The sequence below is a fragment of the Ensifer sp. ENS03 genome (assembly GCF_014852035.1).
GTDB lineage: Bacteria > Pseudomonadota > Alphaproteobacteria > Rhizobiales > Rhizobiaceae > Ensifer > Ensifer adhaerens.
The window spans coordinates 55,710-279,160 of record NZ_JACVAV010000001.1 but is presented as its reverse complement, the minus strand read 5'-3'; the positions used below and the strand labels follow the sequence as shown (position 1 = coordinate 279,160).

Sequence of the window (223,451 nt, the reverse complement as noted above, 5' to 3'; positions counted from 1 at the left end):
CGGGCCCTGCGCAAGGACGAGGCGATCAACCACGTTCACTGGGCAACCACACGTCGCCGCGATATCCCGCTTCTGATGGCGCTGGCGATCGACCATCGCAGCCAGCTCGAAGACATGGCCGCCGGCGACCAGGCATTGCTGGACCGCATTCCCGCCTTCAAGGTGCTGGCGGTGAAGGCCGCCGCACAGGTCGCGGCCGGCCGCTCCGGCTTCGGCATGCTGATCGACGACAAGTACGGCCGCGACGCGCTTTACGCCGCCGGCGCCCATCGCGATTTCTGGATCGGCAAACCGATCGAGCTTCCGGGCTCGCGGCCGCTGCAATTCGAATTCAGCCAGGATCTCGGCAGTCGCCTGATCGACTGGCCGGTCGACCACTGCATCAAGGTGCTCTCCTTCTACCACCCGGACGATCCGGCGGAGTTGAAAGCCCAGCAGGTGGCAAAGCTCCGCTCCGCCTTCGAAGCGGCGCGCAAGGTTGGCCGTGAGATCCTGATCGAGATCATTGCCGGCAAGCACGGCAAGCTCGACGACCAGACCATTCCGCGGGCACTGACCGAACTCTACGACGCCGGGCTCAAGCCGGACTGGTGGAAGCTCGAGCCGCAGGCGAGCCGCGGCGCCTGGGCAGCGATCGATGCCGTCATCGAGGCACGCGATCCGCTCTGCCGCGGCGTGGTGCTCTTGGGCCTCGAAGCGCCCTATGAGCAGCTGAAGGACGGCTTTGCAGCCGCCCGCACTTCGAAGACGGTCCGGGGCTTTGCCGTCGGCCGAACGATTTTCGCCGATGCCGGCCGGGCCTGGCTCGGCGGCACGATGAGCGACGACCAGGCGATCGCCGACATGGCCGGAAAATTCAAGGCCCTGGTCGATCTCTGGCTGCAACTGGGTGAAACAAAGGCGGCATAGGATCGACAGATATCAGTCGATAATGCCGGACAGGGCGGAACGGGACGATTCCGCCACGAGGAGGAAACAGATTATGAGCCAGAAGACCGTGCGCCTGACCATGGCCCAGGCCGTGGCGCGGTTCCTGACCCGCCAGATGACCGTCATCGAAGGCAAGAAGGTGCCTATCTTCGGCGGCGTCTTCGCCATCTTCGGCCATGGCAACGTCGCCGGCGTCGGCGAAGCGCTGCACGCGATCAAGGACACGCTGCCGACCTACCGCGCCCAGAACGAACAGGGCATGGCGAATGCGGCGATCGCCTTTGCCAAGGCGAGCTTCCGCCGCCGCTTCATGGCCTGCACCACCTCGATCGGCCCCGGCGCGCTCAACATGGTGACCTCGGCAGCACTCGCCCATGTCAACCGCCTGCCGGTCCTCTTCCTGCCCGGCGATGTGTTCGCCAACCGCCGCCCCGATCCGGTGTTGCAGCAGGTGGAAAGCTTCGACGACGGCACGATCTCGGCGAACGACTGCTTCCGCCCGGTCTCGCGCTACTTCGACCGCATCAGCCGGCCCGAACAGATCATCCCGGCGCTGCGCCGCGCCATGCAGGTGCTGACGGATCCGGCCGATTGCGGCCCGGTGACGCTGTCGCTCTGCCAGGATGTCCAGGCGGAAGCCTATGACTATCCGGAAAACTTCTTCGACGAGAAGGTCTGGGTGCCGCGCCGCGTCGAGCCGGATCTCGACGAACTGGCGACGGCGATCGCGGCGCTGAAGGAAGCAAAGAAGCCGATCATCATCGCCGGCGGCGGCGTGCTCTATTCCGAAGCGAGCAAGGAGCTCGGCGATTTCGCCGAACGCCACGGCATTCCCGTGGTCGAGACGCAGGCCGGCAAGTCGGCGCTGCCGCATTCGCATTCGCTCAACATGGGCTCGGTCGGCGTGACCGGCACCACCGCCTCCAACGCGCTTGCCGAGGATGCTGACGTGGTTCTCGCCGTCGGCTCGCGCCTGCAGGACTTCACGACCGGTTCCTGGGCGCTCTTCAAGAACGAGGGCCTGAAGATCATCGGCCTCAACGTTCAGCCTTTCGACGCCGGCAAACACAACGGCCTGCCGCTGATCGCAGACGCCCGCGCCGGTCTCAACCGCATCTCCGGCGGTCTTGGCGGCCACAAGGCCGATCCGAGCTGGACCGCGAAGGCCAGGGCCGGCAAGGCGGAATGGCTGGCGGCGGCCGACAAGGCGACGGCCACGACCAATGCGGCCCTTCCCTCCGACGCCCAGGTGATCGGCGCCGTGCAGCGCGCCCGCGGCGGCAAGAACACGACGCTCGTCTGCGCCGCCGGCGGTCTACCCGGTGAGTTGCACAAGCTCTGGCAGGCGGAAGAGCCCGGCGGCTACCACATGGAATACGGCTTCTCGACCATGGGTTACGAAGTAGCCGGCGGTCTCGGCGTCAAGCTCGCCAAGCCCGAGAGCGACGTGATCGTCATGGTCGGTGACGGCAGCTACATGATGCTGAATTCGGAGATCGCCTCTTCGATCATGCTTGGCGCCAAGTTCACGATCGTGCTGCTCGACAATGCCGGCTACGGCTGCATCAACCGGCTGCAGATGGGTACCGGTGGCGCCAACTTCAACAATCTCTTGAAGGACACCCATCACGTCGAACTGCCGCAGATCGACTTCGCGGCGCATGCCGGCGCGATGGGCGCCGTCACCCGCAAGGTCGCCTCGATCTCCGAGCTCGAAGCAGCGCTCAAGGAGACCGCGAGCGAGACGCGCACGACCGTGATCGTCATCGACACCGATCCGCTGATCACGACCGAGGCCGGCGGCCACTGGTGGGATGTCGCAGTGCCCGAGGTCTCGGGCCGCGCCCAGGTCAACGCGGCGCGCGAGGGTTATGAGAAGGCGCTCGCCGCACAGCGCTTCGGCTAAGATTGCCCTTTCGGCGCCCGCGTTTTCGCGCGGGCGCTTTTCCCGTTTATGCTCACAAAATATCCGCCTTCCGCGGATGGCATCAGAAAGTGAAAGACATGATCCGCTACGGAACTAACCCGATCGCCTGGAGCAACGACGACGATCATTCGATCGGCGCGCATTTGACGCTCGAGGACTGCCTGTCCGATTGCCAGAAGATCGGCTTCGACGGCATCGAGAAGGGCCACAAGATGCCGTCCGATCCGGAAGCACTGAAGCAGAAGCTCGGCTCCTACGATCTCGTCTTCGTCTCCGGCTGGCACTCGACCAACCTGCTCACCCATGACGTCGAGGCCGAGAAGAAGGCGATCCAGCCGCATCTCGATCTCCTGAAGGACAATGGCTGCAAGGTGGCAATCGTCTGCGAAACCTCGAACGCCATCCATGGCGACGACGGAAAGTCGGTCGCCAACGACAAGCCGGTGCTTCCGGCCGACCAGTGGAAGAAGTTCGGCGCCGACCTCGAAGCGATCGCGCAATATTGTGCCGACCAGGGCATCGACCTCGTCTACCATCACCACATGGGCACAATCGTCCAGACCGGTGAGGAAATCGATCTCCTGATGCAGAACACCGGCCCGGCGACCAAGTTGCTGCTCGACACCGGCCACGCCTGGTTCGGCGGTTCCGATCCGGCCAAGGTCGCGAAGAAATACATGCACCGCGTGCGCCACATCCATTGCAAGAACGTGCGTCCCGCTGTCCGCAAGGTCGTCGAGGGCGAAGGCCTCTCCTTCCTCGAAGGCGTGCGCCGTGGCGTCTTCACGGTTCCCGGCGACAGTGAAGGCGGCGTCGACTTCCTGCCCGTACTGAAGATCGCCGCCGAGCACGATTATTCCGGCTGGCTGGTGATCGAGGCGGAACAGGATTCGGCCGTGCGCAACCCTTTCGAATACCAGTCACTCGGGCTGAAGTCGCTGAAGGCTTTGGCCAAGGAAGCCGGGCTCGACAAGTAAGCCGTCACTTTCGGTCGCCGGACTTCGCGGGGCGTGCCCCTCATCCGCACGGTGAGGGAGGCCCTCATCCGGCTGCCGCCACCTTCTCCCCGCCGGCGGGGTGAAGGGATATGCCGCGCCCTCCGGTCCCTCGCGACGTAGAGGTGGGGAGCGCGACGCAAACTCCGAAAATCCCCTCTCCCCGTAAGCGGGGAGAGGGCTAGGGTGAGGGGCAGGCCAACCATTCGGCGCGGCTCCAGAAAAAGTATCAGGGAGATCGACATGTCCAAGCTGCTCGTCAAACCGAAGGCCAAATCGGGCCTCATGCAAAACGTGACGCCGGAGAGCGCCGGCTGGACCTATGTCGGCTTCGCGCTGGAACGGCTGAAAGCGGGCGAGACGACCGAGGGCGAGACCGGCGACAAGGAAATCTGCCTGGTGCTTGTGTCCGGCAAGGCGAAGGTCGCCGTCGACGGCGAAAGCCTCGGCGAGCTCGGCGAGCGCATGACCCCCTTCGAGGGCCAGCCCTATGCCGTCTACGTGCCGAAGGGCAGCCGCTGGCAAGCAACGGCCACCTCCGACCTCGACCTTGCCATCTGCTCGGCCCCGGGCGGCGACGGCTTCAAGGCGAAGGTGATCGCACCGGGCACCCATCCGCAGATGACCCGCGGCAAGGGTACCAACACCCGCTACGTCACCAACATCATGCCGGAAGATGACGGCTCGGCGCAGTCGCTGCTCGTCGTCGAGGTGATCACTCCCGGTGGCCATACTTCCTCCTACCCCCCGCACAAGCACGACCAGGACGACCTGCCGGCCGAGAGCTATCTGGAAGAGACCTATTACCACCGGCTGAACCCGCCCCAGGGCTTTGCGATGCAACGCGTCTATACCGACGATCGCTCGCTCGACGAGACCATGGCAGTCGAGGACGGCGACGTGACGCTGGTGCCGAGGGGCTATCATCCGGTCGCTGCCGTGCACGGCTACGACGTCTATTATCTCAACGTCATGGCCGGACCGAAGCGCATCTGGAAGTTCCACAACGCCCGCGAACACGAGTGGCTGTTTACCGGCGTGTAAGCGGCGGCGAACCAAACGGTGGCGCTCCACCGCTCTCCGTCCATGCCGAACGGCGGGGCGAGACGCTGCGATCCTTGAGCCCGATCGCCCAATGAGGCTTCGGGCGGATGAGAGCGGCATAGCCTTTCGCCCGGACCGCCCTAGCTTTCCCGCTTTCAGGGAGGGCTCCATGCATATCGACGGGCAATGCCACTGCGGCTTCGTCACCTACGAGGCGGAGATCGACCCGGCCGATGTCGGGATCTGCCATTGCACCGATTGCCAGCAACTGACGGGATCGGCCTACCGCGTCACCGCCGGCACGGAACGGGAGAACTTTCGGCTGACCGGCGGCGAACCGAAGCTCTATGTGAAGATCGGCGCAAACGGGCGGCAGCGGCTGCAGTTCTTCTGCCCGAACTGCGGCTCGCCGATCTATACGACCGGCACCGACGAGGACGCGCTGGAGGTTGGCATCCGGGTGGGAACGATCAACCAGCGCCGGCAGCTCAGACCGCGGTCGCAGATCTGGTGTTCCTCGGCGTTGCCCTGGATCGGCGACGTCAGGAAGCTGCCGGGCCGCGATCGCGACGAGGCGCCTCACGCTTAGCCATCTCGGCCTGAACCATCATGCGGCGACGAGCAGACGATCCTTGAGCGGCGCCCATGCTTCGCCGATCACGACCGATGCCGGCGTCGCCGTCATCTGCGATGGGCGCGCCTCCGGATTGACAGCAAGATAAGTCTTCACCAGATGATAGCCGATCGTGTAGCCGGCCCAGCGCGGCAGAGACCGATCGGTGCCAAAGAACCAGCCTGCGTGATCATAGGTCTCGGTCCAAAGCTCTCGTTCGGCGCGCTCCAACAAGCTTTCCCAATCCGCGGCGTTGAGCGCATGATTCCACACATGGCCGTCGCCGCCGTTGATCTCGGCATCGAAAGCATCGGCCAACCCCTCGCTGACCAGCGCTTCGCCGAGCTTGGAACCATAGCCGCAGGTCGCGTGGCGAAAGGAATGATGCAGTTCGTGCGTCAGCAATTTGCGCACTTCTCCCGCACTAAGGCTCGCCTCGAAATTCTCGTTGCCGGGATCGACCGTGAAGAAGACCAGCGCCCTGCGGTAGCAGGCGCCCGCAACACCGAGTTCGGGGATCGTCTCGCCCGCACGATACTCGACGAGGACATCGATGGGGGCGGCGCTGTCCGAGGCAGAAACCGCCGCGCCGACACGCTCGGCGGTTTCCCGCACGGCCTCCCGTATTCGTTCGTGCCACGGCGCCAGAGACCCGTCCGCTTCGAGAAAGTGAACACGAAGATCCAGCATTTCGACCATCTCCTATTGTCTCAGCCGCCTGGCACCGCAACGTAAGGATGCGGCCGGTGATTGCAACGCCGGAAAGATGAAAGTTTCTACGACCCACCGATGTCAGCCGGAGCAGGAGGCGTCATGAGGCGTCATTGCGATGGCCGGATGCGGCGCCGCGGTGTACAAGACAAAGCTGGAGAACGGAGCAGGCGCGCGGGATGGCAAAGGGCAAGATCAGGATGCTGCGCAGTGCCGCCGCGGGCATAGACGCTGTCGAGGCCGAAACGCGCCAGTCCTTCGCCCGCCACACGCACGATCAGTTCGGCATCGGTCTCATCTATGAGGGCGCGCAGAAGTCGCTCAGCGGCCGCGGCATGGTCGAAGCCGGCGCCGGCGACATGATCACCGTCAACCCCGGCGAGGTGCATGACGGAACGCCGATCGGTGATGCCGGCCGCGCCTGGCGCATGCTCTACTTCGATCCCTCGGTCATCGCGACTGCCGCCGAGGATATCAGCCAGGGCCGCGCGCATTCCGGCGAGTTCACTGCACCCGCGTTCCACGACCGGGAGGTCGCAGATCACTTTCGGGCACTGTTTGCGGCCATCACCGATCCGACGGCCATGGGCGACGCCATCCGGCACGAGGAGCAGCTCCTGTCGCTGCTTGCAGGCGTTCTTGCCACCGGCAGGCGACACCAGCGTGAACGGCCGGCAACAGTCGCGGCGGCCAAGACGATGATCGACGACGATCCGACGGCCGCGATCACGCTTGCCGATCTCGCCGCCGAAGCCGGGCTCAGCCGCTTTCAACTGGTGCGCAATTTCGCAAGTGCGGTCGGCCTGACGCCGCATGCCTATATCGTCCAGCGCCGCATCGATCTCGCCCGCCGCCTGATCGGCGGGGGCATGCCGCTGGCGGAGGCCGCGTTCGCGGCCGGCTTCGCCGACCAGAGCCACATGACCCGCGTCTTCGTCAGCAAATATGGCCTCTCGCCGGGCATCTATGCCGAGGCCAAAAAGTAACGCCCGCAATTCCGTTCAAGACCCGAGCCCTCCCCCGGAGCATTGCTGCACCGGCTGCGCAGCGACAAGCGCGGCGCAGCAACGGAGAACGGACATGTCGGGAAAATTTCAAGGCTATCTCTATCTGTCGCTGGCGATGATCCTCGTCGGTAGTACGGTGATCGCCAGCAAGATCATCGCGACGGGCCTGCCACCGTTCACGGCCACCGCGCTGCGCTTCGCCGTCGCCTTCCCGCTCTTCCTGCTGTTGATGTGGCTCACCAGGACGTCATGGCCGAAACTTAAAGGCCGCGACTGGCTTCTCCTCATCGCCCAGGCCGGCGCTGGCAGCGTCGGCTATACGACGCTTTTGATCGCCGGCCTCAGCCTGACCTCGGCAACCGATGCCGGCGTGGTGATCGGTACGCTGCCGGTGGTTTCCGCCGCCATCGCCATCCTTCTTCTCGGCGAGCGCCCGGACCGCAAAGTGCTTGCGGCGATCGCACTTGCCGCAGCCGGCGTGCTGACCATCGTCTTCAAGCCCGGCGAAGGCGGCACCCATCCGCCGCTCGGCATCGCCCTCATCTTTGGCGCCGTCATATGCGAAGGCCTGTTCATCCTTCTCAACAAGCGCGTCAAGACGGAGATCTCGCCGCTGGCTCTTTCGACGCTGATGGCCGGCCTCGGCTTCGCGGTCGCCATCATCCCTGCGCTCTTCGAGACGCATGCGACGGCCGAGATCGACAGGGGCGCAATCGTTGCGGTTCTCTACTACGCCCTCATCCCGACCGTTGCCGGCTTCCTGCTCTGGTATGCGGGATCGGCCAAAGTAAGCGGCACCGAGGCCTCCGTCTTCACGGCGCTGGCGCCCGTTTCAGCCGTCGCCTTCGCCTTTCTCCTGCTCGACGAGCCGGTCGGCGCCCCTCAATTGCTTGGGATCGGCTGCGTGCTCGCCGCCGTCCTCGGCCTGACCCTACCCCAGATCCTCGCCGGCCGAAGGACGGCACGCGCCTTTCCGGTCGCGGAGGTTTGAACCAGAATGAACGCATCCAATTCGAGGACTTCCATGCACTTCCAGCACGCAGACGACATCTGGCGCGATTTCCCGGAGCTGAGCGCCGGCGCGCTTTTCATCGATGGCATAAATGGCGGCGTCTCGGTCGAGGACCATGTTCGCCAGTTCCAGGCGAGCGCAAATGATCGTCTCGGCGCGGGTTCGGAAAGCGACCTGCCCGAGATCCAGGCGTGGCGCCGGACCTTTGCCAAGATGGGATTGAAGCCGACACAATACCGCTCGGCAGCCGAAGCCTTGCTCCGCCGCTTCCGCAAGGAAGGCGACCTGCCCTCGATCCATCCGCTGATCGATCTTTGCAACGCCGCTTCGCTCGCCTTCGCCATTCCGATCGCCGTCTTCGACCTCTCCCACGTCAGCGGTTTTCTGCACGTCCGCCGGGCGGCCGGCAGCGAACGCTATCTGACGTTCTCAGGAGAAACGGAGAGCCCCGAACCAGGCGAAGTGATCTTCGCCGATGCCGAGGGGCGGGCGCATGCCCGGCGCTGGACCAACCGGCAGAGCGGTCTTTCGGCCATCCGGCCGCAGACGACGCATGCGCTGATCGTGGCGGAAGCGCTGCACAAGACGGCATGCGAGGACACCGAACGCCTGCTCACGGCACTTTCGCAGGCAATCGAACAGACCTGGGGCGCTCGCCCGAGCATGGCCATGCTCGATCGTTCGTCGCCGCGTTTCGATTTTTCGGTTTAGGGATTTCGTTCGGAAAACGGCGCTTGGGCGCCGCGAGACCGGCCGATGCCTAGGCACCGGCCGGACACAGGACAATCAGGCCGCCTTGGCGACGTGATATTCCTTGATCGCGACCATCTTGATCGCCGGATAGCGCTCGGCTTCGTAGCGCAGCGAGAAGCTGTCCTGCGCCAGGAACACCGGGTCGCCGTCGAGATCGCGGGCGATGTCGCCGCGGCGCGCGGTGACGAACTTGTCGAGTTCGGCCGGCTGATCGGACGAAATCCAGCGGCAAACGGAAAAGCGCGACATTTCGAAGGAGACCGGCAGGCCGTATTCGGCGCTGAGGCGCTCCTTCAACACGTCGAGCTGCAGCGCGCCGACGACGCCGACGATCGCCGGCGAGCCGTCTTCCGGCGAGAAGAGCTGCACGACGCCTTCTTCCGCCATCTGCTGCAGCGCCTCTTTCAGCTTCTTCGCCTTCATCGCATCCTCGAGCCGCACGCGGCGCAGGATTTCCGGCGAGAAGTTCGGCACGCCCTGGAACACCAGCGGCTCACCCTCCGTCAGCGTGTCGCCGATACGGAGCGTGCCGTGGTTCGGGATGCCGACGACGTCGCCGGCGTAAGCCGTGTCGGCGAGCTGGCGCTGCGAGGCGAAGAAGAACTGCGGGGCGCTGAGGCCAAGCTGCTTGCCGGTGCGCGACAGGCGTGCCTTCATGCCGCGCTCGAGCTTGCCGGAGCAGACGCGGGCAAAGGCGATGCGGTCGCGATGGTTCGGGTCCATGTTGGCCTGGATCTTGAAGACGAAGGCCGTCATCTTGTCGTCGGTCGCATGCACCGTGCGGATATCCGCGACCTGGTCGCGCGGCGGCGGGGCGATGTCGCCAAGCGCATTGATGAGATCGCGCACACCGAAGTTGCGCAGCGCCGAGCCGAAAAAGACCGGGGTCAGGTGGCCTTCGAGGAAGGCCTTCTTGTCGAAGGGCTTGCAGGCCTCGATCGCCAGCATCAGCTCTTCGGTAAAGGCGTCGCGCTCGTTTTCCGGCAGGCGATGGGAGGCCATTTCCGGGCCGTTGACCTTGGTCGGGATTTCCTGCGTGTCCGAACCGCGCACGGTGTTGTCGGCGAGGTTGTAGGACCCGCAGAAAGTCTTCGAGCGGCCGATCGGCCAGGTCACCGGCGCGCAGTCGAGCGCCAGCTTCTCCTCGACCTCATCCAGGATCTCGAAGGGATCGCGGCTCTCGCGGTCCATCTTGTTGACGAAGGTGATGATCGGGATGTCGCGCATGCGGCAGACTTCGAAGAGCTTTAGCGTGCGCGGTTCGATACCCTTGGCGGCGTCGATGACCATGACGGCCGCATCCACCGCCGTCAGCGTGCGATAGGTGTCATCGGCGAAGTCTTCGTGACCGGGCGTATCAAGAATGTTGAAGACGTTGCCGCCATACTCGAAGGTCATCACCGAGGTGACGACCGAGATGCCGCGCTCGCGCTCGATCTTCATCCAGTCCGAACGGGTCTGGATGCGGTCCTTCTTGGCCTTGACCTCACCGGCGAGCTGGATGGCACCGCCGAACAGCAGCAACTTTTCCGTGAGCGTGGTCTTACCGGCGTCCGGGTGGGCGATAATCGCAAATGTGCGGCGGCGGGAGACCGCCTCGGCGAGAGTTTCAGCCATGTCGTAAAATCCTGTGAGTTGCCGCGTCCTTTACAGGCTCGGCCCCGATTATGCAATTGACCGAGGCGCCCGTGGCCCGGCTTATGCGGGCATGAGCACGCACACTTCCCTATCCCGCCCGACCCTCAACCTCGTTCGTCTGCCGCACGGCGAAGGCCTGGAGCTTCCGGCCTACGAGACCGCAGGCGCCGCCGGCATGGATTTGCGCGCGGGCGTCCCCGCCGATCGCCCGCTGATGCTCACCCCCGGCAAGCGCGCCCTCGTTCCGACCGGCTTCATTTTCGAAGTGCCCGCCGGCTACGAGGCGCAGATCCGCCCGCGCTCCGGCCTCGCCTTCAAGCACGGCATCACCTGCCTCAACACGCCCGGTACGATCGACAGCGACTATCGCGGTGAAGTGAAGGTGCTGCTCGTCAATCTCGGCGACGAGGAGTTCATCATCGAGCGCGGCATGCGCATCGCCCAGATGGTGATCGCACCGGTCACGCAGGTCACGGTTCGCGAGGCCGACGGCGCAAGCGAGACGGCACGCGGCGCCGGCGGCTTCGGCTCGACCGGCGTCTGATCGAGCGACGGCTACCGCTTCGCACTTTTCCCGGAATTGGCTTTTAGGCCGTAATCCCGAACGGAAAACCGCATCCCACTGTTCCTGGAATTGCTCCCACTTACGCAATCTCGGACGGAAAACCGCTATGCACTTTTCCTGGGATTGCTCTCGCATGCGCAATTCCGGACGGAAAACCGCTTCGCACTCTTCCTGGGATTGCTTTAAATCAAAGGCGGCAGGCGGCGCTTGACCGGTGTCGACTTGACAATCGAGGTGTTGGTCTGCGCCTTCTCGGCGATCCGGTCGAGGATCGTGTCGAGCTGCGCCATGTCACGCACGTAGAGCTTGGCGATGAAGCAGTCGTCGCCTGTAACCTTGTCGCATTCGACGAATTCCGGCGTTTCCTGGATCAGCCTCTCGACGATGTGCAGCATGCCCGGCATCGGCCGCACGCGGATGACCGCCTGCAGCGGGTAGCCGACTTTGGCGGGGTTGAGGGCGATGGTGAAACCGTCGAGGACACCGCGCTCTTCCAGCTTGCGGAGCCTATCCGCAGCGCTCGGCGAGGAGAGCCCAGCCTCCTGCGCGAGCTCCTTCAGCGACACCCGGGCATTGGCGGCCAGTATGTCGAGGATTCGTCGGTCAATCTCGTCCAGCATCACGACACCATAAGTCACAACAACAAACAGAACTTCGATAATTAGGCAATCTAGCACAATTGCCTTCGTTAATCTATGGGAAAGGCCATGAGCACCGGCTATTCTGCGATCACCAATAGGAGCAGAAATCATGAATACCGAGCTCAAACGCGGCAGCATCGAGATGACGGCAGCGATGCTGATATCCGGCACCATCGGCTGGTTCGTGCTGATGTCGGGGCAGCCGGTGACGAGCGTGGTGTTCTGGCGCTGCGTCTTCGGGGCCATAACGCTCGTTGCCATTGCCTGGGCGCTCGGACTTCTCGACCGTCGCCACTTCAGCCGACGGATGCTGCTGCTTTCGGTCATCGGCGGCATCGCGATCGTGGTCAACTGGCTGCTGCTTTTCGCCGCCTATTCCCACGCATCGATCTCGATCGCGACGATGGTCTACAACACCCAGCCCTTCATGCTCTTGGGCCTCGGCGCCGTGTTCCTCGGCGAAAAGATCACCGTCACCAAGATCTTCTGGCTCCTGGTGTCGTTTGCCGGCATGCTCGCGATCATTTCGGCCAAGCCTGGCCAAGGCTTCGCGCCTGAAGATTATCTGATCGGCGTGGCCCTTTCGATCGGCGCTGCCTTCTTCTACGCGATCGCGGCGATTGCGACCAAGCTGCTCAAGGGCACGCCGCCGCATCTGATTGCGCTGATCCAGGTGATCACCGGCACCGTGATGCTGGCACCGATGGCGCTTGCCGCACCCGCCCCGTCAGGTGCAACGCAATGGTCGATCGTCCTGACCCTCGGCGTCATCCACACCGGGCTGATGTATGTGATGCTCTACGGCGCGATCCAGCGGCTGCCGACGCACATGACCGGGGCGCTTTCCTTCATCTATCCGATTGCCGCCATTGTGGTGGACCGCCTCGCCTTCGGGCACCAGTTGCAGCCGATCCAGATCGCCGGCTCCGTCGCGATCCTCGTTGCCGCCGCCGGCATGACTCTCGGCTGGAAACTTCGCCTTCCCTCTTCTATCAAGAAGCGGGAACGCGAAGGGAGAACTGCATGATCACCTGCTACCTGAAATATACTATCGACCCCTACAAGGCGGCCGAGTTCGAACATTACGCCAAGCTCTGGATCCCGCTCGTCAATCGGCTGGGCGGCACGCATCACGGCTACTTCCTGCCGCATGAAGGGGCGAACAACATCGCCCTGGCTCTCTTCAGCTTTCCGACCCTTGCCGACTATGAAAACTACCGCCGGGAAATGGCCGCGGATCCGGAATGCCAGGACGCCTTCGCCTATGCCGAGAAGACGCGTTGCATCCTCAGCTACGAGCGCAGCTTCATGCGGCCGGTTTTCGAGTAAGCCAGCTCCGGAGTCGAGGGCGGCATCGGCAAGCGCGCGTTAGCGCCGCGCTTCCGAGGCCATGCTCAGCGCGAAGCCGAAGAGCGCCGTCCCCATCGCCCAGCGCTGCACCACCATGAACAACGGTCGCCCGGCAAGAAAAGCGGCGATGCCGCTGGCGGCGAGCGCGATCATGGCGTTGACGGTGACGCTGGTCGCGATCTGGATCGAGCCGAAGACCAGCGACTGGCCGAGCACGTTGCCGAGCTCCGGCCGAATGAACTGCGGCAGCAACGAGAGATAGAGCACCGCTACCTTGGGATTGAGCAGGCTGGTCAGGAAGCCCATGACGAACAGCTTCTTCGGCCCATCCTTCGGCAGGTTCTTGACCTGAAAGGGCGAGCGTCCACCGGGCCTGACCGCCTGCCAGGCGAGATAGAGAAGGTAGGCTGCACCGGCGATGCGAAGCGCATCATAGGCGAGCGGCACGGCCAGAAGCAGCGCTGTGATACCGAGTGCCGCCGAGACCATATAGACGACGAAGCCGAGCGCCACGCCGCCGAGCGAAATCAAGCCTGCGCCCGGCCCCTGGCTGATCGAGCGCGAGATCAGGTAGATCATGTTCGGGCCTGGCGTCAGCACCATGCCAAGGGCCAGGAGGGCAAAGCCGATCATATCCTTCAACTCGGGCATGGAGAGGCGCCTTTCGCTCGTTTTCGCCAAGCTCTACGCATTTCGCACCAGCGGACAACGCCAGACTTGTCACCCGGTCAATTTCTTCAGCGGACGCCCGCCGGTCGCTGTTCGGTGATTTCCTTTTTCAGTCGCTTGAGGTAGAAATCGGCATCATCTTCGGAAGGACGTTCCATGACGCTCGCGGCCCTCATCGCCTATAGCGGCGCGCTCTTCATCGCCGCGGCCATTCCAGGCCCCGGCGTGACGGCGCTGGTTGCGCGCGCGCTCGGCTCCGGTTTCCGCGAGACCTTCTTCATGGGCCTCGGCATCGCGCTCGGCGACATGAGCTATCTAACCGCGGTCATCCTCGGGCTGGCGCTGATTGCCCAGACCTTCACCACAGCCTTCCTGGTGGTGAAGTTTGCCGGCGTCCTCTACCTCGGCTACATCGCGTGGAAGCTGTGGAGCGCAGGGCTGCTGCCGGAGGACATCAAGGCGAAGCCGTCGACGAGTGCGGCCATGTCCTTTCTGTCCGGCCTGCTGATCACGCTCGGCAATCCGAAGACGATGCTGTTTTACGTGGCGCTCGTGCCGACGCTGATCGACATTCGGGCGATCGGACCCGGCGACTACGGCCTGCTCCTGACCGCCACCTTTCTGGTGCTCTTGAGCGTTCTCGTACCCTATATGCTGCTCGCATCGCGAGCGCGTCTGCTGCTCAAGCAACCGAAGGCCCTGAAAGCGCTGAACCGGGTTGCGGCCAGCGTGCTTGCCGGCACGGCGGCCTATATCGCGGTTCGCGCCAGCTGAAAAAACTTTTCCCGAACAACGACTTCGCCAGTGGTTTTTCCTTCGGCGGATCGCCGCGCGGTGTTTGTCGTTCTGGAATTGCGCGATCATTGTTCCTATTCTCATAGCTCGACAATTTACGCCCAAGGGAGAAACCCATGTCCGACACACGCAAGCCCGGCCGCGGCCGCGTCTACTCCTCGATCACGGAAACGATCGGCGACACGCCCATCGTGCGGCTGGACAAGCTTGCCAAGGAAAAGGGCGTCAAGGCGAACCTGCTCGCCAAGCTCGAATTCTTCAACCCGATCGCCTCGGTCAAGGACCGTATCGGTGTGGCGATGATCGAGAGCCTGGAAGCGCAGGGCAAGATTACGCCCGGCCGCACGACGCTGGTGGAGCCGACCTCCGGCAATACCGGCATCGCGCTCGCCTTCGTCGCGGCCGCCAAGGGCTACAAGCTGATCCTGACGATGCCGGAGACCATGTCGGTCGAGCGGCGCAAGATGCTGGCGCTGCTCGGCGCCGAGCTGGTGCTGACCGAGGGCGCCAAGGGCATGAAGGGCGCGATCGCCAAGGCGCAGGAACTGGTCGAGACACTGCCGGACGCCATCATCCCACAGCAGTTCGAAAACCCGGCCAACCCGGAAATTCACCGCAAGACGACGGCCGAAGAAATCTGGAACGACACGGACGGCGCTGTCGACATTTTCGTCTCCGGCATCGGCACCGGCGGCACGATTACCGGCGCCGGCCAGGTGCTGAAGGCGCGCAAGCCTTCGATCAAGGTAATCGCCGTCGAGCCGGAGGAATCTCCGGTTCTGTCCGGTGGCAATCCCGGGCCGCACAAGATCCAGGGCATCGGCGCAGGCTTTGCGCCGGCGATCCTCGACACCACGGTCTATGACGAGATCGTCACGGTCAACAGCGCGGAAGCGATCGAGGCCGCCCGCCTTGTCGCCAAGCTCGAAGGCGTGCCGGTCGGCATCTCCGCCGGTGCAGCTCTAACCGCGGCAATCGAGGTCGGCCAGCGCGAGGAAAATGCCGGCAAGACCATCGTCGTCATCATCCCGTCCTTTGCCGAACGCTACCTCTCGACGGTGCTGTTCGATGGCCTGGGCGGCTGATCAGGCTGGGATAACTTCTGATCGGAAAGGGCGCCCACGAGGCGCCCTTTTTTTTCCAGGCACGCCGCTATGCGGCGACGGGCAAGCGTTCCCCGGCGATCCGATAGGAAATCGCCTCGGCGAGATGGATTCGGCCGACCGTCGACGCACCATCGAGGTCCGCAAGCGTGCGCGCCACCTTCAGCACACGATGGTAGCCGCGGGCGGAAAATTTCATCTTTTCGGCGGCGTCCCGGAGAAGCTGCAGGCCGGCCGCATCGGGTGCTGCGATCTTCTCGATCAGCGAGGTCGACGCGCGGGCATTGCTGGTCAGGTCCGCGTGGCCGAGGACGGCAAAGCGGTCGATCTGCATGGCACGGGCGCGAGCGACGCGACGGGCCACAACCGCGCTGCTTTCGGCTGCGGCCGGCTTCAGGAGATCGGCGGCGCTGACGGCCGGCACGTCGATGCGGATATCGATGCGGTCCATCAGCGGACCAGAAATGCGCGCCTGATAGTCGGACATGCAGCGCGGTCCACGGGCGCAGCTGCGGCCGGGTTCGCCGGCCATGCCGCAGCGACAGGGGTTCATGGCCGCGACAAGCTGGATCGCGGCGGGATAGCTGACGCGGTGGTTGGCGCGGGCGATGATGCATTCGGCGGTTTCAAGCGGCTGGCGCAGCGCGTCGAGCACCTGCGGCGAGAATTCCGGAAACTCGTCGAGGAACAGTACGCCGTTGTGCGCAAGCGACGCTTCGCCAGGCTTGGCGCGCAAGCCGCCGCCGACCATGGCGGCCATCGTCGCGGAATGATGCGGCGTGCGGAACGGCCGCCGGTCCGAGAGCTTGCCGCCCGGAAGCTGCCCGGCGATCGAATGGATCATCGACACTTCGAGGAGCTCGGCCGGATTGAGCGGCGGCAGGATCGACGGCAGGCGGGCAGCGAGCATCGACTTGCCCGAGCCGGGCGGGCCGACCATCAGCAGATTGTGGTTGCCGGCGGCCGCCACTTCGAGCGCCCGCTTGGCGCTTTCCTGACCCTTGATATCGGCGAGATCGGGCAGGTTAGATGCGCCTGAGCGGATCGCGGCCTCGGGTCGCGAAAGCACCTGCGTACCGCGGAAATGGTTGGCGATTGCGATCAGGCTGCGGGGCGCCAGAATGTCGATCTCGGCCCCGGCCCAGGCCGCCTCGGGTCCGCTTTCGGCCGGGCAGATCAGCCCCTTGCCGAGCGCATTGGCACCGATCGCGGCGGGAAGCGCGCCGGCAACGGCAGCAATGGTGCCATCGAGATTGAGCTCACCGATCACCACATAAGGCGCCAACGCATCGCCCGGAATGGCGCCGAGGGCTGCCATCAGGCCGAGTGCGATCGCCAGGTCGAAGTGGCTGCCTTCCTTGGGAAGGTCAGCGGGCGCAAGATTGACGGTCACGCGCTTGGCCGGCAGCGCCAGACCTGAAGCATGAAGGGCGGCCTGCACCCGCTCGCGGCTTTCGGCGACGGCCTTGTCCGGCAGGCCGACGATCTGCATGCCGACCTTGCCCGGCGCGACCATCACCTGCACATCCACAGGCAGGCCCTCGATTCCCTGAAATGCGACCGTGCTGACGCGCGCGACCATGCTTGCCCCCTCGCCCAGGCAGCCCAGTTATCGGGCGCCACAACCGCCCAGGGTTGCAGGCAGAAGCCTTGCACGGATCACGCACAAAAACAAGAACAATAACGGAACATTTGAGGAGGCGCGGGTGTGTACCCGGGACGCTTCGGCAAACGGCCGCGGGCGGAAGCCCGCGGCAAGCGCCATCGACCCGAGATGGATCCTAGGCCGAGATCTTGATCAGGCGCGCTTGCGCTCGATCGCATCCCAGAGCAGGCTCGCGACATCGGCGCCGCCGAACTTCTTCACTTCGCGGATGCCGGTCGGCGATGTCACGTTGATCTCGGTCATGTAGTCGCCGATAACGTCGATGCCGACGAAGAGGAAGCCGCGCTCCTTCAGCGCCGGCGCGATGCGGGTGCAGATTTCCTTCTCACGCGCCGTCAGTTCGGTCGGCTCAGGCCGGCCGCCAGCATGCATGTTGGAGCGGGCGTCGTGGTCTGCCGGAACGCGGTTGATGGCGCCGACCGGCTCGCCGTCGACGAGCAGGATGCGCTTGTCGCCCTTGCGCACCGCCGGCAGGTATTCCTGGGCGATGAAGGGCTCGCGGAACATCTGGCCGAACATTTCGAGCAGAGAGGACATGTTGCGGTCGTCGCGGGTCGAGTGGAACACGCCGGCGCCGCCGTTGCCGTAGAGCGGCTTCAGGATGATGTCGCCCATTTCCTGGCGGAAGCTGGAGATCTCAGCGGGGTCGCGGGTGATCAGCGTCTTCGGCATCAGGTCGGCGAATTCGGTGACGAAGATCTTCTCCGGCGAATTGCGCACCCAGGCGGGATCATTGACGACCAGCGTCTTCGGATGCAGGCGTTCCAAAAGGTGCGTCGAGGTAATGTAGGCCATGTCGAAGGGCGGGTCCTGGCGCAGCAGGATGACGTCCATGGTCGAAAGATCCACGCGCTCGGCTTCGCCAAGCGTGAAGTGGTCGCCCTTGACGTCGCGCAGCGTCATCGGCTGCACGCTCGCATAGACCTTGCCGTCGCGCAGCGACAGCTTTTCCGGCGTATAGTGGAAGAGGCGATAGCCGCGCGACTGTGCCTCGAGGCTCATGGCGAAGGTGGAGTCACCCGCAATGTTGATGCCCGACACATGGTCCATCTGGACCCCGACATTGACGATTTTCGCCATCTACCCATTCCCTCATGGATCACGCTTAGCGTGATCGATTTCAAACCGCCGGAGCGAATGAGGACGGGAAAACCGCTGCCCTCTGCCGCACTGGCAAAGCCCTCGACATGTAGAATGCGGGCGGGCCTTAGGCAAGGAGAGGCGAGCCTATTCGAAGCCTTCGATCACGCAGGTGATGAGATCGTGATCCGAAAGCGGCCGGCCGGTTTCGTCAAGCGAAGGAATGATCGTGGTCTCGCCGATCTTCAGCCCGCGCGACAGGAACCAGTCGAGCTTCATCGCCCGCTCTGGCCGGCGGGTGATCAGGCTCGGCCGCGTGGTCATCACGTCGAGCGGCCCACCATGGCGGGTAAAGCCTCTGATGGCGCTCATGGCAAACAGCCCTTCGGCCTCGAAATCGCCGCCGGCATGGTTGCCGGTATTGAGATCGCCACCGATCATCACCGGCAGGCCGGGGAAAGTCTCGTCGAGTGCATCGATCAATTCCTTGACCTGGCGCTCTCGGTAGACGGCAGTCGTCGCACTCTCGAGATGGGTGGAGACGGCGACGAAGGGTCCGGCTTCCGTCTCGATGACGGCGCCGATCGCACAGCGCTCGCCAAGGCGCGGCTGCTCGCCATCGGTGAACCAGAGGCGTTCGCCCCATAGGCGCAACATGAAGGGCCGGGAGAACGGCACCGCAGCCATCAGCGCATTGCCATGGAACCCCTTGGCGTTGAATTCGTCCTCGCAGAATTCGCGCTCCGTATCGGAGCCGAGCCCCATCTCGATGAACTCGATGCCATACGCATAGTGCATGCCGAGTGTTTCGGCGACTTCGGCGGTCGGGTGACGCTGGCCGGTGCGGGCCATGCCGTTGTCCATCTCTGAAAGGAGGACGACCGGCGCGTTTGTCGCGGCGAGATGGGCGGCGCTTTCGGCCGGAAACAGGCAGCGCTCCAGGTTCCAGGCAGCAACGGTGAACGGGAAGGCGAGCGGCGTATCGGAGGCCGGTGTGCCGCCGACCTCGACGCTGTTCATCTCCGGCCGTGCGGCCATGGCTGCGTCATGGGCGGCAATGGTGCGCACGATCTCGGCAAAGCTGGCGCGGGTTTCAAGCGAAGGAACGGCAAGCTGCTCGACGGTCTTGGAGATCACGATGCGGTCTCCAGGCGTGGCGCTGCAACCGGCGCTTCATTGGCAAACGACGTGCCGCGCTCCAGCCGCTTGCCGGTCTCGGTCGAGAAGAAGTGCAGACGGTCGACGGCGATCGTCACTGCAAGATCACCCGAAAGTGGCGTCTCCGGAGACAGCGCGATGGTGAGCGCCTGGCTCTCGATGGTGCCGTGCACGAGCCGCTGCGCGCCCAGTTCCTCGACATAGTCGACCTGGAACAGCATGGCGTCCTCGCCGACGCCGGCGAGCTTGAGATCTTCGGCGCGAAGCCCAACCGTGACCGGGCCTTCGACCGGCGCACGGTCGCCAAGCGCGATCCTGTAGAGACCGATCTGCAGGTTGCCGCCTTCGATCTCACCCTTGATCAGGTTCATCGCCGGCGAGCCGATGAAGCTGGCGACGAAGGTTGAGGCCGGGCGGTGATAGACGTCGAGCGGACGGCCGATCTGTTCGATGCGACCGCCATTCAGCACCACCAGACGGTCGGCAAGGGTCATGGCCTCGAGCTGGTCGTGGGTGACGTAGAGCGAGGTCGTGCCGAGGCGCTTCTGCAGGCGTTTGATCTCGCCGCGCATGGAGACGCGCAGCTTGGCGTCGAGATTGGAGAGCGGCTCGTCGAAGAGGAAGGCCGCCGGCTTGCGCACGATTGCGCGGCCCATGGCGACCCGCTGGCGCTGGCCGCCCGAGAGCGCACGGGGCTTGCGGGTAAGATAGGGCTCGATCTCCAGCATGCGAGCGGCTTCGGCGACGCGGGCGTCGATCTCGGCCTTCGGCGTCTTGCGGTTCTTCAGGCCGTAAGCGAGGTTTTCGTAGACGGTCATGTGCGGATAGAGCGCGTAGTTCTGGAAGACCATGGCGATGTCGCGCTCGGCCGGATCGACCTCGTTGATGACGCGTGAGCCGATCGTCACCGTGCCCTTCGAAATCGTCTCCAGCCCCGCGACCATGCGCAGAAGCGTGGACTTGCCGCAGCCGGACGGGCCGACCAGCACGATGAATTCGCCGTCCTCGATATCGATCGAGACGGATTTCACCGCCTCGACATTGCCGTGATAGATCTTCGAGACCTCGGCGATGGTAATGGCCGCCATGGCTGCCTCCGTAAGATTGATGTCGTTTCAGGAGCGGGCGGGACTTTTGTCCCGCCACGACCCCGTTTACTTGTCGCTTTCCGTCAGGCCCTTGATGAACCAGCGCTGGAAGATCACGACGATCATGACCGGCGGCAGCATGGCGAGAATCGCCAGCGCAAAGGCCTCGTTATAGTCGGGGATGTTCGAGCCGACCCAGACGAGCAGGATCTGCTTAATGCCGCGCACCAGGGTGAAGAAGCCTTCGTCGGTGGTCATCAGTGTGGGCCAGAGATACTGGTTCCAGCCGTAGACGAACATGATGATGAAGATCGCCGCCATCATCGTGCGCGAGAGCGGCACCAGCACGTCGATGAAGAACTTGAAGGGTCCGGCGCCGTCGATGCGCGCGGCCTCCAGCAACTCGTCCGGCACCGACTTGAAGAACTGCCGGAAGTAGAAGGTGCCCGTCGCCGAGGCGAGAAGCGGCACGATCAGGCCGGTATAGGTGTTGGTCAGCTTCAGCGTGTTCATCACTTCATAGGAAGGAAGGATGCGCACTTCGAGTGGCAGAAGCAGGGTGGTGAAGATCACCCAGAAGAAGAAGGTCGCGAGCGGAAAGCGGAAATAGACGAGCGCATAGGCCGCCAGCATCGACAGCACGATCTTGCCGACGGCGAAACCCAGGCCGAGGATCATCGAGTTCAGCATCATGTTGAAGCCGGTGATCTTGCCGGTGAAGCCGCCCTCGCGCGTCAGTACCGTCTGGTAGGTCTCGACGAAATGGCCGCCCCAGCTGAGGCTGAGACCGTTGCGGTGAATGTCGGCCGCCTCGTGCGTCGAGGTCATGAAGGCGACGACGACGGGCGCCACCATGATGAAGACGCCAAAGAGCAGGATGATGTGGTCGAAAATCTTGGTGCGATACATCGGCCCCACCTCAGTTGTAATGCACGCGCCGCTCGATGAAGCGGAACTGGAAGATGGTGAGCACGAAGACGATCAGCATCAGGATCACTGACTGGGCCGAGGAGCCGCCGAGATCGTTGCCGCGGAAACCGTCCATGTAGACCTTGTAGACAAGGGTGATCGGGTTGTTGGCAGCCTTGTCCTTCACCATCACGTCGATGACGCCGAAGGTGTCGAACAGCGCATAGGTGACGTTAATGATCAGAAGGAAGAAGGCGGTCGGCGCGAGCAGCGGCAGGATCACCGTCCAGAAACGGCGGAACCCGGAGCGGCAGTCGATCGCCGCAGCTTCCCGCACCGAGACCGGAATGCCCTGGAGCCCTGAGAGGAAGAAGATGAAATTGTAGGGGATCTGTTTCCAGACCGAGACGACCACCATGGAAAAGGCGGTGTCGAAGTAGTTCAGACCAACCTTGATGTCCCAGCCGAACCAGCGCGCAAGCTCGACGATCGGGCCGATATGCTGGTCGAAGAACATCATGCCGATGAGGCCTGCGACCGGCGGGGCAATGGCATAGACCCAGATCAGCAGCGTCTTATAGGCGGCGTTGCCGCGGATGACGCCATCGGCCTTGACGGCAAGCAGCAGCCCGATCGACAGCGCAAAGAAGGTGACCAACGCCGTGAAAACGGCGGTGAAACGGGCAATGCCGAGATATTCGCCTGATTTCAGCACGTCGGTATAATTGGTCATCCCGACGAAGGTCGAGCCGAAACCGAAGGGGTCTTCAAGATAGAACGACGACTGGATCGCCTGAACCGACGGCCAGTAGAAGAAGATGAAGATGATCGCGAGCTGCGGCGCGAGGAAGAGGTATGGCAGGAACGGCGAGGAGAACTGCACGCGCTTTGCAGCGCTTTCGCCTCCGCTATTCGACTGGCCACCGAAAATCCGGAAGGCGCCGAAGCGACGCCCCCCGGTCTTTGTTCCGGTCCCTCCCCGCGCTGCGGGGAGGAGATCTGTCGCGGTCGACATCGAGATCAGCCGGCCGTCTTGGCGAAACGGGCGAGCAGCTCGTTGCCTTCCTTCTCGATCGTGTCGAACGCGTCCTTGACGGTTGTTTCGCCCGAGAAGATGCGGCCGTATTCGCGTTCCATGATTTCGCGGATCTGCGGGTAGAAGCCGAGGCGGTAGCCCTTCGACCAGTCGCCGGCCGGCAGCATCAGCTGCTTGATGCCGACTTCGGCAACCGGCTTTTCCTTGTAGTAACCATCCTTCTGGGCAAGCTCGTAGGCTGCCTTGGTGATGGCCACATAGCCGGTGGCCTTGTGGTAGAAGTACTGGATCTCAGGCGAGGTCAGGAACTGGAAGAAGTCGGCAACGCACTTGTTTTCTTCATCCGTCTTGCCGGACATGGCAAAGAGTGCCGCGCCGCCGATGAAGGAGTTGGTGCCGGCGCCCTTGATCGAGCCCCAATAGGGCAGGAAGGTTGCCGAGAACGGCATCTGCGCCGTCTTCTGCAGGCCGCCGAACGAACCCGACGAACCGATCCAGAACGCAGCCTTGCCTTCTTCGAAGACCTTCTGGTTGTCGTTCCAACCGGCGCCGTAGAAGGCGAAGTAGCCTTCATCCTTCCAGGCCTTCAGCTTGTCGAACATCATGACGAGGTTCGGGTCGGTGACCTTCAGCTCAGTGTCGACGACGGCGTCGTAACCGTTGTTGTTGGTGGCGAACTGGATGTTGTTGCGGGAGAAGAAGTTCTCCGTGAACTGCCAGGTGAGCTGCGACTGGACGAGCGGGATGTAACCGGCTTCCTTCAGCTTCGGGGCGACGGCCTCGAACTCTTCCCAGGTCTTCGGCGCTTCGACGCCGGCCTTCTTCAGGGCCTCGTCGTTGATGTACATGATCGGCGCGGAGGAATTGAACGGCATGCCGACGAACTTGCCTTCGCTGTCGGCGTAGAAGTAGCGCACGCCATCGATGAAGGCGTTGCGGTCGAAGTTGTGACCAGCCTTGATGATCAGGTCTTCGGCCGGGATGACCGCGCCCTTGGCGTTGATGATCGTGGCGGCACCGGCGTCGAAGACCTGCAGGATGTTCGGCTGTTCACCCGAGCGGAAAGCGGCGATACCGGAAGCGAGCGCTTCCTCGTAGGTGCCCTTGGAAACCGGGGTCAGCGCGCAGGCGCTCTGGGCTTCATTGAACTTCTTGGAAACTTCATTGATGACTTCGCCGTTGCGGCCGGCCATGCCGTGCCACCAGGTAATGTTGGTCGCGGCAAGCGACGAGGTCGCGGAAAATGCAAGGGTAAGGGCTGCGAGCGTAAACTTCTTGAACATGACTAATCCTCTCCACCGGGTTGCGGATGGCAGTGGACTAGTGACCTTCAATGACAGGCCCGTAACGCTTTTATGTCGGAACGATTACAAATTCGAGAATATGTTCCAATGAGGGGCACCCGCGGAACAACGCAATCATTTCCCTTCATTATGCGCCGATTCAGAACGCATCCGGCAGGTGCCGCGGCCAGCCCCAAGGGGTCACGGTGACGATGTCGTAGCGCACGGAAAGCCTGCTGAAATCCGGCTGTTTCGCCAGCCAGAGATCGCTCGCGGCACGGATACGCCTCTGCGCTGTCGCCGTCACGGCGAAGACGCCGTCTTCGGCCGAGCGACGGGCCTTGACCTCGACGCAGGCGATGAGATCGCCGCGCCTTGCGATGATGTCGATCTCGCCAAGCTTGGTGCGATGGCGCATGGCGACGATGCAGTAGCCCTTGAGCAGAAGGCAAAGCGCGGCACGGTATTCGGCGAGATGCCCTCGCTTCAGCGCCTTCAGCTTCCGCTTGTCGCCACTATCAGTCGTCATGGCGCTCCTTCAGTTGAAGCAGCCGGTCATAGAGTTCCTTGCGCGGCAGGCCCGTCTGGCGGGCGGCTTCGGTTGCCGCTTTGCCGGTTGGCATGTCGGCGACCAGGCTTTGCAGCAGCGCGTCGACGTCGGCCGCTTCCGGTTCGGGCGCGGCATCGGGGGGGCCGATGACGAGCACGATCTCGCCCTTGACCGGCCCCGCCTGTTCATAATGAACCGCAAGCTCGCCAAGCGTGCCGCGGCGAAATTCCTCGAAGGTCTTGGTCAATTCGCGGCAAACGGACGCCCGCCTGCCCTCCCCCAAAACGTCGGCCGCCGCCGCAACCGTCGCAGCGATCCGGTGCGGCGATTCGAAGAACAGGATCGTTGCCGGCACGGCGGCGAGTTCCCTGAGGCGATCGCGTTTCGCCTTGTCCTTGGTCGGCAGGAAACCGGCAAAGAGGAAAGCATCGTTCGGCAGGCCGGACCCGACGAGGGCTGCAAGCGGCGCCGAGGCGCCGGGAATCGGCACGACGCGATGTCCGGCCTCGATCGCAAGCTGCCCCAGGCGGTAGCCGGGGTCGGAGACCAGTGGCGTGCCGGCATCGGAGACGAGTGCCACCGAACGCCCTTCGGCGAGCGCTGCCAGCAGCCGCGGACCGGCCTCGTCGGCATTGTGCTCGTGGTAGGCGTAGGGCCGATTGGTGATGCCGTAGCGATCAAGCAGAACACGGGTGACCCGCGTGTCCTCACAGGCAAGCACATCGGCGCCGGCCAATGTTTCCAGCGCGCGCAGCGTGATATCGCCGAGATTGCCGATCGGGGTTGCCACCAGATAGAGCGCGGCATCAAGGGGGCGGGCCGGAACGCTCACATTGTGCAGCCGGTAGCTGCGCTCCCTCTGTCCGCCGGCCGGTTCCGCTGTCTTTTGCTTTTCCACCTGTAACGCCCTGATCGTGCTTGCCGATGTGTCTGTCCGGTCTTTATGAGTGAGCCACCATGGCAGAGCAAGGGCAAGACGACGGGCCCACGTGCCGCATCTGGGGACAGAAGCCCTCAAACCCCTTGCTTTCCGGGCGCTCTTTCTGCCATTTTGCCGGTCCACATCTATCCGGTCGGTCGGCCGGGGCACTCGCAGTTGACGCTCAGGCGGACGTTTCGCCCGCCGGGCAATGGTTGAAAGCGGCATCCCATGCGCATTACTCTCGAGCGATCCAACCTCCTGAAATCGCTGAACCACGTGCACCGCGTGGTGGAGCGGCGAAACACGATCCCGATCCTCTCGAACGTGCTCCTGCGTTCCGACGGCGCCAGCCTCGAAATGAAGGCGACCGACCTCGACCTCGAAATCACCGAGGCGACCCCGGCGCAGGTGGAGCAGGCGGGCGCGACCACCGTGCCAGCGCACCTGCTCTACGACATCGTGCGCAAGCTGCCCGACGGTTCGGAAGTGCTGCTCGCCACCAACGCCGAGGGCACGGCGATGACCGTCGCCTCGGGCCGTTCCAAGTTCTCGCTGCAGTGCCTGCCGCAATCCGACTTCCCGGATCTGACCGCCGGCAGCTTCTCGCATTCGTTCCGCCTCAAGGCGACCGACCTCAAGATGTTGATCGATCGCACCCAGTTCGCGATCTCGACCGAGGAAACCCGCTACTATCTCAACGGCATCTTCGTACACACGGTCGAAAGCAAGGGTGAGCTGAAACTGCGCGCCGTCGCAACCGACGGCCATCGCCTGGCGCGCGCCGACGTCGAGGCGCCATCCGGCTCCGAAGGCATGCCGGGCATCATCATCCCGCGCAAGACCGTCAGCGAATTGCAGAAGCTGCTCGACAACCCGGAACTCGTCGTCACCGTCGAAGTCTCGGACGCCAAGATCCGCCTGACGATCGGCTCGATCGTCATGACCTCGAAGCTGATCGACGGCACTTTCCCCGACTACCAGCGCGTCATCCCAGCCAACAACGACAAGGAACTGCGCGTCGATTGCCAGTCCTTCGCCCAGGCGGTCGATCGCGTATCGACGATCTCGTCGGAGCGCGGCCGCGCCGTCAAGTTGGCGCTGAACGAAGGCCAGATGACGCTGACGGTCAACAATCCCGATTCCGGCAGTGCTACGGAAGAATTGCCCGTCGGCTACGACCACGATCCGCTCGAAATCGGCTTCAACGCCAAGTACCTGCTCGACATCACTTCGCAGCTGACAGGCACCGATGCGATCTTCATGCTGGCAGACCCGGGCTCGCCGACGCTCGTCCGTGATCTGGCCGCTGAAGATGCGCTCTATGTGCTCATGCCGATGCGCGTGTAGCCGGGCCTGACGCGGCGCGAAATGCCAACCCGTCACGCCCGCGCGTGGCGGGTTTTTTGTTGGCCGCGGCATTTGCGGACTGTTGATAAGCGAACGCTTTCAGGCGCAGACAGACTTGTTTTTGCCGCAGATGGGGACACATTATGATCACCGCCGCCGCGGCCGGCCCGAATCACCGGGCGAGGAATTTTGAGCGGACGGCCTGTGCGAGGAGAGGACAGCGGTTTTGAGGGGTTCAATGAATTTGCGCGTGAAGGTGAAGGAACGGCTCGGACGGAAGTTCGACGAAGAGATTCGCTTTTTCAAGGGATGGATGAGCAATGCCAAGGCCGTCGGCGCGATCCTGCCGACCTCCTCCGTCACAGCGCGCCGAATGGCGAGCGTCATCAATCCGGCCTCAGGCCTTCCGGTTCTTGAGCTCGGCCCCGGCACAGGCGTCATCACCAAGGCGATCCTGGAACGTGGCCTTGAGCCGTCCAATCTCGTGTCGATCGAGTATTCGACCGATTTCTACAATCAGCTCAAGACCAACTTCAACGGCGTCAACTTCATCAACGGCGACGCCTTCGATCTGGAACACACGCTCGGCGAACTCAACGGCCAGACCTTCGACAGCGTCGTCTCTGCCGTGCCGCTTCTGAACTTCCCGATGCATCGCCGCGTCGAACTGATCGACGATCTGCTGTCGCGCATTCCGGTCGGCCGGCCGGTCGTGCAGATTTCCTATGGGCCTTTGTCGCCCGTCGTTGCCATGCCGGACCGCTACAGCATCCAGCATCTCGACTTCGTCGTGCGCAACATTCCACCGGCGCAGCTCTGGGTCTATCGCCGGGCGCACTGACGGGATGTTCGGCGTCTACGTCACCCATCCGCAGGTCCAGATCGATCCGGACGTGCCCGTCCCGCAATGGGGACTTTCCACTGTTGGCCGCGAACGCGCGGTCATCACCGCCCGATTGCCCTGGGCGCGTTCGCTCGGACGGATCGTTTCGAGCGACGAAACCAAGGCGATCGAGACGGCACAACTTTTGGCCGATGCGGCCGGCGTGACGGTCGAGGTCCACCACGACATGGGCGAGAACGATCGCTCGGCCACCGGCTTCCTGCCGCCGCCGGAATTCGAGAAGGCGGCCGACTGGTTCTTCGCCAATCCCACCGAAAGCTTCAAGGGCTGGGAGCGCGCGATCGATGCCCAGAGCCGCATCTCGAACGCGGCCTTTCGGATCCTCGGCGATCACGATCCGAAAATCCCGATTGCCTTCGTCGGCCATGGCGGCGTCGGCACACTTCTGAAATGCCGCCTTACCGGCGCGCCAATCTCGCGCGCCGCCGACCAGAAGGGTGGTGGCGGCGGCAATGTCTTCGCTTTCCGCCTTGCGGATCGGACTGTTGCATGCGACTGGACCCCGATGGAACACTGGCAGGGGATTAGACGATGACCGAAACCGCGCGCGACAGACTGATCGTAGGCCTCGACCTTCCGACGATTGCGGATGCCGAGAAGATCGTGTCGACGCTCGGCAACGACGTCTCCTTCTACAAGATCGGCTACCAGCTGGTCTTTGCCGGCGGCCTGGAATTCGCGCGCGACCTGGCCAAAAGCGGCAAGAACGTCTTCCTCGACATGAAGCTGCTCGACATCGACAACACGGTGGCCAAGGGCGTCGAGAACATCGCCAAGATGGGCATGTCGATGCTGACCCTGCACGCCTATCCGAAGGCGATGAAGGCGGCTGTCGAGGCTGCGAAAGGCTCCGACCTCTGCCTGCTCGGCGTCACCGTGCTCACCTCGATGGACGAGCAGGACGTGATCGATGCCGGCTATGAATACGATCCGCACACGCTGGTGCTGCGCCGGGCCGAACAGGCGCGCGCCGCCGGCATGGGCGGCATCGTCTGTTCAGCGGAAGAATCGGCGGCGGTACGCAAGATCATCGGGCCGGACATGGCACTCGTCACCCCGGGCATTCGCCCGGCCGGCGCGGACAAGGGCGACCAGAAGCGGGTGATGACGCCCTCCGAGGCGCTCAAGGCCGGATCCAGCCATCTCGTCGTCGCGCGCCCAATCGTCGCAGCCGCCGAGCCGCTTGCGGCTGCCCGCGCCATCCTTGCCGAAATGAACGGTGCGCTCGCCCGCTGATGCCGGGCGACACCCGTCGGACCAGCGCGCCCGGTCGATCCGCTTGACCTCGGCCCAAATTTGCCGGAAGTAACACTCCCGTCAGCCTTTCGTGCTGCAAGACGAGGAGCTCAATATGGCCAAGGGATACTGGATCGCACGGGTCGATGTCCGCGACCCCGAGCGCTACAAGGACTATGTAGCGGCCGCAAAGCCCGCCTTCGAGAAATACGGCGCCAATTTTCTGGCACGCGGCGGGCTGCATCATCGGTTGGAGGGTGGCGTTCGCGCCCGCAACGTCGTCATCGAATTTCCATCGCTGCAGGCAGCGATCGACTGTTATAACTCTCCCGAGTACCAGATTGCCGCCGCGATCCGCCAGGAAGTCGCCGACGCCGAGATGGTGGTCGTCGAAGGCGTCTGATCCCACCGCCCCCAACCTTCAGCAGGCTCTGCACGCAGGCGTCGATTGGCCTTCACCTCTCGCGGCTGTTGGGCTATGTAGCAATCAATTCTTTCCGATCCGATCAGGAGTGCACATCCCATGACCTTGTCCAACCTTCCGCCGCTGGTGACGATTTTCGGCGGATCCGGGTTCGTCGGCCGTCATGTGGTGCGCGCGCTCGCCAAACGCGGCTATCGCATCCGCGTCGCCGTTCGCCGGCCGGACCTTGCCGGTCATCTCCAACCGCTCGGCAATGTCGGCCAGATCTCCTTCGTTCAGGCGAACCTGCGCTACCGTAAATCGGTCGACCGCGCCGTTGAAGGCTCCGATCACGTCATCAACTGCGTCGGCGTGTTGTTCGAGAGCGGCCGCAACACCTTCGATGCGGTCCAGGATTTCGGCGCCCGTGCCGTGGCTGAAGCGGCCCGCGGCGTCGGCGCAACACTGACCCACATCTCCGCCATTGGCGCCGACGCTTCCTCTGCATCGAACTACGCCCGCAGCAAGGGCCGCGCCGAGGCCGCTATCCTTGAGACCAAGCCTGACGCGATCATCCTGCGTCCGTCGGTCGTCTTCGGTCCAGAGGACGGCTTCTTCAACAAATTCGCCAACATGGCCCGCTTCTCGCCGGTCCTCCCGCTGATCGGCGGCGGCGAGACGAAATTCCAGCCCGTCTACGTGACCGACGTCGCCGAAGCCGTGGCCCGCGCCGTCGACGGCAAGATCGCCAAAGGCCAGACCTACGAACTCGGCGGCCCTGACGTCTTGAGCTTCCGCGACTGTCTCGAGATCATGCTCAACACGATCGACCGCAAGCGCACGCTGGTCTCGCTGCCCTTCGGCGTCGCGTCTCTGATCGGCAGCGTTTCGTCGCTGATCCCCTTCGTCACGCCGCCGCTTACCGCCGACCAGGTGGTGTTGCTGAAATCCGACAATGTCGTCTCCGCAAAGGCCGTATCGGAAGGCCGCACGCTTTCCGGCATCGGCATCGACCCGACGATGCTGGAATCGATCCTGCCGACCTATCTGGTGCGCTACCGCCCGCAGGGCCAGTACACCCGCAGCGGCCGCGCCGCCTGATCGGCAGCAGCCCACCGATTTTTTTGAACGGCCGCCGGAACCACCGGCGGCCGTTTTCTGTTGTATTGCGGTAACAGCGTTGCAGTTCTGCCGCAGTCGGAAAAGCGATTGGCATTTACCGCAAATTCAACATGTCCTGATATTGATCATGTCATATCCACCAACTAAACACCGCCTCGCGCCCCCGATCCCAAGGCATGACGGCGGGCGGCGGCATCAATCTCGAAAGGCATAGCGTCCATGGGCAAGTCGATCGCAATCTTTTTTGCGTGTGCGGCACTGATCATTCTGGCTGGATCGTTCATGGCGCCGAACACGGTCGCCAGCAGCGGCAAGGATTGCGCACCGGCCTATGGCGTCGATCCGTGCACCACGGCATCGATCGACCTTTCCGGCCACTAAGGGCCGGCGCCTCGACGAGGCATCAAAAGTTATTGGCGGGGGCCAGTAGCCGCGTGCGTTTCACCATGAGACGCACGCGGCTTTGTTTTTAGGGCCTGACAACAGGTCAAAGAAAAAGGCGCGTCCGGGACGCGCCTTTTGTCATTCTGAGATCGTCGGTTCTGCTCAGCCAAGCAGCCACAGACCGATCAGGCCGGCGATCCCGACGATGATGCGCCAGATGGCGAAAGGCGTGAAACCGCGCCGCGAGACGAAGTCGAGCAATGAGCGCACGACGAAGATGCCGGCGACGAAGGCCGCAATGAAACCGACTGCAATCAGGGTAAAATCGTCAAAGGAGAGCGCATCGCGGTTCTTGTAGAGGTCCAGCGTAAAGGCGCCGACCATGGTCGGCATCGCCAGGAAGAACGAGAACTCGGCGGCCGAACGCTTGTCGGTGCCCATCAGCAGGGCGCCGGCGATCGTCGCGCCGGAACGGGACGTTCCGGGGATCATAGCCAGGCACTGGAACAGGCCGATCTTCAGCGCCAGCGACGGCGGGTAGTCCATCACGTCGGTATAGCGCGGCTTCAGCGGCAGATGGTCTATCGCATAAAGGATGACGCCGCCGACGATCAGTACGACGCAGATCAGGACAGGCGTCTCGAACAGCACCGTCTTGATAAAATCATGGGCAATGGCACCGATGACCGCCGCCGGCAGGAAGGCGAGCAGCACTGACACGACGAAGCGGCGCGCCTTGATGCTTGTCGGCAACGCCAGCGCGATCGACAGAAGCTTCTGGAAATAGACGAGCAGGATCGCCAGAATGGCGCCGAGCTGGATGAGGACGGCGAAGGTGTTGCCCGGCGACTTGAAGCCGAGGAAGTGGCCGGCGAGAAGGACGTGCGCCGTTGACGAGACGGGGATGAACTCCGTCAGGCCCTCGATCAGACCGAGGACAAGCGCACTGATGATCGATTGATCCGCCATATATGAGAATTTCCTGACAAGTTTTGGAGTGGGAGGAAAAGGCTGATTCGCTTGTGTTTGCCACCACAAATTTCTATAGCTCTAACACATGAGCCGTGGCCAGACGCTTGCGCCGCCACGCTGACGCCCCCAAGCCAAAGCCCTGAGAAGCCAGATCATCGATGCCGACACTGTATCATCACCCCATGTCCGCCGCTTCACGCTTCGTTCGCCTGATCCTTTCGGAATACGGCTACCAGACGGAATTGACGGACGAGCAGCCCTGGGAGAACCGGCGCGACTTCCTGGCTTTGAACCCGGCCGGAACGCTACCGGTCTATGTTGACGACAGTATGAGGGCGCTCTGTGGGGCGACGATCATCTCGGAATATCTCGACGAGACGAATGGCATCATGAAGCGGGATCGCCGCCTTCTGGCCGAGGATCCGTTCCAGCGCGCGGAAATCCGCCGGCTGGTCGAATGGTTCCTGCAGAAGATGGAAGCCGATGTGACGCGGCCGCTGGTGCGCGAGCGGATCTTCAAGCTGCAGATGACGCCGGACCAGGGCGGCGGCGCACCCGACAGCAAGGTCCTGCGGACCTCGCGCGCCAACATCCGCCAGCATATGAAGTATCTCTCCTGGCTCGCGGGCACGCGCACCTGGCTTGCCGGCGACCGGATTTCCTATGCCGATCTTGCCGCCGCCGCGACGGTGTCCGTGCTCGATTATCTCGGCGAAATCGACTGGTCGGACGCCCCGAGCGCCAAGGAGTGGTACCAGCGGCTGAAGTCCCGCCCCTCCTTCCGGCCGCTGCTTGCCGAGCGCGTGCGCGGCGTCACCCCCGTTCCGCACTATGCGGATCTCGACTTCTGAGGCGAATACCGTGCCCGGCATCGATGCCAAGGCAGACAGTGAGGAACGGCGCCGGCTGAAGCTGACGGCGTTCCTGAAGGCAGAGGCGGCAGACAAGGGCTTCGATCTCTGTCGCATCACCCGGCCGGATGCCATTCCGCAAGCACCGGCCCGGCTTCGAGACTTTCTCGACGAGAGCTTTCACGGCACGATGGACTGGCTCGAAGAGACAGCCGAGCGCCGTTCCGATCCGCGCACGCTCTGGAGCGAGGTGCGCTCCGTCGTCATGTTCGCGATGAACTACGGCCCGGAACACGATCCGCGTGGCATTCTTGAGCGGACCGATCGCGGTGCGATCTCGGTCTATGCCCAGAACCGCGACTACCACGACATCATCAAGGGCAAGCTCAAGGAAGTCGCGACCCGCTTTGCCGCGCGCGCTGGCGAGGACGTCAAGGTCTTCGTCGATACCGCCCCGGTGATGGAAAAGCCGCTGGCGGAGCAGTCCGGCCTCGGCTGGCAGGGCAAGCACACCAATCTGGTCAGCCGCGAATTCGGCTCCTGGCTTTTTCTCGGCAGCCTGTTCACGACGGCGGACCTCGCCTTCGACGAAGCCGAGCGCGACCATTGCGGCTCCTGCCGCGCCTGCCTCGATGCCTGTCCGACAGACGCTTTCCCGGCGCCCTACCGGATCGACGCGCGACGTTGCATCTCTTACCTCACGATCGAGCACAAGGGGCCGATCGATCCCGAATTCCGGCCGCTGATCGGCAACCGCATCTATGGCTGCGACGACTGTCTTGCCGCCTGCCCCTGGAACAAGTTCGCGCAGGCAGCCTCGGAAATGAAGCTCCGAGCACGCGACGATCTGAAGGCGCCGTCGCTCGAAACCCTGCTTGACCTCGATGATCCGAGCTTTCGCAGCCTGTTCTCAGGCTCACCGGTCAAGCGCATCGGTCGCGACCGGTTCGTGCGGAACGTGCTGATCGCCGCCGGCAATTCCGGCAGCCAGGCGCTGGTGCCCGCAGTCAAGGCCCGCGTCAACGACACCTCAGCCGTGGTGCGGGCGATGGCGGTCTGGGCGCTGTCACGATTGGTCGCGCCTGCGGCGCTTGCGGAATTTGCCGAACAATGCGAGCCAGAGACGGACGAAGACGTCCTCAACGAATGGCAGATCGCGGGAGTGAGCCGATGCATGTCCTGATCCTTGGCGCCGGTTACTCCGGTACGGCAATCGCAAAAGCGATGGCCCCAACGGCCACAAACGTTATCGGCACCACCAGGAGCGAGGAGAAGGCGGCAAAACTCGAAAGGGCCGGCATCCGCCCGGTGCTCTTCGACGGCGAGACGATCTCCGACGACCTAGCCGCCGCCCTCGGCAACGCAACTCATCTGATCCAGTCGATCGCGCCCGGTCGCGATGGCGATCCCATGTTCCGCACCACGAGCCCGGACCTCACGCAGATCGCACCGAACCTCAAATGGATCGGCTATCTCTCAACGGTCGGCGTCTATGGCGACCATGGCGGCGAATGGGTCACCGAGGACATGCTGCGCAAGCCGGTCTCGGCCCGCTCTGTCGAGCGCGTGGAAGCGGAGGACGCCTGGATCGCCTTCGGCAAGAACCAGGATATTCCGGTCGCGGTGCTCAGGCTCTCCGGCATCTACGGCCCCGGACGCAACGCCTTCTGCAATCTCGAAAACGGCACGGCACGGCGGCTGGTCAAGCCCGGCCAGGTGTTCAATCGAATCCGCGTCGAGGATATCGGCGACGCAGCGCTGTTCCTCGCCAACAATGGCACCAGCGGCGTCTTCAACATCACCGACAACGAGCCGGCGCCGCCACAGGACGTGGTCGCGGAGGCCGCCCGGCTGATGGGCGTCGAGCCGCCGCCGGAAACGCCTTTCGAGCAAGCCGAGCTGTCACCGATGGCCCGCACTTTCTATGGAGAAAACAAGCGGGTTTCGAATGCCCGCATGCGTGCAACCGGTTTTGAATTTGCCTTTCCGGATTATCGCGTCTCGCTTGCACAGCTTTGGCAGTCGGGCGCGTGGCGCGGACAGTGAAATGCAATACGGCACCCGCCAGATAGCATAACCCGTAATGCTTATAGAACGTCGATAGTCAGTCCGTCAGTAATGGCCAGGGCTGGGCCATCGCAATTGTGACATTCTTTGGATATTCGTTCGATACTTGGCTAATTTCATACAACCTGCGCGCTAGTAACGAATTTTCGACCATCCGGATTCCGGAAAATTGGTCCAATTCGAAATTTTTAATGAAATTTTTCGTTTACGGGCGGGTTCGGCTCGCGTGCGGAGGCTGGCGAACGCTCAACCCCTGATTCCAAAGAACTCCTGTCTGCGTTTAAACTATTTCAAACAATCTTCGTTTTTGAAATTTCGTCATTTTTTAATAAATCCTAATAGAGCGTAAATGGTTGAAGCACGTTTTTGCCATTTTTCGCCCCAATTAGCGGTTCCCAGAAGTTTTTAACCAAGTGTTTTGACCGAGGGGATCGCCAGTTTGACGCCAGCGAAGATCAAGACGGCTGCCGCTGCAGCGCTATTCACGGCCACTATCGGTCTCGTCTCCGTTTCCGATAGCCATGCAGCCGGCGCCGGCTGCGGCGGCGCATCCTGGTATGCGCTGAGCTCCAAGACCGCCTCCGGCGAGCGCATGAATGCCGCTCACCTGACGGCCGCCCATCGCAGCCTGAAATTCGGCACCAAGGTGCAGGTCACCAACAAGCGCAACGGCAAGAGCGTTATCGTTCGCATCAACGATCGTGGCCCGTTTATCCGCGGTCGCGTCATGGATCTTTCCAAGGCTGCAGCATCGCAGATCGGCATGGTCCGCTCCGGCACTGCCAGCGTCTGCTATCGCGTCGTCAATTCCTGATCTTGAAATACTGCTACCCGGCCTGCGGGCGGGTGGATCTACTTCGCTAAAGACCGTTCTCGGCGGTTAATCTTCTCCGCCGTCTTGCTCTTCGATGCCATCGCCGTTACCACGGCGAAAAAGGAGTTGATCGAAGATGCGTTTGGGCGGCAGGCTCGCTGGAGCCATTGAGGTTCTTGAGGATATCGAAAAGCGGAAGCGCCCGGTCGCCGACGCGCTCAAGGATTGGGGCCTTGCCCACCGTTTCGCCGGATCCGGCGATCGCTCGGCGATCGGCAACATCGTCTACGACGCCCTTCGCATGAAGCTCTCCCACGCCTACCTGATGGATAGCGACAGCGCCTCGGCCCTCGGCCACGCGGTGATGTACCGCCAGTGGGGCTTTTCGCCCGAGGCGCTTGCCGCCGAGCTCGATGGCGACAAGTTCGCGCCGGAGGCACCGGCCGAACAGCTTCAAGCCTTCAGGTCGCGCCGGATCGAGGACGCCCCGGCCCATGTGCAGGGCGACATCCCCGAATGGGTCCAGGCCTCCTTTGAAGAGAACTTTTCCGACGACTGGCTGGAAGAAGCCAAGGCGCTCGCCGGCCGGCCGACGCTGGACCTGCGCGCAAACACGCTGAAGGCGTCGCGCGCCAAGGTCCTGAAGGCACTGGAGCGTAGCGGTGCCGAGGCCGCAACGATCGCCCGTAATGGTATCCGCATTCCCGCCGGCGAAGGCGCCTCGCGCCTGCCGAACGTCACGGCCGAGCTTTCCTTCCAGAAGGGCTGGTTCGAGGTTCAGGACGAGGGCTCGCAGATCGTCGCCGATCTCGCCTATCCGCAGGAAGGCGAACAGGTGCTCGACTATTGCGCCGGCGGCGGCGGCAAGACACTCGCCATGTCGGCGGCGATGAACAACAAGGGCCAGGTGCACGCCTACGACACCGACCGCAAGCGGCTTGCCCCGATCATCGAGCGGCTGAAGCGCGCCGGCACGCGCAATGTCCAGGTGCATGAATCCACCGACAGCCTCGCGCCGCTTGCCGGCCGTTTCGACCGCGTGCTGGTCGATGCGCCCTGCACCGGCACCGGTACCTGGCGCCGTCGCCCGGACACCAAGTGGCGGCTGAACCAGAAGAACCTCGAAGAGCGCATCTCCCAGCAGGAAGAAGCGCTGGCAAGCGCTGCCCAGTTCGTCCGTCCCGGCGGCCATCTGATCTACGTCACCTGCTCGGTACTGCCTGAGGAAAACGAGGCGCAGGTCTACGGCTTCTGCGAAGACAATCCGGAATTCGAGATCCTGTCGGCCGCCGATATCTGGGCGACGCTGTTCGGCACCGACAAGCCGCAGCCCTGGTCGGCAGACATGAAGACGGTGACGCTGACACCCGCTTCCACCGGCACGGACGGCTTCTTCTTCTGCCTGATGCAACGCAAGGGTTAACGCCGTTTGACGATCGGCAAAAGACGCGCATCAGATTGAAAGCGTTCTAAACTATACACTTTGACACAAGTTTGCTTTTGGTTCATGAGAAGCGGGCTCGGCGGGGCCTTTTCTGATGGCTCGACGGCTGAACGACGCCATGTTTTGCGGCTCGTTCGACGGCGCCGGGGGACGCAACAGGAGAGGGTCATGACCAAGAAATTTTTCCGGGGCGCCGCGCTGGCGCTGATGACGGCGACCTCGGCGATGGCCCTGCAGCCGGCCCATGCCGCAACCGATGCCGCCGCCGTGGTGAAGCACTACACCGCCGTCGCCCACGCCAAGTTCGAAGACGCGCTGACGACCGCAGAAGCGCTCGACAAGGCCGTTGACGCGCTGATCGCGACGCCGAGCGAAGAAACGCTGAAGGCCGCGCGCGACGCCTGGAAGAAGGCCCGCAACCCCTACCAGGAAACCGAAGTCTACCGTTTCGGCAACGCGATCGTTGACGAGTGGGAAGGCAAGGTCAACGCCTGGCCGCTCGACGAAGGCCTGATCGACTATGTCGATCCGAGCTATGGCACCGAGAGCGACGAGAACGCGCTGTTCACCGCCAATGTCATCGCCAACAAGACGATCAAGATCGACGGCAAGGACGTCGACGCTTCCAACATCACGCCGGAATTCCTGGCGGGCACGCTGCAGGAAGCCGGCGGCATCGAAGCGAACGTCGCGACCGGCTACCACGCGATCGAGTTCCTGCTCTGGGGCCAGGACCTGAACGGGACCAAGGCCGGCGCCGGCAACCGCCCCTATACCGACTACGACACCAAGGCCTGCACCGGCGGAAATTGCGACCGCCGCGCCGCCTACCTGAAGGCTGCGACCGAGCTGCTCGTTTCCGACCTCAAGGAGATGGTCGCCAACTGGACGCCGGATGGTGCCGCGACCAAGGCGGTCGAAGCCGACCCGAAGGCTGGCCTCGTCGCCATCCTCACCGGCATGGGCTCGCTCTCCTATGGCGAACTGGCGGGCGAGCGCATGAAGCTCGGCCTGCTGCTGCACGATCCGGAAGAAGAGCATGACTGCTTCTCCGACAACACGCACAACTCGCACCTGCACGATGCGATCGGCATCCAGTCGGCCTATACCGGCGAATATACCCGCGTCGACGGCACGAAGATGACCGGCCCGTCGCTGTCCGAACTCGTCGCCGCCAAGGATGCGGCGCTCGACAAGGAAATGGCCGGCAACCTTTCGACCACGGTCGAGAAGATGCAGGCGATGGCCAAGCGCGCGGAAACGACCGAGGCCTACGACCAGATGATCGGCGAAGGCAATGCCGAGGGCAACGCCACCGTTCAGGCGGCGATCGACGGCCTGATCGCCCAGGCAAAGACCGTACAGCGCGTCATTGCGTCGCTGGATCTCGGCACTGTCGAGCTTGAAGGTTCCGACAGCCTGGATAATCCTAACGCCGTCTTCCAATAAGCTGAAAAGGCGGGCCGCATCGACAAAGACGCGGCCCGATCCTCCTGAGATGAAATCTGGCGCTTTCCGCCTTTGCGCGCTTGTTCTCGTTCAAGCGCTTTTCACGGCCCTGCCCGCCTTCGCCGGCGACGGCCTTTTGACCGAACGCTCCGACCTCAACGACAAGGACCGCCAGCGCGTCCAGGCGGTGACGCGGCCTGCGACCGATTTCTCCAAGGCAGAAACCTTCGAAGCAATGTCCGGCGGTGCCGCGACCTCGATCGCGCCCGTCAATGCCGACAGTTTTTCGCAATTCTCGGCCAATCTCACCTTCCAGGAGGAAGAGGGCTTCAAGCTCGGCAACGCGCTCTTTCGCAAGCTTTGGGTTTCCTCCCCCTCCTCCACACAGGCCTCCGACGGGCTCGGCCCACTCTACAACGCCCGAGCCTGCCAGAGCTGTCACCTGAAGGACGGACGCGGCCGGCCGCCGGAAGGTGCCGTCGATACAACCTCGATGTTCTTCCGCCTGGCGCGGCCGCCCCGCGACGACGAGGAGCGCCGGATGATTGCGGCGCACGAGGTGGTGAACTTCGGCGACGCTGTTTATGGCGCCCAGCTTCAGGATAGCGCCGTGCCCGGCCTTGCCGCCGAAGGCCATCTGAAGATCAGCTACACCGAGGAGCCCTTCACTTTCCCCGACGGCGAAACGGCCTCTCTGCGCCGACCAGGCTATTCGGTGGCCGATCTCGCCTATGGCCCGCTCGATCCGGAAACCACGCTCTCGCCGCGTGTGGCGCAGCCGATGATCGGCCTCGGCCTGATCGAGGCGATCCACGAGGCGGATATCCTCGCCCTTGCCGACCCCGACGATAGGGATGGCGACGGCATCAGCGGACGGCCGGCGCTGACGCGCGACGCCAGGACCGGCAAGCTCATGCTCGGGCGCTTCGGCTGGAAGGCGCAGAACGCCACCGTGCGGCAACAGAGCGCCGATGCCTTCGCCACCGACATCGGCATCTCTTCACCCGACGCCGACCGCCCGCATGGCGACTGCACCGCGGCCCAGGCAAAATGCCTGACCATGCCGACCGGCGAGCAGGCACGCCTTGGCCCCACAGAAGCGCCCGACCCGGTGCTCAACCTCGTGACCTTCTATTCGGAGAACCTGGCCGTGCCGGCGCGGCGCAAGGCGAGCTTTGCGGAGACACTGCGTGGCAAGAAGGTCTTCTACGAACTCGGCTGCACCAGTTGCCACACACCGAAATTCGTCACCCGCCGGGACGCGGCCAACAAGGCGCAGTCGTTCCAGCTGATCTGGCCCTATTCCGATTTCCTGCTGCACGACATGGGCGAGGGTCTTGCCGACGGACAGCAGGTGGGTGTGGCCACCGGCCGCGAGTGGCGCACGCCGCCGCTTTGGGGCATCGGCTTGACGAAGACCGTCAGTGGGCACACTTTCCTGCTCCACGACGGACGCGCCCGCAATTTCACCGAAGCGATCCTCTGGCACGGCGGCGAAGGGCAGAAGGCCCGTGACGCCTTTGCCGCCCTTGCCGCAAGCGATCGCCGCGATCTCCTTGCCTTCCTGGAGTCACTCTGATGCCCCGCACGCATACGCTTACTCTCGCTTTTGCCCTGACCTTGACGGCCGCTTTCCCGGCGGTGGCCCAGGAAGGAAGCGCGCTCTCGCCGCGCGTCGTCAACGAGGCGGCCGTGCCGGCGGTCATGGCCAAAGCCGTCGACGACTTCATCATCCCCGGCTATCGCAACCTCACGGAAAAGACCGCTGCCGCCACGCAGGCCACGGCCACGCTCTGCGCGGCGCCGTCGCAGGCGACGGTCGATGGCGCTCGCGTTGCCTTTTCCGAGATGGTCGGCGCCTGGTCGGCGATCGAGGTGGTGAGGCTTGGTCCGGCACTTGAGCAGAACCGCTTCGAGCGGTTCCTGTTCTACCCCGACCGCAAGAGCACGGGCCTGAAGCAGGTGCAGGCGATCGTTTCGAAGCACGATGAAAGCGCAACGGACGAAGCCAAACTCAAGGGCAAGAGCGTCGCCGCACAAGGGCTCGGCGCGCTCGAATACGTGCTCTATGGCACGGGCGCCGAGTCGCTTCTGAACAAGGACGGTGATTTCCGCTGCCGCTACGGCCTGGCGATCACCAAGAACCTCGACACGATCGCCAACGAGTTCCTGGCCGCATGGCAGAAGCCCGATGGCATTCAGGCGGCCTGGAAACATCCGGGCCCTGACAATCCCGAGTTCCGCGACAACCGCGAAGCGGCAACCGAACTGCTCGGCATTCTCGTCCATGGCGTCGAGACGGTGAAGGACCAGCGGCTGAAGCCGTTCTACGAGGGCAGGGACGACAAGGGACATCCGAAGCTCGCGATCTACTGGCGCTCCGGCAACACCATGGCGTCGATCGCCGCCAACGTGCGGGGCCTGAAGACACTGTTCGACGTTGCCGACATGCAGAGCCTTTTGCCGGAAGACAGCCGCTCGGTCGCGGGTTCCGCCGACTTCGTCTTCAAGTCGGTGATCGGCATGGCCGGCAACATCGACGGACCGATCGATCAGGCGCTCGAGGACAAGGACAAACGGGCCAAGCTCGCCTTCCTGTCGCTCAATACCAATGACCTTCTCGATCGGCTGAACAAGGATTTCGGCGGCGCGATCGGGCTTGGCGCGGGCTTCTCCTTTGCCGACGGCGACTAGGGCGGGATGAGGAATCGTGGGCGCGGTTTTCCGCCCGCATCCCGCTCAAGCGCCCAGTGTTGACAATCAAGGCTTTTGGGCGCAAAGCGCTTCCCGTGTCCGCTCTCGCGGGCACGTTTCACCACAAGGACCAACTCCCAATGAACCCCGACAGTCGAAGTCGAGCCTTCACGCTCACGGCCGTCCGGTCCTGATTGATCAGGGCTTCAGGCGGTCGGATGACTCGCCCTATGGAGCCCAATATGCTGCGCATCTACAAAAGCCAGAACAGCCACCTCGTGCTTGTCGACATGATCGACGGCATCGCCCTGCCGACGCCGGCAATCTGGTACGACCTCTACAATCCATCGGCCGAGGAAACGCGGCTCGTCGAAGGCCAGCTCGGCATCGAGATCCCGACCCGCGACGAGATGCAGGAGATCGAGCTTTCCGACCGCCTCTACCAGGAGGCCGGCGCCGAATTCATGACGATGACGGCCGCCGCCAAGCTCGACAGCGATTATCCGGTCAAGGTGCCGGTGACCTTCATTCTCAAGGGCACGACGCTGGTTACCGTGCGCCACGCGGACCCGAAGCCGTTCCAGAATTTTTCCAACCGCATCCAGAAGGCCAACGGCCAGATCTGCGAAAGCGGCGAACTGGTGATGCTCGGGCTGCTTGAGGCGATCATCGACCGTACGGCGGATGCGCTGGAGCGCGCCGGCAGCGAGGTCGACGGAATTTCGCGGGATGTGTTCCGCAAGACCAATGCCAGCGCCACGAAGAAGACGCGCGACCTGCAGTCGCTGATCGAGCAGATCGGCCAGAAGGGCGATCTTTTGACGGTCATCCGCGAAAGCCTGGTCAGTATCGGCCGGCTCGTCGCCTATCATGTGGCGCTCGAAGGCATGGGGCCGCGCAAGGCAGGCAAGGAAAGCCGGCAGCGGATCAAGCTGATCCAGCGGGACGCGACGTCGCTTGGTGATCACGCGCTGTTCCTGTCGAACAAGATCAATTTCCTGCTCGACGCGACGCTTGGCCTCATCAACCTCGAGCAGAACCAAATCATCAAGATCTTCTCGGTTGCCGCCGTCGTCTTCCTGCCGCCGACGCTGGTCGCCTCGATCTACGGCATGAACTTCGGGGTGATGCCGGAACTGCAATGGGAATTCGGCTACCCTGCGGCACTGATGCTGATGGTGATCTCGGCGATCGTGCCCTATTTCTACTTCAAGCGCCGGGGCTGGCTCTGAGCGCGCAACCTGCTGCATCGCAGCCCTGAGCGGGCACTCCGCCCAGGGCTTGCAAATTTCCATGACGAGCGAGGATGGCATGACAGCCGCCACGGGCCTGATCGACCGGCGCAGTTTCCTGAGGATGGCGGGCGCGGCCTGGGTGGCGAGCCTCGCGCCTGAGCGAGCCTTCGCCCTGACCAGGGCCGACGCCGTCTTTGCCTCGGCCTTCATGGCGCCGGACGGCAGCTATGGCGTCGCGACGCTCACGGAAGCGGGCGAGATCATCGACCGCACGGCGCTGCCGGCCCGTGCACACGGCATGGCCTATTCGCCCGTCAGCCGCCGCATCGTCGCCTTTGCCCGCAGGCCGGGCACCTATGCGATGATCCTTGCAACCGACGGCACGGCCGAGCCGATCGTGATCACCGCTGCCGACGGCCGGCATTTCTACGGCCATGGCTGCTTCTCGGCAGACGGCAAGCTGCTCTACGCCACCGAGAACGACTTTGCCGCCAATCGCGGCATGGTCGGCATCTATGACGGCAGCGACCACTTCACCCGCATCGGCGAATTCCCGACCTACGGCATCGGCCCACACGACATGACGCTGAGCGCCGACGGGAAACTGCTGGCGATTGCAAATGGCGGCATCGAGACCCATCCGGATTTTGGCCGCACCAAGCTCAATCTCGACCATATGGAGCCGAGCCTGACGCTGGTCGATACGCGAACCGGCGCGCTCGTACAGAAGCACGGTCTGCCGGATGATCTGAGCCGCCTGTCGACCCGGCATGTCGATATCGGTCCGAAGGGCGAGATCTGGTTCGCCTGCCAGTATGAGGGTGCGCGCAGCGACCTGCCGCCGCTCGTCGGCTCGTTTTCCCAGGGCGAAGACCTGAAGTTCCTGTCTCTGCCCGAGCGCACGACGGAAGCGCTGGCGAACTATGTCGGCGCCATCGCCGTCAACCGGAACGAGGGGCTGATCGGACTGACTTCGCCGAAGGGCGGCGTGGCGGTGATGCTCGATGCACGAACCGGTACCGTGCTGAAGGAAGAGCGCGTCGCCGATGCGGCGGGGGTCGCCAGAGCCGACCACGGCTTTGCCGTTTCCTCCTATGACGGCCACTTCAAGGCTAACAAGAGCCGAGTGGCCTGGGACCAGCACATCGTGCGGTTGGCTTAGGCCTAAGACGATCTCAGGCCGAAAAACGGCCGTCGCCGGAGAGTTTTGCCAGATCGTTCCAACGATAGGCGGTCTGGTCGTGGTTTTCGCCGCCGAGGCTCACCTGGCCCTGGCCAACGGCAATGGCGCCGAGATGCTCGTAGAAGCCCCGATTCGGGTTGCTGGAAAGCACCCAGGCAAAGAGCGACTTGCCGCCAAGCTCCCGGCAGTGACCGGCGACGCTGCGCACGAGTGCCGAGCCGATGCCCGCGCCCTGGAACTCTTTCAGGATGTAAAGCGCATAGAGCTCGCGGTCGAACCGCGGCGGCATCGAGCGCGCCTTGCCGTAATTGGCAAAGCCGATCACCTTGTTCGTGCTCACGTCAACCGCAACCAGATGGAAGACGTCGGCGATGCGCATGCGTCTTGCGTGGCGCAACGCCTGTTCCTCGATGCTCATGGCGTCGAGAAAGGCATCGGAAATCAGCCCGCGGAAGGTCGATCGCCAGGTTTCGACGATAACGGAGGCGATCATCATGATGTCGTCCGGGCCGGCCGGCCGGATGTCGATACGTCGGAAGGTCTTCATGGCAGCTCATATAGGTGGTGCATGATGGCTTCAAAACGGCGGCCCCGCTGGAAAGACGGAAAGTCTGTTCTATCTGGCGAGATCATGAACAGAACCATCGTATACGTAGTCTTCATCGTCGCCGTTCTCGGCCTCGGCCTTCTCATCGGCACCAACAACATCCCCGGCGAATGGTACCGGTCGCTGGCAAAGCCAGCCTTCAATCCACCGGACTGGATCTTCGCGCCGGTCTGGTCGATCCTCTACGTGATGATCGGCGTTGTCGGCGCCCGCATGTTTCTCGATCATCGGCGCAGCGCCGCCATGCGCCTGTGGCTGGCGCAGATGATCCTCAACTTCCTCTGGTCGCCACTGTTCTTCGGCATGCAGGATATAGCGTCGGCGCTGATCGTGATCATCGCGCTCGTGATCGCGGTTGCCGGCTTCGTCGTCGCAAGTTGGCAACGGGATCGCATTTCAGCCCTGCTGTTCCTTCCCTATCTCGCCTGGGTTGCGTTTGCGACGGCGCTCAACAGCGCGATTTTGCTCATGAATTGAACTTGTCCGACCTTCACGACCGTGCCACTGTCCCGCGGTCATAATGATGCCGCCCGACACAAAGGCCCATGGACTGATGGACGACCGTGATCCCCCCGATTTCCGAAAGCGCATTCGCGAGAGCTTCGCGCGGCAGGCGGCGATGCGCACGATCGGAGCCGAACTGACACTTGTCGAGCAAGGCACGGTCGAAATCGAGCTGCCCTTCGACGACAAGCTGACGCAGCAGCACGGCTTCCTGCATGCCGGCGTGATCTCCGCGGCGCTGGATTCAGCCGGCACCTATGCGGCCTATTCGGTGATTGACCCGGATGCCTCGATCCTGACGATCGAGTTCAAGGTCAACCTGCTTTCGCCCGGGCGCGGCGAACGCTTCCTCTTCCGCGGCGAGGTGACAAAGCCCGGATCGACGATCATCGTTTCCGACGGTCGCGGCTATGCGATCCGCTCCGACGGACCGGCAAAGCTGATCGCCTCGATGACCGGAACGATGATGGTTGTGCGCGGACGCGAAGGGATCGAAGGATGAGTTTTGCCGTCAAGGACGTTGCCGGACACAAGGTGCTCTACGTCATGGCCGTGGATGCCGAGTGCGGTCCGCACCTGAAAGGCCGGATCAAGCCGCTGATGACCGGCGTCGGGCCGGTCGAGGCGGCCGTCGTGTTGACGCGCACGCTTGCCGAACTCGCCGCCGAGCGGACCCTGCCCGATCTCGTCGTTTCGCTCGGCTCGGCGGGTGCCGCCACGCTCGAACAGACCGAAGTTTACCAGGCGGTTTCCGTCGGCTACCGCGACATGGATGCCTCGCCGCTCGGCTTCGAGAAGGGCGCAACGCCGTTTCTCGACCTTCCGGCCGTGGTGCCGCTGCCGCTGCGCATCCCCGGCGTTCCGGAAGCGCGGCTTTCGACCGGCGCCAACATCGTCTCGGGCGCTGCCTACGAGACGATCGACGCCGACATGGTCGAGATGGAGACCTTCGCGGTGCTGCGCGCCTGCCAGTCCTTCGGCATTCCTTTGATTGCGCTTCGCGGCATTTCCGACGGCAAGGCCGAACTGAAGCACGTCAACGACTGGACGGAGTATCTTCACGTCATCGACGAGAAGCTTGCAAGCGTGATCGACCGGTTGGAGAATGCGGTTTCGAGCGGCGTGATCCCGCTCTAGACCCCGATGGCTTCGGGTCTGGTCGACCCAAAGCCATAAACGTGATCGATGCTCACAAGTCAGAGCGGGATGCGGGCGGAAAACCGCACGCACTTTTCCTCATCCCGCTCCAAAACCCCGGAATTGTCCGGGTGCAATTGAATCGTTGCGTCGATGGCGGGCTTTCATTAAAGGCTCGCCATGATCAAGCTTGTTTGAAGGCACCCAATGACCCAGACAGCCCATCCCGACACCGTCCTTATCGTCGACTTCGGCAGCCAGGTAACGCAGCTCATCGCCCGGCGCGTGCGCGAATCCGGTGTCTATTGCGAAATCGTGCCGTTCCAGTCGGCCGAAGAAGGTTTTCAGCGGCTGAAGCCGAAGGCCGTCATCCTTTCCGGCAGCCCGGCCTCGACGCTCGATATCGGCTCGCCGCGTGCGCCCTCGGTGATCTTCGATTCCGGCCTGCCGGTGTTCGGCATCTGCTATGGCCAGCAAACCATCTGCGCCCAGCTCGGCGGCAAGGTCGAGAGCGGCCATCACCGTGAATTCGGCCGCGCCTTCCTGGAAGTCGAAAAGGAATGCGCGCTGTTCGACGGTCTCTGGTCCCTCGGCTCGCGCCACCAGGTCTGGATGTCGCATGGCGACCGCGTCACCGCGATCCCCGAAGGCTTCGAGGTCGTCGCGACCTCCGCCAACGCCCCCTTCGCCTTCATCGCCGACGAGAAGCGCAAGTACTACGCCGTGCAGTTCCATCCGGAAGTCGTGCACACGCCCGATGGCGCCAAGCTGATTTCCAACTTCGTGCACAAGATCGCCGGCATCAAGGGCGACTGGTCGATGTCGGCCTATCGTGCCAAGGCGGTCGAGGCGATCCGCCGTCAAGTCGGTGACAAGAAGGTGATCTGCGCGCTCTCGGGCGGCGTCGACAGCTCGGTTGCGGCACTGCTGATCCATGAAGCCGTTGGCGACCAGCTCACCTGCATCCTCGTCGACCACGGCCTGATGCGCAAGGACGAGGCGAAGAACGTCGTTGCGATGTTCGAGGAGCACTACAACCTCCACCTCCTGCACGTCGACGCTTCCGACCGGTTCATCGGCGAGTTGGAAGGCCAGAGCGATCCGGAAACCAAGCGCAAGATCATCGGCCGCCTGTTCATCGAGGTGTTCGAGGAAGAGGCAAAGAAGCTCGGCGGTGCGGACTTCCTCGCCCAAGGGACGCTCTATCCCGACGTGATCGAAAGCGTCTCGTTTGCCGGCGGCCCGTCGGTGACCATCAAGTCGCACCACAATGTCGGCGGCCTGCCGGAGCGCATGAACATGCAGCTCGTCGAGCCGCTGCGCGAACTCTTCAAGGACGAAGTGCGCGTGCTCGGCCGCGAACTCGGCTTGCCCGACAGCTTCATCGGCCGCCACCCCTTCCCGGGTCCGGGCCTTGCCATCCGTTGCCCGGGCGGCATCACCCGCGAGAAGCTCGAGATCCTGCGCGAAGCGGATGCGATCTATCTCGACGAAATCCGCAAGGCCGGCCTCTATGACGCCATCTGGCAGGCTTTCGCTGTGCTTCTGCCGGTGCAGACCGTCGGCGTCATGGGCGATGGCCGCACCTACGAGTTCGTCTGTGCACTTCGCGCCGTCACCTCGGTCGACGGCATGACGGCGGACTTCTACCACTACGACATGGAATTCCTCGGCCGCGCGGCGACGCGTATCATCAACGAGGTCCGCGGCATCAACCGCGTCGTCTACGACGTCACCTCGAAGCCGCCGGGCACGATCGAGTGGGAATAAACGCGCGGACGCATCTGCTGCGTCGGTGATAAAAAATGTTAAAGGGCGTGCTTCGGCGCGCCCTTTTTGCTTCCCGGCACAGTCGCGGCCCGGGTGCAGCGCTACTTCACCGCGTCGCGCATGCCATCGCGGAGTTTCCGCACCCGCTCGTTCAAATCGATCATTTCCGGCACCGTGAAGCCGGAGTTTTCCAGAAGCGCATCGGTCAGGCAGCCGGTCTTCACGTGGAGGCCGCGCCCTTTCGCGGTGAGGTGGACCTCGACCTGCCGCTCGTCGGTGACGCTGCGATGCCGACCCAGGAAGCCGGCAGCTTCGAGCCGCTTCACAGCCGGCGTGATCGTGCTCGATTCCAGACCCAGCCGATCGGCAATCGCCGAGATCGTCAACCCATCCCTCTCCCAAAGCGTGCTCAGGACGAGATACTGCGTGTAGGTCACACCGAGCGCATCGAGCATCGGCTTGTAGACGCGGTTGATGGCGATCGACGCCGAGTAGATCGAAAAACAGAGCTGGCTGTCGAGCGGCAGCGTTGTCGGTTCGTCAGGCATTCCAACCTCCTTGTGGCGCTTTGCGGCTTCTTCCGCGAAAATAGATATCGCGATAATTAATATCTTTACAAGAAACCGGAGTCGCCGTATATGATTGTTATCGCGATAATGAATGTCGCGAAAACAACTCAACGAAGGAGACCCGAAATGCTCAAGTCCCTCATCACCGCCGCCGCTTTCGCCCTCTCCGCAAGCGCGCTGACGCCGGCCCAGGCCGCCCCCGCCACCAAGAATGTCGTGCTCGTTCACGGCGCCTTTGCCGACGGCTCCGGCTGGCAGGGCGTCTACAACATCCTGAAGAAGGACGGCTATAACGTCACCATCGTGCAGAACCCGACCCTGACGCTTGCCGGCGATGTCGCGGCCACCAAGCGTGCGATCGCCGCTCAGGACGGCCCGATCGTGCTCGTCGGCCACTCCTATGGCGGTGTGGTCGTTTCGGAAGCCGGCACCGATGAGAAGGTGAAGTCTGTCGTCTACATCGCCGCCTTCGCGCCGGATAAGGGCGAGTCCGTTTCCTCGCTCATCGCCAACCCGCCGGCCGGCTCGCCCGTTCCGCCGATCCTGCCGCCGGTCGATGGTTTCCTCTCGCTCGACAAGGAAAAGTTCGCCGCCGCCTTCGCGGCCGATGTCGATCCTGAGATTGCCGCCTTCATGGCCGACTCCCAGGTCCCGTGGGGGGTCGAAGCGGCAGCCGGCGCCGTCACCGCTCCGGCCTGGAAGGAGAAGCCGAGCTTCTATCTGGTCGCGACCGACGACCACATGATCCCGCCGGCCGCCCAGCGCCAGATGGCAAAACGCGCCGGCTCCACCGTGGTCGAAACATCCGGCAGCCACGCCATCTACGTCTCGAAGCCGGAAGCGGTCGCCAAGCTGATCGAGCAGGCAGCGCAGGCGAGCGAATAAGCGATATCAACCGGCAACGAAGGCAATCCGGAAGATCCTGGTGGACGCCATTGCCGGCCCTGTTGCCGCCAGATCTTTGGTCAGAATTTCTGACCGCCCCATGCTCGATCGGCACCTCGATCGAACGGATCGCCCTTTCTATCTTCTGTCTCACCGGCGCTCAGGCCCAACGCCCGAGCCGGACTCAAACAGAAACGCACCTTTCGAAAGGGCATATCCATGGAAAATGTTCACGGAAAAGTCGTGGCCGTGACCGGCGCAAGCAGCGGCATCGGCGAAGCCGCTGCGAAGCTGCTGGCGGCTGCCGGAGCCAAGGTCGTGATTGGCGCACGCCGGTCCGACCGGCTGGAACGCATCGCCGGCGAAATCGCCGGCGCCGGCGGCGAGGTCCGCTTTCGCGTGCTCGACGTTACCGACCGCGGCGACGTCGCCGCCTTCGCCCGCTTTGCCCAGGCCGAATTCGGCCGCCTCGATGTCATCGTCAACAATGCCGGCGTGATGCCGCTGTCGCCGCTGGCAGCGGTCAAGGTCGACGAGTGGGACCGCATGGTCGACGTGAACATCAAGGGTGTGCTCTACGGTATCGCCGCGGCCCTGCCGATCATGAGCGCGCAAGGGGCCGGGCAGATCATCAACATCTCCTCGATCGGCGGCCATTCGGTGTCGCCGACGGCCGCCGTCTATTGCGCCACCAAGTTCGCAGTCCGGGCGATCTCGGACGGCCTGCGGCAGGAGACCGACCGCATCCGCGTTACCGTCATCTCGCCCGGAACGACGACCTCCGAACTCGCCGATACGATCAGCGATTTGACCGCACGAGAAACCATGAAGGAATGGCGGGCCGTCTGCATCAGTCCTGACGCCATCGCGTCGTCGATCGCCTACGCCATCGGACAGCCCGACGATGTCGACGTCAGCGAGATCATCGTGCGCCCGACGGCGAGCCCGCATTGAGGCAATGTGCTCCGGGGATCAAAGCGACTGAAGGCACGCCTCGAGCGTGCCTTTTCGTTCTGCAGCAGCATTCAAATCAATAGCATTGACTAATCAATTAGCATCCGCTATTTATTTATCCATGATGATCGAAACCGCTCCCATCACCGCCGTCATGCGCGCCCTTGCCGATCCGACCAGGCGCGCCGTGTTCGAGCGCATCACCAATGCCGACGAGATCACCGTCGTTGAACTGACGCGCGGCAGCGGCGTGACGCAGGGCGCGATTTCGCAGCACCTCAAGTCGCTGAAACAGGCGGGTCTCGTCGCCGAGCGTCCGGAGGGCCGCAACGTCTATTACCGCGCCGAGCCCGAGGGCCTGGCGCCGCTCGTCGACTGGATGAGCCACTACGGCACCTTCTGGCATGACCGCTTCGCCAATCTGCGCACCCTTCTCAAGGAGATCGATCCATGACCGACGCAGCAGCCTTGAAACTCGAGACCCAGGATATCGTCGTCGACGAGGTCTTTCCGCATACGCCCGAGACGATCTGGAGGACGCTGACCAACGGCGAATTGATGGGCCGATGGATCATGCCGCCGACCGGCTTCCAACCGGTGGAAGGCACCCATTTCACCTTCCGGACGACGCCCGCCGGCGCATGGGACGGGACCATCCGCTGCCAGGTGCTGGAGGTGCGCCCGCATGAGCGTTTCGTCTACTCCTGGAAAGGTGGCGACGAAGGCAACAGCGGCTATGGCTCGCGTCTCGATACGGTCGTCACCTGGACGCTGACGAAGGTCGACAACGGCACCCGCCTCCGGCTCGTTCATTCGGGCTTCGTCACGCCGAAGAACGACAGCGCCTATGCCAACATGAGCAATGGCTGGCCGAAGGTCCTGTCGCGGCTCGGCACCGTTACCGACGAACAGCATTGAAGCCCAGGCCGGATCGCCATAGCGATCCGGCTCCCCCCCGAAACAGGCAAAGTGATTGGTCGGCGTCGCCCTCGCAGCCACGCGAAAGGCTTTGCCGTGCCCGAGACTGGAGCGAATGTATGAGCAAGTCCTATATCGGCGGACGCGCCTGCGGTGCGATCCGCTACGAGATCTCAGGAGAACCGGTCTTCTCCAACGACTGCCAGTGCCGTGATTGCCAGCACGAAAGCGGGACCGGGCACGGATCGCATATGACGTTCCGCCGCGAGGGCGTGAAGCTCGAAGGTCAGGCCTCGCATTGGGACATGGTCGCCGACAGCGGCCATGTGAAGACGCGCGGCTTCTGCCCCAGTTGCGGCTCTCCGGTCTACATGACCTTCTCAGCCATGCCGGAGTTCTTCAGCGTTCGCGCTGCAAGCCTCGACGATCCCAGCCGTTACAGACCGCAAGCGGTGACCTACGCCGTGCGCGGCCTTGCCTGGGACCGTCTCGATCCGAATTTGCAGAAATTTGGCCGGATGCCGACGGAGTAGCGAAGCAACAGCCTCGGCCAACGGTGAAGTCTTCCATTCCCCGCCGGATGTCCTTGGCATTGTCAGCCGGCATCCCCATCTCCGGTCGAGACCACATGTCGTGGCGCGCGACCCGGGCGGCGGAGGGTACCATGTCGTCGAACCAATTCGCATTCGATCTCGGCTGTCCCCAGCCAGCGCCGGCAATCGACATCCTCTACTTCGCGCTACTTCCGGACGAGCCGGCTGCCACGAAGGCACTGGCGATTGCCGAAAGGGATTTCGCCGACCAGATGGCGGATGGCTTCATCTATCGGCCCGATCGCCTGCACGTCTCTGTCGACAAGCGCTGGCAGGGCCGCGGCTTGCCCGACTTCGCGGTTGCGGATGCGCTGCGGCAGGGTGACCGCGTCGACGTGCCAGCGGTCGAGATCCGCCTCGACAGGTTGGTCAGCAACGGCAATGGCCGCGACCGGCCGCGCGCCCTGACGACGCGCGACGCCGCGCCGGGCTTCAGCGCGCTGGTCCGGCAGATCGAGGCGCTCAAACGCCCGCTCATGGCAATCCCCCATATGACGCTCTACCGGAACGATCGGGTCGCGCCGGATCTCCGCGTTTCCGAACCGGTCTCCTGGGTGGCGCGCGAACTCGTTCTGATCCATGCCCGCAAGGGGGCGGGCTCTACGAAGATCCTCGCCCGCTGGTCGCTATTGCCGTCGCGCTGAAGTCCAGGCGGAAGGTAGCCGTACACCTTGGTGATGTGCCAGCCCGGCTCCGACGGGGAGCCCCCCTTACGCGGGCGGAATGAAGGGCTGGCTGATCGTCTGGAACACCGGAAGCGCTTCAAGCATGTCCGCATGCGCCTGCAGACGCGGATAGCGCCCCATCGCGACCAGATCGGGATGCACCTCCTTGAGGAAGCGCAACACGGCCGCAACGGCGATATCCACATGGCCGATGCGCTCGCAGAACCAGTAGGCGCCCGTGCTTTGCGCGCGGCTCGTTTCGAGCACTTGAAGCGTCTCTTCGATCTGGCGGCGGCAGCGGTCGACCCAGAGTGCCGAGACCGCCCCGTGCAACCGCTTCTCGTAGAACAGGCTGACGGCCTTGTCGCCGAGGCCCGTGGCGAGCGTCGCGATTCTCAGCGCCCCGTGGCGCGCCGGTTCCGTTCGCGGGAACAGGACCCGTTCGTCGGAAACGAGACTGTCTAGATAATCGAGAATGATATGGCTGTCGGTAAGCACCGTCCCATCGTCCAGAACCAGCGTCGGCACGCGCGTCAGCGGATTGTAGACCCGAAGCTCGTCGGCATTGCCGAAGGACGACCAGGGACGGTGTTCGAACGGGATGTCGTAAAGGCTGAGCGCGATGCCCACGCGTCGCACGAAGGGGGAGTCATATTGGCCGATCAGGATCATCTTGGTGTCTCCCACCTGTGCTGGATGCTTCACAGAACAATAGGCCTGCCGATCATGTCAAAGCCAGAGCGACGTCGGCGCAACCCGAAACCGCACCCTAGTTCTTAGCGACTTGCGGAGCGCCTTGGGAATGCCGATAAGCGCGACCAACGAACGATACGGGGAGGAGCCCATGGACGTTTCCGAAATCATCATCGCCGGCGATACGCCCGGTATCGAATGGCGCCTGCCGGTTTTCCGTTTCAAGGGCAGAACGGCCGCTGCACCGAAGACCTACATCCAGGCGGCGCTGCACGCCAACGAACTGCCGGGCACCGCACTTGCCCATTTCCTGCTGCAGCGGCTGCAGCAGGCGGAGAAAGACGGCGCCATCCTCGGCGACATCACCGTCGTGCCCCAGGCAAATCCGATCGGCACCGCGCAGTCGCATTTCGGCGAGTTGCAGGGCCGCTTCGACCTCGGCTCACGCACGAACTTCAACCGTGATTTTCCGCTGATCACGCTTGGCGACCGTGACCGGCTGATCGACGATCTCGACCGCTACTCGGCGACGGATCGGCTGAAACGGCAGCTGCTGCATATGGCGCTCGGCGCCGACCTGATGCTCGATCTTCATTGCGACGACGAGGCGCTGCAATACGCCTATATCGACGACGCCTTCTGGCCGGAAGCGGGCGACCTCGCCTCGGCGCTCGACATGGAGGCGGTCTTCCTTTCGGACGGCGAAAGCTCCGCCTTCGAGGAGGCTGTCGCCTATGCCTGGAAATACGAAACCGGGCAGAAGAAGGCACGCCTGCCGGGACGCCTCTCGGTGACGGTCGAGCTTCGCGGCACGCGCGACGTCTATCCGGAGCTTGCCCGCAAGGATGCCGAAGGGGTCTTCCGCTTCCTCGTCGCCCGCGGCGTCATTACCGGTGACGAAGAAACGATTGCACCCTTCGCTGGCATCATCGCACCGCTCGACAACATCGAGATGATCCGGGCCCCTGAGGCCGGCGCCATCCTGTTCCACCGGGAGATCGGCGAGAGCGTGAAGGCAGGCGATCTGCTCGCAACGATCCTTACGCGCCCCGGCCAGGCGGACGGCGCCCTCGAGGTGCGCGCGCCGCAGGACGGGCTGATTGTCACCCGCGTCTCGACCCGCCTTGCACGCCGGCGCTCGGACTTGATGAAGATCGCCTGCGCTGCGCCGTCGAGCGCCGGGCGCAAACCCGGGTCGCTTGAAGCCTAGGGCCTGGGATTGAATGTTCAAGCGGCCGTCACGCCCCCGTGGCGGCCGTCATCTTTGGGCTGTCGAGCAGAATGGTCGAGCGCAACGTCTTGATCTCGGCGATCTGCTCGAATTCGCTCCAGAGCAGGCGTTTGTAATCTGCGACGTCGCGCACCGCGATCTTCAGAAGAAAATCGAAATCGCCGGCGACCGTGTGGCATTCCACCACCTCCGGCATGCGCGACACCAGCTCGATGAAGCGCTGGCCGACCTTGCTTGCGGTGCGCTCCAGCGTCACCTCGACGAAGGCCTGGAAGCCGATGCCGGCTGCCTTCGGATCGACGACCACCGTCTGGCGGATGACGCCGGCCGCATAGAGCCGGGCAAGGCGGCGCGACAGCGGCGCCGGCGAGAGCCCGACTCTCGCCGCAAGCGCGTTGTTGCTGAGCGATGCATCCTCCACCAGAAGGCGGATGATCCGCCGGTCGATCTGATCCAGTTCCACCGCCATCTTCTCAACCATCATCGCCCCCAACGCTTCGATTTCGGCTTCAGGAAATATGCCGCAGCACGCAAATCAGCAAATGAATTGCAGAATTTTGCGCAAATGGCACGCTGTCGATATTGTCTCCGTGGCAAATATCGCATCGATTTTGCGCTTGCGCTGACTTAAGAAGAAAGCCGCAGGGCAGCCGGAGGAACGGCGGCCGGCAGGCTTTCTCGACCGATAACGCATCGCTGCCACTCAAGGGGGAATTTCCGGCATGTTCGACGCTCTGATCCGCCAACCCGATGATCCGTTGCTGGCCCTGATCGGGCTTTACCGCAAGGACGAGCGCCCCGGAAAGGTCGATCTCGGCGTCGGCGTCTACCGCGACGAAACCGGCCACACCCCGATCTTTCGCGCCGTCAAGGCAGCGGAGAAGCGCCTGCTCGAAACGCAGGACAGCAAGTCCTATGTCGGCCCCGAGGGCGATCTCGTCTTTATCGATCATCTCTGGACGCTGGTCGGTGGCGATACCATCGATCGCAGCCATATCGCCGGCGTGCAGACGCCGGGCGGTTCCGGCGCTCTCCGGCTCGCGGCCGACCTCATCCACCAGATGGGCGGCAAGCGCATCTGGATCGGGCTGCCGAGCTGGCCAAACCATGCCAGCATCTTCAAGACCGCTGGCCTTGAGCCCGCCGGTTACCCGTTCTTCGACGTGCCGACGCAGAGCGTGCTCTTCGACAACATGATAACGGCGCTCCAGAGCGCTGCTGCCGGCGACGCCGTGCTGCTGCATGCGAGCTGCCACAACCCGACGGGCGGCGTCATCACGCAAGCGCAGTGGATGGAGCTTGCCGCCGTCATCGCCGAGCGCGGCCTGCTGCCGCTCGTCGACCTTGCCTACCAGGGCTTCGGCCGCGGTCTCGACGAGGATGTCGCCGGTCTCCGCCACCTGATCGGCGTCGTTCCGGAAGCGCTGGTTGCCGTTTCCTGCTCCAAGTCCTTCGGGCTCTATCGCGAGCGCGCCGGCGCGATCTTCGCGGTGACGGCCTCCTCGTCTTCGGCCGATACGGTCCGCTCCAACCTCGCCGGCCTTGCCCGCACCAGCTACTCGATGCCGCCGGATCACGGTGCTGCAATCGTGCGGATGATCCTTTCCGACGCCGAGCTCAAGCGTGACTGGCAAGCAGAACTCGAAACCATGCGGCTGCGCATCACCAACATCCGCCGCGCGCTCGCCGAAGGCTTGCGCGATCGCTGGCAGGCGCTCGGCGCCGTCGCCGGCCAGGAAGGCATGTTCTCGCTGCTTCCGCTTGCCGAGGCCGACGTCATGCGGCTTCGGAACGAGCACGGCATCTACATGCCCGGTTCCGGCCGCATCAACATTGCCGGCCTGAAGACGGCGGAAGTCGACGGCGTCATCGCCAACTTCAAGAACCTCTGAGGACCATGATGGCCGAGCACAGCATCGACGCGACAGAAACCCCGACTGAACGCCATCGCCTCTACGAGGATGCGCTGGCGATCCTGACGGGCACGCTAATCATGTCGCTCGGCATCATCATCTACAGCAAGGCGATGCTGCTCACGGGCAGCACGTCGGGCCTGGCACTGCTTCTGCAATATGCGACCGGCGCCGAGTTCTGGCTGGTCTTTTCGCTCGTCAACCTGCCCTTCTACGTCCTGGCGGTCAAACGGCTCGGCTGGATGTTTGCGCTGCGCACCTTCATCGCCGTCAGCCTCGTCTCGCTGTTTTCTCGGCTGACGGCCGGCTGGGTGGAGATCGCCCGGCTTGACCCGATCTATGCGGCGGTTGTCGGCGGCGGGCTGATGGGCATGGGCCTGTTGATCCTCTTTCGCCATCGCACCGGGCTTGGCGGCATCAACATCGTCGCGATCTATCTCCAGGAAAGGTTCGGCGTCCGTGCCGGCTATTTCCAGCTGGCGGTCGATCTCACCATTCTGGCTGCCGCCTTCTTCGTGTTGCCGCCATCGAACCTGGTGCTCTCGGTGATCGGGGCCGCTGTCGTCAACATGACGCTGGCGATCAATCACAAGCCGGGACGCTACGCCGGCGTGACCTGACGCAAGGTCTCGGTCTTCCCTCCCGCGCATCGGGCGGCTATCACTCCTGCCACGCTTTGAAATTGCGCGATTCCCAGAGGCGCGGCCGTTCGGGAATTGCTCGCTGCGGCTGGAGCATGGGAATGACGGTTACGATTTACGGCATCAAGAACTGCGACACGATGAAGAAGGCCCGCACCTGGCTCGACGGCCGGGGCATCGCCTATCGCTTCCACGACTATAAGGCCGAGGCCATCGACCGCCCGCATCTCGAGCGCTGGTGCAAGGAGGCCGGATGGGAAACGGTGCTGAACCGCGCCGGCACGACCTTCCGCAAGCTCGACGAGGCCGACAGGCAGGACCTCGACGAACACAAGGCGATTACGCTGATGCTCGCCCAGCCCTCGATGATCAAGCGTCCGGTGCTCGAAGCGGACGGCAATCTGCTGATCGGCTTCAAGCCGGACCTCTACGAGGCCGTGCTCGCCAAAGCCTGACCCCCATTTGGAGCGACGACGATGTCGAAGACCACGCGCGCCACACAGATGCTTTCGAAGGCCGGCGTCACCTTCAGCGTGCATGCCTATGACTATGATCCCAATGCGGAGCGCGTCGGCCTGCAGGCGGCCGAGGCGCTCGGTGAGGATCCGAGCCGGGTGCTGAAGACGCTGATGGCTGAAGTCGACGGCAAGCCGGTCTGCTGCGTCGTTCCCTCCGATCGTGAGGTCAGCATGAAGAAGCTCGCCGCCGCCTTCGGCGGCAAGTCGGCGGCGATGATGAAGCCGGCGGATGCCGAGCGGCTGACCGGTTACCATGTCGGCGGCATCAGCCCGTTCGGCCAGAAAAAACAAGTGGCGACGGCAATCGAGGAGGCCGCACTTGCCGAAGTGCAGGTCTACATCAATGGCGGACAGCGCGGTCTGCAGGTGCGGCTTGCACCCCGCGACGCCCAGGCCGCGCTAAAGGCGATCGCCGCACCGCTCATCGCCTGAGGCACTGCCATCAAAATATCACAGATGCCTTATACGAGCCGCTGACGCGGGGACGAAATGTGCAATTTTTGCATGCACGCCCGCCTTCGAACGGCGTCGGGTCTCTCACATGACATTTGCAAGATTTCCCAGCGCGAAGCGTCTTTTGAAGCGCCTCGCCGTCGGCACGGCTGCGCTCGTCGCGGCCCTGGTCATCTACCTCGTCGGTCTTCAGTGGACCGGCAATTTCCATACGCTCGTGGCCGGTGAGGTCTACCGTTCGGCACAGCCGACGCCGGAGGCGATCGCCGCCTATTCCAAGGCCTACGGCATCCGCACCATTCTCAACCTGCGCGGCGAAAAGCCGGACGAGCGCTGGTATCGCGATGAGGTTGCCGCCGCCGAGCGCAACGGTATCCGGCTCATCAACTTCCCCATGTCCGCTTCGGCCGAGATCGACCGCAAGGAAACCGACGCGCTGATGGCGATCCTCAGGGACGCGGCAAAGCCGCTTCTGATCCACTGCAAGGCCGGCGCCGACCGCACCGGCCTCGTCTCGACGATCTACCTGCAGCAGATCGCAGGGGTCGACGAGGAAACGGCCGAGTGGCAGCTTTCGCCGCTCTATGGACACGTGGCCATTCCCTATCTCTCCGGCACCTTCGCCATGGACGAGACCTGGGAAGCGCTGGAGAAGTCGTTCGGGCTGAGCAGCTAAGCGACGACGGCGTCCTAGATTGACGCTCGCCCCGTCGAGGCCCCTCATCCGGCCTGCCGGCCACCTTCTCCCCGCAAGCGGGGCGAAGGAGACGCATGGTCCCGTTCGTCTCAGCAACGACGACCTCCCTCTCCTGTGACGGCTCCGGTCGGCGGCGCTACGAACAGCACGCCAGCACGCCCCCTCTCCCCATCTGCAGGAAGAGCGCTAAGGTGAGGGGTAACTTGCCTGGAAGGCGCTACCCGATCGTTCGCCGGTACCCTGTTTGAGAACTGACGTGCTCTACCTGAGCTTCGCCAGCAGCGCCGCGAGCTGCCGCGCCTCCGCTTCTGTCAGCCGGGCGCCGACATGGGCCTCTATCGAAGGCCCATAAGTCTGCCACATGCGCGCGCGCAGCGCCCTTCCGGCCTCGGTGACGACAACCCATTGGCCGCGACCGTCGGCGTCGAAGGCTTCGCGACGGACCAACCCCTCTTTGACCAGGCGATCGATCAGGCGCGACAAGTTATACTGCGCGAGCAAGGTGCGCGCCTCGATCTCGAAGGGCCGCAGCCGGCCGTCTTCGGCCTGAACCAGTTCCCACAACACGTCGTACCAGCCAAGCGGTGGCAGGCTGGCCCCCTTGAAATCGGCCTCGATCCGAGCAAGCACGCATTCCCGTGCGCGCATCAGGCCGATCCAGGCCGCGGTCGTTTCGGGGCCAGGGCCCTTCTCGTCGATTTTCGTCTGTTTGCTCATAGATGCAATTACATCGATCTTGAAAGTCGAAGCAAGCTCACATACATGCATATGCATCTACTTTACCTCAACCGGGAGATTGCCATGCTTACCCTCGTCAGCCACCATCTCTGCCCCTATGTGCAGCGTGCCTCGATCGCGCTCGACGAAAAAGGCGTTCGCTTCGAGCGGACCTATATCGACCTCAAGGCCAAGCCCGACTGGTTCCTGAAAATCTCGCCGCTCGGCAAGGTGCCGCTGTTGCAGGTGCCGCAGCAGAGCGGCGAAAAGGTACTGTTTGAAAGCTCCGTCATCGCCGAATATGTCGAGGAAAGCCAAGCCGGCCCGAAGCTTCACCCCGAAGACGCGCTGGAGCGCGCCCGTCATCGCGGCTGGATGGAATTCGGCTCGTCGATCCTTTCGGATCTCTGGGGCTTCGAGACTGCGAAGGACCGGGAAACCTACGAACAGAAACGCCAGGCGGTGGCCGGCAAACTTGTGACCATGGAAGCGGCACTTGGCGAAGGTCCCTACTTTGCCGGTACACAATTTTCGCTCGTCGATGCGGTCTTCGCACCGATCTTCCGTTACTTCGATCTCTTCGACACGCTTGCAGATCACGGCATTTTCGACGGACTCGATCGTGTCGGCGCCTGGCGCAAGGCGCTCGCCGAGCGGCCGAGCGTCAAGGCGGCCGTGACGCCGGATTACGGTGAGCGGCTGATGACCTTCCTCAGGGAGCACGACGCCTATCTGCTGCGCGCCGGACAGGCATAGCGAAGAGCGCGTGATCACGCCGTCCTTCAGTTTGGCGTGCGCCTGCTCTATGACAGGGCGCAAGCCATGCTGGAGGAGCGCCTTGTGACCGACATGATCTCGACCCTTACGGTTCTTGAGCCCTATCCCGGCGTCTATGCCTACTATGATGGGCGTGTTGCCGGAGTGCGGCTCTATTCGCAGGCGGCGAACTGGCTCGATGACGGCGCCTACGAACTCGGCGTCGCCTCCTATGCCATCGTCGACGGCGCGCAAGCGCTGGTCTACGACACGCATATCTCGCTCGATCACGCCCGGGCGATCCGCAACCATCTCGAAAGCCTTGGCGTCACCGCGATCCGCGTCGTGCTCAGCCATTGGCATAAGGACCATGTGGCCGGAAATGCGGTCTTTGCCGATTGCGAGATCATCGCCCTCAAGCTGACGGCAGCGAAACTTGAAGAAAACCGCGAGAAGATCGAAACGGCGACGCCGCCGATCCAGCCCCTCGTGATGCCGAACCGCCTGTTCGACGAGACGCTTGCACTGACCGTCGGCGCACGCCGGGTCGAACTGCATCACTTCGCCATCCATAGCGCCGACGGCAACGTGATCTGGCTGCCCGAGGAGAAGTTGCTGCTGGCGGGCGATACGCTTGAGGATACGACGACCTTCATCAGCGAGGCTGATCAGACGGCGACGCACATCGCGGAACTCAAGCGCCTGCGGCAATGGCCGATTGCTCGGATTCTACCCGCCCATGGCGACCGCGAACGCATCGCCAGCGGCGGCTACGGACCGAAACTGATCGATGCCAATCGCGGCTATCTCGAGCGGCTGACCCGCGCGATCGCGACCGGTTCTGCCATCGGCACACTCAAGGAATTCGCCGCCGAGGATATCGCCTCCAGCGCGATCCTCTATTTCGCGCCTTATGAGGCTGTGCACAGGAGCAATGTCGAGCGGGTGCGTGCGGCCCTCGGCGCGCGCTGATTGCACGAAACCTCCCGGGCTCAGCCTTCATTTTCGCCGCAAAGCGCTCTAAGTCTTCTTCTTCCGATTTCAGAAAGACAGGTAGATCATGACCTTTCCCGCCAATACGCCCGATCCGATCGACCCGGTGAAACTCGACAAGCTCGCGGAAGTCGCGATCCAGGTCGGCCTGCAGCTTCAGCGCGGTCAGGACCTTGTCATGACTGCGCCGGTCGCGGCGATGCCGCTTGTTCGCCTGATCACCAAGCACGCCTACAAGGCCGGTGCAGGCCTCGTGACGACTCTCTATTCGGACGAGGACACGACGCTTTCGCGTTATGCCTATGCACCGGACGAGAGCTTCGACCGGGCAAGCGACTGGCTGTTCAAGGGCATGGCCGAAGCTTTCGCCGGTGGTGCAGCGCGGCTCGCAATCTCCGGCGACAACCCGATGATGCTTTCGGCGCAGGATCCGGCCAAGGTGGCGCGGGCCAACAAGGCAAATTCCATTGCCTATAAGCCGGCGCTCGAAAAGATCTCGAACTTCGACATCAACTGGAACATCGTTTCATACCCGAACCCGTCCTGGGCGAAGCTCGTCTTCCCGAACGACCCGGAAGAGGTTGCCGTCGAGAAGCTCGCCAACGCCATTTTCGCCGCCTCGCGCGTCGATGTCGCCGATCCGGTGGCCGCCTGGAAGGAGCACAACGCCAACCTCGCCCGGCGCTCGGCCTGGCTGAACGGCGAACGCTTTGCCGCGCTGCACTTTACCGGCCCGGGCACCGATCTGACCGTCGGGCTTGCCGATGGCCATCTCTGGTGCGGCGGCGCATCGGAGGCCAAGAATGGCGTCACCTGCAACCCGAACATCCCGACCGAGGAAGTGTTTACGACGCCGCATGCGCTGCGTGTCGAAGGCCATGTCTCCTCGACCAAGCCGCTGTCGCACCAGGGCACGCTGATCGACAACATCCAGGTACGTTTCGAGGGCGGCCGGATCGTCGAGGCCAAGGCATCGCGCGGCGAGGAAGTACTGAACAAGGTGCTCGACACCGACGAGGGGGCGCGCCGGCTCGGCGAAGTGGCTCTGGTGCCGCATTCCTCGCCAATCTCGGCCAGCGGCGTCCTGTTCTACAACACGCTGTTTGACGAAAACGCCTCGTGCCACATCGCGCTCGGCCAGTGCTATTCCGGCTGCTTCATCGACGACACCAAGCTTACGCCGGAACAGATCCGCGCCCAGGGCGGCAATTCGAGCCTGATCCACATCGACTGGATGATCGGTTCGGGCCAGGTCGACATCGACGGCGTGCGCGCCGACGGTAGCCGCGTCCCGGTCATGCGAAAGGGTGAATGGGCCTGATCACGGCCCCTCCCCGGTCTCGTCCGACCTGAAAGGCTTGTGGCCGCCGCAACACATGCGGCGGCCTTTTCTATTGGGGAAACGCCCCTTCAGCCGTTGGCAGCCCGCTTCAGACGCGGCATCTCCGCCGATTGGTAGAGGGACAGCACGTGGCCATCGGGATCGGCGAATTCTGCCGACCAGCCGCCGGGCGCATGGCTCACCGGCGTGACGATGGTGGTTCCCTTTTCAGCGAGGCCCGCGACCACATCGTCGATGCCGCCCTCGGCGAGATCGAACACGACGATAGGTGTGTTGCCCGGCTTGCTCTCCACGACGAAGAAGATCAACTCGACCTCGTCTTCTATCTTCGCCATCAGCCAGGAGCCGGCTTCGTCGTCCTCCATGCGCTTGACGTTGAGACCCAGAACATCACGGTAGAAGGCTTCCGTGCGGGTGAGATCCGAGACGAAGTAGCAGATGGCCCCGATACGTGGTTTCGACAACATTGGTTGCTTCCCTTGTGTTTGTTACTCCGGCTTGTTGCCGCCGGTTGCCGTTTCGTGAGACGCGCGCGGCGAAAAATTGATCGCGAAGAGATGGCCGTCCGGATCGTGGCTGGCAAAGGCGGCGCGGCCGCCGCGGGTGACCGGCAGGAGGGCCTGACGAATACGGCCGCTTTCGAGCGGATAGCGAAGTCCGGTCAGTTCCAGATTGATCTCGACATGGCCGGCATCGCGCCAGGCCCGGCGCAGCATCAGGATGCGCTGGCGCAGCGCTTCATCGGAAATGCCGAGGAGATGACGGATTTCGAGGCGATTGTGGCCGCCGATCGCCAGCAGCATCACGATCCTGAGGCTCGGGGAAAGCGTGACGGCGAACGCCAGCGGATCGCCAGAGCGCCGCTCTTCCACTTCGGGAACGTCCGCTTGCAGCTCGCGGCGCAAACGGCGAGCAGCGGTGCGCGCCTGCATCGCTGCGAGCTTGCGGAGAACACCGCAGAACCAGGCGCGATCGCCGCCGGTTGGAAAACGCCCTGCCTTGAGCGCGACGATCAGCGCCTCATGCAGCAAATCCTCCGCTTCGGCCGCACGGCGGCTTTGCCGCCTCGCGAAACGGAGGAGATCGGAATAGTGCGCTGGCGTCAGATGCTCGGTCATCAGGGCGTGCGCTTCTTTGAGGATTGACGTTGCCGGCAATGTGAAGCGCATGCGCTGCGGTTGCAAGCCCTGCTTTCAGGCGCGCGCCGGTCGCACCTTCGGGGCGAGTTGCGCGCGCTGGCTGAGCCAGACGCTGACGAAGACGACGAGGATGCCGAGCGCCTGCACCGGCGTCAGTTGCTCGCCGAGCACGCCCCAGCCGAGCAGGATGGCAACGACCGGGCTCAGGAAACCGAGCGGCGAGACGGCAGAAGGTTCGAGGCGCGACAGGCCGCGGAACCAGAGCAGATAGGTGAAGGCGGCGCCGATCAGGCCGAGATAGGCGACACCGAGGACGTTGGCGGTGGTCAGCGACGGCAGCGACGGCTCGAAGAACAGCGCCACCGGCACGAGCATGAGGCCACCGGCCGCCAATTGCCAGGCAGTGAAGGTGAGCGGCGGAACCGGCGGCGCCCAGTGGCGGCTCAGCACCGTGCCGAAGGCCATGGAGACGGCTCCGGCGAGACCAGCGAGCACCCCGAGCGGATCGAGCGCGGCGCCCGGCGTCAACACCAGCAGGGCGACGCCGGCAATGCCCGCAAGGCCGGCAACCACGCTGAGCAGGCGGATCGGCGAGCCCAGGAAGACGCGCGACAACAGGATGACGATCAGCGGCTGAACGGCACCGACGGTTGCGGCGACGCCGCCTGGCAGCCTGTAAGCGGAAACGAACAGCATGGCCCAGAAGAAGGAGAAGTTGAGCGCGCCGAGCACGAAGGTCCGCGGCCACCAGATACCGTCCGGCAGGCGCCGCACAATCAGGAGCAGGAGCAATCCCGCCGGCAGGGCCCGCAGCATGGCAACCGTTAACGGATAGCCAGACGGCAGGAACTCTGTGGTGACGAGATAGGTGCTGCCCCAGATGGCCGGTGCCAGCGCGGTCAAGGCAAAGTCGACGGTGCGGTTCGAAGTCATATCTTTACCTCAAGAATCTCTATATCAAGATAAAATGACGATAACGCGGTTTATCTCTAAGTCAAGATACTCTATGCTGAGATAAATGCATGGAGGTTTTGATGGATCGCGTCGACAGGATTTTGGCCCAATGGCACCGGGAGCGGCCGGACCTCGATGTTTCGGCCATGGGCCTGCTTGGCCGGCTCTCGCGGGTTTCGACACATATCGCCCGGGAAATCGAAAAGTCGTTTTCCGAGCGCGGATTGAATGCGTCGAGCTTCGACGTGCTCGCGACGCTTCGTCGGTCCGGACCGCCCTATCGGCTTTCGCCCGGAGAACTTCTGGATACGACCATGGTCAGCTCCGGCACCATGACCAACCGCATCGACCAGCTTGAAAAGGCCGGGCTCGTCGAACGGATCGCCAATCCCGAGGACAGGCGGGGGGTGATCATCGCCTTGACGGACGAGGGCTTGCGCCGTGTCGACGAGGCCGCGACCGCGCATGTGGCCAACCAGCATCGCGTCGTTTCCGCGCTGTCGCCCGAGGAACGCGTAGTGCTCAACGCACTGCTGCGCAAATATCTTGCGACCTTCGAGTAGCCGCGATCACAAACTGGAGGCAAGCCGACGGACACGCTGCAGATGCGCCTTGCGCTTGGCGTCGGTCGCCCGGTCCATGTCGTGCAGCGCGAGCATGCGGAAGTTCAGTCCCTTGGCGCAGAAGGCGGCGATGCCGCGCTTCAAAAGCCGCTTCACCGGATTGCCCATGTAGAGATGCACCACCCACCAGGGCGAGCCGGTCGTCGTCAGCGCCCAGAAGAGCTTGATATTGTGGAGCCGCGGGATGATGCGGCCGCCGGCCGGGTCGTTGTCGAAGGCGATGCCCGGCGCAAAGACGCGATCGAAGAAGCCCTTCAGGATCGCCGGAAAATTGAACCACCATTGCGGGAAGACGAGCACCAGCCCATCGGCCGCCTGCAGCCGGCCGATCCAATCTGCCGCGCCTGACCGATCATAGGTGTCGGTGAAGTAACTGCCGCGCTCGGCGACGCTGAGGCGCGGATCGAAATCCTCGCGATAGAGATCGAGCAAGTCGACCGAATGTCCCCTCGCCTCCAAGGCGGCGCGCGCTTCACGCGCCACGTTCGCGGCAAAACTGTCTTCGAGCGGGTGGGCAAGCACGAGCAGGATGCGCATGCGGTGTTCCTAACATATCGATCTGGAATCAAGATCCGTCGCCGGGAAAATGAGCTTAAAAATCAACCGAATACAATGCCGTTTTTCGCGACCGTCAGGCCGCGCCGAGGAGGCAGTCATGCGAGCCGACACGCTCGCTCCCTAGACCGCCAGCAGCCGCCTTCTTCAGAACGGGGATTTGCCCGATCCTGCCCGGGCTTCCAGCGCCAGTGTGTCGAAGACGGAGGGCGAGCGGCGCACTGACCAGGCGGAAATCAATTGCGCGGCGGCGTCATCGGCGGCCTGTCCCGGACCAAGCTCCAGATCGTAACACTGTCCGACGTGAATGCGGTGAAAATCATCTGCGGCGCTGCCGATCGGCCGGTCGGCGCGAAGCCGTTCGCGCCGGATGAGTTCGTCGCGTTCACAATGAAGCGCGACAAAAAACACATCGAACGGCTGAAGCATCACCGCGAGCTCAGACGCCCAGCCGGGCTCTTCGAGAATGTGCTCCAGCAGGAGATTGTTGCCGGCTGACGCATAGGCGACCAGCGAGCGGTGAAAACCGTCGAAGAAACGCGCCCGGTGTTCCTTCCAACGAAAATCGCCGCGGCGGAACCTTTCCATTGGCACCGTCCCCGAATCGCGAAGATGGTCGATCGAAACATGCCAGAACGGCGCGCCGATCTGCGCCTGGACCGCCCGCGCCAGCGTCGATTTCCCGCTGCTGGAAGCGCCGTGGATGAAGATAATCTTGGCTCGCTCGACCATGCCGGGCTCCGTCACTTTCTTGCGAACGCTGGCGTTATGTCGTCGGCATGACAGCGTGATGACGCGCTAGAACAGGTTGCCCTGCTTCGGCGGGTCTCCCGCCGGGTCTGCGGGCTTCGGCTGCTTCTTGCGGGGCGCCGTCGGCGGAGAACCTGGCTCGCCCTCCCCGTCGCCGGCAATCGCCGACACGCGACCGTCGGCAAATTCCAGGCTGAGCGTCATGCCGACCGAGACGGACGCAGCCTGGCGCACCGGCCCGCCTTCGGCATCGCGCACCAGCGCAAAACCGCGCTGCAGGACGTTGCGATAGGAAAGCGACTGCAGGATGCGATCCTGGGCGACGATGACGCTGCGCAGGCGTCGCACGTCTGCGCGCACGGCCGCATCGGACCGGGCAGCAAGCCCGGCGACGCGATCGGATGCCCGATGAATCTGGCCGATGAGGCGCGAGGGCAAGGCGCGTAGCGCAGCGTCGGCCGCAGAAACCCGCGCCTCGCCGCGATGTACTTGCCGCTCGACGATGCGGTCGGCCTTGTTCATGGCGTCGACCACGCGCTGGCGACGCTCGGAAAGCTTGCCCTTGAGAAGATCGGCACGCAGCTCGGCAGACACGCGTTCGAACTGACGGCGCTTGTTGGCCGTGTTCATCGTGAGCCCGCGCCCGAGCCCGAGTGCAGCCTCGTCGAAACGGCGGCGCGGCAGCGCCAGCAACTGGTCGAGCGACGGCAGCGCCCGCGCCAGAGACCGCACCGCCTGGCGGCGATTGTCCATCTGGCGTCCAACAGCCGACTTGAGGCGTGCCGACAGGCCGGAGAGACCGGCTTCGAGATCGGCCCTGACCGGCACCGCCATTTCCGCTGCACCCGTCGGCGTCGGCGCGCGCTGGTCGGCGGCATAGTCGATCAGCGTCCAGTCCGTCTCGTGGCCGACGGCCGAAATCAGCGGGATCCCGGAGGCGGCGGCGGCGCGCACGACGGCCTCATCGTTGAAGCCCCAGAGGTCTTCGAGGCTGCCGCCGCCACGCGCGACGATCAGGACATCCGGCCGCGCAATCGGCCCGCCGGGCTCGATCGCGTTGAAACCGCGGATCGCCGCTGCAACCTCGTCACCCGAGCCATCGCCCTGCACGCGAACCGGCCAGACGACGACATGGACGGGAAAGCGGTCGGCGATGCGGTGCAGGATGTCGCGGATGACGGCACCGGTCGGCGACGTCACGACACCGATCACCTTGGGCATATAGGGCAGCTGCCGCTTGCGATTGGCGTCGAAGAGCCCTTCGGCGGCGAGCTTGCGCTTGCGCTCTTCGAGCAGCGCCATCAGTGCGCCGGCGCCGGCCGGTTCCATCGTCTCGATGACGATCTGATACTTCGACGAGCCCGGGAAGGTCGTGACCTTGCCGGTCGCGATCACCTCCATGCCCTCTTCCGGACGGAAGCGCAGGCGCGAGAAGGTACCCTTCCAGATGACTGCATCGATGCGCGCCCGATCGTCCTTGAGCGCGAAATAGGCGTGGCCCGACGAATGAGGGCCGCGATAGCCGGAGATTTCGCCGCGCACGCGCACCTGGTCGAAGGCCTGTTCGACCGTTCGCTTGATCGAGCCCGAAAGCTCGGACACCGAGTATTCGGTGAGGTTGCTCGGAGAATCGCTGTCGAAGAAAGAGGCCATCGCCTCTTTTACCGCACCCTTCGCCGAAGGCCAGCACATCCCTCACGCTTTCCACGCGCCAGGGGCGTGGCGCTCAAGGCGCAAGCGTATAGAGCCGGATGGGCGAGCCTTTCGAAACCGGCAGGGGCGACAGGAATGCCGGCACGCGCCCGGCGGCGAGATCCGCATAGAGACCACGCGGAGCGCGGGCAGCTATGACCTGCGTTTGAGCGTCAACGGCGCAAAAGGCGAGCACCGGCTGCCCGAGCTGGTGCAACAGGACGGCGGCGGCTCCAGGCTCGGCCAGGCCGATCTTCAGTTCGCGGAGCATGCCGGCGGCATTGCGATGATAGGGCGCGCTGAGCACGCGGTGTTCGGTGCGGCGAAGCAGCGTCGCGCCGATATCCGACGGTCCGACGACCAGCGACGGCGCCAGCCGCCCAATATCGGCAAGGGCGGCGTCGGTCAGGCACGCCTCGCCGTTCGTGACCGCTGCTTCCGCGGCAGCAAACCCGCTGATCCCCTTTTCCGCAAGCGTTCCGGCAACGGCCCACATCGCCGGAACGGAAACGAGCAGTGCTCCGACATAGAGGAGGGAGGCGCGGGCGCCAGCCGTTCCGCCGCTCGACCGCGCACGCAGGTCGGTAAGCAGCAGGGCCATCGGCACGATGGCGAGCAGGTTGGAAAATGCCATGCCGCGGACCTGGACGAGGGCGATCGCCAGGCTCGAAAGCACCAAGGCAAGGAGCACCAGATGGAGATCGATCCGATCGCGACGCAAGATGCGCCAGAGGCAGATGGCCGAGGCAAACGCGCCGGTGAAATAGTAGGCGCCGATATTGGTTGGCTCCTGCACAGCGATCAGCGTGACGGAACGGGCTTCGGAGATATGGTCGAGCCAGAGCTCGATGAGCAGCGGATCGAGACCGGCCAGTGGATTGCCGAGGCATTGCGGCGCCACCGACAGGGCGACCGCGGCAACGACGAGACCGCAGAGAGCGAGCGCGCCGAAGCGCAGCGCTGGCGCGCGGTGGCTGACAGTGGCGGCGGCGAGCGCGAGGAGGACGCCTCCCGTCAGCGACAGCGAATAGAAGGCGATCGAGAGATTGTCGCAAGTCGCGGCGAAATAGAGGCGCGGCGGCACGGTCGAAAAGAAGATGACGCTGAGGCCGGCTGCCAGCGACAGGCCGAAGGCGACGGTCGAACGCGAGGCCGTCTGGCCGGCCCAGAGCCACTGGCAGGCAACGATTGCGCAGACGACCGCCACGAGTGGCGTGGTTTCGGCACCTACGGCGATCGCGAGTGCGGCCGCCGCTCCCGCAAGCGCATAGTTTAGGGCACGATACCGTCGATCGACGAGCATCGCCGCCATGACCGCGGCCAGCACCAGTTGCACATTGTGGTGATCGATGCCCCCCCCGAGGAAACGGTTCGAGGTGGCGATGAAGATCGCGGTCAGCCCCAAGCAGAAATGCATGGCGACCGTGCCGCCGGCACGGCGTCCGGCGAGCCCCATCGCCGCAAGCAGCCCGACCGCGAGCGCCATCGGCCAGATCGCAAGCGCCAGGACTTCCGCCTGCTCCACGCCGACAAAAGGCCGAAAAATCAACATGAGCCCGGCGATCGGCAGATCGATCAGGCGCGACCAGTGCATCAGCGTTCCGCCCTCGAGCCCCAGGCGGGGCTGGGTGAGGTCGAACCAGCTCTGTCCGGCGAGGAGGTCGCGCACCTCGACCAGGCGCATGGCATCGTCATTGTCGCGGCCGAGATAATCCGGCGCCCGCATGAACTGGGTGACGAGGAAAAGAACCGTGGGCACGCCATAGGCGAGCACCATCCCAAGGAGGCTCGACGAGAGCCGCCGCTGCCTGGGCGTAGCCGCCATTTCCGGTAGTGCCGCCATTCCGCTCGACATAGGTTCCCGCCCTCTAGATCGCGTGGATCTTACGTCCCTGCGATCAAGAAAGCGTAAAGCGCGCGGCGGCGAGGCCGGTCGCTTCGACCGGCCCGCGCGGCGCACCTTGGCGTCTTGTTAACACCCTGATCCTATGATGGCGCGATCCAACAGCAACCGAGCCACCTTGATGTTCGACCGCTTCAACATCGCCGTTCTCCTGCCTTGCTACAACGAAGCATCGACCATCGGACAGGTGGTCGAGGGTTTCCAGACGGCACTGCCGACGGCGCGAATTTACGTCTACGACAACAACTCGACCGACGGCACGGCGTTGAAGGCGATGCTTGCCGGCGCGACCGTCGTACGTGAACGCCGGCAGGGCAAGGGGCACGTGGTGCGCCGCATGCTCGCCGATATCGACGCCGACATCTATGTCATGGCCGACGGCGACAGCACCTATTGCCCGACCGATGCGGAAGACCTGATCCGCACCTTGATCACCGAGCGCGCCGACATGGTCGTCGGCACGCGGCGCGGCGTTCACGACGATGCCGGCAGGCAGGGTCACGCCTTCGGCAACAGGCTTTTCAACATTCTGTACCGGGAAATTTTCGGCACCGATTTCAACGACATCTTCTCCGGCTACCGCGTGCTCTCGCGCCGCTTCGCCAAGAGCTTCCCGGCGATTTCCAACGGCTTTGAAATCGAAACGGAGATGTCCGTCCATGCCTCGCGTCTCAAACTGCCGGTCGCGGAGCTTGAACTGGACTATGGCCGGCGCCCGGAAGGTTCCCATTCCAAGCTGTCGACATACAAGGATGGCGCCAAGATCCTCTGGACCTTCGCCATGCTCATGAAAGAAACGCGGCCCTTCACGTTCTTCGGCGTGATCGCCATGGCGTTCTTTGCGACGAGCATCGGCTTCATGATGCCTGTCTTGCTCGAATATTTCGCCACAGGCCTCGTGCCGCGCATGCCGACCTGGGTCCTCGCGCTGGCCATGCTGATGATGTCGATCATCATGTTCACCGCAGGCCTGATCCTCGATTCGGTCTCGCGCGCCCGCACCGAGCAGCTCCGGCTGCACTACATCGCGACACCGGTACGGGCCGCGCCGCTGGAGAAGGTCGATAGCGGCGTCGCCCTGCCCCGGGGCGAGGACCAGGAAGCCGGCTTGCAGTCGGCACCACGCATTGTGCGGGAGCGCCGCGGATGAACCGGGAAACGACCAACCGCATACGCTTCCTGATCGAAGACGTCATTCCGCCGATCCTCAGGGATTCGCGCCTGTTCAAGGGCATGGCGAGCCTCGCCTGGGGCAAGCACATCGCCCACCTCGCCGACTTTCGCGCACGGGCGCCGTTCCTGTCGGCGAACGAGTACGAGGACCTCTACCGGCAGCACCCGAGAGTGCACGAGGGAACCGACAATTCCGAAGCCTGCGTGCGCAAGATCGCGGCAAGCGTCGTCGGCGACAGCGTCTGCGACGTCGGTTGCGGCACCGGCGTTCTGTTGAAGCGTATCCGGGAAGCCAAGCCCGACCTTAAACGCCTCGCCGGTGTCGACTTCGCCATCGACGATGCGGCCCGGATCGAAGGCATCGAATATCACGCCGCGATGATCGAGGACCTGCCCTTTGCGGACGGTGAATTCGACACGGTCGTCTGCACGCATGTGATCGAGCACATTCTCGACTACCGCAAAGCGATCGCCGAGCTTCGCCGGGTCACCCGCCGGCGCCTGATCATCGTCGTGCCGCGCGAGCGCGAGTACCGCTACACCTTCAATCCGCACTTCAATTTCTTTCCCTATACCCACTCCTTCCTGCGGGCGATGCATCCCGTTCCGGCCGAGCACACATGCGTCGATATCGGCCGCGATATCTTCTATTGCGAAGACAGAACTGCCGCGGCGGAGTGAGGCATGGCGATGAACCTCAATCTCACGCCCACCGTCTGGTTCGGGCTGTTCTTCACGCCGGTGCTGATCTCGGCCGGGCAGATCCTCTTCAAGCTGACAAGCGCGAAGACCGGGAATGCCAGTGCCCAGGGGCTCCTGGCTCTGGCCCTCAGCCCCACCCTGCTGATTGCGCTCGCCGTCTATGGCATCGGCACGATCATCTGGATCTTCACGATCAAGTCGGTGCCACTGACGATCGCCTATTCCTTCATGGCGCTTACCTTCTGCATCGTGCCGCTGCTTGCCGCCGTTTTTCTCGGCGAGGCGGTGACGCTGCGCTACGCCTTCGGCGCCGCGCTGATCATCAGCGGCATGATCATCATCAATTCCTAAGGGGATAAGCGGGCCTCATGATCGTCACCGCATCCTTCGCCCTCGGCATTGCCGTATGCGGCCTCAAATCCGCCCGCGCCTGCCTGTTTGCCGGTACGGGGTTGCTGGCGCTTGCCGGCGCAAGCGGCGACTGGATCCAGGCGGCGGCAGCGATCGGCGCTTACAACATGGGCGTCGCGCTGATGATTTGCGGCGCGATTGCCATCGGCCTGGAGCGCGACCGATAGCCGATCATCCCTTGCGTTCGAAAAACGCCCTGGTCTCCTCGTCGGCCGGAAAGAAGGATTCGATCAGCACCCCCTCGACCAGCGCATCCTGGGTCGAGCCGAAGGTCTGAAGCGTGGTGATGAAGCTTAAGCGCAAGCCGCCGATGTCGAGCTCGATCGGCAGCACCGGCAACCGGTCAGTGTCCGGATGGTTTTCGGTCGCACGCGCCACGGCCGGATTGGACGCCGCTTTTTCCAGGCGCTTGCCGAGGCGGCTGCGGGGACCCTGCAGCCAGGCTTCGGTTCTGACCCGCTGCACCAGATCGGCGGCCGCGGCCTCCCAGTTGACGACCAGCTTGCGCACATTGTCGTTACCGAGAAACGTGTCAAGAAAGTTCTCGCCGGGCTGGAACGGAATGTCGGCGGCAACCGCGAGGCTCGCCAGCGCCGGATTAACGACCAGCAGCGTATACTCGTGATCGAGCACCAGCCCCGGATAGGGATCGTGGCGCGCCAGGATCAGCCTGATGGCATTGGCAACGACCGGCGGCATGGCGTCCAGCCCGGAGGCGGGCCGCGTCGCCATGCGCGGTCGATAGCCGGCTGCCGAAAACAACGTGCCCTGGTCGCGGGCGGGGACTTCCAGCACGGAGGCCAGCCGCAGGATCATGCCCTCCGACGGTTTCGAGCGGCCGGTTTCGAGAAAGGACAGGTGGCGCGCCGAGATGCCGGCGGCAACCGCAAGATCAAGCTGGCTCATGCGGCGGTGCCCGCGCCATTCCTTCAGATGTTCACCAAACTGCATGGATCGTGATTCTCCGTTCTGCCGGAGAGTGGCGCGCGCCGGTCGTAAAATCCATTACCTCAGAGGTAATTGGTTTGATGACACCGAACCGGCAGTCTCCGGTCATCGACAAACCGATGGAGCCGACGATGAACCTCTCGAACCGCAGCCTGCTCAACAAGACCTTCCTTGCCGACGGCGTCTACTCTCTTGCCGTCGGCGCCGTGCTGATCCTTTTTGCCGCCCCGCTTGCTTCGCTCTTCAGCCCCGCCGCGACAGCGCCGATGATGAAGATCCTCGGCGTCGGGTTGGTATTTTGGGGGATCTTCCACCTTGCCGCGGCGCGCAACGGCGGGCCGGTCGCAGCAGCGGCACGCGTCAGCATCGCTGGCGACATCCTTTGGCAGGTGGCAAGCGTAGCACTGCTGGTCGCGGCTTACCCGTTCCTCACTGTCGCGGGTATCGGCTTCATCGTCATCGGCCTGATCACGGTCGCCGACTTTCTGATCTTCAAGCTGCGCGGCCTTGCGCGGGAACAGGCAGCGATTGCCTGACGGGATGATCGCTGGAGATGAAGAGGAACGGGCCTGCCGGCAAAACCAGCGGGCCCTTTCCGTTGATCAGATGGTCTCCCAACCGTCCTTGGCGCTGGCGCGGTAGATCGCGTCGATGAATTTCTGATTGAGGCGGGAGTTTTCCAGCGTCACCACTTCCTCGTCCTCGCCCTTGGCCGCGCGGGCGAAAGCCTCCGCCTGGAGCTTGTACTGGCGCGCGTCCTGGAAGCGGAAAAGCTGGGATTGGGCGTGGTTCTGGTTCGTCAACTCCACTTCCTCGCGGCCATAGCGGTCAGCGTTGAAGGGCGACTTCACCTCAATGAAGCCCTTGTCGCCATGGAAGACCATGACCTGGCGGGCCGCCAACTGGGTGGAGATGTAGAAGCTCAGCTCGAAGTCGCCGAAATCGGCGCGCACGCTCGAATAGATATCCGTGCCGAATTCCGGATCGCGATCGGTGTTTGCCTGAACGCGCACCGGCTCCTTGGCCGTGACGAAGCGGGTGGTGATCGTCGGGTATACGCCGATATCCGGCAGGCCGCCGCCACCGAGCGCCGGGATGTTGCGCATGTTGTTGGGGTCGCGGTTGAAATAGGTGAAGGCGCCCTGGACGTGGCGGAGCCGGCCGATCGCGCCTTCGGCGATCAGGGAGCGGACCTTTCGCCAGACCGGGCTATAGGTGACCATGAAGGCTTCGGCGATTACGACGCCGTTGCGGTCACGTGCGGCGATGAGCTGGTCGATCTCAGAGGCGCGCAGGGCAATCGGCTTTTCGCAAAGCACATGCTTGCCGGCATTGGCGGCCTTGACCGACCACTCCACATGTTGCGCCGTCGGCAGCGGAATGTAGACCGCATCGATGACATCGGAAGCGAGCATCTCTTCGTAGGAACCGAAGGCGTGCGGCGCGGAGAAGCGATCGGCCATTGCCCGGGCCTTGGCGAAGTCGCGGCTGGCGACAGCCGAGACGACGGCATTTTCCGCATCCTGAATGGCCGGCACGACGAGGTCGCGGCCGATCCTGGCCGTGGACAGAATTCCGAAACGTAACATGACAAGGCTCCCTGATTTGGTGGCAGAGACTAGCGCCGAGGTACGTACCTAGCAAGCGGCAGTGAGCGGTTTGGCGAAGAAGTACGACGTGCAGAAAATTGCCGAAAGGCGGGTGACAATGTCAGCTTTTCTGCCCTATCTTTCCTTCGCAATCCTCCCGATCGCAACATGCCCTCATCCAGTCCAATGGAGCGAAACCATGGAAAAACTGAGACTTGGCCGCACCGACCTGACAATCGCGCCCCTCGTCTTCGGCGGCAATGTCTTCGGCTGGACCGCCGACGAGAAGACCTCTTTCGCGCTGCTCGACGCCTTTTTCGATGCCGGCTTCAATGCCATCGACACCGCCGATGTCTATTCCTCCTGGGCGCCCGGCAATCAGGGCGGCGAGTCCGAAACGATCATCGGCAAGTGGCTGAAACAGTCGGGCCGGTCGCGCGACAAGGCCGTCATCGTCACCAAGGTCGGCTCGGAGCTCGGCCCCGACCGCAAGGGGCTTTCGCGCCGCTGGATCCTGCAGGCGGTCGAAGATTCGCTGAAGCGGCTACAGACCGACCATATCGATCTTTATCTCTCGCACTGGCCAGACCCCGACACGCCTTACGAGGAGACGCTTGCGGCCTATGACCAGCTGCTGTCCGAAGGCAAGGTGCGGGCGATCGGCGCCTCCAACCTGAACTCGCTGCAACTGCGCGAGGCGCTCGACGTGTCCGCCAACCAGGGCCTGCCCCGCTATCAGGTGCTGCAGCCGGAATATAATCTCTACGACCGCGACGCATTCGAAGGACCGCTGCGCGACCTCTGCATCGCCGAGGAGATCGGCGTCATCAGCTATTTCGGGCTGGCGAGGGGCTTCCTTTCGGGGAAATACCGCACCCACAAGGACCTCGAAGGCTCCGTGCGCGGCAGCGGAGTCGAGAAATATCTCGACGGACGCGGCATGCGCATCCTTGGCGTTCTCGACGACATCGCGGCCGACACGGGCGCGACCCAGGCGGAAATCGCGCTCGCCTGGATCCGGACACGCAAGGGCGTCACAGCGCCGATCGCCAGCGCCACCAGCCTTGAGCAATTGCAAAGCCTCATTCGCTCCGCGGAACTCAAGTTGTCGGACGAGGCGGTGCAAAAACTCAACGACGTCGGTGAGTGACGGGAGCAAAAACCACACAATGGCATTGACGATACGCGCCGCGACTGGCGGCGACGAGGCGGACTGGCGCCGCCTCTGGGCTGGCTATGTCGCCTTTTCCGGCACCGATCTCGCCGAAGACATCATCGACCTCACCTGGAAGAGGCTTATGGATCCCGCCGCACCGCTCTTTGCGCGGCTGGCGATGCTCGACGGACAGGTGGTCGGCTTTGCGATCTGCCAGGAGCAGCTCGCCACCTTCTTTCGCCGGCCGATCTGCTACATCGAGGATCTCTATGTCGATCCTGCAGCGCGCGGCCAGGGCGTGGCGCGGGCGATGATCGACGATCTCATTGCGCATTGCCAGGAGAAGGGCTGGGACCGGCTCTACTGGTACACCGAGGCCGACAATGCCACGGCGCGGCGGCTCTATGACCGCTACTCCGGCACCGACGAGCACGTGCGCTACAAGGTGAATATCGGCGCGGCCCTCAAATCCGGAAACCCGGCATAGGCCTCGGCGTGGCGGCCGGCCTGGTTCTCCATGCCGGCCTTGGTCAGGACACCGCGCGGCTCGACGAAGCTCATGATCCGGCGCGCCGGCCGCTCGTGCCACTGGATGTTGAAAGCCCATAGCTTTGGGAAAAAGCAGAGCGAGGCGTAGGGCAGATGGTCGTGGATCCACCAGGCGATCGACTGCCAGTCGCCGATCTCGCCGCGTCGATCCCAGACCCAGGGAATGACGATGCAGGCGGTGGCGCCGATGCACCCGTCGGCATCGCGCATGTCCCAGATGTGGTCGGCGGCAGAGGCCGCATTGGTCGAGCAGTTGAGCCCATTGGCATTGCCGAAGCCGTTGACGGCGCGGTTGCGGTAGCCCGAGCGGATGACGAGGCGGCCGAAGGTCGCTTCCAGCGGTTCCAGCAGTTCCTCGCAGAGACGGCGCCCGGCCTCGATCGCCAGATCCGGATCATCGGGAATGTTCGGGATACGGTAGAAGTCGGCGATTTCCGAATGCAGGAAATCGCGAAAGAAGAAGTTTCGAGAAAGCCGCACCCGGCCGAGATCTTCAAGACCCTTCATCGAACCGGGCTTTTTCATAGGCCTTCCTCTCATCAATACACGAAACCAATGGCATTCCAGATCCGGGCCCGTCCCGCCACCCGATTTTGCGCCGGCTGCTATCCGCTGTGCCGGAAGAAGTCGATGAAAGCGCGCAGTGCCGGCCGCATCTGCCGGCGGCTCGGATAGTAGAGATAGGGGCCGGCATAGGGCGCACACCAGTCCTCCATGACGCGCACCAGCTTCCCTTCGGCAATCGCGGTCTCGACCCGTGAGAGGAAGAGATAGGCGAGACCGGCGCCGCCCATTGTCGCCTTGATGATCGGCCGGTCCTCGCCAAGGATCAGCGGTCCCTCGACCGATACCGTCAATTCCTCGCCATGCTTCTCGAATTCCCAGCGATAGAGGGTGCCGTTGGAGAAGCGCCGGCGGATGCAGCGATGCTGCGCGAGGTCGCGCGGGTGCTGCGGCCGGCCATAGCGTTGGAAATATTCGGGAGACGCGACGACGGCGCTTTCCAGCTCCGGGCCGACCTTCACCGCGATCATGTCGGCCTCCAGGCTCTCGCCGAGCCGGATGCCGGCGTCGAAACCTTCTTCGACGATATCGGTGAAGCCGTCCTCGTTGGCGATTTCGAGCACGATCTCGGGATACCGATCCAGGAAGGCGCCCAGGCGCGGCGCCAGGATCAGATCGGCAGCGAACCGCGGTGCGGTGATGCGCAGATTGCCGGCCGGGCGCTCGCGGGCGTCGGCGGCTGCCTCCAGTGCATGGGCGATCTCGTCGAGCGCCGGCGCCAACCGTTCGAGCAGCCGGTGCCCCTCCTCCGTCGGGGCGACGCTGCGGGTGGTACGGGCCAGCAGACGAATGCCGAGGCTCGCCTCGAGGCTGCCGATGGCGTGGCTGACGGCCGAAGGTGCGACACCCAGTTCGCGCGCGGCACCACGAAAGCTGCCGTGGGCGGCGACGGCGGCCAATACGGCGAGTTGGGAGAGCTGTGTTCTGTTCATTGATCGAAATAATAGAACAGCCCGTGAGAATTGACAGTGATTTTCAGCTGCCCCATCGAGCCCTATTCTTCACATGTCGCCAGCGTCAGGACGAAGCGAGGAGCTCGTCTGGCGATGAGACAGAGGAACCCGTCGCGCCGCCACAAAAGGGCGTGGGCGGCGGTGCCACCCACCATTTCATGCCTCGGAAGATAGACGTGCGCTCCCAACGCGCTAGCTCCGACGCATGGCAGCCATAAAGGACACGACATGAAGACCCGCAAACTCGGAAGTGAGCTTACCGTCTCCACCATCGGCCTTGGATGCATGGGCATGAGTTTCGCCTATGGCGCTGCGGACGAAGCGGAATCGATCCGCACGCTGCAGCGCGCCGTCGATCTCGGCGTCACCTTCTTCGACACGGCCGAAGTCTATGGTCCCTTCGAGAACGAAAAACTCGTCGGCAAGGCGCTCGGCCCGGTGCGTGACAAGGTGGTCATCGCCACCAAGTTCGGCTTCCGCATCGAGACCGGCGTGCCGAGCGTCCAGGCGATCAGGGGCGTCGACGGCCGGCCGGAGCATGCGAAGGCGGTAGCGGAAGCCTCGCTCAAGCGGCTCGGCACAGATGTCATCGATCTCTACTACCAGCACCGCGTCGACCCTGACGTACCGATCGAGGACACCGTCGGCGCCATGGCCGAGCTGGTGCGCGAGGGCAAGGTGCGCGCGCTCGGCCTTTCGGAAGCGAGTGCCGCCACCATCCGCCGCGCCCACAAGGTTTATCCGATCGCCGCGGTGCAGAGCGAGTATTCGCTGTGGACGCGCGATCCGGAAGAAGACGTGCTTGCCACTTGCCGCGAACTCGGCATCGGTTTCGTGCCATACAGCCCGCTTGGACGCGGCATGCTGACCGGCGCGATCCGCAAAGCCGAGGATCTGGAAGCCGACGATTTTCGCCGCTCGCTGCCGCGGTTCCAGGCGGAGAACTTCGACGCCAACGTCCGACTGGTCGAGACGCTGCAGGCGCTGGCCGAGGAGAAGGGCGTGACCGCCGCCCAGCTGGCGCTCGCCTGGGTCATCAACCAAGGCGATTTCATCGTGCCGATCCCGGGTGCCCGCAAGCTCGACCATCTGGAGCAGAACGCCGCCGCTGCGGAAATCCGGCTCACGGTCGAAGAAACCACCCGGCTGTCCGACGCACTCTCGCCGACCCTGGTCGCAGGAAAACGCTACACCGACGCCTCGCTGGCACTCACCAATCGTTGAGCCAAAATTTCTCTCCGCTCTCGCAGCGGAGAGAATGCCCATCGAAATTCCCGCTGAACGCACTACCTCTGAGCAACAAGCAACTGGGGAGGAGCGGGATGTCCGACGAGCAGGCGATCAGTGCAGTGGTGCACCTCTATGTGGACGGCATGGCATTTGCCAACGAAGGGGCGCTGCGCAAGGCGTTCCATCCCGATGCGGCGATCATCGGCAACTACCAGGGCGCGCTCGAATGGATGACGCGTGACGGCTTCATCAAGGCGATCCTCGATACCGGTGCGGCACCACCCGGAACACAGCCGGAAATGGACGTGCAGATGATCGACATCACCGGCGACGCCGCCACGGTGAAGGTCATCGACAGCTTCGCCGGAGCGCGCTTCTCCGATTACCTGTCGCTGGTGAAGATCGACGGCCGTTGGCTGATCGTCAACAAGATCTATCACCTGCACGCGCAATGACGGACGGCGGACCCGAGGCCAGATCGGCCAGCCGGCTGCTTGCCATCGACCATGTGCAGCTTGCGATACCGGAAGGCGGCGAAGACTTGGCGCGCGGCTTCTATGGCGGGTTGCTCGGGCTGACGGAGGTCGTCAAGCCCGCCAATCTGCTTGGCCGTGGCGGCTGCTGGTTCGAGCGGGGCAGCATCCGCCTGCACCTCGGCATCGACCAGGATTTCGTGCCGGCGCGCAAGGCCCATCCGGCCTTTTTGGTCGACGATCTCGAGCGGATGATCCTCAGGCTCGAAGCCGGCGGCGTGACGACCGCCGAGGACGAGCCGCTTGCCGGCTACCGCAGATGTTATGTCAACGACCCGTTCGGCAACCGCATCGAGCTGATGCAGCGCGCGCAATAGGCCGCAACGAAAAGGGCCGCTGCGGTGCAGCGGCCCTTTCGGTATCCGTTTTTGTCGAACGGATCAGGCGCGCAGTACGCCGCCGGTCGTCTTCGTCACATTGGCGACGATCTTGGCGGTGAGCGCCTCGAAATCCTCGTCGGTGAGCGTACGCTCGACCGGCTGGATGGTCACCTCGATGGCGATCGACTTCTTGCCTTCGCCGAGCGATGCACCCTCGAAGACGTCGAAGACGCTGACGCCGGTCACCAGCTTGCGGTCGGCACCCGAAGCGGCGCGCAGGATTGCGCCGGCTTCCACCGCCTTGTCGACAACGAAGGCGAAGTCGCGCTTGACCGCCTGGAACGGCGAAAGATCGAGCGCCGGCTTGGTGCGGGTCGCCTTCTTCTTCGGCTCCGGCATGGCATCGACATAGATCTCGAAGCCGCAGAGTGCGCCGGAGACGTCGAGCGCTTCCAGCGTCTTCGGATGGAACTCGCCGAAGGTGCCGAGAATGATCTTCGGGCCGAGCTTGATCGTGCCGGAGCGGCCCGGATGATACCAAGCGGGACCGCCCGGTTCGAACTGGACGTTGCCCATCGGCACGCCGCAGGCTTCGAGCACGGCAATCGCGTCGGCCTTGGCGTCGAACACGTCGACCGGCTTGCCGCCGCCCTTGGCGGCGTTCGACCAGAGACGACCTGCACCGTTCAAGGAAGCCGTGCCGCGACGAATGCCGCCGGCTACGCGGCGCTGCGCGTCCGCCGTATCGCCTTCATAGGTGCCGGAGACTTCGAAGATCGCGACGTCGCCGAAACCCTTGTCGGCATTGCGCTGGGCAGCCGTCAAAAGGCCCGGCAGCAGCGACGGGCGCATGTCCGACATGTCGGAGGCAATCGGGTTCGCAAGCTTCAGTGTCGGTGCGCCGCCGCCAAAGAGCTTTGCCTGCTCTTCGGAGATGAACGACCAGGTAACGGCTTCGAGCATGCCGCGGCTGGCAAGCGCGCGCTTGGCAAGGCGCGTGCGGATCTGCAGCGTCGTCAGGATCTTGCCGTTGACGGTACCATGGCTCGGCAAGGGGGCTGCGACGATGTTGTCGACGCCGTGGATGCGCATGACCTCTTCGACGAGATCGGCCTTGCCGTCGACATCGGGACGCCAGGAAGGAACCGACACCTTGAAGCGGTCGCCAGAACCTTCCACGCCGAAGCCGAGCTTTTTCAGGATCGAGACGCTTTCCTCGGAGGAAACCTCAAGGCCCGTCAGGCGCTTCACTTCGGAAACCGGGAAGTCGACGATCTTCGGCTCATGGCCGGCATAACCGACCACTTCCGCCTTGGCGGCGGTGCCACCGCAAAGCTCGAGCACCAGTTCGGTGGTGCGCTCGAGACCGGGCACCATATATTCCGGGTCGACGCCACGCTCGAAGCGGTAGCGCGCATCGGTGATGATGCCGAGCGTGCGGCCGGTCTTGGCGATGTTCATCGGGTCCCAGAGAGCCGATTCGATCAGGACGTCGGTGGTGTTCTCGTCGCAGCCGGAATGTTCGCCGCCCATGACGCCGCCGATCGACTCGATCGCCTTTTCGTCGGCGATGACCACGTTGTTGGGACCGAGCTTATATTCGCGCTGGTCAAGCGCCAGCACCGTCTCGCCGTCCTTGGCGCGGCGGACCGTCAGGTTGCCCTCGACCTTGGCGGCGTCGAAGACGTGCATCGGCCGGCCCTGGTCGAAGGTCATGTAGTTGGTGATGTCGACCAGCGCGTTGATCGGGCGGAGGCCAATCGCCAGCAGGCGCTGCTGCATCCACTTCGGCGACGGGCCGTTTTTGACGCCGCGCACCAGGCGCAGCGAGAAGCCCGGGCAGAGATGCCTGTCTTCGCCGAGATCGAGCGTCAGCTTGGTGGGCGTGTCGCCTTCCACCTTGAAGGCCGGCGCCTTGCGCGCCTTCAAGGTGCCGAGGCCGGAAGCGGCGAGGTCACGGGCAATGCCGTAGACGCTGGTGCAGTCCGGCCGGTTCGGCGTCAGGTTGATCTCGATCATCGGATCGTCGAGGCCGGCATAGGTCGCATAGCTCGTGCCAACGGGTGCGTCGGCCGGAAGGTCGATGATGCCGTTGTGGTCCTCGGAGATCTGCAGTTCCTTTTCCGAGCACATCATGCCGCGGCTTTCGACGCCACGGATGGTGCCGACGGCGAGCGTCACGTCGATGCCGGGAACATAGGTACCGGGGGCTGCAAAGGCGCCGATAAGGCCGGCGCGCGCATTCGGTGCGCCGCAGACGACCTGGATCGGAGCGCCGGCGCCGGTGTCGACCATCAGTACCCGCAGCTTGTCGGCGTTCGGATGCTGCTCGGCCGAAACGACCTTGGCGATGACGAAGGGCTTGAAGGCGGCCTTGTCGTCGACGTCTTCCACTTCGAGCCCGATCATCGTCAGGCGCGCGCAGATGTCTTCCAGCGAAGCGTCGGTTTCAAGGTGGTCCTTGAGCCAGGAAAGCGTGAATTTCATGATTTCACCTGTGTCCTAAATATCTACGCGCGATCAGGCCGAGAGACCGCCGAACAGCGTCGGCATGTCCAGCGGGCGGAAGCCGTAATGGGTCATCCAGCGAACGTCGGCGTTGAAGAAGTCGCGCAGGTCCGGCATGCCGTATTTCAGCATGGCGATGCGATCGAGGCCCATGCCCCAGGCGAAGCCCTGGTACTCGTCCGGATCGAGCCCGCCCGAGCGCAGCACGTTCGGGTGCACCATGCCGCAGCCGAGGATCTCCATCCAGTCGGTGCCCTCGCCGAATTTCACGATCGGGCCGGAGCGGTCGCACTGGATGTCGACCTCGAAGGACGGCTCGGTGAAGGGGAAGAAGGACGGGCGGAAGCGCATCGTCACCTGGTCCACCTCGAAGAAGGCCTTGCAGAATTCTTCCAGCACCCAGCGCATATTGGCGACGTTGGCCGCCTTGTCGATGACCAGGCCTTCGACCTGATGGAACATCGGCGAGTGGGTCGCGTCCGAATCCTGGCGGTAGGTCTTGCCGGGGATGATGATGCGGATCGGCGGCTTCTGCGCTTCCATCGTGCGGATCTGCACCGGCGAGGTGTGCGTGCGCAGCACCTTGCGATCGCCGTTCTCATCCGGGTTGAAGAAGAACGTATCGTGCATCTCGCGGGCCGGATGACCTTCGGGGAAGTTCAGCGCCGTGAAGTTGTAGTAATCGGTCTCGATGTCCGGACCTTCGGCGATCGAGAAGCCCATGTCGCCGAAGATCGCGGTGATCTCGTCGACGATCTGGCTGATCGGGTGGATGCGGCCGCGCTCGGCCGGCGAGGAGCGGACCGGCAGGCTGATATCGACAGTCTCGCGCGCCAGGCGCTCGGCGATCGCCTGGTCCTTCAGCGCCGACTTGCGGGCGGCGATCGCTTCGGCGACCGTGTTCTTCAGCGCGTTGATCTGCGCGCCGCGGGTCTGGCGCTCTTCCGGCGTCATGGTGCCGAGCGTCTTCAGGAGCTCGGAGATCGAGCCCTTCTTGCCGAGCGCGTTGACGCGCACCGCCTCGATCGATCCTTCGTCGCCGGCGGCGTCGATGTCCGCCAGGAGTGTCCGTTCCAGTGTTTCCAGTTCGCTCATTCTGTCCTGCCTCGATGCGGGAATGGGTTCGGTTCTATATCGGTTCTTGTCTTCAGGAATGTGATCGCGTTGCACCCGCCAGATAGTCCGTCGCAGCGATGAAACGGATGATATCGTTGCCCTTGCGGAAGCGCAGGACGAAGCGCGCCAGCGGCAGGAAGCGGATGAAGAGCGGCATGATTTCGGTGAGCGCCCGGCTGGCTTCCGCCGGCGCTGCGCGCCTCCAGGCGGCAAAGGCCGCGGCCGGGGTTTCCGGCTGCACGGCCCGGCTCGCCACCTGCAGGAACAGGAGCCAGAGGTCGCGCGCCTGGGCGGTCGCCAGCGGCATGACGCTCGCAGGCACCTCCTCGAAATCAAGGAAGCCGAATTCGCCGTTGTCGATGATGAAATCGCGCGGATGCGGACGTCCGTGGCAGAGACCTGCGCGGTGCAGGCGCCCGAGTTCCGCAGCGCAGCGCACCAGCAGCTGATCGTGCGCGGCGGCGTCGCTGTTGCGCAGCGGCCCCATATGCTTGCTGACCGGCAGACCAAGATGGGAGAGAACCAGCACCTTCGGCCCACGGTAGACGACCTCGGGCGTCATGAAACCGGCCGCGGAGAAGGTCGCGATCTGGCGAACTTCGCGCTCGATCATGCCCTCGACGTCGAGAAGCGGGGACGGCAACAGTACCGGAAGGCCACAGACCCGCGCGACGAAGGCTTGCGTGCGCAGCCAAAGACGAGGGCCCTGACGACGATAGCGCTTGATCCAGACCATACGATCCTTGAGCTCGCAGCGCTCAACGCGCTCCCGACCGGCTGCAAGCGCTGCCAGCAGAGACGTCATATCGTCGTCATCAAGCTCCGGGACCGCGCATGGTCCCCTTCGATCGTGGTACACTTTCGTCCCGTAAAACAAGAAAAACCCGCGCCAGCCCTGCCAGCGCGGGTTTCCCAACTAATTTCAAAAACGATTTTGGGAAAACGCTGGCTTAACGAACAGCGCTTTCAAACTCGTTTGCCGTGCCGGCTTCCTTGAGATAGGCGAGCGCCTTCTTGGAAGCTTCGACGAGGGCGCCGAATGCTGCCGGCTCATGGATAGCCATGTCGGACAGGACCTTGCGGTCGACTTCGATGCCAGCCTTGTTCAGGCCGTCGATGAAGCGGCCGTAGGTCAGGCCGAATTCGCGGACGGCAGCGTTGATACGCTGGATCCAGAGAGCGCGGAAGTTGCGCTTGTTGACCTTGCGGTCGCGGTAAGCGAACTGCTTCGAACGGTCAACCGCTGCCTTGGCGGCGCGGATGGTGTTCTTGCGACGGCCATAGAAGCCCTTGGCTGCCTTGAGCGTCTTCTTGTGCTTGGCGTGAGCGGTTACGCCGCGTTTTACACGTGCCATGTCATGATCTCCTTAACGTGTCCAATATGCCTGAAAGTCTTAGAGACCGTTGGGCAGGTAGTTCTTGATGACCTTCTTGCCATCAGGCTCCGCGAGAACCATGGTTCCACGTGCGTCGCGGATGAACTTGTTGGAACGCTTGATCATGCCGTGGCGCTTGCCAGCAGCTGCTGCACGAACCTTGCCGGTCGCGGTGATCTTGAACCGCTTCTTGGCAGACGATTTCGTCTTCATCTTGGGCATTTTGCTACTCCATATGTTCTTAAGAATCGAAACGGACAGACGAGGTCCATTTCCAGCGTTAAGAACGGCCACGGCATGCCCTGCCGGACCGTTCGGACGGGGGCTTATAACCGCACATCCCGAAAAGCGCAACTGGGGAATCGAAAGAGCGGGCTGCAAGCGGCGATCCAGTGCCTTCGCCGCCTGCGCATGCCGCCTTTTTTTTGCGACGACGCATTGCGCCTCAGGTCGGATCGCGCGGGCGCCGGCTGCCGCCGCCGACGTCGAAGATCAGTGCGACCTCGAGACCGCCCAGGGCCGACTGCCCGAGCGACATGGTCGCGCCATAGGCCTCCGCTATATCGGCGCTGATCGCAAGCCCCAGGCCATTGCCGGAGGCGTGGCCCGGCGCTGCATTGGCACTATGCCCCCCGCGGCGCATCGCCTGCTCGCGGTCGCCCTCGGCAACCCCCGGCCCATCGTCACCGACCGTGATCCGCACGCGCCCGTCGACCACCTCGGCCGATAGGCGGATCCGTGCCCGCGCCCATTTGGCGGCATTGTCGAGCAGATTGCCGAGACATTCGGCAAGGTCGGCCGGATCGACGTCGAGTGAAATCGACGGATCGATGTCGACCTCCCAGACGACGTCGCGCTCCGCGGTCACGGGACGCAGGACGCTGACCAGCTTGTTGCCGAGATCGGCGAGTAAGGTCGTTGCCATGCGCTCGACGCCCATGCGGGCCGCCTGAAGCTGGCGGTCGGCGCGCTGGCGTACGAGGTCGACCTGTTCGAGCGCGATGTCGCGCTGGTGTTTCGGCAGGCTTTCGGCGAGTTGCGCCAGCACCGTCAGCGGCGTCTTCAGCCCGTGGGCGAGGTCGCTGGCGCGCGCCCGGGCCTGCGCCAGCGCCGTCGCGCGCTCCGCAAGCAGAAGATTGATTTCGCTGACGAGCGGCTGCATCTCACTTGGCCCGGCCAGGCCAAAATCCTTCTCCTCGCCGGACCGGACGCGGGCGGCTCGTTCCCGCAGCCGCACCAGCGGCAGAAGGCCGAGGGCACCCTGCAGGAATGCGGCGCCGGCAAGCACGACGGCCGTCGCCAGCAGCATCAGCCGGATACGGCCGTGAAAGGCGGAGAGAGCGTCATCAAGTTCGCTGCGCGCAAAGCCGGCAGTAACCGCGAAGCGCTTGGCATCCGCGCCTTCGCCAAGCGTCAGGGCCTGGCGGTAGACAAGGATCGGCGCGCCGTCCGGCCCCTCCGCTTCGAGGAAGCCCAGGTGGTGCGGCGCCGACGGTCGCTCGGCATCGATCACCGTGTCCCACAGGGAGCGCGAACGCAAAGGAGTGCCGCCGTCGCGGTCGAGCTGCCAGTAGCGGCCGCCGGCCGGCAGGCTCAGGCGCGGATCGGCCGGCGCGCGCGGCAGCACCAATTCACCGTTGCGCACCCGCACCTGGGCGGCAACCGTATCGACGAGCGTTGCCATTTCGGCGCGGTAGCGCCCGGCAACGTAGTCGGTAAAAAGCCGGCTCAAGGAGAGCCAGACCACCAGCAGAACCAGGCAGATGGCGACCGATGCGCCGATTGCCAGCCTCAGCCGCAACGAGCGAATCATGCGCCACCGTCCGGCAGGACATAGCCAAATCCACGCCGCGTTTCGATCGCACCGCTCTCCGTCTTCTTGCGCAGACGGGCAATCATCGCTTCCACCGCATTCTTGGCGGCATCGTCGTCGCGGCCCTGAACGTGGCTTGCCAGCTCGAGCGGCGTGACAACCTGCCCCTTGCGCTCCACGAACAGTGCAAGCATGCGGTATTCGAGCGGGCTGAGGTCGAGCGGCAGCCCGTCGAAGGTCACCCGGCGCCCCGCCTCGTCGAGGGTGAAGCGTCCGGCAGCACGCACCGACCCAACACGCGGACCGGCGCGCCGCAGAAGGGCGCGCAGCCGCGCCAGAAGCTCCTCGGCCCGAAAGGGTTTCGGCAGATAGTCGTCCGCCCCGGCATCGAAACCGTCGACGCGCTCCATCCAGGAGCCGCGCGCCGTCAGAACCAGAACCGGCGTCTCCAGCCCCGCCTGCCGCCAACGCTTCAGGATCGACAGCCCGTCCATGCCCGGCAGGCCGAGATCGAGGATGACCAGGGCGTAGTTACCGCTCTCCCCTTGCTCCCAGACATCCGGGCCATGGGTGAGCGTATCGACGCCGTAGCCTTCCGCCTCCAGCCGGCTTGCCACATGGGCCGCGATGTTGGGATCGTCCTCCGCCAGAAGAATCCGCATGTCGTTCCTCTAGAACCCGAAAATGTTCACGAACTTGCCGGTTCGAGCATTGATGCGCAGGTTGCGGATCGTGCCCTGCTCGTCGCGGGTGCGGAGCCGGTAAATCTCGCTGCTACCCGATCGCTTGAGATCGACCGCAATGACCTGGCCGTATCTGTCTTCGTCGACCAGCCGGAGAACCTCCTTCAGCGGCAGGATGTCGCCCTTTTCGACGCCGTCGCGCGCCCGCTCCTGATCGCTCCGACGGATACCGCCGGCACCATCCGGCCCGAGGTCTTCGTCGTCATCATCATCATCGTCTTCGTCGTCATCGTCGTCATCGTCGTTGCCGTGCCCGCCGCCGCCATGCGAGCCACCGTCATCATCGTCGTCGTCATCCTTGGCGAGAGCCGCCATGCCGCCGGGCTGCGGCGCGAGCGAAAGCAGGAGCGAGCAGCAGAAGAGCGCGATCAGGTCTCGTCGTGTCATCGCCATGGCTTCATCCTGTCGCAACTGCTCCTCAGCGTCGGGTCCTTCCAAATGCGCTTGCGCAAGCATCCGCCAGGTGGTTCGTCTGCGGCGACGCCGCGGGCATCGTTCGGGGCGAGCCTATGCCAGCCTTGACGAGAACGCCAGCGACGCGCATGCCCCCGGCGCCATTTCGGGCACAGGGGGCATGCGCTTGCCGGGTCGGGCCGCCGGGCGGGCTGGTGACGGCCGACCATCGCTCCGGCGCATGGTGTGGGGCGAATGCGCCGGGCAAATTGTGACCTGATCAGAATGCCGGCCGGATGGAGACGCTGCCGACCGGTCCCGGATTGCGGCGGATATCGCTGTCGTGCGGCTCGACCGTCACGACGCGAACGCCATGTTCGTATTCCACCTCGACCTCGAGCACCCGGCCGAGATTGTCGACGGCAACCAGCGAACCATTGCGCAGGCCCCGGAGATTTTCGTCGGTCACCCGCAGTTCAATCTCATGATCATCTCGGGCATCATCGAAGTCGTCGTCGATGTCGTCGAAGCGGTCATCATCATCGTCGTCGCGATGACCGGGGCCGCGATCATCGTCATCGTCTCGATCGTTGTGACGACCGTCGTCCCGATCGTCGTCGCGGTCGTCATTGCCGCCACCACGACCGCCGTTATCGTCGCCGTCATCGTCGGCGAGCGCCATGGTCGAGAAGGGATGCGACGCTCCGGTGGCAACGAGGGAAGCGCCAATCGGCGCCGAAACGAGGCCGCAGACGGCGACCGTAGAAACGAGCAAGGCCTTGCGCAGTACTGAAGTCATGATCTCGGCTCCTTCTCCCGATGCGATGCGGAGAGAATGGCACGGGACGCCTGACAGCTCGCTGAGGGCGATTGTCAGCATTCTGTCAGCAAAGCCCGAAGGATCCCGCAAACGAAAAAAGCCGCCCGGAGGCGGCTTTCGTCATCTCGACGGATGGGCGGCACGCGCTTAGCGCGGCGCGAGAACCATCATCATCTGGCGGCCTTCGAGCTTCGGCTCGGCTTCCACCTTGGCAATCGCCTGGGTGTCGTCCTTGACCTGCAGCAGAAGCTTCATGCCGAGTTCCTGGTGGGCCATTTCGCGACCGCGGAACTTCAGCGTGACCTTGACCTTGTCGCCGTCCTCGAAGAACCGGTTCATCGCCCGCATCTTCACGTCATAATCGTGCGTGTCGATGTTGGGACGCATCTTGATTTCTTTGATTTCGACGATCTTCTGCTTCTTGCGCGCTTCGGCCGCCTTCTTCTGGTTGGCGAACTTCAGCTTGCCAAGATCGAGGATCTTGCACACCGGCGGTTCGGAGTTCGGCGCGATTTCCACCAGATCAAGACCGGCTTCCTCCGCCATACGGAGCGCCTGGTCGATCGGGACGGCGCCGATGTTCTGGCCTTCGGCGTCGATAAGCTGAACCCGGGGCACCCGGATTTCCTTGTTTGAGCGCGGCCCCTCCTTGACGGGGGCGTCCGCTTTGAACGGTCTGCGAATGGTCGTACTCTCCTCGAGCTATTTCGAAAAATGTTGTTTAATTCGTTCGCCGGCGCGATCCCAAACGAAGCGCCTGAATCTGTCACCGACGGCAATGTGTGAATTGCGACGGGAGAGTCAATAGCACGGCTTGCAAGGAAAATCACCACCTGTCGATAGCAAGACGAATCTGTTTTAGAAAGAAAATCGCCAGCGAAACGGGCCCTTGGAGAGAATTTGCATGCAGAATACGCCAGCCGAGACGGAAATCAGCTTCATCGAGGTCGGCGCAGCGGAGGCCGCGCGCAAGATCGCGATGCGCGTGCGGCACGCCGACAAGCCGACGGATGGACAGCCGACGCTGGTCTGGCTCGGCGGCTACCGCTCGGACATGACCGGCACCAAGGCGGTCGAAGTCGAGCGCTATGCCATGGAACGGGGGGCTAGCTGCGTGCGCTTCGATTATTCCGGCCATGGCTCCTCCGGCGGCGCCTTCACCGACGGCACGATCTCGCGCTGGCTGGAAGAAAGCCTCGCCGTCATCGATCAGGCGGCACCGGGGCGCGTGGTGCTGATCGGTTCGTCGATGGGCGGCTGGATTGCCTTGCGGGTCATCCAGGAGCTCAGGCGCCGGGACGACGGAAACCGGCTCGCCGGTCTCGTGCTGATCGCGCCGGCACCCGACTTTACCGCCGAACTGATCGAGCCCAACCTGACGGGTTCCGAGCGGGCCTCGCTTTTAGAACGCGGCTATTTCGAGGAGCCTTCCGAATACAGCCCCGAGCCGAACATCTTTACCCGCGCGCTCATCGAGGACGGGCGGGCCAACCGGGTGCTCGACGGCACGATCTCCACCGGCTGCCCGGTGCACATCCTGCAGGGCATGCGCGACCCCGATGTCCCCTACTCCCACGCCCTGCGGCTGATGGAGCACCTACCCGCCGACGACGTCGTCATGACGCTCATTCGCGATGGCGACCATCGCCTCTCGCGTGAAGAAGACATTGCTAAAATGAAACAGGCGATCGGCACGATGCTCGCCTGAGCCCATGCCGGAGTAGCCCTTCCTTTTCGACCGAACCTCAAGGACAAAACCCGTCCCGTGCCGCAGATCCCCTGCGGCGCAACGGTTCGCGTGCACCCCGCTCCGGTTTTAACCATAAAGTCCGATGCCCCGATTCCGGAGATTGACTCCGCAGCCCCGACGTTATTAACTCTTTATTAACGATTAGAGCAGCGCCGGGGACGAACCTAAACAAGCTGCCTTCAACTCAGGATTGCGCGAATGCGTCCGGACAAAGAGCGTCCGGCATACCGCGCCGCAGGGGACTTGTATGGCGTCTTGGACTGGGGTTAAGGGAAGTATCGCGGCGTTCTGCGCACTTTTCATTTCAGCAAACACGGCAATCCCCGCACAGGCGGGATCGCCTCCCTGGATGCAGACCGGCTCCGCGACCTCGCAGCCGATCGGCCACTACGAATTCTGCCAGAAGTACAAGAGCGAGTGCAACGTACGCTCCAAGGGAACCGTCGCTGCGCGCGTGACCGAACGAGGCTGGGCAACGATCCGGCAGGTGAACGCGGCGGTCAACCGCGAGATCACGCCGATGACCGACCTGGAACTGCACGGCCGGGACGAAGTCTGGTCCTATCCGGACGGCGCCGGCGACTGCGAAGACTTCGTGCTCGAAAAGCGCAAGCGCCTGATGAGCAGGGGCTTCTCGGCAAGCGACCTGTTGATCACCGTGGTGCGCAAGCCTGACGGCGAAGGCCATGCGGTTCTGACCGTTCGCACCTCGCAGGGCGACTTCATCCTCGATAACCTCGAAAACGGCGTCAAGCTCTGGACCAACACGCCCTACCGCTACCTGAAGCGCCAGGCGTCGAACCACAGCGGCCGCTGGGTCACCATCCAGAACGGCGCGGAAGTCCTCGTTGGCTCGGTCGGCAACTGACCTCAAGACAACACGAAGAGTTTCAAAAAAGGGCCGGTCGAACCGGCCCTTTTTTAGTATCTGCCGCTCGCCCGTCAGGCGTTGCCGATCAGGATGCCGGCCGCGAGCACCAGACCGCCGCCGAGCACCACCTGGAAAGCGGCCCTGAGGAACGGCGTTTCCATGTAGCGGTTCTGGATGAAGGCGATCGCCCAAAGCTCGACGAAGACGATTACCGCTGCAGTCGCGGTCGCCGTCCAGAAATGCGGGATCAGATAGGGCAGCGCATGGCCGAGACCGCCGAGCGCGGTCATGATCCCGGAGGCAAGGCCGCGCTTGATCGGTGAGCCGCGACCGGAAAGCTTGCCGTCATCATGGGCGGCTTCGGTGAAGCCCATGGAGATGCCGGCGCCGACGGAGGCCGAGAGACCGACAAGGAAGGTCTGCCAGGTATCCTGGGTGGCGAAGGCAGCGGCGAAGATCGGGGCCAGCGTCGAGACCGAGCCGTCCATCAGGCCGGCGAGACCGGGCTGAACGTAAGTGAGAATGAACTGGCGGCGCGCGGTCTGGTCCTCCTCGGCGCGCACGTCCTCAGGCGTATGCTCTTCGCCAAGCCGACGGGCGAGCGATTCATGCGACTTTTCGGCGATCGCGAGATCGCCGAGCAGTTTGCGGGTGGCGGCATCCTGGGTTCTGGTGGCGGCCTCGACATAGAAGCGGTGCGCCGCCTCCTCCATCGCTTCGGCCTCCTCGCGTGCCTTTTCGATCGGCATTTCGGCAATCAGCCAGTCAGGCTTGCGCTCGGGGAAGTCGCGCACATGTTCGCGCCGGATCAGCGGGATGCGGTTGCCGAAGCGCTGGACGTGCAGATCGATCAACCATTGCCTGTGGTGGCTTTCCTCCTCCGCCATCTCCTCGAACACTTTTGCCGAGTGGGGATACTGTGCTCGAAGCGCATCGGCATAGGCGAGATAGATGCGCCCGTCGTCCTCCTCGGAGGAGATGGCGAGCGCCAGGATTTCCTGTTCGCTGAGAGACAAAAACGGGCGTTTGGAACGGGAGAAGAGACGGGAAAACATTGGGAGAAAACCTTCTTTAGAATAGTTCTAAAATAGAAACGCGGGATCGCACCGTCAAGCCCAAAGCTATGCAATCATGTAACAATCGCTCGACAGAGTGTCGCGGCTCGGCCACCATGCCCGCCAGTTTCGAATCCCCATCCCCTCCCCGGAGCGATCGCCTCGATGAGGACCATCTATCCACTTTCCGAAAGCAAGGACACGCTGCTCGATCGTGCCGGCGCCAGGCTCGCCGCACGCCTGCAGGCGCAGACGTCGGGCTACGAGCCCTACACGCCATCCGATCAGGAAACGCTGGCGCGCACGCTGCGCCCGGGCGACATTCTCCTGATCGAAGGCAACCAGAAGGTTTCGGCAGCGATCAAGTATCTGACGCAATCGACCTGGTCGCATGCCGCCTTCTTTGCCGGTGACCAGATGCCGCTGACGCTCGATCAGGCGACACTGCCCGTCATCGAGCGGCCGCAACTGATCGAGGTAAACATCGGCGAGGGCTGCGTTGCCGTGCCGTTGAAGAAATACGCCTCGTTCAACACCCGCATCTGCCGGCCTATCGCGCTGACGCCGGATGATCGCACAGCACTCGTCGGCTTCATGATCTCGAGGCTCGGGATGAAATACGACCTGAAGAACATTTTGGACATGCTGCGCTATTTCATGCCGACGCCGCCGGTTCCGGTGCGCTGGCGGCGGCGCCTGCTTGCCTTCGGTTCCGGCGACCCGACGCGCGCGATCTGCTCGACGCTGATTGCGGCCGCCTTCGAGCAGATCCGCTATCCGATCCTGCCCGAGGTTACCCGCGCGCCCGGACGGGCGTCCGCGACCTCGACCTATTCACGCGAGGAGATCCTGCATATCCGCCATCATTCGCTCTACACGCCCAGGGATTTCGACCTCTCGCCGTTCTTCGCGATCGTCAAGCCGACGCTGGAGTTCGGCTTCGACTACAAGCGATTACGCTGGCAAGGTGACGGAGAACACCCGTTCAAAGGTTGAGAGCGAGCGCCTGTTCGCGGGCCATGTAATCGCGCTGGCGGTCGGTGATGTAGTCGCGAACGATCGGCGCCGCATCACGCGAGCGCGACAGCTGCATGTGGAAGACAAGCTGGCTGCCGGTGCGGAACATCATCTCGGCACTGATCAGATAGAACTCCCACATGCGGGCAAAGCGCTCGTCGTATAGCGCGATCACCTTGTCGCGGTTCGCGTCGAAGCGCGCGCCCCAATGGGCAAGCGTCGTCGCGTAGTGCACCCGCAGGAATTCGAGATCGCTGACCCAGAGGCTGTTGCGCTCGACGACCTCGAAGACCTCCGACAGTGCCGGCGAATAGGCGCCCGGGAAGATGTACTTGCGAAGCCACGAGCTCGCCATGCCGGGCGGGCTCATGTGGCCGATCGAATGCAGCACCGCCAGGCCGTCGTCCGGCATCAGCGCGTTCAGCTTCTTGAAGAACTCGTCATAGTGATGGACGCCGACATGTTCGAACATCCCGACCGAGACGATGCGGTCGAACGGCCCCTGCACATCGCGATAGTCCTTGAGCTCGAAGCGCACCCGGTCCGACAGGCCCGCCTTGCGCGCCCGTTCGGTGGCAAGCGCCTGCTGCTCCTTGGAAAGCGTGACGCCGAGCACCTGAACATCCGCCAGCTGCGCCAAGTACATCGCGAGATCGCCCCAGCCGCAGCCAATATCCAGCACCTTCATGCCGGGCTCCAGGCAAAGCTTGGAGGCAAGCAACCTCAGCTTGTTGCGCTGCGCCGTCTCGAGCGTCTCGTTGGGCTCGCGGAAGTAGGCGCAGGAGTAGAGCATGTTCTCGTCGAGGAACAGCTTGTAGAACTCGTTGCCGAGATCGTAGTGATGCGCGACGTTCTGCTGGGCCTTGCCCTTGGGGTTGGCCTGCTGACGCTTGCGGAAACGCATTTTTACCGCGCGCAGCAACTTCTGGATCGGGTAGGAGCCGAGCGACAGGCGGTTGATCGAAAACAGCGTCAGGAAATCGCGGAGGGTGGAGCCCTCCTCGAAGCGCATGGTGCCGTCCATATAGGCTTCGCCGGCGGCCAGTTCGGCATTGAAGACGAGGCTGCGATAAAGCTTCTTGTCGGTGAGACGCATCGTCACTTCCGGTCCTGGCGTCCCGGAATAAACGTGCCTCTTGCCATCGGCATCGATCACCGTCAGGCGACCCTTGCGAATGAACGACTTCATCATATGCGACAATGGGAACATGCAGGCCCTCTCGTGACACGTCGTATCGGCGCCGCATCCTAGCACCCGTTTTTCGAAATGCGCCCCTTAAATTTCTGGTTGCTCATGCGGCCTGCCCGAAACGAAAACGGGGACGGCAACCTTCGCTGCCGTCCCCGTCCAAATTGACCTGGTCGATGCCTCAGTCCTTGGCGCGCTCGACGTAGGAGCCGTCTTCCGTCGCGATGATGACGCGGGTGCCGGCCTGGATATGCGGCGGAACCAGCGTGCGGACGCCGTTCGACAGAATGGCCGGCTTGTAGGACGACGAAGCCGTCTGGCCCTTGACGACCGGCTCGGTCTCGGTGATTTCGAGCGTCACGTGGCGCGGCAGGTCGATGGCGATCGCCAGGCCTTCGTGGATCGAAAGAATGACGGCCATGCCTTCCTGCAGGTAGGCCTTGAGATCGCCGATGTCCTCGGTGGTCATGACCAGCTGGTCATAGCTTTCCGGGTTCATGAAGTGGAAGCCTTCGGCGTCTTCATAAAGGAAGGTGTGCTCGCGGTCTTCGACGAAGGCGCGCTCGACCTGTTCGGTCGTGCGGTAGCGTTCGGAGACCTTCACGCCGTCGGAAATGCGGCGCATGTCGACCTGGGTGACCGGCGTGCCCTTGCCCGGGTGGAAGTTCTGGGCGGTAAGCACGACATAGAGCTTGCCGTCGACGTCGAGAACGTTGCCCTTACGGACAGATGAAGCGATGACCTTGACCATTAGTCTTCCTTGTAACAGAGGTATGCGCGACACCGCGGGCCGGAAACACGGGCCCTGAAGGACGCGGAAAGAAGGATTTCGCGCCGCCACTACCCTAATTTCGCGCAAATAGCCAGCCTGAGCCGGTATCTGCACGAAGAAAGCCTGGACTGAACCGATCATGTCGCATGCCTCACCCTGGTGGACACCCGATGTCCATGCCGACCGGCGCCCGTTTCTTCTCGGCCGCAACCGGATCCAATCGGTATTGCGCCGGTTCTTCGAGACACGCGACTTCATCGAGGTCGATACCGCGACCCTGCAGGTCTCGCCCGGCAACGAGGCGCACCTGCATGCCTTCGCGACCGAGGCGCTCAACCACGACGGAACCGGCCATCCGCTCTATCTGCACACCTCGCCGGAATTTGCCTGCAAGAAGCTGCTGGCCGCCGGCGAAGAGCGCATCGCCTGCTTTGCCCATGTCTACCGCAACCGCGAGCGCGGGCCGCTTCATCACCCCGAGTTCACCATGCTCGAATGGTACCGCGCCGGCGAAAGCTACGAGGCGTTGATGCGCGACTGCGCCGAGATCCTGGCGCTTGCGGCGGAAACCACCGGCACCAAGCAGTTCATTTTCCAGGGGCAGGACTGCGATCCCTTCGCCGCTCCGGAGCGCCTCAGCGTGGCGGACGCCTTCGAGCGCTTTGCCGGCATCGACCTGCTGGCATCGATCGCCGCCAATGGCGAGACCGACCGCGACCATCTGGCTGCCACGATGGCCGCAGCCGGCCTTCGGGTCGCCCATGACGACACCTGGGCCGATCTTTTCAGCCGGGTGCTCGTCGAAAAGGTCGAGCCGCACCTCGGCTTCGGCCGCGCGACGATCCTCGACGAATATCCGACGGCCGAGGCGGCACTGGCGCGTCCTGCCGCACGCGACCCTCGCGTTGCCGAACGCTTCGAGCTCTATGCCTGCGGCGTTGAGCTTGCCAATGCCTTCGGCGAGCTGACGGATGCGCCGGAACAACGGCGTCGCTTCGAGATGGAGATGGCGGAGAAGGCCCGCGTCTATGGCGAGACCTATCCGCTCGACGAGGATTTTCTTGCAGCACTTGCCTTCATGCCCGAGGCAAGCGGCATCGCGCTCGGCTTCGACCGGCTGGTGATGCTCGCAACCGGAGCCTCACGCATCGACCAGGTGCTCTGGGCGCCAGTGGCGGAGACACGAGCGTGAACGCGCACCGCCCGATCAAGACCGCACGCGAACTGGTCGAAACAGGCCTCATCGACAGCGCCAAGGAGGCGGCGGTTGCCGCCGTTGCCGAGCGTTATGCCGTTGCGATCAGCCCCGCCATCACCGGTCTCATCGATCCCAACGACCCCAATGACCCGATTGCCCGGCAGTTCGTGCCGGATGCCGCCGAGTTGACCCTGCTGCCCGAAGAGCGCGAGGACCCGATCGGCGACAAGCCGCACAGTCCCGTGACCGGCATCGTCCACCGTTATCCCGACCGGGTGCTCCTGAAGGCCGTGCATGTCTGCCCGGTCTATTGCCGCTTCTGCTTCCGCCGCGAAATGGTCGGGCCCCAGGGGCTCGGCACGCTGACGCCAGCCGAACTCGATGCCGCGATCGCCTACATCGCCGAACACAAGGAAATCTGGGAGGTGATCCTCACCGGCGGCGATCCGCTGGTACTGTCCCCGCGGCGGCTCGCCGAACTCATGGAACGGCTGAAGCCGATCCCGCATGTGAAGATCGTCCGCTTCCACACCCGCGTGCCCGTGGTCGAGCCGGCACGCATCGACGCCGACCTGATCGCTGCACTCAAAGCCAGCGGCAAGGCGACCTATGTGGCGCTGCATGCCAACCACCCGCGCGAGCTGACGGACGAGGCGCGTGCCGCCTCTGCCCGCCTGATCGATGCCGGCATCGTCCTGATCAGCCAATCGGTGCTCTTGAGGGGCGTCAACGACGATGCCGAGGTGCTTGCCAGCCTGATGCGCGCCTTCGTCGAAACGCGGATCAAGCCCTACTACCTGCACCACCCGGATCTCGCCCCCGGCACCAGCCATTTTCGCCTGACGATCGAGGAAGGCCAGGCGCTGGTTGCCGCCCTGCGCGGCCGCGTCTCCGGCCTCTGCCAGCCGACCTATATCCTCGACATTCCCGGCGGGCACGGCAAGGCGGTGATCAGCGCTGCCTCGATCGCGGACGAGGGCGGCGGCTGCTACACCGTCACGGATTTTCGCGGCGGCGAGCACAGCTATCCACCGAAAGCCTGATGCACGGCGAGAAATCGCGACTCTCCAAATTATTGAAACTTCTTCAAAATAATCAGCTCATGCATTTTTCTTCGCGTCCTGCGAGAAAAATCATCGTGCCCGCGTCACAGCTGTCCGGCGTCGATCGTCAATTGGTCATAAGCAACACGACAACGATGGAGTTGAGACCATGACCGATACCAAGGCCGTCCGCTACGAACAGGAAATCTCCGATGTGCTCGGCGCGCTCGCCGACGTGCACAAGACCATGGACCTGCACGGGCTCGACCGCACGATCCACAATCTCGTGCAGCTGCGCGCCTCACAGATCAACCGCTGCGGCTTCTGCGTGAAGATGCACACCAAGGAATCCCGCACCGAGGGCGAGAGCAACGAGCGGCTCGACCGCATCATCGTCTGGGACCAGGTCAGTGAGTTCACGCCGCGCGAGAAGGCAGCGCTTGCCTGGACCGAAGCTCTGACCGAACTCGAGCCGCGCACCGACTTTGCGCCGCTTCGCGCCGAGCTGCGCCAGCATTTCAGCGAAAAGGAGATCAGCGTCATCACCGCGACGGTGGCGATGATCAACCTTTGGAACCGCATCCAGATCTCGAGGCACTGACATGAACGACCGGCAGCACATGCAGATCTTCGAGGAGGCGCGCCCGCGCCTTCTCGGCCTTGCCTACCGCATCCTCGGCTCGCGTGCCGATGCGGAAGATGCGGTGCAGGACACGTTCCTGAAATGGCAGGAGGTCGACCGGACAACGGTCGAAACGCCGGCGGCGTGGCTGACGACCGCCTGCACGCGGCGCTGCCTCGACCTCCTGAAGGCGGCGCACCGCAAGCGCATCGATTATGTCGGTGCATGGCTGCCGGAGCCGATCCATACGGCGAGCGATGACAATGCCGAGGAGAAGCTGGCGCTGACATCCTCACTGACGACGGCCTTCCTGCTGATGCTCGAACGGCTCACACCGAAGGAGCGCGCCGCCTATCTGCTGCACGAGATCTTCGGCCAGCCCTATGAGGAAGTGGCCGAAACGCTCGACATGCAGGAAACCGCCGCCCGCAAGCTGGTGTCGCGCGCCAAGACCAATATCGGGCTCGAAAAAGCCCGGCACCAGACGCCGCGTGAGCGACAGGACGAACTGCTTTCGGCCTTCCACCAGGCAATCCACGGCGGCAATATCGCTAGCCTCTCGGCCCTGCTTTCGGCCGATGTGAAGCTGACGGCCGACGGCGGCGGCAAGGTGGCGACCGTGCTCGGAGTGCTCTCGGGCAAGGAGACGGTGCTCGCCTTTATCATCGATCGGCTTACCGAATACTGGTCGCATTACGTCTGGGAAATCGGCGACATCAATGGCGGCCGCGGCATCGTGCTTCGGGACGAAGCGAAAAACGAGATCGCGGCAACCGTCGCCTTCGGCTATGACGGCGACGGAAACGTCAACGACATCTTCATCATGCGCAACCCGGACAAGCTCACGCATTTCGGCGAGGCTGCGCTCCACTGATACTGGCGGCATCGCCCTTGCAAACGTGATCCTCCCCACCGGCCAGGCCGGTCGCACGTTTTCGGCAATACCGCTGCATGAGGTACTGACATGCTCGAAAAAACATCCGCAGCCCACCAGGAAACCGGCTGGCGCGCGCTTTTGACCGGCGGGAACGCCGTGCATTCGCTGGTGCTCAGCGGCGGCGTCGCGCTGCACGCGCTCAACATCTACGTCGTGACGACGATCATGCCGTCGATCGTGCGCGAGATCGGCGGGCTCGAATATTACGCCTGGAGCACGACCGTCTTCGTCGCCGCCTCGATCCTCGGCGCGGCCCTGTCGGCCCGGCTGCTTGGTGCCGTCGGCGCCGGCGGCGCTTATGCGATCGGTGCGCTGGTCTTCGGGCTGGGCACACTCCTCTGCGCTGCGGCCCCCTCGATGGCGATGCTGCTCGCCGGCCGCGCGATCCAGGGTTTCGGCGGCGGGCTGCTCTATGCGCTTGCCTATGGCGTGATCCGTGAGGTCTTCCGGCCAGAGCTCTGGACCCGCGCCATCGGCCTGATTTCGGCCACCTGGGGTACGGCGACGCTGGTCGGTCCGGCGATCGGCGGTATGTTCGCGGAGTTTTCCACCTGGCGCGTCGCCTTCTGGTCGCTCTTGCCGCTGACGGCGCTGCTGGCAACCCTCGCCTTCTCGACCTTGCCGCGCAAGGCTGCCGGCGAAGGCGCACGCACGCCGCTTCCCTTGGTGCAACTGGCGCTGCTCGTCGCCATCGTGCTTGCGCTTTCCATCGCCAGCACGCTGAACACGGCGGTGGAGCAGGTAGGCTGCGTCGGCGCGGCGATCCTCATGTTCCTGGCACTGCTCGTCGTCGAGAAACGGGCGACAGGCAAGCTGCTCCCCTCCGGCAGTTTCACCCCGACCTCCCCGCTGGCAGCCCTTTATGCTACGATCACCCTGCTGATGGTCGGCCTGCAGCCGGAAATCTATGTGCCGTACCTCCTGCAGGAGCTGCACGGATTGTCGCCGCTGGTAGCCGGCTACATTGCGGCGCTGATGTCGATCGGCTGGACCGCCGGGTCGATGACAAGCGCCCACTGGCATGGGGAAAGGGCAAAGCAGACGATCTTTGCCGGCCCGGTCTTCGGCTTTGTCGGCCTGGCGCTGATTGCGCTGTTCATGCCGATGGCAGGATCGGAATTCATGGTGATCGCCGCGCCGCTCAGCCTCGGCATCATGGCGGTCGGCTTCGGCATGGGCTTTGCCTGGCCGCACATCGTGACGGCCGTCTATGAATTTGCGCCGGAAGGCGAAGCGGAGAAGGCGTCGAGTTCGATTACCACGGTCCAGCTCTTCGCCGCAGCACTCGGCGCGGCGCTGGCCGGGCTTACCGCCAATCTCGCCGGCATCGAAACGCCGTCGACGGAAGGCGTGGCGATGGCGACACGCTGGCTCTTCTGGCTGTTTGCGCTGATGCCGGCGCTGGCCGTTCTGACAGCCGGACGAGTCTGGCGGGCGCGCCGAACGGCGAAATAGGCGCCTTTGCGGGCCTTCCCCGGGGTAGAGGGCCTGCAAAATGCAAGCTGTGCGGCGGGGTGCATCACGCCCTTGGGAGGAGAGGATGGAAGCCGAGGAGATCGGCCTTCACGGCGTACGGGAGACCTTGCTGGTCACGCTCCAGGCCAAAGCCGCAGAGAGCGCGTTCCCGGATTCCCTGCTCAACGATCACTTTGCCGCCGATCTCATGCGGCGGCTCGCCGGCAGGCCGAAACCGCCCGATGCCGGCCACGACATGACGATCGGCATTGCCGTGCGCGCCCATATGCTCGACCGCTGGGCGCGCGCCTTTATCGGGCGCCACCCGGACGCAATCGTGCTCAACCTCGGCTGCGGTCTCGACACACGTATATTGCGGCTCGATCCGCCGGCATCCGTCGGCTGGTTCGATGTCGACTTTCCCGATGTGATCGCCTTGCGGCGACAGCTTTTCCCGGCGCGCGCCGGCTGCACGACGATCGCCTCCTCGATAACGGAGCGTGAGTGGATCGACCTCGTTCCGGCGGACCGCCCGGCGATCGTCGTCGCCGAAGGCGTGTTTCCCTATCTCTCAGAACACGAGGTCCGCGACGTCTTGCGACGGCTGACCTCCTGTCTTGCCGGCGGGGAAATCGTCTTCGACGCCTACAGCCATCTCGGTATCGAGCTTTTGCGGCTGAGCCCATCGCTGCGGGCAACGGGGGCGGAGCTTCGCTGGGGGCTGGAAAACGCGCAAACGCTGGAACGCGACGTGCCCGGGTTGACGTTGCTCGACGAGATCAGCGAGTATGATTCAGGCCAGGTCGCACGCCTGTCGCCGATGGCGCGGATAGCGGCGCATGTCGTCAGCGCCCTGCCGATGCTGCGCCGGATGGGCCGCCTGTTGCGCTACCGTTTCTAGCCCGGCAAGGCATGAAAAGGGCCGCGCCTTGCGGCGCAGCCCCTTCGATTGCAAGCGGTCGCTTTCGGCCGATCAGGCCTTGATCGGCGCGATCGAGATTTCGACGCGGCGGTTCTGCGCGCGGCCGGCTTCGCTTCCGTTGGACGCGATCGGACGCTCCTTGCCGTAGCCCATGGCCGACATGCGGCGCTGGTCGACGCCCTGGCCCGCCAGGTAGTTGGCGACCGAAGCGGCACGGCGCTCGGAGAGGCCCTGGTTGTAGGAGGCGCTGCCGGTCGCGTCGGTGTGGCCATCGACGTCGATCATCGTCTTGTTGAACTTGCGCAGCACGATCGCCACCGAGTTCAGCGTGTCGTAGAAGGCCGGGATCACCTGGTCGCGGTCGGTCGCGAACGTGATGTTGGACGGCATGTTGAGGATGATGCGGTCGCCGGCGCGGGTGACCGATACGCCGGTGCCCTGCAACTGGGCGCGCAGCTCGGCTTCCTGGTTGTCCATGTAGTTGCCGATCAGGCCGCCGCCGAGACCGCCGATTGCGGCGCCGACGAGTGCGGAGTCACGCCGTCCTGCGGCACTGCCGCCAACCAGCAGACCGGTCGCCGCGCCGAGGCCTGCGCCGATCAGCGCGCCACCGGCCGTGTTCGACATCTTCTGCTCGCCCGTATAGGGATCGGTGGTGGTGCATCCCGAAAGATAGATGGCCGCGACAGCCAGAATGGCGCATTTCTTGATCATGGAATCAGTTGTCCCCATTGGTGCTCGAAGTTGCTTCATACTAGCGATTGCGGCAGGAAGATGAAGAGGCGTCCCATTCACGCCACGGTTTGCCGGCAAATCCCGCTTCGCCAGCGGCCGGCGTGGCCGTCAGGGCACACAATAACCGATCCTTCACACGCTCTTGATAGGACGGGCACCAAAGAAAAGAGAGGCAAGCTCCAATGGCAATCGAGTTCGGCGACACGCAACGCAGTCTCAGCGACACGCTCAACGGCATGATTGCCTCGATCCGCGGCGAGACGATCACGCTACGCGAGCTGATGACGGAAATCGGCGAACAGGGCTTCCTGCTGCTGTGTGCCCTGCTGACTCTGCCGTTCCTGCTGCCGGTGTCGATCCCCGGCGTCAGCACCGTCTTCGGCGCAGCGATCATCCTGATTTCCGTATCGGTCACGCTCAATCGCCTGCCGTGGATGCCGCAGCGCATTCTCGATCGCCGGATCGAGACCGAGAAGCTGGTGCCGACGCTGCAGAAAGGCGCGAATCTCGTTTCCAAGCTGGATCGTTACGTCCGTCCGCGTCTCGGTTTCCTGACGCAGGGCGCGCTGATGAACCGCTTCAACGGCCTGATGATCATGGCCGGCGGCATTCTCCTGATGTTCCCGCTCGGCCTGATCCCGCTGTCGAACACGCTGCCGGGGATCGCGATCCTCTTACTCTCGCTCGGTATCATTCAGCGCGACGGACTGATGGTGGCCGGGGGCTATCTCTTCCTGATCGCGACCACGGTCTACTTCACCGTGCTTGCCTATATGGCCTTTGCCGCCGGTCAGGGCCTGTCGTCGTTCTTCGTCTCCTGACACATATTCACATCAGGCGTGTGGATCGGCCCGGCCAACTGCCGGGCCTTTTCGTTCTGACCATCTGTGGCACGCAATTCCGGACCGAAACCGCTGTACACGTTTCCTGGAATTGCTCTAGGCAGCCAGACCGCCGAAAGCCCGGTAGCTGGCAAAGTCGGTGCGGATGCCGAGCATCTTCATCAGCGCCTCGCGATCGAGGCCGAGCTGGCGGTCGAACTCGACAAGCGCGGCTGCGACCTTCGGCGCGACGTCAGCATTGGCGAATTCGATCATGGTGATGAAGTCAAACTGGCCAGGACCGGCGTGCTGCTCCAGGAACAGGTCCTTCACATATCCATCCTGCTTGCGGATGACGGCCAGCGTCTTGTCGACCAGCTCGACGAACTGCGGCCGCGCTTCCGCCGGCACGGTGTATTTGTTGATGCGGTAAAGCGGCGCCACGCTATTTGATTGACTGCTCATAGCTCTTTTCCTCTCATCTCTTTTTGAACGAGAGCAGTCGTACGACCTCAAGTATAGTTGAGGTCAATAGTGGCAAAACGCTTTTCCGATGACGGAATCCTAGCCGGAAATACCTCTCAGCACGTTGGCGACGTTGAGGCCGATTTCCGGCACGCCGTAGCCCCCCTCCATGCAGACGACGACCGGCAGGCCGGTGCGCCGCAACGCCTCGCCCATGCGCAGATAGTCTTCGGACTTCAGCTGGAAGAACGAGATCGGGTCGCGCTCGAAGGTATCGACGCCGAGCGAGACGACCAGGGCTTCGGCACCGAAGGCCTCGATGCGCGAGAGCGCGTCGGCCATGGCGCCCGACCAGGCATCAAACAGGGTGCCCCGCGGCAGCGGATAGTTTTTCGTCGTGCCGAGCCCGGCACCGGCACCCTCCTCGTCGGCAAAGCCGAGGAAATGCGGGAAGGCCTCGACCGGGTCGCCATGCAGCGAGGCGAAGTAAACGTCGCCGCGTTCGTAGAAAATATCCTGGGTGCCGTTGCCATGGTGGAAATCGACATCGAGCACGGCGACCTTCTGGGCACCATAGTCCCTTAGGCGCTGGGCGGCGCAGGCAGCATTGTTGATGAAGGAATAGCCGCCATAGAGATCGATCGCCGCATGATGGCCGGGCGGGCGGCAGAGCGCGAAGGCGGCACGGCTCCCGGTGTGGATGTGGTCGGCCGCCGAGATGGCGCAATCCATCGCCGCGCGGGCGGCGGCGTAGGTACCCTCAGTGATCGCCGTTTCCGCGGCGAAGGAATAGTAACCGAGCGCGCCGTCGATATCCCTCGGCGGATGCTGGCGCATGCGCCGCGCCGGGAAGCAGGCCGGGATCGCCTCCCCCCTGTAGCCATCAGCGACCCAGCGCGACCAGGCGGTCTCGAGGAAGTCGAGGTAATCGGGCGCGTGCAGCTTGAGAGCGACATCGAGACCGTGACGCTCGGGTGCCACGACATCAAGGAAACCCGCTTCCTTCACCGCCGCCAGGATCCATTCGGCGCGGAACGGCGCCTCGAAAGGCGGCACGAGTTCGCCGCCGAAAAGTTCGGTCTTGGCGTCGCGGAGCTTGTGGTCTTCGGAGTAGTAGATGCGCATGGGGGTATCCTGAAGGGGCAACAGATGGGTGCCGGTACCCTACCCGCGGTTTCAGGCTTGGCAAGTTGCCCCTCATCCGGCCTGCCGGCCACCTTCTCCCCGCAAGCGGGGCGACGGAGACGCGCGGCACCCGCTCGCCTCGACAACAGCACCTCTGAAGGGCCAAAGCTCCGCTCGGCAGCGTCGCTAAGGGCACGCCCCTCTCCGCGCCTGCGGGGAGAGGGTTAGGGTGAGGGGCGATTGCGCCGATCGAAGACCATTCGCTAGGCCGCAATCCGCTTGTAGAAGAATGTCGTGGCGCAGAGGCCGCCTTCCGGCCACATCGCATAGTCGGGGATGACGCCGACGCGCTCCCAGCCCAGGCGCGGATAGATCGCCTCGGCCTCGCTGCCGGTCGCGGTGTCGAGCACCAGCAGCGTCTTGCCGCGGGCTGCCGCCTCGCGCTCGACCGCGTCCATCAGCCGGCGTGCCAGCCCTTTGCCGCGGGCGTCGCGATGCACCAGCAGCTTCTTCAGATCGCCGCGGTGCGGCTGGTTCGGCATCTGCGCGACACCGACCTGCACGGTGCCGAGGATGCGGCCTGCAACCTCGGCCACCATCAGCAACGTCTCGCCGCCCGCAACCGCCTCGGCGACGCCGCGCCAGTAGGCAAGCGCGCTCTCGGGCGGATAGGGCTGCATGAAGCCGACCGAGGCGCCACCCTCGACGCAATCGGACAGCACCTCGGCGAGCGCAGGGATGGCGGCCAGCGCTTCATTCGCAGACAGCAGGCGGATCTGAATATCGGACATGGTCAAACCTTGGTGCGGCAGAGGATGACGGCGTAGTGAGCCGGCTCATCGTGGGGGTTGTAAAAGATGTGTCCCGCCTCCAGCCCCATGAACAGGCAATCGCCTGGCTCGAGCGAATGGAAGCCGGATTCGGTCGTCATTTCGAGCCGCCCGGAAAAGAGCCAGAGGTGCTGGGTAATGCCGCGATCGGAGGGTTGCCTCTCGAAGACGACACGGGCACCGGGCGGAAACTCGACCTCGACGATATCGATCGGCGAGCCAAGACCATCCGGCGAGACGGAGCGGCGCAGATAGCCGGATTCCGGATCGCGCCAGAGCCGCTGGTCGGCGCGCCTGGCAAGTGGTGAAGCTCCCTCGGCGTCAAAGGCAAAGAGCGCTGAAAGCGTGGTTGAGAGCGCGCTGCAGAGCTTGGCAAGAAGCTGAGCGGTCGGGCTCGCCTCGCCGCGCTCGATGCGCGAAATCATCGCCCGGCTGACACCGGAACTTGCAGCAAGCTCGTCGAGCGTCAGGTTCTGTTGCGTCCGCAGCGTGCGAATGCGCTCGCCGATGGCATGTTCGAGGGGATCGGTGACGTTTTCCATTATTTGAGATTGCATTTCTCATATAGTGGAGTCAAGACTGCGAAAGACCGAAAATACAGGCATGCGATGCCGCTTTGGCGACAGCGCAACAAGGGTATTTCGGCTAAGGTGGCAGCTTCGGGCACAGAAACGAGAAAAGCTTTCACTTCAATACTTTAGACAGCCCTCATCCATCGCGCCAGCGCACCCGCACGGGCGGCCTCATCGACAGGTTGGACATGACAAAGCAGCCCTCCTCGCTGACCTCGATCGCCAGTATCGTCGCCTCGATGACGGCGGTGGCGATCGGCAACGGCATGATGCTCGCCTATGTGCCCTTCGCGCTGACGCGCTCGGACGCGCCGGACTGGGTGCCGGGTGCTGCGGTCACGATGATCGCCTTCGGCGGGCTGATCGGCTGCGTCATCGCCGGACCGATGATCCGTCGTGTCGGCCATGCGCGCGCCTTCTCCTGCTCGATGGCGCTCGTCATCCTCTCGGCGCTGACGATCGCGCTCGGCATGCATCCGCTCTTGTGGGTACTGGCCCGCGGGCTTTATGGCGCGTCCGGCAACACCAATTTCATCATCGCCCAAAGCTGGCTCAACCATGCGAGCGAAAACCACTGGCGCGGCAAGGCGATGGCGCTGTTCTACATGGCCTATGTCATCGGGCTCGGCACCGGCGCCTGGCTGTTCGGACAGATCCCGGCCGACGGCAACCTGCCGCCGCTCGTCACCATCTTCTTCACAGCGCTCGCGCTCTTGCCGATCGGGCTGACGCGGCTGCCGACGCCACCGCCGCCGGCCAAAGTGAGCATCGACATCCCGATGGTCTGGCGCAATTCCCCCGTCGCCTTCATCGGCGTGCTTGCCGCCGGCGGCCTTTCGATGGTGGTGCAGGGCTTCACACCGATCTATGCGGCCGCCAACAATGTCAGTCAGAGCGACGTCGCCAATCTGATGTTCGTCATGCAATTCGGCCTCATCGCCATCCAGTATCCGATGGGAACATTGTCGGACCGGATCGACCGGCGCCTGGTGTTGATCGGCACGTGCCTATTGATCCTTGCTGCCGGCTTCTTCGCGCTTTCGGCGTCGTTCAGCAATCTGCTCCTTCTGATGCTGGTCTTCGCGCTCTTTGCCGGCGCAGTCGAGACCGTCTATTCGATCGCCAATGCGCATGCCAACGACCGCACGGATCCCGCCGATTTCGTGCCGCTTGCCAGCACCATGCTGGTCGCCTGGTCGATTGCTGCGACCGTCGTGCCGATGCTGGTGACGCTGCTGACACCGGTGTTCGGGCAGCGCACGTTCATCTATGCGGCGATGGCCGTTGCCGCGCTTTATGCCTTCTTCGTGCTGCTCAGGTTGCGCAAACGTGATGAGGTGCCGGCGGCCGAGCGCGAGAGCTTCGAGATCAGGAGCGCGCAGGTGCCTAATGCCGGTGCGCTCGTCGATGCGGAAGCGGGGGCCGAATAGGCCGATTTATAGTGAACGAAGCCTTCATTTCCCGCTTTGCGCCGGTTGAAGGCACTGCTATATGCGGCCCATGAGCACAACATCTTCGAAGACGCCCCTTTCGCATATCCGCAACTTCTCGATCGTGGCCCACATCGACCACGGCAAGTCGACGCTTGCTGACCGGCTGATCCAGTCCACCGGTGGCCTCGCCGAGCGCGAGATGTCCGAGCAGGTGCTCGACAGCATGGATATCGAGCGTGAGCGCGGCATCACCATCAAGGCCCAGACGGTGCGCCTGCACTACAAGGCCAATGATGGCGAAACCTATGTGCTGAACCTGATCGACACCCCCGGCCACGTCGACTTCGCCTACGAAGTCTCGCGCTCGCTTTCGGCCTGCGAAGGCTCGCTGCTTGTCGTCGACGCGTCGCAGGGCGTGGAAGCCCAGACGCTCGCCAACGTCTACCAGGCGATCGACAACAACCACGAGCTCGTCACCGTGCTCAACAAGATCGACCTGCCGGCGGCCGAACCGGACCGCATCAAGGAGCAGATCGAGGAAGTGATCGGCATCGACGCTTCGGACGCGGTGCTGATCTCGGCGAAGACCGGCCTCGGTATTCCTGATGTCCTCGAAGCCATCGTCACCAAGCTGCCGGCGCCGAAGAGCGACGGCGGCGATGCGGCGCCCTTGAAGGCGCTGCTCGTCGACAGCTGGTACGACACCTATCTCGGCGTCATGGTTCTCGTGCGCATCATCGACGGCACGCTCAAGAAGGGCATGACCATCCGCATGATGGGCACCGACGCCAAGTACACGATCGAACGTGTCGGCGTGCTGACCCCGAAGATGGTTGCGATGGATGCGCTCGGCCCCGGCGAGATCGGTTTCATCACCGCCTCGATCAAGGAAGTGGCCGACACCCGCGTCGGCGATACTATCACCGAGGACAAGCGCCCGACCGCAACCGCGCTGCCGGGCTTCAAGCCGGCACAGCCGGTGGTCTTCTGCGGCCTGTTCCCGGTCGATGCTGCCGACTTCGAGGACCTGCGCTCGGCGATGGGCAAGCTGCGCCTCAACGACGCCTCGTTCTCGTTCGAGATGGAATCCTCGGCAGCACTCGGCTTCGGCTTCCGTTGCGGCTTCCTCGGTCTGCTGCACCTCGAAATCATCCAGGAGCGTCTCGAGCGCGAGTTCGACCTCGACCTGATCGCGACGGCCCCGTCGGTCGTCTACAAGCTGTTCATGACGGACGGCTCGGAACGCGAGTTGCACAACCCGGCCGATATGCCCGACGTCGTCAAGATCGCAGAAATCCACGAGCCGTGGATCCGCGCGACGATCCTGACGCCCGACGACTATCTCGGCGGCATCCTCAAACTCTGTCAGGACCGCCGCGGCATCCAGATCGAGCTGACCTATGTCGGCACCCGCGCGATGCTGACCTACGACCTGCCGCTCAACGAAGTCGTGTTCGATTTCTACGACCGCCTGAAGTCGATCTCCAAGGGTTATGCCTCGTTCGACTACCAGATCACCGAGCACAAGGAAGGCAACCTTGTGAAGATGTCGATCCTCGTCAACGGCGAGCCGGTCGATGCGCTGTCGATGATGGTGCACCGGATGGCAGCCGAAAAGCGCGGCCGCGAAATGTGCGAAAAGCTCAAGGAGCTGATCCCGAAGCACATGTTCAAGATCCCGATCCAAGCGGCGATCGGCGGCAACGTCATTGCCCGCGAAACCATCTCGGCGCTGCGCAAGGACGTGACCGCCAAGTGCTACGGCGGCGACGCCACCCGCAAGCGCAAGCTGCTCGAAAAGCAGAAGGCCGGCAAGAAGCGCATGCGCCAGTTCGGCAAGGTCGAGATCCCGCAGGAAGCCTTCATCGCCGCCCTCAAGATGGGCGACGAGTAAGCGGCAGCGCCGCATGTTTCAACGTTTGAAAGGGCGGCCCTCGGGTCGCCCTTTTTGGTTTGTGAAGGTGAGGCGATGCTGGAGCAGCAGGATTGGTCGCACGCAGGCGTGGTTTCCCGCACGGCGTCTCACAGTGACCTCTCACGACGGTTACTCCGGCAGCTTCTTCGGCAGCCAGAGCCAGGCGATGATGCCCAATGCGAGCAGCGACAGGGCGCCGATGCCGGTCGCGATGTGAAGACCGGTGAGGAAGGCTTCCTTGGCCTGCAGCACCGTTTCAGAAGCAAGGCCCGGCTGATCGAGGGTTTCGTTCAGCGTGCCGGCCACGCCGGGGCCGAGCAGCCGGAAGCTGAGTGCCGCCAGTGAACCCAGAAGCGTGATACCGAGCGCATTTCCGAGTTCGTTGCTGGTCTCGGCGATCGAGCCCGCGGCACCGGCGCGTTCGGCAGGCACGGCCGACACGGCGATCTCGGCGACGAGGCTGAAGGAGAGGCCGTAGCCGATGCCCGCAACCACCGTCGAGGCGATGAGGGCTGCCACGCCCGCCTCGGTGCCCGTGAAGAGCAGCAGAAAGAGGCCGGCTGCAATCAGGAAATGCGTCGCGACAAGTGCCGTCTTGCGCCCGACCGCATCGACGATGCGCGCCGTCCCGACGCAGGTCGCCATCAGCACGACGGCGCCGGGCAAGGTCAAAACTGCTGCGGTAAAAACATCGAAGCCCAGGACCGATTGCAGATAGATGCCCGAGAGGTAACCGACGGCGGACCAGACGACCAGCGGCAGGAGGCCGGTGAGAATGGCGATGGAAAAGATGCGGTCCCGGAACAGGCCGAGGTCGAGCAGCGGATAGGCGATCCGCGTTTGCCTGCGAAGAAACAACGCGATGGCGAGGACGCCGACGATCCCGGCAAGCGTCTGCAGCGGTGTGAAGCCGTAGGCGGCCGCGGTCTTCAGCGAATAGGTGGTGAGCAGGATACCGGCAAAGGACAGGACAAGGCTTGGCAGGTCAATGCGGCCATAGGGCGTGGAGCGCACCTCGCGAAGCAGAATGGGTGCGGCGACCAGGAAGCCGAGCACGACGGGAACGTTGATCAGGAACACCACGCCCCACTCGAGCCGCTGCAACAGGATGCCGCCGATAACCGGACCGATGGCGAAGCCGGCTGCAAAGGTGGCGGCGAAGATGCCGATCGCCTGCGCCCGCAGTCGCGGATCCGGAAACAGCGCGCTGACGATTGCCAGCCCCGAGGGCAGCAATGTCGCGCCGCCGAGCCCCATGAGCGCCCGGGAAGCAATCAACGCCATGGGCGACTGCGCATAGGCCGCACCGAGCGATCCTGCACCGAAGATCCCCGCGCCGATCATGATCAGCTTCAACCGCCCGTAGCGATCGCCGATATTGCCGAAGGCAATCAGCAGCGAACCGACGACGAAACCGTAGATATCGAGGATCCAGAGCGCCTGGTCGGCGGTGGGCAAGAGAGCCGAGGTCACGCGCGGCATGGCGAGATAGAGGATGGAGCCATCCATGGCCACGATGAGGACCAGTGGCAGCACGGCGATGAGGCCGAGCCATGCGCTTCGGCCTTGGGAGTGAGGGAGTGAGACGTCAGTCATTGGGCACGAATCCTTTGCAAACGGCACGCGTCGGCATGCCGCTTCGGCCGCCGCCCGTCAGGCAGGCGGATGGTTGCGGTTGGGAGATATCTTCTATATACTTAAGGTAAGTTACTTTTGGTATATAGTTATGTCAAGCACCATGGAAAGAGACACGGTCACCGCCAAACGCGTTCGCCTCACCCGCGAGCAGCGGCTACGCCAGCTGCTGGACGTCGCCTGGAGGCTCGTTCGCGAGGAAGGGACCGATGTGCTGACGCTGCCGCGCCTGGCCGAGGAAGCGGCCGTCGCCAAGCCGGTCGTCTATGATCATTTCGGAACACGCAACGGACTGCTCGCCGCGCTCTACCAGGATTTTGATTTGCGCCAGACGGTGGTGATGGACGCTGCCATTGCCGCGAGCGACCCAACGCTGGAAGCGACAGTCAGGACGATTGCCGCCTCCTATGTCGACTGCGTGCTCACGCAGGGTCGCGAGATGCCCGGCGTGCTGGCGGCCCTCGCCGGCTCGCCCGAGCTTGCGGCCATCAAACGGGACTATCAGCTGGTCTATATCGAAAAGTGCCGAAAGGTGCTGGGCCCGTTCATCGGGCAGAGGGGCATCGCACAGGCCGGTTTCTGGGCAATGCTCGGCGCAGCCGATGGCTTGTCCCACGCTGCAGCGACGAGCGAAATCACCGCCGACGAGGCTCAGGACGAGCTTTACGAGACGATCATTGCCATGGTGAACAGAAGCTGCCGTTAGAGCGGCACGCTTTCAAGAGATGCCCTTTGCGAGCGTCGGCGCTCTTTTATCGCCGACGCCTCTCGCCAAGGCGTGGGGCCGATCTCCGCAAGACCGATCCAGCCTATGATGTCAGCTGCCTCCCCGGACTGAACTTCGGGCCCGGGGATGAAGACCGGGAGGGTGGCGCTGCCAGAGCGGCAGTGCTCGCCTCATCCGTCCTCAAGCACGTACCGCTTCGAAATGCGATCCACCAACTGCCCGTCCTTCAGCGGCACCGCCTTGTCGACCTTGTAGTCGACGAAACCCATCTTGCCGTAATAGGTGAGCCCGCTGACATTGTCCGCACGGATGGTGGCGTTGAGGGCTTTCAGGCCAATCGAGCGGGCGAAGTCGCAGGTGGCCTTAAAGAGCGCCGTGCCGGCGCCGGGCACCTTGTTGTCGGGGCGCGAGAACGTGCCGATGTCGGCCCAATCCTGCGGTATGCCGTCCCAGCGGTCCAGCGCCTGGAAGGCGCAAGGCTCACCCGCATCGTCCTCGGCGACGAAGCAGCTGACGAAGCCCGGGCCGGCGAGATAGTGCGCCACGAAGCTCTCAGGCGTGAACGGCGTCTGATGGGCCGTGGTGCCACCGATCGCGATGATCTCGTTGAGGAAAGCGCACAACACAGGTGCATCTTCTGGCCGCGCCGGGCGCACGTGGATCGTCTTCATCTCATTCGTCATCGAAAATTGTCCTTCTCCAATCGTCTTACATCGACGCGCGGCGGAGCGGCCGCGCCGGGTTGCCGGCGACCACGGCGCCGGCCGCCACGTCCTTCGTCACCACCGAGCCCGCACCGACGATCGCGCCATCCCCGATCGTGACACCGCCGAGAATGATCGCGCCGCCGCCGATCCAGACATCGGCACCAATCGTCACCGGCTTGGCGACTTCGAGGCCTTGGCCGCGAAGCACGGCATCCCTGTGGTGCTCGGCGCAATAGATCTGCACGTTCGGCCCCAGCATCGTTCCCGCCCCGATCGCCACGCGGCCGCTGTCGAGGATCGTGCAGCCGGCATTGAGATAGACGCGGGCGCCAAGGTGGATGTTGATGCCGTAGGAGCAATGGAATGGCGCCTCGATGAAGACGTCGTCAGCGACCGCACCGAACAGCACCCGCAGCGCCGGCGCCATGTTTCCACGCTCGGTCGGCGCCATGGCGTTGTGCTGATGGACAGCATTGCGTGCCGTCATCCGAAGCGCCTCGAGTTCGTCGACGAGGCAGGTGTACCATTCTCCGGCTGCCATCTTGTCGCGTTCGCTGGCTGTCACGCTTTTGCTTTCGCTTCCGCGGCTTCGCGCCGTGCCAGGCTTTCCGGCGGCCACATCGTCTTCATGTCGTAATAAATCTCGAAAGCCGGTGCGCCGCCCTCGAGCGACAGCCAAGCAACCTTGGAGCGGGTGAAGATATGCGCATCCGGCGGGAAGTCCGACGGGCGGTCAAGGCTTGCGATCCGGACGAAGGAAAGCCAGCCGCGCCGGCCGTAGTCGCTCCAGAGGGCCGTCTGGCATTCGGCACAGCGGTAGACATCATGCGGACGGCCGCTGTCCGTCGGAAGCGTCACGACGACCGGCTCGCCCTCAATGAGTTCGATGTTGTCGCGCTCGATCACGCCGTTGACGACGAAGGCGCTACCGACCTGGCGCTGGCAATCGCTGCAATGGCAGCAGTTGACGAACATCGGCGCCGCCTTCAGCCGATAGCGGATCCGGCCGCAGAAGCAGCCGCCGTTTAGTGCCTCGCTCATCCGGTAACCTCCTCCAACGCCGGTCCCTCATTCACCGCGCCGCCCTGATGGCGAACGATCGTCGCGACCCAGGCGCGAGCAAGAGACAGGCCCGCGGCATCCGCCTGGCGGCCGTGGCGCGCGGCGTGTTCGCGATAGCGGGCAAGCCAGGTCGGATCGAGCCGCTTGATGGTGTCCGGGAAAGCGCGGTTCCAGTCTTCGACCAGGTGTGTGTCGGCCTCGAAGTGGAATTGGGTGCCGTAGGCGGCGCGGCCGACGCGGAAGGCCTGATGTCGGGTGACGGCGTTTTCGGCGAGATGGACAGCCCCCTCGGGCAGCGTGAAAGTATCTCCGTGCCACTGGAAGATCGGGAAGCTCTCACCGACGCTGGAAAGGACCGGGTCCTCGGCGCCTTCGCCGCGCACCTGCACCTCGCACCAACCGAACTCCTTGGCCTCGCCCAGCAGGTTCCGGCCCCCATAGGCGCGGGCGAGAAGCTGGCTGCCGAGGCAGATGCCGAGCACGGAACGGCCGCTGTCACCGAAGCGGCGCATCAGCGCGGCAAGATCAGGCAGATAGGGATAGGCGGCATCGTCGAGCGCGCTCTGCTCGCCGCCAAGCACCACCAGTGCGTCGTATCCTTCCGGTGTTTCAGGAACGGCCTCGCCGAGATAGGCGCGGCGGATCTCGATCTCGGCCTTTGCCTCGCGAAGCGCCGTGCCGACTTGGCCGAGCTCGGTCTTCGCCATGTTTTCAACCACCAGCACCCGCATCATCGCATTCCCTTCGCATCGACCGTGGAGATTGACCACGAGCGCGGCCACTGTTCAAGAGGTCGCATAGCGATGCGATGATGCGGACGGGTTCATGCGGGCCTTGACTTCGTGAGCGAACTTTCCGACCCTTGGGGCATGATGATGCCGACGATTTCTTCTCATTGCTGCTTCCGGGTGTGCCCGATCGCAGGAACCTGACCCCAGCCCGGACGCTTGCGCTCTCCGGGTCAGGGGAGCCTTTCGCGTCGGCAGAAGAAATTTCCGAGCGCGGCTGAACGAGCGCCTAATCTCCAGAAAACCTATTCGATTGCGCCCTGTCGTGCGCTTCGATTGAACGTGTCAGGTCCCATCATGGCGGCAACCCGCAAGAAACTTCCCCCGATCATCATCAATGCCGAAGACCACAAGCGGCTGACGGCGCTCGCCTCCTCCGCGCTCGAGCGCGTGCCTGATGTGGCCGAGGCACTGCTCTTTGAACTCGACCGCGCCCGGGTCGGCGCGCCCGACGCGCTGCCCGCCGACAGCGTGCAGATGGGCTCCACCGTCGCCTTCGAGGCGGACAATGGTTTTGCCAAGCAGGTGACGCTCGTCTATCCCGGCGAGGCCGATATCGAGGCCGGCCGCATCTCTGTGCTGACCCCTGTCGGCGCGGCGCTGATCGGGCTCTCCGTCGGCCAGTCGATCGACTGGCAGGACCGGTCGGGCAAGGTCCACCGGATGACCATTCGCAGCGTGACGGCGAAGGAAAGCGCCTGAGAGGTCGCGACGGCGAAAGCCTCACCAGCTGCAAGACGAAAACGGGGAGGCCGGTTTTCACCGCCTCCCCGTTTTTCTAAGCGTCGTTCATTCGATCAGAACTGCTTGCCGAGCTTGGCGTCGACAGACTGGCTGTTGGCGCCGCGGATGGCGAAGAAGAACAGGATCGCTGCCCAGAGGATCGACTTCTCTGCGCCGAAGAGGCCCTCACCCTGCACGATGCCATGGAAGTAGACGGTGACGAGCAGAACGATCATGCCGGCAAAGGCAGCCGGGCGCGTCAACAAACCGATCGCGATCAAAATGCCGCCGAAGAATTCGGTCGCGGCGAGCAGCGGCGACCAGAAGACGCCGGGATAGAAGCCGAGGCCCTCGACCATGCCGATCGCGCCGAAGGGATTGGTGATCTTGCCAAAACCGTGAACCGCAAGCAGAGCGCCGGCGAGCACACGCAACAGCGTTTCGGCGGATGTATTGAGCGGCAGATAGATCTTTTCCAGCGCCGGCAGGATGGCGCGCGGGCGGGAACTGGAAACGGTGACGTCGGTCATTAAGGGGCCTCTCCGGCGGTTGGGTGCGACAATTTGTGCAATGCCGCATTGTCTCGCCGCGACGACCGCGCAAAGCAAGCTATCCGCCGATAAAAACATGACTAAATTGGTTGACAATCGTGTGAGCGCAGCGTGAGCATGAGCCCCCGGAACGCAGTTGTTTCCAACTGAGGCGACCGCTATGGTCGCCGCCCGAAGCACATCCGAGACACCCGATGGACCAGAAGCCGCGCATCACCATCCTTTACTGCACCCAGTGCAACTGGCTGCTTCGCGCCGGCTGGATGGCGCAGGAACTGCTGCAGACGTTCGGGCAGTCGCTCGGCGAAGTGGCGCTCATTCCCGGCACCGGCGGCAATTTCGAGATCCGCGTCGATGACGCGCTCATCTGGGAGCGCAAGCGGGACGGCGGTTTCCCCGGGCCGAAGGAACTGAAGCAGCGCATCCGCGACATCATCGAGCCGGAGCGCGATCTCGGTCATACGGACAGGAGCTGATCCTGGATTTCGGAATTCTTGCCGGCGTCTTTTCCGCGGCCTTCCTGTCGGCGACGTTGCTTTTCGGCATGTCGGAAGCTGCGATCGTGGCCGCCGCCCTGCACGGCGAAACGAGCCGCCCTGCCCTCTTCATCGCCGCGACATCAGGCAACGTGCTCGGCGCCGTCGTCAATTTTGCGCTCGGGCGTTTTCTGATCCGCTTCGAGGGGCGCCGGTGGTTTCCGGTTTCGCCCACCAATCGGCAAAAGGCAGAGGCGCTCTTTGCCCGCTACGGCCAGCCGGTGCTGCTTCTTTCCTGGCTGCCGGTCATCGGCGACCCACTGACGCTGGTCGCCGGATTGCTGCGCATGAAGCTGCCGCTGTTCCTGCTGTTCGTCACCATCGGCAAGGCCGCACGTTATGCGGTCGTCCTTTACCTGACGCCATAACAGCCCCGCGCAACTCAGCTGTGCGCGAAGATATCCGTCTCGTCCCAGCCAAGCAGGTCAAGCTTGGAGCGCGTCGGCAGGAAGGCGAAGCAGGCTTCGGCATGCTCGATGCGACCGTCGCGGATGAGGCGCGCCGTCAGCTTGTCGCGCAGCGCATGCAGGTGCAGCACGTCGGAGGCGGCATATTCGAGCTGCGCCTGCGACAGGGTCTCTGCTGCCCAGTCGGACGACTGCTGCTGCTTGGAAATGTCGACGTCGAGCATTTCCTTGAGGTTGTCCTTGAGGCCGTGGCGATCGGTGTAAGTGCGGGTCAGCCGCGAGGCGATCTTGGTGCAGAAGACCGGCGTCGTCGTCACCCCGAAGGTATGGAAGAGGACGGCAATATCGAAGCGGCCGAAATGGAAGATCTTCTGACGGGCCGGATCGGCAAGCATGGCGACGAGGTTCGGCGCTTGCTTCTGGCCGGCTGCGATGCGGATCACGTCGGCCGTACCGTCGCCCGGAGACAGCTGCACCACGCAAAGGCGATCACGGCGGGGGATGAGGCCGAGCGTTTCCGTGTCGATCGCGATTGCGCCTCGATAACGGTCGGCGTCGGCTGCGGAGATATCGCCTTCATGGAACCGTATTGCATTCGCCATCGAAAATCCCCAGATCAAACGAAGTGGTGTGGCCTATAGCGCAAGTTTGGCGTCGGCGATACCGTTGTCACGTTCCGCCCGCCGGCTGCCCTTTGAAAGTCCTGACGATGACGTCTTTTCAACCCGCCCTCGCTCTCTCCACGCTCGCGCTGGCGATCGGGCTGACGGCCATGCCGGCACCGGCGCAGACCTATCGGGACCTGCCGGGCGTGCGCCAGATGGATCCGTTGAATGGTGGTGGCGACCAAACCGTATGCGAGCAGACCTTTGTCGACCGAAACTATCCGTTCGAATCGTCGGCCCGCGGCGGCCCCATCTACGACACGATCTACAACTGCCGCCGTGGCGACGGGCCGGTCTTCCAGGGCAGCGACCTGCCGCCTTCGCTCTATCGGCAGAAGCGTGGTCTCGGCTACTAAGCAAAAACACGACAAGCAATCCTCGTGCGAAGACAGCATCGGGACCGCCACGCCGCTTGGCAAGCGGCGGAACTGTTCCTAGCCTCACGGCCAGAGCATGGGCGTCCTCCGTCTCAGCGCCGCGCAAAGGTCACGGTAGCGCTTTGAGGTGCTGCATGTTTTTATCCTTCGATCGACCCGATCAAAGGAAACCTGCAGTGGGAGGAACCATGCCCGACAACCGGCCGCTTGCCATCAGTGCACCCGCACCACGCACGCTCGATCTCATCTTCACACCGGAAACCCTCAAGGACCTGCATCGCCGCTACCGCATCGTCGAAGCGGACCCGGAGGATATCGCCGGCCTTGGCGACGACGTGCTCGGCAACGCCCACTACATCATCGGCCAGCCCCCGCTCGACCACGCCACCCTCAGGCGCATGAGCCAGCTGAAGGCGATCCTCAACGTCGAAAGCAACCTGATCAACAACATGCCCTATGAGGTGCTGTTCGAGCGCGGCATCCATGTGGTGACCACCGGGCAGGTCTTTGCCGAGCCGGTGGCGGAACTCGGCCTCGCCATGGCGCTCAACATCGCCCGCGGCGTCGTCGACGCCGACCTTTCCTTCCGTGAAGGCCGCGAACTCTGGGGTGGCGATGGCAACCGTTCGGCGCGCCTGCTTTCCGGCTCCGAGATCGGCATCATCGGCTTCGGCGATCTCGGCAAGGCCCTGAACCGCGTGCTCTCCGGCTTCCGGGCGAAAATCCGCGTCTTCGACCCCTGGATGCCGGCCTCGATCCTGCGGGACAATGGCGTTGAACCGGCATCGCTCGAGACCGTGCTGGGCGAAAGCGACTTCGTCTTCGTCGTTGCTTCCGTTACCAGCGAGAACGAAGGCTTCCTTGGCGAGAAGGCGTTTGCCCGCATGCGTCCGGGTGCTGCCTTCATTCTCCTCAGTCGCGCCGGCGTCGTCGATTTCGAGGCGCTGATGGCCGCGGTCGCAAGCGGCCATATCGTGGCGGCGAGCGACGTCTTTCCGGAGGAACCCCTGCCCCTCGACCATCCCGTTCGCCGCCTGCCGGGCTTCCTGCGTTCGGCGCACCGCGCCGGCGCGCTCGACAGCGCCTTCAAGAAAATGGGCGACATGGTGCTCGAAGACATGGACCTGATGGATCGCGGCCTGCCACCGATGCGCTGCAAGCGTGCCGAGCGCGAAACCGTCGCGCGCATGCGCTCGAAGCCGGTAACGGTGAACTGAGACATTTTTCGCTGCGGATCTCGGCGGGATCGTGCATCCCGCCGATTAACGTGTTTTATGGGATTCGCATTTAACTTTTCTTGCACATGCGATCAACCTTGCACGTTAAGGTCGTCGCCGAGGCATCGTTACGGATCAGAGAAACGCGATGGTAGACACGGCGCCCGGCGCTCGACAAGGCAAAGCACGCGATGGCTGGAACAGTTCGCTGCGATCGCTGTTCAGCCTCGTCATGGTCGCCATGCTGATCGTCGTTTCCGCGACGCTTGTCGGGCTCGACTACCATCGCTCGCGCAACGCCGCGATCGCTGATGCCGAGGCCAACATGCGCGGCTTCATGAACCGCCTTGTCGACCGGCTGGGCGTGCTCTCGGGCGACACTTCCGCCCTCGTCAATCTCGTCTCCTCCGTCGCCAATTCCTTCCTCGTGCCCCCGCCTGAACGCATGAACGACAAGGTGGCGGTGCTTCGTGAAGGCATCACCCGCTCGCCGCACATCGATGGGGTCTATGTCGGCTATCCCAACGGCGCCTTCTTTCAGGTCGTCGACCTCAAGCAGGTTGCCTGGCGCATGGCGCTCGACGCGCCCCGTGGCGCCGCCATTGCGGTGCGCTCGATGGAAAGGGACTCAAACGGCAAGCCGCTCCAGCGCGTTCTCTTCGTCGACAAGGACGGCACGCAATTCTCCGAACGGCGGCTACCGCCATCGAGCTTCGACCCGCGCACGCGGCCCTGGTATCGCGCGGCCGTCAACGGCAAGGCCGCGGTCTCGACCGGCCCTTATGAAAGCGCCACCACCGAAACACTGGGCATGACCATCTCGCAGGCGCATCGCGGCAATCCGCAGATCGTCATCGGCGCCGATGTCGTGCTCGATACGATCACCGACTTCCTCGCCCGCGAACGGCTGACTGCTGGTTCGGTGTCCTTCATCCTCGATGCCGTCGGCCGGCCGATCATCCATTCCGACCGGGTGATGATGCGACGCATCATGGCTGCCAAGGACAAGGACGCCCCGATCGTGCAGGCCGACAGCGACCCGCTGATCCAGAGCATCCGCCAACATCCACCAGCGCCCGGCAAGGCCGACTTCGTCCAGGTCGGGGACCGCACCTACCTTGTCATGGTAACGCCGCTCGAATCCGCGCTGCTTCTCTCCGGCAACCGCGCCGTGGTGGCCGCACCGCTCGACGAATTGATGGCGGACGCCAACAAGACGCTCGTTCAGGGGCTGGCGATTTCCGGGGCCGTGGTAGCCTTGGCGGTACTCGCCTCGCTGGTGCTGGCGCATCTGATTACCAAGGGGCTCAACCAGCTGACCGCCAGCGCCAACCGGCTGCAGGACCTCGACTTCACCACCCCGATCGATGTTTCCTCGCATGTCAGCGAAATCTCGACCCTCGGCGGCGCCATGAACCGGGCCCGCGATGCAATCTTCACCTTTGCGCTCTATGTGCCGAAGGAACTGGTGCGCAAGGGCATCGAATCCGGCCATTTCAGCGGCCGCTCCGCCTGGCGTCAGGAAGTCACCGCGCTCTTCACCGACATCTACGATTTCACCACGCTCAGCGAACGGCATTCGCCCGAGGAGGTGGTGGCGATGCTGTCGGAGTATTTCGATATCTTCAGCGAGACGGTCGGCGAGCACGACGGCACGATCATCCAGTTCCTCGGCGATTCGGTCTTTGCCATGTGGAACGCCCCGGCACCGGACGACAAACACGCCGAGAATGCCTGTCGGTGCGCGCTCGCGGTCCAGCAGCGCCTCAGCATCTTCAACGAAGCACAGCGCAAGAAAGGACTGCCGGAGTTCCGCACACGCTTCGGCATTCACACCGGCACCGCCGTCGTCGGCAATGTCGGCGCCAAGGAGCGGCTGCAATATACCGCCATGGGCGACACGGTGAACGTCGCCTCGCGCCTCGAGGGCATGAACAAGAACTACGGCACGATGATCATGGCGAGCGGCGCGGTCGTTGCCCATACGGGTGGCACGATCCGCTTCCGGCCGCTCGGCACAGCGCAGGCCAAGGGCCGAGCCTCGGCCCTGGAGATTTACGAAGTGCTGGGCGCGGAGCCGAAAGAGCCGGAAGCCCTCGATGACGGCCCGAAGACACACGACAATTTGTCGGCCGGCTCCGAAAGCCGCGAATAGACGTCAGGAGCCGAGGCGGCGGTTCTGCCGGGTGACCCAGCGAATGCCGCCGACCACGGCGAAGGCGAGCAGTGGCCAGACGGCCCAGAAGACGCCGCGCCAGGTCAAGAGATTGATGGTGAGAAGCACCAATCCCGAGAGCACCAGTATGCCGATGCTGCGGTCCACCCACGGGTTGGTCTTGATCCAGGCAAGGCCGGCAAGGATGGCGAGGCCAAGCAGCGGCCAGACGGACCAGAAGGTTCCGTTCCAGGTCAACAGGTTGAGAGCGACCAAGCCAGCGGCAACGATGTAGAGAACCGGGAGCGATCCGCTCCTGATTGCCGCAATCACGCCCACCGGCTCCGGACGCGGCTTGGCCGCCTCGGCAGCGGCTGCTTCAGCACGGCGGCCGAAGGTCTCTGCGGCAAAGGTCGGACGGGGATCGTCCGCGCCGATGCGCACAGCATAGCTCGGCACACCGCCATCGATGTTCTTGACCTCAAGAGGCCCCAGAAAATCGAAACCGACGGCGACCTTGTTGCGCACCTGGTCGTACACGGTGTTGGAGATGACGATGCCGCCAGCCGGCGCGGACGCCTGCAGCCTGGCTGCAACATTGACGCCGTCGCCGTAGAGATCGTCGCCCTCGGCGATCACGTCGCCGAGATTGATGCCGATGCGAAACAGCATCTGCTCGTCGGCCGCGCATTTCTCGTTGCAGCCGGCGAGTTCGTTCTGCACGTCGATCGCGGTTCGCAGCGCTTCCACGACGCTCGGAAACTCGGCGATCAGTCCATCACCCCAGGTGTTGACGACACGGCCCTCATGCGCCTCGATGAGCCTTCCCATCGCATCGCGATGGCGCTTCAACGTGGCGAGCGTGCCCTCCTCGTCGGCGCGCATCAGCCGCGTGTAGTCCTGGACGTCCGCGGAGAATATGGTCGTCAGCTTGCGACGTGTCTCAGACATCGCTTCGTCCTTCTCAAAGCCGCCGCCCCGGCGGACGATAACATGGGGACGGCCCTCACGCGGAAAGCCTGCCCTTCATAGCCGATAGAATATCAATGTTGCCGGCCCAAGCTTCAAGGCGCACCACGCGAAAATATCCTGGGCATGCAACCATTCTGGTCGAAGATTGAGGCTCGGAAGGCAGGAAATCGCCACGGAATCCGGCCAAACGCCAGAAACGAAAAAACCCCGGCGAACCGGGGTTTTTCAGAACCAAATCAAAGATTTGGTTTGGGAATTTGGTGCCCAGAAGAGGACTCGAACCTCCACACCCTTTCGAGTACCAGCACCTGAAGCTGGCGCGTCTACCAATTCCGCCATCTGGGCGACGAGCGGGTGTGTAAAAGGCTCGAGTCGAAGTGTCAACAGGCTTTTTGAAGTTTTCGTGTCGGAGGACAAAAAACTCAGTTCGAGGCGGTTTTTGCCCAATGCCGGATTGTGGATAGACCGCTCGACAGCAGTCGCTCGGCCGCCTCGGCCGTGTCCGCCTCGACATAGCAACGCATCTCCGGTGCATTTCCGGAGGGGCGGAAATGAATGATGCGACCGTCGTCAAGCGTCACCCGCAGCCCGTCGATATCGCTGACGGCGACCGGCCGACCGATCGGCGCCAGGAATGCCGCGAGATTTTCGTCGCCGCCGCGCAAATAGGCCATCAGGCGGGCGCTGGTTTCGACCGGGAAGTTTTCGAGCCGGTCGCTGAGCGCCACGGGAAGCCGATAGGAGGCGGCCAGCACCGACAGCGAGAGTTTGGCCTCTGCCGCCGCAGCCAGTGCGGCGACGATCGGCAGGACGCAGTCGCGAGTGGGCAGCGGCTGGAGGGTTGCGCCGTTGACGACGAAGGGGCTGGCCGCCAGCGTGCCGCCATTGGCCTCGAAGCCGGCGACCTTGGTCGACCCCTCGTCCAGGGCCTCCTGCATTCCGGCGATCACGAAGGGCGACCCGACGCGGGTGCGCAGCACGGAGAGCCCTTCCCTGCGCTCCAGGCCCGAATTCGAGGTGACCGGCGTGACGGCAAGCGTAGCACCGAGGAAGCCGCAGGCAATCAGCCCGAGGAGATCGCCGCGCAGCGGCAAGCCGTTCTCGTCCGCGACCAGCGGCCGGTCGCCGTCGCCGTCCGCCGATACAATCGCATCGAGCCGGTGTTCGCGGGCCCATTCCTGAAGGCGTTCGATCGTGTCGGTGGACACCGCTTCGGTATCGACGGGGATAAAGTGTTCCGAACGTCCAAGGGCGACGACCTCGGCGCCAAAGAAGGCGATCAGATCGGCGAGAAGATCCCGCGCGACGGTGCTGTGCTGGTAGACGCCGACCTTGAGGCCGGCGAGCGCGCCGGCGGGCAACAACTGCCGGTTTCGCTGGATGAAGAGCATGGCTGCGCGGGACGCATGGTCCTCACCAATCCCCTGATTGGCGACCGGCTCGATCTGCCCGGCGATTTCATCGGCAATCCGGCTGATGGCGACCTCATCTTCCTTGTCGATCTCGCCGTCCGGCCGATAAAACTTGATGCCGTTTCGATCAGCCGGGATATGGGAGCCGGTGATCATCAGACCAGCGGCTCCGCATTCGCGGCCATAGAGCGCAAGCGCCGGCGTCGGCACCGTGCCACAATCGAAGACGCGCAGTCCTTCGCGCGCGAGTGCCGAGGCACAGACTGCCGCGATTTCCGGGCTCGAATCGCGAAAGTCGCGGGCGATCACGATCGGGTCACCCGGCTGGCTGCGCCCGGACGTCAGAAGATAGCGCGCAAACGCGGTCGCGTAGCGGGCCGAAGGCTCACCCTTCAGTTCCTCTGAAAGGCCACGCAGGCCGCTGGTACCAAACTTCAACTGCATCGCATTCTCCGCTGCCCAGTTTCGGGGAAAACAGGGCAAATATTACAGTGACGCGCGGCACGGACCGGCGCATTCTGGACATGACAACGCACGGACGGAAATCCGGTGGCTCTCCGCCACGCGCTCCTTGCCCGTTGCCATGAATAAACCAAGAAAAGAAAACGTAATACAGGCAGGGACACAACCGGAAGGCAGTGCTTTCCGAAAGCGAGGACAAAATGACGGGATTTCGCAATTTCGTTATCGGCTGCAGCTTGGCCGCCGCCTCCCTGATCACCCCCGTCGGACCTGTGCAGGCGATGCCGCTTCAGGCGCCCGACCTTCAGATCAAGGCACAAGGCGACGTCCAGAATGTGCAGTATTACCACCGCCGTTACGGCGGATATAGCGGATACGGCTGGCGAGGCGGTTGGGGAGGCCCCTATTACAGACGCGGATGGGGTAGCCCCTACTATGGCGGCTCCGGCCTGACCCTCTACTTCGGCTCGGGCGGCTACTACGGTGGCGGTTACTATGGCGGCGGATACTACCCCCGCTACGGCTACTATCCCCGCTACGGCTACAATCGCGGCTATTATCCCCGCCGTTACTACGGCGGCAACTACTACTATCGCGATCGGTATGTCGGTGGCGGCAACGCCCATGTCAGCTGGTGCCTGTCGCGCTACCGTTCCTACAATCCGGCAACCAACCGGTTCTTGAGCTACGGCGGCGCTTACAAGGTCTGCTATTCGCCCTATCGCTAGAGCGCGGCGCGTCCGCATGAACGCACGAGAAACGCTCTAGCGCCCTGATTGGGGCGCGGCCTGGCCGTACCGCCTGCGCACCTTCTCTCCGACCCGCATTAGCGGGAGCTGGAAGTTTTGCGCGCCATCACCGGCGCTTGCGTGCCCCAACATCTCGGCAGCGCCAGTTAAACCGGCATTAACTGCAAGAGCCTACCGTTTCAAAACGATCCACTGTGCTGCCAGGATGAATCATGCTGCTTCCGACCCAGCAATCTGCCGCCACCGCGACGACCAATCTGGTCGGCTCGATCCTCAAGGACATCGAAAAACGGCAGACGGAGGAAGAAGAAAAGGCCAAGGGTACAAAGGACGACCGGCTCCTGAGGGCGCAGGTCGAGCCCGATGGCGCTCAAAAGGCCGCCAACGAGAAGATCAACGGCTACTTCTTCGATCATGCTCGCAACGACGCCAACAACAACCGCGCCGTGCTCATCCGTGAGGTCGGAAAATTTTTCGACATCGAGCGCGAAACATTCAGGTCCGATTCCGCCTTTGCAAGGGAAATCGAGAACCAGCTGAAGCAGCTGGAATCGCCCGCAATTGCGAAAATCGAGGAAGAACTGGGGCTCGACAAGCTCGGACTATCGCTTACGGAGCTGGTCGAGGCGCTCAAGAACCCCGGCGGCCCGGAAAACGACGCACTGAAGGTTGCGCTCGGCGAAACGAGTGACAAGGGACCTCAAAGCGCTGCACAAGCCGCAAATGCCGTCGACCGCCTGAAGAGCGCGACGGAGCCTGCGTCGACCGAGGAAGCCCAGCTCAACAGCCTGCGCGGTGACCCGACGCGCAGAACCGACAAGCTGTCGCTCGACGAAGAGGAGCAGCATCTGCGGGCGCTCCACCTCAAGGACGAGATGGAAGATATCGCCGACCAACGCACGGCAGCCGACCCCTTTTTGCGCTTCGACGACAACGGCCTCTATAGGCTCGCTGCGCTAAGCCTCTGACGGCGTTCGGCGCACGATGCCGAGCCGCGCCATGACCTCCTTGGGTATGCCATAGCGGCGAACCACATCGCGGCTGTCACGCAGGCCGCAAATCTCCCGCTGAATGAGGAAGGCCCATACGGCATCGGCCGCCTCGTCGAGCACCCGCTCGCGTAGATCCCTCGCCACATCTCCCTTCAATGCCGCAAGCGCTGCAAGCGCCTTTTCGACCTTGAGGCCATGCCGGCCAAGCGCATCGGCGCGCTCGGACATCAATTCGTATTCGAGCACGTTGAAGGCGCCGGCCGTCGAGAAGTTCGGGCCTAGGGCTTTTGGGGGACGGACTGTCATCCGAAACTCCTGGCACAGACACCATTCGAGCCTGCAGAGCGGCTCCCTTAAAGATAGGCCTTGCAGACCCGTCCGCAAGCCGGGCTGCGACATGCAGGGCGCCGAAACATGGTTAAGAATTCATAAACCTCTTTGCCCTAACCTCGAACCATCATGCCGATTCTCCTATCCGCGGCCGAGCCGCGGCTGTCTGGCCATTCGCCACGACGCGCATGAGGCGCCAACCCGCAAGTCATGAACAGAAAGTCGCGCGCAAGCCGAAAAATCGGACCGCGCCCGAGCGCGTTTCGTCGTTCCACGACGAATGGTCAAACCGAGGTCAAGCGAGATGGAGACCAGAATGCTGATACCCATCCAGGCGGCTCGAACCGCGGCCCCCACGGAAGAGACGAGCGCAAGGACGCTGCAGCCTGCAGCACCATTGACCGCCAGCCAGCGTGGCGAAGCCATACAGAAGATCCTCGATGCGCTGACGCGGCATCTTTCCGGTCGTGAGATCCTTTCGAAGGACGCGCTGGTGCGGCTGATGGAGGATCTGGCGCGCATCCTGAAGTTCCCGCCACTCCCGCAGGAGGGCGGCCGCGATTTCGTCCGGCGGTTGGTGGCCTTCCTCGAATCGATGCCGACGTCCGACCGGCTGCTTCTGGAGCGTCAGCTTGGCGGGCGCAATCTTTCAATCCGCGTCGGCCTGCTAGCGGACCTGCCGGCGATCCGCAACGGCACGAGCGCGCCGGGCGGCACCGCGACACCCATGCCGGCGCAGGCGCGCGACGTCATCCTGCGCAACCCCTCGCTCCAGCCGGCGCTGCCGTTCAGCCAGACCGCGGCACGCACGCCGCTCGGTGGTGAAGTCGCACTTCTACAGGCTGTGCTGCGCAAGACCTTTGGCGTCGGCAACGATGTGACCGAGCCGCAGGGCGAGGATCTGGACGCGGCCGGAACCGAAGCGCCATCAAAGAGCGGAAGCGAAAAGCCCACGGAGCGGGGCGACGCGCGCGCGAATGCCGCGAAGAGCGCTTCATCGGGCGACACGCCGATCGGGAGCGCGGCCTCGCTGCTTGCGGGCGAAGGCGAGATCGCGGAAGCGGCATCGCTGTCTGGCCCCATCGCCGAGGCCGAGCAGGACCTGCAATCCGGCGAAGTCGGACACGGCGAGACGGAAGCGCCCGTCGGAGACAGTGCCGCAACACCGCTTGAAGCGCATGGCGCCGATGAAATGGAGGCTGCCGACACGATCGAAGGCGAGGATCCCGACGGCACCTACGGCCCGCTGCCCGATGCCGACGAAGAAGACGGCCACAGGACCACCGCTGCCGGGCGCAACGATCCGGAGGTGCGCTCGGCACGGGTGCTCTCCGAGGCCATCAAGACGCTCATCCGCGACAGCGTGGCCTTGCCTGCCGGCGCGGCCGATGGCGATCCGGGATCGGCGGCGCAGCAGACGGACGAGCCGGCTACGCAGCCCCAGCCCGCCGCCAAGGAAGCTGGCATGCGCATCGCTGATGCCGCCGCCCGCCAGCGCGCCGTAACGGACGCCGGCACGACCTTGCCGTCGCTGCTCGACGATCGCTCCGAGGAGACCGCTGCACCACCGCGCGGACCCACGGACATTCGCCCGCAACGCGCCACGGACGAGCAGACGGTGCAGCAGATGATCGCCAGGCTGGTGGAAAACGGCCTGCCGCGCGAGGCCATCCCCTTCGCCATGATCCCCTATCCAGTGGCCGCCGGCGAGGTGGAAGGCGAAGACCATTCGCGCGGCATGCCCGGAGGCTCGGGCGAAGATGCAGCGGGTGAGGAAGAAACGGCACAAGAGGGAGGCGACGGAAATCCGGACGACGGAGAGCCGACCGGCGAAGCCATGCCGGAGGGCGAGGCACCGGAAACGCCCGACGCCTACGATCTTTACCGCAGGCTCGGCGGTCTCGGCTAAAACGCCGGTTCAGCCTTAAGCTCGGGCCTAGCTCCATCCAGAGCTGGGGGCCGATTTCACAATTCGGACTTGGTCAGAAAGAAAAACCCGCGGAGATCGCTCTCCGCGGGTTTTCCATTTCAAACGTCAGGCAACGATTATTCGTTGTTCTGGCGGTTCTTCAGAGCAGCGCCGAGGATGTCGCCGAGCGAAGCGCCCGAGTCGGACGAACCGAACTGAGCAACGGCTTCCTTCTCTTCAGCGATTTCCAGAGCCTTGATCGACAGCTGGATCTTGCGGTCCTTCTTGGAGAAGTTGGTGACGCGAGCGTCGACAACCTGACCAACCGAGAAACGCTCCGGACGCTGTTCGTCACGATCACGCGACAGGTCAGCGCGGCGGATGAACGAGGTGATGTCTTCGTGGTTGACGAGCTTCACTTCGATGCCGCCATCGTTGATCGCGATGATCTCGGCCGAAACAACGGCGTTCTTGCGCAGTTCGCCCGAAGCAGCGGCGTCGCCGACTGCATCCTTGCCGAGCTGCTTGATGCCGAGCGAGATGCGCTCCTTCTCGACGTCGACGTCAAGAACAACAGCGCGAACGACGTCGCCCTTGTTGAACTCTTCGATGACCTGCTCGCCCGGACGGTTCCAGTCGAGGTCGGAAAGGTGAACCATGCCGTCAACGTCGCCGTCGAGGCCGATGAACAGGCCGAATTCGGTCTTGTTCTTGACTTCGCCTTCGACTTCGGTGCCAGCCGGATGGCTATGCGCGAATGCCTGCCACGGGTTCTCGAGCGTCTGCTTGAGGCCGAGCGAGATACGACGCTTGGTCGGATCGACTTCGAGAACGACAACGTCGACTTCCTGGCTCGTCGACAGGATCTTGCCGGGGTGTACGTTCTTCTTGGTCCAGGACATTTCGGAGATGTGGATCAGGCCTTCGATGCCCGGCTCCAGCTCGACGAACGCACCGTAGTCGGTGATGTTCGTGACGGTACCGGAGATCTTCTTGCCGACCGGGTACTTCGCACCGATGCCATCCCACGGATCCGACTCGAGCTGCTTCATGCCGAGCGAGATGCGGTGGGTTTCCTGGTTGATGCGGATGATCTGAACCTTGACCTGCTGGCCGATGTTCAGGATCTCCGACGGATGGTTCACGCGGCGCCATGCCATGTCGGTGACATGGAGCAGACCGTCGATGCCGCCGAGGTCGACGAACGCACCGTAGTCGGTGATGTTCTTGACGACGCCTTCGACAACCTGGCCTTCTTCAAGGTTCTGAACGATTTCAGAACGCTGCTCGGCGCGGGACTCTTCAAGAACCGTACGACGCGATACGACGATGTTGCCGCGGCGCTTGTCCATCTTGAGGATTTCGAAGGGCTGCGGGTTGTGCATCAGCGGGGTGACGTCGCGGATCGGACGGATGTCGACCTGCGAGCGCGGAAGGAAGGCAACGGCGCCGTCGAGATCGACGGTGAAGCCACCCTTGACCTGGTTGAAGATGATGCCTTCGACGCGTTCGCCGGCTTCGAACTTCACTTCCAGGCGCATCCAGCTTTCTTCGCGGCGAGCCTTTTCGCGCGACAGAACAGCTTCGCCGAGCGCGTTTTCGATGCGCTCAACGTAGACTTCGACTTCGTCGCCGACCTTGAGCGAGCCGTCCTTCGCCTTCGCGCCGAATTCCTTCAGAGCGATGCGGCCTTCGACCTTCAGACCGACGTCGACAACGGCGACGTCCTTTTCGATGGCCGTGACAATGCCCTTGGCAACATAGCCTTCGGCGAGATCGGTCTTCGCGAAGGATTCTTCGAGAAGCGCTGCGAAATCGTCACGGGTTGGGTTGGTAGCAGACATGGAATCTCCTGCATGCATCTCACGGGGGAGACGCATATGCGCCGGGGGCTGGTGTTGAACAGGCCTGAACCCAGTCCGCCCCATCGAAGGGACAATCCGGCGCGTGGACGGAATTTCAGGCTTATGCAAGAAGAGCGATCCTGACAGTGTCGGGGATGGGCTCTTCTTCAGATCTTCTTGATCAGGGCCGCATCGATCAAAGACTTCGCGGCCTGAAACGCCGCCTCTATACTCATTTCAGACGTATCAAGCAAGTGCGCGTCGTCGGCCGGGCGCAAAGGACTGTCGGCGCGGCCCATATCACGCTCGTCGCGCTTCTTCACATCCTCGAAAATCGCCTGGTAGTCGGCCGGCTGACCATTGCCGATGATCTCGTCATAGCGACGTTTCGCCCGGACTTCCGGTGACGCCGTGACGTAGAGCTTCACCGGCGCATCCGGGCAGACGACCGTGCCGATGTCGCGGCCGTCGAGCACCGTGCCGGGCTCGCGCAGCGAAAAAACCTGCTGCGCCTCGACCAGCGCCCGGCGCACGGCCGGCATGACCGCGATCTTCGAGGCTGCGTCGCCGATCGCGTGGGCGGAAAGCACCGAGCGATCGAGCCCGGCCAGTTCAACCTCGCGCGCCACCTTCTCGGCGACCGCCTCGTCGTCGAGCGGCAAGCCGCCATCGAGCAGCGCCTTGGCGGTGGCGCGGTAGGTGAGGCCGGTATCGAGATGATGGAAGCCGTATTGCTCGGCGATGCGGCGCGAGAGCGTGCCCTTGCCGGCTGCGGCCGGTCCGTCGATAGCGATGGTGAACGTCATTTTCCAACCTGCATATGTATATGGTCGTCGTGCCTGGCGGCCCGGCAACCCTGAAACCGAATGGACTCCGCTTCGACGCCAAGTCTCTGCGCCAGATGCGGCTCCACGAAAATCTTCTCGATGCCGAAACCGCTCCCCTCGGCCGAGAGCCAGCGGAGCGCCTCTGCGGTCCGGCCTTCTTCCAGCGGCAAGGGCCGCCACAGCGATTGCAAGAAGTCCAAGTCCCAGCGCAAGGTCAAGAGGTCTTCGCGATCCCGGCATGGGAGAATGCTGTCGGGTCCCGGCTGCTCGAAGGCAAAATAGCCGATCGGCGAGCGGGTCGCCTTATCCTTATAGTTGCCCTCGGCATCCTGATAGAAGAACGCGACATCGAGCTTCCGACCGTCCGAATGGGACAAATGCGGGACGAGCGGAAAACCGTCGAAGAACGGAAAGTTGGCGTCGAGCGCCAAGGTGGTCGTTCCGGGGAATACCTGATCCATGTGGCGTGACAGGGCAGCGGCCGCTTCCTTCAGTTCCGGAACGACATATTGGCGGTTCAAGACACAGAAGAGCGGCGACTGCATTTTCAGCCGCGACGTGCCGTCGTCGAAACAGGGCAGAGGAACGCGGCTGAAGATCGGCGCGATGGTATAGCTGCGCGCGGTCCCTGCGGCATAGAGGCCGAGAAAGAACGCAAGAAATACGGCAACGCCGGCTCTCCTTCGACGCAGGAGCCCAAGAGTGACGATCCAGACGGCGCCACCGATCTGCGTCAGCAACGTCAGAACAACCACGACCGCGAGTGTCAGCAGCCATCTCATTGTTACCGCCGGAATCGTGGGTCTCACGCGATCCTCGCGCCGAGGCTGGTCATGAGGTCCATGAATTCAGGAAAGCTTGTCGCGACCATCGACACGTCGTCGACGGTGACCGGATGTTCGGATGCAAGCCCGAAAATAAGGAAGCTCATGGCAATGCGGTGATCGAGATGGGTGTTTACGGTCGCGCCGGCAGCGCTTCCGAGCCCCTTACCGTCGCGACGGCCGCGCACGACCAGCGACGAGGCGCCCTCCTCGCAATCGACGCCATTGCGCTTCAGGCCCGCGGCGATGGCGGCGAGGCGATCGGACTCCTTCACACGCAGTTCGTCGAGCCCGGCCATGACGGTATTCCCCTCGGCGAAGGCGGCGGCGATGGCGAGAGCCGGGTACTCGTCGATCAGCGAGGCGGCGCGCTCTTCGGGAACGGTGACACCGCTGAGTTCCGAGTGCCGTACGCGCAGATCCGCCACGTCCTCCCCGCCAACCTGTCTGCTGCCGATCACCTCGATATCCCCTCCCATCTCCTTAAGCGTCAGGATCAGGCCCGTGCGCGTCGGGTTCATCAGCACGTTGGTGATCGTGATGTCCGAGCCTGGGACGATCAGGGCTGCGACCAGCGGGAAAGCCGCGGACGAGGGATCGCCGGGCACGTCGATCTCCTGGCCGGTAAGCTTGCCGCGACCGTCAAGGCGGATCGTACGGACGCCGCTGACGTCGGTCTCGACAGAGAGCGCGGCGCCAAATGCCTCCAGCATCCGTTCCGTATGATCGCGCGTCATGACCGGTTCGATGACAGTGGTGATGCCGGGCGCGTTGAGACCGGCAAGCAGGACCGCCGACTTCACCTGTGCGGAGGCGACGGGCACGCGATAGGTGATCGGGGCAGGCGTCTTCGGTCCGCGTAGGGTCACCGGCAGGCGATCGCCTGCGGCGGCCCTCACCTGCGTGCCCATTTCACGCAAGGGCTCGAGAACCCGCGCCATCGGCCGGCGGCTGAGCGAAGCATCGCCAAGGAATGTCGTTTCGAAGTCGTAGACGCCCGCCAACCCCATCGCCAGACGGCAGCCTGTGCCAGCATTGCCGAAATCGAGCGGCGCTTCCGGCGCAAGCAGTGCACCGTTGCCGACACCATCGACGATAAAGGTATCGGCCTCCTTACGAATGCGGGCCCCCATCGCCTGCATCGCGCGGCCGGTGGCCAGCACGTCCGCGCCTTGTAGCAGGCCGGTAATGCGCGTCTCGCCGCTAGCAAGCCCGCCCAGCATCAGCGCCCGGTGCGAGATCGACTTGTCGCCGGGGATGCGGATCGAGCCGCGCAGATCGGCGGACTTTCGGGCAGTGGCGGGTCTCGGGCCCGATCCATGAGACATGCGGCATCCTCTGGCCCGAAAGGGCGTTCTCACCGAAGGGCACAACCGCGCCCGCACCGCGGCACTCCTATCACACCCTCGCTGCGTGTTTCCATAAATTGCGGCCGCTCGAGGAGCGCCACAAGGGGCGGGCAAGAGCCGGAAAGCCAGCAACGCCGGGGCTTTGGCGATTTGTCTTTGACAGATGCGGCCAAGACGATTATGGGGACCGGCTAATCATCATAAGCTTGATACCCTTTCCACCCGCCGGCTTTCCGGCAAGCGCCGGCTCGGCCGGCCATTCAAGAGGCTTTGACTGTGGCAAAACCGGAACTTGGAACAAAGCGCATCGACCCGGAAACGGGGCGCAAATTCTACGATCTGAACAGTGATCCGATCGTTTCGCCTTACACCGGCAAGTCCTATCCGCTGTCCTTCTTCGAAGAAACCTCGGTCGCCAAGGTGCTCGAGAAGGAAGAAGAAGAAGAGGTAACGGAAGTCGACGCAGAGAACACCGAAGTCGAACTCGTTTCGCTCGAGGATGCCGATGATGAGGCAGCGGGCGGCGACGACCTGCCGGATCTCGGCGACGACGACGTCGAAATCGACGGCGACGACGATGACGACACCTTCCTGCAGACCGACGACGAAGACGATGACGACGACATGAGCGACCTCATCGGCGTGTCGGACGACGAAGAAGACGTCTAAGCGCTTCAAATGACAAAGAAATGCTCCCGTCCTCGGCCAAAGTGGCCCGGACGGGAGAAAAACGGCCCGGACAATAAATAAATCCACAGGCCACGCATTTTTCGGCTTGCCATCCTCAAAAAGGGGAAGTAATAAGCCGCCACTCGCCGAGCACAACAGCTCGACGAACTTCCCGGACCGGCCTAGCCGGAACCCGATATGGGGCTATAGCTCAGCTGGGAGAGCGCTTGCATGGCATGCAAGAGGTCAGCGGTTCGATCCCGCTTAGCTCCACCAAAACCTTCCTTCGATTGATCAGTACCCAGTCCTCAGGGACCTTCGTTCGCGGCCATTTCGTCCAGCGAATCCAGGATCATCGTCAGCAACCGGATGATGTCGGCGGATTCGAGCAGAGCATTGCGGATTTCGCGCTCGGACCGTTTGGGTATGGAACCGGCAATATCCAGAAGGATGTTGGTCACGTCCGGCGCTTCGGTGTTCGGTTCCATGCCCGTCTGCTCGCGCATGCAGCGGATCAGCGCCACTGCGCCTTCAAGCAAACGCTGTGCCTGCACCGGGGTGAGGTCATGGACCTCGTTGGCGGCACGAAACAGCTGCGATCGGAAGCCGGCTATCGTGGTCATCTCGCAGATGATACTCCTTTCGGCTTCAAATGAAAGTGGTGGCCGGGGCCGCCCACGCAACGTTCGGATGAACATGATGCATGCGTTACCTTGCGCGAACGCGAACAGCCGTTTCGCGCGCAACATCCGGCCGCGCGCCATGCATTCATGATTTGTTAAGCAGCGGAACGCAGAAGCTGGTGCCATGTTTCTGATCTCGAAAATCTTCTGGCTCATTGTGCAGCCGCTGTCGTTCTCGCTGCTCGCCGTCATCGCCGGGCTGCTTGCGACGGCCATCGGCTGGCGACGCATCGGCGCCGTTCTCGGCAGCCTGGGCGCGCTGGTTCTTTTCGTCAGCCTGTTCACCACCGTTGGCCCCTATGCCCTGCAAGCGCTTGAGGATCGATTTGTGCGCCCGACGCCGCCGACAGCGCTTTCCTGCATCATTGTGCTCGGCGGGGCCTTCGAAAACGAAGTCATGGCAAGCCGCGGCGGCACGGAGCTCAACCAGGCAGCAGACCGCTTCATCGAGACAGCGAGCCTCGCCAAGCGCTATCCCGAAGCACGAATCCTCGTCTCCGGCGGCGATGGCTCGATCAGCGGCGCCTACGAGGGCGATGCGCTGGCCTCGAAGGCGTTCTTCGACATCTTCGGCATTGCGGCCGATCGGGTGATCCGCGAGGAAGATTCGCGCACCACCTTCGAGAACGCGCGCTACACCAAGGATCTTCTGGCGGCAAACGGGCTGACGCAATGTGCGCTCGTCACCTCGGCGTATCACATGCCGCGCTCCGTCGGGCTGTTCCGCGCCAACGACATCGACGTCCAGCCCTGGCCGACCGACTACCGCACCAGCGGCAAGGTGCGGCTTGGCTTCGATTTCACCCAGCCCTCACTGAACGCGCAGCTGACAACGACGGCCGCCAAGGAATGGACCGGGCTCGTCGCCTATTACCTGCTCGGCCGCTCCCAGACGGTGTTGCCGCGCTAGACGACCATGACACGCCCCAGTGCAGCAAATGGCAGCGCGCCTCCTGACTTCATCCCGACGGTGCGCTAATGATCTGCGGGAGCCAATCGGGCTGAAACGGAGCGCCCATGCCGATCCTCGAAATCCTCGACTATGCCGGTGTGGCCGTGTTTGCCGCAACCGGGGCGCTGTCGGCCTCGCGCAAGCAACTCGACATCATCGGCTATCTGTTCCTGGCCTCGGTCACCGGCATCGGCGGCGGCACGATGCGTGACGTCGTGCTCGGCGCAACGCCCGTTTTCTGGGTCACCAATCCGACCTATCTTCTGGTCTGCGCGACGGTCGCCGTTCTCCTGTTCTTCACCGCCCATCTCTTCGATTCCCGCTACCGGGTCCTCGTCTGGCTCGATGCGATCGGGCTGTCGGCCTATTGCGTGATGGGTGCGGCGAAAGGTTATGCAGCGACGGGGTCGCCGAGCGTCGCGCTCGTTACCGGCATGCTGACGGCGACGTTCGGCGGCGTACTTCGCGATCTGCTGGCCGGAGAACCCTCGGTGCTGCTGCGGCCGGAAGTCTATGTGACGGCAGCACTGATCGGTGCCAGTGCCTACGTGCTGGCGACGATGGTGGGACTACCACTTGTGGCCGCCTCAACGCTAGGCGTGGCCTCGGCCTTTGCCGTGCGTGCCGGTGCGCTCAAGTTCGGATGGACGCTGCCGACCGGCAAGGCGCTGCCGGGCCGCGATCCGGACGACGTGATGTGAGCCTTTCGCACGTGCGTGCCTATGACAGGCGGCGGACAGCGCCGGTATCGTAGTTGATGCGATGTCGGCCGCCACCCGGGCGGCTTCAGCGAAAGGGATACAGCATGCGTTTCTTCAGCAACAAGCTTGCCGCACTCGCCCTTCTTTGCATGGCCTCGCCGGCATTTGCCGCCACGACCGTCAAGGTCATCGAAGGTGGTGAAGCGGGCGGCCCGATGACACTGACACTCGACCAGTCGACGATAAAGGCCGGAGAGACTGTCTTCCTGGTGCACAACGACGCCATGACGGAAGAGCACGAGATGGTGCTGGTGAAGCTGAAATCAGCCGACCAGAAGATCAATCTCATCGCGGCCAAGCATCGGGTCGACGAAAAGCAGCTCAAGAGCCTCGGCGAGGTTTCCGAGCTGAAGCCCGGAGCCGACGGCCAGCTGAAAGCCAAGCTCGCGCCGGGCAGCTACGTGCTCCTTTGCAACATCAAAGGACACTACGAGGCCGGCATGCGCGCCAATCTGACGGTGACGGAATAGCGGCGATCGATCGCCATCGCGGCCACCATGACGGTGGCCGCCGGATCAGCGGTCGTTTTTACGGCGCAGACGAATGACCACGTCGACATGGGCGATCTCCATGCCCTCGGGCGGTTCCGGCAGATTGTCGATGTGGATGTTGCTGACCGGAATATCGAGAACCTCGTTCTGGCCCTCGACGAAGAAGTGATGATGGTCCGACACGTTGGTGTCGAAATAGGTCTTGGCGCTTTCCACCGCCAGCACGCGGATCATGCCGGCTTCGGTAAACTGGTGCAGCGTGTTGTAGACGGTCGCCAGCGACACCGGCACGCCGGCCATGACGGCCTCTTCGTGCAGTTCTTCGACGGTCAGGTGGCGATCACCCTTGGCAAAGATCAGATCGGCGAGGGCAACGCGTTGACGGGTCGGACGCAGGCCTGAGTGGCGTAGCCTTTCTTCCGAACTCACTTCTGTTGCTTTCGTCATCAAGGGTCGTTCCATGTATCCCGGCGAAATTCACAATACTTCCTCCGCGATATAACTTTTACGTCCTCGCCTTTCAATAGATTCCAGCCCTGACAGGCGTTGCAAAGCCCGAAAAACCGGTCAAACTCGGGGAATGCTGGCAATTAACTCTGGTCGCGCCCACATTGATCCTGTAAGCGACGGCGGAGTGAAATCGCCATCAGAAGCGATGGAGACCGGACGGAAAACCGCAAGATCCGGGTCGCCACGCTTCATTTCAAGCCGAACTTGCTCTAAAGCAGGTCGGACAACACAATTTGTTACGCGGGGAAACATCTATTCATGACGACCAGACAATCCAGCTTCAGCTATGAGGAAATCCTGGCCTGCGGCCGTGGTGAGTTGTTTGGCCCCGGCAATGCCCAGCTGCCGCTGCCGCCGATGCTGATGGTCCACCGCATCACCGAAATCTCCGAGACCGGCGGCGCCTTCGACAAGGGTTACCTGCGCGCCGAATACGACGTGCGGCCGGACGACTGGTATTTTCCCTGCCACTTCCAGGGTAACCCGATCATGCCCGGCTGCCTCGGCCTCGATGGCATGTGGCAGCTGACCGGTTTTTACCTCGGCTGGCTTGGCGAGCCCGGCCGCGGCATGGCGCTTTCCACCGGCGAAGTGAAGTTCAAGGGCATGGTGCGTCCCCATACCAAGCTTCTCGAGTACGGCATCGACTTCAAGCGCGTCATGCGCGGCCGGCTCGTGCTCGGCACGGCCGACGGCTGGTTGAAAGCCGATGGCGAGACTATCTATCAGGCAACCGACCTCCGCGTCGGCCTGTCGAAGGATAAGGCCGAGTAAAATCCAGGCCTTTCCGCAGCCAACGAAATAAAGAAAAGGTCAGTACCATGAGACGGGTTGTTGTCACGGGCCTCGGCATCGTTTCCTCGATCGGGAACAATGCAGACGAAGTTACGGCGTCGTTGCGCGATGCCAAGTCGGGCATCACGTTTTCTCCCGATTTCGCCGAGAATGGCTTCAAGTGCCAGGTCTGGGGCGCGCCGTCGCTCGATCCGACCGAACTCGTCGATCGCCGTGCCATGCGCTTCCTGTCTCAGGGCGGCGCCTGGAACCACGTGGCGATGAAGCAGGCGATCGCCGACTCCGGTCTGGAAGAAGCCGTCATCGCCCGCAACGAGCGTACCGGCATCATCATGGGCTCGGGCGGACCGTCCACCCGCACCATCGTTGAAGCGGCCGACATCACCCGCAAGAACGTCAGCCCGAAGCGCATCGGCCCGTTCGCCGTTCCGAAGGCGATGTCTTCGACGGCGTCGGCGACGCTTGCCACCTGGTTCCAGATCCACGGCGTCAACTATTCGATCTCGTCGGCCTGCTCGACCTCGGCCCATTGCATCGGCAACGCCGCCGAGATGATCCAGTGGGGCAAACAGGACGTGATGTTTGCCGGAGGTCACGAAGACCTCGACTGGACAATGTCCAACCTGTTCGACGCCATGGGCGCCATGTCGTCGAAGTACAACGAAACGCCGGCGACGGCTTCGCGCGCCTATGACGCCAACCGCGACGGCTTCGTCATTGCCGGTGGCGCAGGCGTTCTCGTTCTCGAAGAACTGGAGCACGCCAAGGCCCGCGGCGCGAAGATCTACGCCGAAATCGTCGGCTACGGCGCCACCTCCGACGGCTACGACATGGTGGCTCCGTCGGGCGAAGGCGCGATCCGCTGCATGCGTCAGGCGCTCTCGACCGTGAAGGGCGAGGTCGACTACATCAACACCCACGGCACCTCCACCCCGGTTGGCGACAGCAAGGAAATCGGCGCGATCCGCGAAGTGTTCGGCAGCAAGATGCCGCACATCCAGTCGACCAAGTCGCTCACGGGTCACTCGCTCGGTGCGGCCGGCGTGCAGGAATCGATCTACGGCCTGTTGATGATGCAGGCGGGCTTCATCGGCGAAAGCGCGCATATCAGCGAACTCGACCCGGAATTCGATGGCGTTCCGATCGTTCGCAAGCGCATCGACAATGCCAAGATCGATACGGTTCTTTCGAACTCCTTCGGCTTCGGCGGCACCAACGCAACGCTCGTCTTCCAGCGCTACAACGGATAACACCATGACGGGACTGATGACTGGAAAGCGTGGCCTCATCATGGGTGTGGCCAACAACCATTCTATTGCCTGGGGCATCTCCAAGGCGCTTGCAGCGCAAGGCGCGGAACTGGCCTTCACCTTTCAGGGCGAGGCGCTGGGTAAGCGCGTCAAGCCGCTGGCGGCCGAGCTCGGTTCCGACTTCCTGCTTCCTTGCGATGTCGAAGACATTGCGTCTGTCGATGCGGTCATCGATGCGATCAAGGAACGCTGGGGCAAGCTCGACTTCATCGTTCATGCCATCGGCTTTTCGGACAAGAACGAGCTGAAGGGCCTCTACGCCGACACCTCGCGCGACAACTTCAGCCGCACGATGGTGATCTCCTGCTTCTCCTTCACCGAGATCGCCAAGCGGGCTGCCGAACTGATGGATGAGGGCGGCTCGATGCTGACGCTCACCTATGGCGGCTCGATGCGCGTCATGCCGAACTACAACGTCATGGGTGTCGCCAAGGCAGCGCTCGAGGCGTCGGTGCGCTATCTCGCCGCCGACTATGGCGTTCGCGGCATTCGCGTCAACGCGATCTCGGCGGGCCCGATCCGCACGCTTGCCGGCGCCGGCATTTCCGACGCCCGGGCGATGCTTTCCTGGCAGCAGAAGAACTCGCCGCTGCGCCGCACTGTCACGATCGACGATGTCGGCAGCTCGGCCCTCTACCTTCTTTCGGACCTTTCGCGCGGCGTGACCGGCGAAATCCACTACGTCGATTCCGGCTACAACATTACGTCGATGCCGGCACTCGATGCGCTCAGGACCGCCGACGCAGAGTGACGGCAGCGGCAAAGCCGCTGACTGACGACCCAGCTTCTCTAGAAAACCCCGGCGAGACACCTCGCCGGGGTTTCTTTTTTGAGGTCGGCAAGGCCCGACGGCCTGAGACAACATCAGTCCGGAAGGCCGGCCTTGTGGAATCCGTCCACGAAGTGCGCGAGCGTCGCTGCGTCACGAAACGGCTCGGTCGTCGCCCAGAAACCGGTCGTGAAATGCGGGTTGGCGACGAGGAACAGGTCGACCTCGGCGCGTGCCTCGTCGAACCGCCCCAATTGCGCGAGGCTCGCCGCCAGGAAGCGACGCGAGCTGGTGCGGTAGGTCTCGTCCTTGCGCAGCGTCTCGACCGCGGCTTCGTAGTCTCCGGCCGCATACTGCGCCTGGCCGAGTGTCAGATAGTACCAGCTTGCCGGATAGGGGTTCAGCCGGAACGCCTTGCGAATGTGCTCCAGCCCTTCCTCGACCCGGCCTGCCAGGATCGTGATGTCGGACAATGTCGCCCAGGTGTCGGCTTCGTTCGGGTCAAGCTCGATGGCCCTGGCAAATTCCGCGTCGGCCTCGGCGAAGTTGCGCTCATAGGCAAGCAGATTGGCCAGCACCCAGCGGCAACCTGCGTCGTTGGGATCGATCGCGACGGCTTTGCGCGCCAATTCCAGGGCGATTTCGCGAGTCGGTACGATTGGCTCGCCCCAGTGCACCCACCCCATCCAGTGGTTCATGGCGAGCCAGCGATAGGCCTCGGCATAATCAGGGTCGAGCGAAACGGCGCGAGTGAGCATCAGATGCGCTTCCCGGGCGGTCTGCGGCGAATCGTCGATCAGCTTGCGCGCCCGCACGCAGAGATCATAGGCCTCGAGGCTCCTGGGGCGATTGCGTGACGGCGGGGTGCGCAGCCGACCGAGCAACGCCTCGACGATCTTGGCCGTCACCTCGTCCTGAACGGCAAAGATGTCTTCCAGGTTGCGGTCGAAGCGTTCGGCCCAGAGGTGCTCTCCGCTCAGCGCATCGACCAGCTGGGCGTTGATGCGCACGCGTCCGGAGGCGCGCCTTGCGCTTCCTTCCAGAAGGTAGCGCACGCCGAGGTCTTCGGCGATCGCGCGTACATCCATCGCCCTGCCCTTGTAGGCAAAGGTGGAATTGCGGGCGATGACGAACAGACCACCGCTCCGGGAGAGATCGGTGATCAGATCCTCCGTCAGCCCGTCCGCGAAGGAATCCTGATCGGGATCGTTGCTGAGATTGACGAAGGGCAGCACCGCGATCGAAGGCCGGCCCGGCAACGGCAGCGGCTTTCGCCCGCCTGCCAGCCGCTCGATACTGCCCATGAAACGGTAGCCGATGCGCGGAACCGTTGAAATCCACTCGCCGCCGTCGGCAGCCCGGCCGAGCAGCTTCCTGAGCTGTGCGATCTGTACGGTGAGATTGCCTTCCTCGACGGCCGTACCCGGCCAGGCCGCGTCCATCAGCTCGGTCTTGGCGAGGATTTCGCCCGGCCTTTCCACGAGCGCCGCAAGCAGCTTCACGCCGCGATGCCCGACCGCAACCGGATCATCGTTCCGCAGGAGCGTTCCCGCACCCGGATCAAGCACGAACGGACCAAAGGCAAACCGTGTATCCTGCATGCGGCGATCTATAGCCCGTTTGGAAGTTTTTGAGAACTTTTTGGAAGGGCTTAAGTACGGCGCCGATCCTATTCCGCAGAATCCAACCTCCTTCAGATCGAGGGTCCCCCCGACCCTCAAAGCCGATAGCGAGGTTGTCATGAACAACGCCCCCTTTTCTCCCATTGCATCGCCTCAGGCCGCGGCGCCTGAGACGCCGAGGAGCCCGACGCGTTCGCATTCACCTATCGAGACGCTGAAACGGATGGTCGCCGCCTGGCGTGAACGGAACCAATTTCACCTAGAGCTTGATCGAAAGCTCAAGGGCGATCCACATCTGATCGACGATATCGGCCTGACGCGACGTCAAGTCGAGGAGGAGCTCGCCAGGCCCTTCTGGCAAGTGCTTTGAGGTGAGCCGCGCAATGACATCGGACCAGCGACCGCCACCGGCGCCGACCCTTGGCGAGGTGATCACGACGTTCCGCGAGGATCAGGCCCCCTGGGCGGCGATGGCGGGTATCATCGCCACCGTTACCGTCTTTGCCGTGGCGCAGGGGCTCACCTATCCGCTGCTCAGCTTCATCCTGGAGCGGCAGCGGACGGCACCCGCCCTGATCGGCCTGTCAGCGGCCATGACGCCGCTGGGGTTCATCCTGTCGGCGCCTCTGATCCCGATGCTTTCGCGGCGGCTGGGCGGTGCCCGGCTCGCGATCCTCTGTTCGGTGCTGGCCGCCAGCACGCTTGCCGCCATTGCGTGGACTGAGGACGTCTGGGCCTGGATGCCGCTTCGCTTTCTGCTAGGCGTCTTCGCCAATCCGCTTTCCGTGATCAGCGAGACCTGGCTGGTGGCCATTGCGCCCGCGTCCCGCCGGGGCCGCATCATGGGTCTCTATTCCTCGGTCGTTTCAGCCGGTTTCGCCATAGGGCCGCTGTCGCTCGGGATGGTCGGAACGGCGGGCTGGTCGCCGTTCCTGATCGGCATCGTGGCCTTTGTCGCCTGCGGCCTGATCTTGCTTGCCCTCGTGTCGCGCCTGCCGGAGATGCCGCAGGATGGGGAAGCAACGTCCGTCGCCGGGTTTTTCGCGCTGGCGCCTTTGCTGCTGTTTGCGGTCGCAACGGCTGCGGCCTTCGAGCAGACCCTGCTTTCGCTGCTTGCGGTCTATGGCGCAGCGCTTGGCAGCAATGAGGAGCGCGTCGCGCCGCTCATCACCTGCTTCATTGCCGGCAACGCGTCGTTGCAGATCCTGCTCGGGCGCCTCTCCGAACGCTGGGGATCGAGGCAGACGATGCTGTTCTGCGTGCTTTCCTCCCTGGCCGGCTGCCTGCTGCTGCCATGGCTGTTCGAAAGCTGGCTCATCTGGCCGCTTGTTTTCGTCTGGGGCGGGGTGACGTTCGGGATCTATACCCTGTCGCTGATCCAGCTCGGCGAGCGGTTCAGCGGCCTGACTCTGATCGCCGGCAACGCCGCCTTTGCCTTCGCCTGGGGCCTCGGCGGCATGGTTGGCTCGCCAGCAACGGGACTTGTCATGCAAGTGACGGGACACCACGGGTTGCCGTTGTCACTCGGCCTGCTCTGTGCCGCCCTTGCGGGGCTATTGGTCGTCGCGAGAAGGCGCGGCTGAGGCGCGCGCCGGTCCGCCTGCCTTTTGCCGGCAAGCTCAAATCAGGACGAACAGCACGAGCAGAGCCACGATGACCGCCAGCACGACGAAGCCCGTATGGGTCCGGCGCGCCGGGTCAAGCGGCGAGCGATAGAGGCTCTGCAAGAACGACATGGGCACCTCGGAGGTCGCGCCATGTCCCTCGCCCTGTTTGATGTCCTTGGCAATAGCTTCGGCCGCATCCTCGCTCAAGGGCGGCCTGTTCACTCCCGACGTCATGGAACTCATCCTCCGGCAGTAAAACCGGGCACATGGTGAGCCGGATCTGCGACGAAGGCAACGGGCTAAGTCTGACTTGCAGCCAGATGCAAAAAAGCCGGGTCATCTGCCCGGCTTTTTCCATTCTCGGATGGCGCAAAATGCGTCCTGCGGCGTCTCAGCGCTTGGCCCAGAGCACCTTGAATCGGGCGTTGCGGCAGGTCTCGCCATATTCCTTGGAATTTTCCGCCAGCACCTGCTCGTAGGGAAGGCCACGATTGGCGACCATCATCAGCTTGCCACCCTGCTTCAGCGCCTTCAGCGCCGTCTTGATGATGGCGACGCCGAGCGACGGCTCAGCCGCGTGGCCTTCATGGAAGGGCGGGTTCATGACGATGAGGTCGTACTTGTCGCGCGGCTCTTCGCTCGTCAGGTCGAACCAGTAGAAACGGGCCGGCATGCGCGGCGCGTTCGCCATCATGTTGACGCGGGCCGCCTCGAGCGCCTCGTGATCGGCCTCGAAGAGATCGACCCCCTTGGTGCCCGGTGAAGCTTCAGCAAGCTTGGCTGCGAGATAACCCCAGCCAGCGCCGAAATCGGCGGCGTGGCCATGGAAATCATTCGGCAGACGCGACGCCAGCAGCTCGGAGCCCGCATCGATGCGGTCGTGCGAGAACATGCCGGGCGAGGCCTCGAACAGGCCGTCGACGCGCACCGGCACCTTGGCAAGCTTTTGTGCTGCGTCGGTGACATCTTCCGGGCGAGTGAACCAGAAGGCGACGCCGTGATACTTCGGCAGATGGTCGCCGTCCCATTCGAACTTGGCGATGCGCTTCTTCAGCGACTGGATGCCGTCTTCCTTGCCGCCGGCAACGACGATCAGACCGCCCTCGCGCGTGCGCTTCAGCGCCTCGGCGATCCGGTCTTCGTTCTCGCCCTTGTGCTTGCCGCAGAGGATCAGCGTGACGTCGTAGTCCTCGCCGGTGATTTCAGGCGCCACGTCGGCGCGGGCGGCTTCCAGGGCGCGATAGAGCGGCCGCAGCGGCTGCACCGCCGAGATCGACGCCTCGAAGCCCTGCGGCAGCCTGTAGCCCGCCTCGGCGCCGAGGAACAGCACGCGCTCGCCCTCGCCCGGCGGGTCGATCACGCCGCTGTCGAACGGGTAAAACAGGGTCTTCAACGAATCTCGGCTCATCGGTCTATCCGTCATCTTCCTACAAGAAAGGGGCGCGGAGCGATCCGCCCCGCGCCCCGAATGCATTCGGGTGAAGCGCGCTTATTCAGCGGCTTCGCCGTCGCCCTTCTTTTCAGACTTTTCGGCAACGATTTCCTTGCCGGTGGCTTGGTCGACGACCTTCATCGACAGGCGAACCTTGCCGCGCTCGTCGAAGCCCATGAGCTTGACCCAGACCTTGTCGCCTTCCTTGACGACGTCGGTCGTCTTGGCGACGCGCTCGGAGGCGAGCTGCGAGATGTGGACGAGACCGTCACGGGCACCGAAGAAGTTGACGAAGGCGCCGAAGTCGGCGGTCTTCACAACGGTACCTTCGTAGACCTGGCCGACTTCCGGTTCGGCAACGATCGAGTGGATCCACTTGCGGGCCGCTTCGATTTCCTTGCCGGACGAGGAGGCGATCTTCACGGTGCCATCGTCTTCGATGTTGATCTTGGCGCCGGTCTTTTCGACGATTTCGCGGATGACCTTGCCACCCGAACCGATGACTTCGCGGATCTTGTCGACCGGAATGTTCATGACTTCGATGCGCGGGGCGAACTCGCCGAGCTGGCCACGGCTTTCGGAAATGGCCTTGGCCATTTCGCCGAGGATGTGGAGACGGCCGCCCTTGGCCTGGTTGAGCGCGATGCCCATGATCTCTTCGGTGATGCCCTCGATCTTGATGTCCATCTGGAGCGAGGTGATGCCGGCGTCGGTACCGGCAACCTTGAAGTCCATGTCGCCGAGGTGGTCTTCGTCGCCGAGAATGTCGGAGAGAACGGCGAAGCGCTCATCTTCCTTGATCAGGCCCATGGCGATACCGGCAACCGGCTTTGCGAGCGGAACGCCGGCGTCCATGAGAGCGAGCGAGGTGCCGCAGACGGTGGCCATCGAGGAAGAGCCGTTGGACTCGGTGATCTCGGAAACGACGCGCAGCGTGTAGGGGAACTGCTCGGCTTCCGGGAGCATCGGGCGGATAGCGCGCCAGGCGAGCTTGCCGTGACCGATTTCGCGGCGGCCCGGGGAGCCCATGCGGCCGGTTTCGCCGACCGAGAAGGGCGGGAAGTTGTAGTGCAGCATGAAGCGTTCTTTGTACATGCCGGTCAGGCTGTCGACGTACTGTTCGTCTTCGCCGGTGCCGAGCGTGGCAACGACGATCGCCTGCGTTTCGCCGCGGGTGAACAGCGCCGAACCGTGGGTGCGCGGCAGAACGCCGACTTCCGACACGATCGGGCGAACGGTTTCCAGATCGCGGCCGTCGATGCGGCTCTTGGTGTCGAGGATGTTCCAGCGAACGATCTTGGCCTGCAGGTGCTTGAAGACGGCGCCGATTTCTTCGGCCGAATGGGCTGGGTTCTCGATGCCCTCAGGCAGGAAGTGTGCCTTCACCTTGGCCTTGACGGCGTCGACGGCAGCGTAACGGGCAGCCTTCTCGGTGATCTTGTAGGCGTTGCGCAGCTCGTCTTCGGCAAGCGAGAGCATGGCGTTTTCGAGAGCGGAATGATCTTCGGCTTCGAATTCGCGCGGCTCCTTGGCAGCGACTTCAGCGAGCTTGATGATGGCGTCGATGACCGGCTGGAAGCCCTTCTGACCGAAGACGACGGCGCCGAGCATGACGTCTTCCGGCAGTTCCTTGGCTTCAGATTCGACCATCAGCACCGCTTCCTGGGTGCCGGCGACAACGAGGTCGAGGGTCGATTCGTCCATCTCGTCGAGATGCGGGTTCAGAACGTACTGGCCGTTGATGTAGCCGACGCGCGCGCCACCGATCGGGCCCATGAAGGGGATGCCCGACAGCGTCAGCGCTGCAGAAGCGGCGACCATCGACAGGACGTCGGGGTTGTTTTCGAGGTCATGCTGCATGACCGTGACGATGACCTGGGTATCGTTCTTGTAGCCATCGGGGAAGAGCGGACGGATCGGACGGTCGATCAGGCGCGAGACGAGCGTTTCGTTTTCGCTCGGACGACCTTCGCGCTTGAAGTAGCCACCCGGGATCTTGCCGGCGGCGTAGGTCTTTTCCTGGTAGTTGACGGTCAGCGGGAAGAAGTCCTGGCCCGGCTTCGGCGACTTGGCCGAAACGACGGTGGCGAGAACGACGGTTTCGCCGTAGGTGGCGAGAACGGCGCCGTCAGCCTGACGGGCGATCTTGCCGGTTTCGAGCTTGAGCGGACGCCCAGCCCATTCGATTTCAACCTTGTGGGTATCGAACATGTTCTGTCCTTCGTGTGCGGCGGACCTCTCCGCGGCTGTTACAGCGCGGGCGGTCGAAGGGCCGCATGAAATGGCGCATCACGGGCAAGACAACGGGAGGCTTCACGCTATAATCGGCTGTTTTCCGCTTTGCCCGACCATCCGCTTTCAGCGGCGTTTCCGACAAGCAGGGGCCGAAGCATCCTGCAATCCTGCCCCATGACGGGCCATCGGTTGATCCGCGATACCGGCCCATCCGGCTCGCTGGATTCTCTCGTTTAGCCACGTTTCCTATGCGGCTGGAGAGTTTAATCGTCGAGCGTTCAACGCTCCATAAAAAAGCCGGCGGGCCGCAAAGACCCGCCGGATAAGTCGCTTAGCGACGGATGCCCAGGGCACCGATCAGCTTGGTGTAGCGCGCTTCGTCTTTCTTCTTCAGATAGTCGAGGAGCGAACGACGGCTGGAAACCATCGCGAGCAGACCACGGCGGGAATGGTTATCCTTCTTGTGGCCCTTGAAGTGTTCGGTCAGGTTGTTGATCCGTTCCGTCAGGATAGCAACCTGGACTTCCGGAGAACCGGTGTCGCCTTCAACGGTTGCAAATTCCTTGATGAGCTGAGCCTTACGCTCTGCAGCAATCGACATCGGATGATCCTTTCGATTTCGAGGATTTCGGGACGCCGTCAGCCGGGATGTCGTCCAGCTGCGGCCGTGAATGCAACGGGCATGCGCCTTTTGCTGGCGTGCCTATAAACGAATTGGATGAAAAAGGAAAGGGTCATGGACCGGCGCCCGGGAGGGCCGGCGGAAGACCTCAATTGCCGGTCGGGAACGGGTGCACCGGCGGCGATTTCATTCGGCCGCGATCGGCAGGAGTGCGGCCCCGATCGAGGGAGAAAAAGTGACGGCGGCAGGTCATGGCGCGTCATCCCCTTCGGCCGGTCGCGGCACGGTGATCCGCCACTCGATGCCGTCGGCATGCATCATCCGCTCGAGCCCCGCATTCAGGGCCATGCCGAGCATGCGTTCGAGCACGAGCGTGCCAAACCCCTTGCGGATCGGATCTGAGGGCTTGCCCGCGAGATCGGCCCCCTCCTCCCGCCAGCGTATGGCAATGCCCTCATCCTCCAGCGACCAGCTCAGCTTGACGACGCCTGAGGTGTTGGCGAGCGCGCCATATTTGGTCGCATTGGTCGCGAGCTCGTGCAGCGCCATGCCGAGCGTCTGGGCGATCTGGGTCTCGAGCCGCAAAGGCGGGCCGGACAGGATCACCCGCCTCGGATCGTCAGGCGTGAATGGCTGAAGCTGGTTCTGGGCCAGTTCCCGGAAATCGACCCCTTGGGCGGCGTTGGCGATCATAAGGTCGGTGGAGCGGGCGAGCCCGGCGATGCGCTTGCGGAAACTGTCGGCGAAATCAGCGGCACTCTCGGCCGAATAGACCGACTGGTTCAGCATGGACTGGATCACTGTCAACTGGTTCTTCGAGCGGTGCGCCACCTCGCGCATCAAGAAACGGATTTCGCTCTCCGCCTTGGTGCGCGCGGCCGCCGCACGGGCCAGAGCTGCCGAGACCTGTTCGACCTCGGCGATCATATGCGGGCGCGGCTCGATCCGCTCGCCGGCGCCAAGGCGGCGGGCATCCTGCGCCACGAGCTTGACGCCCTGCGACAACAGCCGCGCGATTGCCAGCGAACCGGCGATCGCGATGCCGGCAAAGATGATGCCGCCGAGCGAAAGCCACAGGAACGACCAGACGGCCGGAGCATCGACGATCGCCCGCGGCGCCCAGGCGATGATCCGCCAGCCGGTGATCACCGAGAATTCGGTCGCCACCCGGTACTCCGTGCCGTTCTCCTTGATGTTGCGAACGCCGATGCTGATCGCCGGAACCTTGTCGAGGAAGAACGGCTCCCCGGCCTTGACCGCCGCGTCCGAGGAGATGATGACCTTTCCCGCGCCGTCGACGAGGGCCGCGTTCCAACCAGGCGACAGCGTATCGCGGTTGACGGCCTTGGCCATGTTCTCAGCGTTTTGCGTCAACGCCAGCAGATACTCCTCACCGGTCGAGAGTTTTGCCGGCAGATAAACGTTGAACACCCATTTTCCGGCGGTCTTGCCGAAGAAGACGTTGGAGACGAGCGGCGCGCCGCTATTGGTGAAGGCGCGCTCGATGGAGTCCGCATCCGACCCCTTGCCAAGCTCAGTGCCGAAGGGGACGCGGGTGTTGAGCCGCTGCTCGTGCTTGCGATCGATGACGATCAGATAGGAATCCGTCTGCGCGAGCGCCGTCGAGGCTCTCTCGTAGAAGGCTTGCAAATTGTCGTCCTCAATCGCCCGCGAGGTCGACAGCACCTTCAGCGTCGTCAACATGCCCTCGATATCGCGCTCGACGATGCGCGTCACCGATCCGGTCGAGGCCTGCAGCAGCGAGGTGATGACCTGTTCCTGCGCGTCGACGCTGCGCTTCAGCACGACCAGCGAAAAGATGAAGGCCGGAACGATGGCGACCAGCAGCAGCGACGTCAGATAGAAACTGAACGGACGGGTCAGCCGATGACGGGCGCGATCAACCATCGCCGCCAGGCCATCGCTTGCCCTGCGCTTTCCTTCCTCCGTCACACCGGTCACCTGCAACGTCCCTTGCGGTTCCCTGCCGGCGGCATCAACGCCTTCGGCGCACGCCGCCGCAAGCGGCGCAACCGCCAAACGGCAACGAAACGCGATACGGAAACGGAATCACCTCGGATGGACTGGGAACCCATGCCGGGATCATGCGTCAAGGATAAAGCAAAGGCAAATGGTTCCGGGTGCTTAGCTTCCGGCGAAGACGCGCTTGGGGCGGAATTCGCCCTCAGCGATCTCACCGATCGCGACCAGCTTGCCGCGCGCCGTGGCATAGGCCTCGGGCGTCGCCAGCGGTGCGTCGCGGCCGCGCAGGATAATGGGATTGCCCATCCTCAGACGGTGCGCCTGGTCGTCATTGACAGGCACGTGCGGCAGGCTGGAAAGCGCCTCGCCGGTCTCGATCAGATAGGCGTCGAGTGCCGCCAGACGTTCCTGGTCGTGCTCGATCTTTTCCAACGCCACCAGGTCGGCAAGCGGCACCATGTCCTCTTCGCCGAAGGGCGCGACGAAGGTGCGGCGCAGCGACGCGATGTGGCCGAAACAGCCGAGGTCGCGGCCCATGTCGCGGGCGAGCGAGCGCACATAAGTGCCCTTGCCGCATTCGATTTCGAAGTGGGCCAGGTTGGGTGCGGCACCCAGCAGAGTCAGCCGGTGGACCTCGACCTCGCGGGCCGGAATTTCGACCGTCTCGCCGTCGCGGGCGAGATCATAGGCGCGCTCGCCATCGATCTTGATCGCCGAGAACTGCGGCGGCACCTGGCTGATGACGCCGGTGTATTTCGGCAGAAGCGCGCGGATTGCCTCTTCGTTCGGCCGTTCGGCCGAGGAATGGGTTACTTCGCCTTCGAGATCGTCGGTGGAGCGTTCCTCGCCCCAGGCGACGGTGAATTCGTAGATCTTGCGGCCGTCCATGACGTAAGGAACGGTCTTCGTCGCATCGCCAAGCGCGATCGGCAACATGCCGGAGGCCAGCGGATCGAGCGTGCCGGCATGGCCGGCCTTCTGGGCCTTGAACAGCCACTTGATCTTCGAGACGGCTTCGGTGGAGCCGAAGTCGAGCGGCTTGTCGAGGATCAGCCAGCCCGAGATCGGGCGGCCCTTGGGCTTACGCGGTTTGGACATGAAATCTACTATTCTTCGTCTTCGCTGGTCTGGTCGAGATCGCGGCTGACTTCCGGCGAACGCAAGAGCTCGTCGATCTTCTTGTAATTGTCGAAGCTCGTATCGTCGCGGAAACGAACGTCGGGCATGTATTTCATCTGCCGCAGCTGCGGGCCGAGGCGTCCGCGAATGTACTTGGCATTGCGGTTGAGCGCGTCGATGACCTCGGCATGGTTGGGCACGCCAAGCGGCGTGACATAGGCCGTGGCGATCTTCAGATCCGGTGACATGCGCACTTCCGAAATCGCGATGACGGTCTTCTCGATCACCGGATCGCGGACCTCGCCGCGTTGCAGAACCTGGGTGATGGCAGCGCGCACCTGTTCGCCGACGCGCAGCATGCGCTGTGAGGGGGCAGAGGATGTGGCTTTGCTCATGGTCGTTGCTTTCCAAGGTATTGCGCCCGCTCGGGGCGGCAAACCGTTTTACTCTTCAGCGTAATATACCTTCCGTGCCTCAGGCACGGGTAGCTCTGATTGCCTGCGCCCGCTTTCTTCGACGCAGTCCCAGAAAGACGCCCGTAGCCGTCAACACGAGCGCGGACAGCAGTTGGATCAGTTCGAACTGCGGATGGGCGCAACCCTCATTGATGGCCGACTGCCATACCTGGTGCGCGGCATCTCCCCAGGACGTGATGGCCACCAGGAGGAGGAGGCCGCCGAGAAGGCTCCCGACCCAAAGCAGCGCCCGAAGGCGCAAAACCGCTGAACCGGTAACCAGACAGAAAAGCGCCGCCAGGCCGACCCAATTGGTCAGAAAAGCGGCCACCTCGTTGAGAACCGAGAATTTCTGACCATCCCATTCGGGATAGATCTTGTCGCAGACTTCCGCGAAGGCCGGCGTCCACCAAAACGACACAACAGCGGCCAGGGCCGCCGTTGTGCAGATTTGCCGGGCTTTCAGGCCCATTAGAGCGTCCGGGTGATATGCTCGACGCGGAAGCACTCGATCGTATCGCCGGCGCGGATGTCTTCGTAGTTCTCGAAGGCCATGCCGCATTCCTGACCGACATTGACTTCCGAGACTTCGTCCTTGAAGCGCTTGAGGGTCTTGAGCTTGCCTTCGTGGATAACGACGTTGTCGCGAACCAGACGGACACCGACGCCACGCTCGACCTTGCCTTCGGTGACGCGGCAACCCGCGACCTTGCCGACCTTGGTGATGTTGAACACTTCCAGGATCTCGGCGTTGCCGAGGAAGGTTTCGCGACGCTCTGGCGAGAGCAGGCCCGACATCGCCGCCTTCACGTCATCTACCAGATCGTAGATGATGTTGTAGTAGCGGATTTCGATGCCGGCACGCTCGGCGGCCGAACGGGCCTGTGAGTTGGCGCGGACGTTGAAGCCGATGATCGCTGCGTTCGATGCCTCGGCGAGCGAGATATCGGACTCGGTGATACCGCCGGCACCCGAATGCACAATGCGCGCACGCACTTCGTCGGTTCCGAGCTTGTCGAGAGCACCGGCGATCGCTTCGATCGAACCCTGCACGTCGCCCTTGATGACCAGCGGGAACTCCTTGAGACCGGAGGTCTGGAGTTGGGTCATCATCTGCTCGAGCGAACCGCGCGAGCCGGACTGACGGGCAACCTGCTTCTCACGGGCGAGACGCTGGCGGTACTCGGAGATCTCGCGAGCACGGCTTTCGTTCTCGACGACGGCGAACTTGTCGCCGGCTGCCGGCGTACCGGACAGGCCGAGAACCTCGACCGGCATGGACGGACCGGCTTCCTTGACGTGTTCGCCCTTGTCGTTGACGAGCGCGCGCACACGGCCCCACTGATCACCGGCGACGATGATCTGGCCCGGACGCAACGTGCCCTTCTGTACGAGGACGGTGGCAACCGCACCGCGACCGCGGTCAAGCTCGGCTTCCACGACCGTACCTTCGGCCGTCCGGTTCGGATTGGCGCGCAGGTCGAGGATTTCTGCCTGAAGCAGGATCGCTTCGAGCAGCTTGTCGAGGTTGGTGCCGTTCTTGGCGGACACTTCCACGTCGAGGACTTCACCGCCCATGGATTCGACGAAGACTTCGTGCTGCAGCAGCTCGGTGCGAACCTTCTGCGGATTTGCCGACGGCTTGTCGACCTTGTTGATCGCCACGATGATCGGAACACCGGCCGCCTTGGCGTGGTTGATCGATTCGATCGTCTGCGGCATCACGCTGTCGTCAGCCGCAACCACCAGGATCGCGATGTCGGTCGCCTGGGCACCGCGAGCACGCATGGCGGTGAACGCCGCGTGGCCGGGGGTGTCGATGAAGGTGATCTTGTTGCCGTTCTGCTCGACCTGGTAGGCGCCGATGTGCTGGGTGATGCCACCGGCTTCGCCGGCCACCACGTTGGCGTGGCGGATCGCATCGAGCAGCGAGGTCTTGCCGTGGTCGACGTGACCCATGATCGTGACGATCGGCGGACGCGGTTCCATTTCTTCGTTCGTGTCCGAAACGTTGAAGATGCCCTCTTCGACGTCGGATTCCGAAACGCGCTTGACCGTGTGGCCGAATTCGCCGGCGATGAGTTCGGCCAGGTCGGCATCGATCAGATCGCCGGGCTTCATCATCTGACCTTCCTTCATCAGGAACTTGATGACGTCAACGGCGCGCTCAGACATGCGCTGCGACAGCTCCTGAATGGTGATGGTCTCGGGCAGGATGACTTCGCGCGAAATCTTCTCGCGGGTTTCCTGCATCTGGCTGCGCTTGAACTTCTCCTGGCGGCGACGCATGGCCGACAGCGAACGGGCGCGCTGGCCGCTATCCTCGTCGGCAGCGGTGGTCAGTGTCAGCTTGCCCTGGCGGCGGCCGTCGTCGCCCTTCGGGCGGGCCGGAACCTTGGCAGGCTCGGGACGCACGACCTTGCCGCGCGCCGGACCTGCGCCGGGACGCGGACCACGATCGTCATCCTTTTCGTTGTCGACCTTACGGCCGCGCAGTGCGCCGGCCGGAGCCGGGGTCGGAAGTCCACCTGCCTGGTCGGCGGGCCGTCCGGCCTGCGGGCGGCTGTCAACGCGACGCTCGGTGGAAGCCGGTGCGCGAGCAGCCACGGGGCGCTCTTCAACAACCTCTGCGGCCTTAACTTCGGCTTTGGCTTCGGGCTCGGCCGCCGCGCGGGCTGCTTCCTCGGCAGCGCGGCGTGCGGCTTCTTCCTTCTCCTGCTGGAGACGGGCTTCTTCCTCACGCTTGCGGCGTGCTTCGTTCTCAGCGCGGATGACCGCTTCTTCGGCGTCCCGGATCTGGGCTTCGGCCAGAGCACGGCGGCGCGCATCGATCTCACCGGCGGATAGCTGGTTCAGAACGACACCGACGCGCGGACGATTGGCCTGGTTGGCTTCCTGACGCGTCGAATGCGGCTGCGGCTGCGGTGCCGGGCGACCCGAAGGCTGCGGCTGAGCCGGGCGCTGATCGGCCGGGCGCGCAGCGGGAGCTGCAGCAACCGGTGTGATCGGACGCTCGTCCTTGGGGCGGTGGAAGGGGCGTTTCTTGGTTTCGACCACGACCGCCTTGGTGCGGCCACGGCCCATGTCCTGACGCACGGTCCCCTGCGAAACCCCGTGGGGCTTCAGGGTCAGCGTCTTCTTGCCCGCTGCGCTGCCTGTCTTGTCGTCGTTGTTGTCGGTCATTCCGTTCCGTTCCTAGCGATCAGGGCCGGATGCGTATCACCTGACCCTGTCTTCCAAATTGTCTCAAACAATGTACGCGATGCCAGACTGTGCCGGTGACGCGGGTCATTGCTGTGGCTTGCCAGCGCCGCCGTCGGCCCGGACCGGGACGGATCCTCGGTACTTTTCGAGCATGATTGCGCGCTTCACTACACCTTCACCCGCCTGCCCTGCAAGCGCTGCGGCATGGATAAAAGCATTACTTCCTAAAAGGCCCTCCATTTCCGCCCCGGTGAAGGGACGGAACGAAGGTATTTCCATTTCATCGTCGGCCACAAAGCTCATCGCCTTGCGGGCCTGGTCTATCTTGCGCACGCCGTCGGCCGCAGCGTCGGACGCGTGAAACACGGCGAGTGCCGCCAGTCCCCTGACGGCCTGCTCCGTCTTCGTTGCGCCGGAGATGAACTGGGCCGCCTTGCGCGCCATGTTCATCATTCCGGCCAGTTGCTCGGCGAGCAGCCGGTCGACATCGTCGGCGAGCGTCGCGTCGGCCTTGACGTCCGCCTTCAGGGCGCGGGCGAAGAACTTCTTCGCCACCGCCTTCTCAATCAGCGCCCGCTCGGCCTTGACCCAGCAGCCGCGCCCCGGAAGCTGACGCTTCAGATCGGGAACGACGCGACCGTCTGGCCCAGCCACGAAGCGGATCAACTCGTCTGGCGAACCGCTTTCACGGGTGACGATGCAGGTCCGCGTGCTGCCGTTGCGATCCTTCGGCCCCCCATCCGTGGGCAGGGCGTCCGAAGGCAGGCTGTCGGCATGATCAGAGGCGATCATCGTCCTTAAGCGTCCTGCTCGGCGCCTTCGGCAACGTCGATCGGCTCTTCACCTTCGACCTCTTCGCTTGCCAGGTCCTCTTGCGTGATCCAGCCGGCTGCGAGGCGGGCCTGAACGATCATGGCTTCGGCTTCGGCGCGCGAGACGTCGAACTTCGAGAAGGTGCCTTCGAAACGCTTGGTCTCGCCGTCCTTGCGTTCGCTCCAGCCGACGAGATCGTCAGCGGCGCAACCAGCAAAGTCCTCGACCGTCTTGATGCCTTCTTCGCCCAGCGCAACGAGCATCTGGCTCGTCAGGCCGTCGATTGAGCGCAGTTCGTCGGCAACGCCGAGTTCGCGGCGCTTGGCATCCATTTCCGCCTCGATCCGGTCCAGGTACTCGCGAGCGCGGGTCTGGATTTCGTTGGCGGTCTCGTCGTCGAAACCGTCGATCGACGCAATTTCGTCGAGATCGACATAGGCAAGCTCCTCAACGGCGGCAAAGCCTTCCGAAGCCAGCACCTGACCGACCATTTCGTCGACGTCGAGCGCATCCATGAAGAGGTTGGTGCGCTCGGTGAATTCCTTCTGGCGGCGCTCGCTCTCTTCCTGCTCGGTCAGGATGTCGATATCCCAGCCGGTCAGCTGCGAAGCGAGGCGAACGTTCTGGCCGCGTCGGCCGATGGCGAGCGACAGCTGCTCGTCGGGAACGACCACTTCGATGCGCTCGGCGTCTTCGTCGAGAACGACCTTGGCGACTTCCGCCGGCTGCAGCGCGTTGACGATGAACGACGCCGGATCCTGCGACCACGGAATGATGTCGATCTTTTCGCCCTGCAACTCGCCGACGACGGCCTGAACGCGCGAACCGCGCATACCGACGCAGGCGCCGACCGGATCGATCGAGCTATCGTTGGAGACGACCGCGATCTTGGCGCGCGAACCCGGGTCGCGGGCAACCGACTTGATCTGGATGATGCCGTCGTAAATTTCAGGCACTTCCATGGTGAAGAGCTTCACCATGAACTGCGGATGGGTACGCGACAGGAAGATCTGCGGGCCGCGCTGTTCGCGGCGAACGTCGTAGACGAAGGAGCGGACGCGATCACCGTAGCGCATGTTTTCGCGCGGGATCATCTCGTCGCGACGGATGATGCCTTCGCCACGGCCGAGGTCGACGATGACGTTGCCGTATTCGACGCGCTTGACCGTGCCGTTGACGATTTCGCCGACGCGATCCTTGAACTCGTCGAACTGACGGTCGCGCTCGGCCTCACGCACCTTCTGCACGATGACCTGCTTGGCCGACTGGGCGGCGATGCGGCCAAAATCCATCGGCGGCAGCGGGTCGGCGATGAAGTCACCGAGCTTGGCGTCCGGATTGCGATCGCGAGCAAGCTCGAGCGGGATCTGCGTGGAGTAGTCGTCAGCCTTCTCGACCACTTCCAGAAGACGCTGCAGGCGGATTTCGCCAGTCTTGGAGTTGATGTCGGCGCGGATGTTCGATTCCGACCCATAGCGCGAGCGGGCGGCCTTCTGGATCGCGTCGGCCATCGCGGCCAGAACGATCTCGCGGTCGATCACCTTTTCACGCGCGACAGCATCCGCGATCTGCAGAAGCTCGAGCCGGTTAGCACTGACTGCCATGTCTTGTCTCCGTTGGGTTGCAGGGGGCTTTCAAGCTCCGCCCGACTTATTCCTCAATAGGTGAATCTTCGTCTTCGAAATTCTCGTTCGCGGCACGCGCAGCCTTGGCCTTCTTGTCGGCCGTCAGCGCATCGCGGATCAGATCGTCGGTCAGGATCAGCCGCGCTTCGGAAAGCGTGGTGAACGGGATCACGACGACGGGCTCCTCGCCATAGGCCACCTGGTCGCGCTCAAGCCGGAAACCGTCGTCATCGACAGAAACGATCTTGCCGCGGAACCGCTTGCGGCCATCGACCAGAACCGACGTCTCGCATTTCAGCAGGTGACCCTGCCAGCGGAAGAAGTCGGACTTGCGCACCATCGGGCGGTCGATGCCCGGCGACGACACTTCGAGATGATACGCCTTGTCGATCGGATCTTCCACATCGAGCACCGGCGAAATGGCCTTGGAGATCTCTTCGCAGTCCTCGACGGTCATGGTGCCGTCGGTGCGCTCTGCCATGATCTGCAGCGTCATGCCGTTCTGGCCCGACATGCGCACGCGCACGAGCTGGTAGCCCATCGGCACGATCACCGGCTCGATGATGTCGGCGACGCGTTGGTCGAGACCGGTTTCGGTGATCAGGCGGGGTTCATTTGCATTTTCAGCCGTTGTCGTATCGGACAAACGATCATCTCCTCATCGGACCGGCTAATAAAAAAGAGCGGGTCCTGACGGGCCCACTCTTCATCTACCGATCAAGAATTTGAGGCTCATATACGCCCCATCGCCACAAATTGCAAGGCATTGGGCCGTCCGACGCAAATGGCCGGACGAACCGCCGGCGAGCATCTTCGCCAACAAGGTCAGTTTCAGCGGGTGGCACTTCGCGTTGTCGGGCCTATAACAGGAGACGAACCGCTTCGAGACGACAATCAAGAAACGAAGAGAGAAGACGAGGTGCCAACCCGTATTTCGCCGCTTGCCCCCTTCAAGCACGACATCTTCCGCACGATATGGATCGCGAGCCTCGCCTCCAATTTCGGCGGCCTCATTCAATCGGTCGGGGCCGCCTGGCTGATGACCTCCATTTCCTCATCGGCGAACATGGTGGCGCTGGTGCAGGCTTCGACCTCGCTGCCGATTATGCTTTTCTCGCTTGTCTCTGGCGCGCTTGCCGACAATTTCGACCGGCGGCGGATCATGCTGGTGGCGCAGTGTTTCATGCTCTTCGTCTCGGCGCTCTTGACGATCTGTGCCTATGTCGGGCTGATCACGCCCTGGCTGCTCCTGCTCTTCACCTTCCTCATCGGCTGCGGCACGGCGCTCAACAACCCGTCCTGGCAGGCCTCGGTCGGCGACATGGTTCCGCGCGAAGACCTGCCGGCAGCGGTCGCGCTCAACAGCATGGGCTTCAACATCACCCGAAGCGTCGGCCCGGCGATCGGCGGCGCCATCGTCGCGGCACTCGGTGCGGCGGCTGCCTTCTTCGCCAATACGCTCAGCTATTTCGCCATCCTTTTTGCGCTGGTGCGCTGGCGTCGCGAGGTGCCGACGAGCACGTTGCCGCGCGAGACGCTGGGGCGCGCCATTTCGGCTGGCCTGCGCTACGTCGCGATGTCGCCGAACATCGGCAAGGTTCTCTTGCGCGGCTTCCTCTTCGGCCTTTCGGCAAGCGCCATCCTCGCTCTTCTGCCGCTCGTCGCCCGCGACCTCGTTCAGGGTGGGCCGCTCACCTACGGTCTGATGCTCGGCGCCTTCGGCCTTGGCGCGATCGGCGGGGCGCTGCTCTCCGCCCGCCTGCGCGAGAAGCTTTCGAGCGAGGCGATCGTGCGCATCGCCTTCACCGGCTTTGCCGCCAGCGCCGCGATCACGGCCTGGAGCACCTATGCCTGGCTGAGCTGTCTCGTGCTGCTCATCTCCGGCGCCTGTTGGGTGCTGGCGCTGTCGCTGTTCAACACCACGGTGCAGCTGTCGACGCCGCGCTGGGTGGTTGGCCGGGCCCTTTCGCTCTACCAGACCATGACCTTCGGCGGCATTGCCGGCGGCAGCTGGCTCTGGGGTACGGCCGCCGAGCAATATGGCGCGGCCAACGCGTTGATGGGCTCCTGTCTGCTGATGTTCGCCGGCGTCGTGGTCGGCTTCCGCCTGCCCTTGCCGGAATTCACCTCGCTCAACCTCGATCCGCTGAACCGCTTCAACGAGCCGCCGCTCGAACTGGACCTGAAACCGCGCAGCGGCCCGATCGTCATCATGATCGACTACGAAATCGCCGACGACGACATCCCGGAGTTCCTGACAACCATGGCGGAACGGCGGCGTATCCGCATCCGTGACGGCGCCGGACACTGGGCGCTGATGCGCGACCTTGAAAACCCGACCACCTGGACGGAGACCTACCACGTGCCGACCTGGGTCGAATATGTGCGTCACAACCAGCGGCGCACCCAGGCGGACGCGGCCGTCGGCGACAGGCTGACGGCGCTGCATAGCGGCAAAGCACCACCGCGCGTGCACCGGATGATCGAGCGCCAGACGATCGTGCCGACCCATTACGAGCGCTACAAGCGCCAGGTGAATGTGGACATGCACTAGCTTGTGCCGGCCCTCGCGCCGATCCCGACCATGCAACGAAAAAGGCCCCGGTGACGGGGCCTTTTCTTTTCGGCAGTCGGCACACCAGTGCCTCCGGCTGCAATTGGCTCTATCGCAGCTTCGCCTTCAGCGAAGCATCGGGGAAGCAGGTGGCGGCAAGGCCGCTCTTTGCCTGCCAGTCGCCGAGCGAACGGCGCGTCTTGTAGCCGGGGAGACCATCGACCTTGCCGACGTCGTAGCCCTTGGCAACCAGCGCCTTCTGCATCTTCAGAACGTCCGAGCGCAGCATGTTGCCGACGTCGCCCCACGTGCCGCGGAACGCGCCGCCGCCCGTCGCAATGCGGTCGGCGAGGTTGCCGATGAAGAGCGCGTAGAGGTCGGAGTTGTTGTATTCCTTGAGCACGTAGAAATTCGGCGTGACGATAAACTCCGGCCCATGGCGACCAGCGGGCACCAGCATCATCGAAGATGCGGACAATTCGTGCGACGGAAAGGCCTTGCCGGAAATCCTGACGATCCCCTTGTTCGCCCAACTCGACAGGGGCTGGGCGAGGTCCGGCCCTTCCTGCGCACAGGAGACGGCTTCGGGAATCGATACTTCGAAGCCCCAGTCACGCTCGCGCTGCCAGCCCTTCTTGACCAGATAATTGGCGATCGACGCCAGGCTGTCTGGCACCGAATTCCAGATGTCGCGGCGGCCGTCGCCATCGAAATCGACGGCATATTGCAGGAAGCTCGACGGCATGAACTGCGGCTGACCCATCGCGCCGGCCCAGGAGCCGCGCATCGCCGCCTCGTCGACATCGCCGCTGTCGAGAATGTGCAGTGCCGCGATCAGCTCGCGACGAAACAGGTCTGGCCGCGTCGACATAAACGCCTTGGTCGCGAGCACATCGACCACCGGATAGGGGATCTTGGCGCGGCCGAAGCCGGATTCGCGGCCCCAGATGGCAACGATCACCGAGCCCGGCACGCCATAGGTGCGCTCGATCTTCTTCAGGGTCGACGCATGGGTGGAAGCCAGGCTGCGGCCGGTGGCGGCGAGCCCCTGCAGACGCTTTTCCGAGAAGTAGTTTCCGGGCGAGGAAAACTCCGCCTGGCTCTGCTTCTGTTCCTTCGGCTTCGGGAAGCCGGGCGGCGCCAGATCCGGCAGGTCCCAGTTGAGCTTCACGTCGGAAAAGGCCGCCTTGAAGGATCCGGCGGAAATGCCGGCCTTCTTCGCCTCCGGCCAGAGATCATTCTGCAGCCAGGTACGAAACTGCGCCTCGACGTCGGCTTTGGTCGCGGCTTGCGCGAGCCCCAGCCAGCCACAGAGCAGCAAGGTCGTCAGTGAAAGAAGTCTCAGCATAAGGCTTCCCCATCGGTTGGATTGCAGCGTCCGAAATGACGCTCAGATCGACGTGCGGGCGCGAAGGGCAGCCGCCAAGGTGCCTTCGTCGAGGTAGTCGAGCTCGCCGCCGACCGGCACGCCGTGGGCAAGCCGGGTAATCTTCACCTCCATGCCTTCGAGCTGGTCGGTGATGTAGTGCGCCGTCGTCTGGCCCTCGACGGTGGCGTTGACGGCGATGATCAGCTCGCGGACGCCGCCATTGGCGACGCGCTGGACGAGACCCTTGATGTTGAGATCGTCGGGGCCGACGCCGTCGAGCGGCGAGAGCGTGCCGCCGAGCACATGATAGGCGGCGTTCATCGCGCCGGCGCGTTCCAGTGCCCAGAGATCGGACACGTCCTCGACAACGATGAGCACGGAGTGGTCGCGACGCTCGTCCGAACAAACGGTGCAGGGATCGATCGTATCGACATTGCCGCAGCAGGAACAGATGCGGACCTTGCGGTGCGCTTCGCCCATCGCGTCGGCGAGCGGACCCAGCAACTGGTCCTTCTTCTTGACGAGATGCAGGGCGGCGCGGCGCGCCGAACGCGGTCCGAGCCCCGGCACTTTCGCCAGGAGCTGGATGAGTTTTTCGATTTCGGGGCCGGTGACTCGTTTTGCCATGCGGCGCTTTTAGCCCATATCGCGCCGAAACGGAATCGCCTTCGAAACGCCCGCACACGAAGCGGCGGGCATCGACGCGGTACCCGGCGGCTACCACCGCCGGCGCGCAAATGCTGCGGGCGGCAGACCGCCCTGCTTCCCGAACCTACTGCCCGGAGACGATCAGAAGGGCAGCTTCATGCCGGGCGCGATCGGCAGGCCGGCGGTCAGTTCGCGGGTCTTTTCCGCCTGCACGGCTTCGGCCTTGTCCTTGGCGTCCTTGTGGGCGGCGACGATCAGGTCTTCGAGGATCTCGACGTCGTCTTCCTTGAACAGCGAGGGATCGATCTTCAGGCTCTTGAGGGTGCCCTTGCCGTCGAGGCGAACGGTGACGAGGCCACCGCCGGAGGTGCCGTCGACTTCGAGCGCGGCGATTTCCGCCTGCATCTTTTCCATCTTGGCCTGCATTTCCTTGACCTTGCCCATCATCCCCATGATGTCGCGCATCGTCGTCTCCTGTCTTTCTGTTTCTGCTCGCAGACGGGACTATTCGATGTCGTCGCCAGGGACGATATCGCCGTCGGCGGATTCGGCTGTGGCCGGAGCCTGGCTCTCGACCTCTTCTTCAACGGCGCGAATGCGCACGTCGGTGATCTTGGCGCCCGGGAACCGGGCGAGAATGGCGGCGACATCGGGGTCCTGGCGCGCGTCGTTGACGCGCTGCTCCTGCGCCCGCTGTTCCGCCTCGATCAGCGTCGGCTCACCGGCCTCGCGGCTGTAGCTGACGATCCAGTGGATGCCGGTCCATTCCTTGAGCTTGACGGCCACTTCGCCAAGCAACGTCTTCGGCGCGTCGTCCGAGACGTTGACGTCGAGACGTCCGGGCTCGATCCGCACGAGCCGCAGAAAGCCGCGCACCAGCGTCTTCAGCTTGATGTCGCGGTTCTTGGCGCAGAGATCGGCGATGTCGGCGATCGAATTGACCGGCACCGACGGCTGCGGCTTGGCCGCAGGCGCCGCCACCGGGCGTTCTTCGATGCGGCCAACGGCAACCGCCTGGGGCGCCACGTCCGGCACGGCGCGCAGCATGGTCGCGCCATTGCTCGTCGGGCGCTGCACCGGCATCGACTGCGATGCCTGCGCCGACACGAACACGGAAGCCTGGGCCTGTGCGCCGCCGCCGTTGCCACCTGAAGGGCCAGGGCGAGCGCCGCCGCCTTCACTGCCGGAAAGTTCCAGCAAGCGCCGCGCGGCCTCTTCAGGCGCCGGCAGATGTGCCGCATGCGCCAGGCGGATCAGCACCATTTCGGCGGCACCCGCCGGGCGCGACGAGCTTTCGGCTTCCGGAATGCCCTTCAGGAGCATCTGCCAGATGCGCGAGAGCGCCGTAACCGCCACGCTCTCGGCAAAGACGGCGCCGCGGGTGCGCTCGATCTCGCTCAAGGACTGGTCGTTGACCGCCTCCGGCACGTATTTCATCCGGGTGACGAGATGGGTGAAATCGGCAAGGTCGGTCAATACGACCGTCGGATTGGCGCCGGCCTCGTATTGTGCGGTGAATTCCTTGAGGGCCGCGGCGACATCGCCTTTGACGACGTGCTCGAAGAGGTCGACGATGCGGGCGCGGTCTGCAAGGCCGAGCATCGAACGCACGGTTTCGACTTCCACAGCGCCGCCGCCGTGGGCGATCGCCTGGTCGAGCAGCGACAGACCGTCGCGCGCCGAGCCTTCGGCAGCGCGGGCCACCATCGCAAGCGCTTCCGGATCGAAGGATACGCCTTCCTTGCCGAGGATCGTCGAAAACAGGCCGACGAGATCGGACGCGCTGATGCGGCGCAGGTCGAAGCGCTGGCAGCGCGACAGAACCGTGATCGGCACTTTGCGGATTTCGGTGGTCGCGAAGATGAATTTCACATGCTCTGGCGGCTCTTCGAGCGTCTTCAGCAGGCCGTTGAAGGCCTGGGTCGAGAGCATGTGCACTTCGTCGATGATGTAGACTTTGTAGCGGGCCGAAACCGGGCGGTAGCGCACCTGTTCGATGATCTCGCGGATATCGTCGATGCCGGTGTGTGACGCCGCGTCCATTTCGATGACGTCGACGTGACGCCCATCCATGATCGCCTGGCAATGTTCGCCGGGAACGCGCAGGTCGATGGTCGGCCGATCGATATCCGGTGTCTTATAGTTCAGCGCGCGGGCGAGAATGCGGGCGGTGGTGGTCTTGCCGACCCCGCGCACCCCGGTCAGCATGTAGGCTTGGGCGATGCGGCCGGTTTCGAACGCGTTGGTGAGCGTGCGCACCATCGGTTCCTGGCCGACCATCAGGTCGGAGAAATCCTTGGGGCGATACTTGCGCGCCAGAACACGGTAGGCGGCTGGTTTCTCAACGGATGAAATGGACGTATCGTCGCTCATCGACCCTGCCGCTGTTCGAACTCTTGTCCCGACAGGACGGAGAAGGTGGGAGGCTGGCACGATGACCCGTGCCGGAGCTCGTTGGGGCTGCTTCCTTCCGGACCTGACCCGGTTGGCGAGTGGCTCGTCCACCACCAACCTCCCGGCTTCCATATCGGCAATATCGAAAGCAAATGCAAGCCAAGCCGTCAAAAAACTGATATCGATATGCAAAACAAGGCGAATCCGCCATTCTCAATAGCCGAGGAGACCCAGTTGACGACCTTCACCCTCGACGAGCGGCTCGAGCGCGACGGCATTCCGATCGCCTCGATCGGGCTTTGCCAGATGCGGCTGATGAACGACCGCCGCTGGCCCTGGCTCGTGCTCATTCCTCAGCGTGAAGGCATTTCTGAGATCTTCGACCTCACCCCACTCGACCAGACGATGCTGACCTTCGAGACGACCATGGCAGCGACGGCGCTGAAGAAGGTCACTGGCGCCGAGAAGATCAATATCGGCGCATTGGGTAACATCGTCCGGCAGCTTCACGTGCATATCATCGCCCGCAGCGACGGCGACCCGAACTGGCCGGGGCCGGTCTGGGGCTTCGGCAAGGCGGAGCCGTGGGACGAAAAAGAACATCAGGCCTTCGCAGCCCGCATTCTGGAAAACCTCTGAACATGACGAAATCGATCTTTGACCTTCGCAGCCCGCATCCAGAGCCAAGCACCCTCGTCGCCTTCTCGGAGAATCATCTGGATCGCCAGTCGGAGCACCGGGCCGACGATTGCGTCCAGGTGGCACTGAAGCACCCGGGTGCGCATTTCCTGGCCTTCTCCGGACCGAAGCTGATCGTCAAGCATGACGAGAAGATCATCGACCCACTGTTTGCGCCTTATGAGCTTGAAGGTCTCGAACCCGTTCTCGACGAGACGATCCTGCTCGGCTACCTCGCCAACGGCGAGCCCCGGCTGGCCGTGCCGACGGGCCTGACGGACGAGACGATCACCGAGCCCTTCAAGATCGCCGACGGCCGCACCCTCTATCGCCAGCAGATGCTGCCGGAGGAACTGCTCGGCCAGTTCGCGCAAGGCTCGAGCTTGATTACCTGGAATGCCAACAACCGCTTCTGCGGTCGCTGCGCCGGCCCGATGGAAGGCAAGGCCGGCGGCTATCGCCGGGTCTGCACCGCCTGCGGCCATATGGTCTTCCCGCGCACCGACCCTGTCGTCATCATGATGACGATCGACCTTGAGCGCGATCTTTGCCTGCTCGGCCGCAGCCCGCATTTCGCGCCGGGCATGTATTCCTGCCTTGCCGGCTTCGTCGAGCCGGGCGAGACGATCGAAAACGCCGTTCGGCGGGAAACGCTCGAGGAGTCCGGCGTCCATATCGGCCGGGTGCGCTACCATGCCTCGCAGCCCTGGCCGATGCCGCACACGCTGATGATCGGCTGTTATGCGGAGGCGAAATCAACCGTCATCAAGCGCGACGAGCACGAGCTGGAAGACGTGCGCTGGTTCACGCGCGATGAAACGATCGCGATGCTCGAAAGGTCGACCGGGGTCGCCGACACCGGCGACGCGCATATTCCACCGCCGAAGGGCGCGATCGCGCACCAGCTGATGCGCGACTGGCTCGCCTGGGGCGAGCGGACATAAGGCGACGGATACAGGGAGATCGACCGTGTCCCGCTCCGAACGGCTGCTCGACCTTCTGCAGGTGCTCCGGCGCTACCGCCAGCCGGTGAGCGGCCAGCGACTGGCGGAAGAAACCGGCGTCAGCCTCAGAACGCTCTACCGCGATATCGCCAGCCTCCAGGCGCAGGGCGCTGATATCGAGGGCGAGCCGGGGCTCGGCTATGTGCTCAAGCCCGGCTTCATGCTGCCACCGATGATGTTTTCCGCCGAGGAGATCGAAGCCTTGGTGCTCGGCTCGCGCTGGGTCTCCAAGCGCACCGACGACGATCTCGCCGGCGCTGCCGCCAATGCGCTCGCCAAGATTGCCGTGGTGCTGCCGGCCGAACTTCGCGAGGAGCTCGACAGTTCGACCCTGCTCGTCGGCCCGAGCCCGCCGGCCACCAACGGCATCGACATCGCCGCGCTTAGGCGCGCAATCCGCAACGAGCGCAAGGTGGAACTCGACTACGTCGACAATGACGGCAGCGCGACGCAGCGCACCGTCTGGCCCTTTGCCCTCGGCTTCTTTGAGAACGTGCGCATGGTCATGGCCTGGTGCGAGCTGCGCCTGGACTTCCGGCACTTTCGCGCCGACCGCATGCAGAAGATGACGGTGACTGAGGCGCGCTATCCCCGCCGCCGGCAGGTGCTGATGAAGGATTGGCGCTCGAGCCAGAACATGGCGGCGTCGAAGCGAGAGACGGTCGGCTCCTGACGGGTGTTCGTGCGCCGATGCTGACAGAAACTGGCAGCGGCCAGCCCTAGCCTGCACCTCCCGCAACAAGGAGGAACAGCATGGCCAAGGCAAATCTCATCGTTCTCTACGTCAAGGACCCGCTCGCAAGCGTGACCTTCTATCGCGCGCTTCTCGCGCAGGAACCAAGCGTCACCTACCAGACCTTCTCTTCCTTCGAGCTGCCGGGTGGCTTCACGCTCGGGCTTTGGGCCGAACATACGGTCGCGCCGGAGCCGGCGGTATCGGGCAGCCGGTCGGAACTGGCCTTCATGGTGGAAGACGAGAGCGCGGTGCGCGCACGTTACGAGGATTGGAAGGGGAAAGGCCTGCCGATTGCGCAGGAATTGACCGAAATGGATTTCGGTCCGACTTTCGTCGCGCTCGATCCGGATGGTCACCGGCTGCGCGTCTGCCTCTACGATTCTTAAGCGAGAGGGTATGCTGCGCGCATCCCGCCAGCCTGAAGCGGCGGGATGCGCGAATGGTACGGAATTAGCGGCCGTAAACGGCGGCCTGGATCTGCGAACGGGACAGACCGATGTCGCTCAGTGCGTGATCGTCGAGAGCATTCAGCTCGCGGATCGCACGGCGGGTCTTCGCATATTCCATGATCTTCTGACGGATCTTCATCTTTAACACTCCTTACTTGACGAGCGTCAAATAGGCATTTGCCTAAAATTTGTGTAGCGCCACGATTGCAAACTAGGCATGCGCCAGACGCGTAGCCGGTTAACGAATTTTTGCCACTTTCGTCCCCGTAGGACGCGCGAAGCCAATGATTCCCCCGGAAAATCGCCGCCGGGTTCGGGCCCACCGCCTGACCGGCATGCGCGAGGTAACGCTGACCGCAAGAGGTGTTCAGCGGATATGGGCGCGAGACCGCCACAACCATAGGATTTATACTGACCAGAAATCAGGCGAGCGACTGACCTCCTGCCACGCTCGCTTCGCGATTTGGCGGAAAGCGCACTTGTCGCCCCCAATTCGCGTTGCCGACATGCATATGCGCAATTTATAATATTACCCCTGCACGATCTCCGGGGAGCGAGACGATGACGATGCAGCAGGAAGGCAGCGTTCAGCCCGCATCAAAGCCGATCAGGCGCCGCATGAAGGAGCGCGCGACCGCAGTCGACGAATGGTTTGCACCGGCAGCGAATACAATCAAGCACAGCAATATCGGGCAAATCCTGGCGCTCGTTGCGACCGCCTACACACTCTATTCTGTCTACGAGACGACCGTGGATCTGCAGGCCGACGTCCAGGTCCGTCGCGAGGAGAGCATTGAAAGAGCCTGGAACAAACTGCTGCTGCCGATGGGAGGCAACATTGGCAAGGGCGACGCACTCGACAAGCTTGTCAGCGAGAATGTCGACCTGACAGGCATCGACTTGTCGTGCAAGGAGCGCGGCACTTGGGACAGCCAGCTCAAGGCCTGCATCAACCGTCCGATTTACGCGAGCTTTACCCTTCCGCACCAACGCGTCGTTGCCGATGACCCCTCGTCTCTATTTGCCCAGGCTATGCAGACCATGCTGGATTTGACTTCGCTGCCGGTCACCAGCATGCAGGAAACAATCATTTCCGGCATGCGTGCCGAAAGAATGTACATACCTGCAACAGTCTTCAATAACGCTTCGATCTCGCGCTCCATGCTCTCCGGCACGCTGTTTTGGGGGGAAAGCAAGGGCCTTTCTATCAGGCGTAGCGATTTGTCTTACGCGTGGGTCGCGCAGGATATCGTCGTCGGCCAGTCCAACATCAGCGGAACAACATTTTCTGCCGGGCCTGGAGAAACGGCCTCGACAACGTTCTCATTTGCCGGTGGTAACTGGGCGTGGGCCGATATGCCACCGCGCGTAAGGGACGCATCCGATAGTCGGCCGGCGCCGGCGGCGTGGCTGCTGAACATGCGCCTGTGCGCCCATGAACTGCGCGCAGGCAACGAGACCGCGGTTTGGAAGGATGGCGACTATACCAGGATGGAGACGGCAACGGGCATTCTCCCACAGGCGCGAACGGAGAAAGACAGTGAACCTCCGCCGCCGCTCACGACGTCCCACGACGGTACTCAGATACCAGACTTGAGCACGAAGGATTGCCGGGCAGTTCCACCAGAGCTGGCTGCCGAAATCTTCCCTGACCGGTACCCGCCTGCTGCCGAAATCGCTGCTGCCAGGAAACAGCAAGCCAAGCAGGTGATCATCGATACCCTCCGCTGGGCGGAGTAGGGCGCAATGGCGTAAACGGTGGCCGCTGCCAGCACCCCTTCCCGCCACTAGAGCGCCATGCGTTCATACAAACGCATAAAGGACGCTCTAGCACTTTGATTCTAGAGCATCTTTCCGCCCGCAAGTGATCCACTTGAAGGCAGGATGCTCTAGAGAATGGCACCCTGGCCTGTGCAAACCTAGGCGTGCTCGTTCAGAGCACGCCGCGCATCGGGTGCGCGTTATAGGTTCCGAGGATGCGGACCTTTTCGGAGAAGAAGCGAAGCTCGTCCATGGCATGGCGCACGCCGACATCATCCGGGTGGCCTTCGATATCCGCATAGAACTGCGTCGCCACGAACCGGCCGCCAAGCTGGTAGCTCTCGAGCTTGGTCATGTTGATGCCGTTGGTGGCGAAACCGCCCATGGCCTTGTAGAGCGCTGCCGGGATGTTGCGGACATTGAAGACGAAGGTGGTGATGATCAGCTCTTCGTCGCTGGTGCGGGCGATGCGCTGCTCTTCCCTGGACAGCACGACGAAGCGGGTGACGTTGCTCTCGGTATCCTCGACGTTCTCGGCGATGATTTCGAGGCCATAGAGATCGGCGGCAAGCCGCGGCGCGAGCGCTGCCATCGAGCGGTCGCCCTTTTCGGAGACGAGCTTTGCCGCGCCCGCCGTATCGCCGGCGACGACCGGCTTCCAGCCGTTGGAGCGCACGATCTTGCGGCACTGGCCGAGCGCATGGATGTGGCTGTGCACGGTGCGGATCTCGTCACGCGTGACACCCGGAAGCACCATCAGCTGAAAACGGATCGGCATGAAATATTCGCCGACGATGTGCAGCCGCGATTCCGGCAGGAGGTGATGGATGTCGGCGACCCGGCCGGCGATCGTGTTCTCGATCGGGATCATCGCCAGATCGGCGTCGCCGTTCTCGACCGCGACGAAGGCATCCTCGAAGGTCTGGCAGGGCAGCGGCTCCATCGACGGGAACATGTCGCGGCAGGCCATGTCGGAATTGGCGCCATAGTCGCCCTGGAAGGAAATCCTGTTGGTCTTGGCGGTCACGGTAGCGTCCTTCTCAGGTTCTGATATCAGCGGGTACGGGCAGACAGGATGCGGCGGGCCTTTTCCAGCTCCACCGGCGTGTCCACACCAAGCGGGACCGAATCGACGATCTCGACATCAATGCGCATGCCGGCTTCGAGCGCACGCAGCTGCTCCAGCGATTCGCGGCGTTCGAGCACGGAGGGCTGAAGCGAGACGAAGCGTTCCAGCGCCTGCCGTCGATAGGCATAGAGCCCAATGTGATGATAGAGCGGGCCTTCGCCATGAGGCGCGGTCGCGCGGGTAAAATAGAGCGCACGCAGGCGCGTGTCGGAAAGCGGCGAACCGACGACCTTGACGATGTTCGGGTTGGTCTTCTCGCTCTCCTCGGTGATCGCCACCGTCAGCGTGGCGATATCGGTGGCAGTATTTTCGAGCGGGTTCAGCGCCGCGCGGATTGATGCCGGCTCGACCGTCGGAAGGTCGCCCTGGACGTTGATGACGATCTCGGCTTCGCCGTTCGGATCGGCCTTCCGCAGCGCTTCGTAGATCCGGTCGGAGCCGGACTGGTGGTCGATGCGGGTCATTATCGCTTCGAAGCCGGCCTCGCGCACGACGTCGAAGACCTGTTGGTCGTCAACGGCAACGACGACGCGGCCGACGTCCGCTTCCTGCGCTCGGGTCGCGACCTGGACGATCATCGGCAGGCCGCAAATATCGGCGAGCGGCTTTCCGGGTAGGCGTGTCGAGGCCATGCGCGCCGGAATGAGCACGATGACTTTACCTGAATTTTCGCGATTCATGATCTGGCCTTCAAAAACCCCGCCGAAAGTGTCAATAAGTCTCAGTTAGGGGCCGATAATCACTGTTGCAACGCAGAGCCAAAAGACATAGGTTCCGCGCGATTTCAAGATAGGCCGGGTTTTTGTTTGCGCCGGTGGCAAAGGGAGCGTTTGCAGATGAATTCATATGTGAACATGGGCGTGGGCGCCTTTCTGGGAACGGTCTTCGTTCTGATGTCCGTGTCCATTGCATCGGAAGGCATTTTCCATTCCGAAGCTCCCGAGAAGGAAGGCTTTACGATCGTTGCGGAAGAAGGCACGTCTGAAGCAGGTGCCGGTGGTGCCGCGGAAGTCGAAGTCGACATCAAGCCGCTGCTGCTCAAGGCCGACGCTTCTGCCGGTGAAGCCGTGTTCAAGAAATGCGCAAGCTGTCACACCGCCGACAAGGGCGGCGCAAACAAAGTCGGTCCGAACCTCTGGGGCCTCGTCAACCGTCCGATCGCTTCGCATGAGGGCTTCAGCTACTCGGCCGGCATGAAGACGTTTGCCGAAGGCGGCAAGGTCGTCTGGGACTACGACCACCTCAGCTACTTCATCGAAGCACCGAAGAAGCACGTTCCGGGCACCGCCATGGGCTTTGCCGGCGTCAAGAAGCCCGACGAGCGCGCCAACCTGATCGCCTGGCTGCGCGAGCAGGCCGACGCTCCGGCAGCACTGCCGGACGCATCTGCCGGTTCTGCCGAAGCCGCACCGGCTGCCGGCGAAGCAGCACCGGCTGCTGGCGCCGAAGGTGCAAAGCCGGCCGAAGCGCCGGCAACCGAAGCCAAGCCTGCCGAGGGCCAGCCGGCACCGGCTCAATAAGTTCAGCGGTCGGAAACGATCCCATGCAAAAGGCCCGGCTCGCGCCGGGCCTTTTCGTATTCGGGGTAGGCGGAGATGTTGCGCACGGAACGTTCAGGCCGATCCAAGCCTCCGCGGCGAAACAGTTTGCCGGAGAGAGCGGTAATCACATCAGCAGATAGGCCCAGACCGAAACGCTGATGACGCCGAGCGCGGTCGTCAGCGTGATCGTCGAGGACGCCAGCCCATGGCCGACATTGAAATGGTTGGCGATCAGCCAGGCATTGACACCCGTCGGCACCGCCGATGTCAGCACCAGCGCCGTCGTCCAGTTGTCGTTGAGGCCGAGCAGGTGGCAGCTCGCATAGACGACCGCCGGCATGACGGCGAGCTTCAAGACGCTCGTCACCGAAGCGAGCCCGAGATTGCCGGCAAGGCCGTATTTATCCAGCGCCATACCGATCGAGATCAGCGCCGCGGGTGCTGCCATCGACGCCAGTTGATCGACCACGGTCTTGACCGGACCGCCAAGCGGCTGGCCGATAAGGTGGAAGGCGGCGCCGCAGGCAAGGCCGATCACCAGCGGGTTGCGCACCAGATTGCGGGCGACACCGGCCAAGAGTTGCAGCGGGCTTTGCCCCGGCTTGCCGCCGGCGCGCCGCTCCGCACGCTCCATCAAGAGCGTGCCGGCTATCATCATGACGGGCAGATGCACCGAAAGCAGGATCGAAATCGCAACGATGCCCTCCTCGCCGACGATGCGCGACACCAGCGGGAGGCCGATGAAGACCGTGTTGGCGAAGGCGGAGGAGACGCCAGCGAGAACGCCCATGCGCGCATCCCGCCCGAAGACGAACGTCGCCGCCACGTGTCCCAACGTCCAGGTCACCGCGACGCCCGAGAAATAGGCGACCCAGAGCGGCCAGGGCGAACCGTCCTTGAAATCCGCTTCCGCAATCGTGCGAAACAGCAGGATGGGCACGGCGACGCGAAAGACGAAATCGCCCAAGGCTTCGCCGACGGCCGGTTTCAGGTAACCCAGGCGCACCAGCAACCAGCCGGCAAGGATCAGGATGAAGATGGGCAGGACGTTCTGGAAGATGTCGGACATGCGCGGGCCCTGGATCACGATGACCTTGGAGCGGATCGATCCAAGATCTTCGGGGTCTGTTCTCATGAGGTAGAGCGGGAGACGGGCGGAAGACCGCAGATGCTTTCCTCTTTCCGCTCCTGGAATGGTCCTGCCAGCAATAACGTTGTTCGCACCCGCGCCGCAAGCGCGCGAGCAGCGGGCACAGGGAGGGGAACATTCCCCGGCCGCAGGCGTTCCGAAACAGCATGAGGAACGAGCCATGCCGACAGAGAAGTCCATTTACGCGCACAAAGACGACGATCCGCATCTCATCGACGATGCGCTCGCCGACAAGGTGCTGCGCTACATCCAGTATGCGGCGATGATCGATACGCGCGAGATCTCGGTGATGGCGCTCGGCGGGATCGTGGTGCTTTCCGGTCATGTGGCGCAGGCATCCGACATCGCCTGCGCCGGCGATGCCGCAGCATCGGTGATCGGCGTCACCAGCGTCGAGAACCGGCTGGCGGTGATGCCGGGCGCGGCCGAGGCTGATAGCTGAGCCAGGAGTTGCCGTCCAGAAATCCCGATGATAGGACATGCCGGCATGAGATTTCGGCTGGCTTGGCGTTATCGCTGGAGAGCCGCCATAGGAGCCGCAGATGAGGACGGACCCGTCAGCAACCAGGTAAGCCGCAACAACGGTTGAATAAGTTGTTGCGGCGTCTGTCGGCTCACATTCAGAAGATTTGATGAAGTGGCAGATCGCCGCCGAATGGTTTTCATTTGCGCGGATGTTTCATCATGCCCGATCGTAATTCCCTCACCTGGTCCTATTCGCTGCCGGCAGCCCTTTTGCTGACGGCGCCCTTCGATATCCTGGCGTCGCTCGCCATGGACATTTACCTACCCGTCGTGCCCGACATGCCGGCGATCCTCGGCACGTCGCCCGCAGTCGTCCAGCTCACGCTCAGCCTCTACATGCTGCTTTTGGGGCTGGGTCAGCTGCTGTTCGGCCCGCTGTCCGACCGCTTCGGCCGCCGTCCCGTTCTTCTCGGTGGCGCGACGCTGTTTGCGCTGGCCTCGCTGGGACTGGCCGCAACCACCTCGGCACCGGTCTTCGTCGCCTTGCGGCTTGTCCAGGCGGCCGGCGCCTCGGCCGCACTGGTCGCGACCTTCGCGACCGTGCGCGACGTTTATGGCGCACGTCCGGAGGGTGTGACCATCTATGGCCTCTTCAGCACCATGCTCTCCTTCGTGCCGGCGCTCGGGCCGATCGCCGGCGCGCTGATATCAGGCGCTTTCGGATGGCGGGCGATCTTCCTGACGCTTGCCATGCTTGGCCTTGCAGCACTCGGCCAGGCCTTGCCGCAGTGGTCGGAAACCCGGCCCGACGCCGCAGCACCGTCAAAGCCGAGCTTCAGACCCATGCTCGCAAGTAGCGCCTTCTGGACCTATACGCTTGGCTTCAGCACGGCGATGGGCGCGTTTTTCGTGTTCTTCTCCACGGCGCCACGCCTGCTTATCGATCGCGCCGGCTATTCGCAGCTGGGCTTCAGCCTGGCATTCGCCACCGCCGCCGTCGTGATGATCATCGCCACGCGCTTCGCCAGGGGCTTCGTCACCCGCTACGGGACCTCCGGTTGCCTCGCCCGCGGCATGGCCTTGATCATCCTCGGCGGGCTGCTGCTTGGCGCGGGCGAAGCCTCGGCGGTGCCGTCGTTCCAGAGCTTCGTGCTGCCAATGTGGGTGATCGCCTTCGGCATCGTCATGAGCGCCTCGGTCACCGCCAACGGAGCGCTCAAGGCCTTCGATGCCATCGCCGGGACGGCGGTCGCGCTCTACTTCTCGATCCAGAGCCTGATCGTCAGCCTCATTGGCACCGGCGCCGTACTCCTGCTTGGCGGTGATACGGCCTGGCCGCTCGTCGGCTATTGCCTCGGCATGGCGACGATCACGCTGCTGGCGCTGGCGTCTCACAACCGGCGCGAAAATCGATAGCCTTGCCCCTCCCGGAGCGGTCGCCTGCTCCGGGAGGTCTTCAACAAGAAAGGCGGCAACATGCCCCTTGACCTCGCCCCTGGGGCTGGCCCCAGACTACCTTCATGACCGATTCCTACTTCCTCGCAGGCCGCTTCGGCGCCGCCACACGATTGTCGCCGAAAGCACTCAGGCTTTATGCCGAGCAGGGCCTGCTGGTGCCTGCCCATGTCGATCCCGCGACCGGTTACCGCTATTACGCCGCCACGCAGGCAAGCCGCGCCAGGCTGATTGCCCGGCTGCGGCAGCTGGGCCTGCCGATCGCCCGGATCGCACGGCTGATCGATCTTCAGCCCGACGTTCGCCTCACTGAGCTGCGCGCCTGGCTGGAGGTGCAGAGCAAACGACTCGAGGATCAGCGCGAGCTGGTGGAGGCAATCATCCGGCAATCGAGCGGCGGCGACGATCCGCTGGTCAGGGCCGTTGCCGTGCGCGACGTCGCGCCTTCGAAAATCGTCTATCGCCAGCACCATGTGACGGTGGATGCGCTCGAGGCCTTCACCGAAAGCGCCGAAGCGGAGATCCGCGGCTATCTTGCGCAATCGGGCAAGAGCGACGATGGGCCGATGACGCTGCATTTCCACGAGCCGGTCAATCACGACGGCAAGGGTCTCGTCGAGGTGGCGATCGGCTATGACGGCAGCCTCGAACCCACTGGTGATCTGCGCATCCGCCTTCAGCCGGCGGGACGCGAAGCGTTCCTGGCCGTGGCCGAACCGTTCGAAACCTTTCCGGCCGTGCTCCGCGTCTATGACGCGATCGAAGCCTGGTTCGAGCAAAGCGACGATCTCAGCTGCTTCGGCAGCCCTTACGAAATCTATCCCGGCAGCGGCGGTACCCGCTTCGATGTCGCCTACCCCATCGTGCGCTAACCCAATCCCCGCACGCTCCAATCACTCAAGGACCAACCGATGCAGCACTTTTCCTATGTGGGCTCCGGCCCCTATTGCTACGCCAACTCGTTTGCAATGATGTTCGGCGAAGCCGCGCCCTCGACCTCGACCATTGAGCTTGCCACCGGTAGCCCCTTCGGCATGCAGATCGTCGGCGGTACCCTGCCGTTCTTCGACCCCTATGGCTGGGATCCGGAGGCCGGGTTCGACGGCGCGCTGAAGGCGCTCGGCTGGACGTCGCAGGTCAGCAGCGGCGGCGAGCCCGAGGACGCGCTTTCCCGCCTGCGCTCGGCGCTGAAGGATGGTCCCGTCTGGGTCGGCCCGGTGGAGATGGGGCATCTGAGGCACCAGCCCGGCATGACGGGACCGATCGAGGCCGATCACTATGTCGTGGTCCTCGCGATCGACGAGACGCGCGTGCTGATGCACGACCCGCAAGGATATCCCTACGCCTCCCTGCCGCTCCGCGATTTCATGACGGCCTGGGGCGCCGAGACGCTGAGCTACGGCGACCCCTACACCATGCGATGGGGATTCTCTCGCGTCGCCGACGTGAGCGAGGTCGAGGCAATCCGCGCCTCGGTGCCGGCCGCGATCCACTGGCTCTCGATGACCACGGACCGGCTGGTGCCGACGGGCAGCCTTGGCAATGCCGACGCAGCCGAAGCGCTCGCCGCTCTGATCGAAGACCATTGCGACAAGAACCTGCGGGCTCACCTCGTGCACTTCGCCGTTCGTGTCGGTGCCCGCCGCGCCGGCGATGCGGCGTCCTGCCTGGCGCGGGCGGGCCTTGCCAAATCCGCCGCCATCGCCGGCGAACAGGCACGGCTGATCGGCGCGCTGCAGTATCCGCTGGTCCTGCGCAGGGATGCCGAGGCGGCCGCAAGCCTACGCCTTCTGGCACCGACCTACGACCGGCTGTTCACCACCCTGCAAGCCGGGGAGTGATCCCAAAAGCCGCGCAACTCCGGACGGAAAACCGCTTCGCACTTTTCCTGGAATTCGCTCGCTTGGCTGGCGCAACTCCGGACGGAAAACCGCTTCGCACTTTTCCTGGAATTGCTCTTAGGCGATGAGCTCCGAGAAGCTTTTCGGTCGCGCTGACTTTGCGTCGCGTACCGTCGCATAGTGGAGCCCAACGACGCCGTTGTCGTAGTGCTCGCTGCCGATCAGCTGCAGCTCGTTCTTGTCGCGAAGCCGGGCGAACCATGGTTCGCCCGGCGATACGACCGGGTAGACGAAGAAGTGGTAGCGATCGACGAGGCCGAGGCCGATCACCGTCTGCGCCAGGCTCGCGCCGCCGGACAGATGGATATCCCGGCCGGGCCCGGCCTTCAGGTCGGTCAGGTAGCGCGAGAGCGCCGCATCATCAGGAACCACCGCCCGCTCGGCATTGTGCCAGCGGCTGGTCGCCTGCTCGTCTGTGCGGGAGAACACGATCTTCCGATAGTCGTGCATGCGCCCTGCCATCACCCGATTGGTCTCGCCGCCCGCCTTGTCGTTCAGCGCGCCCGGCCAATAGCCGACCATCTCCTCATAGGTGGTGCGGCCGACCAGAACCGTGTCGTAGCCGGCGTAACGGCGGTCGATCGCCCGGTATTGTTCGTCGACCACCGTCCCCATCCAGGCAAGCGGATCGTCGAGGCGGCCATTCAGTGTCGTCATCATCTGCAGCACGATATTGCGCATGGGATCGTCTCCTCAGTGAGTTTGCTCGACGAACCGGGCCAGTTGCCCGGCAACCGTTCCCCAGCCGTCGTGAAAACCCATCTCCTCGTGCATCTTCCGGTCCGCGCCGCTCCGGTGCATTACATGGGCAGCGTATTCGGTGCCGGCTGGATGATCGCTGAGGGTGATGATCGCCGTCATGAAGGCGTTTTCCGCCGGCCGCCAACCGGCAACGAGCGTGTCGGTGAAGACGATGCGCGAGAGTTCGTCGACCGCGAGAAAACAGGCGTCGATATGCGGCACGAATGCGCCGCCGCCTTCGCTGATCCGCGTCACGAAACTGCCGCCGGGCCTGAGATCCATGTCGATCACCTTGCATCTTGCCGGCTCAGGAACCCACCATTGCTCAAGCCGAGTGGGATCGCTCCAGGCGCGCCAGACTGTCGCGCGCGGCGCCTTGATGATGCGCGCCATCGTCAGGTCGAGTTCAGGATCGGGAGAGCGGATCATGGTCATTCCTCCTCGTGTTCAGTGACGAATTTCTCCAGCCGGTCGGCGCGGCCTTCCCAGAGCGCGCGCTGCGCCGAAAGCCAGCTCTCTACCGCGGCGAACTGCGCCTTCTCGATGGCGCAGGTGCGCACCCTGCCCTCCTTGTGCGTGCGGATGAGCCCGCTGCCTTCAAGGTAGTGGATGTGCTTCAAGAAGGACGGCAGGGCCATGTCGAAGGGTCTGGCGAGATCGCTGATGCTCGCCGGACCGCCGCCGAGCCGCGCAAGCACCGCACGGCGGGTGGGATCGGCGAGCGCCTGAAAGATCACGTCCAATCGGTCTGAATACTGTTCCATAAGGCTAAGTATCACGCGTCAATACTTAGCGCAAGAGCTAACTATTCATCCAACGACCGCCCCCAGCGCCACCCAATTTGTCGCATGGCCGTTTTCTTGACCTCAAGCCTGGTTGAGCTTCTACAAGCCCCGTCGGTTCAATCGGAAATGGGGGCCGACGTGGCATTGGAAAACCAGATAAGGACTGACAATCCCGGGACTGGAACGGCATCTGCGGGCATCGCCGAGCCCGGCGGCGCCGCAGCATCGAGCGCCGCCTGCTGGCTCGCTGGCCTGGTCGCCATCGCACAGACACCGGCGATTGCGAGCGCGCGCAGGGTCGCCTTTCTCACCGCAAGGCAGGGATGATCCATGTCAGGCCCTATCGCAAGCATTCTCGATTCGCGCGCCTTCGGCATTCTCGCCCGCGTGCTGCTGACGCTCGTCTTCTGGTCAAGCGGCCTTGCCAAGCTCTTCGACTTCAACGCCAACGTCGCGATCATGGAAGGCTTCGGCCTGACGCCGGGATGGCTGTTCAATTCGATGACGTTGATCCTGCAGATCGGCGCCTCTCTGCTGATCATCCTCAACCGTTGGGTCTGGCTTGCCGCCGGGGCGCTCGCCGTCTTCACGGTGCTGACGATCCCGATCGCCCATCCTTTCTGGCTGAAGGAAGGCGAAGAGGCCTTCCGCGACATGACCGTCGCGCTGGAGCACGTCTCCGTGATCGGCGGCCTGGCGCTGGTATCGATCCTGTCGCGCAGGCGTTGAACGTCAACAACCGGCGGCTCGGCAGGACCACTCAGCCCTCGCGGCAGCGCGTGTCTGGAACGCATCGAGACCAGGGCAGCGCGGCTGCTCTGGTCTAACACCTCAGCGCTTCCGGGCGACGATGTAGGGGCGGTTGTCGTTGCTCGCCGATGCGTGATTTTCCGCCGACAGAAGCTCGAAGCCGGCGGCGACGATGTGCCGGCTGAGCTCTGCTGCGCTGAAAGTTGCCGCATAGGGCGCCAGTCCGACGGCCCGCATCGCCGGCAACAGCAGGAGCCGGACGAGCGGGTTCATGTCGCCGACGCAGGGCGTCTTGGAGATGAACACTCCCCTGGAGGCAAGCAGGGTATGGATGTTGTCGAGCGTGGCGGGCAGATCGCGCACGAGATGCAGGTAGTTGAAGCCCAGCACCGCATCGAACTGCCCACGTTCTGCCGCAAGCGTTTCGGCCGTCGCGCTGCGAAAGGCGAGGTTCGGAACCAGGTCGACGGCGTACCTCTCCCGGGCAATGGCGATCATCTCGGTCGAAAAATCGGTTGCAAGGTAGTCGCGCACATCGCCCGCCAGCCGAAACGCCGTCGTTCCCGTGCCGCAACCGAGTTCGAGCACGCGGTCATCGGGCAGAAGCAAGGCGCGGGTGCGGTCGAGCGTGTGTTCATAGGCGGCCGGGTCCGCGATCGTTCCCTTGGCGTATCGCCGCGACGTCCGGTCCCAGAAGCGCGCGTCGCTCGCCAAACTCATGCTGCCTCTCCCCAGAACGCAACCGGTCCCCCGCGATGCTCGGAGCCGGTGCCACACCGGCCAGGGAAACCTGCCTAAACCCAACGGCTGCCGATACCAGCGAAGGTCCAAGAATAGCGCGGAACCGTCAACATTTGACGGAGAACGGACCCTCAATCGGCAAAGAGCCGCTCTCTCGCAGTTCAAGCCAGGCGAACCCAATCAACGGTTTCAAGCACATAGGGGGCGAAGAGAAAATCGCGGATCGCGGCGATCTCGTCCCGACGCCAATCGAGAACGACGAAATGCGCCGGTTTTTCCATGGGGCCGGCACTGTCGAAAACCAGCATGGCCGGCCGCCCTTCGATTGCGCCGAGCGCGAAACGCCACTTTGTCTCCTGCGCATAGCGGGTGAAATAGCGGCTGATGCCCTCGCGACCCTCCAGCTTCAGCCTGTTGACCAGCTCAAGTTTTACATCGTCGGCCAGCATGGCGCGGATGGCATCGAAGTCGCCGCCCTGAAAGAAGCGCACGAAACTTGCCAGTTTGTGCCGGTTCGCGTCGGACATCAGCGGCAGCCGCATATCCTCCGGGCGTTCGGTCAGGTGCCTGAGCGCCACCCTGGCGCGCTGCAGCGCCGATTTGGCCGCCGCCGGCGTACACTCGGCGATAGCGGCGATTTCCTCGATCGAATGGCCGAGCACATCCTTCAGGATCACCGCGCAGCGCTGAAGTTCCGGCAGTTGCAGGAAAGTTTGAAAGCCGATCGCAACGATGTCCGCCTCGGGCAGCGGGGCGTCTTCCATGTCATCGAGCAGGGGGACGATCTTGTGCCTGGACCGCCGGCGCAGAAAATCCAGACTGGTGTTGTGGGCGATGCGCAGCAGCCAGCCTTCGAGATTGTCCACCACCACGCCATCCGCCCGCGCCTGCACGGCCTTGATCAGCGTGTCCTGCAGCACGTCCTCACCATCCACGGCCGAGCCGGTCATGCGTGCGCAATAGCGGTGCAGCCGCGGCCGGAGTTCCCTCAAGCGATCCTCGAAGTCTTCCGTATTCATGACATCGAGTTCCATGGGGATATCTCCAGGGGCCGGTTCGGACGATAGCGTGGACTGAAGAAAATGTCCGCTGCCTGACCGATCGAAACCGGCTCCGGCAACGGACGGCCGTTCGACATCAGCTGTGATCGCTGAGGACCACCTCACCGATGACCGACTCGAGGCTCGCCAGTTCGAGGATCTGTGGGAAATAGGCCTTCATCCTGACATCGGCGCGCATCGCCTCGACGGCCGCGGGCGTCTCCCATTCCGAATAGATGATGACGCTGGTGCCATCCCTGGCAGCAATCAGCCGGCTCGTCCGCCAGCCGCCGAGCGTGCGGATGACGGTGTCGATGTTGCGCTTCAACAGCGCGATCAACTGCTTCTGCTTGCCGGGTTCGACCTTCAGAACGTTGACGAGAGTGACGGGTGCAGTGGTCATGGTGCTTCTCCTTCGTTGCGGATGCACCAAAGACGAAGCGGAGAGGCGAAACGGATCGCGCGGGCGAAGATTTCTTAGCGCCAGGCGGACGTCGGGGATACTCCCTTGGCAGGGGACCGCCTTCGAGGGACTCGGCAGCGGACCATCCGTTATCGGCCGGTAGCCCGCCGAACAGTGACAGACCGTTAGAGGGCAAAGCCGCTGGAAGCCGCCGCCGGCTCGCCGTCGTCGCGAACCTTCAGGATGGTGTCGATCAGGCCCCATTCCAATGCTTCTTCTGCGGTCATGAAACGGTCCCGGTCCATGGCGCGTTCGAACTCCTCGTAGGTCCGTCCGCAATGTTCCGCATAGAGGCGCGTCATGCGCTGTTTGGTGCGAAGGATCTCCTCGGCATGGATCTGCATGTCGGACGCCTGGCCCTGAAAACCGCCCGATGGCTGGTGCACGAGGATGCTGGCATTGGGCAAGGCGGCCCGTTGGCCCGGCGTGCCGGCCATCAGCAGAAACGAACCCATCGACCGTGCGGTCCCCATGCACAGTGTATGCACCGGTGCCCGGATGTAGCGCATGGTGTCGTACATGGCGAAACCGCTGGTCACCACGCCGCCCGGCGAATTGATATAGAGATGGATGGGCTTCTTCGGGTTTTCCGCTTCGAGAAGAAGCATCTGGGCGCAGACCAGCGCAGAGACCGTGTCGTTCACCTCACCGTTGAGAAAGATGATTCGCTCGCGCAGCAGGCGGGAATAGATGTCGAACGACCGCTCTCCACCGTTCGACTGCTCGACGACCATAGGGACGAGTTGCATCGCTTCGCGCATCGGCGAACTCCATTTATCCAGAGATTGAGGGGAAGCTCGCCGGTCTAGGCGGCGAGCATGAGAGTATCGTTGCTGTTCGCGGCCGTCCTGGTCACGCGACCGCCGCGAACATTCGGCAGTTCGTGGACGATCCGCAGCCGGGTGCCACCCGAACCAATCGGGGCGATCCGGAATGTGACCGTACTTTCGAGAAAGGGAGCTTCGGTTTCGCGCAGCCTGTAGCGGACCTCTTCTCCAGGCACGACGACGGCGCCATCGGGGTCGGCCAATGCCTCTTTCGGTAGCCAGTTCTCGCGAAACGCCGGGATGCTGATTGCGCGCCAGACCTTCTGCGGCGCCTCGTCGAGTTCGTATTCCAGCTCAAGGCTGTTATCGTCCGGGGCGCTGATTTCGCGGTTCATTGGTCCATATCCTTCAGCAAGATCTTCAGAGCTTCGATGCGTGCCGGCCAGTAGGCACGGTATTTCGCGAGCCACTGCGCAATTTGCGCCAGCCCGTCCGGGTCGACTTCGTAGTTTACGAACCGACCTTGCCGCTGCTCCTTCACCAACCCGGCACTCCGCAACACGGAAATGTGCTGGGACATGGCCGGCTGGCTTATGTCCATACCTTCCCGCAAAGCGCTGGCATTCATGCTTCCGTCAGCAAGCTTCTCGAAGATGGCGCGGCGCGTGGGGTCAGCCAGGGCTCGGAATATCTCGTTCTCGATCATGCCAAACACATAAGCACGGACTTATCTCAATAACAAGTGCGCTGTTCAGCAGGAGGAGAAAGGAAAGGACGCGACTTTGCGCACCAAACGACATTGTCACGGCGCCTCAGATCAATACCCGCCAGTAGATGGGACAAGGGTAGCGCTTAATGCGCATTGGCAATGGAAGCAGAACAAGGGGAAATGGCGGACAGAGAGGGATTCGAACCCTCGATACGCTTTCACGTATACACGCGTTCCAGGCGTGCGCCTTCAACCACTCGGCCACCTGTCCATCCGTCAGCAGCCGATGGTCAATCCGGCTGGATGGGAAGGGCGGGGCCCTTCGGCGTCAGCCGGCTGAGAACCGGCGGACGCGCGTCTATATACCGATGATTTGCCCGGGATCAACTGCTTTCTGACAGATTATTGACATCTTGTGACGCGGGCGGGTTCCCGGTTCCCATTGTGCACTCCGGGCAAGGGGCTTATCTCTTGCGTCAGGGCGTGTCCGATGCGTCCGGCCCGTCTCGGCCACATCCTCCGGCATGCCAGATTGCCGCATATTTTCATTGTCGGGCCTTGTCCGAGGCACGGGCGATCGGAGAAGATGCGGCAGGGCGACGCGCCGAGCCGATGACCGGCGCCAGCCAGCGAATTGAAGGGAATGCCGTCCGATGCGATTTCTATTGAGGCTGGCGAGCGCCGTCGTGTTGTTTGCCGCTGTGCTTGCCGGTGCCGTCGACGCGATCCAGTCGGTCGCAGCATCGGAACTGGTCATGACGTCGCTCGGCGACGACCTGGAGGCGCTTGGCGCCGACACGGCAAGCTGGGTCCAGTTTGCGCAACGTTCCGATACCGCACCGACGATCTGGCACGGGATGCTGCATTGGCTGCTGCAACAGCCGGCCTTTGCGGTGCTGGCGCTGATCGCCCTCGTGCTATGGATGGTCGGATACAAGAAGCGGCCGGCGGCCGGACGATTCGCCGCCTGACGCATTGCAGGCGGCCTTCGCATCGAAAGGAGTGTGCTGATGTTCCTGATCGACATGTTCAACAAGAAAACGATCATGCCGGACGCGCAGACGGCGCTGCCGGGCCGTGACGCCGCGATCCCGACGGCCGAGACACATTTCGTTTCCGGCCGGCCGTTGAAAGGCCCCTACCCCGACGGCACCAAGAGCATCCTTCTGGGCATGGGCTGCTTCTGGGGCGCCGAACGATTGCTTTGGAACATCCCCGGCGTCTACGTGACGGCGGTCGGCTATGCCGGCGGGCTGACGCCGAACCCAACCTACCAGGAAACGACGACAGGGCTTACCGGCCATGCCGAAGTGGTCCTGGTCGTCTATGATACGGAAAAGGTGAAGCTCGCGAGCCTGCTCAGGACCTTCTTCGAGGGACACGACCCGACGCAGGGCATGCGCCAGGGCAACGATATCGGCACCACCTACCGCTCGGCGATCTATGCCTATGACGACGAGCAGTTGGCGCACGCCAAGGCCGCGTGCACCACTTTCCAGACGGCGCTGAAGCACGCCAATCACGGCGGCAGGGTGACGACCGAGATCGGCATGGCGGGACCGTTCTATTTCGCCGAGGACTACCACCAGCAATATCTGGCGAAGAACCCCAGCGGCTATTGCGGCCTGCGCGGCACCGGCGTCAGCTGCCCGATCGGCCACTAGACGCATACCCCGCGGATGGCATCCCGCGCGCGGTCGCGATACCCACAACCCTGAGGCCGCGCCGGACCGACCGGGACACCTTGTCATGATCTCAAAAAATGCAACAGAACCGGTGCCTTACGGGTGTCGATATTCGTGGCTTCAATTTTTACCATCTGAAAAATTTTGAGTGTTTTTTTGCCGTGACCGTGCAAGGATGCGCCACCCTAGCCCCAAGGAGAAGGGGGTGGGTCCCGCAGACAGGCTTCCGTCAGGGAGCCGGCGGGAGGACCCAATAAGATCAATAGCGACAACAGGGCTGCACGATGAAAAAAACAATTCTCGGTCTTTTTGCCTTTTCGATGATGTCCGCCACGGCACTGGCCGCCGACATCAAGCCGGCGATCATCTACGATCTCGGCGGCAAGTTCGACAAATCCTTCAACGAGGCTGCCTTTAACGGCGCCGAGAAGTTCAAGACGGAATCGGGCGTCGAATACCGCGAGTTCGAAATCGCCAACGATGCCCAGCGCGAACAGGCGCTGCGCCGCTTCGCCAGCGACGGCAACAGCCCGATCGTCATGGCCGGCTTCAACTGGGCGGCTTCGCTCGAGAAGATCGCGCCGGAATATCCGGATATCAAGTTCGCGATCATCGACATGGTCGTCGAGAAGCCGAACGTCAAGTCGGTCGTCTTCAAGGAACAGGAAGGCTCCTACCTCGTCGGCGTTCTCGCCGGTCTCGCTTCCAAGTCGAAGACCGTCAGCTTCGTCGGCGGCATGGACGTTCCGCTGATCCACAAGTTCGCCTGTGGCTACGTTGGCGGCGCCAAGTCGACCGGCGCTGACGTCAAGGTTCTGGAAGCCTACACCGGCACGACGCCGGACGCCTGGAACGACCCGGTCAAGGGCGGCGAAATCGCCAAGTCCCAGATCGACCAGGGCTCGGATGTCGTCTACCACGCAGCCGGCGGCACCGGTGTCGGCGTTCTGCAGGCAGCCGCAGATGCGGGCAAGCTCGGCATCGGCGTCGATAGCAACCAGAACGCCCTGCAGCCGGGCAAGGTCCTGACCTCGATGCTGAAGCGCGTCGACGTCGCCGTCTACGAAGCCTTCACGGCAGCCAAGAACGACAAGTTCGAATTCGGCATTTCCAACCTCGGCCTCAAGGAAGACGGCGTCGGCTACGCGCTCGACGACAACAACAAGGCGCTGATCACGCCCGAGATGCTCGACGCGGTGGAAAAGGTGAAAGCCGAAATCATTGCCGGCAAGGTCCAGGTTCACGACTACATGAGCGACGAGTCCTGCCCTTACTAAGAGCAGCGCTTGCGTCATGAAAAAGGCCGCCGGTTCATTGGACCGGCGGCCATTTTTTTGCTTGTCCTGACGTGAGCGCGGCGATCAGTAATGCGGCGGCTTCGTGATTGCCGGCGCGTCGAGAGACTGCTCTTCGAGCGTCAGGAACCTTTCTGTCAGCCGGTCGAGCTTGGCGCGCGCCTGCTCGACCACCTTCCATTGCTCGGCAAGCTGATCGGAAAGCTCCTCGATGGTCTTGGCTTGATGGGCCACGGTCTCCTCGAGGCGGGTGATCCGTTCGTCGGTGTTGCTCATTCTTGCAAACTCCATGGGCGCGCGGCGCCGTTTGCCGGCAGATTGGCCACAGCCGGCCTTATGTCAAGCAAGGCCTTATGCCTTCGCCGCCACACGCAGCGAGAACCCGGGATCCCTAGCCGAAAGACGCTTGTACAGGTGCACCATCAGGCCGGCGGCAAAGAGCGGCGTCAAAAGGTTGACGAAGGGCACAGCCAGGAAGCCCGCGAGCAGTAGACCCGCGAGAAAGACGGTCGAGCGGTGCTTTTCCCGGAAGAGCCGCGCTTCCGCCGGCGCGCGATAGCGCATCGCCGCAAACTCGAAGAATTCGCGACCGAGCAGATAACCGTTGACCAGGAAGAAGGCGACGAGATTGACGCCCGGAACGAGCAGCAGCACCAGCGCCAAGAGGTTGCCGAGGATCACGACGCCCAGGAACTTCAGTGAGCCGGCAACCGCCTCGCCGAGCGGCAGCGGCCGTCCCGGGGGCTCGTTCGGATAGTCACGCTTCTCGATGACGTCGGCGACGTCGTCGAGGAAGAAGCCGGCGATCAGTGCGGTGACGGGCGCAAGAAGCAGGGCGAGCGCCAGGGCCAGGCCAAGGCTTGCGAAGATGCCGAGCACGAAGGTCAGCCAGCCGGCCCAGACGGGCGTGCCCGGCATCAGCGTGTCGATCCAGGGCAAGGCGAGCCAGATGAACACTTCGCGCACCGCAAACCACAGGGCGACAAGCGCAAGGATCGTCAGGCCCAGCACCTTCCAGAAGACCGATCGGGTCTCGGGTGCAAACAGATTGGCAAGCGACAGTCGCGCCGCGTCCAGGATCATCATCGCTCTCCAGCATGGGCCAAGGTTCGATGGTGCATGTAGGCAGAGGCGCTACCGGCGACAAGATGGTCCCGGCAGGCACCCGTCTTTATGCAAGATTCATGCGCCTCGTCTAAGGGAAGCATGGAAAACGCCGGGAGCGGCGATATTGTAGAGATACGGGATGCCGGCAGCAGCGCTCCGCGGAGGATGACATGACAGAACAAAAGACACTCGCCAGCCTTTCAGTGCTGGTGCAGAGCGGCAAGCTGGATCCGGTGGAGCTCGCCAAGGAAACCTATGCGGCGATCGACGCACACGGCGATTACGCCATCTTTGTCGAGCTGACGCCGGAGCGCGCGACGCGGGATGCGGAGGCTGCCTCGAAGCGTCTGAGGGCCGGGCGGTCGCTCGGTCTGCTCGACGGCCTGCCGGTCGCCTGGAAGGACCTGTTCGACACCGCCGGCAACGTTACGACCGCCGGCTCGGCCGTGCTTCGGACGAACGCGCCGGCAACGAGCGACGCGCCTGTGGTCGCCGCCGTTTCCGCCGCCGGCATGGTCAGTGTCGGTCGCACCAACCTTAGTGAATTCGCCTTCTCCGGCCTTGGCCTCAACCCGCACTACGGCACGCCGCGCAACCCGGCGGCCACCGACGTCGAGCGCATTCCCGGCGGCTCGTCGTCGGGCTCGGCGGTCGCGGTTGCGGCCGGACTGGTGCCGGCGGCCATCGGTACCGACACCGGCGGATCTGTCCGCATTCCCGCAGCCTTCACCGGCATCGTCGGCTACAAGGCGACGCGCGGCCGCTATGCGATGAAGGGCATTTTTCCGCTGGCTGAAAGCCTCGATTCGCTCGGGCCACTCTGCCACACGGTACAGGATGCCGTCTGGGTGGACGCCGCCATGCACGGGCTGACGGCGCCGACCGTGCGCCGCGCCGACCTCTCGAGCATCGCGCTGGTGATCCCGGAAACAGTGGTGTTCGACGATGCGGAGCCGGAAGTCGTCGAGGCCTTCGAGGACGCGATCAAGCGGCTCGAGAAGGCGGGCGTTGCCGTCAGCCGCCGCGCTTTTCCATCCTTCTCGGCCGTGTTCGGGCTGATGGCCCGCCACGGCGCCCTGGTGACGGCGGAGGCCTATGCGCTGCACCGCGAGCGTCTGGCCGGGCCGGAGGCCAACGCGATGGATCCACGCGTCGTCGCCCGCACGCGGCTCGGCGAGAAGATCTCCATGCCCGACTACATCGCTCTCCTCGACGCGCGCGACCAGCTGATCCACGAGACGGTCGAAAGTCTGAAGCCGAACGAACTCATCGCCCACCCGACGCTGCCCCATGTCGCCCCGCCGATCGCGCCGCTTCTCGAAGACGACGAGCTGTTCTTCAAGATCAACGGCAAGACGCTGCGCAACACCTCGATCGGCAACTTCCTGGATTTCTGCGGCATCTCCATTCCTTGCGGGCTCGGGGCGGCGGAAATGCCGGTCGGCTTCCAGCTTGCGGCCCCGCATCACCAGGACGACCGGCTGCTTTCGGTGGCGCTTTCGGCCGAGGCGATCATCCGGGGTGAGGCATGATCGTCTGTTTCGATATCGGCGGCTCTGCAATCAAAGGCGCGATCGTGCATTCGCGCGACCGGATCTTTCCGTTGCCGCGCCGAACCACGCCGCTTACCAATTTCCGCCAGTTCGTGCAGGCGCTCGAATCGGTTCTGGACGAAGCGGGCGGACACCCGGACTGCGTGGCGATCTCGATCACCGGCGTGATCGATCCCGAGACGCGGCGCATCAAATGCGCCAACATTCCCTGCATCGACGGGCTCGAACTGGTTGCTGAACTCGAGGCGGCGCTGCATCTGCCGGTGAAGATCGCCAATGACGCCGACTGTTTTGCGCTGGCCGAGGCCGGAGCGGGTGCAGGGCGCGGTCATCGCATCGTCTTTGGTGCCATCCTCGGCACCGGGGTCGGCGGCGGCCTTGTCATCGACGGCCGGCTGATCAATGCCGATGGCGGATTCGCCGGCGAATGGGGCCATGGCCCGGCGATCGCGTCGGAGGCCGGGGATCCACCAATGGCGATTCCCGCCTATGCCTGCGGCTGCGGCCAGAAGCGCTGCGTCGATACCGTCGGCGGCGCCCGCGGGCTGGAACGGCTGCACCAGACGGCCCATGGCAAGACGCTTTCGAGCCACGAGATCATCGAGGCCTGGAAGGTTGGCGACGCCGAGGCGAAACGCACGGTCGACCTGCTCGTCGATCTCGTCAGCTCACCGCTGGCGCTCGTCATCAACATCACGGGTGCGACGATCGTGCCCGTCGGCGGCGGCCTTTCCAATGCCGAGGAACTGCTCGCCGAGATCGACAAGGCGGTGCGTAGCCGGATTCTGCGGCGGTTCGACCGGCCGTTGGTTGTGCGCGGCGAATGCCGGATCGAGCCCGGCCTCATCGGCGCGGCGCTGCTCGGGCTTTCAGGAGACAAGGCATGAGCGACATCAAACTCGAAGTCTGCGTCGACGATGCCGACGGGCTTTACGCGGCCATCGAAGGCGGCGCCGACCGGATCGAGCTTTGCGCCGCCCTTTCCGTCGGTGGCCTCACGCCCAATCCCGGCCTTATGGCGCTGGCTGGCCCGCCACGAGTGCCCGTCTACGCGATGATCCGGCCGCGGCCCGGCGACTTCATTTTCTCAACCGCTGACCTCGACGCGATGCGCCGCGATATCGACGCGGTGCGGGATGCCGGTCTGGCCGGCGTCGTGCTCGGCGCCTCGCTTGCCGATGGCCGGCTCGACACGTCGATGCTCACCAAGCTCAGCGGCCATGCGGCCGGACTCGGCATGACGCTGCACCGGGCCTTCGACCTCGTCCCGGATTTCGCCGAGGCGATGGAAATCGCAGTCGACCTTGGCTTCGAGCGCATTCTCACCTCAGGCGGGGCCAGGAGCGCGCCGCAGGCGATCGACCGCCTTAGCGAAATCATCGGCCTTGCCAAGGCCAGGCTGTCGATCATGCCGGGATCCGGCGTCACGCTGAAGACGGTCGACGCTCTGCTCGATCACCTCACGGTCAGCGAGGTGCACTCCTCCTGCTCGATTAGTGAGCCGGCTCAGGATCCACGCTTGGTCGATATGGGGTTCGTTTCTTCCGATCGGCGCCGCACCGATCCGGAGACGGTGCGGGCGATGAAGGTGAAGCTTGCGGCCCGCAGCCCGCGCTGATCGGCGCCTTTCCTTCCCTCATAGGAAAGACCCGGAGAGCGGAGCGCTTTCCGGGTCTTCTTGTCAAATCTTCTCGTAAGCGGCAATCAGGCTGCGTAGACTTGGTCGCCGCCAATCCAGGTGGAGCCCATGCCGAGTTCAGGCGTGAGCAACACGAAATCGGCGTCCGCTCCGGGCTTCAGCCGTCCCTTGTGAGTGGCAAGCCCCATGGCATCGGCCGGATAGGCGGACGCCATGCGAAGGGCTTCCTCGACCGGGAGGCCAAGCTTCTCGTGCACGAAGCGCACCGAAGACAGCATGTCGATGTCGGCGCCGGCAAGCGTGCCGTCGGCAAGCGTCAAGCGGCCACCTTCGCGCAGGATTTCGCGGCCATTGAGCTGGAAGCTCTTCATGTCGGTGCCGATCGGCGACATCGCGTCCGTGACGAGAAAGATCTGGCCCGGCCCCACCTTGGCGCGCAGCGCCACGCCCATCGACGCCGGCTCGACGTGATAGCCGTCGGCAATCAGGCCCGCATGCAGCGTGCCGGTGGCAAGCGCAGCACCGACCACGCCCGGCTCGCGATGGCCGAGACCGCTCATGGCATTGAAGAGGTGAGTGACGGTACGTGCACCCGCCTTGGCGTAGGCGACCGCAGTTTCATAGCCGACATCCGTGTGGCCGAGGCTGACGACGGCACCGGCATCGGCGAGCGCCTTTACCTGCTCCCTGGTGGCGTTTTCCGGCGCCACAGTCACCATCAGGACACCGAGCGCCTTGGCGCAATCGAGCATTTCGGCGAGATCGGCATCGTCCATCGACCGGATCAGTTTCGGATCATGAGCACCCTTGCGCGCGACCGAAAGATGCGGGCCTTCGAGATGCAGCCCGAGGAAACCGGGCACACCGGCCGCCTTTGCCTCAAGGCCGGCCTTGATGGTGGCGCTTCGGATTTCGCGCGTATCGGTGATCAGCGTCGGCAGAAGCGCCGTGGTGCCGAACTTGGCATGGGCCGAGCAGATCTGCCGGATGCCTTCGACGGTCGGCTCCTCGTTCAGAAGCGCACCACCGCCGCCGTTGACCTGCAGGTCGATGAAACCCGGCACCAGCAGCATGCCGTGGGCATCGATCCGTTCGGCGCCGGCGGGAATGTCGGCCGACGCCACGATCGCCTTGACGCGACCAGCTTCGATGACGAGGGCGCAGCCGTCGTGCCATTCGACGCCGTCGAACAGGCGGGCGCCGGTGATTGCCTTCCTCTCGCTCATCTCGTCTCCGTTACCTTCTTGAGGCTTGCCGGCGCATCGGGATTGAGACCGCGCGAACGCGACCAGGCCTCGACGAAACCGTAGAACGGCAGGATCAGCGTCAGCGCGTCGGTGATCGGGTGACCGGTCTCGACGAACGGCAGGCGCTTGGCCTTGGCGGCGAGGTTCGAGGTAGCATGAACCACCGCGCCCTTTTCCGCCATACCGTCGGCAATGCCGGCAACCGACGTCTCGGCCGCATCACGGGCTGCAAGCGTCAGCACCGGGAACTTGGCGCCGACGAGCGCCACCGGTCCGTGCAGCACTTCGGCCGCCGAATAGGCTTCCGCATGCATGCCGGAGGTTTCCTTGAACTTCAGCGCCGCTTCGCTGGCGATGGCGAGCGCCGGGCCGCGGCCAAGCACATAGAGCGATTCGGCTTCGCCGAGATCGTCGGCAAAGGCCTGCCAGTCGAGCTTCACGGCCTTGGCAAACTGGTTCGGCAGGTCGGCGACCGCGCGCTGAAGTGCAGCGTCGCCGGTCCATTCGCCGAGCACGGCAAGGCCGGCGACGATCGAATTGACGTATGACTTCGTGGCGGCAACGGCGATTTCCGGACCGGCCAAGATGTCGAGCGGGTTGGTGCAGGCCTCTGAAATCGGCGACGGCAGCGTGTTGGTGAGCGCGATCGAGACCGCGCCGGCATCGGTCGCAGCCTTTGCCATGGCGACGATATCCGGGCTCTTGCCCGACTGCGAAATCGCGATCGCCGCGGCACCGCCGAGCTTCAGCTTGGCACCGTAGATCGAGGCGAGCGACGGGCCGAGCGAAGCGACGGGCACGCCGGCTTGCAGCTCGATCGCATATTTGAGGAACAGCGCCGCATGGTCGGAGGAGCCGCGGGCGATAGTGACGAGGAAGGCCGGATCCTTGGCGCGCAGTGCGGCGCCGGCCGCCTTGAGCTGGTCGGCGGAGCGTTCCAGCAGACGCTGGGCGGCTTCGGGGATCTCGTCGATTTCTCGGCGCATATTGGTCTGCATGGTCAATTCCCTTTCTTGGCGGAGCCGTCGCTTTTAGGATTCCGACAGCGTCAGTTCCGCGACAAAGTCATAGGCATCGCCCCGGTAGAGCGAGCGGGTGAATTCGACGACGCGTCCCGATGCGAGATAGGAGACACGTTCGATGGAAAGGCCGGCCGAACCGACGGCGACGCCGAGCATCGAGGCATCCGGATCCTTGATGTTGCAGGCGGAGATGCGCTGCACGGCGCGAACCGGTCGCGAGCGGGTCTTGTCGAGCGCAGTATAGAGAGACGAGGTGACGGCCTGCGGGTCCGGCAGGAACTCCGCCGAAATGCTGGCGCGCTCGATGGCAAGCGGCATGTCGTCGGCGATGCGCAGGCGCCCGAGCCGGGCAACCAGCGCGTCGGCCGGAAGGCCGAGCGCCATCATCTCATCCGGAGAGGGGTGAAACAGGCCGCGCTCCAGCCAGCGGGCATGGGTGTTCAGGCCGCGGCGCGCCATGTCTTCCGTGAACGAGGTCAGCCGCGAGAGCGACTGCTGCACCTTGGAGACCGGCTTGACGACGAAGGTGCCGGAGCCGTGGCGGCGAACCAGCAGGCCGTCGCGCACGAGATCGTCCACCGCCTTGCGCACGGTGACGCGGCTGATGTTGGCGTAGTCGGCAAGATCACGCTCGGGCGGCAGAGCGTCGCCGTGGTTCAACTTGCCCGACTGGATCGCGTCTTCGAGCGATTGCCGAAGCTTGAGATAGAGCGGCCCCGACCCTCCGGACTGCAGACCCTCGAGCGGCAGAATGGAAGCGAGCTGGTGCGTCATGCGCCTGCCCTCGCCTGGGTGCCGAAACGCTGGGCGGCAACGGCGACCGATCCGGTCAGCGCGTCGGCTTCCGCCTCGACGAGCAGGGCCTGATGCCGATCGGCAAGCCAGGGGCGATAGAGCGGCGCCAATCCGCCAAGAAGGCACAATCTTTCGCAGCCTCTTGCAACGACGACATCAAGCGCCTCATCCACTGTGAGGGCAGCGGCTTTCAGGATGCGCACGGCAACCGGGTCGCCGGCGGCGGCGCCTTCGAAAACACGCGGCGCATAGCGGCCGAATTCCCCGGGCTTGGCGAGGCGGGCGAAATCGACGACGTCGCGCGCCTCGTTGTTGAATTCGGCAAGGACGCTGTCGGTGACCGCCGAGGCTTCATGAATATTGTCGAAGGCAAGCAGGCTTTCCTGCAGAAGCGCATGGCCGATGCGTGCACCGCTGCCATGGTCGCCGATGGTGAAGCCCCAGCCGCCGACATAGCTGACGGTTTCGCCCTGGCGAAGGATATAGATGCTGCCGGTACCGAGAATAGCGACCGCACCGTCACGATTGCCGAGCGCGCCCTGAAGGGCAATCAAGCCATCGGATTCGATATCGGCTGCGGCGAACGGCAGGCGGCGCTTAACATAATGCACGGCGTCGCCGACATTGTGCCCGGCGACACCGACGATCGCCTTGGCAGCGGTTATGCCCTGGGGATCAAGGCCCGCTTCCATAAAGGCGGCGCGTGCGGCCTCACCGATATTGGCAAGCGCGGTTTCCGGGTCTGTCAGGATATTGGCCGCACCCGCCTTGCCGCGCCCGAGAATGCGCCCGTCCGCCGATGCCACAGCAGCCCGGCAGCTCGTTCCGCCGCCATCGATTCCGATCAGGTAATTTGTCATGAGTACCTCCGCCCATTGAGGATACCAAAAAAATACCAATAACCAAGCCTGAATCCGTCTGCAGTTTCGTTTTCGTTGCAATACGTTGAAATTCAAGGGCTAATTTAGCTGTTTAGTTTTTTAAGACGTCAAAACTTAAATTCTGCTGGACAATTGGTATTTTTTTGGCATTAATTTGACCAAGAGGAGATACAACCCATGCCGTCAGCCAAGACCGAAGAGCGCCACGACAACGCCAAGGGCCTGGATCTTATGCATCCGGCGCTGGCGCTCCGGCTGCTCGCGTCCGGCCAGCAGGCGGCCGCCAAGGCCGTCGACGCGGCGATCGAGTCGATTGCGGCTGCCGCATCGCTCGCGGCCGAATCCCTCGCATCCGGCCGGCGTCTCGCCTATGCGGGCGCTGGCAGTTCCGGCCTGATGGCCATGGCCGATGCGCTCGAACTGCCCGGCACCTACGGCATTCCCCAGGACCAGATCGTCGTTCTGCTTGCCGGCGGCACCGCCAGCCTGAGCGACCTTGCGGGCGGCTATGAAGACGACATGGACCTTGCCCGCAACGACGTCCGCAAGGCCGGCATCGGCGCGGGCGACTGCCTTGTTTCCGTTTCCGCCAGCGGCTCCACCCCTTACGCGCTCGCCGCGGCCGACGAGGCCCGCAAGCTGGGCGCCAAGGTGATCGCTGTCGCCAACAATCCTGGTGCGGCGCTGTTCAAGGACGCCGACGTTTCGATCCTTCTGCAGACGCCCCCGGAAGTGGTTTCCGGTTCGACGCGCATGGGTGCCGGTACCGCGCAGAAGATCGCCTTCAACATGTTCTCGACGCTGGTCGGCATTCAACTCGGGCACGTCCTCGACGGCCACATGGTCAACCTGCGCGCCGACAATATCAAGCTGCACGGCCGCGCAATCCGCATCGTTACCGACATTACCGGCATCGGCGCTGGCGAGGCCGGCCGGCTGATCAACATGGCCTCCGGCTCGGTCAAGGTCGCAATCCTTCTCGCCTCTGGCGCGAAGGACGTTTCGGTCGCGGAGGCGGCACTGAAAGAGGCCAGACAGAACCTGCGCCGGGCGATCGATATCGTCACGGCCTGACATAAGCCTGGGATTCAAACCGCGCCAAAACGGCGCAACATAAGAGGGAGAAGCTGAATGACCCGTACGACTATCAAGGGCCTGCTGCTTGCGTCGAGCATTCTCGGCACGGCCGGGCTGGCGCACGCCGAGGACGTGACGCTGACCATCGAAAGCTGGCGCAACGACGACCTGGCGATCTGGCAGGAAAAGCTGATCCCGGCCTTCGAAGCCAAGAACCCGGGCATCAAGGTCAAGTTCGCCCCGATGGCACCGACCGAATACAATGCCGCGCTCAACGCCAAGCTCGACGCCGGCTCCGCAGGCGACCTCGTCACCTGCCGTCCGTTCGACGTCTCGCTCGAACTTTACAACAAGAAGCACCTCGCCGACCTGACGAGCCTGCCGGGCATGGAAAACTTCTCGCCGGTAGCCAAGTCCGCCTGGACCACCGACGACGGCAAGGCCACCTTCTGCGTGCCTATGGCATCGGTCATCCACGGCTTCATCTACAACAAGGACGCCTTCGACCAGCTCGGCATCCAGATCCCGACGACGGAAGCGGAATTCTTCGCTGCCCTCGACAAGATCAAGGCCGACGGCAACTACATCCCGATGGCGATGGGCACCAAGGATCTCTGGGAAGCCGCAACCATGGGTTACCAGAACATCGGCCCGAACTACTGGAAGGGTGAGGAAGGCCGCGCCGCGCTGATCAAGGGCGAGCAGAAGCTGACCGACGAGCCGTGGGTCGAGCCCTACCGCGTTCTTGCCAAGTGGAAGGATTATCTCGGCGACGGCTTCGAAGCCCAGACCTACCCGGACAGCCAGAACCTCTTCACGCTCGGCCGCGCCGCGATCTATCCGGCCGGCTCGTGGGAGATCGGCCTGTTCAACACCCAGGCTCAGTTCAAGATGGGCGCCTTCCCGCCGCCGGTCAAAAACGCTGGCGACACCTGCTACATTTCGGACCACAACGACATCGGTATCGGCCTCAATGCCAAGAGCGCACATGCCGAGCAGGCCAAGACCTTCCTGACCTGGGTTGCTTCGCCTGAGTTCGCCGACATCTACGCCAACGCACTGCCGGGCTTCTTCAGCCTCAACTCGACCCCGGTGAAGATGACCGATCCGCTCGCCCAGGAATTCGTCTCCTGGCGCGAAAAGTGCAAGCCGACGATCCGCTCGACCTACCAGATCCTGGCACGCGGCACCCCGAGCCTGGAAAATGAGACCTGGGTCGAATCGGCCAACGTGATCAACGGCACGGATACGCCTGAGGTTGCCGCCGAGAAGCTGCAGAAGGGCCTCGACGCCTGGTACAAGCCGGCGAAGTAAGACGTAAGCGCAACAGGTTCCCTCCCCTTCTTGGGGAGGGTCGGCCCTACAGCGCCGCACGTTCTGGACGTGCATAGAGCACCTTTAGCCGGATGGATTTAAGGATGCCGTAGGGACCGGGCGGGGCGACATGCCGAATGACGGCACTCCCCCAGCCGAAGCGTCACCGGCCTCCCACAGTGGGAGGCCACCGACGCAGTCGTTTGCAAAAGAACGCGATAGACTTAACCTTCGTCATGAGCCCTCGATAAAGGGGCAGACGGCATGCGGCGCGACCGGCCGCGTGGCGCCGGTGCGCATCATGATTGTCTGGGGACCGGTCTTCTAGAAACGGATGGATCCATGAGTGACGCTCTTTCAGTGCAAGAGGGACAGCCGACCGCAAGGCGGCCGAAACGCTGGCACATCCTCGTCTTCCTGCTGCCGGCCTTCCTGGTCTATTCGGCGGTGATGATCCTGCCGTTGATCGAGACGCTCAGGCTTTCGCTGTTCAACACGGTCGACGGCCAGTCGACCTTTGTCGGCCTTGCGAATTTCCAGACGCTGTTTGGCGAAGAGCGCTGGGCGCACGACTTCTGGAATGCGCTGAAGAACAACGTCATCTTCTTCATCATCCACATGTGCGTGCAGAACCCGATCGGCGTTGCGCTCGCCGCCATGTTGTCGATCCCGAAGCTGCGCTTCGTCACCTTTTACCGCACGGCGATCTTCCTGCCGACGCTGCTCTCCTTCGTGATCGTCGGCTTCATCTGGAAGCTGATCCTGTCGCCGATCTGGGGCGTGGCACCCGGCATGCTCGACCTCGTCGGCCTGAAGTCGCTGTTTGCCCCCTGGCTCGGCAAGCCGGGCTCGGCGCTCATCACCGTGTCGCTGATCTCGGTCTGGCAATATGTCGGCATCCCGATGATGCTGATCTATGCCGCCCTGCTCAACATTCCGGATGAGGTGATCGAGGCTGCCGAATGCGACGGCGTCACCGGCTGGAGCCAGTTCTGGAAGATCAAGCTGCCGCTGATCCTGCCGGCCATCGGCATCATCTCGATCCTGACCTTCGTCGGCAACTTCAACGCCTTCGACCTGGTCTACACGGTGCAGGGCGCGCTTGCCGGTCCCGACGGCTCGACCGACATTCTCGGTACGCTGCTCTACCGCACCTTCTTCGGTTTCCAGCTGCAGCTCGGCGACCGCTCGATGGGCGCGACGATCGCCACGGTGATGTTCCTCATCATCCTCGCCGGCGTCTCGCTCTACCTCTTCGTCATTCAGCGCCGCATGCGCCGCTACCAGTTCTGAGGAGACCGGAGATGTCGAAAGCACGCGATTCATTTCTCCGCACCGGCTTCGTGCATGCAGCGCTCATCGCCTACACGCTCATCTCGCTGTTTCCGGTGTTCCTGACGATCATCAACTCGTTCAAGGATCGCAACGCGATCTTTCGGGCGCCGCTGACGATCCCGACGCCGCAGACCTTCAGCCTGATCGGCTATCAGACGGTCCTCGGCCAGGGCGACTTCGCCACCTATTTCCAGAACAGCTTCATCGTCACGATCGTCTCGATCGCGCTGGTTCTGCTCTTCGGGGCGATGGCCGCCTTCGCGCTGTCGGAATACCGCTTCCGTGGCAACACGCTCATGGGCCTCTATCTCGCGATCGGCATCATGATCCCGATCCGTCTCGGCACCGTCGCCATTCTGCAGGGCATGGTCGCTGCCAACCTCGTCAACACGCTGACGGCGCTGATCCTCGTCTATACAGCCCAAGGCCTGCCGCTCGCGATCTTCATTCTCTCGGAGTTCATGCGCACGGTCTCCGATGACTTGAAGAACGCCGGGCGCATCGACGGGCTGTCGGAATATTCGATCTTCTTCCGCCTGGTTCTGCCGCTCGTCCGTCCGGCCATGGCAACCGTCGCGGTCTTCACGATGATCCCGATCTGGAACGACCTCTGGTTCCCGCTGATCCTCGCGCCGGCGGAAACCACCAAGACCGTGACGCTCGGCTCGCAGATCTTCATCGGCCAGTTCGTCACCAACTGGAACGCGGTTCTGGCGGCGCTGTCGCTCGCCATCCTTCCGGTTCTCGTCCTCTACGTCATCTTCTCGCGGCAACTGATCCGCGGCATCACGGCAGGAGCAGTCAAGTGAGTGCAAGCAGCAAACCGGTCCGGGTCCTCGTCGCGGGGCTCGGCAACATGGGGCGCAGCCATGCGCTCGCCTATCACAACAATCCCGGCTTCGAGATCGTCGGCCTCGTCAACCGCTCGAAGGTGCCGCTGCCGGAGGAACTGAGCGGCTACACGATCCATCCGGACTTCAAGACGGCCCTGGCCGAATTGAAGCCCGAGCTCTGCTCGATCTGCACCTATTCGGACAGCCATGCGGACTTTGCGGTCATGGCGTTCGAGGCCGGCGCCGACGTCTTCGTCGAAAAGCCGCTCGCAACCACCGTCGCCGACGCCCAGCGCGTCGTCGCGGCTGCGAAGAAGCACGGCCGCAAGCTGGTGATCGGCTACATCCTGCGCCATCACCCCTCGTGGATCCGGCTGATCGCCGAAGCGCGCAAGCTCGGCGGTCCCTATGTCTTCCGCATGAACCTGAACCAGCAGTCCAGCGGACCGACCTGGGAGACGCACAAGTCGCTGATGAAGACGACGTCGCCGATCGTCGATTGCGGCGTGCACTATGTCGACGTCATGTGCCAGATCACCGATGCCAAGCCGGTGGAAGTGCGCGGTATGGGGCTCCGTCTCTCCGACGAGATCGCGCCTGACATGTACAATTACGGCCACCTGCAGGTGATCTTCGAGGATGGTTCGGCCGGCTGGTATGAAGCCGGCTGGGGGCCGATGATCTCGGAAACCGCCTTCTTCGTGAAGGACGTGATGTCGCCGAAGGGATCGGTGTCGATCGTCATGGACCAGAATGCCAAGTCCGACGACATCGACATGCACACAAAGACCGCGGTGATCCGGCTGCACAACGCCGAAACTGGTCCCGATGGCCGCTTCCTGAAAGCCGACGAGGACCTGAAGATGGACGGCGAGCCCGGCCACCAGGAACTCTGCGACCGCGAGCAGGCCTATGTGCTGAAGGCCATTCGCGAAAACATCGACCTCGACCGTCACATGAACGACGCCGTGCAGTCGCTACGCATCTGCCTTGCCGCAGACGAAAGCGTGCGCACCGGCAGACCAGTCAAACTTTAAAGGGGGCAACCAGGTGGGATCGCTTCAACTCAAATCCATCCGCAAGGCCTACGGTAGCCATGAGGTGCTGAAGGGCATCGACCTCGAGGTGAAGGACGGCGAGTTCGTCATCTTCGTCGGCCCGTCGGGCTGCGGCAAGTCGACCTTGCTGCGCACCATCGCTGGCCTCGAGGACGCGACCTCCGGCAGCGTGCAGATCGACGGCACGGAAGTCGGCCACGTGGCGCCCGCCAAGCGCGGCATCGCCATGGTGTTCCAGTCCTACGCGCTCTATCCGCACCTGTCGGTGAAGGACAATATGGGCCTTGGCCTGAAACAGGCCGGCGCTCCGAAGGCGGAGATCGAGGACAAGGTCGGCAAGGCTGCGAACATGCTGTCGCTCGATCCCTACCTCGCCCGTCGCCCGGCCGAGCTTTCGGGCGGCCAGCGTCAGCGCGTGGCGATCGGCCGCGCGATCGTGCGCGAACCGAAGCTCTTCCTGTTCGACGAGCCGCTTTCGAACCTCGACGCGGCGCTGCGCGTCAACACCCGGCTTGAGATTGCCCGGCTGCATCGAAGCCTGAAGGCGACGATGATCTACGTGACCCACGACCAGGTGGAGGCGATGACGCTCGCCGACAAGATCGTCGTCCTCAACGCCGGCAAGATCGAGCAGATCGGCTCGCCGATGGATCTCTACAATCGCCCGGCCAACGTCTTCGTCGCTGGCTTCATCGGCTCGCCGCAGATGAACTTCATCGAAGGCGCCCGGCTCGGCGATGTCAAAGCCAAGACGATCGGCATCCGCCCGGAGCACATGGCGCTTTCACGCGAGAGCGGCGACTGGAAGGGCAAGGTCGTGCATGTCGAGCACCTCGGCGCCGACACCATCGTCTATATCGATTCCGAGCAGGTCGGCACCATCACCGTCCGCCTCTTCGGCGAACATCGCTACGCGCCTGACGACATCGTCTATGCGACGCCGACGGTCGGTGCCATGCACCGTTTCGGCGACGACGACCGCGTCCTCGCCTGATGCGTTTTGAGGCTAAGGCCTCATCACAGCTGCGTGAAAACCGGCCGCCACGGGACTAACCCCTTGTGGCGGCTGAATTATTTTTTGAATAGCCGTGCTGAATGACTCTGTTGCGCTGCAAAGCGATTTAACATACATTTGTGTTTGTATATTAGCTTTCCGGTATTTTCCCCAAGCGATACCGGTTCCGCTCCCCTTCACTTCCGGACCGCACGGGCACCTTGCGAGATGCACCTGTCGCCTGCGGTCACCGAATATGGACATCGCTATGCGCATGAACCGACCGACACTGGCCGCCGCCTTGGCAACTGTGATTCTTCTTTCCGGCTGCCAGAAAGAGGAAGCACAACAGGGCGCCGCCGCATTCCCACCGTCCGCCGTCGCGGTCTTCACGACCAAGACCGAAACCCTGCCGATCACCAACGAGCTTCCGGGCCGCATCGCCGCGACCCGTGTCGCCGAGGTTCGTCCGCGCGTTTCCGGCATTGTCGTCGAACGCGTCTTCCAGCAGGGCTCCAAGGTCAACGCCGGTGACGTGCTCTACCGCATCGATCCCGCCCCCTTCCGCGTCCAGGTCGAAAAGGCAGAGGCCACGCTTCGGCGCGCCCAATCCATTCGCCAGCAGGCCCAGCAGAAGGCCGATCGCCAGGAGCAGCTGAAGAAGGCGAACGTCGTCGCCGCGCAGCAGCTGGAAGATGCGGCTGCGCTGCTTGCGACGGCCGACGCCGATGTCGCGATCGCCGAAGCCGGCCTCGCTGCGGCCAAGCTCGACCTGCAATATGCCGACGTGACGGCACCGATCAGCGGCCGCATCGGCCGTGCGCTGATTACCGAAGGCGCGCTCGTCAGCACCAACAGCTCGGAAAATCTCGCGACGATCCAGCAGCTCGACCCGCTCTACGCGGACTTCACCCAGTCGGCGACCGACCTCATCCGCCTGCGCAAGGCGCTTGAGGACGGCCAGATGATGAACGGCGACGGCGAGGAAGCCGAAGTCCAGCTCGTGCTCGACGACGGCACCACCTATGAGCACAAGGGCAAGCTCCTGTTCTCGGAGGCCGCCGTCGACGCGACGACCGGCCAGGTGACCCTGCGCGGCGAATTCCCGAACCCCGACAACGACCTGCTTCCCGGCATGTATGTTCGCGTACTTGTGCAGCAGGGCGTCGAGAAGGACGCGATCACCGTTCCGCAGCAGGCCGTCCAGCGCAACAACGCCGGCCAGTCGCAGGTTTATGTCGTCGGCGCCGACAACAAGGTCGAGTTCCGCAACGTGACCCTCGGCCGCACGATCGGCACCCGCTGGCAGGTGACCTCCGGCATCAAGGCCGGCGAAAAGGTCATCGTCGAAGGCTTCCAGAAGATCGGCCCCGGTGCCCCCGTCGAGCCGACGGACTGGAACCCGGACGCCAAGCCGACTGCCGAAGCAGCGCAGACAACGGCCGCTGCCGACGAAAAGCCTGCCGAAGCTACAAAGTGAGTTTGATTGATGCCTAGTTTTTTCATCGACAGGCCTATTTTTGCCTGGGTGGTGGCGATCTTCATCATGGTCGCCGGCGTCATTGCGATTCCGCTTCTGCCGGTATCGCAGTATCCTGACGTCGCGCCGCCGCAGATCTCCATCAACACGAGCTACCCCGGCGCCTCGTCGCAAGACACCTATCAGAGCGTCACGCGACTGATCGAAGACGAGCTGAACGGCGTCGAAGGCCTGCTCTATTTCGAGTCGACCTCCAGCGCCTCCGGCTCGGTCGAAATCAGCGCCACCTTTGCACCGGGCACCGACCCGGGACAGGCGGCCGTCGACATCCAGAACCGGGTTCGCCGCGTCGAACCGCGCCTGCCCGATTCGGTCAAGCGCCAGGGCGTGCAGGTCGATGAAGCCGGCTCCGGCTTCCTGATGATCGTGGCTCTCACCTCGACCGACGGCTCGATGGACGCCATCGGCCTCGGCGACTATCTAAGCCGCAACGTGCTTAGCGAAATCCAGCGCGTGCCCGGCGTCGGCCGTGCGCAGCTGTTTGCCACGGAACGCTCGATGCGCGTCTGGCTCGATCCGGACAAGATGCTGGGTCTGAACCTGACGGCTGCGGACGTGACCAATGCGATCACGGCGCAGAACGCCCAGATCGCTTCGGGCTCGATCGGCGCACAGCCGAACCCGATCACCCAGCAGATCAGCGCGCCCGTCGTCGTCAAGGGCCAGCTCGAAAGCGCCGAAGAGTTCGGTGCGATCGTGCTTCGCGCCAATCCGGACGGCTCCTCCGTCCGCCTGCGCGACGTTGCCCGCATCGAGATCGGCGGCGAAAGCTACGCCTTCTCGACGCGCCTGAACGGCAAGCCGTCGGCGGCTATCGCCGTCCAGCTTTCGCCGAGCGGCAACGCCATGTCGACCTCGGCCGCCATCAAGGAACGCATGGACGAACTGGCGAAGTTCTTCCCGCAGGGCCTCGAATATTCGGTTCCCTACGACACCTCGCCCTTCGTCGCCGTTTCCATCGAGAAGGTGCTTTCGACGCTGGTCGAAGCGGTCGCGCTGGTGTTCATCGTGATGTTCCTGTTCCTGCAGAACATCCGCTACACCATCATCCCGACGCTCGTCGTGCCGGTGGCGCTCCTCGGCACCTGCGCGGTCATGCTGGCGATGGGCTTCTCGATCAACGTTCTGACCATGTTCGGCATGGTGCTGGCGATCGGCATTCTCGTCGACGATGCGATCATCGTCGTCGAAAACGTCGAACGCATCATGTCCGAGGAAGGGGCAACGCCGAAAGAAGCCACCCGCAAGGCGATGAAGCAGATCACCGGCGCCGTCATCGGCATCACGCTGGTTCTCGCCTCGGTGTTCATTCCGATGGCCTTCTTCCCGGGCGCGGTCGGTGTGATCTATCGCCAGTTCTCGCTGACGATGGTCGTCTCGATCCTGTTCTCCGCACTTCTCGCTTTGTCGCTGACACCGGCGCTCTGCGCGAGCTTCCTGAAGCAGGTTCCGAAGGGTCATCATCACGCCAAGCGTGGCTTCTTCGGTTGGTTCAACCGCTCGTTCGACAAGACGTCGCACGGCTATAGCGGCATCGTGAAGCGCCTGGTCCACCGGACCGGCCGCTACATGATCGTCTATGTCGCGGTGCTCGCCGGTCTCGGCTGGCTGTTCATGAAGCTGCCGTCGTCGTTCCTTCCGGACGAAGACCAGGGCTTCGTGATCGTCATGATGCAGCTGCCGTCGGAAGCAACGGGCAACCGCACGACCGAGGTGGTGGAGCAGGCCGAGAAGATCTTCGGCCAGGAAACGGCAGTCGAACGCATCATCGCGATCAACGGCTTCTCCTTCTTCGGTACCGGCCAGAACGCAGCGCTCGCCTTCGTGACGCTGAAGGACTGGAAGGAACGTGACGCCGACAATGCCGCACAGTCGATCGCCATGCGGGCGACGATGGCGATGAGCCAGATCAAGGATGCGATCAGCTTCGCGCTGTCGCCGCCGGCGATCCAGGGCCTCGGCACCACCGGCGGCTTCTCGTTCCGCCTGCAGGACCGTGGCGGTCTCGGCCAGGCGGCGCTGTCGCAGGCCCGCGACCAGCTGCTCGGCATGGCTGCTGAGAGCAAGGTGCTCTCCGGCGTCCGCTTCGAGGGCATGCCCGATGCGGCTCAGGTCAGCGTCACGATCGATCGCGAGAAGGCGAACACCTTCGGTGTGACCTTCGCCGATATCAACTCGACGATCTCGACCAACCTCGGCTCGTCCTACGTCAACGACTTCCCCAATGCCGGACGCATGCAGCGCGTGACGGTGCAGGCGGACGAAGGTCAGCGCATGCAGACCGCCGACCTCCTGAACCTCAACGTCCGCAACGCCAATGGCGGCATGGTGCCCCTGTCGGCCTTCGCGACGGTGGAGTGGGTCAAGGCGTCGACCCAGACGATCGGCTACAACGGCTACCCGTCGGTCCGTATCAGCGGCGAAGCCGCCCACGGCTACTCTTCGGGTGACGCGATCGCCGAGATGCAACGGCTGGCGGGCCAGTTGCCTGCAGGCTTCGGTTACGAATGGACCGGCCAGTCGCTGCAGGAAATCCAGTCCGGCACCCAGGCGCCTCTCCTGATCGCGCTGTCGTGCCTTCTGGTGTTCCTGTGCCTTGCAGCCCTCTATGAGAGCTGGTCGATCCCGGTGGCGGTGATCATGGTCGTTCCGCTCGGCGTCATCGGTTCGGTGCTCGCCGTGATGATGCGCGACATGCCGAACGACGTCTACTTCAAGGTTGGCCTGATCGCGATCATCGGTCTCTCGGCGAAAAACGCGATCCTGATCATCGAGTTCGCCAAGGAACTGCGTGAGCAGGGCAAGTCGCTGATCGACGCGACGCTGGAGGCGGCACATCTTCGCTTCCGGCCGATCCTGATGACGTCGCTAGCCTTCACGCTCGGCGTTCTGCCGCTGGCAATCGCCACGGGTGCCAGCTCCGGCAGCCAGCGCGCCATCGGCACGGGCGTCATGGGCGGGATGATCTCGGCAACGGTGCTCGCTATCTTCTTCGTTCCTGTCTTCTTCGTGTTCGTCACGAAGCTCTTCAGCCGAAAGAAGGTGGAGAACACACCGACAGCCGCAGAAAACCCGACACCCGCCGAATAAAACAAGACTGGACGGCCCGCCTCTGGCGGGCCGTCGCATGAGGAGGAATGAATGCGCCGAACAAAGGCCGATGCAGAAGCAACAAGACAGAAGATCCTGAGCGCCGCCGAGCGCGTCTTCTACGAAAAGGGCGTCTCGAACACGACGCTCGAAGAAATAGCCAAGGCCGCCGGCGTGACCCGTGGCGCCATCTACTGGCACTTTGCCAACAAGACCGACCTGTTCCTCGCGCTGCACGACGCTGTGCCCTTGCCGCAGGAAGACATGGTCGCCCGCGAGATCGAAGCGGAAGCTGCCGATACACTCTCCATCCTCGAAGGTGCCATGGGCGACTGGCTGGATGTTCTGGCCGCCGACGAGCAGCGCCAGCGCATTCTGACGATCATGCTGCGCACCAATTACGACGGCGACCTGGGCGAGGTCCTCGCCCGCCAGAAGGAACTCGACGAGCACCACAATGTCGTGCTCGAACTCGCTTTTTCCCGCGCGCTCGCCAAGGGGCAGATGCACGAGACCTGGACCCCCGCCTCCGCGACGCGGACCCTGCATTGGATGATGCTCGGGCTCTGTACGGAATGGCTGCTGTTCGGCCGCACCTTCGATCTGACGGCCGAGGGACGCGAGGGCCTGAGCCGGCTCTTTGCCAGCTTCCGCGCGCCGGCCGTTACCGCGACCGCCGTCGTAGCCCGCCTGTAACAGCTGTAGCCGGCACCCCTGTGAGTACCGGCTACATGAAGCGCCTTCCAGAACCCTCTAGCTGAACACGACCGTCTTGTGACCGTTGAGCATGACGCGCCGCTCCAGGTGCAGCTTGACGGCGCGCGCCAGCACCCGGCTTTCGATGTCGCGGCCGGTGGCGACGAAATCTTCCGCCGTCAAGGCATGGCTGACGCGTTCGGTTTCCTGTTCGATGATCGGGCCTTCGTCGAGGTCCGGCGTGACGTAGTGCGCCGTCGCCCCGATCAGCTTCACGCCACGCTCATGCGCCTGATGATAGGGCTTGGCGCCCTTGAAGCTCGGCAGGAACGAATGGTGGATGTTGATCGCCTTGCCGTAGAGGCGCTTCGACAGATTGTCGGAAAACACCTGCATGTAGCGGGCAAGGATGACGAGATCGGCGCCGGTCTCCTGGACCAGTCGCAGAAGCCTTTCCTCCTGCTCGGCCTTGTTGTCCTTCGATACCGACCAACAGTGATAGGCGAGCCCTTCGGCTTCGGCCGTACGCCGGCTGTCTTCGTGGTTGGAGACGATGGCGACGACCTCCGCGTTCAACCAGCCGACACGGATCTGGTAAAGCAGGTGCAGGAGCGCATGGTCGAACTTGGAGACGAGGACCAGGATCTTCGGCTTGACCGCAGCATCCGTAAGCGTGGTCCGCATCTGGAAACGCTCGACCGCCGGGCGAAGCGCCCGCTCGACATCACCAGCCTGAACGCTCGCTGCAACCTGGAAGGCGATGCGCATGAAGAAGCTGTTGGTCTTGGTATCCCAGAACTGGTTGCTCTCGGCGATGTTTGCGCCAAGGGCGGCAAGCTCCGTGGTGACGGCGGCGACAATGCCGGGTTTGTCGTCGCAGGACAGGACAAGAATGAAGGTCTTCGGCGCCATGATCTCCTCCGATTGCAGCCGTTTCGGATGAGGCTCGAGCCCCTTCCCAAAGGCTGCCTATGAGGAGTTGAACGCGCCGGCAATCGTTCCGGCTGCGACGACTGACGCTTTCTATCATCCTGATGGAAAGGCGCCCGGGAGCATGGAATGCCCCCGGGCGCTGCAAGATTCGTCGCATTCGGCTTTTGAGGTTTTCTGAGAGGTTTCCATCAAAAACCCGGTGTGCACCGACTAGATCAGTGCGCCTCGTCCCAGTTGGTCGCCGCGCGCGCATCGACCTTCAGCGGCACCTTCATGTCGAGCGCCGGCATGGCGGCGTTCTCCATCACCGAGACGACAACCGGAATGGTGTTTTCGACCTCGGCGTCCTCGACCTCGAAGATCAGTTCGTCGTGCACCTGCAGCAGCATGCGGGCCGAAAGCTTCGCCTCGGCCAGCGCCGGCTCCATCTTCACCATGGCGCGGCGGATGATGTCGGCGGCCGAGCCCTGGATCGGCGCATTGATCGCGGCGCGCTCGTTGAAGGCACGGTGCGACGGGATCGACGAGCGGATGTCCGGATAGTGGGCGCGGCGACCGAAGATCGTCTCGACGTAGCCGTGCTCGCGGGCAAACACCTTGGTGCCCTCCATGTAGTCGCGGATGCCGGGGAAACGCTCGAAATAGCGCTTGATGTAGTCGCTGGCTTCGGAGCGCTCGATCGACAGCTGGTTGGCAAGGCCGAAGGCGGAGATGCCGTAGATGATACCGAAGTTAATCGCCTTGGCGCGCCGGCGGATTTCGCTCGGCATGCCCTCGACCGGAACGCCGAACATTTCCGATGCGGTCATCGCATGAATGTCGACGCCATCGGCAAAGGCCTGGCGAAGCTGCGGAATGTCCGCAACATGGGCAAGCACGCGCAGTTCGATCTGGCTGTAGTCGGCCGAGACGAGCTTGTGGCCGGGCGTTGCGATGAAGGCGGTGCGGATCTTGCGGCCTTCGGCGGTGCGCACCGGAATGTTCTGCAGGTTCGGATCGGACGACGACAGGCGGCCGGTGGTCGTGGCGGCAAGCGCATAGGACGTATGCACGCGCTTCGTCTCCGGATGGACGAAGCCCGGAAGCGCATCGGTATAGGTGGACTTGAGCTTGGTCAGCTGTCGCCAGTCGACGATCTTGCGTGGCAGTTCGTGGCCTTCGGCTGCCAGGTCTTCCAGAACCTGTGCCGAGGTCGACCATTGCCCGGTCTTGGTCTTCGAGCCGCCGGCAAAGCCCATCTTGCCGAAGAGGATATCGCCGAGCTGCTTCGGCGAACCGATGGTGAAGGTTTCGCCAGCGAGCTTGTAGATCTCGTCCTCGAGCCCGGCTGCGCCCTGGGCGAGCTCGCCCGAAAGCCGCGAGAGGATCTGGCGGTCGACGGTGATGCCGCGGTCTTCCATGCGTGCCAGAACGGCAACCAGGGGTCGCTCCAGCCGCTCATAGACGCGCGTCAGCCCCTTGGCGGCCAATCGAACCTTCAGGATATGCCAGAGCCTGAGCGTGACGTCCGCATCCTCAGCCGCGTAAGCGGTTGCCCGGTCGATATCGACGAAGTCGAAGGTCACCGAGGATTTGCCGGTTCCGGTGATGTCCTTGTAGGCGATCGGCTTGTGGTTCAGCCAGCGCTCAGACAGCGAGTCCATGCCATGGGTGCCGTTGCCGGCATCGACGACGTAGGACATCAGCATCGTGTCGTCGAAGCTTTCGACGGTGATGCCGTGCCGCTTCATCACGAGGTAATCGTATTTCAGGTTCTGGGCGACCTTGAGGACCGAAGGGTCCTCCAGCAGGCGCTTCAGCCGGCTCAAGGCTTCTGCGACCGGGATCTGGTTTTCGGCGAGCCCGCCGCCGAGCAAGTCGCCGACGCCGGTCTTGTGGATCAGCGGCACATAGGCCGCCCGGATCGAGGCGCCGGTCGGGTCGGCCTTGTGGTCGGCGATCGCCAGCGAGAAGCCGACGAGGTCGGCCTGCATTGCATCGAGCGAGGTCGTTTCCGTGTCGAAGCCGACGACACCGGCTTCGCGCGCGTCCGATATCCACCGGTCGAGAGTGGCGATGTCGCGGATCGTCACATAGGCGCTCTGATCCATCGGCGCCTTGGCGAAGATTTCAGCGCGTGCCGCAGCGAGCGCCTCGGGCGTCGCGTCCGCGCCATTCGCTTCGCCGGCACGCGACAGGACGGCGGCGGCTTGCGCGGCCTCGCCACGGGCGGCAGCCGCGGTGGAGGAGCCCTCGCTGACCTTTTCCGCCCCATCTCCCTTGTCGAGATCAGGGCCCCGCGCCTCGGCGCCCCATTCTACCGGCACCAAGGCTGCTTCAACGGCATCGGCGTCCGTACCGGTCGCGGCGGCGACGCGACGCGTCAGCGTTGTGAATTCCATCGCCTTCAGGAAGGCGATCAGCTTCGGACCGTTCTGCGGCTCGAGGCTCAGCTCTTCGAGCGGAACGTCGAGCGGCGTGTCGGTCTTGAGTTCGACGAGCTGGCGCGACAGACGAGCGAGATCGGCATTGGCGATGATGTTCTCGCGGCGCTTGGCCTGCTTGATCTCGCCGGCGCGGGCCAGCAGCGTTTCGAGATCGCCGTACTCCTCGAGCAGCTGTGCCGCCGTCTTCGGGCCAATGCCGGGAATGCCCGGGACGTTGTCGGTGGAGTCACCGGTCATCGCCTGCAGGTCGATCATCTTTTCCGGCGGCACGCCCCATTTCTCGATCACTTCCGGGATCGAGATCTGCTTGTCCTTCATGCTGTCGTACATCGACACGTTCGAGGTCACGAGCTGCATCAGGTCCTTGTCGGACGAGACGATGGTGACGCCGGCGCCGGCGGCTTCTGCAAGCCGGGCGTAGGTGGCGATCAGGTCGTCGGCCTCATAGCCTTCCTTCTCGATGCAGGGCAGGTTGAAGGCGCGGGTCGCGTGACGGATCAGCCCGAACTGCGGGATCAGATCTTCCGGCGGCGCCGTGCGGTTCGCCTTGTACTGATCGTAGAGCGCGTTGCGGAAGGTCTTCGACGAATAGTCGAAGATGACCGCGAAATGGGTCGGCGTGACGCCGACCGAGGTGTCGCGCGCATCGGTGAGCAGCTTCCACAACATGTTGCAGAAACCCGATACCGCGTTGACCGGAAGGCCATCGGATTTGCGGTTGAGCGGCGGGATGGCGTGGAACGCCCGGAAGATGAATCCGGAGCCGTCGACGAGGAAGAGATGATCACCGTTTTTCATGGGCAAATGGATAGCGCGGGGCAAGCCAAAGGTCCATTGCGGTTTTCCCGCCAGACACTACATTCTCCACCGGTCGCGGTGGCCGCGATCGCCACCGCGGATTGCGAAAACGGGGGCTGATTTCGCCTTGGGATCGAGCGCCAAAAGGCTTCGCAAGCGCCCGTTCGGCTTCACGCAAACGTTACATATTTGTAATGTCCGATTCAGCCCCGGTATCCTTGAAAAGCCACATTTGAATCCTCAAATCTTACTCAACGGCACCGAGTGATGCCGTCTTCTGGTGATTGGCCTGTCCCCCGCCCGCACCAGATGAGGACAAAGGCCTTATCCCCCTCTCCGGGCCTTTGTCCCGTTTTCAAAAGACCGTCACGGCGCCGCCTCCGCACCGTGACGGTTTTTTGTTTCTGCCGTCCGATCACCTCCGCTCAAATCCCGGTGAGACCCGACGGTCTCAAGGTCCATCGCTTGCATTGTAACTTGTCTTCATGGCGGTTCGGGCGTACCGATAGGCATGGCCTTCAATCGTATGGAATCTGCGACCTACCTGGCCAGCCTGCTGGCCAAGAGCTTTTCGCGCGCGCTTCACGAGCGCGGCCAGAAGCTTGGTTTCGCGCCCGGTCAGTTTCCCATCCTGCTCGAGCTTTGGGCCGAGGAAGGCCTGACGCAGAAACAACTGCTCGATCGCCTCGACATCGAACAGGCGACGATGGCAAACACGCTCTCGCGCATGGAGCGCGACGGGCTCATCCTCCGCCGCAAGCATCCGCAGGACAAGCGCTCGCAGCAGATCTACCTCACCGAAAAGGCAAAGGAGATGGAGGCGGCCGCCAAGGAGGCAGCGCTTGCCGCCGACCAGTCGCTGCTTGCCGGCCTCAGGAATTTCGAACGCGAACTGATGCTCGAATATATGCGCATGGCGCTCGCCAACGTGGCACGCAGCGACAGTCGCGCCTGACGCACCACCCCCTCTGATCATTCCATCAAAAAATTTGGCTTAAAGCGGGCGTTCGCCCGTTCTAAAGCAGGGGCAGACGCGTCGATCCGGGCGCCCCGGCGCTCACCTTGCCGACGCGCCAGGCTCTCCGTTCACCGTCACCTGAGACCTCTGCCCAAAATCGCTCAAATCGATTTCGCTTTGGCGGCACATGCAGTAGGTTCCGGCGAAACTTGAAGCAAGGATATGCATGATGGCTGACATCACCCCCGTTCTCGAACGCGCAGACGCCAACCTGCCAAGGAGCCTCGACCGGCTGTTCGACCTCGTTCGGATCAAGTCGATCTCGACCGACCCGGCCTTCAAGGCGGAATGCCGCAAGGCGGCCGAATGGCTGGTGGCCGAACTCAACAGCCTCGGCTTCACCGCATCGGTGCGCGACACCCCCGGCCATCCGATGGTCGTCGCCCACCATGACGGCGCCAAGCCCGATGCGCCGCATGTGCTGTTCTATGGCCACTATGACGTTCAGCCGGTCGATCCGCTGAACCTCTGGGACACGGATCCGTTCGAGCCCGGCATCAAGGAAATCGAACCCGGCCGCAAGGTGATCACCGGCCGTGGCACGGCTGACGACAAGGGCCAGCTCCTGACCTTCGTCGAGGCGGTGCGCGCCTACAAGGACGTGCATGGCGCCCTGCCCTGCCGCGTCACCATCCTGTTCGAAGGCGAAGAGGAATCCGGCTCGCCGTCGCTGAAGCCCTTCCTCGAAGCCAATGCCGCCGAACTCAAGGCCGACTATGCGCTGGTCTGCGACACCAGCATGTGGGACCGCGATACGCCGGCGATCTCCGCTGGCCTGCGCGGCCTCGTCGGCGAAGAAGTCATCGTCCGGGCTGCCGACCGCGACCTGCATTCCGGTTATTTCGGTGGTGCTGCCGCCAACCCGATCCGCATCCTCACCACCATTCTCGCCGGCCTTCATGACGAAAACAGCCGCGTGACGCTGCCGGGCTTCTACGAAGGTGTCGAAGAGACTCCGGCCCAGATCAAGGCGGCCTGGGAAACGCTCGGCCAGACGGCAGAGAAGTTCCTCGGCGAAATCGGCCTTTCGATCCCGTCGGGTGAAAAGAACCGCTCGGTGCTGGAACTGACCTGGGCGCGGCCGACCGCGGAAGTCAACGGCATCACCGGCGGCTATACCGGCGAAGGCTTCAAGACGGTGATTGCGGCCGAGGCCTCAGCCAAGGTCTCCTTCCGCCTGGTCGGCAACCAGAACCCGGAAAAGATCCGCGAAGCCTTCCGCGCCTATGTGCGCTCCAAGGTTCCGGCCGACTGCTCGGTCGAGTTCCATGCCCATGGCGGTTCGCCAGCGATCCATCTTCCATACGAATCGCCGCTGCTCAACACGGCGAAGGTGGCCCTGTCCGACGAGTGGCCGAAGCCGGCCGTCATCATCGGCATGGGCGGCTCGATCCCGATCGTCGGCGACTTCCAGAAGATGCTCGGCATGGAATCGCTGCTCGTCGGCTTCGGTCTTTCCGACGACCGCATCCATTCGCCGAACGAGAAGTACGAGCTGCAGTCCTATCACAAGGGCATCCGCTCCTGGATCCGTATCCTCGACGCGCTCGCCGCCTGATGATCGGTGCGGGACGGGGCGCGATTTTCTGCGCGCATCCCGCCCGAGCCACTTGACCCCGGAAGCCGTGGCGGAGCTCTCCGCCACGGCTTCTTTGCTTTGGTTGCGTGGCTGGAGATGATGCAGCCCTCGCGCGCAAGCGCTCCATCGACGCGCATGCATCGCTGCCTGATCGATGGGATGTCCACGCTTTACCGTTTCCCCTTCACTGTTTCCCGGCGGTTTCTCCGTTGTCGGCGGGCCGTCAATCCTTGACCTCCGGGGTCTCAGGTGCTTCCTTTTTGTGAAACAAATCACAAAGGGAAATCGGATCGTTGGCAAGGGTAAGGACCGAAGCGTCGCGCTGCGGGCGTGACGTTATGACAAAGCGGCTCAGAAAACTGAACGTCTCCGCTCGGAGAAACCCTCCGGCCGCTGCAACGGAAGTGTCCTTGAAACAACCCCGCCACGCCCTCGCATCCATCGCGGCACCGGCATGAAGCGGCTGCAGACCTATTTCTGGCCCGTTGTCGGCCTTCTGGCGATCCTGTTTTCAGTGAACGCGCTCTATCATGAGCTGCGCGGCCTGTCGTTCGACGAGTTTCTCGCAAGCTTCAATGCGATTTCGCTGAGGAGCTGGCTTCTGGCGATCGGCTCGACGCTCCTCGCCTATGCGGCTCTGGCGGCCTACGACCGACTTGCGCTCGACCACCTCGGCCACCGCATTTCGCTCTGGTTCATCACGCTCTGCTCGTTCACGACCTACGCGCTGTCGCACAATCTCGGCGCCTCGGTGTTCTCCGGCGCGGTCGTGCGCTACCGCGCCTACCGCTCCAAGGGGCTTTCCCCGGGCGAAGTCGGCGTTCTCGTCGCCTTCTGCTCCTTCACCTTCACGCTCGGGACCTTGGTTCTATCGGCCGTCGTGCTTCTGGTACGGCCCGACATCATCGAGCGTTTTGCCGAGTTCCTGCCGGTCGAAATGTCGCTCACGACCGGCGTGCTCATCCTCATCGTCATCGGGCTCTATGTCATCGGCAGTCTCGTCGGGCTGCCGTCGTTCCGCACGCGCTGGTTCCAGCTGCACTACCCGAAGCCGAAGATCGTTTTCCGGCAGCTGGTGATCGCTCCGGTGGAGCTGATCGGCGCCGCCGGGATCATCTATTTCGCCCTACCGGAAGCGGGAAATCCGGGCTATATCGTCATTCTCGGGATCTTCCTTGCGTCCTTTTCGGCAGCCCTTCTGTCGCATGCGCCCGGCGGGCTTGGCGTACTCGAGCTGATTTTCATCGCCGCCTTGCCGGAAATGGACCCGGCTGCCGTGCTTGCGGCGCTTGCGATCTTCCGGCTGCTTTACCTCGTCATCCCGTTCGTGCTTGCGCTGATCGTGATCCTGGTGTTCGAGCGGGCGCGTTTCGTGGCGGAGCGCCAGCCGCCGAAGGGAAGCGACCTCCCCTAGGCGAAGAGACCGCGTCCATCACGGATATCAGGGCGCGTTGCAAACAGTGGGCAGCGCCTGTTCGAGCGGCCCCTTCACCTCGTGCAGGCGCGCCGCTTCGATCTGGTAGGGTGTAAACGGCGGCACCTGCAGCGACGGATTGATGATGCGGGCGACATAGCAGCCGGCGAAGAACCGCACCCGCCCCCGCTTCTCGATCGATTTCACCGCGACGGGAACGGCGGAATAGATGCTGCCCGCCCCGGCCTCCGTCTTCACCTTGCCGACCGTGATCTCGACAGACACCGTGCGCTCATAGCCGCGGGTGAAGGCCTTGAAGCCGCCGACGGGTTTCGATTCGCCGAAATAACCATAGGCGCGGGCATATTCCTTGCGGTTGACGGCGTTGTAGAGCGAGCGGACGAGCGCGGCCCCATCGGACCGGTCATCGACATAGGCGACGCTGTCCTGCGCCAGAGCTTCGCCATTCAAGGCTGCAAATGCGCCGAGGGCAAAGACGGTGGATCGAAGCTTCATGGCAGTCCTCCTTTGTCGTGCGGGCAGCCGAACACAACAATGAGGCGAAGCCATAGCAGGATTCGCGAGTGGATCGATAACGACATAGGCCAGCCACCGTTCGGCGCGGCACCGGCGATCCGTTTGACCTCAGTAAATTTGGGAGGCGGTGGGCGGCGTCACGCCGATGAGCAGAAAGCCGCGGGCATAAGCGCAAAATGAAAAGAGCCCCGTGTGGGAGGAGGTACACGGGGCTCTCGAACTTGATCGGCAGCTGGGAGGAGGAGTGCCGCCGATCCGCATCGGGCGCCGCGGGAGGAGGTGCAGCGCTTCGATAAGTCGTACAATAATTATGCGTCGCAACAATTTCAAGACATAATTTTGCACTGCACAAAATCGTGAAGGAAAGGCAGGGCCAAAAGCATCGTCCCTGACGTCGGATCGCGGATGGTGCATCCGGAGGACCACCGCGACCGATAACCTCATAGAAACCACAACTACTGATGGCAGGTTCCTTTTGTTCAGCTTTTTCGACATACATCTACGTGTAAGCCAAGAATAACTTTTCACTCAGTAATTGCAGGCGCTCAAATGAAATTGCTGCTCCAGATTCCGACCGCCCTCATCGTTGTCCTGATCCTTGCGACCTGGCTTGCCAGCCTCCGTCTCGTGGTGCTGCCGCCCGGCTCCCTCAAGCTCAAAGCGATGACGGCCCTCGTTTATCAGGGACATGGCTTCCGTCTGATCGACAGCCCGCTCGGCATGTGCGGCCGTCGGGCCCACCCGGCCGCCGACTGCGAGGAGGTGGCCATGAACCATCTGGGCAAGCGGGTGCTGCTGCGGATGCCTTTCAGCCAATGGCTCTACGATTTCACCGATCCCTATGCGGTGAGCCCCACGGCATCGGTCGAAGAGACTCCGCTTCGAAACGCCATCCAGTGAGAACCGGCGAGTACAGGCTCGGACCTGGAGGCGCATGCGCGCCTCAGCGTCAAGGTTTTGAACCATCAGGCTTTTTCACAACGACTTTCTTAACCACCCCTTAAATTGCCGCATTTAAAGTTCACCCGGTCGCCGTGGCGGATGGGCGTGGGACGCCGTTACCGCCGTCGAAATCGATTGGCCGCAACGATAGCGCCAAGGGCCACCGCTGGGCGGTGAGGGATAGATCAAACGGCATGGCAGCAAGCGGCAGGTCAGGACAGCGGATCGAGCCCTCGTTCGGCGGAAACGAGGACGATGACGACGACGATTTTCGCGTCGAGGCCAGCGACCGCGTGACCACGAGCCGCAAGGCGCCACGCGGCAAATCTTCCGGCCAGACCAACAGGAGCAGCGGCAAGAAGAAGCCAGCCGGCAAGCGCGGCGGCGGCCGTCGCGGCTCCGGTGGCGGTGGCTTGGTCGGCCTTGTCCGCACGTTGTTCTACTGGTGCATCGTGCTCGGCATCTGGGGCGCGATGGGCGTCGGCGGCCTGGTGCTCTACTACGGCGCGCGCATGCCGAGCGCCGAAAGCTGGTCGATCCCCGATCGCCCGCCGAACGTGAAGATCCTTGCCGTCAGCGGCGACATCATCGCCAACCGCGGCACCACGGGCGGCGAAGCGCTTTCGCTCGAAAACATGTCGCCCTATATCCCGCAGGCAGTCATCGCCATCGAGGACCGGCGCTTCTATTCCCATTTCGGCATCGACCCCTTAGGTCTGGCCCGCGCCATGCTGACGAACGTCACTACGGGCCGCATGGTCCAGGGCGGCTCGACGCTGACGCAGCAGCTCGCCAAGAACCTGTTCCTGTCGCCGGAGCGCACGCTGGAGCGCAAGGTGCAGGAAGTCTTGCTCGCCTTCTGGCTCGAGCAGAAATATTCCAAGGACCAGATCCTGGCGATGTATCTCAACCGGGTGTTCTTCGGCTCCAACGCCTATGGCGTCGAAGCGGCCTCGCGGCGCTACTTCAACAAGTCGGCACGCGACGTGAACCTCGGCGAGGCGGCCCTGCTCGCGGGCTTGCTCAAGGCCCCTTCGCGGCTCTCGCCGGCGCGTGATCCGAAGGCGGCGGAAGAGCGCGCCCAGATCGTGCTGGGCGCGATGCGCGAGGAAGGCTTCGTCACCGACAGCGAGATCAAGACGGCGATGTCGCAGACGCCGACCAAGGCCAAGAGCTACTGGTCGGGCGCCGAGCATTATGTCGCCGATATGGTGATGGACCAGCTTCCGGGCATGATCGGCGAGATCAAGGAAGACCTGGTCATCGACACGACGATCGACCTCAATCTCGAAAAGAAGGCCGAGGAAGTCATTGCCGCGACGCTGGACGCCGACGGCAAGAAGCTCGACGCCTCGCAGGCCGCCCTCGTCTCGGTCGACGGCACCGGCGCCATCCGGGCGCTCGTCGGCGGCAAGGACTATGCCGAGAGCCAGTTCGACCGCGCCTCCAAGGCCAAGCGCCAGCCGGGCTCGGCCTTCAAGCCCTTCGTTTATGCCGCCGCCATGGAGATCGGCCGCACGCCGATGTCGATCCGCAATGACGGTCCGGTCCGGATCGGCAACTGGACGCCGGAGAATTACGACCAGAAATATCGCGGCGAGGTGACGCTTGCCGATGCGCTCGCCAACTCGCTGAACACCATCGCAGCCCAGCTGGTCATGGAGGTCGGTCCTTCCAACGTCGTCAAGGTCGCGCACCGCCTCGGGATCGATTCCGAGATGCAGGCAAACGCCTCGATCGCGCTCGGGACGTCGGAAGTGAGCCTCGTCGAACTGACCTCGGCCTATGCCCCCTTCATGAATGGCGGCTTCAAGGCGACGCCGCACGTGATCCGCCGCATTTCCAAGGCGGACGGAACGGTGCTCTACGAAAACACCTACGACAACCCGCCGCGCGTGCTCGATCCGGCGATCGTCAGCGAGATGAACCAGATGCTGCTGCGGGTGCTGACCAAGGGCACCGGCAAGAAGGCGCAGCTGAAAGGCTGGGAAGCGGCCGGCAAGACCGGCACGACGCAGTCCTTCCGCGACGCGCTGTTCGTCGGCTACACCTCCAACCTCACGACCGGCGTCTGGTTCGGCAACGACGACGGCAAGTCGATGAAGAAGGTCACCGGCGGCGGCCTGCCGGCCAAGGCCTGGCACGATTTCATGATGGCGGCCCACGAAGGGCTTTCGCCTTCGCCGCTGTTCGGGACGACCGGCGTGCAGCCGGTCTTCGACGACGGCACCGCGCCGCCCCCAGGCGACCTGATGTCCGGCGACCCGGAAGCCTTCCCGGAAGCACCCGTCGGCGTCGATGGCGGCGTCGCGGTCGGGCAGCGTCCGGTCGACCAGGGCGGCGCCCCGTGGGGCGGCCAGACGGCGGACCAGGGCAACGGCGGCCTGGTACCGCCGGCCGATGTCGGCCAGACGACCGGGGCCACGCGCCGCACCACGCTTTTCGATATTCTGACCGGCGGCTGAGCCGCCCGTGAACCTCGATTTGACAGGGGATCCGGCCTGTAGGCAGGCTGCGGCCGATGGCCCATTTCGGGCTAGACAAATCCCGGGCTTGCTTTTGCCCCCAAACGCCCCGCAGAATGCCTTGCAGTCCGAAACGCCGGTCCTTATATACGCCGCATCGGCGCAGTCTAAGCTGCGAAGAAATCCAAAGACCATCCCGTTAGGGGCTGTCTCACGAATGCCTGACCGGGTTCCGACAGTCCGCTGCAAGGAGAGAACGACATGGCTAAAGTTATTGGTATTGACCTGGGAACGACCAACTCCTGCGTCGCCGTCATGGACGGTAAAGACGCGAAGGTGATCGAAAATGCCGAGGGTGCGCGCACGACCCCCTCGATGGTGGCATTCAGCGAAGACGGCGAGCGTCTCGTTGGCCAGCCGGCCAAGCGCCAGGCTGTCACCAATCCGGAAAACACGCTTTTTGCGATCAAGCGCCTGATCGGCCGGACCTTCCAGGACCCGACCACGCAAAAAGACAAGGACATGGTTCCTTACAAGATTACCAAGGCCGACAATGGCGACGCCTGGGTCGAAGCGCACGGCACGGATTACTCCCCGTCGCAGATCTCCGCCATGATCCTTCAGAAGATGAAGGAAACGGCCGAATCCTACCTCGGTGAAAAGGTCGAGAAGGCCGTCATCACCGTTCCGGCCTACTTCAACGACGCCCAGCGCCAGGCAACCAAGGATGCCGGCAAGATCGCCGGTCTCGAAGTTCTGCGCATCATCAACGAGCCGACCGCGGCAGCGCTCGCCTACGGCCTCGACAAGAAGGACGGCAAGACGATCGCCGTTTACGACTTGGGTGGTGGTACCTTCGATATCTCGGTTCTCGAAATCGGCGACGGCGTCTTCGAAGTGAAGTCGACCAACGGCGACACCTTCCTCGGTGGCGAAGACTTCGACATGCGTCTCGTCCAGTACCTCGCCGGCGAGTTCAAGAAGGAACAGGGCATCGACCTGAAGAACGACAAGCTCGCTCTTCAGCGCCTGAAGGAAGCCGCTGAAAAGGCCAAGATCGAGCTGTCCTCGTCGCAGCAGACCGAAATCAACCTGCCCTTCATCACGGCTGACGCTTCCGGTCCGAAGCACCTGACGATGAAGCTGACCCGCGCCAAGTTCGAAGCGCTTGTCGACGACCTGATCCAGCGCACCGTCGCGCCGTGCAAGGCAGCCCTCAAGGATGCCGGCGTCTCGGCTGCCGAGATCGACGAAGTCGTTCTCGTCGGTGGCATGAGCCGCATGCCGAAGGTGCAGGAAACCGTCAAGCAGCTGTTCGGCAAGGAGCCGCACAAGGGCGTGAACCCGGATGAAGTGGTCGCCATGGGCGCCGCCATCCAGGCCGGCGTTCTGCAGGGCGACGTCAAGGACGTTCTCCTGCTCGACGTCACCCCGCTGTCGCTCGGCATCGAAACGCTCGGTGGCGTCTTCACCCGCCTGATCGAACGCAACACGACGATCCCGACCAAGAAGTCGCAGACCTTCTCGACCGCCGACGACAACCAGTCGGCCGTGACGATCCGCGTCTCCCAGGGCGAGCGTGAAATGGCTGCAGACAACAAGCTGCTCGGCCAGTTCGACCTCGTCGGCATTCCGCCGGCACCGCGCGGCATGCCGCAGATCGAAGTGACCTTCGACATCGATGCCAACGGCATCGTGCAGGTTTCGGCCAAGGACAAAGGCACCGGCAAGGAACACCAGATCCGCATCCAGGCATCTGGCGGCCTCTCCGACGCCGACATCGAAAAGATGGTCAAGGACGCCGAAGCCAACGCTGAGGTCGACAAGAAGCGTCGCGAAGGCGTGGAAGCCAAGAACCAGGCCGAAAGCCTGATCCACTCCAGCGAGAAGTCGCTGAAGGATTACGGCGACAAGGTTTCGGAAACCGACCGCAAGGCGATCTCCGACGCGATTGCCGCGCTGAAGACCGCCGTCGAAGCCTCCGAGCCGGACGCCGAAGACATCAAGGCCAAGACCAACACGCTCATGGAAGTTTCCATGAAACTCGGCCAGGCGATCTACGAAGCGCAGCAGACGGAAGCCGCTCATGCGGATGCCGCCGCCGACGCTGCCCGTGACGGCGATGTCGTCGATGCCGACTACGAAGAAGTCAACGACGAAGACGATCGCAAGCGTTCGGCCTAAGTCGCCCTTCAAACAGACGGAAAAGCCCGGGTTCGCCCGGGCTTTTTTGTTGCCGGTCTCGCCCGTCAGGGCCTGCAATATCGGCGATCGGCACTGTGACTTGCCGCAAACGTACCTTTTCCGACAAAAAACCGTATCTACCGCCGTTCGGGCTATGGTATCGCGCTTCAAGGTTTACTAAATCGGTGGCAAGGTAAACGGGCAGCCGCCGAGCCATCGCGCTGGCTTGCCAACAGGATAATCTTCTACGAATGAAACGTGATCTCTACGAAACGCTTGGTGTTGCCAAGAACGCCGACGAAAAGGAGCTGAAGAGCGCCTTCCGCAAGCTCGCGATGAAGTATCATCCGGACAAGAACCCCGGCGACGCGGCAGCGGAGAAGACCTTCAAGGAAATCAACGAAGCCTACGAGATGCTCAAGGACCCGCAGAAGCGGGCGGCCTATGACCGCTACGGTCATGCGGCTTTCGAGCAGGGCGGCATGGGCAACGGCTTCGGCGGCGGTGGCGCCGGCGGTTTCTCCGACATCTTCGAAGACATCTTCGGCGAGATGATGGGCGGCGGGCGCCAGCGGCGCTCATCAGGCGGCCGCGAGCGCGGCGCCGATCTTCGCTACAACATGGAGATCTCGCTCGAGGAAGCCTTCGGCGGCAAAACGGCGCAGATCCGCGTTCCGACCTCGATTACCTGCGACGTCTGCACCGGCTCCGGCGCCAAGCCGGGCACCAGCCCCAAGACCTGCGGCACCTGCCACGGCTCCGGCCGCGTGCGCGCCGCTCAAGGCTTCTTCTCGATCGAACGCACCTGCCCCACTTGCGGCGGGCGCGGTCAGACGATCACCGACCCCTGCGGCAAGTGCCACGGCCAGGGCCGGGTCACCGAAGAGCGCACCCTCTCGGTCAACATTCCGGCCGGCATCGAGGACGGCACGCGCATCCGCCTTTCGGGCGAGGGCGAAGCCGGGCTTCGCGGCGGACCGTCGGGCGACCTCTACATCTTCCTTTCAGTCAGGCCGCATGAGTTCTACCAGCGCGACGGCGCCGATCTCTATTGCAGCGTGCCGATCTCGATGACGACGGCTGCTCTTGGCGGCAAGTTCGACGTGACGACACTCGACGGCACCAAGTCGCGCGTCACGGTTCCCGAGGGCACCCAGGCCGGCAAGCAGTTCCGCTTGAAGGGCAAGGGCATGCCGGTGCTGCGCTCGGCGCAATCGGGCGACCTCTACATCCAGATCCAGATCGAAACGCCGCAGAAGCTGACCAAGCGCCAGCGCGAACTGCTGCAGGAATTCGAGGAGATCTCCTCCAAGGACAACAATCCGGAATCGACCGGCTTCTTTGCCCGGATGAAGGATTTCTTCGATACGCTGAGCGACTAAGGCTTCAAGCCCGACGACTTCTGCAGTGCCGCGCGCCGGAAACGGTTGCGCGGCGCTTCTATTTCAGAGCAAGGCCATGAGCTGCCACAGCCCGGCCAAAACGAGCGCTGCCCCGGCGATGCGGGACAGGATCCTGCCGCCGGGCACGACCTTCTCCGCCAGAACGAAGATGGCGATCGCGGCGATCCACAGCACGTTCATCACCCCGCCGACGAACAGCAGCGCCATCAGCGCCCAGCAGCAGCCGACGCAATAGAGCCCGTGCCGCACACCGAGGCCGAAGGCACCGCCCGCTTCCCGACGAAAGCCGCCGTGGGACTGGATGAAAAGCAGCGGCGCCTGGCATTGGCTGAGACAGCGATCCTTGAGCGGCGTGAACTGGAACAGGCCGACAGCAATCAGCACGATGCCGCTGAGGACCGCACTGGCGCTTGCAAGCGCCGGCGTGAGCAACAGGGCGCGATCGAGCAGCCATTGCCCGAGAACGGCGACGAGCGCGAACAGGATCCAGGCCGACAGATAGCCGGCGGCAAAGAAACCGGTGGCGGCAAAGGGCTTGCCCTGTTGGGCGGCCTTGCGGCCGACACGGGCATAGAGCAGGATCATCGGCGTCGCCGACGGCACCATCATGCCGACCATCATTACGGCCCACATGACGAGGGCATAGGCGAAGGTCGTGGCGGACCAGGGAGCGGCAACCGCGCCCGCCATCGATGCCATGGCGCCCTGCTGTGCCTCCATGGTCATGGGTTTGTCCGCCGGCATGTCCATGGGCATATCCATGTCCATGCCGGAGCCCATATCCATGCTGGCTGAAGGAGCCGGGGGACCAGCCATGTCCATGGCCGACGCCAGCCACAGGATGTAGAGCCAGCTGATCGCCGTCAGGGTGACCAGCGCCGCCACGACGATGACGCGGTCACGTCTAAGCAGGGTTTCGAGCGCCGTGTCTCCCATCGGCGTCAGTGGATCACGCCGCTTTCGGTCAAATGCATCCGGGCGAAATGGGCATGCGAATCCGCAAGCGCCAAAGTCAGCGGCCCTTTCGTATCGGCCCATCCGCGCCCGACTTCGCAAATGTCGTATTCGAAGCCATGGGGGAGATTGATGCGCGCCTGATGGGCGGCGCCGGTCACGGGATTGAGGATCGGCTCGCCGCGTGCGGCGATCCAGCCCGGTACGTTCAGCCGCGCCGTTCGGGCGCCAACATCAACCTCGAAATCGATCTCGGCAAAGACCGGATCGTGCATGGTTTCGAAGGTGGTTGCGAAGACCTGGAAGAAGGTCGCGCCGGGTTCCGTATCCTCGCCACTCATAATGCGCAGCAGCGCGCCCCGCTGTTCGTCCGATGCGCGGCTGTCGACGATCGGCACCACCTGCCCCCTGCCCTCATGGATCGCGCCCGGCCAGGCGGCGATCAGGCCGCCGCGAAGCCCATCGAGCCGCGTGTCGCCGTGATAGCCTTCCTCGATCTCGAAGGCGCCGACAGCGCTGCAATGGCCTTGGGTCGGCAGAGCGTTGAACTGGCAGGGGCAGCCATAGGCGCAATTGCAATGAATGAACTCACGCCCCTTCATCATCCATCTGACACTCGTCATCGTCTCCTCCTGAGATCTGATCGGTGTTCGTCTCGCGGTTCCCCGCAAACGGATGCCTTTTATTAGAATAGAAAAATATACTCTTCTCCGCCGCCGATGCCAACGGCAGGCGATGGGCAAAGGCGGGAACACGACAGCGCCGTGGGTCGGTCGGACCCGCGGCGCTTGGATGATCAGGTTTCGAGCTCTTTATCGGTGTCTGTCCTAGAGCGTCGCCATGCCGCCATCGACGATCAGTTCGGCACCGACGGTAAAGGTGGCTTCGTCCGAAGCGAGGAAGACCACGGCCTTGGCGATCTCGCTCGCATCGCCGAAACGGCCAAGCGGGATCTGCGCGGCGATCGCATCGACCACTTGCTTGTTTTGTTCGGGCGTCGGGGCGTGGCCGTCATGGAGCGGCGTGCGGATTGGGCCGGGGCTGACGGCATTGACCCGGATGCCGCGGCCGATGAGTTCGCCGGAGAGCGTGCGGGCCAGCGACAGCAGGCCCGCCTTGGTCAACGCATAGACGCTGGAGGTCGGCATGCCGATATGGGCGTTGATCGAGGTGTTGAGCACGACCGAGGCGCGCTTCGAGAACACGGGCAGCAGTGCCTGGATCAGGAAGTAAGGGCCCTTGACGTTGATGGCGATCGACCGGTCGAAGCTTGCCTCGTCCCACTCTTCGATCGGCTGCAGCTTGGCGATGCCGGCATTGACGAACAGGATGTCGAGCGTGCCGAAGGCGGCACGGATCTTTTCGGCAACGGCCGCCTGGCCGGCGACATTGCCGGCATCGGCCTCGATGATGAGCGCAGCCTCGCCAAGGACGGATCGGGCTTCGGCGATGTTCTTCGGATTGGTGCCGGTGACGGCAACGCGTGCGCCTTCGGCAATGAACTGGCGGGCGGTTTCGAGACCGATGCCGCTGGTGCCGCCGGTGATGAGTGCCGTCTTTTTCTCCAAACGTGACATGATGAAATCCTCTTGCTGGGTTGAGAAGGAGGCCGGTTCGATTGGCCGTCCTTCGATGCCCACAGATATGGCGGAAAACGGTCGTTCGGATTAGTCTCCCAATCGTGGAACTCGAATTCGGAAAAGCCGAACGATGATGAAGATCGAAGGAATAGCTGCCTTTGTCGCCGTGGCCGAAGCCGGCTCGATCAGCGAGGCGGCACGTCGCCTGCGGCTGTCGAAATCCGTCGTCAGCGAAAGAGTGGCAGAACTGGAGCGCGGGCTCAACGCCACGCTTCTCCACCGCACCACACGCAAGCTGACGCTCACCGAGGATGGCATCGCGTTTCGCGAGCGCGCCATCCGGATTGTCAGCGAAGTGCAGGCGGCCGCCAGCGATCTTGCCGAACGCCGCGGGCTGCTGACGGGACCGCTTCGGATCGCGGCCCCCGTCAGCTTCGGCCGAAGGCATCTCGGCCCGGCGCTCTATCCGTTCCTGGCCCAACACCCGGAGATCGAGCTGACGCTTGACCTCGACGACCGACGGGTCGATGCCGCCTCCGAAGGCTACGACGCGATCGTGCGCCATGGCGCGATCGCCGACTCGCGGCTGGTCGTGTGGAAACTT

The 223,451-nt window shown here is 63.5% G+C and carries 233 protein-coding genes, 3 tRNA genes and 1 other RNA gene (2 of these 237 cut by a window edge); 127 read left to right on the top strand and 110 right to left on the bottom strand.

All coding sequences use genetic code 11. From position 1 onward, the window contains the following. The 5 genes from iolC to IB263_RS01450 all read left to right on the top strand — a co-directional run. Nucleotides 1–909: the 3' end of a 5-dehydro-2-deoxygluconokinase gene (gene iolC / locus IB263_RS01470; RefSeq protein WP_192437419.1), read on the top strand. The gene continues 1,029 nt to the left of window position 1, outside the view; the window shows 909 of its 1,938 coding nt (coding positions 1,030–1,938); the start codon falls outside the window, past its left edge; the stop codon is at nt 907–909. 73 nt (nt 910–982) lie between these two features. Then, nucleotides 983–2,836: a 3D-(3,5/4)-trihydroxycyclohexane-1,2-dione acylhydrolase (decyclizing) gene (iolD, locus tag IB263_RS01465; protein WP_192437417.1), complete on the top strand. Its 1,854-nt coding sequence runs from the start codon at nt 983–985 to the stop codon at nt 2,834–2,836. A 98-nt stretch (nt 2,837–2,934) separates the two neighbouring features. Next, nucleotides 2,935–3,834, top strand: a complete 900-nt coding sequence (gene iolE / locus IB263_RS01460) for a myo-inosose-2 dehydratase (protein WP_192438000.1) — start codon at nt 2,935–2,937, stop codon at nt 3,832–3,834. A 261-nt stretch (nt 3,835–4,095) separates the two neighbouring features. Continuing rightward, nucleotides 4,096–4,896: a 5-deoxy-glucuronate isomerase gene (gene iolB, locus IB263_RS01455; RefSeq protein ID WP_060580637.1), complete on the top strand. Its 801-nt coding sequence runs from the start codon at nt 4,096–4,098 to the stop codon at nt 4,894–4,896. A gap of 169 nt (nt 4,897–5,065) precedes the next feature. Further along, nucleotides 5,066–5,485 carry a GFA family protein gene (locus IB263_RS01450; protein ID WP_060580636.1) on the top strand — a complete coding sequence of 140 codons (420 nt, stop codon included), beginning with the start codon at nt 5,066–5,068 and terminating at the stop codon, nt 5,483–5,485. An 18-nt stretch (nt 5,486–5,503) separates the two neighbouring features. On the opposite strand, the gene IB263_RS01445 is transcribed toward IB263_RS01450, so the two are convergent. Beyond that, a complete protein-coding gene (locus tag IB263_RS01445) occupies nt 5,504–6,199 on the bottom strand; it encodes a DUF2268 domain-containing putative Zn-dependent protease (RefSeq protein WP_162728661.1) in 696 nt (231 codons plus the stop codon). A 200-nt stretch (nt 6,200–6,399) separates the two neighbouring features. Here IB263_RS01445 and IB263_RS01440 point away from each other — a divergent pair, with 200 nt between their 5' ends. The 3 genes from IB263_RS01440 to IB263_RS01430 all read left to right on the top strand — a co-directional run bounded on the left by IB263_RS01440 (nt 6,400) and on the right by IB263_RS01430 (nt 8,950). After that, entirely contained in the window at nt 6,400–7,206 is an 807-nt protein-coding gene (locus IB263_RS01440) for an AraC family transcriptional regulator (protein WP_192437415.1), read from the top strand. A gap of 94 nt (nt 7,207–7,300) precedes the next feature. After that, a complete protein-coding gene (locus IB263_RS01435) occupies nt 7,301–8,218 on the top strand; it encodes a DMT family transporter (protein ID WP_112974789.1) in 918 nt (305 codons plus the stop codon). A gap of 33 nt (nt 8,219–8,251) precedes the next feature. After that, nucleotides 8,252–8,950 (top strand): B3/4 domain-containing protein, encoded by a 699-nt coding sequence (locus tag IB263_RS01430; protein WP_060580632.1) that lies wholly within the window; start codon nt 8,252–8,254, stop codon nt 8,948–8,950. 75 nt (nt 8,951–9,025) lie between these two features. On the opposite strand, the gene IB263_RS01425 is transcribed toward IB263_RS01430, so the two are convergent. Continuing rightward, nucleotides 9,026–10,609, bottom strand: coding sequence for a peptide chain release factor 3 (locus tag IB263_RS01425; protein WP_034797554.1), 1,584 nt, complete (start codon nt 10,607–10,609; stop codon nt 9,026–9,028). A gap of 91 nt (nt 10,610–10,700) precedes the next feature. Here IB263_RS01425 and dut point away from each other — a divergent pair, with 91 nt between their 5' ends. Further along, nucleotides 10,701–11,174 (top strand): dUTP diphosphatase, encoded by a 474-nt coding sequence (gene dut / locus IB263_RS01420; protein ID WP_034797555.1) that lies wholly within the window; start codon nt 10,701–10,703, stop codon nt 11,172–11,174. Nucleotides 11,175–11,377: 203 nt separating this feature from the next. Here the strand turns inward: dut and IB263_RS01415 are convergent, their stop codons facing one another. Then, nucleotides 11,378–11,815, bottom strand: coding sequence for an Lrp/AsnC family transcriptional regulator (locus IB263_RS01415; protein WP_060519687.1), 438 nt, complete (start codon nt 11,813–11,815; stop codon nt 11,378–11,380). 130 nt (nt 11,816–11,945) lie between these two features. On the opposite strand from IB263_RS01415, the gene IB263_RS01410 reads away from it, so the two are divergent. Both IB263_RS01410 and IB263_RS01405 read left to right on the top strand, forming a co-directional pair. Further along, the gene (locus IB263_RS01410; RefSeq protein WP_060519685.1) at nt 11,946–12,863 is read left to right on the top strand and encodes a DMT family transporter; all 918 of its coding nucleotides are present in this window, start codon (nt 11,946–11,948) and stop codon (nt 12,861–12,863) included. Continuing rightward, complete coding sequence (locus tag IB263_RS01405; protein ID WP_112974788.1) at nt 12,860–13,165, top strand: NIPSNAP family protein; 306 nt, start codon at nt 12,860–12,862, stop codon at nt 13,163–13,165. Before IB263_RS01410 ends, IB263_RS01405 begins: the two co-directional genes overlap by 4 nt. A gap of 39 nt (nt 13,166–13,204) precedes the next feature. Here IB263_RS01405 and IB263_RS01400 read toward each other — a convergent pair whose 3' ends face one another. After that, nucleotides 13,205–13,837 carry a LysE family translocator gene (locus tag IB263_RS01400; RefSeq protein ID WP_034797562.1) on the bottom strand — a complete coding sequence of 211 codons (633 nt, stop codon included), beginning with the start codon at nt 13,835–13,837 and terminating at the stop codon, nt 13,205–13,207. A 174-nt stretch (nt 13,838–14,011) separates the two neighbouring features. On the opposite strand from IB263_RS01400, the gene IB263_RS01395 reads away from it, so the two are divergent. Both IB263_RS01395 and cysK read left to right on the top strand, forming a co-directional pair. Further along, nucleotides 14,012–14,629 carry a LysE family translocator gene (locus IB263_RS01395; protein WP_192437413.1) on the top strand — a complete coding sequence of 206 codons (618 nt, stop codon included), beginning with the start codon at nt 14,012–14,014 and terminating at the stop codon, nt 14,627–14,629. A 137-nt stretch (nt 14,630–14,766) separates the two neighbouring features. Next, nucleotides 14,767–15,735: a cysteine synthase A gene (cysK, locus tag IB263_RS01390; RefSeq protein ID WP_034797566.1), complete on the top strand. Its 969-nt coding sequence runs from the start codon at nt 14,767–14,769 to the stop codon at nt 15,733–15,735. 67 nt (nt 15,736–15,802) lie between these two features. Here cysK and IB263_RS01385 read toward each other — a convergent pair whose 3' ends face one another. From IB263_RS01385 to rsmI, 9 genes are all read right to left on the bottom strand, one after another. Beyond that, nucleotides 15,803–17,335, bottom strand: a complete 1,533-nt coding sequence (locus IB263_RS01385) for a YifB family Mg chelatase-like AAA ATPase (protein ID WP_113505419.1) — start codon at nt 17,333–17,335, stop codon at nt 15,803–15,805. A 216-nt stretch (nt 17,336–17,551) separates the two neighbouring features. After that, entirely contained in the window at nt 17,552–18,499 is a 948-nt protein-coding gene (gene gshB / locus IB263_RS01380; protein ID WP_060580629.1) for a glutathione synthase, read from the bottom strand. Between the two features lie 147 nt (nt 18,500–18,646). Beyond that, nucleotides 18,647–19,636, bottom strand: a complete 990-nt coding sequence (locus tag IB263_RS01375; protein WP_192437411.1) for an endonuclease — start codon at nt 19,634–19,636, stop codon at nt 18,647–18,649. Then, nucleotides 19,633–20,745 carry a sn-glycerol-3-phosphate import ATP-binding protein UgpC gene (locus IB263_RS01370; RefSeq protein WP_060580627.1) on the bottom strand — a complete coding sequence of 371 codons (1,113 nt, stop codon included), beginning with the start codon at nt 20,743–20,745 and terminating at the stop codon, nt 19,633–19,635. The genes IB263_RS01375 and IB263_RS01370 overlap by 4 nt, the downstream gene beginning before the upstream one ends. A gap of 66 nt (nt 20,746–20,811) precedes the next feature. Beyond that, nucleotides 20,812–21,654 carry a sn-glycerol-3-phosphate ABC transporter permease UgpE gene (ugpE, locus tag IB263_RS01365; protein WP_034804459.1) on the bottom strand — a complete coding sequence of 281 codons (843 nt, stop codon included), beginning with the start codon at nt 21,652–21,654 and terminating at the stop codon, nt 20,812–20,814. A 10-nt stretch (nt 21,655–21,664) separates the two neighbouring features. Continuing rightward, nucleotides 21,665–22,669: an ABC transporter permease subunit gene (locus IB263_RS01360; protein ID WP_246810296.1), complete on the bottom strand. Its 1,005-nt coding sequence runs from the start codon at nt 22,667–22,669 to the stop codon at nt 21,665–21,667. 5 nt (nt 22,670–22,674) lie between these two features. Then, nucleotides 22,675–23,973, bottom strand: a complete 1,299-nt coding sequence (locus tag IB263_RS01355; RefSeq protein WP_029742937.1) for an extracellular solute-binding protein — start codon at nt 23,971–23,973, stop codon at nt 22,675–22,677. Between the two features lie 160 nt (nt 23,974–24,133). After that, complete coding sequence (locus tag IB263_RS01350) at nt 24,134–24,502, bottom strand: YraN family protein (RefSeq protein WP_029742938.1); 369 nt, start codon at nt 24,500–24,502, stop codon at nt 24,134–24,136. Next, nucleotides 24,492–25,421 carry a 16S rRNA (cytidine(1402)-2'-O)-methyltransferase gene (gene rsmI, locus IB263_RS01345; protein ID WP_112770649.1) on the bottom strand — a complete coding sequence of 310 codons (930 nt, stop codon included), beginning with the start codon at nt 25,419–25,421 and terminating at the stop codon, nt 24,492–24,494. Before rsmI ends, IB263_RS01350 begins: the two co-directional genes overlap by 11 nt. 252 nt (nt 25,422–25,673) lie before the next feature. Between rsmI and dnaN the strand changes: the two genes are divergently transcribed. The 7 genes from dnaN to IB263_RS01310 all read left to right on the top strand — a co-directional run bounded on the left by dnaN (nt 25,674) and on the right by IB263_RS01310 (nt 30,838). Beyond that, nucleotides 25,674–26,792: a DNA polymerase III subunit beta gene (dnaN, locus tag IB263_RS01340; RefSeq protein WP_034804468.1), complete on the top strand. Its 1,119-nt coding sequence runs from the start codon at nt 25,674–25,676 to the stop codon at nt 26,790–26,792. 238 nt (nt 26,793–27,030) lie between these two features. Continuing rightward, nucleotides 27,031–27,633: a phospholipid N-methyltransferase PmtA gene (gene pmtA, locus IB263_RS01335; protein WP_082005986.1), complete on the top strand. Its 603-nt coding sequence runs from the start codon at nt 27,031–27,033 to the stop codon at nt 27,631–27,633. Between the two features lie 4 nt (nt 27,634–27,637). After that, complete coding sequence (locus IB263_RS01330) at nt 27,638–28,231, top strand: histidine phosphatase family protein (protein WP_113293166.1); 594 nt, start codon at nt 27,638–27,640, stop codon at nt 28,229–28,231. Continuing rightward, nucleotides 28,228–28,932, top strand: coding sequence for an orotidine-5'-phosphate decarboxylase (pyrF, locus tag IB263_RS01325; RefSeq protein WP_034804475.1), 705 nt, complete (start codon nt 28,228–28,230; stop codon nt 28,930–28,932). Before IB263_RS01330 ends, pyrF begins: the two co-directional genes overlap by 4 nt. A 115-nt stretch (nt 28,933–29,047) precedes the next feature. Beyond that, the gene (locus tag IB263_RS01320; protein ID WP_034804478.1) at nt 29,048–29,335 is read left to right on the top strand and encodes a DUF1330 domain-containing protein; all 288 of its coding nucleotides are present in this window, start codon (nt 29,048–29,050) and stop codon (nt 29,333–29,335) included. Nucleotides 29,336–29,455: 120 nt separating this feature from the next. Further along, nucleotides 29,456–30,436 (top strand): complex I NDUFA9 subunit family protein, encoded by a 981-nt coding sequence (locus IB263_RS01315; protein ID WP_127889738.1) that lies wholly within the window; start codon nt 29,456–29,458, stop codon nt 30,434–30,436. Nucleotides 30,437–30,676: 240 nt separating this feature from the next. Further along, nucleotides 30,677–30,838 (top strand): hypothetical protein, encoded by a 162-nt coding sequence (locus IB263_RS01310; protein WP_034804494.1) that lies wholly within the window; start codon nt 30,677–30,679, stop codon nt 30,836–30,838. A 165-nt stretch (nt 30,839–31,003) separates the two neighbouring features. Here the strand turns inward: IB263_RS01310 and IB263_RS01305 are convergent, their stop codons facing one another. Beyond that, a complete protein-coding gene (locus IB263_RS01305) occupies nt 31,004–31,810 on the bottom strand; it encodes an undecaprenyl-diphosphate phosphatase (protein WP_034804497.1) in 807 nt (268 codons plus the stop codon). A 161-nt stretch (nt 31,811–31,971) separates the two neighbouring features. Between IB263_RS01305 and IB263_RS01300 the strand changes: the two genes are divergently transcribed. From IB263_RS01300 to IB263_RS01255, 10 genes are all read left to right on the top strand, one after another. Beyond that, nucleotides 31,972–32,664, top strand: coding sequence for a glutathione S-transferase family protein (locus tag IB263_RS01300; protein ID WP_034804500.1), 693 nt, complete (start codon nt 31,972–31,974; stop codon nt 32,662–32,664). Then, nucleotides 32,645–33,847: a tRNA epoxyqueuosine(34) reductase QueG gene (queG, locus tag IB263_RS01295; protein ID WP_051659674.1), complete on the top strand. Its 1,203-nt coding sequence runs from the start codon at nt 32,645–32,647 to the stop codon at nt 33,845–33,847. The genes IB263_RS01300 and queG overlap by 20 nt, the downstream gene beginning before the upstream one ends. Further along, a complete protein-coding gene (locus tag IB263_RS01290) occupies nt 33,835–34,710 on the top strand; it encodes an SDR family oxidoreductase (protein WP_192437409.1) in 876 nt (291 codons plus the stop codon). The genes queG and IB263_RS01290 overlap by 13 nt, the downstream gene beginning before the upstream one ends. A gap of 460 nt (nt 34,711–35,170) precedes the next feature. Continuing rightward, nucleotides 35,171–35,545 carry a septal ring lytic transglycosylase RlpA family protein gene (locus tag IB263_RS01285; RefSeq protein WP_060519659.1) on the top strand — a complete coding sequence of 125 codons (375 nt, stop codon included), beginning with the start codon at nt 35,171–35,173 and terminating at the stop codon, nt 35,543–35,545. Nucleotides 35,546–35,681: 136 nt separating this feature from the next. After that, the gene (locus IB263_RS01280) at nt 35,682–36,968 is read left to right on the top strand and encodes an RsmB/NOP family class I SAM-dependent RNA methyltransferase (protein ID WP_112983942.1); all 1,287 of its coding nucleotides are present in this window, start codon (nt 35,682–35,684) and stop codon (nt 36,966–36,968) included. Nucleotides 36,969–37,157: 189 nt separating this feature from the next. Then, nucleotides 37,158–38,438, top strand: coding sequence for an imelysin family protein (locus IB263_RS01275; protein ID WP_029742958.1), 1,281 nt, complete (start codon nt 37,158–37,160; stop codon nt 38,436–38,438). Nucleotides 38,439–38,487: 49 nt separating this feature from the next. Beyond that, a complete protein-coding gene (locus IB263_RS01270; RefSeq protein WP_060580620.1) occupies nt 38,488–40,017 on the top strand; it encodes a di-heme oxidoredictase family protein in 1,530 nt (509 codons plus the stop codon). Next, nucleotides 40,017–41,132 (top strand): imelysin family protein, encoded by a 1,116-nt coding sequence (locus tag IB263_RS01265; protein WP_192437407.1) that lies wholly within the window; start codon nt 40,017–40,019, stop codon nt 41,130–41,132. The genes IB263_RS01270 and IB263_RS01265 overlap by 1 nt, the downstream gene beginning before the upstream one ends. A 242-nt stretch (nt 41,133–41,374) precedes the next feature. Further along, complete coding sequence (locus IB263_RS01260; RefSeq protein WP_060519881.1) at nt 41,375–42,364, top strand: magnesium transporter CorA family protein; 990 nt, start codon at nt 41,375–41,377, stop codon at nt 42,362–42,364. Between the two features lie 79 nt (nt 42,365–42,443). Further along, nucleotides 42,444–43,529, top strand: a complete 1,086-nt coding sequence (locus IB263_RS01255) for a DUF1513 domain-containing protein (protein WP_192437405.1) — start codon at nt 42,444–42,446, stop codon at nt 43,527–43,529. Between the two features lie 13 nt (nt 43,530–43,542). On the opposite strand, the gene IB263_RS01250 is transcribed toward IB263_RS01255, so the two are convergent. After that, nucleotides 43,543–44,097 carry a GNAT family N-acetyltransferase gene (locus IB263_RS01250; RefSeq protein ID WP_034804517.1) on the bottom strand — a complete coding sequence of 185 codons (555 nt, stop codon included), beginning with the start codon at nt 44,095–44,097 and terminating at the stop codon, nt 43,543–43,545. 84 nt (nt 44,098–44,181) lie between these two features. On the opposite strand from IB263_RS01250, the gene IB263_RS01245 reads away from it, so the two are divergent. The 4 genes from IB263_RS01245 to guaA all read left to right on the top strand — a co-directional run bounded on the left by IB263_RS01245 (nt 44,182) and on the right by guaA (nt 47,568). Further along, nucleotides 44,182–44,634 carry a TspO/MBR family protein gene (locus tag IB263_RS01245; protein ID WP_113079390.1) on the top strand — a complete coding sequence of 151 codons (453 nt, stop codon included), beginning with the start codon at nt 44,182–44,184 and terminating at the stop codon, nt 44,632–44,634. Between the two features lie 76 nt (nt 44,635–44,710). Further along, entirely contained in the window at nt 44,711–45,163 is a 453-nt protein-coding gene (locus IB263_RS01240) for a PaaI family thioesterase (RefSeq protein ID WP_034805179.1), read from the top strand. Beyond that, nucleotides 45,160–45,798: a 5'-methylthioadenosine/S-adenosylhomocysteine nucleosidase gene (locus tag IB263_RS01235; protein WP_192437403.1), complete on the top strand. Its 639-nt coding sequence runs from the start codon at nt 45,160–45,162 to the stop codon at nt 45,796–45,798. The genes IB263_RS01240 and IB263_RS01235 overlap by 4 nt, the downstream gene beginning before the upstream one ends. A gap of 207 nt (nt 45,799–46,005) precedes the next feature. After that, the gene (gene guaA / locus IB263_RS01230) at nt 46,006–47,568 is read left to right on the top strand and encodes a glutamine-hydrolyzing GMP synthase (RefSeq protein WP_192437401.1); all 1,563 of its coding nucleotides are present in this window, start codon (nt 46,006–46,008) and stop codon (nt 47,566–47,568) included. 101 nt (nt 47,569–47,669) lie between these two features. On the opposite strand, the gene IB263_RS01225 is transcribed toward guaA, so the two are convergent. Beyond that, nucleotides 47,670–48,116 (bottom strand): MarR family winged helix-turn-helix transcriptional regulator, encoded by a 447-nt coding sequence (locus IB263_RS01225; protein ID WP_034804530.1) that lies wholly within the window; start codon nt 48,114–48,116, stop codon nt 47,670–47,672. 147 nt (nt 48,117–48,263) lie between these two features. On the opposite strand from IB263_RS01225, the gene IB263_RS01220 reads away from it, so the two are divergent. From IB263_RS01220 to IB263_RS01195, 6 genes are all read left to right on the top strand, one after another. Further along, nucleotides 48,264–49,022, top strand: coding sequence for an alpha/beta hydrolase (locus tag IB263_RS01220; protein WP_192437399.1), 759 nt, complete (start codon nt 48,264–48,266; stop codon nt 49,020–49,022). A gap of 219 nt (nt 49,023–49,241) precedes the next feature. Continuing rightward, complete coding sequence (locus tag IB263_RS01215; protein ID WP_192437397.1) at nt 49,242–49,976, top strand: SDR family oxidoreductase; 735 nt, start codon at nt 49,242–49,244, stop codon at nt 49,974–49,976. Nucleotides 49,977–50,100: 124 nt separating this feature from the next. Beyond that, a complete protein-coding gene (locus tag IB263_RS01210) occupies nt 50,101–50,430 on the top strand; it encodes a metalloregulator ArsR/SmtB family transcription factor (protein WP_112977019.1) in 330 nt (109 codons plus the stop codon). Then, on the top strand, nt 50,427–50,894 hold the full coding sequence (locus IB263_RS01205) for an SRPBCC domain-containing protein (RefSeq protein WP_112976939.1): 468 nt from the start codon (nt 50,427–50,429) through the stop codon (nt 50,892–50,894). The genes IB263_RS01210 and IB263_RS01205 overlap by 4 nt, the downstream gene beginning before the upstream one ends. Before the next feature lie 119 nt (nt 50,895–51,013). After that, nucleotides 51,014–51,427: a GFA family protein gene (locus IB263_RS01200; RefSeq protein ID WP_192437395.1), complete on the top strand. Its 414-nt coding sequence runs from the start codon at nt 51,014–51,016 to the stop codon at nt 51,425–51,427. A gap of 131 nt (nt 51,428–51,558) precedes the next feature. Beyond that, a complete protein-coding gene (locus tag IB263_RS01195) occupies nt 51,559–52,131 on the top strand; it encodes a 2'-5' RNA ligase family protein (protein WP_089043147.1) in 573 nt (190 codons plus the stop codon). Nucleotides 52,132–52,197: 66 nt separating this feature from the next. Here IB263_RS01195 and IB263_RS01190 read toward each other — a convergent pair whose 3' ends face one another. Then, entirely contained in the window at nt 52,198–52,824 is a 627-nt protein-coding gene (locus tag IB263_RS01190; protein ID WP_192437393.1) for a glutathione S-transferase family protein, read from the bottom strand. Between the two features lie 172 nt (nt 52,825–52,996). On the opposite strand from IB263_RS01190, the gene IB263_RS01185 reads away from it, so the two are divergent. Beyond that, the gene (locus IB263_RS01185) at nt 52,997–54,055 is read left to right on the top strand and encodes a succinylglutamate desuccinylase/aspartoacylase family protein (protein ID WP_192437391.1); all 1,059 of its coding nucleotides are present in this window, start codon (nt 52,997–52,999) and stop codon (nt 54,053–54,055) included. 28 nt (nt 54,056–54,083) lie between these two features. Here IB263_RS01185 and IB263_RS01180 read toward each other — a convergent pair whose 3' ends face one another. Further along, nucleotides 54,084–54,557, bottom strand: a complete 474-nt coding sequence (locus IB263_RS01180) for an Lrp/AsnC family transcriptional regulator (RefSeq protein ID WP_089043352.1) — start codon at nt 54,555–54,557, stop codon at nt 54,084–54,086. Between the two features lie 28 nt (nt 54,558–54,585). Next, nucleotides 54,586–54,783, bottom strand: a complete 198-nt coding sequence (locus IB263_RS01175; RefSeq protein ID WP_192437389.1) for a hypothetical protein — start codon at nt 54,781–54,783, stop codon at nt 54,586–54,588. Between the two features lie 15 nt (nt 54,784–54,798). Between IB263_RS01175 and tatA the strand changes: the two genes are divergently transcribed. The 5 genes from tatA to IB263_RS01150 all read left to right on the top strand — a co-directional run bounded on the left by tatA (nt 54,799) and on the right by IB263_RS01150 (nt 58,277). Continuing rightward, entirely contained in the window at nt 54,799–55,968 is a 1,170-nt protein-coding gene (tatA, locus tag IB263_RS01170) for a tyrosine aminotransferase (protein WP_192437387.1), read from the top strand. Between the two features lie 5 nt (nt 55,969–55,973). Further along, the gene (locus IB263_RS01165; RefSeq protein ID WP_051659675.1) at nt 55,974–56,609 is read left to right on the top strand and encodes a YitT family protein; all 636 of its coding nucleotides are present in this window, start codon (nt 55,974–55,976) and stop codon (nt 56,607–56,609) included. A gap of 122 nt (nt 56,610–56,731) precedes the next feature. Beyond that, a complete protein-coding gene (locus tag IB263_RS01160; RefSeq protein ID WP_192437385.1) occupies nt 56,732–57,085 on the top strand; it encodes an ArsC family reductase in 354 nt (117 codons plus the stop codon). Nucleotides 57,086–57,106: 21 nt separating this feature from the next. Beyond that, nucleotides 57,107–57,580, top strand: a complete 474-nt coding sequence (gene ybaK / locus IB263_RS01155; protein ID WP_192437383.1) for a Cys-tRNA(Pro) deacylase — start codon at nt 57,107–57,109, stop codon at nt 57,578–57,580. A gap of 109 nt (nt 57,581–57,689) precedes the next feature. Next, on the top strand, nt 57,690–58,277 hold the full coding sequence (locus tag IB263_RS01150; RefSeq protein ID WP_192437381.1) for a dual specificity protein phosphatase family protein: 588 nt from the start codon (nt 57,690–57,692) through the stop codon (nt 58,275–58,277). A gap of 282 nt (nt 58,278–58,559) precedes the next feature. Here the strand turns inward: IB263_RS01150 and IB263_RS01145 are convergent, their stop codons facing one another. Continuing rightward, a complete protein-coding gene (locus IB263_RS01145) occupies nt 58,560–59,015 on the bottom strand; it encodes a MarR family winged helix-turn-helix transcriptional regulator (protein WP_246810943.1) in 456 nt (151 codons plus the stop codon). A gap of 84 nt (nt 59,016–59,099) precedes the next feature. Between IB263_RS01145 and IB263_RS01140 the strand changes: the two genes are divergently transcribed. From IB263_RS01140 to IB263_RS01130, 3 genes are all read left to right on the top strand, one after another. Beyond that, nucleotides 59,100–59,771, top strand: coding sequence for a glutathione S-transferase family protein (locus tag IB263_RS01140; protein WP_246810297.1), 672 nt, complete (start codon nt 59,100–59,102; stop codon nt 59,769–59,771). A gap of 93 nt (nt 59,772–59,864) precedes the next feature. After that, complete coding sequence (locus tag IB263_RS01135; protein ID WP_246810962.1) at nt 59,865–60,743, top strand: MBL fold metallo-hydrolase; 879 nt, start codon at nt 59,865–59,867, stop codon at nt 60,741–60,743. A gap of 88 nt (nt 60,744–60,831) precedes the next feature. Further along, nucleotides 60,832–62,085, top strand: coding sequence for an aminopeptidase (locus IB263_RS01130; protein ID WP_060608436.1), 1,254 nt, complete (start codon nt 60,832–60,834; stop codon nt 62,083–62,085). Between the two features lie 89 nt (nt 62,086–62,174). Here IB263_RS01130 and IB263_RS01125 read toward each other — a convergent pair whose 3' ends face one another. The 3 genes from IB263_RS01125 to IB263_RS01115 form a co-directional block, all read right to left on the bottom strand. Beyond that, nucleotides 62,175–62,573 carry a VOC family protein gene (locus tag IB263_RS01125; RefSeq protein WP_060608439.1) on the bottom strand — a complete coding sequence of 133 codons (399 nt, stop codon included), beginning with the start codon at nt 62,571–62,573 and terminating at the stop codon, nt 62,175–62,177. A gap of 21 nt (nt 62,574–62,594) precedes the next feature. After that, entirely contained in the window at nt 62,595–63,224 is a 630-nt protein-coding gene (locus IB263_RS01120; protein WP_134885645.1) for an RNA polymerase sigma factor, read from the bottom strand. A 75-nt stretch (nt 63,225–63,299) separates the two neighbouring features. Next, entirely contained in the window at nt 63,300–64,178 is an 879-nt protein-coding gene (locus IB263_RS01115; protein WP_192437374.1) for an EamA family transporter, read from the bottom strand. A gap of 89 nt (nt 64,179–64,267) precedes the next feature. Between IB263_RS01115 and IB263_RS01110 the strand changes: the two genes are divergently transcribed. Continuing rightward, on the top strand, nt 64,268–64,762 hold the full coding sequence (locus tag IB263_RS01110; protein ID WP_029742901.1) for a MarR family winged helix-turn-helix transcriptional regulator: 495 nt from the start codon (nt 64,268–64,270) through the stop codon (nt 64,760–64,762). A 6-nt stretch (nt 64,763–64,768) separates the two neighbouring features. On the opposite strand, the gene IB263_RS01105 is transcribed toward IB263_RS01110, so the two are convergent. From IB263_RS01105 to IB263_RS01090, 4 genes are all read right to left on the bottom strand, one after another. Beyond that, nucleotides 64,769–65,359 (bottom strand): NAD(P)H-dependent oxidoreductase, encoded by a 591-nt coding sequence (locus IB263_RS01105; RefSeq protein ID WP_029742900.1) that lies wholly within the window; start codon nt 65,357–65,359, stop codon nt 64,769–64,771. Between the two features lie 165 nt (nt 65,360–65,524). After that, nucleotides 65,525–66,109, bottom strand: a complete 585-nt coding sequence (locus IB263_RS01100) for a chloramphenicol phosphotransferase CPT family protein (protein ID WP_049811022.1) — start codon at nt 66,107–66,109, stop codon at nt 65,525–65,527. Nucleotides 66,110–66,175: 66 nt separating this feature from the next. Beyond that, nucleotides 66,176–67,780: an exodeoxyribonuclease VII large subunit gene (xseA, locus tag IB263_RS01095; protein ID WP_192437372.1), complete on the bottom strand. Its 1,605-nt coding sequence runs from the start codon at nt 67,778–67,780 to the stop codon at nt 66,176–66,178. A 73-nt stretch (nt 67,781–67,853) separates the two neighbouring features. Then, nucleotides 67,854–69,674 carry a hypothetical protein gene (locus IB263_RS01090; RefSeq protein WP_029742897.1) on the bottom strand — a complete coding sequence of 607 codons (1,821 nt, stop codon included), beginning with the start codon at nt 69,672–69,674 and terminating at the stop codon, nt 67,854–67,856. A 136-nt stretch (nt 69,675–69,810) separates the two neighbouring features. On the opposite strand from IB263_RS01090, the gene IB263_RS01085 reads away from it, so the two are divergent. From IB263_RS01085 to IB263_RS01070, 4 genes are read left to right on the top strand one after another with little or no spacing between them, the layout of a single operon-like run. Beyond that, nucleotides 69,811–70,872: a glycosyltransferase family 2 protein gene (locus tag IB263_RS01085; RefSeq protein WP_049811024.1), complete on the top strand. Its 1,062-nt coding sequence runs from the start codon at nt 69,811–69,813 to the stop codon at nt 70,870–70,872. Further along, nucleotides 70,869–71,576, top strand: a complete 708-nt coding sequence (locus IB263_RS01080; RefSeq protein WP_029742895.1) for a class I SAM-dependent methyltransferase — start codon at nt 70,869–70,871, stop codon at nt 71,574–71,576. The genes IB263_RS01085 and IB263_RS01080 overlap by 4 nt, the downstream gene beginning before the upstream one ends. Before the next feature lie 3 nt (nt 71,577–71,579). After that, on the top strand, nt 71,580–71,948 hold the full coding sequence (locus tag IB263_RS01075) for a transporter (protein ID WP_234798717.1): 369 nt from the start codon (nt 71,580–71,582) through the stop codon (nt 71,946–71,948). 17 nt (nt 71,949–71,965) lie between these two features. Continuing rightward, nucleotides 71,966–72,175 (top strand): hypothetical protein, encoded by a 210-nt coding sequence (locus IB263_RS01070; RefSeq protein WP_192437369.1) that lies wholly within the window; start codon nt 71,966–71,968, stop codon nt 72,173–72,175. Between the two features lie 4 nt (nt 72,176–72,179). Here IB263_RS01070 and IB263_RS01065 read toward each other — a convergent pair whose 3' ends face one another. After that, complete coding sequence (locus tag IB263_RS01065) at nt 72,180–72,959, bottom strand: helix-turn-helix domain-containing protein (protein WP_112976953.1); 780 nt, start codon at nt 72,957–72,959, stop codon at nt 72,180–72,182. Between the two features lie 77 nt (nt 72,960–73,036). Between IB263_RS01065 and IB263_RS01060 the strand changes: the two genes are divergently transcribed. Continuing rightward, a complete protein-coding gene (locus tag IB263_RS01060) occupies nt 73,037–73,492 on the top strand; it encodes a hypothetical protein (protein ID WP_051659679.1) in 456 nt (151 codons plus the stop codon). Nucleotides 73,493–73,558: 66 nt separating this feature from the next. Here the strand turns inward: IB263_RS01060 and IB263_RS01055 are convergent, their stop codons facing one another. Continuing rightward, nucleotides 73,559–74,545: a Gfo/Idh/MocA family protein gene (locus IB263_RS01055; RefSeq protein WP_029742452.1), complete on the bottom strand. Its 987-nt coding sequence runs from the start codon at nt 74,543–74,545 to the stop codon at nt 73,559–73,561. A 199-nt stretch (nt 74,546–74,744) separates the two neighbouring features. On the opposite strand from IB263_RS01055, the gene IB263_RS01050 reads away from it, so the two are divergent. Beyond that, nucleotides 74,745–75,695, top strand: a complete 951-nt coding sequence (locus IB263_RS01050; protein WP_029742451.1) for an aldo/keto reductase — start codon at nt 74,745–74,747, stop codon at nt 75,693–75,695. Between the two features lie 19 nt (nt 75,696–75,714). Then, nucleotides 75,715–76,188 carry a GNAT family N-acetyltransferase gene (locus IB263_RS01045; protein WP_029742450.1) on the top strand — a complete coding sequence of 158 codons (474 nt, stop codon included), beginning with the start codon at nt 75,715–75,717 and terminating at the stop codon, nt 76,186–76,188. Here the strand turns inward: IB263_RS01045 and IB263_RS01040 are convergent. Then, entirely contained in the window at nt 76,140–76,775 is a 636-nt protein-coding gene (locus IB263_RS01040; protein WP_029742449.1) for a hypothetical protein, read from the bottom strand. The genes IB263_RS01045 and IB263_RS01040 overlap by 49 nt on opposite strands. Before the next feature lie 80 nt (nt 76,776–76,855). Beyond that, complete coding sequence (locus IB263_RS01035) at nt 76,856–77,746, bottom strand: LysR family transcriptional regulator (RefSeq protein WP_029742448.1); 891 nt, start codon at nt 77,744–77,746, stop codon at nt 76,856–76,858. 249 nt (nt 77,747–77,995) lie between these two features. On the opposite strand from IB263_RS01035, the gene IB263_RS01030 reads away from it, so the two are divergent. From IB263_RS01030 to IB263_RS01020, 3 genes are all read left to right on the top strand, one after another. Continuing rightward, nucleotides 77,996–78,991 (top strand): aldo/keto reductase, encoded by a 996-nt coding sequence (locus IB263_RS01030; protein WP_029742446.1) that lies wholly within the window; start codon nt 77,996–77,998, stop codon nt 78,989–78,991. A gap of 98 nt (nt 78,992–79,089) precedes the next feature. After that, entirely contained in the window at nt 79,090–79,452 is a 363-nt protein-coding gene (locus IB263_RS01025; RefSeq protein WP_029742445.1) for a nuclear transport factor 2 family protein, read from the top strand. Next, nucleotides 79,449–79,847 (top strand): VOC family protein, encoded by a 399-nt coding sequence (locus IB263_RS01020; RefSeq protein WP_049810926.1) that lies wholly within the window; start codon nt 79,449–79,451, stop codon nt 79,845–79,847. Before IB263_RS01025 ends, IB263_RS01020 begins: the two co-directional genes overlap by 4 nt. Nucleotides 79,848–79,910: 63 nt before the next feature. On the opposite strand, the gene pheT is transcribed toward IB263_RS01020, so the two are convergent. The 10 genes from pheT to infC form a co-directional block, all read right to left on the bottom strand. Continuing rightward, on the bottom strand, nt 79,911–82,337 hold the full coding sequence (gene pheT, locus IB263_RS01015) for a phenylalanine--tRNA ligase subunit beta (protein WP_029742443.1): 2,427 nt from the start codon (nt 82,335–82,337) through the stop codon (nt 79,911–79,913). A gap of 33 nt (nt 82,338–82,370) precedes the next feature. Beyond that, nucleotides 82,371–83,453 (bottom strand): phenylalanine--tRNA ligase subunit alpha, encoded by a 1,083-nt coding sequence (gene pheS / locus IB263_RS01010; protein WP_029742442.1) that lies wholly within the window; start codon nt 83,451–83,453, stop codon nt 82,371–82,373. A 52-nt stretch (nt 83,454–83,505) separates the two neighbouring features. Next, on the bottom strand, nt 83,506–84,279 hold the full coding sequence (locus IB263_RS01005; protein WP_049810925.1) for a hypothetical protein: 774 nt from the start codon (nt 84,277–84,279) through the stop codon (nt 83,506–83,508). Between the two features lie 145 nt (nt 84,280–84,424). Then, on the bottom strand, nt 84,425–84,829 hold the full coding sequence (gene rplT, locus IB263_RS01000; protein ID WP_029742440.1) for a 50S ribosomal protein L20: 405 nt from the start codon (nt 84,827–84,829) through the stop codon (nt 84,425–84,427). Between the two features lie 39 nt (nt 84,830–84,868). Beyond that, the gene (gene rpmI, locus IB263_RS00995) at nt 84,869–85,072 is read right to left on the bottom strand and encodes a 50S ribosomal protein L35 (protein ID WP_025425550.1); all 204 of its coding nucleotides are present in this window, start codon (nt 85,070–85,072) and stop codon (nt 84,869–84,871) included. A 223-nt stretch (nt 85,073–85,295) separates the two neighbouring features. Next, nucleotides 85,296–86,663 (bottom strand): sensor histidine kinase, encoded by a 1,368-nt coding sequence (locus IB263_RS00990; RefSeq protein ID WP_049810924.1) that lies wholly within the window; start codon nt 86,661–86,663, stop codon nt 85,296–85,298. Next, nucleotides 86,660–87,325: a response regulator transcription factor gene (locus IB263_RS00985; protein WP_029742438.1), complete on the bottom strand. Its 666-nt coding sequence runs from the start codon at nt 87,323–87,325 to the stop codon at nt 86,660–86,662. Before IB263_RS00985 ends, IB263_RS00990 begins: the two co-directional genes overlap by 4 nt. 9 nt (nt 87,326–87,334) lie before the next feature. After that, nucleotides 87,335–87,799 carry a PepSY domain-containing protein gene (locus IB263_RS00980; RefSeq protein WP_049810923.1) on the bottom strand — a complete coding sequence of 155 codons (465 nt, stop codon included), beginning with the start codon at nt 87,797–87,799 and terminating at the stop codon, nt 87,335–87,337. A gap of 280 nt (nt 87,800–88,079) precedes the next feature. Then, nucleotides 88,080–88,598, bottom strand: coding sequence for a hypothetical protein (locus tag IB263_RS00975; RefSeq protein WP_192437367.1), 519 nt, complete (start codon nt 88,596–88,598; stop codon nt 88,080–88,082). A 168-nt stretch (nt 88,599–88,766) separates the two neighbouring features. Continuing rightward, nucleotides 88,767–89,303 carry a translation initiation factor IF-3 gene (gene infC / locus IB263_RS00970; RefSeq protein ID WP_034804663.1) on the bottom strand — a complete coding sequence of 179 codons (537 nt, stop codon included), beginning with the start codon at nt 89,301–89,303 and terminating at the stop codon, nt 88,767–88,769. Between the two features lie 220 nt (nt 89,304–89,523). On the opposite strand from infC, the gene IB263_RS00965 reads away from it, so the two are divergent. Together IB263_RS00965 and IB263_RS00960 are read left to right on the top strand one after the other, a co-directional pair. Next, entirely contained in the window at nt 89,524–90,327 is an 804-nt protein-coding gene (locus IB263_RS00965) for a carboxylesterase (RefSeq protein ID WP_029742433.1), read from the top strand. A gap of 289 nt (nt 90,328–90,616) precedes the next feature. Then, on the top strand, nt 90,617–91,237 hold the full coding sequence (locus IB263_RS00960) for a transglutaminase-like cysteine peptidase (RefSeq protein ID WP_029742432.1): 621 nt from the start codon (nt 90,617–90,619) through the stop codon (nt 91,235–91,237). A gap of 74 nt (nt 91,238–91,311) precedes the next feature. On the opposite strand, the gene mbfA is transcribed toward IB263_RS00960, so the two are convergent. Continuing rightward, on the bottom strand, nt 91,312–92,295 hold the full coding sequence (gene mbfA / locus IB263_RS00955) for an iron exporter MbfA (RefSeq protein WP_029742431.1): 984 nt from the start codon (nt 92,293–92,295) through the stop codon (nt 91,312–91,314). Between the two features lie 165 nt (nt 92,296–92,460). Between mbfA and IB263_RS00950 the strand changes: the two genes are divergently transcribed. Next, entirely contained in the window at nt 92,461–93,291 is an 831-nt protein-coding gene (locus IB263_RS00950) for a hypothetical protein (RefSeq protein ID WP_029742430.1), read from the top strand. Here the strand turns inward: IB263_RS00950 and IB263_RS00945 are convergent. Together IB263_RS00945 and efp are read right to left on the bottom strand one after the other, a co-directional pair. Then, the gene (locus IB263_RS00945; RefSeq protein WP_029742429.1) at nt 93,281–94,522 is read right to left on the bottom strand and encodes a cyclopropane-fatty-acyl-phospholipid synthase family protein; all 1,242 of its coding nucleotides are present in this window, start codon (nt 94,520–94,522) and stop codon (nt 93,281–93,283) included. The genes IB263_RS00950 and IB263_RS00945 overlap by 11 nt on opposite strands. 160 nt (nt 94,523–94,682) lie before the next feature. Further along, nucleotides 94,683–95,252, bottom strand: a complete 570-nt coding sequence (efp, locus tag IB263_RS00940; protein WP_029742428.1) for an elongation factor P — start codon at nt 95,250–95,252, stop codon at nt 94,683–94,685. 160 nt (nt 95,253–95,412) lie between these two features. On the opposite strand from efp, the gene epmA reads away from it, so the two are divergent. The 6 genes from epmA to IB263_RS00910 all read left to right on the top strand — a co-directional run bounded on the left by epmA (nt 95,413) and on the right by IB263_RS00910 (nt 101,429). Beyond that, a complete protein-coding gene (gene epmA / locus IB263_RS00935; protein WP_029742427.1) occupies nt 95,413–96,465 on the top strand; it encodes an EF-P lysine aminoacylase EpmA in 1,053 nt (350 codons plus the stop codon). Then, a complete protein-coding gene (locus IB263_RS00930) occupies nt 96,462–97,514 on the top strand; it encodes a lysine-2,3-aminomutase-like protein (protein WP_029742426.1) in 1,053 nt (350 codons plus the stop codon). The genes epmA and IB263_RS00930 overlap by 4 nt, the downstream gene beginning before the upstream one ends. Nucleotides 97,515–97,683: 169 nt before the next feature. Next, on the top strand, nt 97,684–98,115 hold the full coding sequence (locus tag IB263_RS00925) for a carboxymuconolactone decarboxylase family protein (protein ID WP_192437365.1): 432 nt from the start codon (nt 97,684–97,686) through the stop codon (nt 98,113–98,115). Between the two features lies 1 nt (nt 98,116). Continuing rightward, complete coding sequence (sigJ, locus tag IB263_RS00920) at nt 98,117–99,010, top strand: RNA polymerase sigma factor SigJ (RefSeq protein WP_029742424.1); 894 nt, start codon at nt 98,117–98,119, stop codon at nt 99,008–99,010. A gap of 90 nt (nt 99,011–99,100) precedes the next feature. Continuing rightward, on the top strand, nt 99,101–100,528 hold the full coding sequence (locus IB263_RS00915) for an MFS transporter (protein WP_192437363.1): 1,428 nt from the start codon (nt 99,101–99,103) through the stop codon (nt 100,526–100,528). Between the two features lie 85 nt (nt 100,529–100,613). Further along, a complete protein-coding gene (locus tag IB263_RS00910) occupies nt 100,614–101,429 on the top strand; it encodes a class I SAM-dependent methyltransferase (protein ID WP_029742422.1) in 816 nt (271 codons plus the stop codon). A gap of 72 nt (nt 101,430–101,501) precedes the next feature. On the opposite strand, the gene IB263_RS00905 is transcribed toward IB263_RS00910, so the two are convergent. Beyond that, nucleotides 101,502–102,164, bottom strand: coding sequence for an OmpA family protein (locus IB263_RS00905; RefSeq protein WP_029742421.1), 663 nt, complete (start codon nt 102,162–102,164; stop codon nt 101,502–101,504). A gap of 203 nt (nt 102,165–102,367) precedes the next feature. Here IB263_RS00905 and IB263_RS00900 point away from each other — a divergent pair, with 203 nt between their 5' ends. Then, entirely contained in the window at nt 102,368–103,006 is a 639-nt protein-coding gene (locus IB263_RS00900; RefSeq protein WP_029742420.1) for an exopolysaccharide biosynthesis protein, read from the top strand. A 117-nt stretch (nt 103,007–103,123) separates the two neighbouring features. Here IB263_RS00900 and IB263_RS00895 read toward each other — a convergent pair whose 3' ends face one another. From IB263_RS00895 to IB263_RS00880, 4 genes are all read right to left on the bottom strand, one after another. Then, nucleotides 103,124–103,471, bottom strand: coding sequence for a hypothetical protein (locus IB263_RS00895; protein WP_029742419.1), 348 nt, complete (start codon nt 103,469–103,471; stop codon nt 103,124–103,126). 99 nt (nt 103,472–103,570) lie between these two features. Next, nucleotides 103,571–104,596: a histone deacetylase family protein gene (locus IB263_RS00890; RefSeq protein ID WP_029742418.1), complete on the bottom strand. Its 1,026-nt coding sequence runs from the start codon at nt 104,594–104,596 to the stop codon at nt 103,571–103,573. A 263-nt stretch (nt 104,597–104,859) separates the two neighbouring features. Then, nucleotides 104,860–105,387, bottom strand: a complete 528-nt coding sequence (locus IB263_RS00885) for a GNAT family N-acetyltransferase (protein WP_029742417.1) — start codon at nt 105,385–105,387, stop codon at nt 104,860–104,862. Between the two features lie 2 nt (nt 105,388–105,389). Further along, nucleotides 105,390–105,968 carry a helix-turn-helix domain-containing protein gene (locus IB263_RS00880; protein ID WP_029742416.1) on the bottom strand — a complete coding sequence of 193 codons (579 nt, stop codon included), beginning with the start codon at nt 105,966–105,968 and terminating at the stop codon, nt 105,390–105,392. Between the two features lie 218 nt (nt 105,969–106,186). Here IB263_RS00880 and IB263_RS00875 point away from each other — a divergent pair, with 218 nt between their 5' ends. Together IB263_RS00875 and lepA are read left to right on the top strand one after the other, a co-directional pair. Continuing rightward, nucleotides 106,187–107,428 carry an MFS transporter gene (locus tag IB263_RS00875; protein WP_029742415.1) on the top strand — a complete coding sequence of 414 codons (1,242 nt, stop codon included), beginning with the start codon at nt 106,187–106,189 and terminating at the stop codon, nt 107,426–107,428. A gap of 70 nt (nt 107,429–107,498) precedes the next feature. Beyond that, complete coding sequence (lepA, locus tag IB263_RS00870; RefSeq protein ID WP_370689543.1) at nt 107,499–109,325, top strand: translation elongation factor 4; 1,827 nt, start codon at nt 107,499–107,501, stop codon at nt 109,323–109,325. A gap of 150 nt (nt 109,326–109,475) precedes the next feature. Here lepA and IB263_RS00865 read toward each other — a convergent pair whose 3' ends face one another. Continuing rightward, nucleotides 109,476–110,942 carry an MFS transporter gene (locus IB263_RS00865; RefSeq protein ID WP_029742413.1) on the bottom strand — a complete coding sequence of 489 codons (1,467 nt, stop codon included), beginning with the start codon at nt 110,940–110,942 and terminating at the stop codon, nt 109,476–109,478. Nucleotides 110,943–111,072: 130 nt separating this feature from the next. On the opposite strand from IB263_RS00865, the gene IB263_RS00860 reads away from it, so the two are divergent. Next, nucleotides 111,073–111,687, top strand: coding sequence for a TetR/AcrR family transcriptional regulator (locus IB263_RS00860; protein ID WP_029742411.1), 615 nt, complete (start codon nt 111,073–111,075; stop codon nt 111,685–111,687). 191 nt (nt 111,688–111,878) lie between these two features. On the opposite strand, the gene IB263_RS00855 is transcribed toward IB263_RS00860, so the two are convergent. From IB263_RS00855 to IB263_RS00840, 4 genes are read right to left on the bottom strand one after another with little or no spacing between them, the layout of a single operon-like run. Next, a complete protein-coding gene (locus tag IB263_RS00855) occupies nt 111,879–112,391 on the bottom strand; it encodes a GNAT family N-acetyltransferase (RefSeq protein ID WP_029742410.1) in 513 nt (170 codons plus the stop codon). Nucleotides 112,392–112,416: 25 nt separating this feature from the next. Then, nucleotides 112,417–112,980 carry a sugar O-acetyltransferase gene (locus IB263_RS00850; RefSeq protein ID WP_029742409.1) on the bottom strand — a complete coding sequence of 188 codons (564 nt, stop codon included), beginning with the start codon at nt 112,978–112,980 and terminating at the stop codon, nt 112,417–112,419. Next, on the bottom strand, nt 112,977–113,456 hold the full coding sequence (locus IB263_RS00845; RefSeq protein WP_029742408.1) for a GFA family protein: 480 nt from the start codon (nt 113,454–113,456) through the stop codon (nt 112,977–112,979). The genes IB263_RS00850 and IB263_RS00845 overlap by 4 nt, the downstream gene beginning before the upstream one ends. Then, complete coding sequence (locus tag IB263_RS00840; RefSeq protein WP_029742407.1) at nt 113,453–114,208, bottom strand: type 1 glutamine amidotransferase; 756 nt, start codon at nt 114,206–114,208, stop codon at nt 113,453–113,455. Before IB263_RS00840 ends, IB263_RS00845 begins: the two co-directional genes overlap by 4 nt. Before the next feature lie 354 nt (nt 114,209–114,562). Here IB263_RS00840 and rnk point away from each other — a divergent pair, with 354 nt between their 5' ends. Beyond that, nucleotides 114,563–114,967, top strand: a complete 405-nt coding sequence (gene rnk / locus IB263_RS00835) for a nucleoside diphosphate kinase regulator (protein WP_029742406.1) — start codon at nt 114,563–114,565, stop codon at nt 114,965–114,967. A gap of 95 nt (nt 114,968–115,062) precedes the next feature. Here rnk and IB263_RS00830 read toward each other — a convergent pair whose 3' ends face one another. After that, entirely contained in the window at nt 115,063–115,518 is a 456-nt protein-coding gene (locus IB263_RS00830) for a DoxX family protein (protein ID WP_029742404.1), read from the bottom strand. Nucleotides 115,519–115,733: 215 nt separating this feature from the next. Here IB263_RS00830 and IB263_RS00825 point away from each other — a divergent pair, with 215 nt between their 5' ends. Next, nucleotides 115,734–116,015, top strand: coding sequence for a SelT/SelW/SelH family protein (locus IB263_RS00825; RefSeq protein ID WP_029742402.1), 282 nt, complete (start codon nt 115,734–115,736; stop codon nt 116,013–116,015). An 83-nt stretch (nt 116,016–116,098) separates the two neighbouring features. Further along, entirely contained in the window at nt 116,099–116,443 is a 345-nt protein-coding gene (locus IB263_RS00820; protein WP_082566375.1) for a YqaA family protein, read from the top strand. A gap of 14 nt (nt 116,444–116,457) precedes the next feature. Here IB263_RS00820 and IB263_RS00815 read toward each other — a convergent pair whose 3' ends face one another. Then, a complete protein-coding gene (locus tag IB263_RS00815) occupies nt 116,458–117,084 on the bottom strand; it encodes a ribonuclease D (protein WP_029742400.1) in 627 nt (208 codons plus the stop codon). Between the two features lie 107 nt (nt 117,085–117,191). On the opposite strand from IB263_RS00815, the gene IB263_RS00810 reads away from it, so the two are divergent. The 3 genes from IB263_RS00810 to IB263_RS00800 all read left to right on the top strand — a co-directional run bounded on the left by IB263_RS00810 (nt 117,192) and on the right by IB263_RS00800 (nt 120,896). After that, the gene (locus IB263_RS00810) at nt 117,192–117,503 is read left to right on the top strand and encodes a hypothetical protein (protein WP_029742399.1); all 312 of its coding nucleotides are present in this window, start codon (nt 117,192–117,194) and stop codon (nt 117,501–117,503) included. 209 nt (nt 117,504–117,712) lie between these two features. Beyond that, on the top strand, nt 117,713–118,741 hold the full coding sequence (locus IB263_RS00805; RefSeq protein WP_029742398.1) for a hydroxyacid dehydrogenase: 1,029 nt from the start codon (nt 117,713–117,715) through the stop codon (nt 118,739–118,741). Between the two features lie 148 nt (nt 118,742–118,889). Further along, the gene (locus tag IB263_RS00800; protein WP_112976968.1) at nt 118,890–120,896 is read left to right on the top strand and encodes an adenylate/guanylate cyclase domain-containing protein; all 2,007 of its coding nucleotides are present in this window, start codon (nt 118,890–118,892) and stop codon (nt 120,894–120,896) included. Between the two features lie 3 nt (nt 120,897–120,899). Here IB263_RS00800 and IB263_RS00795 read toward each other — a convergent pair whose 3' ends face one another. From IB263_RS00795 to IB263_RS00785, 3 genes are all read right to left on the bottom strand, one after another. After that, nucleotides 120,900–121,847, bottom strand: a complete 948-nt coding sequence (locus tag IB263_RS00795; RefSeq protein ID WP_029742396.1) for an adenylate/guanylate cyclase domain-containing protein — start codon at nt 121,845–121,847, stop codon at nt 120,900–120,902. Between the two features lie 279 nt (nt 121,848–122,126). Then, nucleotides 122,127–122,213: transfer RNA gene (locus IB263_RS00790), tRNA-Leu, on the bottom strand. A 77-nt stretch (nt 122,214–122,290) separates the two neighbouring features. After that, on the bottom strand, nt 122,291–123,718 hold the full coding sequence (locus IB263_RS00785; RefSeq protein WP_192437997.1) for a phosphomannomutase: 1,428 nt from the start codon (nt 123,716–123,718) through the stop codon (nt 122,291–122,293). A gap of 224 nt (nt 123,719–123,942) precedes the next feature. Between IB263_RS00785 and IB263_RS00780 the strand changes: the two genes are divergently transcribed. Next, nucleotides 123,943–124,470 carry a BA14K family protein gene (locus tag IB263_RS00780; protein WP_029742394.1) on the top strand — a complete coding sequence of 176 codons (528 nt, stop codon included), beginning with the start codon at nt 123,943–123,945 and terminating at the stop codon, nt 124,468–124,470. A gap of 233 nt (nt 124,471–124,703) precedes the next feature. After that, on the top strand, nt 124,704–125,459 hold the full coding sequence (locus IB263_RS00775) for a hypothetical protein (protein ID WP_029742393.1): 756 nt from the start codon (nt 124,704–124,706) through the stop codon (nt 125,457–125,459). Here the strand turns inward: IB263_RS00775 and IB263_RS00770 are convergent. Further along, nucleotides 125,448–125,789, bottom strand: coding sequence for a DUF6665 family protein (locus IB263_RS00770; RefSeq protein ID WP_029742391.1), 342 nt, complete (start codon nt 125,787–125,789; stop codon nt 125,448–125,450). The genes IB263_RS00775 and IB263_RS00770 overlap by 12 nt on opposite strands. 340 nt (nt 125,790–126,129) lie before the next feature. On the opposite strand from IB263_RS00770, the gene IB263_RS00765 reads away from it, so the two are divergent. Then, nucleotides 126,130–127,722, top strand: coding sequence for a hypothetical protein (locus IB263_RS00765; protein ID WP_029742390.1), 1,593 nt, complete (start codon nt 126,130–126,132; stop codon nt 127,720–127,722). A 137-nt stretch (nt 127,723–127,859) separates the two neighbouring features. Here the strand turns inward: IB263_RS00765 and rpsA are convergent, their stop codons facing one another. From rpsA to aroA, 4 genes are all read right to left on the bottom strand, one after another. Then, the gene (rpsA, locus tag IB263_RS00760) at nt 127,860–129,584 is read right to left on the bottom strand and encodes a 30S ribosomal protein S1 (protein ID WP_082005877.1); all 1,725 of its coding nucleotides are present in this window, start codon (nt 129,582–129,584) and stop codon (nt 127,860–127,862) included. A gap of 149 nt (nt 129,585–129,733) precedes the next feature. Then, entirely contained in the window at nt 129,734–130,372 is a 639-nt protein-coding gene (gene cmk, locus IB263_RS00755) for a (d)CMP kinase (RefSeq protein WP_029742388.1), read from the bottom strand. Continuing rightward, entirely contained in the window at nt 130,369–131,175 is an 807-nt protein-coding gene (locus IB263_RS00750) for a hypothetical protein (protein ID WP_029742387.1), read from the bottom strand. The genes cmk and IB263_RS00750 overlap by 4 nt, the downstream gene beginning before the upstream one ends. Before the next feature lie 23 nt (nt 131,176–131,198). After that, complete coding sequence (gene aroA, locus IB263_RS00745) at nt 131,199–132,545, bottom strand: 3-phosphoshikimate 1-carboxyvinyltransferase (RefSeq protein ID WP_192437361.1); 1,347 nt, start codon at nt 132,543–132,545, stop codon at nt 131,199–131,201. 297 nt (nt 132,546–132,842) lie between these two features. Here aroA and IB263_RS00740 point away from each other — a divergent pair, with 297 nt between their 5' ends. Beyond that, a complete protein-coding gene (locus IB263_RS00740; protein WP_029742385.1) occupies nt 132,843–133,235 on the top strand; it encodes a TIGR02300 family protein in 393 nt (130 codons plus the stop codon). Nucleotides 133,236–133,435: 200 nt separating this feature from the next. Next, nucleotides 133,436–133,511: transfer RNA gene (locus IB263_RS00735), tRNA-Ala, on the top strand. A 32-nt stretch (nt 133,512–133,543) separates the two neighbouring features. Here IB263_RS00735 and IB263_RS00730 read toward each other — a convergent pair. Then, entirely contained in the window at nt 133,544–134,074 is a 531-nt protein-coding gene (locus IB263_RS00730; protein ID WP_192437359.1) for a hypothetical protein, read from the bottom strand. Between IB263_RS00730 and IB263_RS00725 the strand changes: the two genes are divergently transcribed. From IB263_RS00725 to IB263_RS00715, 3 genes are all read left to right on the top strand, one after another. Continuing rightward, on the top strand, nt 134,043–134,828 hold the full coding sequence (locus IB263_RS00725; RefSeq protein ID WP_029742383.1) for a YdcF family protein: 786 nt from the start codon (nt 134,043–134,045) through the stop codon (nt 134,826–134,828). The two genes, IB263_RS00730 and IB263_RS00725, sit on opposite strands and share 32 nt — an antisense overlap. A 107-nt stretch (nt 134,829–134,935) precedes the next feature. Next, nucleotides 134,936–135,571, top strand: a complete 636-nt coding sequence (locus IB263_RS00720; RefSeq protein WP_029742382.1) for a trimeric intracellular cation channel family protein — start codon at nt 134,936–134,938, stop codon at nt 135,569–135,571. 104 nt (nt 135,572–135,675) lie between these two features. After that, complete coding sequence (locus tag IB263_RS00715; protein ID WP_029742381.1) at nt 135,676–136,101, top strand: plastocyanin/azurin family copper-binding protein; 426 nt, start codon at nt 135,676–135,678, stop codon at nt 136,099–136,101. Between the two features lie 45 nt (nt 136,102–136,146). Here the strand turns inward: IB263_RS00715 and irrA are convergent, their stop codons facing one another. After that, nucleotides 136,147–136,569 carry an iron response transcriptional regulator IrrA gene (irrA, locus tag IB263_RS00710; RefSeq protein WP_029742380.1) on the bottom strand — a complete coding sequence of 141 codons (423 nt, stop codon included), beginning with the start codon at nt 136,567–136,569 and terminating at the stop codon, nt 136,147–136,149. Nucleotides 136,570–136,890: 321 nt separating this feature from the next. Here irrA and fabA point away from each other — a divergent pair, with 321 nt between their 5' ends. From fabA to fabI, 3 genes are read left to right on the top strand one after another with little or no spacing between them, the layout of a single operon-like run. Then, nucleotides 136,891–137,406: a 3-hydroxyacyl-[acyl-carrier-protein] dehydratase FabA gene (gene fabA / locus IB263_RS00705; RefSeq protein WP_029742379.1), complete on the top strand. Its 516-nt coding sequence runs from the start codon at nt 136,891–136,893 to the stop codon at nt 137,404–137,406. A 47-nt stretch (nt 137,407–137,453) separates the two neighbouring features. Then, the gene (gene fabB, locus IB263_RS00700; protein WP_029742378.1) at nt 137,454–138,677 is read left to right on the top strand and encodes a beta-ketoacyl-ACP synthase I; all 1,224 of its coding nucleotides are present in this window, start codon (nt 137,454–137,456) and stop codon (nt 138,675–138,677) included. 4 nt (nt 138,678–138,681) lie between these two features. Then, nucleotides 138,682–139,488 (top strand): enoyl-ACP reductase FabI, encoded by an 807-nt coding sequence (gene fabI / locus IB263_RS00695; protein ID WP_029742377.1) that lies wholly within the window; start codon nt 138,682–138,684, stop codon nt 139,486–139,488. Between the two features lie 113 nt (nt 139,489–139,601). Here fabI and IB263_RS00690 read toward each other — a convergent pair whose 3' ends face one another. Further along, nucleotides 139,602–141,107 carry a winged helix-turn-helix domain-containing tetratricopeptide repeat protein gene (locus tag IB263_RS00690; protein ID WP_029742376.1) on the bottom strand — a complete coding sequence of 502 codons (1,506 nt, stop codon included), beginning with the start codon at nt 141,105–141,107 and terminating at the stop codon, nt 139,602–139,604. Nucleotides 141,108–141,246: 139 nt separating this feature from the next. On the opposite strand from IB263_RS00690, the gene IB263_RS34015 reads away from it, so the two are divergent. Both IB263_RS34015 and IB263_RS00680 read left to right on the top strand, forming a co-directional pair. Then, nucleotides 141,247–141,498, top strand: coding sequence for a DUF1127 domain-containing protein (locus tag IB263_RS34015; RefSeq protein ID WP_049810930.1), 252 nt, complete (start codon nt 141,247–141,249; stop codon nt 141,496–141,498). Between the two features lie 100 nt (nt 141,499–141,598). Beyond that, on the top strand, nt 141,599–142,711 hold the full coding sequence (locus IB263_RS00680) for an MFS transporter (RefSeq protein WP_371814043.1): 1,113 nt from the start codon (nt 141,599–141,601) through the stop codon (nt 142,709–142,711). A 36-nt stretch (nt 142,712–142,747) separates the two neighbouring features. Here IB263_RS00680 and IB263_RS00675 read toward each other — a convergent pair whose 3' ends face one another. The 12 genes from IB263_RS00675 to rimP form a co-directional block, all read right to left on the bottom strand. Beyond that, nucleotides 142,748–142,969 (bottom strand): hypothetical protein, encoded by a 222-nt coding sequence (locus IB263_RS00675; protein WP_029742372.1) that lies wholly within the window; start codon nt 142,967–142,969, stop codon nt 142,748–142,750. A 157-nt stretch (nt 142,970–143,126) separates the two neighbouring features. Then, on the bottom strand, nt 143,127–144,143 hold the full coding sequence (locus IB263_RS00670) for a class I SAM-dependent methyltransferase (RefSeq protein WP_029742371.1): 1,017 nt from the start codon (nt 144,141–144,143) through the stop codon (nt 143,127–143,129). Between the two features lie 81 nt (nt 144,144–144,224). Then, nucleotides 144,225–146,378: a polyribonucleotide nucleotidyltransferase gene (gene pnp, locus IB263_RS00665; RefSeq protein WP_029742370.1), complete on the bottom strand. Its 2,154-nt coding sequence runs from the start codon at nt 146,376–146,378 to the stop codon at nt 144,225–144,227. A 355-nt stretch (nt 146,379–146,733) separates the two neighbouring features. Next, nucleotides 146,734–147,003, bottom strand: coding sequence for a 30S ribosomal protein S15 (rpsO, locus tag IB263_RS00660; protein WP_029742369.1), 270 nt, complete (start codon nt 147,001–147,003; stop codon nt 146,734–146,736). A gap of 270 nt (nt 147,004–147,273) precedes the next feature. Next, nucleotides 147,274–148,986: a sensor histidine kinase gene (locus IB263_RS00655; protein WP_162744690.1), complete on the bottom strand. Its 1,713-nt coding sequence runs from the start codon at nt 148,984–148,986 to the stop codon at nt 147,274–147,276. A 183-nt stretch (nt 148,987–149,169) separates the two neighbouring features. After that, entirely contained in the window at nt 149,170–150,105 is a 936-nt protein-coding gene (truB, locus tag IB263_RS00650; RefSeq protein ID WP_029742367.1) for a tRNA pseudouridine(55) synthase TruB, read from the bottom strand. An 8-nt stretch (nt 150,106–150,113) separates the two neighbouring features. Beyond that, a complete protein-coding gene (rbfA, locus tag IB263_RS00645; RefSeq protein ID WP_029742366.1) occupies nt 150,114–150,521 on the bottom strand; it encodes a 30S ribosome-binding factor RbfA in 408 nt (135 codons plus the stop codon). 79 nt (nt 150,522–150,600) lie between these two features. After that, the gene (locus IB263_RS00640; RefSeq protein ID WP_029742365.1) at nt 150,601–151,053 is read right to left on the bottom strand and encodes a hypothetical protein; all 453 of its coding nucleotides are present in this window, start codon (nt 151,051–151,053) and stop codon (nt 150,601–150,603) included. Then, nucleotides 151,053–153,764 carry a translation initiation factor IF-2 gene (gene infB / locus IB263_RS00635; RefSeq protein ID WP_029742364.1) on the bottom strand — a complete coding sequence of 904 codons (2,712 nt, stop codon included), beginning with the start codon at nt 153,762–153,764 and terminating at the stop codon, nt 151,053–151,055. The genes IB263_RS00640 and infB overlap by 1 nt, the downstream gene beginning before the upstream one ends. 105 nt (nt 153,765–153,869) lie before the next feature. After that, nucleotides 153,870–154,577: an RNA-binding protein gene (locus IB263_RS00630; RefSeq protein WP_029742363.1), complete on the bottom strand. Its 708-nt coding sequence runs from the start codon at nt 154,575–154,577 to the stop codon at nt 153,870–153,872. Between the two features lie 5 nt (nt 154,578–154,582). After that, nucleotides 154,583–156,202, bottom strand: coding sequence for a transcription termination factor NusA (gene nusA, locus IB263_RS00625; RefSeq protein WP_029742362.1), 1,620 nt, complete (start codon nt 156,200–156,202; stop codon nt 154,583–154,585). Between the two features lie 46 nt (nt 156,203–156,248). Further along, nucleotides 156,249–156,869 (bottom strand): ribosome maturation factor RimP, encoded by a 621-nt coding sequence (gene rimP, locus IB263_RS00620; RefSeq protein ID WP_029742361.1) that lies wholly within the window; start codon nt 156,867–156,869, stop codon nt 156,249–156,251. Nucleotides 156,870–157,142: 273 nt separating this feature from the next. Here rimP and IB263_RS00615 point away from each other — a divergent pair, with 273 nt between their 5' ends. Beyond that, nucleotides 157,143–158,777, top strand: coding sequence for an MFS transporter (locus IB263_RS00615; protein WP_029742360.1), 1,635 nt, complete (start codon nt 157,143–157,145; stop codon nt 158,775–158,777). Nucleotides 158,778–158,886: 109 nt separating this feature from the next. Here IB263_RS00615 and IB263_RS00610 read toward each other — a convergent pair whose 3' ends face one another. From IB263_RS00610 to ffs, 5 genes are all read right to left on the bottom strand, one after another. Beyond that, nucleotides 158,887–160,125: a lytic murein transglycosylase gene (locus IB263_RS00610; protein WP_029742359.1), complete on the bottom strand. Its 1,239-nt coding sequence runs from the start codon at nt 160,123–160,125 to the stop codon at nt 158,887–158,889. A 42-nt stretch (nt 160,126–160,167) separates the two neighbouring features. Further along, nucleotides 160,168–160,773 (bottom strand): recombination mediator RecR, encoded by a 606-nt coding sequence (gene recR, locus IB263_RS00605; protein WP_029742358.1) that lies wholly within the window; start codon nt 160,771–160,773, stop codon nt 160,168–160,170. 162 nt (nt 160,774–160,935) lie between these two features. After that, a complete protein-coding gene (locus tag IB263_RS00600) occupies nt 160,936–161,259 on the bottom strand; it encodes a YbaB/EbfC family nucleoid-associated protein (protein WP_192437357.1) in 324 nt (107 codons plus the stop codon). A gap of 39 nt (nt 161,260–161,298) precedes the next feature. Next, nucleotides 161,299–163,167 (bottom strand): DNA polymerase III subunit gamma/tau, encoded by a 1,869-nt coding sequence (locus IB263_RS00595; RefSeq protein WP_029742356.1) that lies wholly within the window; start codon nt 163,165–163,167, stop codon nt 161,299–161,301. A gap of 45 nt (nt 163,168–163,212) precedes the next feature. Further along, an RNA gene (gene ffs / locus IB263_RS00590) (signal recognition particle sRNA small type) lies at nt 163,213–163,310 on the bottom strand. Between the two features lie 64 nt (nt 163,311–163,374). Between ffs and IB263_RS00585 the strand changes: the two genes are divergently transcribed. The 4 genes from IB263_RS00585 (at nt 163,375) to IB263_RS00570 (ending at nt 165,992) form a co-directional block, all read left to right on the top strand. Next, nucleotides 163,375–163,827 carry an HIT domain-containing protein gene (locus tag IB263_RS00585; protein WP_029742355.1) on the top strand — a complete coding sequence of 151 codons (453 nt, stop codon included), beginning with the start codon at nt 163,375–163,377 and terminating at the stop codon, nt 163,825–163,827. Between the two features lie 2 nt (nt 163,828–163,829). Next, nucleotides 163,830–164,810: an NAD(+) diphosphatase gene (nudC, locus tag IB263_RS00580; protein WP_029742354.1), complete on the top strand. Its 981-nt coding sequence runs from the start codon at nt 163,830–163,832 to the stop codon at nt 164,808–164,810. A gap of 25 nt (nt 164,811–164,835) precedes the next feature. Continuing rightward, on the top strand, nt 164,836–165,543 hold the full coding sequence (locus IB263_RS00575; protein WP_192437355.1) for a YafY family protein: 708 nt from the start codon (nt 164,836–164,838) through the stop codon (nt 165,541–165,543). 80 nt (nt 165,544–165,623) lie between these two features. Next, complete coding sequence (locus IB263_RS00570; RefSeq protein ID WP_029742352.1) at nt 165,624–165,992, top strand: VOC family protein; 369 nt, start codon at nt 165,624–165,626, stop codon at nt 165,990–165,992. Nucleotides 165,993–166,056: 64 nt separating this feature from the next. Here the strand turns inward: IB263_RS00570 and IB263_RS00565 are convergent, their stop codons facing one another. After that, nucleotides 166,057–166,194, bottom strand: a complete 138-nt coding sequence (locus IB263_RS00565) for a DUF1127 domain-containing protein (RefSeq protein WP_064817013.1) — start codon at nt 166,192–166,194, stop codon at nt 166,057–166,059. Nucleotides 166,195–166,616: 422 nt separating this feature from the next. Here IB263_RS00565 and IB263_RS00560 point away from each other — a divergent pair, with 422 nt between their 5' ends. Next, a complete protein-coding gene (locus tag IB263_RS00560; protein ID WP_029742351.1) occupies nt 166,617–167,795 on the top strand; it encodes a hypothetical protein in 1,179 nt (392 codons plus the stop codon). A gap of 193 nt (nt 167,796–167,988) precedes the next feature. Here the strand turns inward: IB263_RS00560 and IB263_RS00555 are convergent, their stop codons facing one another. Continuing rightward, complete coding sequence (locus IB263_RS00555; protein WP_029742350.1) at nt 167,989–168,843, bottom strand: prephenate dehydratase; 855 nt, start codon at nt 168,841–168,843, stop codon at nt 167,989–167,991. A gap of 26 nt (nt 168,844–168,869) precedes the next feature. Beyond that, nucleotides 168,870–169,625, bottom strand: coding sequence for a 3-deoxy-manno-octulosonate cytidylyltransferase (locus tag IB263_RS00550; protein WP_029742349.1), 756 nt, complete (start codon nt 169,623–169,625; stop codon nt 168,870–168,872). A 156-nt stretch (nt 169,626–169,781) separates the two neighbouring features. On the opposite strand from IB263_RS00550, the gene IB263_RS00545 reads away from it, so the two are divergent. Then, complete coding sequence (locus IB263_RS00545; RefSeq protein WP_029742348.1) at nt 169,782–170,465, top strand: cytochrome c family protein; 684 nt, start codon at nt 169,782–169,784, stop codon at nt 170,463–170,465. Between the two features lie 145 nt (nt 170,466–170,610). Here the strand turns inward: IB263_RS00545 and IB263_RS00540 are convergent, their stop codons facing one another. Then, complete coding sequence (locus IB263_RS00540) at nt 170,611–171,555, bottom strand: AEC family transporter (RefSeq protein WP_029742347.1); 945 nt, start codon at nt 171,553–171,555, stop codon at nt 170,611–170,613. A gap of 241 nt (nt 171,556–171,796) precedes the next feature. Here IB263_RS00540 and IB263_RS00535 point away from each other — a divergent pair, with 241 nt between their 5' ends. The 4 genes from IB263_RS00535 (at nt 171,797) to IB263_RS00520 (ending at nt 175,397) form a co-directional block, all read left to right on the top strand. Further along, a complete protein-coding gene (locus IB263_RS00535) occupies nt 171,797–172,078 on the top strand; it encodes a BON domain-containing protein (RefSeq protein ID WP_029742346.1) in 282 nt (93 codons plus the stop codon). 242 nt (nt 172,079–172,320) lie between these two features. Then, nucleotides 172,321–173,517 carry a CmlA/FloR family chloramphenicol efflux MFS transporter gene (gene cml, locus IB263_RS00530; protein ID WP_192437353.1) on the top strand — a complete coding sequence of 399 codons (1,197 nt, stop codon included), beginning with the start codon at nt 172,321–172,323 and terminating at the stop codon, nt 173,515–173,517. 104 nt (nt 173,518–173,621) lie between these two features. Then, nucleotides 173,622–174,428, top strand: coding sequence for a MerR family transcriptional regulator (locus IB263_RS00525; RefSeq protein ID WP_112976979.1), 807 nt, complete (start codon nt 173,622–173,624; stop codon nt 174,426–174,428). 39 nt (nt 174,429–174,467) lie between these two features. After that, nucleotides 174,468–175,397 carry a hypothetical protein gene (locus IB263_RS00520; RefSeq protein ID WP_060609457.1) on the top strand — a complete coding sequence of 310 codons (930 nt, stop codon included), beginning with the start codon at nt 174,468–174,470 and terminating at the stop codon, nt 175,395–175,397. Nucleotides 175,398–175,514: 117 nt separating this feature from the next. On the opposite strand, the gene IB263_RS00515 is transcribed toward IB263_RS00520, so the two are convergent. Genes IB263_RS00515 through IB263_RS00505 form a run of 3 tightly spaced genes read right to left on the bottom strand, consistent with a single transcriptional unit; the run spans nt 175,515 to nt 176,962 of the window. After that, entirely contained in the window at nt 175,515–176,138 is a 624-nt protein-coding gene (locus IB263_RS00515) for a dihydrofolate reductase family protein (RefSeq protein ID WP_192437351.1), read from the bottom strand. A gap of 12 nt (nt 176,139–176,150) precedes the next feature. After that, complete coding sequence (locus IB263_RS00510) at nt 176,151–176,627, bottom strand: SRPBCC family protein (protein ID WP_060519493.1); 477 nt, start codon at nt 176,625–176,627, stop codon at nt 176,151–176,153. 2 nt (nt 176,628–176,629) lie between these two features. Next, nucleotides 176,630–176,962, bottom strand: coding sequence for a metalloregulator ArsR/SmtB family transcription factor (locus tag IB263_RS00505; RefSeq protein WP_060519491.1), 333 nt, complete (start codon nt 176,960–176,962; stop codon nt 176,630–176,632). A 351-nt stretch (nt 176,963–177,313) separates the two neighbouring features. On the opposite strand from IB263_RS00505, the gene IB263_RS00500 reads away from it, so the two are divergent. Then, a complete protein-coding gene (locus IB263_RS00500) occupies nt 177,314–177,712 on the top strand; it encodes a DoxX family protein (RefSeq protein WP_060519483.1) in 399 nt (132 codons plus the stop codon). 102 nt (nt 177,713–177,814) lie between these two features. On the opposite strand, the gene IB263_RS00495 is transcribed toward IB263_RS00500, so the two are convergent. The 7 genes from IB263_RS00495 to IB263_RS00465 form a co-directional block, all read right to left on the bottom strand. Next, nucleotides 177,815–178,453 carry a bifunctional 2-polyprenyl-6-hydroxyphenol methylase/3-demethylubiquinol 3-O-methyltransferase UbiG gene (locus tag IB263_RS00495; RefSeq protein ID WP_112770701.1) on the bottom strand — a complete coding sequence of 213 codons (639 nt, stop codon included), beginning with the start codon at nt 178,451–178,453 and terminating at the stop codon, nt 177,815–177,817. A 182-nt stretch (nt 178,454–178,635) separates the two neighbouring features. Next, nucleotides 178,636–179,508, bottom strand: coding sequence for a sigma-70 family RNA polymerase sigma factor (locus IB263_RS00490; protein WP_112770702.1), 873 nt, complete (start codon nt 179,506–179,508; stop codon nt 178,636–178,638). A gap of 103 nt (nt 179,509–179,611) precedes the next feature. Further along, nucleotides 179,612–179,917 (bottom strand): putative quinol monooxygenase, encoded by a 306-nt coding sequence (locus tag IB263_RS00485; RefSeq protein ID WP_112770703.1) that lies wholly within the window; start codon nt 179,915–179,917, stop codon nt 179,612–179,614. 185 nt (nt 179,918–180,102) lie between these two features. Beyond that, nucleotides 180,103–180,738, bottom strand: a complete 636-nt coding sequence (locus IB263_RS00480) for an ATP-dependent Clp protease proteolytic subunit (RefSeq protein ID WP_112770704.1) — start codon at nt 180,736–180,738, stop codon at nt 180,103–180,105. 44 nt (nt 180,739–180,782) lie between these two features. Next, nucleotides 180,783–181,139 carry an SRPBCC domain-containing protein gene (locus IB263_RS00475; protein ID WP_060519474.1) on the bottom strand — a complete coding sequence of 119 codons (357 nt, stop codon included), beginning with the start codon at nt 181,137–181,139 and terminating at the stop codon, nt 180,783–180,785. Beyond that, nucleotides 181,136–181,450: a helix-turn-helix transcriptional regulator gene (locus IB263_RS00470; protein WP_034804822.1), complete on the bottom strand. Its 315-nt coding sequence runs from the start codon at nt 181,448–181,450 to the stop codon at nt 181,136–181,138. Before IB263_RS00470 ends, IB263_RS00475 begins: the two co-directional genes overlap by 4 nt. Nucleotides 181,451–181,634: 184 nt before the next feature. Further along, nucleotides 181,635–181,724: transfer RNA gene (locus IB263_RS00465), tRNA-Ser, on the bottom strand. 382 nt (nt 181,725–182,106) lie between these two features. On the opposite strand from IB263_RS00465, the gene IB263_RS00460 reads away from it, so the two are divergent. From IB263_RS00460 to IB263_RS00450, 3 genes are all read left to right on the top strand, one after another. Continuing rightward, entirely contained in the window at nt 182,107–182,424 is a 318-nt protein-coding gene (locus tag IB263_RS00460; protein ID WP_034804825.1) for a membrane protein, read from the top strand. 39 nt (nt 182,425–182,463) lie between these two features. Beyond that, nucleotides 182,464–183,117: a peptide-methionine (S)-S-oxide reductase MsrA gene (gene msrA, locus IB263_RS00455; RefSeq protein ID WP_192437348.1), complete on the top strand. Its 654-nt coding sequence runs from the start codon at nt 182,464–182,466 to the stop codon at nt 183,115–183,117. A 305-nt stretch (nt 183,118–183,422) separates the two neighbouring features. Next, nucleotides 183,423–184,415 carry a BMP family protein gene (locus IB263_RS00450; protein WP_034804831.1) on the top strand — a complete coding sequence of 331 codons (993 nt, stop codon included), beginning with the start codon at nt 183,423–183,425 and terminating at the stop codon, nt 184,413–184,415. Nucleotides 184,416–184,499: 84 nt separating this feature from the next. On the opposite strand, the gene IB263_RS00445 is transcribed toward IB263_RS00450, so the two are convergent. Continuing rightward, entirely contained in the window at nt 184,500–184,709 is a 210-nt protein-coding gene (locus IB263_RS00445; RefSeq protein WP_034804834.1) for a SlyX family protein, read from the bottom strand. A gap of 75 nt (nt 184,710–184,784) precedes the next feature. Then, entirely contained in the window at nt 184,785–185,516 is a 732-nt protein-coding gene (locus IB263_RS00440; RefSeq protein WP_192437346.1) for a sulfate transporter family protein, read from the bottom strand. Between the two features lie 194 nt (nt 185,517–185,710). Here IB263_RS00440 and IB263_RS00435 point away from each other — a divergent pair, with 194 nt between their 5' ends. The 3 genes from IB263_RS00435 to IB263_RS00425 are packed head-to-tail and all read left to right on the top strand — an operon-like array spanning nt 185,711 to nt 188,711. Further along, nucleotides 185,711–187,072, top strand: coding sequence for an amidase (locus IB263_RS00435; protein WP_034804840.1), 1,362 nt, complete (start codon nt 185,711–185,713; stop codon nt 187,070–187,072). Beyond that, nucleotides 187,069–187,980, top strand: a complete 912-nt coding sequence (locus IB263_RS00430) for an ROK family protein (RefSeq protein ID WP_034804842.1) — start codon at nt 187,069–187,071, stop codon at nt 187,978–187,980. The genes IB263_RS00435 and IB263_RS00430 overlap by 4 nt, the downstream gene beginning before the upstream one ends. Further along, a complete protein-coding gene (locus tag IB263_RS00425) occupies nt 187,977–188,711 on the top strand; it encodes a copper homeostasis protein CutC (protein ID WP_034804846.1) in 735 nt (244 codons plus the stop codon). Before IB263_RS00430 ends, IB263_RS00425 begins: the two co-directional genes overlap by 4 nt. A gap of 86 nt (nt 188,712–188,797) precedes the next feature. Here IB263_RS00425 and nagA read toward each other — a convergent pair whose 3' ends face one another. Genes nagA through IB263_RS00405 form a run of 4 tightly spaced genes read right to left on the bottom strand, consistent with a single transcriptional unit; the run spans nt 188,798 to nt 192,656 of the window. Then, nucleotides 188,798–189,958: an N-acetylglucosamine-6-phosphate deacetylase gene (gene nagA / locus IB263_RS00420; protein ID WP_060519466.1), complete on the bottom strand. Its 1,161-nt coding sequence runs from the start codon at nt 189,956–189,958 to the stop codon at nt 188,798–188,800. Beyond that, the gene (locus tag IB263_RS00415; protein WP_043626593.1) at nt 189,955–190,977 is read right to left on the bottom strand and encodes an SIS domain-containing protein; all 1,023 of its coding nucleotides are present in this window, start codon (nt 190,975–190,977) and stop codon (nt 189,955–189,957) included. The genes nagA and IB263_RS00415 overlap by 4 nt, the downstream gene beginning before the upstream one ends. Before the next feature lie 33 nt (nt 190,978–191,010). After that, nucleotides 191,011–191,775, bottom strand: coding sequence for a GntR family transcriptional regulator (locus tag IB263_RS00410; protein WP_034804855.1), 765 nt, complete (start codon nt 191,773–191,775; stop codon nt 191,011–191,013). After that, entirely contained in the window at nt 191,772–192,656 is an 885-nt protein-coding gene (locus IB263_RS00405) for an N-acetylglucosamine kinase (RefSeq protein WP_060519464.1), read from the bottom strand. The genes IB263_RS00410 and IB263_RS00405 overlap by 4 nt, the downstream gene beginning before the upstream one ends. A 198-nt stretch (nt 192,657–192,854) precedes the next feature. On the opposite strand from IB263_RS00405, the gene IB263_RS00400 reads away from it, so the two are divergent. From IB263_RS00400 to IB263_RS00360, 9 genes are all read left to right on the top strand, one after another. Next, nucleotides 192,855–193,751: an N-acetylmuramic acid 6-phosphate etherase gene (locus IB263_RS00400; RefSeq protein ID WP_060609505.1), complete on the top strand. Its 897-nt coding sequence runs from the start codon at nt 192,855–192,857 to the stop codon at nt 193,749–193,751. A gap of 57 nt (nt 193,752–193,808) precedes the next feature. Then, complete coding sequence (locus tag IB263_RS00395; protein WP_034804866.1) at nt 193,809–195,068, top strand: ABC transporter substrate-binding protein; 1,260 nt, start codon at nt 193,809–193,811, stop codon at nt 195,066–195,068. 342 nt (nt 195,069–195,410) lie between these two features. Beyond that, nucleotides 195,411–196,361: a carbohydrate ABC transporter permease gene (locus tag IB263_RS00390; protein ID WP_034804869.1), complete on the top strand. Its 951-nt coding sequence runs from the start codon at nt 195,411–195,413 to the stop codon at nt 196,359–196,361. 11 nt (nt 196,362–196,372) lie between these two features. Beyond that, on the top strand, nt 196,373–197,212 hold the full coding sequence (locus tag IB263_RS00385) for a carbohydrate ABC transporter permease (protein WP_060609508.1): 840 nt from the start codon (nt 196,373–196,375) through the stop codon (nt 197,210–197,212). Beyond that, nucleotides 197,209–198,273, top strand: a complete 1,065-nt coding sequence (locus tag IB263_RS00380) for a Gfo/Idh/MocA family protein (RefSeq protein ID WP_110818580.1) — start codon at nt 197,209–197,211, stop codon at nt 198,271–198,273. The genes IB263_RS00385 and IB263_RS00380 overlap by 4 nt, the downstream gene beginning before the upstream one ends. Nucleotides 198,274–198,286: 13 nt before the next feature. Then, a complete protein-coding gene (locus IB263_RS00375) occupies nt 198,287–199,288 on the top strand; it encodes an ABC transporter ATP-binding protein (RefSeq protein ID WP_113186909.1) in 1,002 nt (333 codons plus the stop codon). A gap of 256 nt (nt 199,289–199,544) precedes the next feature. Further along, entirely contained in the window at nt 199,545–200,768 is a 1,224-nt protein-coding gene (locus IB263_RS00370; RefSeq protein ID WP_034804880.1) for an efflux RND transporter periplasmic adaptor subunit, read from the top strand. A 9-nt stretch (nt 200,769–200,777) separates the two neighbouring features. Continuing rightward, the gene (locus tag IB263_RS00365) at nt 200,778–203,918 is read left to right on the top strand and encodes an efflux RND transporter permease subunit (protein ID WP_034804897.1); all 3,141 of its coding nucleotides are present in this window, start codon (nt 200,778–200,780) and stop codon (nt 203,916–203,918) included. A gap of 51 nt (nt 203,919–203,969) precedes the next feature. Further along, nucleotides 203,970–204,614, top strand: a complete 645-nt coding sequence (locus IB263_RS00360; protein ID WP_034804901.1) for a TetR family transcriptional regulator — start codon at nt 203,970–203,972, stop codon at nt 204,612–204,614. Nucleotides 204,615–204,671: 57 nt separating this feature from the next. Here the strand turns inward: IB263_RS00360 and purU are convergent, their stop codons facing one another. Both purU and polA read right to left on the bottom strand, forming a co-directional pair. Continuing rightward, entirely contained in the window at nt 204,672–205,526 is an 855-nt protein-coding gene (purU, locus tag IB263_RS00355) for a formyltetrahydrofolate deformylase (RefSeq protein WP_051659688.1), read from the bottom strand. A 236-nt stretch (nt 205,527–205,762) separates the two neighbouring features. Next, nucleotides 205,763–208,771: a DNA polymerase I gene (polA, locus tag IB263_RS00350; protein WP_192437344.1), complete on the bottom strand. Its 3,009-nt coding sequence runs from the start codon at nt 208,769–208,771 to the stop codon at nt 205,763–205,765. 511 nt (nt 208,772–209,282) lie between these two features. On the opposite strand from polA, the gene IB263_RS00345 reads away from it, so the two are divergent. The 3 genes from IB263_RS00345 (at nt 209,283) to IB263_RS00335 (ending at nt 212,782) form a co-directional block, all read left to right on the top strand. Then, nucleotides 209,283–209,726 (top strand): MarR family winged helix-turn-helix transcriptional regulator, encoded by a 444-nt coding sequence (locus IB263_RS00345; RefSeq protein WP_034804907.1) that lies wholly within the window; start codon nt 209,283–209,285, stop codon nt 209,724–209,726. 229 nt (nt 209,727–209,955) lie between these two features. Next, nucleotides 209,956–211,347, top strand: a complete 1,392-nt coding sequence (locus IB263_RS00340) for a M20/M25/M40 family metallo-hydrolase (RefSeq protein WP_090296151.1) — start codon at nt 209,956–209,958, stop codon at nt 211,345–211,347. A 475-nt stretch (nt 211,348–211,822) separates the two neighbouring features. Further along, the gene (locus tag IB263_RS00335; RefSeq protein ID WP_034804910.1) at nt 211,823–212,782 is read left to right on the top strand and encodes a YbhN family protein; all 960 of its coding nucleotides are present in this window, start codon (nt 211,823–211,825) and stop codon (nt 212,780–212,782) included. Between the two features lie 27 nt (nt 212,783–212,809). On the opposite strand, the gene IB263_RS00330 is transcribed toward IB263_RS00335, so the two are convergent. Beyond that, nucleotides 212,810–213,298 (bottom strand): hypothetical protein, encoded by a 489-nt coding sequence (locus IB263_RS00330; protein ID WP_060609516.1) that lies wholly within the window; start codon nt 213,296–213,298, stop codon nt 212,810–212,812. 570 nt (nt 213,299–213,868) lie between these two features. On the opposite strand from IB263_RS00330, the gene IB263_RS00325 reads away from it, so the two are divergent. From IB263_RS00325 to dnaJ, 4 genes are all read left to right on the top strand, one after another. Continuing rightward, a complete protein-coding gene (locus IB263_RS00325) occupies nt 213,869–214,219 on the top strand; it encodes a hypothetical protein (RefSeq protein ID WP_192437342.1) in 351 nt (116 codons plus the stop codon). 236 nt (nt 214,220–214,455) lie between these two features. Continuing rightward, nucleotides 214,456–216,726: a transglycosylase domain-containing protein gene (locus IB263_RS00320; protein ID WP_112770710.1), complete on the top strand. Its 2,271-nt coding sequence runs from the start codon at nt 214,456–214,458 to the stop codon at nt 216,724–216,726. A 261-nt stretch (nt 216,727–216,987) separates the two neighbouring features. Next, a complete protein-coding gene (gene dnaK, locus IB263_RS00315) occupies nt 216,988–218,910 on the top strand; it encodes a molecular chaperone DnaK (protein ID WP_034804922.1) in 1,923 nt (640 codons plus the stop codon). A 251-nt stretch (nt 218,911–219,161) separates the two neighbouring features. Further along, entirely contained in the window at nt 219,162–220,292 is a 1,131-nt protein-coding gene (dnaJ, locus tag IB263_RS00310; RefSeq protein ID WP_034804924.1) for a molecular chaperone DnaJ, read from the top strand. A gap of 63 nt (nt 220,293–220,355) precedes the next feature. Here dnaJ and IB263_RS00305 read toward each other — a convergent pair whose 3' ends face one another. The 3 genes from IB263_RS00305 to IB263_RS00295 all read right to left on the bottom strand — a co-directional run bounded on the left by IB263_RS00305 (nt 220,356) and on the right by IB263_RS00295 (nt 222,844). Next, the gene (locus IB263_RS00305; protein ID WP_192437339.1) at nt 220,356–221,249 is read right to left on the bottom strand and encodes a DUF2182 domain-containing protein; all 894 of its coding nucleotides are present in this window, start codon (nt 221,247–221,249) and stop codon (nt 220,356–220,358) included. Between the two features lie 5 nt (nt 221,250–221,254). Then, nucleotides 221,255–221,890, bottom strand: a complete 636-nt coding sequence (locus IB263_RS00300; RefSeq protein WP_034804927.1) for a DUF1326 domain-containing protein — start codon at nt 221,888–221,890, stop codon at nt 221,255–221,257. 204 nt (nt 221,891–222,094) lie between these two features. Further along, nucleotides 222,095–222,844 (bottom strand): SDR family oxidoreductase, encoded by a 750-nt coding sequence (locus IB263_RS00295; RefSeq protein WP_192437337.1) that lies wholly within the window; start codon nt 222,842–222,844, stop codon nt 222,095–222,097. 133 nt (nt 222,845–222,977) lie between these two features. Here IB263_RS00295 and IB263_RS00290 point away from each other — a divergent pair, with 133 nt between their 5' ends. Continuing rightward, nucleotides 222,978–223,451 carry the 5' portion of a LysR family transcriptional regulator gene (locus IB263_RS00290; RefSeq protein ID WP_192437335.1) on the top strand. It continues 426 nt past the right edge of the window, so the window shows 474 of its 900 coding nt (coding positions 1–474); it begins with the start codon at nt 222,978–222,980; its stop codon lies beyond the right edge, outside the window.

Coding starts and splice junctions, on each gene's coding strand:
- iolD (WP_192437417.1), top strand. CDS start 983: ATGAGCCAGAAGACCGTGCGCCTGACCATGGCCCAGGCCGTGGCGCGG.
- iolE (WP_192438000.1), top strand. CDS start 2,935: ATGATCCGCTACGGAACTAACCCGATCGCCTGGAGCAACGACGACGAT.
- iolB (WP_060580637.1), top strand. CDS start 4,096: ATGTCCAAGCTGCTCGTCAAACCGAAGGCCAAATCGGGCCTCATGCAA.
- IB263_RS01450 (WP_060580636.1), top strand. CDS start 5,066: ATGCATATCGACGGGCAATGCCACTGCGGCTTCGTCACCTACGAGGCG.
- IB263_RS01445 (WP_162728661.1), bottom strand. CDS start 6,199: ATGCTGGATCTTCGTGTTCACTTTCTCGAAGCGGACGGGTCTCTGGCG.
- IB263_RS01440 (WP_192437415.1), top strand. CDS start 6,400: ATGGCAAAGGGCAAGATCAGGATGCTGCGCAGTGCCGCCGCGGGCATA.
- IB263_RS01435 (WP_112974789.1), top strand. CDS start 7,301: ATGTCGGGAAAATTTCAAGGCTATCTCTATCTGTCGCTGGCGATGATC.
- IB263_RS01430 (WP_060580632.1), top strand. CDS start 8,252: ATGCACTTCCAGCACGCAGACGACATCTGGCGCGATTTCCCGGAGCTG.
- IB263_RS01425 (WP_034797554.1), bottom strand. CDS start 10,609: ATGGCTGAAACTCTCGCCGAGGCGGTCTCCCGCCGCCGCACATTTGCG.
- dut (WP_034797555.1), top strand. CDS start 10,701: ATGAGCACGCACACTTCCCTATCCCGCCCGACCCTCAACCTCGTTCGT.
- IB263_RS01415 (WP_060519687.1), bottom strand. CDS start 11,815: ATGCTGGACGAGATTGACCGACGAATCCTCGACATACTGGCCGCCAAT.
- IB263_RS01410 (WP_060519685.1), top strand. CDS start 11,946: ATGAATACCGAGCTCAAACGCGGCAGCATCGAGATGACGGCAGCGATG.
- IB263_RS01405 (WP_112974788.1), top strand. CDS start 12,860: ATGATCACCTGCTACCTGAAATATACTATCGACCCCTACAAGGCGGCC.
- IB263_RS01400 (WP_034797562.1), bottom strand. CDS start 13,837: ATGCCCGAGTTGAAGGATATGATCGGCTTTGCCCTCCTGGCCCTTGGC.
- IB263_RS01395 (WP_192437413.1), top strand. CDS start 14,012: ATGACGCTCGCGGCCCTCATCGCCTATAGCGGCGCGCTCTTCATCGCC.
- cysK (WP_034797566.1), top strand. CDS start 14,767: ATGTCCGACACACGCAAGCCCGGCCGCGGCCGCGTCTACTCCTCGATC.
- IB263_RS01385 (WP_113505419.1), bottom strand. CDS start 17,335: ATGGTCGCGCGCGTCAGCACGGTCGCATTTCAGGGAATCGAGGGCCTG.
- gshB (WP_060580629.1), bottom strand. CDS start 18,499: ATGGCGAAAATCGTCAATGTCGGGGTCCAGATGGACCATGTGTCGGGC.
- IB263_RS01370 (WP_060580627.1), bottom strand. CDS start 20,745: ATGGCGGCCATTACCATCGCCGAGGTCTCGAAGATCTATCACGGCAAT.
- ugpE (WP_034804459.1), bottom strand. CDS start 21,654: ATGTATCGCACCAAGATTTTCGACCACATCATCCTGCTCTTTGGCGTC.
- IB263_RS01360 (WP_246810296.1), bottom strand. CDS start 22,669: ATGTCGACCGCGACAGATCTCCTCCCCGCAGCGCGGGGAGGGACCGGA.
- IB263_RS01355 (WP_029742937.1), bottom strand. CDS start 23,973: ATGTTCAAGAAGTTTACGCTCGCAGCCCTTACCCTTGCATTTTCCGCG.
- IB263_RS01350 (WP_029742938.1), bottom strand. CDS start 24,502: ATGACGACTGATAGTGGCGACAAGCGGAAGCTGAAGGCGCTGAAGCGA.
- dnaN (WP_034804468.1), top strand. CDS start 25,674: ATGCGCATTACTCTCGAGCGATCCAACCTCCTGAAATCGCTGAACCAC.
- pmtA (WP_082005986.1), top strand. CDS start 27,031: ATGAATTTGCGCGTGAAGGTGAAGGAACGGCTCGGACGGAAGTTCGAC.
- IB263_RS01330 (WP_113293166.1), top strand. CDS start 27,638: ATGTTCGGCGTCTACGTCACCCATCCGCAGGTCCAGATCGATCCGGAC.
- pyrF (WP_034804475.1), top strand. CDS start 28,228: ATGACCGAAACCGCGCGCGACAGACTGATCGTAGGCCTCGACCTTCCG.
- IB263_RS01320 (WP_034804478.1), top strand. CDS start 29,048: ATGGCCAAGGGATACTGGATCGCACGGGTCGATGTCCGCGACCCCGAG.
- IB263_RS01315 (WP_127889738.1), top strand. CDS start 29,456: ATGACCTTGTCCAACCTTCCGCCGCTGGTGACGATTTTCGGCGGATCC.
- IB263_RS01310 (WP_034804494.1), top strand. CDS start 30,677: ATGGGCAAGTCGATCGCAATCTTTTTTGCGTGTGCGGCACTGATCATT.
- IB263_RS01305 (WP_034804497.1), bottom strand. CDS start 31,810: ATGGCGGATCAATCGATCATCAGTGCGCTTGTCCTCGGTCTGATCGAG.
- IB263_RS01300 (WP_034804500.1), top strand. CDS start 31,972: ATGCCGACACTGTATCATCACCCCATGTCCGCCGCTTCACGCTTCGTT.
- queG (WP_051659674.1), top strand. CDS start 32,645: ATGCGGATCTCGACTTCTGAGGCGAATACCGTGCCCGGCATCGATGCC.
- IB263_RS01290 (WP_192437409.1), top strand. CDS start 33,835: ATGCATGTCCTGATCCTTGGCGCCGGTTACTCCGGTACGGCAATCGCA.
- IB263_RS01280 (WP_112983942.1), top strand. CDS start 35,682: ATGCGTTTGGGCGGCAGGCTCGCTGGAGCCATTGAGGTTCTTGAGGAT.
- IB263_RS01275 (WP_029742958.1), top strand. CDS start 37,158: ATGACCAAGAAATTTTTCCGGGGCGCCGCGCTGGCGCTGATGACGGCG.
- IB263_RS01270 (WP_060580620.1), top strand. CDS start 38,488: ATGAAATCTGGCGCTTTCCGCCTTTGCGCGCTTGTTCTCGTTCAAGCG.
- IB263_RS01265 (WP_192437407.1), top strand. CDS start 40,017: ATGCCCCGCACGCATACGCTTACTCTCGCTTTTGCCCTGACCTTGACG.
- IB263_RS01260 (WP_060519881.1), top strand. CDS start 41,375: ATGCTGCGCATCTACAAAAGCCAGAACAGCCACCTCGTGCTTGTCGAC.
- IB263_RS01255 (WP_192437405.1), top strand. CDS start 42,444: ATGACAGCCGCCACGGGCCTGATCGACCGGCGCAGTTTCCTGAGGATG.
- IB263_RS01250 (WP_034804517.1), bottom strand. CDS start 44,097: ATGAAGACCTTCCGACGTATCGACATCCGGCCGGCCGGCCCGGACGAC.
- IB263_RS01245 (WP_113079390.1), top strand. CDS start 44,182: ATGAACAGAACCATCGTATACGTAGTCTTCATCGTCGCCGTTCTCGGC.
- IB263_RS01240 (WP_034805179.1), top strand. CDS start 44,711: ATGGACGACCGTGATCCCCCCGATTTCCGAAAGCGCATTCGCGAGAGC.
- IB263_RS01235 (WP_192437403.1), top strand. CDS start 45,160: ATGAGTTTTGCCGTCAAGGACGTTGCCGGACACAAGGTGCTCTACGTC.
- guaA (WP_192437401.1), top strand. CDS start 46,006: ATGACCCAGACAGCCCATCCCGACACCGTCCTTATCGTCGACTTCGGC.
- IB263_RS01225 (WP_034804530.1), bottom strand. CDS start 48,116: ATGCCTGACGAACCGACAACGCTGCCGCTCGACAGCCAGCTCTGTTTT.
- IB263_RS01220 (WP_192437399.1), top strand. CDS start 48,264: ATGCTCAAGTCCCTCATCACCGCCGCCGCTTTCGCCCTCTCCGCAAGC.
- IB263_RS01215 (WP_192437397.1), top strand. CDS start 49,242: ATGGAAAATGTTCACGGAAAAGTCGTGGCCGTGACCGGCGCAAGCAGC.
- IB263_RS01210 (WP_112977019.1), top strand. CDS start 50,101: ATGATCGAAACCGCTCCCATCACCGCCGTCATGCGCGCCCTTGCCGAT.
- IB263_RS01205 (WP_112976939.1), top strand. CDS start 50,427: ATGACCGACGCAGCAGCCTTGAAACTCGAGACCCAGGATATCGTCGTC.
- IB263_RS01200 (WP_192437395.1), top strand. CDS start 51,014: ATGAGCAAGTCCTATATCGGCGGACGCGCCTGCGGTGCGATCCGCTAC.
- IB263_RS01195 (WP_089043147.1), top strand. CDS start 51,559: ATGTCGTCGAACCAATTCGCATTCGATCTCGGCTGTCCCCAGCCAGCG.
- IB263_RS01190 (WP_192437393.1), bottom strand. CDS start 52,824: ATGATCCTGATCGGCCAATATGACTCCCCCTTCGTGCGACGCGTGGGC.
- IB263_RS01185 (WP_192437391.1), top strand. CDS start 52,997: ATGGACGTTTCCGAAATCATCATCGCCGGCGATACGCCCGGTATCGAA.
- IB263_RS01180 (WP_089043352.1), bottom strand. CDS start 54,557: ATGGTTGAGAAGATGGCGGTGGAACTGGATCAGATCGACCGGCGGATC.
- tatA (WP_192437387.1), top strand. CDS start 54,799: ATGTTCGACGCTCTGATCCGCCAACCCGATGATCCGTTGCTGGCCCTG.
- IB263_RS01165 (WP_051659675.1), top strand. CDS start 55,974: ATGATGGCCGAGCACAGCATCGACGCGACAGAAACCCCGACTGAACGC.
- IB263_RS01160 (WP_192437385.1), top strand. CDS start 56,732: ATGACGGTTACGATTTACGGCATCAAGAACTGCGACACGATGAAGAAG.
- ybaK (WP_192437383.1), top strand. CDS start 57,107: ATGTCGAAGACCACGCGCGCCACACAGATGCTTTCGAAGGCCGGCGTC.
- IB263_RS01150 (WP_192437381.1), top strand. CDS start 57,690: ATGACATTTGCAAGATTTCCCAGCGCGAAGCGTCTTTTGAAGCGCCTC.
- IB263_RS01145 (WP_246810943.1), bottom strand. CDS start 59,015: ATGAGCAAACAGACGAAAATCGACGAGAAGGGCCCTGGCCCCGAAACG.
- IB263_RS01140 (WP_246810297.1), top strand. CDS start 59,100: ATGCTTACCCTCGTCAGCCACCATCTCTGCCCCTATGTGCAGCGTGCC.
- IB263_RS01135 (WP_246810962.1), top strand. CDS start 59,865: ATGATCTCGACCCTTACGGTTCTTGAGCCCTATCCCGGCGTCTATGCC.
- IB263_RS01130 (WP_060608436.1), top strand. CDS start 60,832: ATGACCTTTCCCGCCAATACGCCCGATCCGATCGACCCGGTGAAACTC.
- IB263_RS01125 (WP_060608439.1), bottom strand. CDS start 62,573: ATGTTGTCGAAACCACGTATCGGGGCCATCTGCTACTTCGTCTCGGAT.
- IB263_RS01120 (WP_134885645.1), bottom strand. CDS start 63,224: ATGACCGAGCATCTGACGCCAGCGCACTATTCCGATCTCCTCCGTTTC.
- IB263_RS01115 (WP_192437374.1), bottom strand. CDS start 64,178: ATGACTTCGAACCGCACCGTCGACTTTGCCTTGACCGCGCTGGCACCG.
- IB263_RS01110 (WP_029742901.1), top strand. CDS start 64,268: ATGGAGGTTTTGATGGATCGCGTCGACAGGATTTTGGCCCAATGGCAC.
- IB263_RS01105 (WP_029742900.1), bottom strand. CDS start 65,359: ATGCGCATCCTGCTCGTGCTTGCCCACCCGCTCGAAGACAGTTTTGCC.
- IB263_RS01100 (WP_049811022.1), bottom strand. CDS start 66,109: ATGGTCGAGCGAGCCAAGATTATCTTCATCCACGGCGCTTCCAGCAGC.
- xseA (WP_192437372.1), bottom strand. CDS start 67,780: ATGGCCTCTTTCTTCGACAGCGATTCTCCGAGCAACCTCACCGAATAC.
- IB263_RS01090 (WP_029742897.1), bottom strand. CDS start 69,674: ATGTCGAGCGGAATGGCGGCACTACCGGAAATGGCGGCTACGCCCAGG.
- IB263_RS01085 (WP_049811024.1), top strand. CDS start 69,811: ATGGCGCGATCCAACAGCAACCGAGCCACCTTGATGTTCGACCGCTTC.
- IB263_RS01080 (WP_029742895.1), top strand. CDS start 70,869: ATGAACCGGGAAACGACCAACCGCATACGCTTCCTGATCGAAGACGTC.
- IB263_RS01075 (WP_234798717.1), top strand. CDS start 71,580: ATGGCGATGAACCTCAATCTCACGCCCACCGTCTGGTTCGGGCTGTTC.
- IB263_RS01070 (WP_192437369.1), top strand. CDS start 71,966: ATGATCGTCACCGCATCCTTCGCCCTCGGCATTGCCGTATGCGGCCTC.
- IB263_RS01065 (WP_112976953.1), bottom strand. CDS start 72,959: ATGCAGTTTGGTGAACATCTGAAGGAATGGCGCGGGCACCGCCGCATG.
- IB263_RS01060 (WP_051659679.1), top strand. CDS start 73,037: ATGACACCGAACCGGCAGTCTCCGGTCATCGACAAACCGATGGAGCCG.
- IB263_RS01055 (WP_029742452.1), bottom strand. CDS start 74,545: ATGTTACGTTTCGGAATTCTGTCCACGGCCAGGATCGGCCGCGACCTC.
- IB263_RS01050 (WP_029742451.1), top strand. CDS start 74,745: ATGGAAAAACTGAGACTTGGCCGCACCGACCTGACAATCGCGCCCCTC.
- IB263_RS01045 (WP_029742450.1), top strand. CDS start 75,715: ATGGCATTGACGATACGCGCCGCGACTGGCGGCGACGAGGCGGACTGG.
- IB263_RS01040 (WP_029742449.1), bottom strand. CDS start 76,775: ATGAAAAAGCCCGGTTCGATGAAGGGTCTTGAAGATCTCGGCCGGGTG.
- IB263_RS01035 (WP_029742448.1), bottom strand. CDS start 77,746: ATGAACAGAACACAGCTCTCCCAACTCGCCGTATTGGCCGCCGTCGCC.
- IB263_RS01030 (WP_029742446.1), top strand. CDS start 77,996: ATGAAGACCCGCAAACTCGGAAGTGAGCTTACCGTCTCCACCATCGGC.
- IB263_RS01025 (WP_029742445.1), top strand. CDS start 79,090: ATGTCCGACGAGCAGGCGATCAGTGCAGTGGTGCACCTCTATGTGGAC.
- IB263_RS01020 (WP_049810926.1), top strand. CDS start 79,449: ATGACGGACGGCGGACCCGAGGCCAGATCGGCCAGCCGGCTGCTTGCC.
- pheT (WP_029742443.1), bottom strand. CDS start 82,337: ATGAAATTCACGCTTTCCTGGCTCAAGGACCACCTTGAAACCGACGCT.
- pheS (WP_029742442.1), bottom strand. CDS start 83,453: ATGAGCGAACTGGAAACACTGGAACGGACACTCCTGGCGGACATCGAC.
- IB263_RS01005 (WP_049810925.1), bottom strand. CDS start 84,279: ATGACGTCTCTGCTGGCAGCGCTTGCAGCCGGTCGGGAGCGCGTTGAG.
- rplT (WP_029742440.1), bottom strand. CDS start 84,829: ATGGCACGTGTAAAACGCGGCGTAACCGCTCACGCCAAGCACAAGAAG.
- rpmI (WP_025425550.1), bottom strand. CDS start 85,072: ATGCCCAAGATGAAGACGAAATCGTCTGCCAAGAAGCGGTTCAAGATC.
- IB263_RS00990 (WP_049810924.1), bottom strand. CDS start 86,663: ATGATTCGCTCGTTGCGGCTGAGGCTGGCAATCGGCGCATCGGTCGCC.
- IB263_RS00985 (WP_029742438.1), bottom strand. CDS start 87,325: ATGCGGATTCTTCTGGCGGAGGACGATCCCAACATCGCGGCCCATGTG.
- IB263_RS00980 (WP_049810923.1), bottom strand. CDS start 87,799: ATGGCGATGACACGACGAGACCTGATCGCGCTCTTCTGCTGCTCGCTC.
- IB263_RS00975 (WP_192437367.1), bottom strand. CDS start 88,598: ATGACTTCAGTACTGCGCAAGGCCTTGCTCGTTTCTACGGTCGCCGTC.
- IB263_RS00965 (WP_029742433.1), top strand. CDS start 89,524: ATGCAGAATACGCCAGCCGAGACGGAAATCAGCTTCATCGAGGTCGGC.
- IB263_RS00960 (WP_029742432.1), top strand. CDS start 90,617: ATGGCGTCTTGGACTGGGGTTAAGGGAAGTATCGCGGCGTTCTGCGCA.
- mbfA (WP_029742431.1), bottom strand. CDS start 92,295: ATGTTTTCCCGTCTCTTCTCCCGTTCCAAACGCCCGTTTTTGTCTCTC.
- IB263_RS00950 (WP_029742430.1), top strand. CDS start 92,461: ATGAGGACCATCTATCCACTTTCCGAAAGCAAGGACACGCTGCTCGAT.
- IB263_RS00945 (WP_029742429.1), bottom strand. CDS start 94,522: ATGTTCCCATTGTCGCATATGATGAAGTCGTTCATTCGCAAGGGTCGC.
- efp (WP_029742428.1), bottom strand. CDS start 95,252: ATGGTCAAGGTCATCGCTTCATCTGTCCGTAAGGGCAACGTTCTCGAC.
- epmA (WP_029742427.1), top strand. CDS start 95,413: ATGTCGCATGCCTCACCCTGGTGGACACCCGATGTCCATGCCGACCGG.
- IB263_RS00925 (WP_192437365.1), top strand. CDS start 97,684: ATGACCGATACCAAGGCCGTCCGCTACGAACAGGAAATCTCCGATGTG.
- sigJ (WP_029742424.1), top strand. CDS start 98,117: ATGAACGACCGGCAGCACATGCAGATCTTCGAGGAGGCGCGCCCGCGC.
- IB263_RS00915 (WP_192437363.1), top strand. CDS start 99,101: ATGCTCGAAAAAACATCCGCAGCCCACCAGGAAACCGGCTGGCGCGCG.
- IB263_RS00910 (WP_029742422.1), top strand. CDS start 100,614: ATGGAAGCCGAGGAGATCGGCCTTCACGGCGTACGGGAGACCTTGCTG.
- IB263_RS00905 (WP_029742421.1), bottom strand. CDS start 102,164: ATGATCAAGAAATGCGCCATTCTGGCTGTCGCGGCCATCTATCTTTCG.
- IB263_RS00900 (WP_029742420.1), top strand. CDS start 102,368: ATGGCAATCGAGTTCGGCGACACGCAACGCAGTCTCAGCGACACGCTC.
- IB263_RS00895 (WP_029742419.1), bottom strand. CDS start 103,471: ATGAGCAGTCAATCAAATAGCGTGGCGCCGCTTTACCGCATCAACAAA.
- IB263_RS00890 (WP_029742418.1), bottom strand. CDS start 104,596: ATGCGCATCTACTACTCCGAAGACCACAAGCTCCGCGACGCCAAGACC.
- IB263_RS00885 (WP_029742417.1), bottom strand. CDS start 105,387: ATGTCCGATATTCAGATCCGCCTGCTGTCTGCGAATGAAGCGCTGGCC.
- IB263_RS00880 (WP_029742416.1), bottom strand. CDS start 105,968: ATGGAAAACGTCACCGATCCCCTCGAACATGCCATCGGCGAGCGCATT.
- IB263_RS00875 (WP_029742415.1), top strand. CDS start 106,187: ATGACAAAGCAGCCCTCCTCGCTGACCTCGATCGCCAGTATCGTCGCC.
- lepA (WP_370689543.1), top strand. CDS start 107,499: ATGAGCACAACATCTTCGAAGACGCCCCTTTCGCATATCCGCAACTTC.
- IB263_RS00865 (WP_029742413.1), bottom strand. CDS start 110,942: ATGACTGACGTCTCACTCCCTCACTCCCAAGGCCGAAGCGCATGGCTC.
- IB263_RS00860 (WP_029742411.1), top strand. CDS start 111,073: ATGTCAAGCACCATGGAAAGAGACACGGTCACCGCCAAACGCGTTCGC.
- IB263_RS00855 (WP_029742410.1), bottom strand. CDS start 112,391: ATGACGAATGAGATGAAGACGATCCACGTGCGCCCGGCGCGGCCAGAA.
- IB263_RS00845 (WP_029742408.1), bottom strand. CDS start 113,456: ATGAGCGAGGCACTAAACGGCGGCTGCTTCTGCGGCCGGATCCGCTAT.
- IB263_RS00840 (WP_029742407.1), bottom strand. CDS start 114,208: ATGCGGGTGCTGGTGGTTGAAAACATGGCGAAGACCGAGCTCGGCCAA.
- rnk (WP_029742406.1), top strand. CDS start 114,563: ATGGCGGCAACCCGCAAGAAACTTCCCCCGATCATCATCAATGCCGAA.
- IB263_RS00830 (WP_029742404.1), bottom strand. CDS start 115,518: ATGACCGACGTCACCGTTTCCAGTTCCCGCCCGCGCGCCATCCTGCCG.
- IB263_RS00825 (WP_029742402.1), top strand. CDS start 115,734: ATGGACCAGAAGCCGCGCATCACCATCCTTTACTGCACCCAGTGCAAC.
- IB263_RS00815 (WP_029742400.1), bottom strand. CDS start 117,084: ATGGCGAATGCAATACGGTTCCATGAAGGCGATATCTCCGCAGCCGAC.
- IB263_RS00810 (WP_029742399.1), top strand. CDS start 117,192: ATGACGTCTTTTCAACCCGCCCTCGCTCTCTCCACGCTCGCGCTGGCG.
- IB263_RS00805 (WP_029742398.1), top strand. CDS start 117,713: ATGCCCGACAACCGGCCGCTTGCCATCAGTGCACCCGCACCACGCACG.
- IB263_RS00800 (WP_112976968.1), top strand. CDS start 118,890: ATGGTAGACACGGCGCCCGGCGCTCGACAAGGCAAAGCACGCGATGGC.
- IB263_RS00795 (WP_029742396.1), bottom strand. CDS start 121,847: ATGTCTGAGACACGTCGCAAGCTGACGACCATATTCTCCGCGGACGTC.
- IB263_RS00780 (WP_029742394.1), top strand. CDS start 123,943: ATGACGGGATTTCGCAATTTCGTTATCGGCTGCAGCTTGGCCGCCGCC.
- IB263_RS00775 (WP_029742393.1), top strand. CDS start 124,704: ATGCTGCTTCCGACCCAGCAATCTGCCGCCACCGCGACGACCAATCTG.
- IB263_RS00770 (WP_029742391.1), bottom strand. CDS start 125,789: ATGACAGTCCGTCCCCCAAAAGCCCTAGGCCCGAACTTCTCGACGGCC.
- IB263_RS00765 (WP_029742390.1), top strand. CDS start 126,130: ATGCTGATACCCATCCAGGCGGCTCGAACCGCGGCCCCCACGGAAGAG.
- rpsA (WP_082005877.1), bottom strand. CDS start 129,584: ATGCATGCAGGAGATTCCATGTCTGCTACCAACCCAACCCGTGACGAT.
- cmk (WP_029742388.1), bottom strand. CDS start 130,372: ATGACGTTCACCATCGCTATCGACGGACCGGCCGCAGCCGGCAAGGGC.
- IB263_RS00750 (WP_029742387.1), bottom strand. CDS start 131,175: ATGAGATGGCTGCTGACACTCGCGGTCGTGGTTGTTCTGACGTTGCTG.
- aroA (WP_192437361.1), bottom strand. CDS start 132,545: ATGTCTCATGGATCGGGCCCGAGACCCGCCACTGCCCGAAAGTCCGCC.
- IB263_RS00725 (WP_029742383.1), top strand. CDS start 134,043: ATGTTTCTGATCTCGAAAATCTTCTGGCTCATTGTGCAGCCGCTGTCG.
- IB263_RS00730 (WP_192437359.1), bottom strand. CDS start 134,074: ATGAGCCAGAAGATTTTCGAGATCAGAAACATGGCACCAGCTTCTGCG.
- IB263_RS00720 (WP_029742382.1), top strand. CDS start 134,936: ATGCCGATCCTCGAAATCCTCGACTATGCCGGTGTGGCCGTGTTTGCC.
- IB263_RS00715 (WP_029742381.1), top strand. CDS start 135,676: ATGCGTTTCTTCAGCAACAAGCTTGCCGCACTCGCCCTTCTTTGCATG.
- irrA (WP_029742380.1), bottom strand. CDS start 136,569: ATGACGAAAGCAACAGAAGTGAGTTCGGAAGAAAGGCTACGCCACTCA.
- fabA (WP_029742379.1), top strand. CDS start 136,891: ATGACGACCAGACAATCCAGCTTCAGCTATGAGGAAATCCTGGCCTGC.
- fabB (WP_029742378.1), top strand. CDS start 137,454: ATGAGACGGGTTGTTGTCACGGGCCTCGGCATCGTTTCCTCGATCGGG.
- fabI (WP_029742377.1), top strand. CDS start 138,682: ATGACGGGACTGATGACTGGAAAGCGTGGCCTCATCATGGGTGTGGCC.
- IB263_RS00690 (WP_029742376.1), bottom strand. CDS start 141,107: ATGCAGGATACACGGTTTGCCTTTGGTCCGTTCGTGCTTGATCCGGGT.
- IB263_RS34015 (WP_049810930.1), top strand. CDS start 141,247: ATGAACAACGCCCCCTTTTCTCCCATTGCATCGCCTCAGGCCGCGGCG.
- IB263_RS00680 (WP_371814043.1), top strand. CDS start 141,599: ATGGCGGGTATCATCGCCACCGTTACCGTCTTTGCCGTGGCGCAGGGG.
- IB263_RS00675 (WP_029742372.1), bottom strand. CDS start 142,969: ATGACGTCGGGAGTGAACAGGCCGCCCTTGAGCGAGGATGCGGCCGAA.
- IB263_RS00670 (WP_029742371.1), bottom strand. CDS start 144,143: ATGAGCCGAGATTCGTTGAAGACCCTGTTTTACCCGTTCGACAGCGGC.
- pnp (WP_029742370.1), bottom strand. CDS start 146,378: ATGTTCGATACCCACAAGGTTGAAATCGAATGGGCTGGGCGTCCGCTC.
- rpsO (WP_029742369.1), bottom strand. CDS start 147,003: ATGTCGATTGCTGCAGAGCGTAAGGCTCAGCTCATCAAGGAATTTGCA.
- truB (WP_029742367.1), bottom strand. CDS start 150,105: ATGTCCAAACCGCGTAAGCCCAAGGGCCGCCCGATCTCGGGCTGGCTG.
- rbfA (WP_029742366.1), bottom strand. CDS start 150,521: ATGAGCAAAGCCACATCCTCTGCCCCCTCACAGCGCATGCTGCGCGTC.
- IB263_RS00640 (WP_029742365.1), bottom strand. CDS start 151,053: ATGGGCCTGAAAGCCCGGCAAATCTGCACAACGGCGGCCCTGGCCGCT.
- infB (WP_029742364.1), bottom strand. CDS start 153,764: ATGACCGACAACAACGACGACAAGACAGGCAGCGCAGCGGGCAAGAAG.
- IB263_RS00630 (WP_029742363.1), bottom strand. CDS start 154,577: ATGATCGCCTCTGATCATGCCGACAGCCTGCCTTCGGACGCCCTGCCC.
- nusA (WP_029742362.1), bottom strand. CDS start 156,202: ATGGCAGTCAGTGCTAACCGGCTCGAGCTTCTGCAGATCGCGGATGCT.
- IB263_RS00610 (WP_029742359.1), bottom strand. CDS start 160,125: ATGCTGAGACTTCTTTCACTGACGACCTTGCTGCTCTGTGGCTGGCTG.
- recR (WP_029742358.1), bottom strand. CDS start 160,773: ATGGCAAAACGAGTCACCGGCCCCGAAATCGAAAAACTCATCCAGCTC.
- IB263_RS00600 (WP_192437357.1), bottom strand. CDS start 161,259: ATGCGCGACATCATGGGGATGATGGGCAAGGTCAAGGAAATGCAGGCC.
- IB263_RS00595 (WP_029742356.1), bottom strand. CDS start 163,167: ATGAGCGACGATACGTCCATTTCATCCGTTGAGAAACCAGCCGCCTAC.
- IB263_RS00585 (WP_029742355.1), top strand. CDS start 163,375: ATGCAAAACAAGGCGAATCCGCCATTCTCAATAGCCGAGGAGACCCAG.
- nudC (WP_029742354.1), top strand. CDS start 163,830: ATGACGAAATCGATCTTTGACCTTCGCAGCCCGCATCCAGAGCCAAGC.
- IB263_RS00570 (WP_029742352.1), top strand. CDS start 165,624: ATGGCCAAGGCAAATCTCATCGTTCTCTACGTCAAGGACCCGCTCGCA.
- IB263_RS00565 (WP_064817013.1), bottom strand. CDS start 166,194: ATGAAGATCCGTCAGAAGATCATGGAATATGCGAAGACCCGCCGTGCG.
- IB263_RS00560 (WP_029742351.1), top strand. CDS start 166,617: ATGACGATGCAGCAGGAAGGCAGCGTTCAGCCCGCATCAAAGCCGATC.
- IB263_RS00550 (WP_029742349.1), bottom strand. CDS start 169,625: ATGAATCGCGAAAATTCAGGTAAAGTCATCGTGCTCATTCCGGCGCGC.
- IB263_RS00545 (WP_029742348.1), top strand. CDS start 169,782: ATGAATTCATATGTGAACATGGGCGTGGGCGCCTTTCTGGGAACGGTC.
- IB263_RS00540 (WP_029742347.1), bottom strand. CDS start 171,555: ATGTCCGACATCTTCCAGAACGTCCTGCCCATCTTCATCCTGATCCTT.
- IB263_RS00535 (WP_029742346.1), top strand. CDS start 171,797: ATGCCGACAGAGAAGTCCATTTACGCGCACAAAGACGACGATCCGCAT.
- cml (WP_192437353.1), top strand. CDS start 172,321: ATGCCCGATCGTAATTCCCTCACCTGGTCCTATTCGCTGCCGGCAGCC.
- IB263_RS00525 (WP_112976979.1), top strand. CDS start 173,622: ATGACCGATTCCTACTTCCTCGCAGGCCGCTTCGGCGCCGCCACACGA.
- IB263_RS00520 (WP_060609457.1), top strand. CDS start 174,468: ATGCAGCACTTTTCCTATGTGGGCTCCGGCCCCTATTGCTACGCCAAC.
- IB263_RS00515 (WP_192437351.1), bottom strand. CDS start 176,138: ATGCGCAATATCGTGCTGCAGATGATGACGACACTGAATGGCCGCCTC.
- IB263_RS00510 (WP_060519493.1), bottom strand. CDS start 176,627: ATGATCCGCTCTCCCGATCCTGAACTCGACCTGACGATGGCGCGCATC.
- IB263_RS00505 (WP_060519491.1), bottom strand. CDS start 176,962: ATGGAACAGTATTCAGACCGATTGGACGTGATCTTTCAGGCGCTCGCC.
- IB263_RS00500 (WP_060519483.1), top strand. CDS start 177,314: ATGTCAGGCCCTATCGCAAGCATTCTCGATTCGCGCGCCTTCGGCATT.
- IB263_RS00495 (WP_112770701.1), bottom strand. CDS start 178,453: ATGAGTTTGGCGAGCGACGCGCGCTTCTGGGACCGGACGTCGCGGCGA.
- IB263_RS00490 (WP_112770702.1), bottom strand. CDS start 179,508: ATGGAACTCGATGTCATGAATACGGAAGACTTCGAGGATCGCTTGAGG.
- IB263_RS00485 (WP_112770703.1), bottom strand. CDS start 179,917: ATGACCACTGCACCCGTCACTCTCGTCAACGTTCTGAAGGTCGAACCC.
- IB263_RS00480 (WP_112770704.1), bottom strand. CDS start 180,738: ATGCGCGAAGCGATGCAACTCGTCCCTATGGTCGTCGAGCAGTCGAAC.
- IB263_RS00475 (WP_060519474.1), bottom strand. CDS start 181,139: ATGAACCGCGAAATCAGCGCCCCGGACGATAACAGCCTTGAGCTGGAA.
- IB263_RS00470 (WP_034804822.1), bottom strand. CDS start 181,450: ATGATCGAGAACGAGATATTCCGAGCCCTGGCTGACCCCACGCGCCGC.
- IB263_RS00460 (WP_034804825.1), top strand. CDS start 182,107: ATGCGATTTCTATTGAGGCTGGCGAGCGCCGTCGTGTTGTTTGCCGCT.
- msrA (WP_192437348.1), top strand. CDS start 182,464: ATGTTCCTGATCGACATGTTCAACAAGAAAACGATCATGCCGGACGCG.
- IB263_RS00450 (WP_034804831.1), top strand. CDS start 183,423: ATGAAAAAAACAATTCTCGGTCTTTTTGCCTTTTCGATGATGTCCGCC.
- IB263_RS00445 (WP_034804834.1), bottom strand. CDS start 184,709: ATGAGCAACACCGACGAACGGATCACCCGCCTCGAGGAGACCGTGGCC.
- IB263_RS00440 (WP_192437346.1), bottom strand. CDS start 185,516: ATGATCCTGGACGCGGCGCGACTGTCGCTTGCCAATCTGTTTGCACCC.
- IB263_RS00435 (WP_034804840.1), top strand. CDS start 185,711: ATGACAGAACAAAAGACACTCGCCAGCCTTTCAGTGCTGGTGCAGAGC.
- IB263_RS00430 (WP_034804842.1), top strand. CDS start 187,069: ATGATCGTCTGTTTCGATATCGGCGGCTCTGCAATCAAAGGCGCGATC.
- IB263_RS00425 (WP_034804846.1), top strand. CDS start 187,977: ATGAGCGACATCAAACTCGAAGTCTGCGTCGACGATGCCGACGGGCTT.
- nagA (WP_060519466.1), bottom strand. CDS start 189,958: ATGAGCGAGAGGAAGGCAATCACCGGCGCCCGCCTGTTCGACGGCGTC.
- IB263_RS00415 (WP_043626593.1), bottom strand. CDS start 190,977: ATGCAGACCAATATGCGCCGAGAAATCGACGAGATCCCCGAAGCCGCC.
- IB263_RS00410 (WP_034804855.1), bottom strand. CDS start 191,775: ATGACGCACCAGCTCGCTTCCATTCTGCCGCTCGAGGGTCTGCAGTCC.
- IB263_RS00405 (WP_060519464.1), bottom strand. CDS start 192,656: ATGACAAATTACCTGATCGGAATCGATGGCGGCGGAACGAGCTGCCGG.
- IB263_RS00400 (WP_060609505.1), top strand. CDS start 192,855: ATGCCGTCAGCCAAGACCGAAGAGCGCCACGACAACGCCAAGGGCCTG.
- IB263_RS00395 (WP_034804866.1), top strand. CDS start 193,809: ATGACCCGTACGACTATCAAGGGCCTGCTGCTTGCGTCGAGCATTCTC.
- IB263_RS00390 (WP_034804869.1), top strand. CDS start 195,411: ATGAGTGACGCTCTTTCAGTGCAAGAGGGACAGCCGACCGCAAGGCGG.
- IB263_RS00385 (WP_060609508.1), top strand. CDS start 196,373: ATGTCGAAAGCACGCGATTCATTTCTCCGCACCGGCTTCGTGCATGCA.
- IB263_RS00370 (WP_034804880.1), top strand. CDS start 199,545: ATGGACATCGCTATGCGCATGAACCGACCGACACTGGCCGCCGCCTTG.
- IB263_RS00365 (WP_034804897.1), top strand. CDS start 200,778: ATGCCTAGTTTTTTCATCGACAGGCCTATTTTTGCCTGGGTGGTGGCG.
- IB263_RS00360 (WP_034804901.1), top strand. CDS start 203,970: ATGCGCCGAACAAAGGCCGATGCAGAAGCAACAAGACAGAAGATCCTG.
- purU (WP_051659688.1), bottom strand. CDS start 205,526: ATGGCGCCGAAGACCTTCATTCTTGTCCTGTCCTGCGACGACAAACCC.
- polA (WP_192437344.1), bottom strand. CDS start 208,771: ATGAAAAACGGTGATCATCTCTTCCTCGTCGACGGCTCCGGATTCATC.
- IB263_RS00345 (WP_034804907.1), top strand. CDS start 209,283: ATGGCCTTCAATCGTATGGAATCTGCGACCTACCTGGCCAGCCTGCTG.
- IB263_RS00340 (WP_090296151.1), top strand. CDS start 209,956: ATGATGGCTGACATCACCCCCGTTCTCGAACGCGCAGACGCCAACCTG.
- IB263_RS00335 (WP_034804910.1), top strand. CDS start 211,823: ATGAAGCGGCTGCAGACCTATTTCTGGCCCGTTGTCGGCCTTCTGGCG.
- IB263_RS00330 (WP_060609516.1), bottom strand. CDS start 213,298: ATGAAGCTTCGATCCACCGTCTTTGCCCTCGGCGCATTTGCAGCCTTG.
- IB263_RS00325 (WP_192437342.1), top strand. CDS start 213,869: ATGAAATTGCTGCTCCAGATTCCGACCGCCCTCATCGTTGTCCTGATC.
- IB263_RS00320 (WP_112770710.1), top strand. CDS start 214,456: ATGGCAGCAAGCGGCAGGTCAGGACAGCGGATCGAGCCCTCGTTCGGC.
- dnaK (WP_034804922.1), top strand. CDS start 216,988: ATGGCTAAAGTTATTGGTATTGACCTGGGAACGACCAACTCCTGCGTC.
- dnaJ (WP_034804924.1), top strand. CDS start 219,162: ATGAAACGTGATCTCTACGAAACGCTTGGTGTTGCCAAGAACGCCGAC.
- IB263_RS00305 (WP_192437339.1), bottom strand. CDS start 221,249: ATGGGAGACACGGCGCTCGAAACCCTGCTTAGACGTGACCGCGTCATC.
- IB263_RS00300 (WP_034804927.1), bottom strand. CDS start 221,890: ATGACGAGTGTCAGATGGATGATGAAGGGGCGTGAGTTCATTCATTGC.
- IB263_RS00295 (WP_192437337.1), bottom strand. CDS start 222,844: ATGTCACGTTTGGAGAAAAAGACGGCACTCATCACCGGCGGCACCAGC.